The sequence below is a fragment of the Paenibacillus sp. J31R109 genome (assembly GCF_059692055.1).
In genome coordinates this window covers 229,624-460,309 of sequence record NZ_JCAUAR010000004.1, presented here as the reverse complement: position 1 = coordinate 460,309, position 230,686 = coordinate 229,624, and the positions used below count along the sequence as shown (strand labels likewise).

The 230,686-nt window shown below is 45.6% G+C and carries 191 protein-coding genes, 4 tRNA genes and 2 other annotated features (2 of these 197 running past the window's edge); of the genes, 139 read left to right on the top strand and 56 right to left on the bottom strand.

Going from position 1 to position 230,686, the window contains the following annotated elements; all coding sequences use genetic code 11:
• From AC58QT_RS14950 to AC58QT_RS14905, 10 genes are all read right to left on the bottom strand, one after another.
• Nucleotides 1–185: the beginning of an ABC transporter permease gene (locus AC58QT_RS14950; protein ID WP_310499629.1), read on the bottom strand. Its footprint begins 739 nt before the window's first position; 185 of the gene's 924 nt are visible here — the first part of the coding sequence; it begins with the start codon at nt 183–185; its stop codon lies beyond the left edge, outside the window.
• Nucleotides 169–1,236 (bottom strand): ABC transporter permease, encoded by a 1,068-nt coding sequence (locus AC58QT_RS14945; RefSeq protein WP_497409660.1) that lies wholly within the window; start codon nt 1,234–1,236, stop codon nt 169–171. The genes AC58QT_RS14950 and AC58QT_RS14945 overlap by 17 nt, the downstream gene beginning before the upstream one ends.
• Nucleotides 1,229–2,728, bottom strand: a complete 1,500-nt coding sequence (locus AC58QT_RS14940) for an ABC transporter ATP-binding protein (protein WP_497409659.1) — start codon at nt 2,726–2,728, stop codon at nt 1,229–1,231. The genes AC58QT_RS14945 and AC58QT_RS14940 overlap by 8 nt, the downstream gene beginning before the upstream one ends.
• A gap of 91 nt (nt 2,729–2,819) precedes the next feature.
• A complete protein-coding gene (locus AC58QT_RS14935) occupies nt 2,820–3,845 on the bottom strand; it encodes a BMP family lipoprotein (RefSeq protein WP_497409658.1) in 1,026 nt (341 codons plus the stop codon).
• 259 nt (nt 3,846–4,104) lie between these two features.
• On the bottom strand, nt 4,105–4,662 hold the full coding sequence (locus tag AC58QT_RS14930) for an MFS transporter (RefSeq protein WP_497409657.1): 558 nt from the start codon (nt 4,660–4,662) through the stop codon (nt 4,105–4,107).
• Between the two features lies 1 nt (nt 4,663).
• Nucleotides 4,664–6,094: an FAD-binding protein gene (locus AC58QT_RS14925; RefSeq protein WP_497409656.1), complete on the bottom strand. Its 1,431-nt coding sequence runs from the start codon at nt 6,092–6,094 to the stop codon at nt 4,664–4,666.
• 366 nt (nt 6,095–6,460) lie between these two features.
• Complete coding sequence (locus AC58QT_RS14920) at nt 6,461–7,336, bottom strand: carbohydrate ABC transporter permease (protein WP_497409655.1); 876 nt, start codon at nt 7,334–7,336, stop codon at nt 6,461–6,463.
• 18 nt (nt 7,337–7,354) lie between these two features.
• Nucleotides 7,355–8,323, bottom strand: a complete 969-nt coding sequence (locus AC58QT_RS14915; protein ID WP_497409654.1) for an ABC transporter permease — start codon at nt 8,321–8,323, stop codon at nt 7,355–7,357.
• A gap of 108 nt (nt 8,324–8,431) precedes the next feature.
• Nucleotides 8,432–10,072: an extracellular solute-binding protein gene (locus tag AC58QT_RS14910; protein WP_497409653.1), complete on the bottom strand. Its 1,641-nt coding sequence runs from the start codon at nt 10,070–10,072 to the stop codon at nt 8,432–8,434.
• 147 nt (nt 10,073–10,219) lie between these two features.
• Entirely contained in the window at nt 10,220–12,532 is a 2,313-nt protein-coding gene (locus AC58QT_RS14905) for a helix-turn-helix domain-containing protein (protein ID WP_497409652.1), read from the bottom strand.
• Between the two features lie 257 nt (nt 12,533–12,789).
• Here AC58QT_RS14905 and AC58QT_RS14900 point away from each other — a divergent pair, with 257 nt between their 5' ends.
• The 4 genes from AC58QT_RS14900 to AC58QT_RS14885 all read left to right on the top strand — a co-directional run bounded on the left by AC58QT_RS14900 (nt 12,790) and on the right by AC58QT_RS14885 (nt 16,106).
• Nucleotides 12,790–13,455 (top strand): TVP38/TMEM64 family protein, encoded by a 666-nt coding sequence (locus AC58QT_RS14900; protein ID WP_310499639.1) that lies wholly within the window; start codon nt 12,790–12,792, stop codon nt 13,453–13,455.
• Nucleotides 13,456–13,498: 43 nt separating this feature from the next.
• On the top strand, nt 13,499–14,206 hold the full coding sequence (locus AC58QT_RS14895; protein WP_497409651.1) for a phosphatase PAP2 family protein: 708 nt from the start codon (nt 13,499–13,501) through the stop codon (nt 14,204–14,206).
• Between the two features lie 74 nt (nt 14,207–14,280).
• Nucleotides 14,281–14,940, top strand: coding sequence for a class I SAM-dependent methyltransferase (locus AC58QT_RS14890; protein ID WP_497409650.1), 660 nt, complete (start codon nt 14,281–14,283; stop codon nt 14,938–14,940).
• A gap of 134 nt (nt 14,941–15,074) precedes the next feature.
• Nucleotides 15,075–16,106, top strand: a complete 1,032-nt coding sequence (locus AC58QT_RS14885) for an LLM class flavin-dependent oxidoreductase (RefSeq protein ID WP_310499642.1) — start codon at nt 15,075–15,077, stop codon at nt 16,104–16,106.
• A 10-nt stretch (nt 16,107–16,116) separates the two neighbouring features.
• Here AC58QT_RS14885 and yxiS read toward each other — a convergent pair whose 3' ends face one another.
• Entirely contained in the window at nt 16,117–16,425 is a 309-nt protein-coding gene (yxiS, locus tag AC58QT_RS14880) for a protein YxiS (protein WP_310499643.1), read from the bottom strand.
• Between the two features lie 120 nt (nt 16,426–16,545).
• Here yxiS and infC point away from each other — a divergent pair, with 120 nt between their 5' ends.
• Nucleotides 16,546–17,031 (top strand): translation initiation factor IF-3, encoded by a 486-nt coding sequence (infC, locus tag AC58QT_RS14875; protein ID WP_497409731.1) that lies wholly within the window; start codon nt 16,546–16,548, stop codon nt 17,029–17,031.
• 169 nt (nt 17,032–17,200) lie between these two features.
• On the opposite strand, the gene AC58QT_RS14870 is transcribed toward infC, so the two are convergent.
• A complete protein-coding gene (locus tag AC58QT_RS14870) occupies nt 17,201–17,908 on the bottom strand; it encodes a C39 family peptidase (protein WP_497409649.1) in 708 nt (235 codons plus the stop codon).
• A 344-nt stretch (nt 17,909–18,252) separates the two neighbouring features.
• Between AC58QT_RS14870 and AC58QT_RS14865 the strand changes: the two genes are divergently transcribed.
• Complete coding sequence (locus AC58QT_RS14865) at nt 18,253–19,500, top strand: M48 family metallopeptidase (RefSeq protein ID WP_497409648.1); 1,248 nt, start codon at nt 18,253–18,255, stop codon at nt 19,498–19,500.
• A 76-nt stretch (nt 19,501–19,576) separates the two neighbouring features.
• Here the strand turns inward: AC58QT_RS14865 and AC58QT_RS14860 are convergent, their stop codons facing one another.
• From AC58QT_RS14860 to AC58QT_RS14845, 4 genes are all read right to left on the bottom strand, one after another.
• Nucleotides 19,577–20,719: a conserved virulence factor C family protein gene (locus AC58QT_RS14860; protein WP_497409647.1), complete on the bottom strand. Its 1,143-nt coding sequence runs from the start codon at nt 20,717–20,719 to the stop codon at nt 19,577–19,579.
• A gap of 111 nt (nt 20,720–20,830) precedes the next feature.
• Complete coding sequence (locus AC58QT_RS14855; protein WP_497409646.1) at nt 20,831–21,418, bottom strand: guanylate kinase; 588 nt, start codon at nt 21,416–21,418, stop codon at nt 20,831–20,833.
• 155 nt (nt 21,419–21,573) lie between these two features.
• Entirely contained in the window at nt 21,574–23,574 is a 2,001-nt protein-coding gene (locus tag AC58QT_RS14850) for a DEAD/DEAH box helicase (protein WP_497409645.1), read from the bottom strand.
• A gap of 210 nt (nt 23,575–23,784) precedes the next feature.
• The gene (locus tag AC58QT_RS14845; RefSeq protein ID WP_497409644.1) at nt 23,785–24,480 is read right to left on the bottom strand and encodes a YhcN/YlaJ family sporulation lipoprotein; all 696 of its coding nucleotides are present in this window, start codon (nt 24,478–24,480) and stop codon (nt 23,785–23,787) included.
• Nucleotides 24,481–24,758: 278 nt separating this feature from the next.
• Between AC58QT_RS14845 and coxB the strand changes: the two genes are divergently transcribed.
• From coxB to AC58QT_RS14775, 14 genes are all read left to right on the top strand, one after another.
• Nucleotides 24,759–25,775, top strand: coding sequence for a cytochrome c oxidase subunit II (gene coxB, locus AC58QT_RS14840; RefSeq protein WP_497409643.1), 1,017 nt, complete (start codon nt 24,759–24,761; stop codon nt 25,773–25,775).
• A gap of 27 nt (nt 25,776–25,802) precedes the next feature.
• Nucleotides 25,803–27,677 (top strand): cytochrome c oxidase subunit I, encoded by a 1,875-nt coding sequence (ctaD, locus tag AC58QT_RS14835; protein ID WP_497409642.1) that lies wholly within the window; start codon nt 25,803–25,805, stop codon nt 27,675–27,677.
• The gene (locus AC58QT_RS14830) at nt 27,674–28,288 is read left to right on the top strand and encodes a cytochrome (ubi)quinol oxidase subunit III (RefSeq protein ID WP_497409641.1); all 615 of its coding nucleotides are present in this window, start codon (nt 27,674–27,676) and stop codon (nt 28,286–28,288) included. The genes ctaD and AC58QT_RS14830 overlap by 4 nt, the downstream gene beginning before the upstream one ends.
• Entirely contained in the window at nt 28,289–28,606 is a 318-nt protein-coding gene (locus AC58QT_RS14825) for a cytochrome C oxidase subunit IV family protein (protein WP_068663240.1), read from the top strand.
• 99 nt (nt 28,607–28,705) lie between these two features.
• Nucleotides 28,706–29,563 carry a cytochrome c oxidase assembly protein gene (locus AC58QT_RS14820; RefSeq protein ID WP_497409640.1) on the top strand — a complete coding sequence of 286 codons (858 nt, stop codon included), beginning with the start codon at nt 28,706–28,708 and terminating at the stop codon, nt 29,561–29,563.
• Nucleotides 29,564–29,580: 17 nt separating this feature from the next.
• Nucleotides 29,581–30,036, top strand: coding sequence for a DUF420 domain-containing protein (locus tag AC58QT_RS14815; protein ID WP_497409639.1), 456 nt, complete (start codon nt 29,581–29,583; stop codon nt 30,034–30,036).
• A 228-nt stretch (nt 30,037–30,264) separates the two neighbouring features.
• On the top strand, nt 30,265–31,881 hold the full coding sequence (locus tag AC58QT_RS14810; protein ID WP_497409638.1) for an extracellular solute-binding protein: 1,617 nt from the start codon (nt 30,265–30,267) through the stop codon (nt 31,879–31,881).
• Between the two features lie 81 nt (nt 31,882–31,962).
• Complete coding sequence (locus AC58QT_RS14805) at nt 31,963–32,919, top strand: ABC transporter permease (protein ID WP_497409730.1); 957 nt, start codon at nt 31,963–31,965, stop codon at nt 32,917–32,919.
• A gap of 10 nt (nt 32,920–32,929) precedes the next feature.
• Nucleotides 32,930–33,811, top strand: a complete 882-nt coding sequence (locus AC58QT_RS14800) for a carbohydrate ABC transporter permease (protein WP_497409637.1) — start codon at nt 32,930–32,932, stop codon at nt 33,809–33,811.
• 146 nt (nt 33,812–33,957) lie between these two features.
• Nucleotides 33,958–36,318: a helix-turn-helix domain-containing protein gene (locus AC58QT_RS14795; RefSeq protein WP_497409636.1), complete on the top strand. Its 2,361-nt coding sequence runs from the start codon at nt 33,958–33,960 to the stop codon at nt 36,316–36,318.
• Between the two features lie 33 nt (nt 36,319–36,351).
• Complete coding sequence (locus tag AC58QT_RS14790) at nt 36,352–37,977, top strand: extracellular solute-binding protein (RefSeq protein WP_497409635.1); 1,626 nt, start codon at nt 36,352–36,354, stop codon at nt 37,975–37,977.
• A gap of 102 nt (nt 37,978–38,079) precedes the next feature.
• Nucleotides 38,080–38,985 carry an ABC transporter ATP-binding protein gene (locus AC58QT_RS14785; RefSeq protein WP_497409634.1) on the top strand — a complete coding sequence of 302 codons (906 nt, stop codon included), beginning with the start codon at nt 38,080–38,082 and terminating at the stop codon, nt 38,983–38,985.
• On the top strand, nt 38,978–40,255 hold the full coding sequence (locus tag AC58QT_RS14780; RefSeq protein ID WP_497409633.1) for an ABC transporter permease: 1,278 nt from the start codon (nt 38,978–38,980) through the stop codon (nt 40,253–40,255). The genes AC58QT_RS14785 and AC58QT_RS14780 overlap by 8 nt, the downstream gene beginning before the upstream one ends.
• A gap of 107 nt (nt 40,256–40,362) precedes the next feature.
• Nucleotides 40,363–41,493 carry a glycoside hydrolase family 88 protein gene (locus tag AC58QT_RS14775; RefSeq protein ID WP_497409632.1) on the top strand — a complete coding sequence of 377 codons (1,131 nt, stop codon included), beginning with the start codon at nt 40,363–40,365 and terminating at the stop codon, nt 41,491–41,493.
• Between the two features lie 165 nt (nt 41,494–41,658).
• On the opposite strand, the gene AC58QT_RS14770 is transcribed toward AC58QT_RS14775, so the two are convergent.
• From AC58QT_RS14770 to AC58QT_RS14755, 4 genes are all read right to left on the bottom strand, one after another.
• Complete coding sequence (locus tag AC58QT_RS14770) at nt 41,659–41,859, bottom strand: sporulation protein Cse60 (RefSeq protein WP_497409631.1); 201 nt, start codon at nt 41,857–41,859, stop codon at nt 41,659–41,661.
• Between the two features lie 270 nt (nt 41,860–42,129).
• Nucleotides 42,130–42,807 (bottom strand): TIGR00266 family protein, encoded by a 678-nt coding sequence (locus AC58QT_RS14765; RefSeq protein WP_497409630.1) that lies wholly within the window; start codon nt 42,805–42,807, stop codon nt 42,130–42,132.
• A 53-nt stretch (nt 42,808–42,860) separates the two neighbouring features.
• A complete protein-coding gene (locus tag AC58QT_RS14760) occupies nt 42,861–44,060 on the bottom strand; it encodes an MFS transporter (RefSeq protein WP_497409629.1) in 1,200 nt (399 codons plus the stop codon).
• Between the two features lie 61 nt (nt 44,061–44,121).
• Entirely contained in the window at nt 44,122–45,012 is an 891-nt protein-coding gene (locus tag AC58QT_RS14755) for a helix-turn-helix transcriptional regulator (RefSeq protein WP_497409628.1), read from the bottom strand.
• A 157-nt stretch (nt 45,013–45,169) separates the two neighbouring features.
• On the opposite strand from AC58QT_RS14755, the gene AC58QT_RS14750 reads away from it, so the two are divergent.
• Nucleotides 45,170–46,567, top strand: a complete 1,398-nt coding sequence (locus AC58QT_RS14750; RefSeq protein WP_497409627.1) for an MATE family efflux transporter — start codon at nt 45,170–45,172, stop codon at nt 46,565–46,567.
• Nucleotides 46,568–46,659: 92 nt separating this feature from the next.
• On the opposite strand, the gene AC58QT_RS14745 is transcribed toward AC58QT_RS14750, so the two are convergent.
• Nucleotides 46,660–47,565 (bottom strand): ArsR/SmtB family transcription factor, encoded by a 906-nt coding sequence (locus AC58QT_RS14745; protein ID WP_497409626.1) that lies wholly within the window; start codon nt 47,563–47,565, stop codon nt 46,660–46,662.
• A gap of 171 nt (nt 47,566–47,736) precedes the next feature.
• Here AC58QT_RS14745 and arfA point away from each other — a divergent pair, with 171 nt between their 5' ends.
• From arfA to AC58QT_RS14665, 16 genes are all read left to right on the top strand, one after another.
• The gene (gene arfA / locus AC58QT_RS14740) at nt 47,737–49,248 is read left to right on the top strand and encodes an arabinosylfuranosidase ArfA (RefSeq protein WP_497409625.1); all 1,512 of its coding nucleotides are present in this window, start codon (nt 47,737–47,739) and stop codon (nt 49,246–49,248) included.
• A gap of 197 nt (nt 49,249–49,445) precedes the next feature.
• Complete coding sequence (locus AC58QT_RS14735) at nt 49,446–49,781, top strand: c-type cytochrome (RefSeq protein ID WP_497409624.1); 336 nt, start codon at nt 49,446–49,448, stop codon at nt 49,779–49,781.
• 99 nt (nt 49,782–49,880) lie between these two features.
• Nucleotides 49,881–51,890 carry an LTA synthase family protein gene (locus AC58QT_RS14730; RefSeq protein ID WP_497409623.1) on the top strand — a complete coding sequence of 670 codons (2,010 nt, stop codon included), beginning with the start codon at nt 49,881–49,883 and terminating at the stop codon, nt 51,888–51,890.
• A gap of 245 nt (nt 51,891–52,135) precedes the next feature.
• Nucleotides 52,136–52,912 (top strand): ABC transporter permease, encoded by a 777-nt coding sequence (locus AC58QT_RS14725; RefSeq protein ID WP_497409622.1) that lies wholly within the window; start codon nt 52,136–52,138, stop codon nt 52,910–52,912.
• Nucleotides 52,909–53,700 (top strand): ABC transporter permease, encoded by a 792-nt coding sequence (locus AC58QT_RS14720; protein ID WP_497409621.1) that lies wholly within the window; start codon nt 52,909–52,911, stop codon nt 53,698–53,700. The genes AC58QT_RS14725 and AC58QT_RS14720 overlap by 4 nt, the downstream gene beginning before the upstream one ends.
• Nucleotides 53,701–53,731: 31 nt before the next feature.
• The gene (locus AC58QT_RS14715) at nt 53,732–54,703 is read left to right on the top strand and encodes an ABC transporter ATP-binding protein (RefSeq protein ID WP_497409729.1); all 972 of its coding nucleotides are present in this window, start codon (nt 53,732–53,734) and stop codon (nt 54,701–54,703) included.
• Between the two features lie 26 nt (nt 54,704–54,729).
• Complete coding sequence (gene helD, locus AC58QT_RS14710; protein WP_497409620.1) at nt 54,730–57,060, top strand: RNA polymerase recycling motor HelD; 2,331 nt, start codon at nt 54,730–54,732, stop codon at nt 57,058–57,060.
• A 314-nt stretch (nt 57,061–57,374) separates the two neighbouring features.
• The gene (locus AC58QT_RS14705; RefSeq protein WP_497409619.1) at nt 57,375–58,466 is read left to right on the top strand and encodes a GerAB/ArcD/ProY family transporter; all 1,092 of its coding nucleotides are present in this window, start codon (nt 57,375–57,377) and stop codon (nt 58,464–58,466) included.
• The gene (locus tag AC58QT_RS14700) at nt 58,466–59,917 is read left to right on the top strand and encodes a spore germination protein (protein ID WP_497409618.1); all 1,452 of its coding nucleotides are present in this window, start codon (nt 58,466–58,468) and stop codon (nt 59,915–59,917) included. The genes AC58QT_RS14705 and AC58QT_RS14700 overlap by 1 nt, the downstream gene beginning before the upstream one ends.
• Nucleotides 59,914–61,074 carry a Ger(x)C family spore germination protein gene (locus AC58QT_RS14695; protein WP_497409617.1) on the top strand — a complete coding sequence of 387 codons (1,161 nt, stop codon included), beginning with the start codon at nt 59,914–59,916 and terminating at the stop codon, nt 61,072–61,074. The genes AC58QT_RS14700 and AC58QT_RS14695 overlap by 4 nt, the downstream gene beginning before the upstream one ends.
• A gap of 214 nt (nt 61,075–61,288) precedes the next feature.
• Entirely contained in the window at nt 61,289–62,224 is a 936-nt protein-coding gene (locus AC58QT_RS14690) for a hypothetical protein (RefSeq protein ID WP_497409616.1), read from the top strand.
• A gap of 74 nt (nt 62,225–62,298) precedes the next feature.
• Nucleotides 62,299–63,036, top strand: a complete 738-nt coding sequence (locus AC58QT_RS14685; RefSeq protein ID WP_497409615.1) for an ABC transporter ATP-binding protein — start codon at nt 62,299–62,301, stop codon at nt 63,034–63,036.
• A complete protein-coding gene (locus AC58QT_RS14680; protein ID WP_310499680.1) occupies nt 63,029–63,781 on the top strand; it encodes a DUF2705 family protein in 753 nt (250 codons plus the stop codon). The genes AC58QT_RS14685 and AC58QT_RS14680 overlap by 8 nt, the downstream gene beginning before the upstream one ends.
• Before the next feature lie 5 nt (nt 63,782–63,786).
• Nucleotides 63,787–65,262, top strand: a complete 1,476-nt coding sequence (locus AC58QT_RS14675; RefSeq protein WP_497409614.1) for a sensor histidine kinase — start codon at nt 63,787–63,789, stop codon at nt 65,260–65,262.
• Nucleotides 65,259–65,948 (top strand): response regulator transcription factor, encoded by a 690-nt coding sequence (locus tag AC58QT_RS14670; protein WP_497409613.1) that lies wholly within the window; start codon nt 65,259–65,261, stop codon nt 65,946–65,948. The genes AC58QT_RS14675 and AC58QT_RS14670 overlap by 4 nt, the downstream gene beginning before the upstream one ends.
• A 144-nt stretch (nt 65,949–66,092) precedes the next feature.
• A complete protein-coding gene (locus AC58QT_RS14665; RefSeq protein WP_497281551.1) occupies nt 66,093–66,779 on the top strand; it encodes an MgtC/SapB family protein in 687 nt (228 codons plus the stop codon).
• A 47-nt stretch (nt 66,780–66,826) separates the two neighbouring features.
• Here the strand turns inward: AC58QT_RS14665 and AC58QT_RS14660 are convergent, their stop codons facing one another.
• The gene (locus AC58QT_RS14660) at nt 66,827–67,279 is read right to left on the bottom strand and encodes a flavodoxin (RefSeq protein WP_497280528.1); all 453 of its coding nucleotides are present in this window, start codon (nt 67,277–67,279) and stop codon (nt 66,827–66,829) included.
• Between the two features lie 172 nt (nt 67,280–67,451).
• On the opposite strand from AC58QT_RS14660, the gene AC58QT_RS14655 reads away from it, so the two are divergent.
• From AC58QT_RS14655 to AC58QT_RS14630, 6 genes are all read left to right on the top strand, one after another.
• Nucleotides 67,452–68,420 carry a TrmB family transcriptional regulator gene (locus tag AC58QT_RS14655; protein ID WP_497409612.1) on the top strand — a complete coding sequence of 323 codons (969 nt, stop codon included), beginning with the start codon at nt 67,452–67,454 and terminating at the stop codon, nt 68,418–68,420.
• A complete protein-coding gene (locus AC58QT_RS14650; RefSeq protein ID WP_497409611.1) occupies nt 68,417–69,085 on the top strand; it encodes an HD domain-containing protein in 669 nt (222 codons plus the stop codon). The genes AC58QT_RS14655 and AC58QT_RS14650 overlap by 4 nt, the downstream gene beginning before the upstream one ends.
• Before the next feature lie 858 nt (nt 69,086–69,943).
• Nucleotides 69,944–71,191, top strand: coding sequence for a DUF445 domain-containing protein (locus AC58QT_RS14645; protein ID WP_497409610.1), 1,248 nt, complete (start codon nt 69,944–69,946; stop codon nt 71,189–71,191).
• 26 nt (nt 71,192–71,217) lie between these two features.
• Nucleotides 71,218–72,057: an ABC transporter ATP-binding protein gene (locus AC58QT_RS14640; protein WP_497409609.1), complete on the top strand. Its 840-nt coding sequence runs from the start codon at nt 71,218–71,220 to the stop codon at nt 72,055–72,057.
• The gene (locus AC58QT_RS14635) at nt 71,990–72,754 is read left to right on the top strand and encodes an ABC transporter permease (RefSeq protein ID WP_497280538.1); all 765 of its coding nucleotides are present in this window, start codon (nt 71,990–71,992) and stop codon (nt 72,752–72,754) included. Before AC58QT_RS14640 ends, AC58QT_RS14635 begins: the two co-directional genes overlap by 68 nt.
• 13 nt (nt 72,755–72,767) lie before the next feature.
• A complete protein-coding gene (locus AC58QT_RS14630) occupies nt 72,768–73,793 on the top strand; it encodes an ABC transporter substrate-binding protein (RefSeq protein WP_497409608.1) in 1,026 nt (341 codons plus the stop codon).
• An 80-nt stretch (nt 73,794–73,873) separates the two neighbouring features.
• Here the strand turns inward: AC58QT_RS14630 and AC58QT_RS14625 are convergent, their stop codons facing one another.
• Nucleotides 73,874–74,326, bottom strand: a complete 453-nt coding sequence (locus AC58QT_RS14625) for a bactofilin family protein (RefSeq protein ID WP_497409607.1) — start codon at nt 74,324–74,326, stop codon at nt 73,874–73,876.
• Nucleotides 74,323–75,339: a peptidoglycan DD-metalloendopeptidase family protein gene (locus tag AC58QT_RS14620; RefSeq protein WP_497409606.1), complete on the bottom strand. Its 1,017-nt coding sequence runs from the start codon at nt 75,337–75,339 to the stop codon at nt 74,323–74,325. The genes AC58QT_RS14625 and AC58QT_RS14620 overlap by 4 nt, the downstream gene beginning before the upstream one ends.
• Nucleotides 75,340–75,524: 185 nt before the next feature.
• On the opposite strand from AC58QT_RS14620, the gene AC58QT_RS14615 reads away from it, so the two are divergent.
• Nucleotides 75,525–76,718, top strand: a complete 1,194-nt coding sequence (locus AC58QT_RS14615) for a WD40/YVTN/BNR-like repeat-containing protein (protein WP_497409605.1) — start codon at nt 75,525–75,527, stop codon at nt 76,716–76,718.
• A gap of 42 nt (nt 76,719–76,760) precedes the next feature.
• Here the strand turns inward: AC58QT_RS14615 and AC58QT_RS14610 are convergent, their stop codons facing one another.
• Entirely contained in the window at nt 76,761–77,600 is an 840-nt protein-coding gene (locus AC58QT_RS14610) for a MurR/RpiR family transcriptional regulator (RefSeq protein ID WP_497409604.1), read from the bottom strand.
• 183 nt (nt 77,601–77,783) lie between these two features.
• Here AC58QT_RS14610 and AC58QT_RS14605 point away from each other — a divergent pair, with 183 nt between their 5' ends.
• The 4 genes from AC58QT_RS14605 to AC58QT_RS14590 are packed head-to-tail and all read left to right on the top strand — an operon-like array spanning nt 77,784 to nt 81,943.
• Complete coding sequence (locus tag AC58QT_RS14605) at nt 77,784–78,644, top strand: DUF8171 family membrane protein (protein WP_497409603.1); 861 nt, start codon at nt 77,784–77,786, stop codon at nt 78,642–78,644.
• Complete coding sequence (locus tag AC58QT_RS14600) at nt 78,644–80,425, top strand: ABC transporter ATP-binding protein (RefSeq protein ID WP_497409602.1); 1,782 nt, start codon at nt 78,644–78,646, stop codon at nt 80,423–80,425. The genes AC58QT_RS14605 and AC58QT_RS14600 overlap by 1 nt, the downstream gene beginning before the upstream one ends.
• Nucleotides 80,367–81,173 (top strand): energy-coupling factor transporter transmembrane component T family protein, encoded by an 807-nt coding sequence (locus AC58QT_RS14595; RefSeq protein ID WP_497409601.1) that lies wholly within the window; start codon nt 80,367–80,369, stop codon nt 81,171–81,173. Before AC58QT_RS14600 ends, AC58QT_RS14595 begins: the two co-directional genes overlap by 59 nt.
• Nucleotides 81,174–81,193: 20 nt before the next feature.
• Nucleotides 81,194–81,943: a PHP domain-containing protein gene (locus tag AC58QT_RS14590; protein ID WP_497409600.1), complete on the top strand. Its 750-nt coding sequence runs from the start codon at nt 81,194–81,196 to the stop codon at nt 81,941–81,943.
• 33 nt (nt 81,944–81,976) lie between these two features.
• Here the strand turns inward: AC58QT_RS14590 and AC58QT_RS14585 are convergent, their stop codons facing one another.
• The 4 genes from AC58QT_RS14585 to AC58QT_RS14570 are packed head-to-tail and all read right to left on the bottom strand — an operon-like array spanning nt 81,977 to nt 85,325.
• On the bottom strand, nt 81,977–82,477 hold the full coding sequence (locus AC58QT_RS14585; RefSeq protein ID WP_497409599.1) for a hypothetical protein: 501 nt from the start codon (nt 82,475–82,477) through the stop codon (nt 81,977–81,979).
• Nucleotides 82,478–82,504: 27 nt separating this feature from the next.
• Nucleotides 82,505–83,683, bottom strand: coding sequence for an MGDG synthase family glycosyltransferase (locus AC58QT_RS14580; RefSeq protein WP_497409598.1), 1,179 nt, complete (start codon nt 83,681–83,683; stop codon nt 82,505–82,507).
• A 37-nt stretch (nt 83,684–83,720) separates the two neighbouring features.
• Nucleotides 83,721–84,296 carry a thymidine kinase gene (locus AC58QT_RS14575; protein WP_497409597.1) on the bottom strand — a complete coding sequence of 192 codons (576 nt, stop codon included), beginning with the start codon at nt 84,294–84,296 and terminating at the stop codon, nt 83,721–83,723.
• Between the two features lie 51 nt (nt 84,297–84,347).
• Nucleotides 84,348–85,325: an HD domain-containing protein gene (locus AC58QT_RS14570; RefSeq protein ID WP_497409596.1), complete on the bottom strand. Its 978-nt coding sequence runs from the start codon at nt 85,323–85,325 to the stop codon at nt 84,348–84,350.
• A gap of 376 nt (nt 85,326–85,701) precedes the next feature.
• On the opposite strand from AC58QT_RS14570, the gene gltB reads away from it, so the two are divergent.
• From gltB to AC58QT_RS14555, 3 genes are all read left to right on the top strand, one after another.
• Nucleotides 85,702–90,294 carry a glutamate synthase large subunit gene (gene gltB, locus AC58QT_RS14565; protein WP_497409595.1) on the top strand — a complete coding sequence of 1,531 codons (4,593 nt, stop codon included), beginning with the start codon at nt 85,702–85,704 and terminating at the stop codon, nt 90,292–90,294.
• Nucleotides 90,295–90,327: 33 nt separating this feature from the next.
• Nucleotides 90,328–91,812: a glutamate synthase subunit beta gene (locus AC58QT_RS14560; RefSeq protein ID WP_497409594.1), complete on the top strand. Its 1,485-nt coding sequence runs from the start codon at nt 90,328–90,330 to the stop codon at nt 91,810–91,812.
• Between the two features lie 265 nt (nt 91,813–92,077).
• Complete coding sequence (locus AC58QT_RS14555; RefSeq protein WP_497409593.1) at nt 92,078–92,542, top strand: hypothetical protein; 465 nt, start codon at nt 92,078–92,080, stop codon at nt 92,540–92,542.
• A gap of 68 nt (nt 92,543–92,610) precedes the next feature.
• On the opposite strand, the gene AC58QT_RS14550 is transcribed toward AC58QT_RS14555, so the two are convergent.
• Together AC58QT_RS14550 and AC58QT_RS14545 are read right to left on the bottom strand one after the other, a co-directional pair.
• A complete protein-coding gene (locus tag AC58QT_RS14550) occupies nt 92,611–93,291 on the bottom strand; it encodes a response regulator transcription factor (RefSeq protein ID WP_497280569.1) in 681 nt (226 codons plus the stop codon).
• 21 nt (nt 93,292–93,312) lie between these two features.
• Nucleotides 93,313–94,515: a sensor histidine kinase gene (locus AC58QT_RS14545; RefSeq protein WP_497409592.1), complete on the bottom strand. Its 1,203-nt coding sequence runs from the start codon at nt 94,513–94,515 to the stop codon at nt 93,313–93,315.
• A 205-nt stretch (nt 94,516–94,720) separates the two neighbouring features.
• Between AC58QT_RS14545 and AC58QT_RS14540 the strand changes: the two genes are divergently transcribed.
• Together AC58QT_RS14540 and AC58QT_RS14535 are read left to right on the top strand one after the other, a co-directional pair.
• Nucleotides 94,721–95,656, top strand: a complete 936-nt coding sequence (locus AC58QT_RS14540) for an ABC transporter ATP-binding protein (RefSeq protein ID WP_497409591.1) — start codon at nt 94,721–94,723, stop codon at nt 95,654–95,656.
• On the top strand, nt 95,649–96,584 hold the full coding sequence (locus AC58QT_RS14535; protein WP_497409590.1) for an ABC transporter permease: 936 nt from the start codon (nt 95,649–95,651) through the stop codon (nt 96,582–96,584). Before AC58QT_RS14540 ends, AC58QT_RS14535 begins: the two co-directional genes overlap by 8 nt.
• A 51-nt stretch (nt 96,585–96,635) precedes the next feature.
• On the opposite strand, the gene AC58QT_RS14530 is transcribed toward AC58QT_RS14535, so the two are convergent.
• The 3 genes from AC58QT_RS14530 to AC58QT_RS14520 form a co-directional block, all read right to left on the bottom strand.
• The gene (locus AC58QT_RS14530; protein WP_497409589.1) at nt 96,636–97,370 is read right to left on the bottom strand and encodes an HAD family hydrolase; all 735 of its coding nucleotides are present in this window, start codon (nt 97,368–97,370) and stop codon (nt 96,636–96,638) included.
• 84 nt (nt 97,371–97,454) lie between these two features.
• Nucleotides 97,455–97,907, bottom strand: a complete 453-nt coding sequence (locus tag AC58QT_RS14525; RefSeq protein WP_497280579.1) for a bactofilin family protein — start codon at nt 97,905–97,907, stop codon at nt 97,455–97,457.
• Between the two features lies 1 nt (nt 97,908).
• Complete coding sequence (locus AC58QT_RS14520) at nt 97,909–98,949, bottom strand: peptidoglycan DD-metalloendopeptidase family protein (RefSeq protein WP_497409588.1); 1,041 nt, start codon at nt 98,947–98,949, stop codon at nt 97,909–97,911.
• A 199-nt stretch (nt 98,950–99,148) separates the two neighbouring features.
• Here AC58QT_RS14520 and AC58QT_RS14515 point away from each other — a divergent pair, with 199 nt between their 5' ends.
• Nucleotides 99,149–100,240, top strand: coding sequence for a ParM/StbA family protein (locus AC58QT_RS14515; protein ID WP_310499712.1), 1,092 nt, complete (start codon nt 99,149–99,151; stop codon nt 100,238–100,240).
• A gap of 90 nt (nt 100,241–100,330) precedes the next feature.
• Here the strand turns inward: AC58QT_RS14515 and AC58QT_RS14510 are convergent, their stop codons facing one another.
• From AC58QT_RS14510 to AC58QT_RS14495, 4 genes are read right to left on the bottom strand one after another with little or no spacing between them, the layout of a single operon-like run.
• Nucleotides 100,331–101,701 carry a GerAB/ArcD/ProY family transporter gene (locus AC58QT_RS14510; RefSeq protein ID WP_497409587.1) on the bottom strand — a complete coding sequence of 457 codons (1,371 nt, stop codon included), beginning with the start codon at nt 101,699–101,701 and terminating at the stop codon, nt 100,331–100,333.
• Nucleotides 101,702–101,720: 19 nt separating this feature from the next.
• Complete coding sequence (locus AC58QT_RS14505) at nt 101,721–101,951, bottom strand: hypothetical protein (RefSeq protein ID WP_497409586.1); 231 nt, start codon at nt 101,949–101,951, stop codon at nt 101,721–101,723.
• A gap of 2 nt (nt 101,952–101,953) precedes the next feature.
• On the bottom strand, nt 101,954–103,126 hold the full coding sequence (locus AC58QT_RS14500) for a Ger(x)C family spore germination protein (RefSeq protein WP_497409585.1): 1,173 nt from the start codon (nt 103,124–103,126) through the stop codon (nt 101,954–101,956).
• Nucleotides 103,113–104,789: a spore germination protein gene (locus AC58QT_RS14495; protein ID WP_497409584.1), complete on the bottom strand. Its 1,677-nt coding sequence runs from the start codon at nt 104,787–104,789 to the stop codon at nt 103,113–103,115. The genes AC58QT_RS14500 and AC58QT_RS14495 overlap by 14 nt, the downstream gene beginning before the upstream one ends.
• A 196-nt stretch (nt 104,790–104,985) precedes the next feature.
• Between AC58QT_RS14495 and cls the strand changes: the two genes are divergently transcribed.
• On the top strand, nt 104,986–106,413 hold the full coding sequence (cls, locus tag AC58QT_RS14490) for a cardiolipin synthase (protein ID WP_497409583.1): 1,428 nt from the start codon (nt 104,986–104,988) through the stop codon (nt 106,411–106,413).
• 26 nt (nt 106,414–106,439) lie between these two features.
• Here the strand turns inward: cls and ligD are convergent, their stop codons facing one another.
• The 4 genes from ligD to AC58QT_RS14470 form a co-directional block, all read right to left on the bottom strand.
• Nucleotides 106,440–107,330, bottom strand: a complete 891-nt coding sequence (ligD, locus tag AC58QT_RS14485; protein WP_497409582.1) for a non-homologous end-joining DNA ligase — start codon at nt 107,328–107,330, stop codon at nt 106,440–106,442.
• 92 nt (nt 107,331–107,422) lie between these two features.
• Entirely contained in the window at nt 107,423–108,715 is a 1,293-nt protein-coding gene (locus AC58QT_RS14480; protein WP_497409581.1) for an arsenic transporter, read from the bottom strand.
• A gap of 153 nt (nt 108,716–108,868) precedes the next feature.
• Nucleotides 108,869–109,345: a GyrI-like domain-containing protein gene (locus tag AC58QT_RS14475; RefSeq protein ID WP_497409580.1), complete on the bottom strand. Its 477-nt coding sequence runs from the start codon at nt 109,343–109,345 to the stop codon at nt 108,869–108,871.
• Nucleotides 109,346–109,365: 20 nt separating this feature from the next.
• Nucleotides 109,366–109,845: a hypothetical protein gene (locus AC58QT_RS14470; RefSeq protein WP_497409579.1), complete on the bottom strand. Its 480-nt coding sequence runs from the start codon at nt 109,843–109,845 to the stop codon at nt 109,366–109,368.
• Nucleotides 109,846–109,999: 154 nt separating this feature from the next.
• Between AC58QT_RS14470 and AC58QT_RS14465 the strand changes: the two genes are divergently transcribed.
• Entirely contained in the window at nt 110,000–110,968 is a 969-nt protein-coding gene (locus tag AC58QT_RS14465) for a helix-turn-helix transcriptional regulator (RefSeq protein ID WP_497409578.1), read from the top strand.
• Nucleotides 110,969–110,975: 7 nt separating this feature from the next.
• Here the strand turns inward: AC58QT_RS14465 and AC58QT_RS14460 are convergent, their stop codons facing one another.
• Nucleotides 110,976–111,914 (bottom strand): ATP-dependent DNA ligase, encoded by a 939-nt coding sequence (locus tag AC58QT_RS14460; protein WP_497409577.1) that lies wholly within the window; start codon nt 111,912–111,914, stop codon nt 110,976–110,978.
• A gap of 205 nt (nt 111,915–112,119) precedes the next feature.
• Between AC58QT_RS14460 and AC58QT_RS14455 the strand changes: the two genes are divergently transcribed.
• From AC58QT_RS14455 to AC58QT_RS14445, 3 genes are read left to right on the top strand one after another with little or no spacing between them, the layout of a single operon-like run.
• Nucleotides 112,120–113,646, top strand: coding sequence for a spore germination protein (locus AC58QT_RS14455; protein WP_497409576.1), 1,527 nt, complete (start codon nt 112,120–112,122; stop codon nt 113,644–113,646).
• Nucleotides 113,647–113,663: 17 nt separating this feature from the next.
• Entirely contained in the window at nt 113,664–114,818 is a 1,155-nt protein-coding gene (locus AC58QT_RS14450) for a Ger(x)C family spore germination protein (RefSeq protein WP_497409575.1), read from the top strand.
• Nucleotides 114,819–114,839: 21 nt separating this feature from the next.
• Nucleotides 114,840–115,949 (top strand): GerAB/ArcD/ProY family transporter, encoded by a 1,110-nt coding sequence (locus AC58QT_RS14445; protein ID WP_497409574.1) that lies wholly within the window; start codon nt 114,840–114,842, stop codon nt 115,947–115,949.
• A gap of 67 nt (nt 115,950–116,016) precedes the next feature.
• Here AC58QT_RS14445 and ku read toward each other — a convergent pair whose 3' ends face one another.
• Nucleotides 116,017–116,898: a non-homologous end joining protein Ku gene (gene ku, locus AC58QT_RS14440; protein WP_497409573.1), complete on the bottom strand. Its 882-nt coding sequence runs from the start codon at nt 116,896–116,898 to the stop codon at nt 116,017–116,019.
• 158 nt (nt 116,899–117,056) lie between these two features.
• Between ku and AC58QT_RS14435 the strand changes: the two genes are divergently transcribed.
• From AC58QT_RS14435 to AC58QT_RS14405, 7 genes are all read left to right on the top strand, one after another.
• Nucleotides 117,057–117,242: a hypothetical protein gene (locus AC58QT_RS14435; RefSeq protein WP_310499727.1), complete on the top strand. Its 186-nt coding sequence runs from the start codon at nt 117,057–117,059 to the stop codon at nt 117,240–117,242.
• Complete coding sequence (locus AC58QT_RS14430; RefSeq protein WP_310499728.1) at nt 117,239–117,421, top strand: small, acid-soluble spore protein, H family; 183 nt, start codon at nt 117,239–117,241, stop codon at nt 117,419–117,421. The genes AC58QT_RS14435 and AC58QT_RS14430 overlap by 4 nt, the downstream gene beginning before the upstream one ends.
• 135 nt (nt 117,422–117,556) lie before the next feature.
• Entirely contained in the window at nt 117,557–118,063 is a 507-nt protein-coding gene (gene tsaE, locus AC58QT_RS14425; protein ID WP_497409572.1) for a tRNA (adenosine(37)-N6)-threonylcarbamoyltransferase complex ATPase subunit type 1 TsaE, read from the top strand.
• Nucleotides 118,044–118,853, top strand: coding sequence for a tRNA (adenosine(37)-N6)-threonylcarbamoyltransferase complex dimerization subunit type 1 TsaB (tsaB, locus tag AC58QT_RS14420; RefSeq protein WP_497409571.1), 810 nt, complete (start codon nt 118,044–118,046; stop codon nt 118,851–118,853). Before tsaE ends, tsaB begins: the two co-directional genes overlap by 20 nt.
• 2 nt (nt 118,854–118,855) lie before the next feature.
• Nucleotides 118,856–119,359, top strand: coding sequence for a ribosomal protein S18-alanine N-acetyltransferase (gene rimI / locus AC58QT_RS14415; RefSeq protein WP_310499731.1), 504 nt, complete (start codon nt 118,856–118,858; stop codon nt 119,357–119,359).
• 64 nt (nt 119,360–119,423) lie between these two features.
• Complete coding sequence (gene tsaD, locus AC58QT_RS14410; RefSeq protein ID WP_497409728.1) at nt 119,424–120,464, top strand: tRNA (adenosine(37)-N6)-threonylcarbamoyltransferase complex transferase subunit TsaD; 1,041 nt, start codon at nt 119,424–119,426, stop codon at nt 120,462–120,464.
• A gap of 237 nt (nt 120,465–120,701) precedes the next feature.
• Nucleotides 120,702–120,953 (top strand) — a binding site (T-box leader).
• 60 nt (nt 120,954–121,013) lie between these two features.
• Nucleotides 121,014–121,278 (top strand) — a binding site (T-box leader).
• Nucleotides 121,279–121,454: 176 nt separating this feature from the next.
• The gene (locus AC58QT_RS14405) at nt 121,455–123,032 is read left to right on the top strand and encodes a 2-isopropylmalate synthase (RefSeq protein WP_497409570.1); all 1,578 of its coding nucleotides are present in this window, start codon (nt 121,455–121,457) and stop codon (nt 123,030–123,032) included.
• A gap of 530 nt (nt 123,033–123,562) precedes the next feature.
• On the opposite strand, the gene AC58QT_RS14400 is transcribed toward AC58QT_RS14405, so the two are convergent.
• Nucleotides 123,563–125,518, bottom strand: a complete 1,956-nt coding sequence (locus AC58QT_RS14400) for an ABC-F family ATP-binding cassette domain-containing protein (RefSeq protein WP_497409569.1) — start codon at nt 125,516–125,518, stop codon at nt 123,563–123,565.
• Between the two features lie 239 nt (nt 125,519–125,757).
• Here AC58QT_RS14400 and AC58QT_RS14395 point away from each other — a divergent pair, with 239 nt between their 5' ends.
• The 18 genes from AC58QT_RS14395 (at nt 125,758) to AC58QT_RS14310 (ending at nt 144,063) form a co-directional block, all read left to right on the top strand.
• A complete protein-coding gene (locus tag AC58QT_RS14395; protein WP_497409568.1) occupies nt 125,758–126,390 on the top strand; it encodes a 5-formyltetrahydrofolate cyclo-ligase in 633 nt (210 codons plus the stop codon).
• Between the two features lie 16 nt (nt 126,391–126,406).
• A complete protein-coding gene (gene moaC / locus AC58QT_RS14390) occupies nt 126,407–126,901 on the top strand; it encodes a cyclic pyranopterin monophosphate synthase MoaC (RefSeq protein ID WP_497409567.1) in 495 nt (164 codons plus the stop codon).
• A gap of 107 nt (nt 126,902–127,008) precedes the next feature.
• On the top strand, nt 127,009–127,500 hold the full coding sequence (locus AC58QT_RS14385) for a MogA/MoaB family molybdenum cofactor biosynthesis protein (protein WP_056608535.1): 492 nt from the start codon (nt 127,009–127,011) through the stop codon (nt 127,498–127,500).
• A 5-nt stretch (nt 127,501–127,505) separates the two neighbouring features.
• Nucleotides 127,506–128,543 (top strand): molybdopterin-binding protein, encoded by a 1,038-nt coding sequence (locus AC58QT_RS14380; RefSeq protein WP_497409566.1) that lies wholly within the window; start codon nt 127,506–127,508, stop codon nt 128,541–128,543.
• A 70-nt stretch (nt 128,544–128,613) separates the two neighbouring features.
• Nucleotides 128,614–129,144, top strand: coding sequence for a twin-arginine translocase TatA/TatE family subunit (gene tatA / locus AC58QT_RS14375; RefSeq protein WP_497409565.1), 531 nt, complete (start codon nt 128,614–128,616; stop codon nt 129,142–129,144).
• Nucleotides 129,145–129,226: 82 nt separating this feature from the next.
• Nucleotides 129,227–129,967 carry a twin-arginine translocase subunit TatC gene (gene tatC / locus AC58QT_RS14370; protein ID WP_497409727.1) on the top strand — a complete coding sequence of 247 codons (741 nt, stop codon included), beginning with the start codon at nt 129,227–129,229 and terminating at the stop codon, nt 129,965–129,967.
• A 241-nt stretch (nt 129,968–130,208) separates the two neighbouring features.
• Nucleotides 130,209–130,490, top strand: a complete 282-nt coding sequence (gene groES / locus AC58QT_RS14365; protein WP_310499739.1) for a co-chaperone GroES — start codon at nt 130,209–130,211, stop codon at nt 130,488–130,490.
• 88 nt (nt 130,491–130,578) lie between these two features.
• Nucleotides 130,579–132,207, top strand: coding sequence for a chaperonin GroEL (gene groL, locus AC58QT_RS14360; protein ID WP_310499740.1), 1,629 nt, complete (start codon nt 130,579–130,581; stop codon nt 132,205–132,207).
• Nucleotides 132,208–132,331: 124 nt separating this feature from the next.
• The gene (locus AC58QT_RS14355) at nt 132,332–132,511 is read left to right on the top strand and encodes a hypothetical protein (protein WP_497409564.1); all 180 of its coding nucleotides are present in this window, start codon (nt 132,332–132,334) and stop codon (nt 132,509–132,511) included.
• A gap of 203 nt (nt 132,512–132,714) precedes the next feature.
• Nucleotides 132,715–133,083, top strand: coding sequence for a hypothetical protein (locus tag AC58QT_RS14350; protein WP_497409563.1), 369 nt, complete (start codon nt 132,715–132,717; stop codon nt 133,081–133,083).
• 546 nt (nt 133,084–133,629) lie between these two features.
• A complete protein-coding gene (locus tag AC58QT_RS14345) occupies nt 133,630–134,235 on the top strand; it encodes a hypothetical protein (protein WP_497409562.1) in 606 nt (201 codons plus the stop codon).
• Nucleotides 134,236–134,311: 76 nt separating this feature from the next.
• Nucleotides 134,312–135,367 (top strand): acyltransferase family protein, encoded by a 1,056-nt coding sequence (locus AC58QT_RS14340; protein ID WP_497409561.1) that lies wholly within the window; start codon nt 134,312–134,314, stop codon nt 135,365–135,367.
• Between the two features lie 321 nt (nt 135,368–135,688).
• A complete protein-coding gene (locus AC58QT_RS14335; protein ID WP_497409560.1) occupies nt 135,689–135,973 on the top strand; it encodes a hypothetical protein in 285 nt (94 codons plus the stop codon).
• The gene (locus tag AC58QT_RS14330) at nt 135,963–136,397 is read left to right on the top strand and encodes a hypothetical protein (protein WP_497409559.1); all 435 of its coding nucleotides are present in this window, start codon (nt 135,963–135,965) and stop codon (nt 136,395–136,397) included. Before AC58QT_RS14335 ends, AC58QT_RS14330 begins: the two co-directional genes overlap by 11 nt.
• Before the next feature lie 227 nt (nt 136,398–136,624).
• Nucleotides 136,625–138,877 carry a rhamnogalacturonan lyase gene (locus AC58QT_RS14325; protein ID WP_497409558.1) on the top strand — a complete coding sequence of 751 codons (2,253 nt, stop codon included), beginning with the start codon at nt 136,625–136,627 and terminating at the stop codon, nt 138,875–138,877.
• A gap of 158 nt (nt 138,878–139,035) precedes the next feature.
• The gene (locus AC58QT_RS14320; protein ID WP_497409557.1) at nt 139,036–139,287 is read left to right on the top strand and encodes a hypothetical protein; all 252 of its coding nucleotides are present in this window, start codon (nt 139,036–139,038) and stop codon (nt 139,285–139,287) included.
• A gap of 121 nt (nt 139,288–139,408) precedes the next feature.
• Nucleotides 139,409–140,983 (top strand): SWIM zinc finger family protein, encoded by a 1,575-nt coding sequence (locus tag AC58QT_RS14315; RefSeq protein WP_497409556.1) that lies wholly within the window; start codon nt 139,409–139,411, stop codon nt 140,981–140,983.
• Nucleotides 140,980–144,063 (top strand): DEAD/DEAH box helicase, encoded by a 3,084-nt coding sequence (locus AC58QT_RS14310; protein ID WP_497409555.1) that lies wholly within the window; start codon nt 140,980–140,982, stop codon nt 144,061–144,063. The genes AC58QT_RS14315 and AC58QT_RS14310 overlap by 4 nt, the downstream gene beginning before the upstream one ends.
• 39 nt (nt 144,064–144,102) lie before the next feature.
• Here AC58QT_RS14310 and AC58QT_RS14305 read toward each other — a convergent pair whose 3' ends face one another.
• Complete coding sequence (locus AC58QT_RS14305) at nt 144,103–146,631, bottom strand: O-antigen ligase family protein (RefSeq protein ID WP_497409554.1); 2,529 nt, start codon at nt 146,629–146,631, stop codon at nt 144,103–144,105.
• A gap of 242 nt (nt 146,632–146,873) precedes the next feature.
• Here AC58QT_RS14305 and AC58QT_RS14300 point away from each other — a divergent pair, with 242 nt between their 5' ends.
• The 24 genes from AC58QT_RS14300 to AC58QT_RS14185 all read left to right on the top strand — a co-directional run bounded on the left by AC58QT_RS14300 (nt 146,874) and on the right by AC58QT_RS14185 (nt 173,982).
• A complete protein-coding gene (locus AC58QT_RS14300) occupies nt 146,874–147,698 on the top strand; it encodes an ABC transporter permease (RefSeq protein WP_497409553.1) in 825 nt (274 codons plus the stop codon).
• A gap of 18 nt (nt 147,699–147,716) precedes the next feature.
• A complete protein-coding gene (locus tag AC58QT_RS14295) occupies nt 147,717–149,075 on the top strand; it encodes an ABC transporter ATP-binding protein (protein WP_497409552.1) in 1,359 nt (452 codons plus the stop codon).
• A gap of 28 nt (nt 149,076–149,103) precedes the next feature.
• A complete protein-coding gene (locus AC58QT_RS14290) occupies nt 149,104–150,795 on the top strand; it encodes a sulfotransferase family protein (protein ID WP_497409551.1) in 1,692 nt (563 codons plus the stop codon).
• Complete coding sequence (locus tag AC58QT_RS14285) at nt 150,741–153,698, top strand: glycosyltransferase (RefSeq protein WP_497409550.1); 2,958 nt, start codon at nt 150,741–150,743, stop codon at nt 153,696–153,698. The genes AC58QT_RS14290 and AC58QT_RS14285 overlap by 55 nt, the downstream gene beginning before the upstream one ends.
• Nucleotides 153,695–155,374 carry a glycosyltransferase family 4 protein gene (locus AC58QT_RS14280; RefSeq protein ID WP_497409549.1) on the top strand — a complete coding sequence of 560 codons (1,680 nt, stop codon included), beginning with the start codon at nt 153,695–153,697 and terminating at the stop codon, nt 155,372–155,374. Before AC58QT_RS14285 ends, AC58QT_RS14280 begins: the two co-directional genes overlap by 4 nt.
• Nucleotides 155,375–155,379: 5 nt before the next feature.
• Nucleotides 155,380–156,312, top strand: a complete 933-nt coding sequence (locus tag AC58QT_RS14275; protein WP_497409548.1) for an NAD-dependent epimerase/dehydratase family protein — start codon at nt 155,380–155,382, stop codon at nt 156,310–156,312.
• A gap of 25 nt (nt 156,313–156,337) precedes the next feature.
• The gene (rfbA, locus tag AC58QT_RS14270) at nt 156,338–157,222 is read left to right on the top strand and encodes a glucose-1-phosphate thymidylyltransferase RfbA (RefSeq protein ID WP_497409547.1); all 885 of its coding nucleotides are present in this window, start codon (nt 156,338–156,340) and stop codon (nt 157,220–157,222) included.
• A 6-nt stretch (nt 157,223–157,228) separates the two neighbouring features.
• Nucleotides 157,229–157,774, top strand: a complete 546-nt coding sequence (rfbC, locus tag AC58QT_RS14265) for a dTDP-4-dehydrorhamnose 3,5-epimerase (protein WP_497409546.1) — start codon at nt 157,229–157,231, stop codon at nt 157,772–157,774.
• Between the two features lie 132 nt (nt 157,775–157,906).
• On the top strand, nt 157,907–158,923 hold the full coding sequence (gene rfbB, locus AC58QT_RS14260) for a dTDP-glucose 4,6-dehydratase (protein WP_497409545.1): 1,017 nt from the start codon (nt 157,907–157,909) through the stop codon (nt 158,921–158,923).
• Between the two features lies 1 nt (nt 158,924).
• On the top strand, nt 158,925–159,776 hold the full coding sequence (rfbD, locus tag AC58QT_RS14255; protein WP_497409544.1) for a dTDP-4-dehydrorhamnose reductase: 852 nt from the start codon (nt 158,925–158,927) through the stop codon (nt 159,774–159,776).
• Nucleotides 159,777–159,921: 145 nt separating this feature from the next.
• Entirely contained in the window at nt 159,922–160,524 is a 603-nt protein-coding gene (gene cysC, locus AC58QT_RS14250) for an adenylyl-sulfate kinase (protein WP_497409543.1), read from the top strand.
• Between the two features lie 140 nt (nt 160,525–160,664).
• Nucleotides 160,665–161,744 carry an acyltransferase family protein gene (locus tag AC58QT_RS14245; protein ID WP_497409542.1) on the top strand — a complete coding sequence of 360 codons (1,080 nt, stop codon included), beginning with the start codon at nt 160,665–160,667 and terminating at the stop codon, nt 161,742–161,744.
• A gap of 142 nt (nt 161,745–161,886) precedes the next feature.
• A complete protein-coding gene (locus AC58QT_RS14240; RefSeq protein WP_497409541.1) occupies nt 161,887–162,837 on the top strand; it encodes a glycosyltransferase family 2 protein in 951 nt (316 codons plus the stop codon).
• Between the two features lie 98 nt (nt 162,838–162,935).
• Complete coding sequence (locus AC58QT_RS14235) at nt 162,936–163,802, top strand: glycosyltransferase family 2 protein (RefSeq protein ID WP_497409540.1); 867 nt, start codon at nt 162,936–162,938, stop codon at nt 163,800–163,802.
• 6 nt (nt 163,803–163,808) lie between these two features.
• Entirely contained in the window at nt 163,809–165,215 is a 1,407-nt protein-coding gene (locus AC58QT_RS14230) for an undecaprenyl-phosphate glucose phosphotransferase (RefSeq protein ID WP_497409539.1), read from the top strand.
• 83 nt (nt 165,216–165,298) lie between these two features.
• The gene (locus AC58QT_RS14225; RefSeq protein WP_497409538.1) at nt 165,299–165,424 is read left to right on the top strand and encodes a hypothetical protein; all 126 of its coding nucleotides are present in this window, start codon (nt 165,299–165,301) and stop codon (nt 165,422–165,424) included.
• A gap of 155 nt (nt 165,425–165,579) precedes the next feature.
• The gene (rfbC, locus tag AC58QT_RS14220; protein ID WP_497409537.1) at nt 165,580–166,125 is read left to right on the top strand and encodes a dTDP-4-dehydrorhamnose 3,5-epimerase; all 546 of its coding nucleotides are present in this window, start codon (nt 165,580–165,582) and stop codon (nt 166,123–166,125) included.
• Nucleotides 166,126–166,226: 101 nt separating this feature from the next.
• Nucleotides 166,227–166,532: a hypothetical protein gene (locus AC58QT_RS14215; RefSeq protein WP_497409536.1), complete on the top strand. Its 306-nt coding sequence runs from the start codon at nt 166,227–166,229 to the stop codon at nt 166,530–166,532.
• A 157-nt stretch (nt 166,533–166,689) separates the two neighbouring features.
• Nucleotides 166,690–167,871 carry a LolA family protein gene (locus tag AC58QT_RS14210; RefSeq protein ID WP_497280669.1) on the top strand — a complete coding sequence of 394 codons (1,182 nt, stop codon included), beginning with the start codon at nt 166,690–166,692 and terminating at the stop codon, nt 167,869–167,871.
• Nucleotides 167,872–168,044: 173 nt separating this feature from the next.
• Nucleotides 168,045–169,373 carry a YecA family protein gene (locus tag AC58QT_RS14205; RefSeq protein ID WP_497409535.1) on the top strand — a complete coding sequence of 443 codons (1,329 nt, stop codon included), beginning with the start codon at nt 168,045–168,047 and terminating at the stop codon, nt 169,371–169,373.
• Nucleotides 169,374–169,454: 81 nt separating this feature from the next.
• Nucleotides 169,455–170,645, top strand: a complete 1,191-nt coding sequence (gene alr, locus AC58QT_RS14200) for an alanine racemase (protein WP_497409534.1) — start codon at nt 169,455–169,457, stop codon at nt 170,643–170,645.
• Nucleotides 170,646–170,860: 215 nt separating this feature from the next.
• Nucleotides 170,861–171,142, top strand: coding sequence for a CopG family ribbon-helix-helix protein (locus AC58QT_RS14195; protein ID WP_028553892.1), 282 nt, complete (start codon nt 170,861–170,863; stop codon nt 171,140–171,142).
• A 3-nt stretch (nt 171,143–171,145) separates the two neighbouring features.
• On the top strand, nt 171,146–171,496 hold the full coding sequence (locus AC58QT_RS14190; RefSeq protein ID WP_028553893.1) for a type II toxin-antitoxin system PemK/MazF family toxin: 351 nt from the start codon (nt 171,146–171,148) through the stop codon (nt 171,494–171,496).
• A 305-nt stretch (nt 171,497–171,801) separates the two neighbouring features.
• The gene (locus AC58QT_RS14185) at nt 171,802–173,982 is read left to right on the top strand and encodes a Tex family protein (RefSeq protein WP_497409726.1); all 2,181 of its coding nucleotides are present in this window, start codon (nt 171,802–171,804) and stop codon (nt 173,980–173,982) included.
• Nucleotides 173,983–174,042: 60 nt separating this feature from the next.
• Here the strand turns inward: AC58QT_RS14185 and AC58QT_RS14180 are convergent, their stop codons facing one another.
• From AC58QT_RS14180 to AC58QT_RS14170, 3 genes are all read right to left on the bottom strand, one after another.
• Complete coding sequence (locus AC58QT_RS14180) at nt 174,043–174,456, bottom strand: hypothetical protein (protein WP_497409533.1); 414 nt, start codon at nt 174,454–174,456, stop codon at nt 174,043–174,045.
• A 278-nt stretch (nt 174,457–174,734) separates the two neighbouring features.
• Nucleotides 174,735–174,899, bottom strand: coding sequence for a cortex morphogenetic protein CmpA (gene cmpA / locus AC58QT_RS14175; RefSeq protein ID WP_141692697.1), 165 nt, complete (start codon nt 174,897–174,899; stop codon nt 174,735–174,737).
• A gap of 73 nt (nt 174,900–174,972) precedes the next feature.
• Entirely contained in the window at nt 174,973–175,326 is a 354-nt protein-coding gene (locus AC58QT_RS14170; RefSeq protein ID WP_497409532.1) for a hydrolase/acyltransferase, read from the bottom strand.
• A gap of 181 nt (nt 175,327–175,507) precedes the next feature.
• On the opposite strand from AC58QT_RS14170, the gene AC58QT_RS14165 reads away from it, so the two are divergent.
• From AC58QT_RS14165 to AC58QT_RS14040, 26 genes are all read left to right on the top strand, one after another.
• Nucleotides 175,508–175,981, top strand: coding sequence for a SprT family protein (locus tag AC58QT_RS14165; protein ID WP_310499770.1), 474 nt, complete (start codon nt 175,508–175,510; stop codon nt 175,979–175,981).
• A 19-nt stretch (nt 175,982–176,000) separates the two neighbouring features.
• Nucleotides 176,001–176,076: transfer RNA gene (locus tag AC58QT_RS14160), tRNA-Asn, on the top strand.
• A 3-nt stretch (nt 176,077–176,079) separates the two neighbouring features.
• Nucleotides 176,080–176,168 (top strand) — tRNA-Ser (locus AC58QT_RS14155).
• A 142-nt stretch (nt 176,169–176,310) separates the two neighbouring features.
• Nucleotides 176,311–178,053, top strand: a complete 1,743-nt coding sequence (locus AC58QT_RS14150) for a methyl-accepting chemotaxis protein (protein WP_497409531.1) — start codon at nt 176,311–176,313, stop codon at nt 178,051–178,053.
• A 173-nt stretch (nt 178,054–178,226) separates the two neighbouring features.
• Nucleotides 178,227–178,298 (top strand) — tRNA-Glu (locus AC58QT_RS14145).
• 15 nt (nt 178,299–178,313) lie between these two features.
• A tRNA-Leu gene (locus tag AC58QT_RS14140) sits at nt 178,314–178,395 on the top strand.
• Between the two features lie 266 nt (nt 178,396–178,661).
• Nucleotides 178,662–179,579: a dihydrodipicolinate synthase family protein gene (locus AC58QT_RS14135; protein ID WP_497409530.1), complete on the top strand. Its 918-nt coding sequence runs from the start codon at nt 178,662–178,664 to the stop codon at nt 179,577–179,579.
• Nucleotides 179,580–179,631: 52 nt separating this feature from the next.
• Nucleotides 179,632–180,810 (top strand): ROK family protein, encoded by a 1,179-nt coding sequence (locus tag AC58QT_RS14130; RefSeq protein WP_497409529.1) that lies wholly within the window; start codon nt 179,632–179,634, stop codon nt 180,808–180,810.
• Nucleotides 180,811–181,180: 370 nt separating this feature from the next.
• On the top strand, nt 181,181–181,813 hold the full coding sequence (locus AC58QT_RS14125) for a D-sedoheptulose-7-phosphate isomerase (protein WP_497409528.1): 633 nt from the start codon (nt 181,181–181,183) through the stop codon (nt 181,811–181,813).
• Nucleotides 181,810–182,784, top strand: a complete 975-nt coding sequence (locus tag AC58QT_RS14120) for an ROK family protein (RefSeq protein WP_497409527.1) — start codon at nt 181,810–181,812, stop codon at nt 182,782–182,784. Before AC58QT_RS14125 ends, AC58QT_RS14120 begins: the two co-directional genes overlap by 4 nt.
• 19 nt (nt 182,785–182,803) lie before the next feature.
• Nucleotides 182,804–183,583 carry an HAD family hydrolase gene (locus AC58QT_RS14115; RefSeq protein WP_497409526.1) on the top strand — a complete coding sequence of 260 codons (780 nt, stop codon included), beginning with the start codon at nt 182,804–182,806 and terminating at the stop codon, nt 183,581–183,583.
• Nucleotides 183,584–183,622: 39 nt separating this feature from the next.
• Nucleotides 183,623–185,647: a GSU2086 family protein gene (locus AC58QT_RS14110; RefSeq protein ID WP_497409525.1), complete on the top strand. Its 2,025-nt coding sequence runs from the start codon at nt 183,623–183,625 to the stop codon at nt 185,645–185,647.
• Entirely contained in the window at nt 185,622–186,677 is a 1,056-nt protein-coding gene (locus tag AC58QT_RS14105; protein WP_497409524.1) for a bifunctional heptose 7-phosphate kinase/heptose 1-phosphate adenyltransferase, read from the top strand. Before AC58QT_RS14110 ends, AC58QT_RS14105 begins: the two co-directional genes overlap by 26 nt.
• The gene (locus AC58QT_RS14100; RefSeq protein WP_497409523.1) at nt 186,674–187,744 is read left to right on the top strand and encodes an aldose 1-epimerase family protein; all 1,071 of its coding nucleotides are present in this window, start codon (nt 186,674–186,676) and stop codon (nt 187,742–187,744) included. Before AC58QT_RS14105 ends, AC58QT_RS14100 begins: the two co-directional genes overlap by 4 nt.
• 436 nt (nt 187,745–188,180) lie before the next feature.
• Entirely contained in the window at nt 188,181–190,070 is a 1,890-nt protein-coding gene (locus AC58QT_RS14095) for an exo-alpha-sialidase (protein ID WP_497409725.1), read from the top strand.
• Nucleotides 190,071–190,096: 26 nt separating this feature from the next.
• A complete protein-coding gene (locus tag AC58QT_RS14090) occupies nt 190,097–192,985 on the top strand; it encodes an exo-alpha-sialidase (protein WP_497409522.1) in 2,889 nt (962 codons plus the stop codon).
• Between the two features lie 81 nt (nt 192,986–193,066).
• Entirely contained in the window at nt 193,067–193,564 is a 498-nt protein-coding gene (locus tag AC58QT_RS14085; RefSeq protein ID WP_497409521.1) for a NanQ anomerase/TabA/YiaL family protein, read from the top strand.
• Nucleotides 193,565–193,799: 235 nt separating this feature from the next.
• Entirely contained in the window at nt 193,800–195,419 is a 1,620-nt protein-coding gene (locus tag AC58QT_RS14080) for an extracellular solute-binding protein (protein WP_497409520.1), read from the top strand.
• Between the two features lie 81 nt (nt 195,420–195,500).
• Complete coding sequence (locus AC58QT_RS14075) at nt 195,501–196,412, top strand: ABC transporter permease (protein ID WP_497409519.1); 912 nt, start codon at nt 195,501–195,503, stop codon at nt 196,410–196,412.
• A 15-nt stretch (nt 196,413–196,427) separates the two neighbouring features.
• Nucleotides 196,428–197,303 (top strand): carbohydrate ABC transporter permease, encoded by an 876-nt coding sequence (locus tag AC58QT_RS14070; protein ID WP_310499785.1) that lies wholly within the window; start codon nt 196,428–196,430, stop codon nt 197,301–197,303.
• A 33-nt stretch (nt 197,304–197,336) separates the two neighbouring features.
• On the top strand, nt 197,337–199,838 hold the full coding sequence (locus tag AC58QT_RS14065; RefSeq protein WP_497409518.1) for an alpha-mannosidase: 2,502 nt from the start codon (nt 197,337–197,339) through the stop codon (nt 199,836–199,838).
• A gap of 16 nt (nt 199,839–199,854) precedes the next feature.
• A complete protein-coding gene (locus AC58QT_RS14060) occupies nt 199,855–200,787 on the top strand; it encodes a dihydrodipicolinate synthase family protein (protein WP_497409517.1) in 933 nt (310 codons plus the stop codon).
• A gap of 27 nt (nt 200,788–200,814) precedes the next feature.
• Nucleotides 200,815–204,018, top strand: a complete 3,204-nt coding sequence (locus tag AC58QT_RS14055; RefSeq protein WP_497409516.1) for an alpha-mannosidase — start codon at nt 200,815–200,817, stop codon at nt 204,016–204,018.
• A gap of 245 nt (nt 204,019–204,263) precedes the next feature.
• Entirely contained in the window at nt 204,264–206,591 is a 2,328-nt protein-coding gene (locus AC58QT_RS14050) for an AraC family transcriptional regulator (RefSeq protein WP_497409724.1), read from the top strand.
• A gap of 158 nt (nt 206,592–206,749) precedes the next feature.
• The gene (locus AC58QT_RS14045; RefSeq protein ID WP_497409515.1) at nt 206,750–208,339 is read left to right on the top strand and encodes an extracellular solute-binding protein; all 1,590 of its coding nucleotides are present in this window, start codon (nt 206,750–206,752) and stop codon (nt 208,337–208,339) included.
• Between the two features lie 19 nt (nt 208,340–208,358).
• Nucleotides 208,359–210,023, top strand: coding sequence for a ribulokinase (locus tag AC58QT_RS14040; RefSeq protein WP_497409514.1), 1,665 nt, complete (start codon nt 208,359–208,361; stop codon nt 210,021–210,023).
• Between the two features lie 121 nt (nt 210,024–210,144).
• On the opposite strand, the gene AC58QT_RS14035 is transcribed toward AC58QT_RS14040, so the two are convergent.
• The 7 genes from AC58QT_RS14035 to AC58QT_RS14005 form a co-directional block, all read right to left on the bottom strand.
• Nucleotides 210,145–211,299 carry a glycoside hydrolase family 88 protein gene (locus tag AC58QT_RS14035; protein WP_497409513.1) on the bottom strand — a complete coding sequence of 385 codons (1,155 nt, stop codon included), beginning with the start codon at nt 211,297–211,299 and terminating at the stop codon, nt 210,145–210,147.
• A gap of 51 nt (nt 211,300–211,350) precedes the next feature.
• Nucleotides 211,351–216,306: a polysaccharide lyase family 8 super-sandwich domain-containing protein gene (locus tag AC58QT_RS14030; protein WP_497409512.1), complete on the bottom strand. Its 4,956-nt coding sequence runs from the start codon at nt 216,304–216,306 to the stop codon at nt 211,351–211,353.
• Between the two features lie 46 nt (nt 216,307–216,352).
• Nucleotides 216,353–217,213 (bottom strand): carbohydrate ABC transporter permease, encoded by an 861-nt coding sequence (locus tag AC58QT_RS14025; protein ID WP_310499793.1) that lies wholly within the window; start codon nt 217,211–217,213, stop codon nt 216,353–216,355.
• Nucleotides 217,210–218,112: a carbohydrate ABC transporter permease gene (locus AC58QT_RS14020; protein ID WP_497409511.1), complete on the bottom strand. Its 903-nt coding sequence runs from the start codon at nt 218,110–218,112 to the stop codon at nt 217,210–217,212. Before AC58QT_RS14020 ends, AC58QT_RS14025 begins: the two co-directional genes overlap by 4 nt.
• Nucleotides 218,113–218,305: 193 nt before the next feature.
• Entirely contained in the window at nt 218,306–219,598 is a 1,293-nt protein-coding gene (locus tag AC58QT_RS14015; RefSeq protein ID WP_497409510.1) for an ABC transporter substrate-binding protein, read from the bottom strand.
• A 129-nt stretch (nt 219,599–219,727) separates the two neighbouring features.
• Complete coding sequence (locus tag AC58QT_RS14010) at nt 219,728–221,323, bottom strand: response regulator (protein ID WP_497409509.1); 1,596 nt, start codon at nt 221,321–221,323, stop codon at nt 219,728–219,730.
• Nucleotides 221,324–221,348: 25 nt separating this feature from the next.
• Nucleotides 221,349–223,154, bottom strand: coding sequence for a cache domain-containing sensor histidine kinase (locus AC58QT_RS14005; RefSeq protein WP_497409508.1), 1,806 nt, complete (start codon nt 223,152–223,154; stop codon nt 221,349–221,351).
• Nucleotides 223,155–223,483: 329 nt separating this feature from the next.
• Here AC58QT_RS14005 and AC58QT_RS14000 point away from each other — a divergent pair, with 329 nt between their 5' ends.
• The 5 genes from AC58QT_RS14000 to AC58QT_RS13980 form a co-directional block, all read left to right on the top strand.
• Nucleotides 223,484–224,458: an ABC transporter permease gene (locus tag AC58QT_RS14000; protein WP_497409507.1), complete on the top strand. Its 975-nt coding sequence runs from the start codon at nt 223,484–223,486 to the stop codon at nt 224,456–224,458.
• Entirely contained in the window at nt 224,452–225,327 is an 876-nt protein-coding gene (locus AC58QT_RS13995; protein ID WP_497409506.1) for a carbohydrate ABC transporter permease, read from the top strand. The genes AC58QT_RS14000 and AC58QT_RS13995 overlap by 7 nt, the downstream gene beginning before the upstream one ends.
• A 59-nt stretch (nt 225,328–225,386) precedes the next feature.
• A complete protein-coding gene (locus AC58QT_RS13990; protein WP_497409505.1) occupies nt 225,387–226,985 on the top strand; it encodes an extracellular solute-binding protein in 1,599 nt (532 codons plus the stop codon).
• 146 nt (nt 226,986–227,131) lie between these two features.
• Complete coding sequence (locus AC58QT_RS13985) at nt 227,132–227,884, top strand: glycoside hydrolase family protein (protein ID WP_497409504.1); 753 nt, start codon at nt 227,132–227,134, stop codon at nt 227,882–227,884.
• Between the two features lie 177 nt (nt 227,885–228,061).
• Nucleotides 228,062–230,686: the 5' portion of an early set domain-containing protein gene (locus AC58QT_RS13980; RefSeq protein ID WP_497409503.1), read on the top strand. Its footprint extends 1,203 nt past the window's final position; the window shows 2,625 of its 3,828 coding nt (coding positions 1–2,625); the start codon lies at nt 228,062–228,064; its stop codon lies beyond the right edge, outside the window.

Below are 230,686 nucleotides of genomic sequence, written 5' to 3'. Positions count from 1 at the left end.
AATACGTTGCCTGTGTAATAGTTGCCAACAATCGCCGAGAAGGCGCCGACCAAGACGAAGCCTTCCAAACCGACATTAAACAATCCGACCCGCGAACAGATCGCTCCGCCGAGTGCTGCAAGAAGAATAGGAGCGACCATGCGAAACATGGAGTTAAATAAAGATACATCAAGAAGATGCTCCATCGCTCTTGCCTCCTTTCCGACGTTTCCATAGGGTAAAGCTGAATTTAGCAGTTACAAAGAGAATGAGCAATGATTGAATGACACTGGATATCTGCAGTGGAATGTCTGTATTGCGTTCTACCCCCATGCCTCCGGTCTGCAAGGCAGCAAGGAGCAATGAGGCGATAGCCGTACCTAGCGGATGAGCCCCTGAAAGCAGAGTCGCCATAATGCCTGACCATGCGTAGCCTGGATTGGAGATCATGCCATCCGTATAACGATACTGCATACCGAGTACCTCAATGGCTCCAGCAAGCCCGGCAAAGCCACCGCTGGCGAACATACTAGTTAGCATGACTTTCCGTCTATTGACCCCGCCATAGGCGGCAAACAACGGGTTATAGCCCAACATCCGAATTTCATAACCAGCAACGGTATATTTAATGAACAAGAACAGGAGAATCGCTAGTCCGATGGCTATGATAAAGCCGGCATGGACGCTCATTCCTTGGAACAGCTTGGGAAGCCATACGCCTTTATCTATCATCATGGTTTGGGCGAGCGCTGCGGAACCCGACGTGTCTTTCAATGGATAAGCAACTAAATAGCCTGCGAATAAAGCTGCTATGTAATTGAGCAACAAGGTTGTAATGATCAAATTCATTCGGAATTTCGCATCGAGCCAGCCTGCAAAAGCGGACCAAATGCCACCTGCCAGAATGCCGCCAAGAATGGCTGCCAGCAATTTAAATAACGGTGGTCCAGGCAGGTATAGGGCAACCATAGCGCTGGATAATGCGCCAAGAATCATTTGGCCTTCAGACCCCATGTTGAAGAATCCGGCACGAAAGGCGATTGAAACGCCTAACCCAACAAGAATGAGTGGAGTTGCGCGCGTTAGTGTATTCGTGAAATAGAAGAAGTTGCCGAAGGCACCTTTCCACATTTCTGTGTATGTTTCAATGACGGACCCGCCAATGAGCACAATGGCAATCGCACCACCGAGTAAACCAATGAAAACGGCAAGCAGCGGCTGAATCCAAGCGCTTAGGTTGAGTCGACTTTTAAGCATCTGAATTTCCCCCTGCCATCCATAAACTAATTTGTTCCTCTGTTGCATCTTCAGCCGATAGTTCCCCGACAATTCGCCCTTCGTACATAACCACAATACGATCAGACAACTTGAGAATCTCCGTTAATTCGGAAGAGACTAATAGAATAGCTCCTTGCTCATCCCGCTTGCGAAGCAGCTCTTCATGAATCAATTCCATTGCCCCAATATCCACGCCGCGCGTCGGTTCTGCCGCAATGAGGAATGGCTGCTTCTGTGCGATTTCTCTGGCCACAATTAGCTTCTGTAAGTTGCCGCCAGAAAGAAACTTCACTTGGGTATCTTGCGAACCGGTTTTAATCTGAAACTGCTGAATGAAGCGGTTAACTAGTTTGCGAAGCTCCTGCCCATGAAGTAGGCCTGAGCGGCTTGTCGTTTTATGATGGCCCATCGTTCCATTATCTAGCACAGTACCTTCCTTGGCTGCGCCCCATTGGTAACGATCCTCGGGGACATGTGATAGTCCAATTTCCCTGATTTCGCGAACTGAACGTCCACTAATCGGTTTTCCAAGCAGTTGGATGTCACCCTGGTCAATCGACTGAAGTCCTGAAATGGCTTGTATCAATTCAGATTGGCCATTACCTGAAATACCTGCTATGCCAACGATTTCGCCAGCCCTCACTTGCAAATTAACGTTATTCAGCACGGGCTTGCCTTTATCTCCATGAATGGAAATGTTATTAACTTGAAGGATCGTTTGACCTGTTTGCAAAGTCCGTTTCTGAAGCTGTTTCAGATCTCTGCCTACCATTAATTTGGACAATTCCTCAACGTTTGTTGCACCTGCATCGACGCTTCCGGTTACTTTTCCGTCCCTAAGCACGGTAACCCGGTCAGCAACTTCCATAACTTCATGCAGCTTGTGTGTGATAATAATGAAGCTTTTGCCTTGGTTAGCGAGGCTTCGCATAATAACAAGCAGCTCTTTCGCTTCGAGCGGCGTAAGTACACCAGTGGGCTCGTCCAAAATAATGATATCGGCACCTTGATATAATACTTTCAAAATTTCTACACGCTGTTGTAAACCAAGCGGACAATCAGCTACCTTCATGCGAGGATCAATCGGGAGGCGGTATTTGGCACAAAGCTCCTCTACCTGAGCGATGGCTTTTTTGCGGTCAAAAGCAACGCCAGATCTGGGTTCATTACCGATTACAATATTTTCAGCCACGGTAAAAGACGGGAAGAGCATGAAATGCTGATGAACCATCCCAATACGGTGACGGATAGCATCCGTAGGATTCGTAAACACGACTTCCTTGCCGTTCAAAAGAATCTGACCAGCCGTAGGCTGCTCCATACCGTACAAGATGCGCATTAGGGTGGTTTTGCCAGCGCCATTCTCCCCAACTAATGCATGGATCTCACCTTGACGCAGCGAGAAATCAACGCCTGAATTCGCTGTTAAAGTGCCATATGTTTTCGTAATTTGACGCATTTGAAGCAGCATAACGGTTTTTCACTCCTCTACCTAGACATGCGGAAACTGCTTACGTCTCCGTAAACAGTCCCCGGGTCAAACCTATACGATTGTCGCGCGATTATTTTACTGGATTTTCTACTTTCACTTTACCAGAAACGATATCATCACGGATAGCTTTTACCTTTGTAATAACATCTTGCCCAACGAAAGGACTTAGTGCTGATTTCGTTTCTCTTGTAACAAATGTAAGACCAACGCCATCTTCTTTCAAGCCGTAGTCAACAGCGCCGAATTTAAACGTGCCGTTAACGAAATCTTTCACGGTTTGATAAGCAACAGCATCTGTTCCTTTCAATTGGGAAAGCACGATATGCTCGGGATCTGTTACTGTACGGTCAATATCTTGTCCGGAAGTAAAGAAGCCTTTTTCTTTCGCTGCTTCAAATACACCAAGATCGCCTACAGCCGATGCACCTGCGATGAAGTCCGCGCCTTGCGAGAATTGAGTTAATGCCAATTCCTTCGCTTTCGCTGGATCCGTGAAGCTGCCTACATAGTTAACGATGAATTTCGCATTCGGGTTCGTTGCTTTCAAACCTTCTTGGAAACCAACCGTATATTTCTTGATCAGTGGAATATCAACGGCTGCTACCATGCCGACAATGTTTTTCTTCGTAGAAAGGCCTGCTGCTGCTCCTAGCAAGTAAGCTGCTTCATGTTCACGGAAAACAACGCTGCGAACATTCGGAAGATCAACAACGGTATCGATAATCGCGAAAGATTTCTTCGGATTTTCAGTTGCTACTTTTTTAAGAGCATCTTCAGCTGTGAAAGAGCTTGTAATGATGAGATCATAGTTGTCAGCAACGGCAGCGCGCAAGTTTTGCTCGATCGCGCTCGCATCTTCGGATTCAACAGTTTTAACAGTAACTCCAAATTCTTTACTAGCTTTCTTTACACCCTCATCCATTTGAGTAAAGAACGGGTTCACACCGATCTTCTCAGGTGTAATAAGGATAATCTTCTTATCTGATTTGCCTGCTGGCGCACCGGATGCTGCAGGTGATGCTGTGTCTGTCTTTGCTGCCCCACAGCCTGTTAGTAATACAGTTGCTGCAAGAACTGAGAATATGGCTTTTTTCATGGTGTTTCTCTCCTCTATATCTAATATGTATATGCAATGAACCAATGACTTCTTTTATATCCTACTAAAAAAGTCGGATATAGTCAAAGGGGTTATTTTCCAATTCGACAAAATCAAACATTATTCTACAATTTTTAAATCCCAACGGCTATTATACTCCATTGCAAGATCACAATCTATAAGAATTACTTGGCAACTGTGAATAAAGAGAAAACCTTCAAAACCATGAGGCCGCGGTTTTCAAGGTTTTCATGTCATTTTAGGAAAGTGTATGTTTCTTACCTATATCTTTCCGCATTCGCAGCGTCATCCATGCACTGACTGCATAAATTCCCGCACTAACATAAAACAACACATCAATCGTTAGCCAATCAATGATATAACCTCCGATGAGCACAGCGAAACCGGAAGATACCGATGTCCAGAAATGGTAATGGCCAAGCGTGCCTCCGCGGTTACCGCGCTCAGTCCCATCTGCGAGCAATCCGCGTTCGCTCATTTTTTGCATAGCGTTACAGACACCCATGCATGCTTGTAGAAGTAAGACATAGCCATAGGAAGGGATCCACGGGAAGACGAGCATGGCTGCCATCATTCCGAGCGAACCGCCTGCCATCAGGTTCACCGAGGAGCGGTCAACTAGTTTATTGAGCCAGAAGGAAGAGGCGGCAGAGCTTATCGTAAAAATAGCGAAAGCGAGTCCGTAGGCCGAGTAGGTGCTGCCGAGATTTTTCAAGAATAGCAAGTAGTAAGGGTAAATCATTCCCGCTGCTAATGTCGCTAAGCTTTGGGATCGTATGAGTAGTCCGACATTCATCCTAATCCCCCCTATAATCATCGTAGAATTGGTTCATAAAAAGATGCTGTGGATCCCACTGATCTTTGGCTTGAAAAAAGGCATCCGCTTTAGGGTATATCGTTCGGAACTGCTCTACCGAAGGGAAGGGAGCATAGGGCAAATAATAAGAGCCATTAAAGGATATTAATTCATGAATGATTCGCTGAATGCCATGAGTCATACGAGCTTGCGCCTCACGACTTAGTGGGGTATTAAATAGACATACAAGGGCGAACATGTCGCTCTTCGCATAGGAGAGCAAAGCTTCTTCATCATGATTAACGTAACGAACCGTAATATTTAATAGATTTAATTGTTCTTCTTGCAGGATAGGTTTTATGCCATTAATAAACGATGCATAATGTTCCACGGGAATGAAGTATTCTTGGAGAAGATCGTTTTTGGTATCCGAGCTGTAGTCCATAAAATCAGATTCAGATCGCATAGCGTTATTGCGAGTTAGAATTGTGCTGCGGCCAATAAGGAAATATCGTTGTAAGTCCCAAAATTTATCTTTCGCCCAATCAAAGGAGCGGTTAAGTCCAAACAGAAATTTGAGCGGCAACACATTGCTGTCTTTCTGCTTTAATTGGTTATAGTCGGTAACAGGGAGATCCCATCGTGTCCTGTAATTCGTAGCATACATTTCGTTTAAAAATGTATCTGGTGCGACAGATATGCGTGCGAGATGCATGTGGATATCGGGATTCTTTTTAACCTGGTTAAGGAAGTAGTCAGTATAGGTATCTGTAGACATAGTTTCGCTCGTCATCTCGTACACTTCATCTTCCGTCAGCGACAGGGTTACATCCAAAATGACACCGAATAATCCGTATCCACCTAACGCGAGCGGGAATAGCTCGGCATTTTCAGAACGGGAAACATTTCGAGTAAGGCCGTCAGCCCCCAATAGTCGGAAGGATTCAACCGTGCTAATAAGAGAGCCATTCCGAATGTCACGGCCATGTGCATTGACGGAGATCGAGCCTCCGATGGTGAAAATATTTTGAGATTGCATGGTCTTCACAGCAAGCCCATAAGGGTTAATGTACTTTTGTACATCTGCCCAAGTGGCTCCGGATTGTACGGTTATTGTCTTAGCCGTCTTGTCGAAGGCAAGAACCTTGTTAAATGGGGTCATATCCAGCACGATGCTGTCCTTGTAATACGTATGCCCGCCTTGGCTGTGACGCTGGCCGGCAATCGAAATCTTGAGCCCTTTCTCCCGGGCCTTGTTCACAATCTGCTGAAGCTGCTTTATTTCTTTGGTTGGTATGACCCGCTCAATCTTTACAGGGCGAAGCTTGCTATAGTCGGAGCGTAAGAAGGGATCTTCGCCAGCCGACGAGGTTCTTACATATTGCCAGAGGCACAGCGCAGTTAATAGAAGTAGAACAACAATTTTCTTCATATGCGTATCTCCCAACTGACTTGTTGATGTGGCAACGTTCGCGGAGCATGACGCCTCTATGTTTAATAACCTAAATTATTCCTATAGTGTAAATTCAAACCTTTCGATTAGTCAATTGAAATCAATTTGAGTAGAGCCGAATGCGAGGAATTTAGTATGAGTTTACGAATCAGGTGGTACTTGCTGTTTATTTGGTTTTTAAGGGGAAGATGTGGGAAACGTGTGGGGTATGGGCGAATATCGGAAGAATAAGCAAGTTTGAATTGCTTATTCTTCTTTTTATCGGGGATTCCGGGGAATAAGACCACTATGCAGCTAGCAGCTGACGACATGAGACAGCTTTATATATGAAGGTTGCCGTGTCGATCAACCCTTGATCGCGCCGATCATAACGCCTTTCACGAAATACTTTTGCAGGAAAGGGTAGAGGAATAGAATAGGCGCAGTTGCTACGATAATCGTCGCGTATTTGATCGTTTCTCCGATAGGCATCTTATCGTTCCCGCTAACACCCGTCATCATCGATTCGGTACTGTTCGTGATCAATATTTCTCGCAAAATGAGCTGCAACGGGTAAAGGTCACGTGTTCGTAAGTAAATCAGAGCGCTGAACCAGCTGTTCCAATGAGCAACCCCATAGAAGAGCACCATCACGGCCACTACAGGCATGGAGAGAGGCAGAATGACGCGGAAAAGAATGGTGAAATCGTTAGCGCCGTCTAACTTAGCGGATTCCTCTAAACTAACAGGTACACCCTGAAACGCAGTTCGCATAATAATCAGGTTGTACGCACTCATGGCCGAGGGGATCAGAAGTGCCCAGCGGGTATCCACCATGCCTAAGTCGCTAATGAGCAGGTAGGTTGGAATCAATCCGCCACTGAAAAACATTGTAAATACAATCATAAACATGACGGGATTCTTCCACATCAGATTATGCCTTGAAAGTGCATATGCGCCCAGGGATGTCATCAGAATGTTTAGCGAGGTACCGAGCGTGACGTACAGGATCGTGTTGAGATAGCCGGACATGATGGCCGGGTTTTTGAAAACCATGAGATAGGCTTCCCAATTGAAGCCTTTGGGGTACCAAAGCAGCCCACGGAATTGCACAATCCAAGCTGGGTCACTGAGAGAGGCGATCAGTACATACAGAAACGGATACAGCGTTGTTAAAGAAAGTAGGATTAAGAATAAGGAATTGGAAAGGTCAAAAATTCGTTCTCCCCAGCTTCTACGCATGATGGTTGCAGCCTCCTTTTACCAAAGCTTATTATCACTGGTGCGTCGGCTTAATGTATTGGCCAGAACGAGCAGTGTGAAGTTTATGAGAGAGTTGAAGAGCCCAACAGCGGAGCTATAGCTGAAGTTGGATTCGAGAATCCCTTTGCGATAGACGAAGGTGCCAATGACATCAGCCGTTTCATAGGTTGTTGGGTTATAAAGTAATAGGATCTTGTCGGCGCCAAGGGTCATGAAGTTCCCGATTTGCAGAATAAGCAGAATCACAATCGTGGACATGATACCCGGCAGGGTTATGCTGAACGTTTGTTGCCAGCGATTGGCGCCATCCACCTTGGAAGCTTCGTACAACGAAGGATCAATGCCTGACATGGCTGATAAATAAATGATGGAGCCCCAGCCGATATTTTGCCAGATGTTCGAAGATACATAAACAGAGCGGAACCAGCCTGATTCTTGCAAGAACGTAACCGGTGTAAATCCGAACCAAGAGCTTAAGATATTGTTAATTAATCCATCACGGGCCAAGAAATCAACGAGCATACCCGATATGACGACGATAGAAATGAAATGTGGCATATACGTAATCGTTTGAACGGTACGTTTCAGAAAGCGGCTGCGCAGCTCGTTAAGCAGAAGCGCCAAAATGATGGAGGCAGGGAAGGAAAACAATAAATCATAAGCGCTGATCAGCAAAGTGTTGCGTAATATCCGCCAGAAGAAATAGCTGGAAAAGAAGTCATGAAAATGTTTGAATCCAACCCACGGGCTATGAAAAATGCCAATCCCTGGCGCATAGTCTTTAAAGGCAATTTGCAGTCCATACATGGGCACGTAATAGAAAAGAATGTAGTAAACCACGACAGGCAACAGCATGATGTACACATACTTATTCATTTTCGCATCGCGGATGAATCGGTAAGAGAACTTGCTTTTGTCTACGGCTGGTTTCACGGAGCCGGTCTGTTCTTTAAGTGCTGCGGGCATCACGGGGCCCCTCCTTCAGCTGTTGAGTCGGTAAAAATGGGTGCAAGAAGACGCCACACGGCAGGGAGCCCTTCTCCCACACCGTGAGTTTAGCGTCTGAACTTATGATTATTTACGGCTGTTGAATCGATCTAAGGCTGCTTGGCGAGCTTTAACAGCCTCTTCAATGCCCATACTCTTCATGGTTTGCACATATTTATCGAAGTTCTCAATGGGCTCAGCACCCATAACGAATTTATTGAACAGTTCATCCCGGTATGTTTTCACATCATTCATAATGGAAGCTGTTTTGGAGCTTTCGTCTGCTGTCAAGCTAACACCAGGCATTTGTTTGGAATGATCGGCATTGGTCCATGTCTTCTGAGCTTCACGTTGCGCAGGAATCGTATAATACTGTTCGATGTAACGTTTGTCTTGAACGAAAGGCCCACTCCAGCTTGCTTGGAAATATTTTGCCATCGCTTGAGTAACAGGCAATTTATCGGGGTTGTTCATAATGAGATCTGTATATTTCGGATAGCCGTTCTCCATTTTGTAGCTCTGGCCTTCAATACCGAAGTTCATCAGCATCGCGCCATCTTGACTGTATTTAAAATCAAGCCATTTGATGATTTCGTCCGGATTCTTAGCTTTCGCTGAGACCGCAGCTCCATAGCCTGTGAATGGCATGGTATATTGGCCTAAAGAGGCTGCAGCGCCTTCCTTCAGCTTCGGATAAGGGACGCCGGATAAGGCGAAAGTGGGATTGGTCGGTTGTACCAAGGTTAAGTAACGGCCGAGCCCAGAACCCGCGTACCCAGAATAAGCGCCGACTTGGCTGTTCGTAATCTTGGAATCTTTCAGCTTGCCATCGGTGATGCTGGCATAATCTTTATCAATTAAGCCATCTTTGTACCAGCGTGCCAGCGTAGCTAGGAACTCTTTGTATTCAGGCTGGATGGGGCCGTATTTGACTTTACCTTTGTCATTGTAGAAATCCGTTGTAATTCCCCATGCACCAACAAGCAGGTTATTCGCGTCGAAATCTCCGCTTAAATTCATATAGAACGGAATCTCATCCTTCTTGCCATTACCATTCGGATCCTTATCACGAAATGCGGTTAAGACCGTTTCCCATTCTGGAATGGTTGTGGGAGCTTTCAAACCTAATTTATCCAGCCAATCCTGGCGGAAAATAGGGCCGTTGACTACGCTTAACAGTTCATCTCCCAGTAAGAATGGCATCACATAGATATTGCCTTCGTCCGTTGTAATCATTTTACGGAATTCAGGATGATCCTTTAGTATCTTTGTTAAGTTCGGGGCATTCTTCTCGATGAGCTCATTTAGACGAAGTATTTGCTTCCCTTTAATGAGGGAATCCGCACTTTGTGGTAACGTTGCAAAGTTATACTCCACAACATCCGGTAAGCTATTCGACGCTAGCATAATATTGAACTGATCTTTCTCTTGGCCTGTAGGCGGGTGCTGGAAGTCAACCTTGGTGCCTGTTTGCTTCTCAATTTCTTTATAAGCAGCCATTTCATTGTAGTTCTTCATAACAGCTGCAGCATTACCGTTCATAGCTACCCAGTATGTAAGGGAAGCAGGATACTTCGATTCTGGGACTGCAGACGAAGTAGTGGTTGCAGGTGCGCTTGATACTGCGGGTGATGGTGTAGCTGTCTCTTTACTGCATCCTGTGATCAAGACGGAAAGTGCTGCAGCCGAGATTAAGGTCAATTTCATCGTTTTTTTATTTCTGTTCATACGTGTGTGACCCTCCTGTACATATTGGTTTTGCGGAATCGGTGCCCGCAATTTCAATATAGAAGAACAGACTTTAGGTGCCTACAATACGTTCTACTGAACGATAAACACAGCTTCAGATCAAGCGTAAACCGTATTTCAGGGAGACTAACTATCTTTCAGATGGCCCTCTCTTAGCTGCATTTCACGATACTTTCCGGGTGTAATCCCTTCCACTTTCTTGAACACACGGATAAAACCAATATCTGTTGAATAGCCCACTTGCTCGGCAACCTGCAGGAGCGTCATCCCTGGGGTCTCCAAAAAACGCTTCGCTTCTTTTATCCGAACCTCAATCATGTAGTCCGTAAGATTGATCCCATACTGCTTTTTAAATAAGCCAGACAGATACTGCGGTGTCATGCCAAAATGATCAGCAATGGTTGTTAAACTAAGTGAATGATCGCTGTAATGATGATCGATATATAGTTTCATACGCTCATGCCAACGTTCACTATGTTCCGATCGAGCATCTTGTACACTACTGCAAATAAAGAAGCAGAGCTCCTTCACTTTTTTTAACATATCCTCAGCCGAAGTGCTGTTGATAATCAATTTCACAGGATCAGAGCCATCTTCCTGCCACTGCTTCTCATCTAGCTTCAGGGCATTCGTTACTTTCAGTACGGTCCCTAACAAATTCATGAAGAGCAGCTTGCCAAGTTCAGGGGTTGTGTCACGTGATCCCATATTATTCTGATACAGCTCGTTGAGCAGCCGTTCAACGGCTTCATATTCACCGCTTTTGAGACAATTGATGATGTGAGCTTCCATTTCCATCGGGTAGTGGTAATATGTTCGTTCTAAGAAGCGAATGTCATCGTAATGAATGACAGAATTAATGCCGTGAATAATCCGATAGTCTAAGGCATTCAGCGCTTCATTGTAGCAATACGAAGCGTCGGATCTCCCGAATCTTAAAGAGCTAGTCGCCACCGTTATTTTCATACGGAATCGTTCCTCAATCACGCCTTTGAGTTCAGCAATTAAGCGGTCTCGGTTAAGGAGCGTTTCCTCAGAAGCATCGGGTACATTGAGAATTAGCGCTAGTCGATTGGTGTCTGTTTCTGTGACATATCCGGAATGTCCAATGAATTCACTGCTTAAATTAAATAAAATAAATCGGACGAGGGCGCGATCCCGCTCGTTTTCTTCAATTCGGTAATCCCGGCTTTCATCCACTTCAAGGACGATGACACATAGATAGGGATGCGGGAATTGAACACCGATGAAGGCGAGGGAATCATCCGTTAATTCGGGTGGATCCACTTCTCCTTTCAAGAGGCGGGTAAGAAAGTTAGCCCGTACAACAGGAAGGTGACCTGCTAGCTGTTGTTCGAGTGCCTTGCCCTCGGCTACAGATGCAGCGATGGAATTCCGAATAAATTCATACTCATTGGATAAACCTTGGCGTGGCACGTTGTTACCTTTATTAATCGAAAAGACAAGATCGCGAATCGGGCTATAGCTTCGGTAGGCCATCCAATAAGCGGCAGCGCTTCCGGCAGCGACAACAAGAATAAGCAAATAAATGGCCCATGTTTTCATTTCGTTTACCCGTTCTAAGACGACACTCTTCGGAACTAGGGAAATATATTTCCAGCCACTTGCTCCTGTCGTAAACGATAGCATGTGCGCCTTGCCGTCAGCCGCATAGGTTGCATAGCCATTACTGCCCGTTGTTTCTGCAAGCAAGCTTGGGGACAGTTTGTACGTGTTCGAAGTAGAGAGAATCACTTGCCCTGTATCATCTAAGATAAACATGGAGCCATTATTAACCCATTGAATGCCTTTCAATAGATGCAGGATTTGCTGCTCATTGATCAGCATGACGATTGTGCCTTTCACATTGCTTGTTTCGCCAAGAGGTAGAGAGATTGCGCTGGCAATGACGCTTTTGGTTGCAGGATCGGCTGTTGTGTCGGAAGTAGGCAGGTAGGTTAAGTAATGATAGCCGGTAAGCAGCTCATCACGGACTTGATCCAAACTCTTACCAGGAAGCGGATAGAGATTTGTGAAGAAAGTAGGGGCATCTGTTTTTAGATTAGGGGAAATCACCGTATCGTCATCACGCAAATAGATGTAGAAATCCTCGATGAAAGGTGAGCTGTTGCGAATGGTTTTTAACGCGCGGACGGCCTCTTCATATTGAATGTATTTCTCGCCGTCCTTGATGGTCCATAGGGTTTGAAGCTTAGGTTGTGTGGCAATCTGAATGCCGAGCTGTTCGATCTCTTGGAGGTTGTTGTCTACGACTTGGCGAGCTTGTTCAAGCATAGCCAAATTCGATCGGTTAGCGTTATCGATCATATTTTTTTCCATATTGGTGTACAAAATGAACGTACCTGTTACGGGAATGAGAAGAATAAGGATGTAAGAGAGCCATAGCGTCAGAAAAATACTTTTACGTCGAAGCAGCATGGGTGAGCCCTCCAGTGGATGCGGGATATAGTTGCCATGGTATAGTAGAAATGAATGGATAGAATTGGATAGAAGATGGGAGCAGTTTATCATATCCAACTGATGGCATCAATGATTTCCTTCGGAGAGAGGAGAGAAAAGGATGTCCACCTATCGACCTTCTACGACGAGTTGATATAGACCCCTACATTTGTGTAAGATGGAGTGGAATCATGGATTGTAAGAATAAGGAATCAGCAGTAAGAAGGAGGCGAGCCATGGCGCGTTCAAAGCCGCTTTGGTTGCTAATTAGTTGGTTTGGGATTGCTGTGATCGGCTTATTAATTCTCAAATGGACGGGTGTTTGGAAGCATGTAGATCTAAATTGGCTCACGAGATGGCTACGAGATCTAGGCCCGCTTGGCGGACTGTTATATATCCTTGCTTATACGTTGCGGCCGTTAGTTTTATTTCCAGCAACACCGTTGACGCTTTATGGTGGTTATGTATTTGGCGCTTTTTGGGGGACGGTCTACGATATTATAGGTGCAGGCGCGGGTGCCTTATTGTCTTTCTACATTACGCGCAGATGGGGCCGCGGCAGCTTTCAGCGTATTTTACGAAGTCCCAAACTGTTATCATTCGATCAAAAAGCGGAGGAAAAAGGCTTCATGGTCGTACTCTATATGCGGCTCATGCCTTTCTTTCCATTCGATGGTATTAGTTATGGTGCGGGATTATCTAAGATCCGCTTTTGGGACTACACGTGGGCTACGTTCATTGGTATTATTCCAGGTGCGATTGTGTATAACGTATTCGGTGCTTCCTTAAACGATATATGGTCATGGAAGTTTCTTGGAGCCGTAGCGATGTATGCCGTTTTTGCTATCGTCCCATTGATTATTAAGAAACGACAAGGGCGCAAAGTGCGTCAAGCAGCATGAGAGAGAAGAAATGAACAATTCGCCGTGGGAGGCATGAGAAAAGATGAAGGGGAAAGTTGTCGTTAAAGATATGGCATGGAGTTTTGGGGGAGCAGGTGCTCTGCTCCTTATTTTTATTGTGCTGTCGCAGAGCTTTTCGGCGAAATGGCTGCAAGATTTTGATCAATATGTAGGCGGTTACATTCAGGAGCAGCGAGGCGATCTGTTGACTGCCGTTGCGAAAGTATTCACCTTCATGGGTAGTGGATCGACCGAATTCATCCTCTTTTTTCTAGTTGCTGCACTATTAATATTTAAATATAAACATCGGTTGGAAACACTTGTCTTATTCCTTGGTGTACTTGGCGCTTGGGGGCTAAATACAGGGCTTAAGGGACTTATTGAACGTGATCGTCCATCCTCAGACGGTTGGTTAGTTGAAGTTGATGGGTTTAGCTTTCCAAGTGGTCACGCGATGGTTTCGCTTCTGTTTTACGGACTGCTTGCGTATTTGTTATGGGTGAATGTGCGCCAGACGTGGAAATCGGCACGGTGGATACCAACGGTAGCTGCCTTTGTCATTCTATGTATTGGCGTAAGCCGGATTTATCTAGGTGTTCATTATCCCAGTGATGTGTTAGCTGGCTATATGGCTGGTGGTATTGCTCTCTTGGGTTGTACGCATGCGCTGCGGTCGATTAGGAGCAGGAAAGCGAGAACGACTGGCCGAAATGTAGGCGCAACTGGAAATGGCCAACGTAAGGTATCCTAGTAACTATTAGAGATGAATGTCTGAATGCCTACATAACGATGCTGAAAAATAAGAACTCTGAATGGGGAAATGATATGGATAACTACGCGTCTCGCTTTTTTACATATGAGGATACCAAGAATCAAGACATATTCTATTCGTTGCCTAATCATTGGTGGAGTCGACATTATGAATACATCTGGGCTGCCCATTTTGTTGAAAAAGATCACGTTGTACTAGATGCTGCCTGTGGCTTGGGTCATCCATTCAAGTATTATCTAGTCGACAAGTGTAAAGAGGTATACGCTTGTGACATGGATGAACGCATTCTAGATAGAGATGAAATCATTAAAGAGCTGGAATATTATGTGGGGAAAGCGAATATAGATCAAATTAACCTTTCCACTTTAAGTAAGCCAAATATAACAATTGCTGATATTTCAAAATTGCCATATGAAGACGCGAAGTTTGATGTTGCATTTTGTATTTCGGTTATGGAACACATCGAGGACATGAGCGTGCAATTGCGTGCTCTAGAAGAGTTTAAACGCGTTTTGAAAGATGAGGGTAAACTGATTATTACCGTTGATTATCCTGACGTACATGTGGAGAATTTTTTAAGCTTAATTGACGAAGCGGGGTTACAACTAGCTGGAGATCATGACTTTACAAAGCCAGCTAACGCCATTACTTCTGACTTTTACGGCAGGGACTTATGGTGCATTCGCTTTGTTCTAGAAAAAAATAACGTATAATTGACCACCACGGTATCAACTCGCCCAACAGGACAACGCCACTTCGGTTTGTCCTTTTTTCTTTTGTGAGCTGGGCGTTGTATAATTGACATCAGTATCATCATCGGCAGAAGACTTAGAAAGAAGGGATGACTATGCTGAAGCTAAGTATTCTTGATCAGTCACCGGTATCATCCGGCTTTACCCATAGTGAAGCATTACAACAAACCATTGCGCTCGCGCAGCTCGCTGACCGTCTCGGCTACACCCGATTCTGGGTGTCGGAGCATCATAACTCAGCAGGGCTTGCCGGTTCCTCGCCAGAGGTTTTCTTATCCACCCTAGCTGCTCGCACAAGCCGAATTCGGCTTGGCTCCGGCGGTGTGCTGCTGCCTCATTACAGCGCCTATAAGGTTGCTGAAAATTTCCGCATGCTGGAGGCGCTCTATCCTGGGCGCATCGACCTTGGGATCGGGCGTGCGCCTGGCGGCACGCCGCATACAGCCAAAGCGCTGCGTGGCGTCGGCGCGGATCTGTTCGAGGGACTGGAGCGGTTCCCGGCGCAAGTCACGGATCTGCTGCGGTTCCTCACCGACTCGGTGGAACCGGGGCACGTGTTCGAGGGCATCCGCGCCACCCCTTTGGTGGCCTCGATGCCCCAGGTGTGGCTGCTCGGCTCCACGGGGCAGAGCGGGGTCTATGCGTCGCAGGCAGGCGCAGCCTTCTGCTTCGCGCACTTCATCAACGGCGCGGGAGGCCAGCATGCGGTGCGCAGCTACCGCAGCTCGTTCCAGCCGTCCGCATTGAATGTCGTCCCGCAGGCGACGGTCTGCATCTATGCGCTGTGCGCCGAAACGACAGCAGAAGCCGAGGAACTCGCGACCTCGATCGATTTGCGTATTCTGCAAATGGAAAAAGGCGAGTTCACCGGAGTGAAATCGCCGAAAGAAGCAGCGGAATACGTGTATTCCGACTGGGATCAAACGCGCGTGAGAGACAATCGCTCACGGATGATCGTAGGTAATCCAGGAGAAGTCAGGGAACAAATCCTGCGACTCGCTGAGAGCTACGGTGTTGATGAAGTCATGGTCGTCGCCGGCGGTCACCAAGTGGAAACGAGACTCCAGACAGTGGAACTGTTGGCAGAAGCTTTTCAGTTAAGCCATCAGCACAGTTACGTCATCTAGCGGGCAGGGCTTAGCGCGCGCGCTTCGGCCGCTTATCGATTTCTTGCGTCACAATGAATGCCAGCTCTTCATTGCCAAAGAGGGAAAGCACACCAAGCAATGTGTCATCCGGTACCTCGCCGGCTTCCTCTTTGGGTACCGTTAATTCAAGAGCTTTCTCTAGGGCTTCATTATTTGGCTGTTCAGGATATGCGCTGTGATAAAGTGCTGCAGGATCCAGACCATGGTTAATACACCACTGTGCAAAAACCAAAATCATCATATGCTCTTCACGTTTGTAATTCTCGATCATTTGCTCTTCTAATTGTTTATTATTCATGGGGGAATCGACATCTCCTTATATAACTTCATGGCAAAATGATGTATGAGCTAGTCCAACTTCGATCCACCTAAGGGTGGATGGGTTCATTATAGCGAAAGATTAGGTGTATTCACAATGATTATTAAGAATGAGAAAATTAAAGCATCCGAAGTTGAGGTTACTGGGCTTCAGGGTGAAGATCTAGGTGTGATGTCCACGAAAGACGCACTAGCTCTTGCCAAAAAGCTAAAAGTTGACCTCGTCTGCACCTCGCTCATGAGCAGCCCGCCTCCTTGCAAGTTGATTGGAGCGGGAGCCGCCAAACAAGAGGCCTTGCAGGAAAAGCAGCAGGCACGGAAACAAGAGCAAGGCCCGAAGGTCAAGGAGCTTCGCTTGACAGCCAACATCGAAGACCACGATCTGGATACGAAGCGCCAGCAAGCGGAGCGTATCCTCAAAGGCGGGGACGCCGTCCTGCTGGTCGTTAAGATCTCCGGCAAGGAAGGCGCAAAAGCAAAGGAATTGCTGGAAACGCTAGTTAAGGAGCTGAGCTCCCACGGCAAGAAGCACACGGGCATTCAACTAAGCGGGAAGCAAGCGGCCGTTCAGTTGGATCCATTGTAGAGAGTGGACAAGCAAAGCGGCGAGCACCACAAAAAGCATGGACTACCCTTGCGGGTTTTCCTTTTTGTGGTGCGGCTGTTGGGGGGTCCGCGGACGAAACTTAACTAGCTCGAAAGGCGATCTCACTTCACCTGCTTGTCCCTTGATCTCACTTCCGTAACTCATCCTCTCAGGTGATGATTGTAATCGCTTGGGAACCCAAATGCTCCCAGGCCTCCTTGAAAGCAGCCAGTGGATAAGCTTCTTGCTCCCCCGTCATGGGGTCGTTCATATACGCAAAGTCATCGTCCCATCCGGTTAACAGCAAGGCATGCTCAGGCTGGTACCATGGAACAACTTCGCCAGACTCGTCTTCCCACTCTAAATCCAGATAGGGAAGGTCCATATGCTCGGTTGCCCATACCATAGCCGGACTCCCCTTGGTGATAACACCAAGTAAAGCTTCAAAGGAGGCTCCTGTCAGATCGCGCACATGACCAGGTAACCACTGATTCATCAGATCGGCGATTGGGGTATGATAAATCCCATAGCCGACAGCAAATGGATCGCCAACGAATACATCCTTAGGATTTGCTCCAACTAAGGCGCCGTAGGCATTTTCAGAAGGCATGTCACCTGTAGGCAGCGCTTGCGCCACTTCTTCCTTCGTTATCGGCATCCCCGCCCAATTCAGCAGCATGGTTGCGGCGACAGCTTCACACCCATTTGGCAGCTCGGGGAGCTGGGATAGCGGGGGAATGGCTTGTATTTGAACATGATGCTCGACTGGTAAGGTGGCTTCAGCTACTGTTGGGCTTAATGTGGATGCTGCATTAACTGTATTTTGAAGAGCTGAAGATGTTGTAGTTGGATCGACTTCAGGTGATAGAGTTGCCATCGCGACATCTCCAACAATGGGCTTCTGTGAAAGAGTTTCCTCGGCTTGACGGGAGGGTGAAGTGATAGATAGTGTAGCGGGAGTAGTTGTTTTTAAGAGTAGAATACATAGTAGGCTGACCAAACTCAGCAAAACTAGCGAGATAGATTTCTTCATGTCGCACTCCATTCCTATCGATGCTTTCATTAGATCATGGGTTGCTAGAGAATGCAATACTTGGCATTCACTATACCAAGAGACACATAGGTGACCCATATACTCGCATAGACTAGACAAAGGTGTACAGGCACATCTACAAACAGCATCAAAGGTTGAGATGATCCAGAAGATATTGGAGGAATAGGATGAAGCGATTTTATTTGTGGTGTGGGGCTGCTTTTGCTTGTTATGCTATTTTCATTATCCTGTATTTCATCAAAGGGGATTTGTTTACAATCCCATTATCAGTTGTTGGCACTGCAGCAGATCCCAATACGTTCATGACACATGCAGAAATTGCCAAAGCAGAGACGCTTTCGCGGATTCACTCGTTAACCTTTTTCTTAAGTTCTCCATTGCAAATTGGGGTGACTGTTGCTTTGTTCGGTATAGCTGTTAGCTTTCGTCAACTCGCGGAAAAAGTATTCCGAGCTTCATTCCTGCAATTACTCCTCTTTGTAGTGCTATTTACGCTCGTTATGGACGTGCTGTTTCTACCGATTGATGTATTCCTGTTTAAAATCGATCAAGCCTACGGCATCTCCAATGAGACACCTATCCTTTTTCTAAAGGATTATATCAAAACATTTTTCATAGATATCGTTGGCACGATCGTGATGGTTGTTATTTTTAGATGGATCAGTAAGTGGAGTCCTACGCGTTGGTGGGTCTGGCTATGGTTGATTTCCATTCCATTGATCTTATTCGTTACATTTATTCAGCCTGTGGTGTTGGACCCGTTGTACAATCAATTTCAGCCCCTTCAAAATCAAGAACTAAAGGCGCAAATTCTGGATCTCGCTGCCAAATCACAGATTCCGACTGACCAGGTTTACGAGGTCAACATGTCAGAGAGAACCAACACGATTAACGCTTATGTGAATGGTATTGGTGGCAATGCGCGTATTGTACTGTGGGACACGATTTTGAATAAGTTGCAGCCAGCTGAAATTCTGACCGTCATGGCGCACGAGATGGGACATTATGTAGAACATCATATCTATTGGGGAATTGCTTATGGGGTTGCTCTCAGTTTTGTAGGCTTCTGGTTGGCATTTCATGCATACCGACTGATTTTGAAACGATGGGGTTCGCTGTGGGGAATGCGCGGGGAGAGGGACTTAGCGGCTTTGCCGATTCTGCTAGTGCTCATCTCGCTGATGGGCTTCCTTTCGTCACCAGCACAAAATGCGTTCTCCAGGGTGATCGAACATCGGGCAGACGTCTATGCGATGAAAATGACAGGAGATGGCGATGCGGCGATTCATGCTTTTCAACATATTGCTAAAGAGAATCTCAGTCCAGTCACGCAGCCTAAGCTTGTACAGTGGTTCCGCGGCTCTCATCCGACGATTGAGGAGAGAATTATGTATTTCGAGCAGTTTAGGAAGTAGGGAGTTAGTAGGCAAAACCAAAAAAGCACGAATGCTCACCTACATCCATAGGCAGCTTTCGTGCTTTTATTAGTAATTAGTCGTTTCTACGTGTCATTTGCTGCCATACAGAGCCTTCAGCAGCATGGCCGCCTTCGATGCGCTCGAGTGCGATCTTTACTTGCATCCGAACCTCAAATTCGGTGTCGTCTGCCGCTTGCTTTAAGTCATCAAGCACGCTCTGGTCGCCTACTTCATATAGAAAACGCGCAGCTCGCCAACGGACGAGCTTGTTGCGGTCTTTGAGCGCCTTGGCCATCGCCAGCATAGCGGCGGGGTCGCCGAGATCGGACAGTGTATCGCCTGCAGTCCGACGAACAGAAGGTGTATCGTCCTCGAGGGCACGATACAGATAGGGCAGTACCTCGGGTTCCTTGATGTCCCCGAGGTACACCGTGGCCAGTCGCCGAAGCGACGTGTTCTCGTCCTGCAACGCAGTGACGAGAAGGGGCAGCGTCTCTAGCGACGGCTGGATCTTTTGAAGCGCGGCGTAGCGCAGCTTCCAGTCATTGCTGCGCAGCCCCTCGGCGGCTGCGACAAGATCTTCTGCGGCGGCCTCCGGAGCCGCAGGGGTGTCGGATGTCTCCTGCATCGCGCGGGAGACTAGTTCTTCCAAGCGGGCATCGTCGTAAGAAGCGTCCAGTTCCTGGACGACTTCGCCCGCGATGTCCGACAGCTCGCCGTAGCGGACGCCGAGCTCCTCGAGCTTCCGCTCTTTGATCAGGTTCGGCGAGGCCGTACCTGCGCGGACGGCAGCTTGCGTGAAGCGCTCTGGCATAGCGACGCGCGCTTCTTCTGAGCCTGCGCGCACCCTCACCTGGAGCGGAATGCCGCGAAACATTTGCACGAGCACCTGCGCTTCGCCGAATGCGGCCTCAGCTGCAGGTTGCTCGGCAGCCAATCCAGCGCTAGTCGCTCCCTGAGCTTCTCCATAAATTTCTCGCGCTTGCGCCAGGATGAACTGCCAGTCCCCCTTGGAGCTGCGGTCTACCGCAATGAAATCAGCTGCGTGAAACACACTGATGACGCCGGGCACAGCAAGTAACTTCTGCACGTCCTCGGGAGCGTTAATTGCATTCTTTTTCGTATATGTTTCTCGGACGCCAGCCGGTAAGGATTCATCCATATTGAGCTTCATAGAATTCGGGCTGGGTGTTGGTTCGATAGAAATTATTTTCATTACATTCAACTCCTTAATAGGAACGGATCGATGTTGCTGTTGATTCGTTAGATGAAAAGGCCCGGACGGGGAACCGTCCAGGCCTTGATCGGCAGCTAGTGCCCTTCGTGTCTAGTCTAAGTCGACTAGGTTACGATTTAAATATAGATCCAACGTTTTGGTAAGATCAAAAACCGTATGCGCCAAGTCCACATTTTCAAAAACATGATCACATTGGTCACGGTAAGCTAATTCATTTTCGTAATCAGACAAATATTTAGAGGCGATTTCTTCCGAATCTCCGCTTTCTTTCATCCGCTCTTCAAGTGTGTCTCGCTGGGCATAAATGAAGATTTGGACGACGCGGTCGCCATATAGCTTTTTGAGCGTTTCGGCGCCAAAGCGATTCAAAATCAAGTAAATGCTGCCACTTTGCTGGAACATCCGCTCAATATCTGCGCTTTTGATTCCGTATAGATGGTCATTTACGGTGCTAACCTCAATAAATTCGCCGCCAGTTTGTGCCTGAACAAATTGGGCGGGGGAGATGAAGTGATAATCCTGACCATCTTCCTCTGTCGGTTTCGGAGGTCGGGTGGTGTAGGAAATCACTTGTTTCATTCCCAAGGTGGAGCCGGACATTTCGGCGACGGTTTTACGACCTGCCCCGTGCGGGCCAGTGAATACAAAAATCATTTCCTTATCCTTTAATGCGTACATGGAACATACCTCCTTCGATTGGATGGGGGGGTAAATCCTAAGTGCGTGAACGGGGTGAAACGATTTTTGCCCTGTAGAAACTTAATTAACCATACCTATAGTTTACAACGTAAGCCTTCATTGGTAAAGACTCGCATGAAATCGCTTCATTTCTTTTAGCGCTTTCCGCCTCCGCCGCGTGTGCCTCTTGGCGCACTACCGCGAGCGCCGCCTTGACCGCCGCCACGCGGGCCGCTTGGTCTGTCGCCGCGAGGCGCGCCACCGCGCGACCCGAAGCTGTCGCCACGAGGTGCCGCGCTGCGCGCACCACGCTCGTCACTGCGCCCGCGAGGAGCACCGCCCGTGCGAGCGCCGAAGCCCTCGCCGCGAGGTGCACCGCTCGTGCGAGCGCCGAAGCCCTCGCCGCGCGGTGCACCGCCTGAGCGAGCGCCGAAGCCCTCACCGCGCGGAGCTGCACCACGTGCTGCGCCATCGCCACGGCCCTTGCCGCCGCGAAGCGTGCGAGACGCGCTAGCCGCGTCATCGCGACCTGCGCCAGCGTACTTGTTGTATGGCGAGTAGGACTTATCGCCATGCGGAGCTGAACGCTTGCGCTCAGTACCCTCGCCGCCGCCATTATACGAACCTGTTACGCGTGCTTTCGCAGCTCCCATGTTCGTGCCACGCGCTGGGGCAGCATTCGTTGTAGTTGCTTCATGGATGACAGTTGCGCGCCCCCATGTATTCGGGCTGCGCTCCGAGTTCACTTTAGCTGGTCTTTCACCAGAACGCCCAGCACCAGCGGAACCGCCGCGTGAACCGAATTTATCGCTTTTGCCGCCAAAGCCTATTTTACGCTCGCTGCCGTATTGCATATTCGAACGATCGCCACGCAATTCGCGCGCGCCAGGTCTTCCAGCACGCCCGCCGCTGCGCTGCTCTGGGGCACCGTTGCGGTCATTACGTCTGCCACCGCGTGAGGAAGCTCCAGCTCCACCTTTACGCGCAGAGCCTCTGCCTTCTTGCTCAGTGTAGTCTTCTGTTCTTGAACGAACGACACGTCTTTGTTGGCCATCGGCACCGCGCAAAGACATTTTGATTCCTTTTTCAATGAGCTCAATCGTCGGCATATCTCTTTGTGTTGCGAAGGTCACAGCAACGCCTGACTCTCCAGCGCGGCCAGTTCTGCCAATCCGATGGATATAGCTTTCGGCATCTTGTGGTACATCATAATTGAAGATATGCGTAACGCCTTCAACATCTAGACCGCGGGCTGCGATATCCGTAGCGACTAGGAGTTCGATACGACCTTCTCTGAAACGCTTCATTACTTGCTCACGTTTCGCTTGCGATAGGTCGCCATGCAGTTCATCTGACATCAAACCGATTTCTTGCAAAGTTTCATTGAGCGCGATCGCTTTGGCTTTGGTCCGACAAAAAATCATCGCGAGATAAGGTCTATATTGTTTAATTGCAGCAATAAGAGCATCCGGTTTTTCACGATCAGTTGTAGGAATAAGGACCTGCTGAATTTCAGTCAAGGTAACTTGTTTACTTTGAATTTTAATTTCTTTGGCTTCCTTCATATAAGCCTTAGACAGATTGATGACCTGTTCGGGCATTGTAGCAGAGAAGAGCAGCGTTTGGCGGTAAGGAGACGTTTGGGCAATGATATCTTTAACTTCGTGCAAGAAGCCCATGTGCAACATTTGGTCCGCTTCATCTAATACAAGGATTTTCAATTTATAGAAGTTAATAGAACCGCGGCGAAGATGATCAAGCAATCTTCCTGGTGTTCCTACTACTATATGTATGTTACCTTGAAGCTTTCTAAGCTGTTTTTCTACATCTTGCCCGCCGTAAGCGGCTAGGACCTTAGCGCCTGTAATGGGAACCAGGGTTTTTAATTCATTGCTGATTTGAATCGCTAACTCACGAGTAGGCGTAAGAATAAGCGCCTGAACGTCTGAGCTTTCTACATCAATGGTTTCTAATATAGGAAGTACAAAGGCAAGGGTTTTACCTGTACCTGTCTGAGCTTGAGCGATAACGTCCGAACCTTTCAACAAGACAGGAATGGCTTCCCGTTGAATGGGGGTCGGTTCTACGACACCTTGATTTTGCAAAACTTGAACTAATTGTTCTCTGATACCTAATGAGGCAAATCCATTTGACATGGGTAATTGGCCAGCTCCCTTTTTCCTTCTTAGTAAAGACGATTCCCTCATTGTACAGGAATGAAAGACAAATGAAAACAGGAGCTGACCCACAAGCAGAAATAAACCACTTTATTAATAGAAGTTTTGCATGCTGGTTGTGCTCCAAGAGACATAGCAAGACCCCCTAAGAGAAATAAAACTTCCTATAGGAGGTTAGCCCTAATCTATCTAGTCATGAGGTAGAGATTGAGCCGTTCCAAACACGCGAGTAACCGTCTGATTAAAATCCGTTAATAGCGGCATGAGTGAATGGCCTTTCCAACTTTCCTGTGCGTAGTTATTCATTTTATTGAGAAAATCTCTATTCGCCGATATATAAACGTCCATGAGATCTGGTTTTAAGACACGCAGCTTCTCAGCTATCGCCTGTTTAAAGGGATGAGAGAGTAAATCATGATGCATAGCCGTTTCATAACTATTGTAACCTTTATTTAAATCATTAGACGGTAAAGAGTCATCATAGGGGTTATCAGCGTTGTATATTCCTTTCGTCGTTCCTTGGTTATTAGTTTCTTTGGTCCATCCTTTTGTCCCGACGGCACTGCTATCCATCATTAATGCAACATAGGCATTCTGATTCGTAATCATGACTAAAGCCGTATTGACTCCGTCCATGGTGTGTAATTGATCTGAAAGATATTGACTATACTCTAGCTTCGTATTGTTGTGTGTTACGGGACCAGAGAGTTGTTGTACTTGATAGGATCTTTCATTTTGACCAGATTTGTCGACATGAACGCCAAAATTCGAGCTTGTAGAGTCATCGCGATCACCTCTGTACTGTTTACCGCTAGTACCACACGCAGATAATGTGAGCAGTAGGAATATGATTCCACAAATCGGAAAACCTAACTTCCTGAACATAATTAACAGACCTCCCAATACGATTTATTGTCTATAGGATGAGATGTTTCTGTCTAATTATTCGTGATCACAAATAAAGGCTTTTATGCATAAAGAGGTGGGTGTATGGAAATAACCATGAAGGGAAATATATCGCTACAGACGCTGTTTAAGAACAATTTGTGAACTCTCCTACAGCGATTGACAAAAAGTTTTCACGAATTTATAGTTATTAAAGTGAATTGACATGGGCATGGCCTTCGTGGTAAAAATATTGTTTTAAAAGTGGGGTTGATACAATGAGTCAATTGAAAAAGTTCTGGCGTCTGCTACCCCTTTTAGCGGTGATGACGTTCATGCTAACTGGGTGCGGAGACCCAACCTTATCTGCTTTAGTGCCTAAAGGTCCTGTGGCGACGGAGCAGCTTTATTTAATGAAATTAAGTCTCTTTATCATGATTTTTGTCGTAATTGTCGTATTTGCGATTTATGTGTACGTTTTAGTTCGCTTTCGCAAGCGCAAAGGTGACGAAAGCATACCTAAACAAGTCGAAGGAAGTCACGTTTTGGAGATTATCTGGACGGTAATCCCAATTCTATTACTGTTAGTACTTGCGGTGCCAACAGTGTCCTACACGTTCAAACACTCCGAGAATTACAACAAGAACAAAGACGCTATCCATGTGAAAGTCACTGCGCATCAGTTCTGGTGGCAGTTTGAATATCCAGATCTTGGTATCGCGACAGCGCAACAGCTTGTGATTCCAAAGGATAAAATCATTGCATTTGATGTTGTTTCTGCTGACGTAGCACACGCATTCTGGGTACCATCCCTTGGTGGTAAAGTCGATACGAACCCAGGTATCCGTAATACGCTTTACTTGCAAGCCGATGAAATTGCAACGTTCCAAGGTAGATGTACAGAACTTTGCGGAGCTTCACATGCTTTGATGAACTTTACAGTGGCTTCTAAGTCTGATGCAGACTTTAATGCTTGGGTTGCCAAAATGAAAGCACCTAACACCGTGCCAGCTTCTGCTCAAAAAGGTGAAGAACTTTTCAAAGAAAATTGTATGTCTTGTCATGCTGTTAATGCTAGCGGTCCAGGGGTTGCACCTAACCTTAAAGGCTTTGCAGATCGCGACACACTTGCGGGCATCTTAGAGAAGACACCTGAGAACTTAGCATCTTGGATACATAATCCGCAAGAACTGAAACCGGGCAACAAAATGCCAGCTTTCGGTAAAGAAGCTAACGGTAAACTTGATGACGCTCAAATTAAAGATATTGTTACGTACTTACAAACATTGAAATAAACTCTTGATGTAAAGGAGGTTCATACGTTGGCTCACTCTCATCCAGTAAAAAAACATACCGGGCTTATGGATTGGCTTACAACTGTCGATCATAAGAAAATCGGTATCCTGTATTTACTAGCGGGCGGCTTCTTCTTCCTCGTTGGAGGACTTGAAGCAATCTTGATTCGGATACAACTCGCATATCCAGACCAACAGATTTTTATCGGCGATTCTTTTAACCAATTAACAACGATGCACGGAACAACGATGATTTTCTTTGCGGCGATGCCGGTCATCTTCGCTTTCATGAATGCCATTGTTCCACTGCAAATTGGGGCAAGGGACGTTGCGTTCCCTTTCGTTAACTCATTAGGCTTCTGGTTATTCTTCGCCGGCGGCGTGCTTATGAACACAAGCTGGTTCTTGGGCGGCGCACCTGATGGTGGTTGGACGGGGTATGCACCGTTATCCTCGATCACCGACGCAAGTTGGGGACAAACGTTAGAAGGCAATTTACGAGGTACTGACTTCTACGTGCTTGGTTTGCAAATTGCAGGTATCGGGACACTAATCGGGGGGATTAACTTCCTCGTAACGATTATTAACATGCGTGCTCCTGGTCTTACATACATGCGTTTACCAATGTTCACATGGTCTGCTTTTGTAACTTCAGGTTTGATCGTTCTTGCTTTCCCGGCAATTACAGTTGCTCTAGTTCTTCTTATGTTTGACCGTGTCTTTGGCGGAGCCATCTTCGATGCAGCCAGAGGCGGAAACAACGTACTGTGGGAGCATTTATTCTGGATTTTCGGGCATCCCGAAGTTTACATTTTGATTCTTCCAGCATTCGGTATTATTTCTGAGATTGTTTCTACTTTTTCGAAAAAACGTCTGTTCGGATACAGCTCCATGGTATTTGCAACAGTATTAATTGGTTTCCTAGGCTTCATGGTTTGGGTCCACCATATGTTTACATCAGGCTTAGGCCCAGTAGCGAACTCGATCTTCGCGATTGCAACAATGGCGATTGCCGTTCCTACAGGTGTTAAGATCTTTAACTGGTTGTTCACGCTTTGGGGTGGTCAAATCCGTTTCACAACGGCGAATATTTTCGCTACAGCTTTCATTCCAACCTTCGTAATGGGTGGAACAACTGGGGTAATGCTTGCGATTCCAGCAGCTGACTTCCAGTATCATGATACGTATTTCGTAGTAGCGCATTTCCACTACGTTATCGTTGGTGGTCTCGTACTTGGTTTGTTCGCTGGTCTTTACTACTGGTGGCCGAAAATGTTCGGTCGTATGCTAAGTGAAGGTTTAGGTAAACTTCATTTCTGGTTGTTCTTCATCGGTTTCCACTTAACATTCTTCCCGCAGCATTTCTTGGGTCTAATGGGGATGCCACGACGTGTATTTACGTATCAACCAGGGTATGGTCTCGAAACTGGTAACTTAGTTTCAACCGTTGGTGCTTTCTTAATGGGTATCGGTACGTTAGTGTTCCTTATCAACATTATTGCAACTGCAAGAAAACCAATTACAGCTCCTGCAGATCCGTGGGATGGACGCTCCTTGGAGTGGACAATTCCGTCACCTGCACCTGAATATAACTTCAAACAAACTCCGCTTGTTCGTGGTTTGGATGCTTTCTGGAAAGAAAAAATGGCTGGTAACAAACAAATGACGCCTGCTGAGCCAATTGGTTCCATTCATATGCCTTCGGCATCGATTTTGCCGCTTGTTATGTCTGTAGGGTTGTTCATTGCTGGATTTGGCTTTATGTACAAAAACTACTATGTAGCTGGAGCAGGTATCTTAGTTACATTCATTGCCATGTTCTTGCGTTCGGTATATGACGACCACGGTTGGCATATTGAACCAGAAGAACTTGAAGACGATCATAAGGGGGTAAAGGCATGAGTAGTCATCACACGGGCGCACTGCCTGCTAATCCGGAAACGGCTACCCTCGAAGGGAAAAATAAGGTTCTTGGTTTCTGGTTATTTCTTGGCGCTGAGGTTGTATTGTTCGGTTGTTTATTCGCAACTTACATTGCTCTCCGGAACTCTGTTCCGGATGGCCCAACAGCTGATGAGCTATTCAAGCTTAAAACAGTTGGTTGGTCAACATTCGTTCTCTTAACGAGCAGCTTGACGAGTGTATTTGCAATCATTGCGATGCACCGTCAAAAAGTAGGTCAATTGCTAGGTTGGTTAGCCGTTACCGTTTTGTTTGGTCTTGCCTTCTTAGGGATGGAGATCTACGAGTTTTATGAGTACGTTCATGAAGGCCATGGGTTTACAACAAGTGCATTCTCCACATCGTTCTACACACTAGTTGGTTTCCACGGTGCTCACGTAGCATTCGGTGTTTGCTGGATTACACTGTTGATTTTCCAAGGTATGAAGAAGGGTCTTACAGTTGTTACGGCACCTAAGTTCTATGTTGCTTCTCTGTACTGGCACTTTATCGACTTAGTTTGGGTATTTATCTTCACAGTCGTTTATTTGATGGGGAAGGTGGGTCACTAAATGAGCAGCAATTCTCATGATACACACGCACCTAGCAAGAGAGTGAAGCACGACTCAACACTTAATCACTATTTGACTTACATTATCTCGATTCTACTCACGATGTTGGCATTCGCTGTCGTACTTTACGGAGACTTGGATCGTTCGTTTATCTTGATTTTCATCGTATCCCTTGGGATCGTGCAGGCACTCGTTCAGTTGCTTTTCTGGATGCATGCCAAAGAGAGAGGACATTTGTTCCCTCTGATCTTTATCTTCGCAGGAGCGTTCGTTGCTCTTACCGGTGTTATCACAGCCGTATATTGGGTTTGGTGGTAGAAAAGCAGGAAGAGGCAACTTTGTCTAGACAAAGTGCCTCCTCTTTTTTTACTGGGAGTTAAATGGAAGTAGTCAGCTTGAAAGGAGATAGATGCAGGTATGAGTCAGATTGGTGGGTTTTTCGATTTGTGGAGTCCTGTTTTACTATTGATCGTCGTTGTGATCGCATATAGTTATGGTCGATTTGTCGTGAATGGAAATGGGAGCGCTGCGAAATCGGAGCCAATTTCGACGTCACAACAGCTTCTATTTTACACAGGGTTGTTCTTATTCTACGTTGGACAAGGAAGCCCTATTAACTACATCGGGCATCACTACTTGTTCAGTATGCACATGCTGCAACAAACGATTCTTTACTTGATCGTACCGATTCTCATTTGGTTAGGAACGCCGGCATGGCTGCTTAGAGCAGCTATGACGAATGTCGTATTCCGCGGCCTATTTTCCTTTTTCACACGGCCTCTGATTGCATTATTCATGTTCAATATGTTATTCTCCATCTACCATATGCCTTTTATTATGGATTACTTGATGAAGAATGATGTACCGCTTCTTGCTTATCATACTGTGCTTTTAGTGACGGCCTTTATCATGTGGTTCCCTGTATTTTGCCCGCTGCCTGAGCTGAATCGCTTGAACGATTTGAAGAAAATGGCGTATATTTTCGGGAATGGCGTTTTGCTGACACCGGCTTGTGCGCTTATCATTTTTGCTGATACAATTATTTATGATATGTATAGCAATGTCACGGTTCCTTTTGTTCACCTGTCGCCGCTTGATGATCAACAACTAGGTGGCGTAATCATGAAAATTTTGCAAGAGATTATCTATGGCGCCACGTTAGCTTACATTTTCTTCCGTTGGTATCGCAGAGAACGCAAGGATGAGGACGAATTGGATCCACTTCCATCACAAGAAAGCTTGAATAATCAAGGCGGGAACTGGAATCGCGCTTAGAGAAAGGATTTCGAAAGATGCACATATTACCCACAATTTCTACGATGTTTATTGTGATTAGTGCCATTTTTGTTGGGTTCGGATGGTATCATATTGTTAAAGGGAACCGAGAAACGCATGAAAAGCTGATGGTTTTGGGTGCAATTTTCGCGTTAGCCTTTTTTATCATCTACATGTCCCGAACCATATTTGAAGGAAATACCTCCTTTGGTGGCCCAGAAAGTTTAGTGTTACCCTATCATTTGTTCTTGTTCTTCCATATCACACTAGCTACGCTAGGTGGTGTACTAGGTCTTATCACCTTGTGGTTTGCTTACAAAAAGAAATTCCTTAAACACAAGAAAATCGGAAAAATCGCTGCGTTTGTATGGCTGCTTACAGCGCCAACAGGCGTTATGGTCTATATATTGTTGTATATCCTGTATCCAGGTGGAACAACGAAGCCCGTAATTGATGCCATTTTTGGATTGTAAACCATCTTAATAGCACGGAATGATGTGAAAGTTCATCATTCTGTGCTATTTTTTTGTCTTCAAATGGGCTAATTTTGTGATTTCGTCCATTCGATTGTAGATATCAACAATTGGAGATGACGAAATGACCATGTCATTCTTCATATTGCTCATAGGTTAATTCGGTGGATTCCACTACGCTTAAGGAAGAGATGCATCTCACCATAACTTGTAGTGGAGGGTCAACGAATGAAGAAAATTTTAGCTTCAACCATGATTGTCATGATGATGGGCACAGCGATTGCCTGTTCTTCGAAGACAGAGTCAACAACAACGAGTGAGTCACAAGCACCGGCAACAGCGAGTGCGACGACGTATCCGATGACAACTGATAAAACGCTGACCTACTGGGGCGAGTTGAACGGGAACTTAACAGGTGTGAAAACGACACATGCCGATGTCCCTTTTTTCCAAGAGTGGCAGAAGAAAACAGGCGTCCCGCTTAAATTCTTAGCACCTCCTACAGGACAAGCCAAAGAAGCGCTAAACGTGATGCTTGCATCCGGGGATTTACCAGATATGATCGAATACAATTTCCTGAGTGATTTCCCAGGTGGACCGGAGAAAGCCATTAAAGATGGGTACATTTTGAAATTGAATGATCTGATTGATAAATACGCACCGAACCTGAAGAAATACCTCAAAGAGCATCCAGAAGTCGACAAAATGGTAAAAACGGATAATGGGAGTTACTATGCATTCCCTTTCATTCGTGGAGATGAGTACTTACAGGTATTCCAAGGCCCGATGATTCGAAAAGACTGGTTGGATGAGTTAGGGCTTCCTGTTCCTGAGACCATTGATGATTGGACGACGACGTTGAAAGCATTTAAAGAGAAGAAAGGTGCAGCTGCGCCACTATCCTTTATCAGTAAACCACGTTTCTTCAATGAATCTTACAACGGTGCATTCTTAGGCGCATTTGGCGTGAACCGCGGCTTCTATTTGGATAATGGGAAAATCAAGTTCGGACCGTCGGAAGCCGGCTTCAAAGACTATTTGAAGACTTTCCACCAATGGTATCAAGATGGCCTGTTAGATAAGAACATCGCTACGGTGGATACGAAAGCCTTGGACGGCAGCTTCGCTACGGGCGCTACAGGGGCAAGTATTGGTAATGCTGGCGGCGGTATAGGCAAATGGCAACCACTTGTACAGGCCAAAGATCCGAAGGCACAGTTGGTAGCAGCGCCATATCCAGTACTAAAAAAAGGCGATACGCCGAAATTTGGTCAAAAAGATAATCCGTATTCCTCCGGAGGTATTGTCGCGGTAACGGCTAAATCCAAGAATCCAGAACTTGCAGTCAGAATGTTGGATTATGGGTATAGTGAAGCAGGCCATATGTTCTTTAACTTCGGAACAGAGGGTACTAGCTACTCAATGGTGGATGGTTATCCCAAATATACGGATTTGCTGATGAAAAATCCCGATAAATTAGCACCTGCACAAGCGATGTCCATGTACATTCGCGGCAGCTACAACGGGCCATTCATCCAAGACAAGCGTTATGCGGAGCAATTCTTTGTACTGCCAGCGCAACGCGATGCGATCAATGTGTGGAAGAAAACCGATACAGCCAAATACAGCTTGCCACCATTAACACCAACGCCAGAAGAAAGCTCTGAATATGCGAAAATCATGGGCGACATGAACACGTTGGTTGATGAAATGACGTTGAAAATCATTTTGGGTAACGAATCAGCCGATAGCTTTGAGAAGTATGTGGATAAAATGAAGTCACTTAATCTAAGCCGCGCTATCGAGATTCAACAAGCAGCACTAGATCGCTATAACAAGCGATAAGTTTCATCTGGCAATGGAGAAGTGGGGGGATCTGAGATCTCCCTCTTCTATAAGTAAACTGGCGAGAGGGTGAGGATGGAGATGGCGAACACACAGCCACTGGAAAGCGTAAAGCTTACGAAGCAACAGACGGGGACAAACAGATATATCCGTGATTTTATCGCTAATAAGTACTTGTACCTCATGATGGTACCAGTGCTCGCGTATTATTTGATTTTCCATTATGCACCGATGTATGGTGCTTTAATCGCTTTTAAAGATTATTCCCCAATGAAGGGTATTCTTGGTAGCGATTGGGTTGGCTTTAAGCATTTCCATGATTTTTTCAGTTCTTTTTATTTTTGGCGCATATTGAAAAATACGCTGGTCATCAGCTTGTATTCCTTGCTTTTTGAGTTTCCAGCTCCGATTATTCTAGCCCTCTTGATCAATGAGGTACGAAGTAAGACCTTTAAGCGTGTCGCTCAGACGATTACGTATATGCCTTATTTTATCTCACTCGTCGTTATTTGCGGGATTATTACGGACTTTACGAATGCGGATGGGGTCATTAACAATATTGCGATGGCCTTCGGGTATGACGGACAAGCGATGCTTCAGAAGTCGGAGTTGTTCCGGCCGATCTACATTTTATCCGAGATTTGGCAACGTATTGGTTGGGAATCCATTATTTATATTGCTGCATTAATGAGTATCGATACCGAACAGTATGAAGCTGCACGGATGGATGGCGCTAGTCGCTGGAAACAGATGGTGTATATCACATTGCCAGGTATAATGCCGACGATTGCGATTATGTTTATTTTGCGTATGGGTAATCTGTTGAATGTGGGCTTTGAGAAAATCATTCTGCTCTATAATCCCGTTACTTATGAAACGGCGGACGTGATTTCCTCTTTCGTCTATCGCAAAGGATTACTGGAGTTTGGATGGAGCTACAGCTCGGCTGTTGGCTTATTTAACTCCATTATCAATCTAATCCTACTCATTACAGCGAATTATATCAGTCGTAAAGTAAATGAAAGCAGCTTATGGTGAGGTGATGTTGATGAGAAAAGGACCAGGTTTTGTAGAAAGACTATTCGATATTGCTATTCATTTGATTTTGACCCTACTCGTTATCGTAACGTTGTACCCTTTACTTTACGTATTATTTGCTTCCTTCAGTAATGCGAATGAATTAGTTGCTCATAAAGGGATCTTATTTAAATCACTTGGCTTTAGTTGGGAAGCCTATAAAGGGGTCATGAAGAACCCTGGCATTCTCATCGGCTACCGCAACACGATGTTTATCGTCGTTGCTGGCGTTATCGTCAACCTTTTGATGACAGCGTTAGGTGCTTACGTACTTTCTAGAAAAAATGTGATCTGGAATAAAGCATTTATGATCATTATCGTGATCACGATGTTCTTCCACGGGGGCTTAATCCCGCTCTATTTAATCGTCAAAAATGTCGGCTTACTCGACACCCTATGGGCGACGATTATTCCATTCTCCATCTCCACATTTAATTTGATTATTATGCGAACAGCATTTATGGCGATACCAGACAGCTTAGAGGAGTCAGCCAAAATCGATGGGGCCAATCACTTTACGATTTTGTTCCGAATCATCATTCCGCTTTCCATGCCTGTCATTGCTGTTATGATTCTGTACTATGCGGTTGATAAATGGAATGGCTGGTTCTACGCATCTATTTTTATCAAAAATCGAGATCTCTTCCCTTTACAGTTGGTACTCAGGGAAATACTTATTTCTAATTCAACAGATGGCATGTCCGTTGGAGCTGATGCGGGTGATCGCTTCCAGATTGGGGAAACCATTAAATATGCGACCATCGTCGTGGCGACATTGCCAATTCTGTGTGTTTATCCATTCGTACAACGCTTCTTTGTCAAAGGGGTTATGGTAGGCTCCTTGAAGGGCTAGACCCTGTAATTAGGGATCTAGTAGCGCTTTTGTCAATCGGATTTGTCATTTTGGACATTCCTCCCCTTGCGAACAGAGGTATAATAGAGTGAAGGAGACAATCCCTTCAGAGGATTTTTCAAGGTGCGCAGCGGGAGGAGATCCATGTGAAGCTTCGATTATTTTGGCCGAAAAGAAAGAGTATTGTATTTACTTGGTTATTATCGTACAGCGCGGTATTGTTCGTGCCAATGCTGATGAGTATTCTCATTTACTCGCAGTCGAGTCATGCACTAAAAAGCGAAATTCATCGTGCGAACGATTCCTTACTCAAACAAGTCCGTTATACGATCGACACACAGTTCGATTTGATGAAACGGTTAAATATGGAAATTACTTGGAATACGAAGCTTCAAAGTTTAATGTACACGAATATACAAACTAATGATGATCAATATCTAGCTTTTCAGCTGGTAAAAGAGTTTCGGATGTATCAAACTTCCTATGCGACGATCGATGAATTCTATGTGACTTGGGATCAGGAAGCTGCAATTCTTCGCCCGGGAAATATGCGCGATCTGCAAACAGCGTTTGATACGATCCACAATACAGGTACCCTCCGATATGAGCAATGGTTGAATACGATTCATCAAGCAACGAATAACCAGTTCATGATCCTTCCCCGCGTAGATGCAGGCCCTTCTTCCTCTTCCATCGCGTACATCACACACTTGCCTAAGGATTTGAATGGGAAACAAACAGGGACAGTCGTTGTGATGGCCGATATGGAACGGTTCGAGAAGGCAATCGAAAGCATTTCAGGGTTTAGCGGCGGACAAATCGTCATCCTTAATCATGACAATCAAGTTCTACTTTCCAATGTGCCTGTGACGGTGAATAAGAATCTCATTTTGGAGCAATTGCAGGATGAGGATAATGTTACGTACAAGCCTTCGCAGGATGGAGAATCAGAGCTTTTCTATATTCAATCTGCTGTGTCTGATCTCAAATATGTACTGATCATTCCAAGTCGCATATATTGGGAAAAAGCGGAATATGTCCGCAAATTTACGTATATCAGCATCCTGATCAGCCTATTTGGTGCAGCGGTGCTGACCTGGTTCTTTCTGCGCCGTAATTACTCACCGATCCAACGTTTGGTTCAATCGATTTCCGATAAAAATGCGTTCGAGGAACGCGTAGATGGGAATGAGCTGCATTTCATTCAGAAAATGATCTCGCATACACGGGATGAGAAGGATCAAATTGCGCTGCAGCTGCAATCTCATCATCATGTACTCCGTTCGAATATGTTAAATCGACTGTTGAAGGGGCGAATCGATTCGCTCGTTTCGTACGAGGAAGCTTTCAAAACTTTTCATATGGATGTGATCTCGAATCATTTCGCGGTCATTCTGTTTGCGGTTGAGAATTCCGATAGTATATCTACGAATTTACCGGGTATGGATATCAGTGAACGTCGAAAATTGATGCAATTCATTATCACGAATGTTGTTGAAGAGCTCGTTGGTCATCGTAAGCATGCTGGTTACGTGGCAGAGATCGACGATATGATGGTGTGTTTGGTGAACTTTGCTGAGACGGATGCAGCCGAGCGGAAGGTTGATCTGGATTGGATTGCTGCAGAAGCACAGCGTTTCCTGACAAGATTCCATATGGATCTAACGATCTCTATCAGTGGTGTTCACCCTGCCTTGGTAGGTGTTGCTGAGGCGTATAGTGAAGCACTGGATGCGATGGAATATAAGATGGTTAGAGGCAAAAGGGAGATCATCACCTACGATGAGATTCGTATCGATACGGCCGATAAGCTGCAGATGGGCTATTATTATCCACTCCAAGTGGAGCAGCAAATTATTAATCTCATCAAAACGGGAGATATTGACCAAGCCTCGGCTAGCATGAACGAGATCATGGGGCGCAATTTTGATAAGCCGCTGGTGTCGCTTACCTTGGCGAGATGCCTCATTTTTAACCTCGTGGGTACGATGGTGAAAGCGATGAATGAGCTTGGGGACGGAACGACGCAGCCCTGGTTAGGGGACAACCCCCTATGGATGGAAAAGATCATTGCGTGCGACACCATCCTCGAGATGCAGCAAGAGCTGCAGTTGCTCCTCGGAGAGGTGTGTGCGTTTGCCGCTTCTAAAATAGAAGCAAACCAGACGAAGGAACGCACGGAAACCTTGCGCGAGCTAATCGCCAAAGTTATGCAATATATTGAGGAGCAGTATCAAGACGCTAATTTGAATGTGAATACGATTGGTGAAAACTTTGCTTTAAGAGGCAGCTATGTATCCAAATTGTTCAAAGATCAGACGGGTGAAGGTTTGCTCGATTACATTACGAAATACCGGATTCAACAAGCGAAGAAGATGATCAGCTACAAGCAAGATTCGATCTCGGAGATTGCCAAGTTAGTTGGCTATAATGAAGTGGCAACCTTTATACGTGTATTTAAGAAATACGAAGGAATAACCCCTGGGAAATATAAAGAAATGAACTGATGATAGCAAGATGACATGCTGGGAGGGAACGGAATGAGCAGACGAGCTAGCAACAAGGCATTATTACTTCTATGTGTGTTCACCATGGGACTCACGGCATGCTCTTCAGAGAGTCCGACGAATTTGACGGCACCGTCAGGGCAGCCAACAACGGCGACTACAAATAAGGAGTCGTCTGTGCCAGCAACGACTAAACTGACCTATTGGTCAGAGTTGAATGGGAATGCCGCCAGTGTGAAAACCAAATTCAAAGATATTCCCTTTTTTCAAGAGTGGCAGAAGCGGACAGGGGTCCAGCTTTCCTTCATACAGCCGTCGGCCAATCAAGCTAAGGAAGCGATGAATGTCTTATTAGCGTCTGGCGACTTGCCTGATATGATGGAGTTCGAATGGGACAGCTTCCCTGGTGGACCTGAAAAGGCGATCAAGGATGGGTATATTTTGAGGCTGAATGAGGTCATTGATAAGTATGCGCCTAATCTAAAGAAGTACTTAAAAGAGCATCCAGACATCGATAAGCAAATTCGGACCGATGACGGCAGCTATTACGTGTTCCCCTTTATCCGTGGTGACGATAAGCTTCGTACGTATCAAGGGCCGATTATCCGGCAGGATTGGTTGAATGAGCTCGGGTTAGAGGTGCCAACGACGATAGAGGAATGGCATACGGTGCTCAAGACGTTCAAGGAGAAGAAGGGAGTTGCAGCACCTTTAACTTTCCTAGGCGTGCCGAATCCGTTATTTGGGATCGAGGGTGGCGCTTTTGTCGGGGCTTATGGGATTCGCAAAGGGTTCTACCTGGACCAGGGTGAGGTCAAGTATGGTCCTATGGAGAAGGGCTATCAGGATTTCTTAGCTACTTTCCGAGCGTGGTATAAGGAAGGATTAATCGATAAAAACATTGCATCCGTAGATACCAAAACGATGGATTCCAATATGGTAACAGGGCGCAGCGGGGCAACCATCTGGAATGCGGGGGCTGGTATTGGGAAGTGGCAGCCACTGGTCGAAGAGAGAAACAAGTCAGCTTTGTTTGCAGCAACCCCATATCCCGTACTCCAAAAAGGGGATAAGCCGAAATTTGGGCAAAAAAGTTATGATTATGTCGGGACTGGTGGCGTAGCGATTTCAAGTAATAGTCAACATGCAGCAGAGGCGGCTAAGTTACTTGATTACGGTTATAGTGACGAAGGACATATGCTCTTTAATTTTGGCATAGAAGGAACGAGCTACACGTTGAAAGACGGCTATCCGACGTACACAGATTGGATCTTACGAAATCCAGATAAGTTAGCACCCTCACAAGCCTTGTCGATGTATACGAGAGCAAGTTATTTTGGTCCGTTTGTTCAGGATGTTCGATATGTAGAACAATATTACACGCTGCCTGAGCAAAGAAAAGCGATTGGGATCTGGGCGGATACGCAAGTTGAATCATACACCCTACCGCAAACGCCGAAGACAGAGCTGGAGAGTGCTGAGTTTTCTTCAATTATGATGGATGTGATGACACTTGTTGATGAGATGTCTCTGAAGATTATTCTCGGTGTTGAGCCGCTAGATGCATTTGATAGCTACGTTAGTAAGATGAAAGCATCCAAAATTGATCGAGCTATCGAGATCCAGAAGTTAGCCTTACATCGGTATGAGAAGCGTTGAGCGCTTCTCTTTTTTTATTTGGCACAGAGAAATTCATTAATCTTCCATTATCATGTAAAATAGTAAGCGTAATCAACTTCGTGACGAAAGGTAGGCTCATGGATGACATACCCTTTAGTTGTTGAACAGGTATCGAAGCAGTACGGAGATAAAACAGCTGTGAATCGGATTGGGCTGCGAGTGAAGCAGGGAGAAATATATGGGTTATTAGGTGCGAATGGTGCTGGCAAAACGACAACGATGCGGATGGTACTCGGTCTTATTTATCCAGATGAAGGTAATATTAAGTGGAATGGGCAAGGCTATCGGGAAGAGCTCCGCAGCTTAATGGGCTATTTACCGGAGGAGCGCGGCTTATATCCCAAAGTGAAAATTAGTGAGCAGATTTTATACTTAGCTGAGCTTCGAGGAATGAAGCGTCGTGAGGCAGATCGCAGCTTGAAGATGTGGTTGGAACAGTTTGAGGTTCCTGACTATTACAACCGTAAGGTTGAGGAGTTGTCCAAGGGAAACCAGCAGAAAATTCAATTCATTGCGGCGGTCATTCATAATCCGGAGATTCTTATTCTGGACGAAGCGTTTAGCGGACTGGATCCCGTGAATGTCGAGCTGCTGAAGAAAACGGTGAAAAGTCTCCGTGATGAGGGGAGAACAATTTTATTTTCCAGCCATCGGATGGAGCATGTAGAGGAGCTTTGTGAGAATATTTGTATGCTGCATCGCTCAAACACCATTCTGCAAGGCAATTTGAAGGAGATTAAAGCGAGCTTTCCGAAGGAAAGAGTAGTACTAGAGACAACTACTAATATTAATGGATTAGAGAGGCTTGAAGGCGTCACATCGGTGAACCAAGGGCTAAATGGGTACGAGCTTCGCATTTCGCAGCCGGAAGCCGCACAGCGTATTTTGCAATATGCCATGGAACATTCCACTGTACAGCGTTTTCAAATCATGGAGCCAACCTTGAATGAAATTTTTATCCAGAAGGTGGGAAGCCAGCATGAATAGTATCTGGACCGTCATTAAATTTACCTACATGTCTCGCTTTCGAATCAAATCGTTTCAAGTGATGACTCTAATCTTGCTAATCCTGGTATCGCTTTTGATTCATCTTCCAACCATTATCAAACAATTCGATTCCGATGAAGCGACGAAAATAGGAATTTTTGGCACGCAGCAAGCGGTTGTGGCATCTAAACTGGAAGCTTTCTTTAAGAATCAACCGAATGCAGAGATACAAATTGTACCCCTTTCCGATCAGGGCAGTGTAGAGGCTAATGAGGTATATGGGAAGCAGCAAATGGCAGATAAGAAAATCAAGGGATACTTAGCGTTCACGGAGGGGAAACAAGGCGGATTCCCGAAGATGATCTACAATTCCACAGGAACGATGGATTCGCCTAAAAATAAGCTGCAAACCGCGCTTCAGCTCATTAAGACGGATATCGTGCTGCAAGGAGCTGGTGTGCCAGATTCACTAAAAACGGATATCCAAACGCCAGTGTCATTGGAGACCGTGCAAATTTCCACATCGGATCAAGCTGCTGTGGGCAAAACAGAGTCCCAAATGAGGTTGTCCTACATGTTGGTGTATATCCTGCTCTTCATGCTTTACATGGGAGCCATTGGATTCGGCAATCTCGTTGCAACGGAAATCACAGCGGAGAAAAGCACGCGCGTTATGGAATTGCTCATTACAAGCGTGTCACCGCTGAAGCAGATGTTCGGTAAAATCATTGGCATTTGCTTGCTGGCGCTATCGCAAATTGCCGCGCTCATCGCCGTAGGCTTTTTGAATATTCAGTTGAGTGATGCTTCGGCCATCAAGGATTTGAATCTCAGTTGGAGCGATTTAGAAATATCCGTGCTCGTCTATTTCTTGATTTTCTACTTACTTGGCTTTTTCATCTATGCGACGATCTTCGCGGCGGTAGGCTCGCTTGTCAGTCGCACGGAGGATGTGGGGCCTGCCATTATGCCAGTTACCTACATCATCGTCGCGGCGTTCATGATCGCTATCTTCGGACTGAATCATCCGAATGCCCCGTTCGTGGTGACGATGTCGTTCGTGCCATTCTTCTCGCCGATGATTATGTTCTTGCGGATTGGCATGACCTCTCTGCCGTTCTGGCAGATTGCCCTGTCAATAGCCATCCAGTTGCTGTCCATTGGTGCGATGGCTTGGCTTGCGGCGAAGATATACCGCACTGGCGTGCTGATGTACGGCAAGCGGCCTAGCTTGAAGGAGCTGCGCAAGGCGATGCGGGCGTATCGGTAGATATATCTCGAAAGATCGTCTTATATAAACAAAAGATTACCTCGTAGTTTTGGAACAAGGATGCACCTATAATTAAGCTTACATTGATTATATTATTGGAGGATCCTATGCCATCATTACGTGAAATTAGTGATTTTATTACAGAAAAAACAAGTCGTAATGCAGCTTCCTTCGGGGATGCGCTGCCTGCTCATACCAAAGAAGGCAAATATGAATTTGCTGAAAATGGTTTTTGGACTGGCGGTTTCTGGACAGGTATGAATTGGCTTTGCTATGAGTTAACCAAGGACGAGACGTTTATGAAGTCCGCTCGTGACTCCTACCCTAGACTGTTAAAACGGATGTATGAGACGCCGGAAACCTTGGATCATGATCTGGGCTTTCTTTACTCCTTGTCCTTTGTAGCTGACTATAAGCTGACAGGGGATACCAATGCGCGCAAAGTGGCGCTTGATGCAGCTGACCACCTCAAGTCCAGATTTAATAGTAAGGGTAACTTCATTCAAGCATGGAATGTTTGGGTACCAGGAGAACCCTTCAGCGAGGAAAATAGAGGCAGAATCATCATTGATTGTATGTATAATTTGCCGCTTCTATTCTGGGCCTCGGAAGAAACGGGAGACGAGGAATACAGAAGAGTGGCGGAGGCACACGCGGATACATGTGCGCGTACAATCATTCGAGAAGACTTTACGGCGTTTCACACCTTCGTCTTTGATCCAGAAACAGGTGAGCCTAAGTTCGGACAAACCTTCCAAGGATTTGCAGATGATTCATGCTGGTCGAGAGGTCAGACATGGGCTATTGGCGGCTACACATACGCTTACAAATATACAGGCAAGAAAGCCTACTTGGACATAGCGCGCAGCTGTGCGAAAGTTTACCTAGACAGAGTAGAGTCGGATTTGGTGCCACTCTGGGATTTTGATGTCACTGATCGCGTGAATGCTTATCGGGATAGTTCAGCTGCGGCAATCGCTGCTGCGAGCTTACTAGAGCTAGCCAAGCACGTTGACGGAGAAGAACAGCAACGCTATGAAAGGTATGCTGTTGAGGCGATTTCTAATTTATATCATCATTACGCTACAAGGTCTGATCGTTCTCATGAAGGATTATTACTCCATGGTTGTGGACATCATCCAGCCAATACGAATGTGGATTGTTCCCTCATTTATGGCGATTATTACTTTGTGGAAGCTGTCGCCAAGTTACAGGGAGTTACAAAAGGTTATTGGTAGAAAGTCAGTCTCCTGCACATCATCTTCACACAACAAAAGGCATTTCGACACTTTATAGGTGTTGAAATGCCTCTTTGTTGTGCGACAGGAACTGGTGATCTGAAACAGCAAGAAGAGCTGTAGAGATGACTGAGAGCAGTCTCTATCTTCGTGTAAACAACTCGTTTACTTAGGATTACTTTCTCCCGATTTATAAACGACAAGGATTGCACTACGTTGAAAACCCACACCGCTTGGGGATGACTTCAAGATGGAGCCATAGCAAACATTAACAATTTGTTCTTCTTTCAATTCGGCTAGAAACTGATTAGCTCTTGTCTCCGCATAAGACGCATCCGTATCTAAAAACTCCTTTACCTGAATCACTGCGAATTCCTCCCTAAATGGATTGATGAGTATGTACAACGGATATTACAGAAGACTTCACCTATACGCAAAGTAATTAGATGAGATGTACGATACCCATAAAAGTACAACAAGACATCCCGCAAAAAGCGGAACGTCTTGTTCTCTTGACCATATCACTTTATCTAATAGGTGTCAAATGATCAGATGAGGGGCACTGCTCGCCGCGCAACTAACCAAAGAAGCATGCAAGACGTAACCGTCTTCGCATGCTTCTTTGTCATTGCTGCCTTATCTACCCGGCAGCAGCTGCTTGATCCAACCGCCGAAGCTCTTCGGATTCCGCGTTTGGATGAGCACGACGCCTTCGCCGCGGAATCGGCAGACGACGCCTTCGCCGCTCGTAAGGCTGGAAATCCAGCCTTTGGAGGCTTTTTCAATCGTATAAGGCGTATAATCCGGCCAAGCAACCAGATGCCCGTTATCGATAACCACCTCTTGGCCTGGCGCCAAGTTAATCGCATGGATCGCACCGTAGGAGGAGAGGAACACGGTGCCTCGACCGCTAATTTCGACGATGAAGAAGCCTTCGCCGGACATGAAGCCGCTCGCTAGATTCTGCATCTTGGTGTTCACCTGAATGCCTGAAGTGCCGGCAAGGAAGCCATCTTTTTGGACATAAAGCTTGTAGGTACCATCTAATTCAACGGCTTCAATATCACCGATAACAGCAGGTGCTAGGAGCACCTCGCCGGATCCTCGGCTGGGACTCAATTCCTGGAAGAAGAAGCTTTCGCCGCTGAGCATCCGTCCAAGACCGCGCATAATGCCACCATCTGCTGTTCCTTTAAGTTCAATATTCGGGGACATGGAGACCATCGCGCCGGACTCGGCTTTAATGTTCTCACCAGCTTCAAGCTGCACACGCAGCATCGGAAATGCACCTTTATATAAGATTTCGTGTTTCATCGGTATCCTCCATCATCTAATTATTGGTAGATTAACATAATTTCCTTATATGTCTACGCGGTTTTGGGCTGAGTGGTTGCATCCAAGCTGCGATTCGTATACACGAACACGGCACAGATTAGCAATATACTCATCGTTACAAAGAACACAGAAGTGAAGCCGTATTCCGCTGCCAGATGACTGCCGAGCAAGGGGCCAATGAGATTTCCAAGGAACAGCGATGACGTATTGAAGCCATAGGCGGTGCCTTGAATCTCAGGTGCTGCAAGCTTCATGACTAAAGCGTTCAGCGAAGGAATCATCCCGCCGATGAACAGTCCCAGCAGGAATCTGCCGATGAGCAGCGTCGTAATATTGGTGGCAAAAGCCTGCGGTATGAAAGCGACAGCCGCCATCGTGAGGGCAATGACCAGCGTCATGCGCTGCCCGATTCGGTCACCTAACCGACCCAAGGTCGGAGCTCCGAATAGATTGGCGATGCCCGTGATTGCGACGATAAGCCCGGCGAAGAAGGCTAAGTGCGCTCCCGTGTATAAGGTTTTGGCATATACCGTTACAATCGGCTCGATACTCATCATACCGATCTGCGTAATCAGTGATGCAGCAAACACAGGCAGCAAGGGGCGGAACAAGCGCCACGGCGTCCGCTGTCGTACCTTTTTCGCGGTGACAGGCTTGCGCTCCTCCTTGATGAACAGCATGACGATAAGGCTGGCGCATAGCATGAGTCCTCCTGTGAAGAAGAACACGTGGTGGTAGCCGAGAAAGCTGGCTAGTACGCCACCGATTAAAGGGCCGATGAGTGTGCCTGCGATAGCACCAGTTTGCAAGGTGCCAAGCGACTTACCCGAATGTTCTCGGGGGGTCAACGAGGCTTGCAATGAAACCGCCATCGAGATGAAGCCGGAGAAGAAGCCATTCAACAATCTCAGCGATAGCAGCTGCCAGGGCGATGTAACAATGCCCATTAGGGCGGTGACGATGGCCATTCCGAAGCCGGCGCGCAGCAGCATGATCTTACGCCCGCGTCGATCGGCAATGGCTCCCCATAGTGGCTGGGTCAAAAAGGAAGTGATGAATTGGGCAGCTACGATCCAGCCTGTCCAACGGACAATATCATCTAAGTCGTGAACCCCTAACTCCCCGATGTAGAGAGGTAAGAACGGAAGAACTAGATTCATGCCACATGTAATGGAGAAGTTCGCACCCCAAAGTATCCATAATGACTTTTTCCAATGTAAGGGGGTTGCCATGACGTGGACTCCTTATCCTTTTTTTTCTCAGTATAGCATAAATGGCTCGATCCCCAAGCATTTAGGACCCATGTGCGAACTGCTGCCGGTACGAGCGAGGCGACATTCCTTCGAGCTTGGTAAAGCTTGCAGCGAAATAAGCGGCCTGTTCAAAGCCAACTTCCTGAGCAATGTGGGCAATCGGGAGCTCCGTTTGTAGAAGCAATAGTTTGGCATGACTTACCCGTAATTTAAGCAGATAGGTTAAGGGAGAGCAGCCGTATTCTTTTTGCATGCAGCGAGCTATGTACACAGGATGGAAATTGAGCTCATCCCCCAGCTGTTTAGCGGTAACCGATTCTCGGAAATGCTGCCTTAAGTAGGAGGCCGCCTTCTCAGCGCAGGCCCTGGAGGCAGATGCATGAGCGGTCTCTGCGGAGGCAGCCAATTGATATAGAATCTCCTGAAATAACTGCTGCTGGGCAAAACGAACACTGTTCACGTGCGCACGAGGCTGGAGCTGTAGCAGCTGATCAAGGACTTCATACATTTTCTCAGGGTGCTGGAGTGTCGTAAATTGCGGGATGCGCATGGTGAAGGGTTCCACGGCGAAGGCTTCCACCACGGCATCCTCTGGAGCAGGATCCTCTAAAGAAACAGTTGCAACGGCGCTCGGCTTCATTAACTCCCAAGCACCGCCTACATGGAAATGCAGCCAGTAGGTGTAGGTAAGTTCCTCACATACTTTGGTCGCGAAATGGTAGCGATCAGGCCGTAAAATGACAGCCTGCCCGACCCCAACCTCGAAACGTTCATCCTCTTCACCGATGTAGAAGCAGCCGGAAGTTGTGATAAGCAAATCAAATACTTGGATGTTGCTGCGACTGGGGTGCTGTCCTCCCTTGGGAATACTGTTATATCCACTCGCGATATAGTGGGGCAGAGGAGGAATCGTGATCTCAAGAAATGCCATAATACCACCTTCTTTAATTCTGTGTAAAAGTTGGAATTGTATAAGTTTCAGTTGCGATGTTGATACATGAATCCAACTATAACAGCTATAATTTGAACTGACTAGTAAGTTTCATTTACATAACAAATAGCGAAGTATACTGGATGGTGGCGTGAACATGACGACTGAGAAAAATAAGTTTTCCTTATGGATTCTAGCATGGCCTATATTTGTCGAATTACTGCTTCAACTTCTCTTAGGCGCGGTGGATACGCTTATGGTAAGCCGTGTCTCGGATGATGCGGTAGCCGTAGTTGGTTTGGCGAATCAAATCTTTCAGGCAGTGATGATTTTATTTATGACAGTTGCAAGTGGGGCAGGTATTCTCATTGCTCAGAAAATTGGAGCCAAACAACAAGAAGCCGCACGAACGGTTGGGATTATGGCTGTCACAATTAGCGGATTGATTGGTGCCATACTCAGTTTCATCCTGTATGTCGAAGCTGTTCCTTTAGCGCGACTGTTTCAGTTAGAAGAGCGGTTGCTCCCGCTAGCACATACGTATATTTCAATTGTCGGCAGCGGCATGGTGTTAACTGCATTGACGGCTACACTCAGCACGGCCATTCGGAATACAGGGAACACGAAGGGGCCCATGATAACCGCGATCGGGATGAATGTCATTCACGTCATTTTGAACTATGTATGGATTAATGGAGCCTTCGGATTCCCACAGCTCGGCTTAACGGGTGTTGCCATTTCTACGCTAGTGAGTCGGTTACTTGCGACTTGTTTGCTGCTTTATATGTTTGTTACTGCCTTTGAGCGAAGAATCAGATGGCGTGATCTTGCTATTTTTAATCGAAAGTTATTTGGTGAAATTATCAAAATCGGCTGGCCGCTCGGCGTCAATATGTCGTCATGGGTCTTATCGCAGCTGGCGATTTATAGCTTTTTGGCAACGATGGGGGCTGCTGCTTTGGCGGCGAGAACGTATATGAATACGCTGGAATCTATCTGCTTCATGCTGGGTTATTCGATTGCTTTATCGGCTCAAATCCAGATTGCCCATCTATATGGCTCAGGGCATACACAGGCCGTATATAAAGCAGGCTATCGCGGCACCTGGATTGGACTAGGCTTAGTCGGGTTCAATAGTATTCTTCTTTTGATTATCGGAAAAAGCTTTCTCGGTTTCTTCAGTTCAGACCAAGGTATTATCGATCTAGCACTCTCTTGCCTTGTACTAAGTGCGATACTTCAGCCAGGCAGGATGATCAATATGGGCTTTGGTAATGCGCTGAATGCGATTGGTGATACACGATTTAATATGGTGATCTCGTTGTTTTCAATGTGGGGTGTCGCTGCGGGGCTTTCTTATGTCTTGGGGTTACACTATGGTCTAGGATTAACGGGGATTTATATAGCGATGATGTGCGATGAGTATCTTCGCGGTATTCTGGTAGCTATCCGTTGGCGGCGAAAGAAGTATTTACGCATGGCGGAAGGAAAGGCAAAGGTTGTTGATGCTTCAGGAGGGATAGGAGGGGAAATTCGGAGTGTGCATAGTGCTTAACTAGGGCACCAACGTAAGTTGCTGGTGCACAAATAAGAGAGGGGAACAAGAGTGACAAGTCACTTGTGTTCCCCTCTTGTGTTCCATGTCAGTTAACTCCGGTAAGTTCGAAATCGGATGTCTTGGTTGTAGTTGCCGAAGCCTTCTCCATACAACGTCAAACCACCGACATGCTCGGCATGCTCAGGGACTTCCAAGCGTAATATCCACTCGTTGCGGGAGATGGGAAGATCCTGAATGGTCACATCGGAAAGCAGTTGTCCATCGAGAAAGGTCCCCTCTTCGGTGATGCGAAGCACCTTTAACCAACCATACTGGTTCGTATAGTCCGACCACCAAGCTGGGGTGAGTTGGCCGCGGCCATCCCCAGAATCGCCAGGGCTTGTCCAGTAGCCTAGCAATGTGTCATTCACATAGAAGTGAATGTCGGATGGCCAATTGGCTGCGATACCTGGTGCTTCGGAGCCTATCTCCAGTGAGATTTCGATCTCCTCCAGCTCTTGTCCTGCGAGCATATAGTTGGGAACCCGGTACTCAACGAAGCCTTTGCCAAACCATAGAATCCTAGCATGCATACGCTCTGGCTCAAAGAAAAAACGAGGATCGTCAAACTGACCGATCAGCCGATCTTCCGTCGCTAATCCACAGGTCGGATGAACCTCGAACCGCGTATAGTGACCGACGGGAATCGATACTTCGTTGAATAAACGCCTTTCTTCAGTCGACTGAGGAAGCTGGATGTCAATACGCGAGAGGGCGAGTGTACAGATTTTGTGCGTACCGCCTTGCTTGCGAACGAGCTTCGTATGGATGAGTCCGCCAGACTCCAGTTTCTTCACATGCATCGTCACGATGGCACTGCTTAATGAGAGCCGCTGAGCTAAATCCTTCACGTTCATCTCTTGCTCAGCTAATAACTCCAATATGTTAAGCCGCACATCGCTAGCCAAGGCTTCGTACAAAGGCAGCCATTTGCGGTCTGTTGTCGTATGAATCATGCCCACCAACTCCTTTTCTAACTGATTATAACTGATTAACATAAATGTGAATGCAACGGAAACGGTGGAGGGGTCTTGATCTTCCATCATTTTTATTGTTTAATATGATCATACATAATAATTATATTAACTGATTCATATTTTTATTAATTATACGATGAGGTGATCGTTATGTCTATGAAAGCAAGCATGATCATTGATAAGGATTTTGTAGTAGGAGAAGTGGATCCTCGTCTGTATGGTTCCTTTATTGAGCATTTGGGACGCGCGGTATACGGCGGTATCTATGAACCTGGGCATCCGCAAGCCGATGAGCAAGGGTTTCGAGGAGATGTGTTGGAGTTAGTTAAAAGTCTGCAAGTACCGATCGTTCGTTACCCAGGAGGAAACTTTGTATCCGGTTACAATTGGGAGGATGGTATCGGGCCTCTCGATCAACGTAAGAGACGTCTCGATCTTGCTTGGCGCACAATTGAGCCGAACCTAATCGGTTTGAATGAGTTTATGGATTGGTGCCGCAAAGCAAATACAGAAGCTATGATGGCCGTGAATCTGGGGACTCGCGGTCCTGATGAAGCAAGGGATATTATCGAATACGCGAACATCACAGGTGGCACCTACTGGAGTGATTTGCGAATCTCCCATGGCTATCGTACACCGCACAAAATTAAAACGTGGTGCTTAGGCAACGAAATGGATGGTCCTTGGCAAACAGGAAGCAAAACCGCTGTCGAGTATGGTCGTACCGCCTGTGAGACGGCCAAAGTCATGAAATGGGTAGATCCTTCGATTGAACTTGTCGCTTGCGGAAGTTCAAGCTTAACGATGCCTACCTTCCCAGATTGGGAAGCAACCGTACTTGAGCATACCTACGATCATGTTGATTATATTTCGCTTCACCAGTATTACGGCAATCGTGAACAGAATTCAGCGAATTTCTTGGCTCAATCCTTAGGCATGGATCGATTCATCCACACGGTGATTGCAACGGCAGATTACGTTCAGGCTAAGAAGCGCGGCAAAAAGAAAATCAATCTCTCCTTCGATGAATGGAATGTATGGTATCACTCTCACGATGCAGATCGTAAAATCGAGCCTTGGTCTATCGCACCGCCTCAATTGGAGGATATTTATAATCATGAAGATGCGCTTCTAGTGGGCTGTATGCTGATTTCCATGCTTAAACGTGCGGATCGTGTCAAAATGGCTTGCTTGGCTCAATTGGTTAATGTGATTGCTCCGATTATGACGGCCAATGGCGGTGCGGCTTGGAAGCAAACGATTTACTATCCTTATCTTCATGCTAGTGTATTTGGCCGCGGAACGGTCCTTGTACCGCTCATTAAATCGCCAAAATATGATGCAAAAGACTACACAGATGTCCCTTACCTGGAGGCTGTTGCTGTACATAATGAGGAAACATCGGAGTTGACGATCTTCGCAGTGAATCGCCATCTGGCCGAAGCGCTCCCTTTGGAGATGGATCTTCGCAGTTTTAGCGGGTTCAACATCGCCCAGCATATTGTATTAGAGCATGAGGATCTCAAGGCGACCAATACGTTAGAAGCGCCGGACCGCGTAAAACCACATTCCGCAGGGAATGCGAAGATTTCTTCGAATGGGCAGATTGAAGCTGTTCTAGGGAAGGCGTCTTGGAATGTAATACGTCTTAAATTGGTATAAAAGTCTTAGGATACCGAAAACTTATATTCTTTGTCATGTGCTAAAAAGTCGCGTTTGGTACCATAATAGTCATAGGAAAAACCTCTATCGTACAACGTACACGAGGTATTCCAGGTGACGGTGCCCGCGGCTTTTCTTTCTTTTCCAATCTAGGCTCTGGTATGATGAGAGAAATGAGATTGAAGGAGTTAGGGCACATGAAAATGAGAGTAAGTTGGGTTGGGGGATTCTTGTTGGTAGCTGCATTAGGCTTAACCGCTTGTGGGGGAAATCAACCAGCGGCTACACCGAGTGCAAGCGTTTCTGCCAATGTGAATGTTTCAAAGATATATCAGAACTATTGTATCTCGTGTCATGGTAATCAATTACAGGGCGGGCAAGGTCCTAATATCCAAAAAGTGGGAGAACGCCTCGATGAAGCTGAAATTGTAAAACGGATACAAAAGGGTGGTGGCGGGATGCCGCCGTTTCAGGTCACGATGAAAGAAGAGGAATTGAAAGCACTTGCAAGTTGGTTGGCTGGTCTTAAGTAATTGTAAATAACTGGTATGATTAAGGTTACGTTAAGGTTAGCTACATAATTTCTTCACAATTGACATTTACAATTAGGGGCATGAGGAGAGTGATGTAAGATGCACTTGAATTTGAAGCCCCGGAAGCGTCTTTCGAGTAAAAAGAGCTCAAGCCGTCTGGGAGCATCGATTTCACTAGTTTTATTTATGATCGGATTACCAATTCTGTCTGTCGTAGGTATGGAGTTTCTTGAGCGTGGCAATTTTGCCGAAACTATGCAATGGATTACAAGTAATCAACCTTTATTTGTGCTAAACGTAGGTTTATCTTTCTTCCTTCTCGCCTTTATTTATGCCCTTGTTGGGTCATTGGCGATCTCCGGCTCCATCTCGACCTTAATTCTTGGTCTGATGGCAATTATCTCGTATATGAAAGTGAAAATGATCGGGGAGCCGTTCTTCCCTTGGGATATATTGCTAAATAAAGAGAGTATGGACATTGCATCGCTAGTTACGGGTAAAGCCGCATTAATTCGAATAAGTGCGGTTGCGGCAGCGATTCTCATCGTTCTTGCACTTAGATGGATCATTCCGCGTGCTACAATTCCAGTCATCGCTCGAATCGGTTTAGGGCTTTTTTCGCTCTATGCCTTGTATGCATTTGGGATTAAAACACCTTTGGCAGGCAAAGTGTTAGACCATGCAGGCGTGAACGAAATTGTATGGGATCAGCAGCAAAATTACGCGAACAACGGCCTTACACTTGCCTTCACACTGAATGTGAAGAACTCGATTGTACAGAAGCCGGATACGTACAGTGAGCAAGCACTGGCTGCGGCCGCGGCGAATATTCAAGAGGCAGCCGTACAAAAAGATGCAGGCGTTCGTAAAGCGAAAGCTACGCTTGCTGACGGGAAACAGCCGAATGTTATTTTCGTTATGAGCGAAGCATTCTGGGATCCAACCCTACTAGAGAATGTCACGTTTAGCGAAGATCCACTTCCGACAATTCACCGTCTGCAGAAGGAGTCAAGTTCCGGTTATTTGCTTTCCCCTCAGTATGGAGGCGGTACGAGTAACGTGGAATTTGAAGTGTTAACGGGGAACTCGATGAGCTTCTTACCTGGTGGGTCCATTCCGTATCAACAGTACATTTCTAAGCCAGTTCCAAGTTTGGCGAGTTATTTTGCTGATCATGGCTACAAAAGTATGGGGATTCACTCCTACGAAGGATGGTTCTGGGATCGGAATTCTGTCTATAAGCAGCTAGGTTTTGAAGCTTTCAAAAGCAGCGAGCACTTCGATAATCCGGAAATGAAAGGTTATTTTATCTCCGATGCAGAAGTGGCAAGAAACGTGATTAGTGAAGTAGATAAAACGGAAAATCCGATGTTTATCTACACCGTTACGATGCAAAATCACGGACCTTACGATGACCCTCGCTATGGAGAAAATCAGTTCAAAGCAACAGGCAATCTATCTGCGCAAGCAAAAAGTATTCTAGAAACGTACACGCAAGGTGCGCATGACGCGGATCAAAGCTTGCAAATGATGATCGATCATTTCAAGGATTCGGATGAGCCTACGCTGATCGTATTCTACGGTGACCATTTACCGATGTTAGGCATGGATTATCAGGTATATAAAGAAGCAGGCTTCATCTCAACAAGCGATGCTAACAAGTGGTCGTTGGAAGAAATCAAGAAGATGCATAGCATTCCCCTAGTAACGTGGTCTAACTTCGATATGCCCAAACAGGACATTCCACTCTTGAGTGATTCCTTCCTAGGTGCACACGTTCTGGATATGCTTCATATGGAAAAGCCAGCGAATTTCGCATTGGATGCTGAGTTGGCGGGGCAAGTACCAGGCTTACTAAGCAATCTGATCGTTGATCAGGATGGGCAACTGCATGCAACTACGCCGGAATCCGCGGCATCATTAATAAATGACTATCGAAACGTGCAGTACGATTTAATGTTCGGCAAGCAATACTTGGCCGACTATTTGGATCATGATTATTTGACCAAGGGTACGCAAGCGGACTATAACGCCGAATTTGGCACTACGGAAGCTGCAAAGTCCGAGGCTCAAGGCAGCAATGACACCAAGCAGCCAAGTACACAGTAGTGTAGTTTGGATAAAAAGGCCGTCTCTTCAAGTAGAGGATACTTGGGGGGCGGTCTTTGTGTGTTTTTTGGGGAACCCACACCCTTCAACAGATTTTCTGCTAAACAGCACTGCACCACCCTTCAAGAAAAAACTATTGCCAGCTACAGGGTTATTTTGGTAATATGAAATTCCGTCTCTACGCGGCGACTGCACGTAAAATGAAAAAGCAAACGGATCTTGAATGACAAAACAGGAGGTGTTATATGCTTTTTGCGGTTTTAGCGCGCAAGGCGTACGCAAGGAATTTGCAGTATCGCGGCTCGCATCTACTGCATAACGCAGTAAGCGCAGTGTTCGGCTTTATTTATGCGAGCATCTGGACAGGTTTAGGCAGTGATGCATCGCTAGGTGAGTATGGTGCCAAAGGCATGGTCGGCTATATTGCTTTTAACCAAGCGATTCTATGGATCACACAATTTACGACGAAAGGGCTGGGACTCGAGCAATCCGTTCGTACGGGTCAAATAGCGGTCGATCTCATGCGGCCAGTGCATTTATTTTATCAAGCAATGAGCCGCGAATGGGGCCAGGTGTGGTATCAACTTTTATATAAAAGCATTCCGATTTATGTCCTCTATTATTTCATCTTCTCTTTACAGCTTCCTCAGCACGGTCCTGTGTATGGTTGGACAGCGCTCTCACTCATCATGGCCTCTTACATTTCCATCTGTATGAATTATTTGATCGGCGTTGCCGCGCTATGGACAACGGAATCTGCATGGTTTTACTGGGTCAATTACTCGTTCGCTATGCTGCTTTCTGGGTTCTTTATCCCTGTGGAATGGCTGCCTGGCTGGCTTCGAACAATTAGCTTATACACACCGTATCCTTATCTACTCTACTATCCAACACGCATCTACTTAGAACTTGAACATGGAACTGTTGTGCTCGGCGCTCTCTTATGGGGCATCGGGTTTACTTGTGTCTGCTTGGCCGTTACCCGAGTGGTTCGCAGGAAGCTGGAGGTGCAGGGCGGATGATATCGATTCGATTGTTTATGCTGCTCATTAAAGCAAGTCTGCGAAGCCGTATGCAGTATAAGTTTAACTTTATTTTTTCGACCATCATGGCCTCGTTTATTCAAATCTCCGAATTCCTAATGGTGGCGCTGGTGATGATGAAATTTGGTAATATCAAAGGCTGGACACTTTACGAGGTGGGTTACTTGTATGGGGTTATCATGATTTCCAAAGCGATCTATCGAACACTCGCCTCAGACGTGCATCATCTCGAAAAATATCTCGTTTCCGGTGACCTGGATGCGATTCTGATTCGGCCTGTTCCTGTCTTAGTTGCCTTGATGACACAGAATTCACGGATTCAATTTGCTGAGATTGGACAAGGATTAATTCTGTTAATCATTTCTATGAGCGCACTTCAAGCTAACGGGCAAATCGGGTGGATCGCCATTCCACAGACGGGGTTCATGATCCTGACAGGAGCTGTCATATTATTCGCCATAGGGCTTGCGACGGCGGCAGCTGGCTTTTGGCTTACACGTATCGAGTTTCTTCAAAATATGACCGAAGATGCTTCCCATACCGCTGCACGTTATCCGCTTAGTATCTATCCCAAATGGCTGCAAGGCGCACTATTAGTGCTCGTTCCAGTAGGCTTTGTTAATTATATTCCCGCACTTTACGTGCTAAGGCATCAAGGTGGAGTCGAGTTGCTATTCGGCACGCTGGCTGTTTCCCTAGCCGTTCTCGGGTTAGCGATGCGTTTTTGGAAACTAGGACTTTCACGATATCAAAGTACAGGTAGTTAACCATATGAATAAATGGGAGGGCATGCACCCGATGATAACGGTCAAGCATTTACGCAAAACCTTTCAATCCCCTGTCATCCAGGAAGGGAAGTTTTCAGGGATTCGAACCCTATTTTCTAGGGCATATAAAGAGAAAGAAGCCGTACGTGATGTTAGCTTCGAGATTGAAACCGGCGAGTTCGTCGGGTATATTGGACCTAATGGGGCAGGAAAGTCGACGACGATTAAAATGCTGACAGGCATCCTGCACCCCACCTCGGGTGAGGTTCTAATTCACGGTCGCAGCCCGCAGAAGCAACGGAAGCAGGTCGTTAGGCAGCTTGGTGTTGTTTTTGGACAGCGAAGTCAGCTGTGGTGGGATCTCCCTGTGAGGGATTCCTATGAAATCCTTATCGCGATGTATCGCGTAGAGGAGGCAGATGCTCGCCGCCGATTAGGGGAATTGTCGGAGCTCTTGGATTTAAAAGAAATCTTAGATACCCCGGTTCGTAAGTTATCTCTCGGTCAACGGATGAGAGCGGATCTAGCAGCTTCCATGCTGCATGATCCAGCGATTTTATTCCTAGATGAGCCTACAATCGGCCTAGATGTCGTCGCTAAGCGAAATATTCGCGGGTTCTTGCATACGTTGAATCGCGATTTCGGGAAGACAATCTTGCTAACGACGCATGATATGGACGATATTGAGCAGCTTTGTCCAAGAGTCATTGTCATTAATCATGGGCAAATTGGCTATGATGGTTCCATAGACAAGCTGCGTGATCGAATCGGCTTGCCAACGATGATGAAGGTGTCCTTTCGTGGTGAGATTCGAGTCCCTGCAAGTTGGGAGCTGCCGTTCCGCGTAGTAGAGCAAGAAGAGAACTTTTTGAAGATTGCCTGCAACCGTCAAGAACTCAAAGCGATGGATGTGCTGCGGCTTGTGAGCAGCTGGGGCGACATGGACGATGTACATATGGAAGAACCAGAATTTGAAGAAGTAATTCAGAACGTCTATTTATAGATCGAGTATGGGAGTGGAATGAAGCTATGGCGATAGGAAATGAAGAACGAGAGAGGGAAGCGCAGCGTGTCGCTACAGTTAGGACGAATATTCAGCGGCGAATTGTAGAGCTGCGCCAAACCGTAGATGACCGCAGATCAGAAGCAACGGCTATCGGCCGGAGCTTCTGGGATGATATTTCCGTCAACGCAGACAATGACGATGATTTGATTGAAACGGCTGCGAGTATGGCACAGCAGGAGCATGTACTGCAAGGGCAGGAGCGAAGCTATCGCTTGGCACAAGATGCACTGCGCAAGCTGGAACGCGTCGTCGATGCGCCGTATTTCAGCCGAATTGATTTTCAAGAGAAGGGCGAGCAGGAGCGGGAGAAAATCTATATCGGTTTGACGTCGTTCATCGACAGCAAGACCGATGAAATTCTTATCTATGACTGGCGTGCTCCGATCGCCAGCTTGTTCTATGATTATCCGCCGGGTCCAGCGACCTATCGGACGCCGGAGATGGATGTAAGCGGCGAGCTGTGGCTCAAGCGGCAATATATCATCAAAGCCGGCGAGCTGCAGGATGTGTTCGACACAGGTATCTCGATCGGCGATGAGATGCTGCAGAAGATGCTCAGTCGCAGCGCAGACGAGAAGATGAGCTCGATCGTGACAACGATTCAGCGCGAGCAGAACCAAATCATCCGCGATGACCAGCACAAGGTGCTGGTCGTTCAAGGCGCGGCTGGCAGTGGCAAAACGTCCGTTGCGCTGCAACGCATCGCGTACCTGCTCTATAAATATAGGACGACGCTGAGCGCCGATAATATGATTCTCTTTTCGCCGAATTCGCTGTTCAGCGATTATGTGTCTCGCGTTCTGCCAGAGCTTGGGGAAGCGACGATGCAGCAAACGACCTTCCAAGATTATTTAACGCATAAATTAACCGATACAGGGCTAAAGCTGGAGGATCCGTATGACCAGCTGGAATATATTTTGACAGGCAATGGCCAGGATCATTTGTACGCAGCACGTTTGCAAAGCATTACCTACAAAGCCTCCGAGGCTTTCCTACGTGTGATTGAAGCATATGGAGAAAAGTTGAAGCTGAATGGGATTCGTTTCGTTGATCTGGCTGTGGGCAAGAAGGTACTCATCACGGGGGCAGAGCTAAGCGAACGCTTCTATAGCAAGTCCTCGATACTTGCCATCGGTGAGCGGATGGAGCAGTTGTCGGAGTGGATTCTGGAGCAGTTGGATGTCTTCCAAGCCGATGTGCAAAAACGGTTTTATCGCAAGCTTGTACGGGAACCGAAGTATATGGGCAGCGAACCTGAGATGAAGAAAATGAGCCGTGTCAAAGCACACAAAGCGATTACACCGCTTCGGGAAAAAGCGCAAAAGCTAGCGTATGTCGATGTGCTCGGCATGTATACAGAGTTATTTACAGATGCGAGCTTACAGCAGGAGCTGGTGAAGCTAGCCGGTGAGTCATTGCCAGAAGCATGGGCTACGATTAGTAATTTCACAGTAGAAGCGTTGGAGCAAGGTCATCTTCGCTATGAGGACGCAACACCGCTTGTGTATCTGAAAGGACTTGTTGAGGGGCAGCTGCGGGTAGGTACGATCCGTTATTGCCTGGTGGATGAAGCACAGGATTATTCCCCTTTTCACTATGCTTATTTGAAAAAGCTGTTCCCACGCGCCCGCTTCACGTTGCTCGGCGATTGGAATCAAGGGATCTTCACGCACGCGAACGCGAATGCGAATGTGAGCGAGCTCGTAAGTGCTGGCGCCGGCTCAAGCGCCGCGCAGCAAGAGCAAAGCTACAGCTCGATTAGCGAGCTGATGGGCGAAGACGAGACGAAGACGATCCGTCTCGTCAAGAGCTACCGCTCCACACGCGAAATCACGGAGTTCGCGTCTCAGGTATTGCCGGGCGGCGAACCGGTGGAACCGTTCAGCCGCAGCGGCGAAGAGCCGCGCTTGCTGCACGCAGCAAGCGAGCAAGAGCTGGTCCGCCTCGTCGCAGACAGGGCGGCACTAAGGCGCGACGGCGGCGCAAGCTCCGTCGCGATCATTTGCAAGACCGAGCGCGAGACGGAGCACGCGCACGGACGCTTGAAGCCGCTGCTGCCAGGCCTCGCGCGGATCAGCAAAGATACGCTGCACTACGAAGCTGGCGTGATGATCTTGCCGGCGTACCTCGCCAAAGGGCTCGAGTTCGACGCGGTTATTCTCTACAATGCTGGGGCGTCTGTCTACGCGGAGGCGAAGGAGCGCAAGCTGTTCTACACGGCTTGCACGAGGCCTCTTCACTATTTAGATGTCTGTTATCTAGGTGAATTAACTCCTTTTCTTACCCAGAAATAGACATTCGTCCATACCCATCCGCCCTGCTGCACATAGGATATATGGAGCAACCGATTCAGGTAATCGCAGGCGGAAGGGGGAACTGCCCATGTCAGGCGTTGGATACTCCAGCACAGCTATCGTTTTAGTATTGTACATTTTGTTAGTGATCATTTTGGCAACATTCTAATAGGAACATGAGGAATAAAAGCCGTTTTCCGGTCACCGGGAAGCGGCTTTGTTGCGTCTATACGCATAAATTTCCAGTTGGGGGAGAACTTAACGATAACCGATCTTGTATTTCTACTACTTCATACCAAAGTGGGAGAGTGCCTATGCCTGGAAAGAAGCAGATTACTGCACTCCAACTATATTGTATTGTGATTATTTCGATTGCGATAACGAATCATGTTCTGTTAATTCCTGTGCTGCTGCATTACGGGAAGAGGGATTCGTGGATGGGAGCCGCTATAGCTCTCATACCTATGCTGTTGATGGCCTGTCTGATCTATTTTTTGGTGAGACGAACGAAACAGGGAGAGCTGATCGAGTGGATTAGAATGAGAGTGGGAAAATGGGGGACGTTGATTGTTCAATTGCTCTTCATATTGATCTGTTTTACACATGCTGTGGTGACCATCAAAGATGTCACGATGTGGACCCACATTACCTATCTGCCAAGAACTCCAATATTTATGATTATGGTGTTGTTTATCCTATTTTGCTTCTTTGCAGCAAGAGAAGGCATTAAAGCGATAGCGATTACATCGGGTATCCTTTTACCAGCTGTTATTCTCCTAGGTTATTTTGTCATGGGTGCGAACTTTCAATATAAGGACTACACACTGCTCACACCACTTTTTACACATGGATATGGGCCGACTTTCATTTGTATGCTTCTGACCTGCAGTGCTTCGTTCGAGACTTTGAGTATTCTCGTTATGCAGCATCATGTTCGAACCCGCATTCGATTACGAGGGTTGTTGATTCTGGCTACGTGTGTAATTGGTCTTACAATCGGTCCCTTAACGGGGGCAATAGCCATATTTGGTCCTTTCGAGGCGGCGGATTTACGGTATCCAGCTTTTGAACAATGGCGAATGGTGACTCTTGGGAAATATATTTCCCATTTGGACTTTCTGTCTATTTTTCAATGGATTTCTGGTTCCTGCATGCGTACTTCGATATTGATGTTCATTAGCGTAGATATGATGAAAGTGAAAAAGAAATCGACCAGAACGCACATCCTCGTGTGGATTAGCCTAGCTCTGCTAGGATTCAGCATGTACCCCATATCAGATAACCAAATGGTGTTGTGGTTGCAAAACTATTACTACATGGTGATGTTTGTTATTGGCTTAGTATTGCTGTCGTTCCTGCTAGCAATCGCGATGCTGCCTACACGGCGAAAGGAGAAGGATGCTTAGTGAATGAGCAAGATTTCCGTGAATGGTTTGCTCTTTCGGATGACATCATGATCAAAACATATCCAGTCACATACAGCGGGGAAGTCGATCGTGTTACGATGCTGTATTGCGAAGGTATGGTAAAGACTGATCTAATCGATGGTCTCGTGCTGCCGAAGCTGCAGGTCTTTGTTGACAGCGATTTCTATCGCAACGAAGATGCTTTGGATGTAAGCTCGATGCTGCAATTCGTGCAGTTAACGGGTAATGACATGATATCTGAGATGAAATTAGCAGCTTATGGAGGACAACTGATCTTATTTTTTGCAAATAGCCAAACGATATATGCACTGGATATTGCCTCTCCTCCGAATCGTTCTCCAGAAGAATCGAATACGGAGACTTCTATTAAAGGACCACGTGATGGATTTACGGAAGATGTCATCACCAATATCGCGTTAGTCCGCAAACGATTGGCTACACCGAGCCTATGCTGCGAGAAGATATATTTGGGGCGTAAAAGCAACACAGTAGTTGCCTTATTGTATCTAGTCGATGTTATCAACGAGTCGATCCTCGAAGAAGTGAGAGACCGACTGCAAGTCATTGATGTTGATGCGGTTATTAGCAGTGCAGAACTCAATGAAGCCTTATCAGGGCGAGCATTTTCTTTATTTCCACTATTAAACTATACGGGGAGGCCAGACTTTGTAGCGGATAGCCTGCTTCGTGGGCGTTTTGCGGTCATTGTAGACGGTTCGCCGATGGCGCTTATTGCACCAGTAACCTTGAGCTTTATTTTAGACTCTCCCGAAGATGTTCATAATCCCTTCTATTACGTCGCTTTTGAGCGTGTACTTCGATTGATAGGATTAATGATCTCGGTGTTATTACCTGGATTGTGGATTTCGGTGTCCAGTTTTAACTTGGACCAAATTCCGTATCAACTCGTAGCCACAATCTCCTCTTCACGACTAGGATTGCCTTTATCGGGGCCGCTGGATTTTATTATCATGTTGCTGCTATTCGAATTGTTCCGTGAAGCAGGCGCCAGGTTGCCGAAAGTGGTAGGGCAAACCATCACGGTAGTCGGTGGATTAATTGTTGGAGATGCGGCGATCCGCTCGGGCATAACTAGTCCTACAACACTGGTTGTTACTTCCTTGTCCACAATCTCAATGTATACGCTGGTCAATCAATCCCTTGCGGGTACAGTTACCGTATTGCGTATCGTTATTTTATTGGTTTCCACTGTGTTTGGTATTTACGGGTTTATGATCTCACTCATGGGTCTTGTTCTATTAATGTCTACGCTCGAGTCATTTGGCGTGCCTTATCTCTCTCCAATTTCTCCACCTCAATTCGGGGAAATGCTCGCTTCTTTATTAGCCAAGCCATGGGTGAAATTAAAGCGAAGGCCACATTCACTTAGTCCGAAAGATGACACCCGGCAAGGTGAGGAACCATCATGAGGAGTGATGCTCTGGTAAAATTGGCAGCAGGGATCGTGATATTGCTTACCTTAACTGGCTGCTGGGATTTGAAAACGATTCAAGATACGAATTACATGACAGCGATTGGTTTTGATTATAAAGATGGAAAGTACATCGTTTATGGCCAAATGCTGGATTTCGCTAGTGTGGCGAAACAAGAAGGGGCCAAGTCCGCTCAACCGCCTTTGATTTGGGTAGGTAAAGAGGAAGGAGCAACCGTAAGTGATGCATTCAACAAACTGTATCGAACGTCTCAGCAACGCGTATTTTGGGGGCATGTCGGTGCCTATTTGTTCTCAAAGAGTGCATTAGATCAGGGTATTGCTAAATTTACAGACGGGTCTGTTCGATATAGTGAAACGAGGTTTACGCAATGGGTGTACGGGACGAATGAGTCGATCGAGGCGATTTTTACCGTTATCCCGTTCTTTAATGGCTCACCGATTAACTCAATTTTAATGCAGCCTGTAGAAGCTTATCGTCAACACTCGTTCATACCTCCACATCGTTTGTTTTGGGTGGCTTCTCATTTACGGGAACCAGGGTTTACCATGATGCTCCCTACGCTAGAAATCGAAAATAAAGTATGGACCAAAAATGAGAAGCCAGATCCAAAACTGAGAGTGAACGGCGCGTTTACCTTGAACAGACATGATAAATTAACATGGTTATCTGAACAGCAGTCTCTTGGTGCTAGATGGTTGAATACATTCACGAGTCGTACCCCGCTAGTTGTATATAGAGAGGGGAAGCCAATCCAAACTGTGAATACGAAACCGAAATGTCATATCCAGGTACGGGTAAAGGATGGGCAAGCCATTTTCAATATAGAAATTGAAGCACCCGTGGGCGTTTCTGAAATATTTGAAGGGATCGATGAGAAGGAGTTGGAACAATTAATATCCAGTCAAATCAAGGAGGAAGTCGAACAGACATTTAAGTATGGTAAAAGTCACGGTATTGATGTGTACGCTTTAGAGCATGTTTTGTATAGAGATGACTTCAAAGCATGGGCGAAATTAACCAATTATGGCGAAAAAACGCTAAGTGACTATGAGCTTGGTACCATTAAAGTGAAAGCGAGTATTCTCCACTCGGGGATGCTCAAAATGAAAGAAAAGACGACGCAATATTAGTAGAATAGGCTGCCTACTGACGATTTGATGTTCAGGGGGTGGCTTTTTTAATTAAACCCTGCCCCAGTTTAGAAAAATTTAAGAATTGTTTTAGCCCGTGTTAATAGGCGGTTTAGTGGCAATTAAGTCTTGAGGGCTAAGATAGTCAATATGGAAGCGCAAGTAGCGCGGCCAAATTAGAGAAAGCGTATGGATTACGCGGAGGCAGGACGAGATGAATAAGAAGTTAGCGATGTTGGGATTAGGTGTAGCTGTAGGCAGCATGATGCTAGTGACTTCCGTATATGCAGGTGTGGGAGAGGCTCCCGGTTATGAAGCTTTCAAATCAGCAGTGAAACAAACAGCGACAATTAAGAACGTAACGCGCCAGGTCAACGTGTCTTTACAGGACAATGGAGCTTCCCTGCTTCAAGTAAAATCAACGATTAAAACCGGCGGAGCCGATCACGCTGGAAGTGCACAAGTGAATGTAACCAGTGGCACGAATGAGCAGCAAACCATTCAATTCTACAGCCAAGATGGCAAGCAGATTGTCAAAACAGCAGATTCTGACGTCTACAAAGTCATTGAAGGTGACAACGCACCGTCGAAGTTCAAAGGACATAACAAAGGCAATCATACCCCAGACCCTGAAGTCATCAGCGAAGTGGAAAATGTTGTAGATACATTGGTGGGCAATTTGAAAAATTATGTCACGATGGACGATACGGCAGGAAACGGCAAAGAAATTCATTTCAAGCTTTCCGGCAGTCAAATCTCTCCCGTTGTGAACACGGTAGGTTCACTCGTGATCAAACATGGTGTGATGGCCAAAGATGAGCCTATGCCAACCAAAGCCAATACGCTCGGTATCGACCTAGCGACATTAAGAAATAGTCTGCCGCAGCTTTCTTCCGACATCTCAATGGACGCAGTGGAAGTAAATGCAAGCGTGGATGAGGATGATCACATTACGAGTCAGTCGGCGCAAATTCATTTGTCGGGTAAAGATGCTCAAGGCGCCGAACATGATGTTGTGCTTCGCATTGACATGACGCTGTCCAGCTTGAACTCGACGACGCCGGATACGGTTGATTTGAGCGGGAAGCGCGTAGAGAACGTGAAATTTGACGAATTGTCGGGCCACAAAAACTGGGGAGATAAGCACTAAGCATTACTTATATCAAAGAGGAGCTGTCAACCACAGTTGACCTCCTCACTTCCTTATTGAAAGGCGGAGGCCGTGTGAAGCACATCGTTGAGATGAGCCAAGTAACGAAGATTTTCAGTAACCTGCGCGGCATCCATGCGGTTAATATGACCGTGCAGCGCGGTGATATTTATGGCTTTTTTGGGCCGAACGGAGCGGGAAAAACAACCGTCATGAAGATCATGACAGGCCTTTCTCAGGCGCAGCAAGGCGAGGTGAAGCTTTTCGGCTACGACGTGAAAACACAGTATGAGCAAGCGATGGCGAAGGTCGGCGTATTGATCGAAACAGCAGAAGCTTACACCTACATGAGCGGTAGAAGAAATCTGGAGCAAGCAGCGCGATTGTACCCAGAGGTGAGCAAGCAGCGTGTGGATGAAGTGCTGGAGATTGTAGATCTCACTCCTTTTCAGCATGAAAAAGTAGCGGGTTACTCACTGGGCATGAAGCAAAGGCTGGGACTAGCGGCCGCGATGCTTGCTAAGCCAGAACTGCTCATTCTCGATGAGCCTACGAACGGTCTGGATATCGAGGGCATGGTTCACATTCGTGAAATCATCCTACGGTTAGCGCGAGAGGAACAGATAACGTTTCTAATCTCTTCTCATCTCATCCACGAAATGGAGTTAATGTGTAATCGGATTGGCATTATCCATCAAGGAAAGCTTATCCGTGAGGGATTAGTCTCCGATTTGCTCAAAGGCAGCCCCTCATTGGAAGCCGCCTACCTGCGAGAAATTCAAGAAGTCAGGGGGCTAGCCGCGCATGCCTAGCATACTAACAGCTAACGTCTGGAATGAGACGCTGAAACTCGCCTACAAGAAGAAAACCATCTTCTTCCTAGCCGTAACCTTGCTGCTGCCCATCCTAGCAGGCATCTTGCTCTCGAGATTTCAGCAGGGCATCGGTATCGGCGCGATTGCTGCGAAGGATTTTCCCATTGTGATGCTGGGTTTATTCACAACGATTTTCTTGCCTTTATTCGTGTTCATGGGAGCTGCGGATGTGTTTTCTGGTGAAATGGGTGATCGTACGATGAAAAATATTCTGACCCGGCCACTTTCCAGATTCAAAGTGTTTGCTTCCAAACAGTTAGCACTCGCCATTTACATTGCGCTCTATTTAATAGTAGCTCTAGTAGCATCCGTGATTGCTGCCCTATTTTTTCAGCATTTCGGAGGCATCGGAACCCTCTCCAATTGGCTTCTTGCTTATGGCGCGGCCTTCGTACCTCTGCTAGTCTTGAGTGTTGCAGCGGTTTGTCTGGCACAGTTTTTCTCAAGCAGCAGCTCTGCGTTAACGGTGAGCATCCTAGTGTATCTGGCTTTTAAGGTTGCAGCCTTCTTTTTACCGCAGATTGCAACTTACTCCCCGACAGCTTACATGGATTGGCATATGCTATGGGTTGGCGGTTCGATTGTGGGGAGCAAGATCCTTTCGATCTTTATGTTTTTGATAGCGTGCAGTATACTATTTTTTACAGCAGGTTATTATTTGTTTGATAAAAAGGAGCTCTGAACCCGATGTCGATTCGCTTTCGGCTAGTCTTGTCCTATATAGCCATGCTGCTTGTACCGCTTGTGCTTTTCGGGCTAGCCGTTATCCTAATCAGCATCGCCACGTTCGGCAGTATGAAATCGGTCTTTGATGTCGACTTTTCGCATGGCAATCCCATTAAGCGCGTCGTGGATCAGGAAGCGGAAAATGTGGCGTATATTAAGGCCAAAATTGAATCAGATCCTGATGTCTTCCTCCAGGAGACATTTGTGAAAGACTTGAACGAGCGGTTCCATAAAATCAATATGGGACTCATTATTCGGAAGGATCAAACCATTACGTATGCATCTTCCTATCTGAAGGAAGGCGAAGCTGGGAACACCGCGTTGCTGCCGCTATATGGCACGCCGCAAGGTAAATTCCAACGTAATCAAGGTTCCCTGTGGATAACTAGACAGCAGGATTTTTTATTTTCGGATCAGAGTAAAGGTACCGTATTTGTGTTTCTAGATGGCGGTCCTTTTCAGAAATATTTGCACAAATTTTCAAAAACGGTTTTCTTAACGTTTATCTTCATCCTCATTGCTACCAATGGCGTGCTGACGTATTTCGTTTCGCGCAGCATAATAAGACCGTTACGCGCTTTGAAGCGAGCAGCGGAAGATATCAAAGAAGGTAACCTGGACTTTGAGATTGTCCCTCATCGCATGGATGAGCTGGGCGAGCTGAGCATCGCATTTGAAGAAATGCGTCGCAAGCTGAAACAATCCGTAGAGATGCAGCTCCAATATGAAGAAAATCGCAAAGAACTTCTTTCGAACATTTCCCACGATCTGAAAACGCCAGTCACCGCGATCAAAGGCTATGTCGAAGGCATCATGGATGGCGTTTCGAATTCACCAGATAAGCTGGATAAATATGTTCGAACCATCTATAACAAAGCAGCGGATATGGATCGACTCATTGATGAGCTGTTTCTATTTTCCAAGCTGGATTTGGGTAAAGTTCCGTTTCAATTCGAAACCGTCGATCTAGGACTTTACGTGCAGGATTGTGCGCAGGAATTACAATTTGATATGGAGAAAAAAGGAGTCCAGTTTACACTCGCCGATCTGCCTCAGGAGCGAATCTTGGTTACAGCGGATCGGGATAAGCTTAGACGGGTACTTCTTAATATTATAGAAAATGCTGTCAAATATAGTGAAGATGGCAGCTGCCAGATCACACTAAGTGTGCTGCGTGAAGGCGAGTTTGCCATCATTCAGATCAAGGATAACGGCCAGGGCATCTCAGAGGAGGCGCTGCCGCATATTTTTGACCGCTTCTACCGTGCAGATCCTTCACGCAATACGGCAACAGGAGGCAGCGGGCTAGGACTTGCTATTGCGAAGCAGATTATCGAAGAACATGGCGGGCGAATTGGGGCAACTAGTGTGGTTGGGCAGGGCACCACGGTGTTTATGGCCTTACCACGCCATCAAGGGAAGGGAAGCGAAGCATGAGTCGGATTTTAATCGTAGAAGATGAACAAAGCATTGCCGAGCTCGAACGTGATTATTTGGAAATTAGCGGGTATGAGGTTGATATTGAGACTAGCGGTGAGCGTGGACTTGAGCGGGCACTAGCGATTGACTATGATCTCGTGATTCTCGATCTGATGCTCCCGATTATGGATGGCTTTGAAATTTGCCGGCGCATTCGCAGTGTGAAGGACATTCCCATCGTCATGGTTTCTGCCAAAAAAGAAGACATCGACAAGATACGCGGCCTGGGTCTTGGCGCCGACGATTACATGATCAAGCCATTTAGCCCAAGTGAGCTGGTGGCTAGAGTGAAAGCCCATTTGGCTCGCTATGAACGGCTGATGGGGAAACGCGAGTCGAAGAACGATGAGGTTCGTATTCGTGGTTTGATGATTGATAAAACAGCGCGACGCGTGTTCGTGAATGACAAGGAAGTTATGTTTACGACCAAAGAATTTGACCTGCTGACCCATCTGGCGATGAATCCGAATCGGGTGTATAGCAAAGAGCAATTATTCGATCTGTTATGGGGTATGGACGCGATGGGGGAGATTGCCACAGTAACCGTACATATTCGTAAGCTTCGAGAGAAAGTGGAGCAGGATCCCTCCAATCCACAATATATTGAAACAATTTGGGGAGCGGGTTATCGTTTCCGAATCTAACTAGCTAAGCTTGGGAGAGTGAACGAACTCGTCTCAGGCTTTTTGGTTGTCGGCATAAACATATTTCTAAATTACAAATGGTTATTTACTTCGTTACTTTGTTAAGATATTGTAAAGGTTACTTAACAAGAGGAGCAGGCGATGATGGAATTTACTGTAGATCTACATATTTTAATGAAACTAGGGATTTCAGCCATTTTTGGATTAATTATTGGATTGGAACGGGAAATTAGAAATAAACCGCTCGGACTTAAAACATCGCTTGTTATTTGCTTAAGCAGCTGCTTACTGACAATTGTGTCCATTGAATCGGCGAACAAGTACGCAGTTGCTGGTTTGCATGTGATGGATCCCATGCGGTTAGCGGCGCAAGTGGTCAGCGGGATCGGTTTTCTCGGAGCTGGTGTTATTCTGCGCAAGCACAACGATGTCATTATCGGACTGACGACGGCTGCGATGATTTGGGGCGCTGCAGGGCTTGGTATTGCAGTTGGGGCGGGGTTCTACATTGAAGCCTTTTTCGGACTTCTGCTTATTCTCATCAGCGTAATCGTATTGCCTTATTTTATTAAAAAAATGGGACCAAGACCGCTGATCATGAAAGATCTGCGTGTACGACTTATCGTATCCCATGACGGAAACCTAACAGCGATTATCAAAGAGATTATTGGCAAAGGGTACAAAATGAAAAGCGTTCATATCAAAGAGTTGAACCAGGAGCTGCAAGAGCTCAATTTCATCGTGTATGTGGATCGCAAATATGCTTCCGAAGTGTTCGATGAAATGAAAAGCATGGCCTATATCGAAATCGCCGAAGTTGAAACGCTGTAAGAAAAGGACCGGATTGTGGCCGCAGGGCTGCTATCCGGCCTTTCTTTTTAGGCTGAAACGCCCAGAGCAGCTGCGAATTTGAGACCGAGTTCGTGGCATTGTTGTTTCTCATCCTTGCTCGGATTAAGCTCAACTTTGAAGCCATCAAATACTTTTTCTCCACCAATTTCCGCTAATTTCTCTTCGAGTGTATCCACTGCTTTACCAAAATACGTGTAAGAGGAATCAGCTGAACCGAATACGCCGAACTTGCGGCCATCCAGATTGATATCATCCATGTCATCGTAAAAATCTTCGAATTCATCAGGCAGATCGCCATCTCCCCATGTATAAGCACCAAGCAGAACACCTTCATACTTCTCGAGCTCACTTGCATTGGTATCCATCACGTTTTTGAGAACAGGTTCGATGCCAGCTTCTTGAATGCCAGCTGCAATAGCCTCGGCTAGTTCTTCCGTATTTCCAGACATGCTTGCATAGACGATAATAATTTTGGACATGGTGAACCTCCTATTAGTTTTTAGCAACCCGTTTTTGGCAACCCATTAACTTCCATCATATTAGATGATAATGATTATCATTGTCAACAATAAATTTTATAATTATCGTACTGTAGAGCAGTACGACTAGGCAATCATCGTGCTACAATAGGGATATGAGGGGGACTGCGCCATGGAGAATGTTCTACAGCATTTGAGAAACCTTGGCTTCACGGATCTAGAAGCTAAGTGTTTGCACGTGCTTGCCGTGAATGGCACGCAAACTGGCTACGAAATTGCCAAGGGGCTCGGCGTATCGCGTTCAAACGTATACGCAGCTTTACAAAAGCTCGCAGAAAAAGGCGCTGTGCTCACAAGTCATGGTGAACCCACTGTGTATCAAAGTGTGCCGATCGAGGAAATCGGCGAGCGAATGGAAGCGGAGCTGCAAGCCTCTATCCGCTACGTGAAAGAGCACCTGCCTAAGCAAGAGGCGCAACGTTCTGAGTATTTCAGCTTGGAAGGTGAAACCAAGGTTATCGAGCGAATCCGCTCGGAATTGAAGAGAGCGAAGGAAGAGGCTTTTTGTGATTTGTCACCAGAGGAAGCAAAGCTGCTGAAGGATGACATTCGCGAAGCTGCTACGCAAGGCGTACGTGTAATTGTTATGCCGACACGCGAAGCGGGAGCTGGTTTCTACCCTTTTGCCCGAAAACGAGTGGAAGGTCTGAAGGGTCAGCAGGGACGTAAATTCGCGCTGCTTATTGATCGCAAACTGGCGATCGTTGGCACGCGTGGTGTGGAAGATCCGACGGTGGCTATGCTAACCGAGCATCCAGCTATGGTGGAAATGCTGTATAATCATTTTTGCAGCAGTGTTGTGTTTCAAGAGCTTCAGCAGGATATGGGGACGAAGCTCGAGGATAAATACGGGAAAAATTTCAAGAAAATCATACAAAAACAAATAGATGGCAAAGTGCCTGAACCGAAGAAAATGGAAGAGGGCAAATTGATTGCACTTAAGCTTCATTCTGGGAGTGAGACTACTGCGGAGCTGGGTAGACTCGATGAGGGTGTATCTAACGGAAAGATTATGAGTGATGAGGCTAGAGAAGATAGTCCTGAGAAGCTGGAACAAGGAAAGAGGAAGAAGAAGAAATGATGGAACAAGAGCTTGTGGAAGGTCAAAAGAGGTTACTACTCGCGGCGGAGGCGCTCGTGAAGGAAAAGCTAGAGCGCGATAGCAGCGGCCACGATTGGTGGCACATATATCGCGTGGTACAAACGACGAAACGCATCGCCGCCCAGGAGGGCGCTGATCGCTTCGTCTGCGAGCTTGCGGCGTTGCTTCACGACGTCGTCGACGAGAAGCTGAACGCCGATCCAGCTGCGGCGCAGCGCGAGCTGGAGGCTTGGCTCGCCGCGAGCGGCACGCCGGCGGCGCAGGTAGAGCACGTGCTGGAGATCATCAGCACGATGTCTTTCAAGGGCGGCGCGCGGCCTCCGATGCGCACGCTTGAAGGCCAGGTCGTGCAGGATGCCGACCGGTTGGATGCCATTGGCGCGGTGGGCATCTCGCGCGTGTTTGCCTATTCGGGCTGGAAAGGCCGCCCGATTCATGATCCTTCCGTCATCGCGCGCGAGCAGATGACGGAAGCGGAGTATCGCGGGGGCAATGACACCGCGATTAATCACTTTTACGAGAAGCTCCTCAAGTTGAAGGAGCTTATGAATACGGCCTACGCGAGGCAACTCGCGGAGGAGCGGCATCGCTTTATGGAGCTCTATCTGCAGCAATTTTATGCAGAGTGGGAAGGCGAGCGATAAGAATTATAAGAAAGAGCCACTCGGTGGCTCTTTTTTTCTTAGTCATATACAGATAAACCTTGTAGTTTACGACCTCGGTGAATTTCTGGTCATCTGAGCGAGCAAATTTCGATGTCTCAGAGTGAGATCGTTGCAGATGCGCTACTGAGGCAGCAATAATCGACGTCTCACACAGGGAACCACGACATTTGAGCCCAACTAGTTAGCCGGCGAGCGATTTTCGACGTCTCAGAGTGAGATGGGTGCAGATGCGTTACTGAGGCAGCAATAATTGACTTCTCACGCAAGGAATCACGACATTTGAGCCTAACTAGTTAGCCGAGCGAGTTCATTTCGACGTCTCAGAGTGAGATGGGTGCAGATGCGCTACTGAGGCAGCAACAATTAACGTCTCACACAGTGAGCCACGTCACATGTGCCTAACTAGTTAACCGAGCGAGCTAATTTTGACGTCTCAGAGTGAGATTCGAGCAGATGCGCTACTGAGGCAGCAATAATCGACGTCTCACACAGTGAGCCACGTCACATGAGTCAAATTAGTCATCTGAGCGAGCGAATTTCGACGTCTCAGAGTAGAATCCGTGCAGATGCGCTACTGAGGCAGCAATAATCGACGTCTCACGCAGGGAATCACGACATTTGAGCCTAACCAGTTAACCGAGCGAGCGATTTTCGACGTCTCAGTAGAATCCGAGCAGATGCACTACTGAGCCAGCAATAATCGACCTCTCACACAGCGAGCCACGTCATATGGGTCAAACTAGCTGCCCGCCAACACCCCTCCCACCTTTCCTTCCAAAATGTGATAAAATAGAAAGAATGAATCATCAACCTCACGCGGAAAGAGATGTTACAACGATGAAAAAAGAAGCTAAGTATATAGCAACGGTTTCACTTGGCGTCATGGGCGCCGGATTTTTAGCCACATTGCCGGTATCTTCAACGGTATGGGGTGCGTTCCTGCAAGGCGGGTTCGAGGCAGGGGTAGTCGGTGGTTTGGCCGACTGGTTCGCAGTCAGTGCTTTGTTCCGTCATCCGCTGGGCATTCCCATCCCGCACACGGCGTTGCTGCCGAACAATCGGGAGAAGATTACGAAGGCGCTCGTTTCCACGGTGCAGAATGAGCTGCTCTCCAAAGAAACGATTCGCGCACGCTTGCAGCAAATTCGTTTCTTGGAGCGAGGATTAGAGCTCGCAGATAAGCAACTAGACAATGCGTCGCTGCACAAAGGGCTTACTGCGCTAGCCAAGCAAGCGCTACAAGCAATTGATTTAGAGAAATTAACTCCTCTTATCGCAGAGGAGATTCATAAAGCGCTTCAAGACGTAGATACAAGTCGACTAGTTCGCACCCTTGTGGACACCATTGAGAACGGTGGATACGACGGCAAAACGTTTGATTTTGTCCTCGATAAAGTGGCAGCTTGGGCGCTCAAAGCGGATACACGCGACCAACTCGGCGCGATGGCGATCAAAGCGTTTGAAGGCTTGCAGTCCAATGGTTTCATGGCTTTTGCTGTGAATGCTTTCATCGGCATGGTGAATGAGGAGAAAATCGGCGGTATCATCCAGAATTTCGTGCTGAGTTACATCGACCAAATGCGCACGAAAAACCATCCGCGCCGGGAATCTGTGCTTACTTTTATCCGAAGCGAACTGCATAAGTTGGAGCGCAATCCACAGCTAAATGCGGAGCTGGATAAACTGAGATCCAAGCTTCCTGAACTGTTTGACTTAGACGAGAAGCTGACACTTATGCTCACCAAATTAAAAGAGAAGGCAGAAGCCTTCATCGATGAACCGGACTTTGTCCCTCAGCACGTGGTACCGATCATTCGCAAAATGCTCCTATCCATACGTGAAAACCCCGAAATGCTGCACAAGGGGGAAGACTGGATTCAAGAGCAGATCGCTTCTTATGTGGAACAAAACCATAGTAAAATCGGCCAACTGGTGAAAGAAAACCTAGACAAACTCGACAACGAGAAGTTAACCGTTCTGATGGAAGAGAAGATCGGCAGCGATCTACAATGGATTCGGGTGAATGGGGCAATTTGTGGTTTTATCATTGGGTTAGGCTTGGCAGGCTTGAAAATGTTATTCTAATGCGACAACGTAGGGGATGAGAAAGCTTGATCGAGATAAAGGGAGTCAGCAAGACGTTCGTTCAACGAATCGGCGGCAGCTACAAGGCGTTGGATGACATTACTTTGACGATAAAAAAAGGGGAGTTCGTCTCCCTGCTTGGCCCTTCAGGCTGCGGAAAGTCGACGGTTCTAAACCTAGTCGCAGGCTTTGATACGCAGTCTGAAGGCATCATTCAGGTCAATGGTAAAAAGGTTACTGGCGCCGGCGCGGATCGCGTCGTCGTTTTTCAGGAGCATGGGTTGTTCCCCTGGCTGACGGTTCTAGATAATGTCGCCTTCGGCCTTAAGCAGAAGGGGATTGCGAAGAAAGAGCGCATCGAGATGGCGATGGAACAGATCAAAGCCGTGCATTTAAGCCGCTTTGCGGATCGTTATCCGCATGAGCTGTCAGGCGGGATGAAGGAGCGGGCAGCCATTGCCAGAGCGCTGGCGATGGATCCAGAAATTTTGCTGATGGACGAGCCTTTTGCGGCCTTAGATGAGCAAACACGCCTTATTTTGCATAAAGAATTAGAAGAAATATGGATGCGTACGCGCAAAACGATTCTCTTCATTACCCACAATATTCGCGAAGCGGTCATCCTGTCGGATCGGGTTCTGGTGATGTCCACACGTCCCGGCACGATCAAGAAGGAGTTCGCTGTCAAAGCAGCGAGACCTCGCGATAGCAGCGATTCTGTGCTCCATCATATGGAGGCGTTGATTATGGACGCACTGGCGGATGAGCTGGAGAAAGTGGTGAGAGAGGAGACTGGTGATGAGTACAGCATTAAGAAGAACGATTTTTCTGGTACTGCTGCTGATAGCTTGGGAGGCGGGATTTAGGATTTTCGACTGGGGATGGAAGTTCCCTTCCGTTACGCAGACGCTGCAAGCGTTCTACGACGGTATCGTGCACGGCGAACTGCTGCAAGCTGCGGGAGCTAGTATGCTGCGGTTGCTCATTTCCTTTGCTCTTTCACTCGCGATAGGGACGACGTTAGGGTTCCTATTTGCCCGGTACCGCTTACTGGATGACACGCTGGGCTTCCTCGTTGTCTCGTTGCAGACCATTCCGAGTATTGCATGGCTGCCTTTTGCTATTATATGGTTCGGTCTTAACGAATCTTCGGTTATTTTCATTACGACGCTCGGTGCTACGTGGACGATGGCATTGGCGAGCCGCACGGGTATCAAGAATATCCCGCCGATATATCTACGTGCAGCTCAGACCATGGGAACGGGAAATGGGTTTAATCTGTTCATTCAAGTTATGATTCCGGCCGCTTTTCCACATTTAATCAATGGTGTGCGTACTGCATGGGCCTTCGCGTGGCGAGCGCTTGTGGCAGGTGAGCTGATTGCCAAGGGAGCGGGGCTGGGACAGCTTTTACAGGATGGACGGAATCTCGGTGACACCTCACTGATGCTCTGTATCGTTATTATTATCGCTGTGCTCGGTACGGTTTCGGACCATTTTTGCTTCAAAAAACTAGAAGATAAAGTGCTAGAGCGCTACGGCCTCGCTGGCTCCAAGTCGTAGGGGAGTGAACGGGATGGTGCAACGCATCAAAGTACTTGTGCTGCTTCTGCTCGCGGTTACGCTGCTTAGCGCCTGCGAGGAGAAGCTGACCGCAACAGGTAAGCCACAGGTCGTTCGGGTCGGTGTATTCAAAAATGTCACACACGCAGCCGCTTACATCGCGCTGGAAAAAGGCTATTTTGCCCGCGAATGGGGCGATGAAGTGAAGATAGAAGTGACACCCTTCGATAATGGGTCCGATCTGTCTATTGCGATGGCGACGGGAGATATCGACGTTGGTTTTGTAGGTCCTGGGCCTGCGACGACTTTTTTCTTGAAAAGCGGCAATTTCCGCGTTGTCTCCGGATCCAATAACGGCGGTGCCGTACTGGTTGCGAGATCAGATGCAGGTATCCAGACGACAGATGACTTACGAGATAAAACCATCGCGATTCCCGCGAAGGGCAACACGAATGAAATCTCATTGCGTTTGCTCCTACAGCAATCAGGCATTGCACTAGGGAGAGGCGTAGATAACGCGCATCTCATTGTACGTTCACCTTCGGATACGCTGATCTCTTTCCGTCAGAAGGAAATCGACGCAGCCTTGGTCCCAGAGCCTTGGGGAACACAGATTGAGAAGGCCGGACTCGGTAAAGTCGTCGTTGATTGGCAGGCGATCCCGCCAAACCAAGGTGACTATCCAACCGTGATTATGGTGGCAAGCGACAAGTTCATCCAACACCATCGCGACATGGTGAAAGGTGCCATTAAAGCCAACATGGATGGCATCGCATTCATTCAAAATAGCCCCGACCAAGCCTACGATCTTATCAACAATCAGTTGAAGCAGTACAGTGGCAAGGGCATGGATAAAAGCTTGATTAAAGCCTCGCTCAGCCGCCTCAAGTTGACCACTGACGTTGATGTGAAGGTGATGGAAGAGATGGCGAAGGTATCGATCGGTGCTAGATATATTAAGGGCATCAAGCCAGAGCAACTGGATCTTAGCCCGTTCGTGGATCTCTCTATGCTGGCCGAAGTGAGGGCTGGGAAATAAGGGGAATGAAGGTAATGAGAAAGAGCTCGTCACACCTGCCGTAGGCAGATGAAGACGAGCTCTTTGTATATGATGCTGCTCTAGTTTCCACCAGAAGCGGCTTGTTGCTCATTTTTTTGCTGCTTATGTGCCTTAGCATCGATAACTTTGCCGCCGCTGCTTTTATCCGCTTGTGCCGCTATGGCATTCATCGCACTGCTTCCCTGGAAGATACCGCCCTCTTCGATAATGAAGGACCGTACATCAATATTGCCAATTAACACGCCAGAGCTTGTCACAATCAGCTTCCCCTTCGTATAAATATTGCCTTTCACTTTGCCGGCAACGATCACATCGCGCGCATGGATATTCGATTGTACGACAGCGTTCTCACCAATGGTGATGTCACCGGCACATTCAATGTCACCATTCATTTGCCCCTCAATGCGAAGGCTGGCTTCGGACATGATTTTGCCTTCACAGATCGTACTGCCTCCGATCAGCGTATCCGTTGTTTTGGCATCGATTCGTTTCAATTTCGAGCTTCCAATCATTTGCGTTCATCCTTTCGATCTGAAATGAGATAGGGTTTGGGATCAATCTGTACGCCATTTTTATGAACCTCATAATGAAGATGGGAGCCCGTGCTGCGTCCAGTGGAACCAACGAGACCGATCTGTTGACCTTTTGTTACAGATTCTCCGCGTTTTACCAATATTTTATTCAAATGCATATATTCCGTTTCAATGCCTCTTGAATGATCAACAATGATGTAATTGCCTAACTCACCATCAAAGCCAACGGCAATAACTTTTCCTGCGGCAGTTACGAACACCGGGTCATTGTATTCACCATCGATATCGTACCCCGTATGCATAGAAGGCCTGAATGTAAAAGGATCGATGCGGATGCCGAAGCCTGAGGTGATACTATGCGAGGTGATTGGCCAAAGTGTGGGTGTAATACTGCGCAGCCTCTCGGCTTCTTTAATTTTGGCTTCTGATTCGTTGAGATTGACGAGGAGCGCATTAATATCGCCTACTAATGAAAAAAGCCCTTGCTTGGTATCGCTTACGAGGGTAGATACATCATCTATTGTGACAGGTACATCGCTGCCGCCAACATCCACATTCGTTCCATTCACGGGCTTGGTGCTTGGGATGCTCGAAACCTTCTTGCTTGTCCCGTTTATACCCTCTGGCTGACTCATGAGTTCGATCACATGATCCAGTTTCTTAATTTCCTCGAGCTTTACCTTAAATTCATCCGCCTGCTGAGCCAAATCAATCAAATCAATTTGTAGTTTCTCCAGCTCACTTGTTTTATGTGTAATTTGATCAACCAACTGACGTTCTTGTCCATCGAAAGCTTGCTGCATGCTGTTTTGAGTTTGGTGAGATTGGGTATTCATCAAGTAGATGGTTACCAAGAATCCCATTAGTACAAGCAGGATCACGCTAGGCACAATATACAGTGAGCTGTGCGGAAGCTTGAATCTTACGGTATGGCGGTTGGCACCCGGAATGATCATGAAGGTCAGTTCCTTTTTGCCCCAAATGAATTTCAACAGATCCTCCTCCCTCTCCGTAACGAAGTCCCCCTTCTTGTTTACGATTGTATTCCACAGATGGATGAGTCATGCCTAATTTCTCGCATTCAGGGGAAGATGTTAAGGATGCGAGATCAACTTTTCCCTCTCTGGTAACGTCTATGAAATATCAACTACACAGGCAAGTGAAGGGAGACATTCCTATGTTAAAAAGGGCACTGCTGCTGTTGGCGATAACCACTCTGGCCTTAACAGGGTGTAAATCTTCAGGACAAACAAGTGGAAATGTGACCGTTTCGGATTCACCGAGTCCCCGTGTGGTGGCTACAACGGAGCCAACAACGAGCCCGGCTGCACCTGGATCAGCGGCGCCGACCGTGCCTGCCAAAGGCAGCGATCCAACATCAACAACACGTTTGCAGGGAGTAACAGCAGTAAGACTCGCTGATGCGGGGAAAGGGTGGATTGGCGGCAAGGGCTGGATCGCTCGTACCGATGATGGCGGCGTGAAGTGGAATTTGCAATATACTGGGGCTGGAGAAGTGGCGCAGTTATTTGCCCTGAATGATCAGGACGCCTGGGCAACGGAAGAAACTACGAGGAAGCTGTTGAGCACCCATGATGGCGGCGCACATTGGTCAGCAGTCGGTACTGTTCCGAATCAAGCGTTCCTCCATTTCGTATCGAAGCAGGAAGCTTATAGCGGGAATGCTCAGACTGTGGATGGCGGTGTTAAATGGAAGACGCTGCCTGTACCCGATGGTATCACAGGCGATGTCTATTACCATGACAGTAAGAACGGCTGGGCCGTTAGACAAGTGAAAGACACGATCGAAGTACTGCGGACGCAAGATGGTGGGCAAAATTGGAAAACCGTGATGTCGCGCCCAACCGTAGCGACACTAACAGGCGCCGTCATTCGCTCCGCAGGTGTGGATGACGCGTGGGTCGAGCTGATTGGGGAGTCGGGGATGACCCAAACATCGTATTCGCTGTTCCACACACGGGACGGCGGCAAGACCTGGCAGACCGTGCTGGTGAACAGCACGGCTGGTGGAGGTCCGGCCCCAGGCTTCCCTGTAGGGGATACGTCGGGGCCGAAGAACACGGGCTCGAAGCCCGGCCCGCTCTACGTCGTGAACACTGACGTAGCCTTTATGGGCGGCAGCTGCCCGGCATGCGACAAGCCGAACTCCGTCGGATGGACGAAGGACGGCGGCAAGACTTGGGTGAACGGGACGGAGTCGTTCACAGGGTACGGCGAGCTGCTGCTCGGCATGGCAGACGCGAATAGCGGTTGGCTCATCACGAATGATAATGAGCAGCCGAGTGTCATGTACACCACCCGGAATGGTGGTGTGAACTGGAATAAGGTGCATACATTCGATGCACCGTAATACTACAAACCACCGCGCTTCAATCTGAACGCGGTGGTTTTTTTATCGCTTATATTGCAACGACGAAGCGTGCTTCTGTCGCAAATCGTATAAGCGTTGCAAATGCGGAATGGCACGCTGCTCGTCTTGCTTGGCGAGCGCGATAGTTAATGAATCGATCAGCGCTACTGGTGCTACCATGGAATGAAATTCCTGCCGCTCACCTCTGCAGGTATACAAGACGCAGGTTGCCGCATCCACAAGCTCAGATACGAGTAGATCTGTGATCAGAATGGAGGTGCACCTGGCTTCCATAGCCATTTCAAGCAGCAACTTTGCTTCCGGCGGTGTGTTGGAAAATCCGAAAACAATGAGCACATCCTGTTCGCGAATTTGCGAAACTCCCTCGAACAGCTCAGATCCCCCGCGACTTAGATGGTTGATGCGATAACCAAACCGATTTAGTCGAAAGTGCAGCAACTCGCACAGCGCATGGGAGGGTCCAGACCCATACACGACGATTTGGTTTGCTTGGATAATCGCTTGTACAGCACGATTAAAATCTTCACGTGATAACCGTTCCATGGTCACGGCGAGATGATTCATTTCAAGCTCTATCATTTTTCCTACAATATCGTCGTCAGCTACCTTTTGCAGCTTATCCTTCATTTTTAGCACAGGTGTAGGGATGGCTTCTTCTTGCAGTTGGCGTTTGTATTCTTTGAAATTCACATACCCGACCGCTTTCCAGAACCTAGATACCGTTGCGATACTGATACCTGACTGGTCTGCAATATCTTGTTCGGTCATATAAGGGACTTGATGGGTATTCTTTGTAATAAAATCAGCAATTTTCTGATGTCCTGCGGATAAAGCTTCTGCTTCGAATCGTTTGAATGTCATGCGTATCACCCTCTCGTAGACAGTTTTACCATACTAGCGTGAATACCTCAATAGTAAAATGAAATAAAAATTACATTATTAATTAACTTGAAATAATTTTTACAAAACCAATAAATGAGGTTAACGCTCGCTTAACACTTCCCAATTACCATGAGGTAGAAGAAGAATTTGGGAGGTTAAGAGATGAGTAAAACATTAACGAATCAACAGCAACGGAATCAATCACAAAATTTAATGGTCTTCGTTTTATCCATGGCGCTTTTCGGATTAGCAGATTTGGTAACAGAATTGATTCCTGATGTAGGTTTCGGACCTATAGAAATCGGAGTCCCGTATTTCGGGTTTGTTGCACTCATCCTTGTCATGTTATTCAACCCGCTTTACGCAGCGCTCGGAGCCGCATTAGGTGAAGTAATCTTCGGTGATTTGCTGATGGGAGATTTCGGCGGGATCGGGGAATTTGAAGGTGTGCTGACGTTGTTTATCGGGCTCTATATTGCAGGTCTGTTGGTTACGAATCCCAAAAGCAAAGTAAATATTGCCATTGCAGGTATGATCGGTATTGGAATCGATCAGTTGCTGAGCGGGGTAGCAGATATTATTAAAGTCTCTGTGGGGGTTAAAGAATTTGAAGCAATTGAAGGTTTGCCACAAAGTATCGTCCTTCTAGAGCTCATCGAAAATGTAAATGAGTGGATTATTGCCGGATTAATTGTAGGAATCATTCCCGCTATGTTTATGATTCCTAAGCTGTACGGTAAGTTGGAGCCTCTGCTCGGGATGAAGCCACGTACCAATAAGATGTACAAAGCAACTGCAGGTGCGATACTAACCCTTAGTGTGGGGATATTCATCGTTGCTGTATTATTGGGTGTACTAGGTGAGTCGATTGAGCTTGGCGAGTGGAAACCGGATTTTGTCGATCAGTACGGAGGCGGGTTTATCTGGGTTGGTATTGGCATCACGGCATTAATTGCTATCGCTGTCACCTTAATTGGGCTTTCTTCACGTCGGGGAAATGTCTCACGTTTTGAGAAACTATAATGAGTGAGGTTCCTGTGATTGCACTCAAGGACGTTACGTTCTGCTATCCTGGTTCGGAGCGCATGGCGCTTCACCAGGTTACGCTGACGATTGAATCAGGCGATTTCATTGCCGTTATGGGGAGTAATGGGAGTGGCAAATCCACGCTATGTAAAGCGTTGAATGGGTTAATCCCACACTTTTATGCAGGTGATTTTGAAGGGGAAATTCGTGTATGTTCATTGGATCCCCTTCAAAGTACAGTATCGGAGATGTCTAAGTTCGTAGGCTATGTCTATCAGGATTTTGAGAATCAATTAGTTCGACCAACGGTATTCGAAGAATTGATTTTCGCCAGAATGAATTACGGTTATGCGGACTATCGTGAGAAAGCTTGTAGCATCATGGAGCTCCTTGGCCTAACTTCGATTCAGCATAAATACATATGGCAGCTAAGCGGGGGCCAGAAGCATATGGTGGCTCTTGCAGCCGCCATGGTGATGGAGCCTTCGGTTCTGATCGTGGATGAGCCAGCGGCACAGCTTGACCCGCTTAATGCCGTTCATATCTATGAAGCGCTGAAAACGATGAACGAGAAGTTCGGTACCACCATCATCGTCATTGAGCACCACACCGAATTTATTGCGGATTATTGCAAGCATGCCATTCTCATGGATCAAGGTACATTGGTATGGAAAAAGGAAACGACTAGTGCGCTCAATGAAGTGGAGGCTTTACTGGCACGTAACATTTATCCGCCTCAGGTTACACAAGCTGCTTACCAGCTTCAGCCGGATCGTAAACCTTATCCCGTGCGGCTTTTGGAAGGCGCAGACGCATTTCAGTATCGGTATGGCGCTTTAGACTCACAGCACCGTGTTGAATCGAATGATGGGAATCTTGTTCTCAAAGAAAAACGCGGAATAATTGCCCAGTTTCACAATGTTTCACAACAGTATCTAACGGTAGAACGTTCCCATAAAACGATTCTTAATGGGATTAACCTTGATTTCTATGAGGGTGAACGTATTGCGCTTGTAGGTGGGAATGGGGCGGGAAAATCCTCGCTTCTGAAGTTGATTACTGGATTACTGAAACCATCGGAAGGGACTGTGCGTGTGCTGGGTACAGATACCAGCAAGGTGACGCCAGAGCAATTAGCCGAGCAAGTGGCCTTCATTTATCAGCAACCGGAGGAAATGTTCATTTCGGATAACATACGTTCTGATATTGCTTTTTTCCAGAGGGCACGCCAAGTTCCTGATTACAATCAGCACGTGGATCAATTGCTCGAAGATTTTCGTCTGAAGGACATACAAGAGTTCGATGGCAGATTACTCAGCGGTGGGCAACAGCGAAGGGCCTCGCTTGCAATTGGTATGGGCATGCGCCCAGAACTGCTGTTGCTTGATGAGCCAACGGCAAGTCTAGATGTAGCTAGTCGCAAGCAAGTTGTGACTATGCTTTCACACGTCGACAGTAAAGTGAAAACCGTTGTGATCGCGACCCATGATATGCAGCTTGCAGCGGACTGGTCGAATCGCATAATTGTACTTGGTCAGGGGGCCGTGTTGGCAGACACGACAGCGCAAGCGCTATTCACTGATCCGATACTCATGAGCAAGGCGGGGCTGCAGCCTCCACAAATCGTATCACTTAGCCTTACAATGGGTATGCATCCGCCTGCATTAAGTGTAGATGCGTTTTGCGACAGACAGCGATTGCGTAGAGAGGAAGTGAATTATGATCAACAAGATGTTAGCGCATCTATCGATCGAGCGGCTGAAGCTGACACTGCTTAAAATCGTCTATGTACCTAATACAACGTTCTTAACCAAGTTTGATCCACGCGTGCTTTTGTTATGGTATATGCTTTTCGCCATCATTCCTTGGTTTATCTATAATCAAGCGCTACTTATCATCTTATTTATTACGATGCTCGTACTGGCTCTGATTTCGCGCGTTAGCGGACTTGTCATGGGATTAATGGCCATCAGCACCGTAAGCAACTTGTTGTATTTGGTTGTTCTTGCTTTCGTCCTTGGCGGAGATTTAGAAGCTTTTACAGCGATGATTACATTGACGTTAAAGTTACTGTCTGTAGCATTAGTAAGTGTCGCGGTGTTTACAAGTCTCAATCCTGAGAAATTCAGCGATGCGCTGTTAAGTCTGGGTGTGCCCGCACAAGTATGCTTTGGAATTTCTTATGGATACCGCATGATTCCCATCTTAATCGAACAATATCAGCATATTATTTATTCCTATCGGCTTAGAGGGCGTATGCCCGAAGGAAGAGGGAGAAAGTTGTTCTATCTTTGCAAGATTGCGATCTTAGCCTTCTATCCGATGCTGCTGAATACGGCCAAACGAACACGTACGACGGTAGAGGCGCTTGAGGTGAAAGGATTTACGTATTCACTTCATAGTAAAGAGGCCAAAAGAATGAAGTTGTCCTATTTGCAATTGTCGTATAAAGATGCTGTTTTTATTGGTGCTACTGTGTTGTATCTAGCAGGTATCTACATCGTTGGGACGATTGTCTATATGTAATTAGAAAAGAGGAGAAGCTCATGTGGATCGATTTCCATACACATACGAAGATGTCCAAAAAGATTGATTTTTCAATCGAATATTTTATGAAAATGGTACGCAGCGCACAAAAAAACGGTTTGGATGCGCTAGCCTTAACGGAGCATTTTAACACAAAACGCTATGAGGACATTTACAATACGCTGGATCAGCACTTCACGTATCGCGATGATTACTATGATGTAGATGGCTTTAAGGTGTTCCCTGGGATGGAAGTGGATATTCGAGAGAAGGGGCATATTCTATTAATTGGCAACCGCGAGGACATTCGTACAATTCACAAACAATTTGCAACGAAGACAGAGAAATCCAAGTTTCCCACATTCGAGGACGTATTGGGCACTGCCGAGCAATTCAATGTGCTTAAAATAGGGGCTCATCCTACACGCATTTCAACTCCTCTGACCCATTTGCGCGATGATCAATTACAACGGTTTGATGCGTTTGACCTGAACGGGAAAGATGTGGCTAAACAGAAAGATACGTTTGCAAGGTTGCAGCAATTAGGGCAACAATTGGGTAAACCCGTTGTTTGCGGGAGTGACTCGCACTTGCCCGTGCAGTTTGGTTGTGTTAAAAACAACTTATACAAGGATTGCAAGACCATTGACGAACTGCGCCAATGTCTGACAGAACATCAATACGAGATTAACGTTTCCGACTATGCTGCGCTCAAAGTGTTTGCCGCGCGGTTTGTGAAACGCACTTTGAAGCTGACGGGTCAGTGTTAATCGGTATTCACGGACGGCCCCGGGTCCGCCCACTCACTTCGTAGGCGTATCGCTCCCGTTGCCATTCCCGTTCTCGTTCGTCCCATTCGTATTCTTGCCGTTAAAGAAGGTCGAAGTGAGGTCACGCAGCTTCTCCATGAACTTCCCGTAGCCGTAACCAGTCAGAAAGGCGATGCTGATCCGCGCTGACATAGAGTCGCCGACTTCTAGCAGCATGATGCCACTTTCGAAAAGAATAATCGTGATAATCGCGGAGCCGAAGCAAAGAATTGGCCGCATAAGGTACCAGTAGATCCACTGCGTGGTAAGCTCCTGATAATGCTCGTGGAACATGCGTAAGCCGTACAACGCACCACCAAGCGCACCTGCGAACCCAAAGCAGGCATACTCATGATAGATGGCAAAATCGACGCCCATTAATTTACGTTCAAAGGATCCACTCCCTAGCACACCCATCATCCATAGGCTGCCGACAAACCAGATCACTAAATAGCCAAATATAGCCTGCTTGCCGAATCGGTGAATGGGATTCATAACAAAACACCGCCCTTACAATGGATACTACCATTGTATGAGCGGTGTTTTTGATGATGCCTGAATATAGGAACGGTTGTCCGACTGCTCCAAATAGGCAATGATCGCAGCCGCGCTGCTGCTTTCTTCCTCATTGTTGCCTTCACGGATGTCGGTTCTACGTTGAACGAGCTCGGGGTGTTGCTCGAGCAGCAGTTTGAACCAGTGGTCAATCATCGCAAGCGATGTAATGCGTTGTCCGTAGCCATTTTCCTGAAAATAAGTGCAGTTTTTCTCTTCCTGTCCGGGAATCGGGCTGTAGAACAGCATAGGAATACCTTTGGCCATCGCCTCTGTACATGTCATCCCGCCTGGCTTCGTAATCAGCAGATCGGAGATATCCATTAGCTTGCTGATTTCGGTTGTATAGCCAAGGAGATGGACATTGGGCTGACGAAAGGCGTCTTCCTCCAGCAGCTGGAGGCGTGCTTTCTCGTTCGTGCCGAGACAAATCAGCAGCTGAATATCTTTGCTCCAGCTCGCTAAATAAGTCAGCATCTCTTCTTTTTCTTCTTTCTTAAAAACACCCCAGCCACCGCCCATGACCATAACGGTTGGCATTGCTTTGAGACCAAATTCCTGACGAATATGTTCCTTGCTATGCGCCATTCGGAAATTAGGGTGGACGGGAATACCTGTTACTTCAATCCGCTTGTCGGGAACGCCGCTGTCCATGAGACGTTCCCGAACAAGTGGTGTCGATACGAGATACTTGTCTACAGCCGAATCAATCCAGGTGCCATGCGCATCATAATCGGTGATTACGGTGAAAAGCGGTATGTCCAGTCCTGCACGTTTAAGCCTAGAGACAATAATACTTGGGAATGGATGCGTACAGACGATCAAGTCCGGCTTTAATTGCTTGATGACGGTTTTCGTCCGTGAATAGAAGATGCGATGCAGCACAAGACTGGCTACACGACTCGGCCTTTTATTATAGTGATGTCGATAGAGCATACCGTACAGTCTGGGTTGTGATGTTACCGTGCGGCGGTATGCCGAGAAGACCCAAGGTGCTAAGGTAGGATGCAAAAAAGCGCCAAGCTCGATCACGCGGGTTATCATGTCTGATGAGGATTGCCTTAGCTCGCCAGAAAGCGCATGAGCAGCTTGTGTATGACCTTTCCCGAAGCCCTCGGATAATAGCAGAATCCGTTTTTTACGCAAGGAACTCACCTTTCTTTGCACATACCCTATCCATACTTTAGATGTGCGCAGCTTTCTTTTTGGAGGCATAGCATTTGCGGCATACGGGAACGTAACTTTCGTTACCGCCAATTTGAATCTGCTCGCCATGGAAAATAGGAACACCATCTTTGCAGCGCATATTCATGATCGCCTTTTTATCACAATACCAACAAACGGTTTTAATTTCCTCGATTGTATCAGCGACAGCCAAGAGTGCATTGCTGCCTTCGAATAATTGTCCCATGAAATCAGCGCGAAGTCCGTAAGCGATAACAGGAATATCCAGTTCATCGACGACTTCAATCAACTGAGAGACTTGGGTTTTGTTCAAGAACTGTGCTTCATCGACCAAAATGCAGTTCGGACGCTCGGTCTGCGCGAGGGCGACCATATCCAGATGCTCGTCTACAACGATGGCCCCTTTTTGCATACCGATTCGGGAAGCGACTTTACCAACGCCGAAGCGATCGTCCATAACGGAAGTGAGGAGAAGTACTTTTTTGCCTTGTTCTTCATAATTATGAGCAACACGTAAGACTTCAATGGATTTACCGCTATTCATCGTGCCATAACGAAAGTACAATTTTGCCAAGCTGGGACAGTCCCTTCTGCGGATGTAAGATAGTTGATTTCATAATAAAAGTTAGATGGTAAAAAAGTAAGTCGCGGCCATGCTATCCAACTCATTGAGCTTAACAGCGGCTTGGAAGCTCACCTCAGAGGCGAGTTTTTCACCGATTAAGGGTTGTTTTTTGTAAACCTTGCCGATCTTAACCTCGATACTGCCTGGGACAGGTTGCTGTGTAACTTGAATGCGGTGAGGCTCATACATGAGCACATGAATGGTTTCCCTTACCGTAGCATTGTTACTCTGAAGCAGCTCCTGGATTAATTCATGATCCATAAGTGCTGGAATACGATCCCGCATGTCTGGGTTAGACTCACAGTGATGGGCTGTTGCTTTCGCCAGCAGCGCATCCATGGCTAGAAACTGAGGGTTCAAGAAAAGTCGATGATCTTCGACGATGGCATCAACAAGTGCCGCGGCTGAAGGCTCATCTGCTTCAATATAGGGACCTCGTAAGCGCAGCCCTTTAACTATCTCCGATGGTGGCAGTGTCTGCAGACCCGCATAATACGTATCACGCAGAAAGCTATCTAGATGATCAAGTCCAAGAATCGTTGATTTGTTCGTAAGTGGCGTCTCTAGCTTCAAAAGATCAATAATAGACTGTGGTGAGATGCCATGTTTAATTAAGATATCGGCGATGACGCCTTGTCCGATCAATTGCTCCGTATGACGATGATGATTGTATCCAAGCGTCCGCTCAACCGCATGGGAGAAGGGCAGGTGCCCGATATCATGGAGTAATGCCGCGATGCGCAGAAGCGGTTCTTCTGGGCAAAAGTGGGCCATGAGTGACCAAACGCCAACCGTATGTTCGAATCGTGAATGTGTAAGTGGTGAAAACAGAGCTGATGCTCCAAAATGATGTAAAAATTTAAGGCGGCGTACCGGCTTAGAGCGGAAAAGCTCAATTTCAACCGGATGGGCTTCTAGCTGCCATTGGTAAAGAGGCTCTCTAATCAAGCCGTCCCCAAAAGTATGCTGTATACTCAAACAGAGCTCCTCCTAAGATGTGGAATCTGGATGTTGTTCTTGCAGCGGTATTAGCTATCATAGCATGAAACATAGAAATTGTGCTATCACATGCATAGCCTGTCGTATTTATATAGGAAACCCAATAAATAACCGTGCCTATACAATATGATTTTAATGGCGATTCTATTAAAATGAAAACCTTTTCAATTTAAATATTTTTAAATTGAACTATAAGAAACCAAGTGTTAATATAATAGAAAAAATATTGAGAATATTTCCTCTACTTATTGCGGTTGTAGTCGAAATATGTTGCTTCGAATTTTTGCTTTTTAGCACTTTAAAGCAGGCGGTTAACAAAGTCCAGTGAATAACGAGGGAAGAAAGGTTGCAAAACATGACTATTAAAGGATTACCTCCCAAACAGGGATTGTACGATCCGAGGAATGAGCATGATGCCTGTGGGATTGGCTTTGTTGCCAATATTAAGGGTGTCAAATCACATGCCATCGTTAAGCAAGCGCTTCGTGTACTTTGTAATTTGGATCATCGCGGTGGGCAAGGTTGTGAGCAGAATACGGGAGATGGAGCAGGCATTTTGATGCAGATTCCGGATACGTATTTTCAATCAGCTTGTGAACAAGAAAATATTAAATTACCAAGCGCAGGAAATTATGGCGTAGGTATGGTGTATTTACCTCAGGAGTTAGAAGCTCGTCAAGCGTGCGAAAGTACAATTGAGCGAATAGTCAAACAAGAAGGTCAACAGTTTCTTGGCTGGAGAACGGTTCCAACAAATAACAGTTCATTAGGAGATTCTGCGAAATCAGCGGAGCCATATGTTCGTCAGGTATTTATCGGCCAAAGTGCGGATACGGCAACGAATCTTGATTTTGAGCGCAAGCTTTATATTATTCGTAAGTTATCTGAAAACGCTATCAAAGTATCTCACGCGCAATCGCAATTTTACTATTCTAGCTTGTCTAGCAGAACGATTGTATATAAAGGGATGTTAACTCCCGAACAAGTGGATGCCTATTACGTGGAATTGCAAGACGAAAAGGTAGACTCTGCCTTAGCTCTTGTTCACTCGCGTTTCAGTACGAACACCTTCCCGAGCTGGGAACGTGCGCATCCGTATCGCTATTTGATCCACAATGGTGAGATCAATACGCTGCGTGGCAACGTGAACTGGATGCACGCGCGTCAAGCGATGTGTGATTCGGAGTTATTTGGCGAAGATTTTGGTCGTATTCTTCCTGTTATTGATACGGATGGTTCCGATTCCCAAATGTTTGATAATACACTAGAGTTTCTGATGCTTTCCGGTCGCTCCTTGCCGCATGCTGCCATGATGATGGTGCCAGAGCCATGGTCCAAACATGAAGGTATGGATGATGAGAAGAAAGCGTTCTACGAATATCACAGCACCTTGATGGAGCCATGGGATGGTCCTGCTGCGATTGCTTTCACAGATGGCAGTCAAATCGGAGCGATTTTGGATCGCAATGGTCTGCGTCCGTCACGTTACTATGTTACGACAGACGATTTCATCGTACTTGCTTCTGAAGTAGGCGTGCTGGATATCGAGCCAGAGCGCATTTTGTACAAAGACCGTTTAAGACCGGGACGTATGCTGCTCGTAGATACGGTTGAAGGCCGCATTGTGACCGACGAAGAAATCAAGAGCGGCATTGCTAGCGAACAGCCGTATCGGGATTGGTTGAATGAGCATCTCGTTTCCTTAGAGGATTTGGAAGATGCGCCAATTGTACTTGGCTCTGACCATGACACGATTCTTCAGCGTCAGCAAGCGTTTGGTTATACCTTCGAACAATTGCGTAAGACCCTTGAGCCTATGGGCAAAACAGGTGTGGATCCGATTGGTTCTATGGGTACGGATGCACCGCTTGCCGTGCTTTCGGACCGTCCGCAATTGCTGTATAACTATTTCAAACAATTGTTCGCGCAAGTAACGAACCCGCCAATTGATGCGAATTTCGAGGAAATCATTACCGCGCAGGGCACAACGATTGGACCTGAGCGCAATCTGATTAAGCCAGAGCCGGAAAGCTGTCGTCAAATTCGGTTGAAATCGCCATTTCTCTCCAACGAAGAATTGGCAAAGCTGCGCCATATTCAGCGCGATGGCTTCAAAACAGTGACATTGTCTACGCTTTTCGAAGCGGCGGCAGGGACAGCTGGGCTTGAGAGCGCGATGCAGGACTTGTATGCGGCTGCTGATCAAGCCATCGTGGATGGCGCAACACTGATCATTCTTTCTGACCGTGGTGTAGATAGTGCGAAGGCGCCGATTCCGGCACTCCTCGCAACATCAGGCTTGCATCACCATTTAATCCGTCAAGGTACACGTACGAAGGTCAGCTTGCTTGTCGAGTCTGGTGAACCGCGTGAGGTGCATCATTTTGCTCTGTTGCTTGGCTATGGAGCAGGTGCGATTAACCCGTATCTAGCGCTAGAAACGCTGGATGATATGATTCAGCGCAAACAGCTTGTTGGCGTTGATCATGAGAAGGCAACCTACAACTACATCAAAGCTGTTACAAAGGGTGTCGTCAAAGTGTTAGCAAAAATGGGGATTTCCACCATTCAGAGTTATCGCGGGGCGCAAATCTTTGAAGCAATCGGCTTGAGCCAAGAGCTGGTAGACAGCTACTTCACTTGGACGTACACACCGGTTGGTGGTATCGGCATCGAAATGGTAGCGAAGGAAGCCCTGATGCGTCACAGCCGTGCGTTCTCTGAGCAAGAGGGGCGCGATCGCGTGCTAGATACAGGCGGGGATTTGCAGTGGCGTAGAGATGGGGAAGATCACATTTATACCCCAGAAACAGTGCATGCCTTGCAATCTGCTGTTCGCAGCAACAATTACGGCATGTATAAGAATTTCTCCAAGCTCGTCAAACGTGAAGACGAGAAATATATGGCTTTGCGCGGACTGCTGAGCTTCAAAGCAGGACGTACACCGATTCCGATCGAAGAGGTAGAGCCAATCGAATCGATCTTTAAGCGCTTCAAGACGGGAGCCATGTCCTACGGCTCCATCTCCAAAGAAGCGCACGAAACGATCGCGATTGCGATGAACCGCATCGGCGGCAAGAGCAATACCGGCGAAGGCGGAGAGCATCCGGAACGTTTCACACCGGATGCGAACGGCGATCTTCGCCGTAGCAGCATTAAGCAGGTGGCGTCCGGCCGCTTCGGCGTCACGAGCCATTATCTCGTCAATGCTGACGAGATTCAGATCAAGATGGCGCAGGGCGCGAAGCCCGGCGAGGGCGGTCAGCTCCCGGGAACCAAGGTGTACCCTTGGGTAGCCGAGGTTCGCGGTGTTACGCCAGGCGTAGGCTTGATTTCGCCGCCGCCGCATCATGATATTTATTCGATCGAGGATCTCGCAGAGCTGATCCACGATCTCAAGAATGCCAACCCGCGGGCACGAATCAGCGTTAAGCTGGTATCCGAGGTGGGTGTTGGCACGATTGCTGCCGGCGTAGCCAAGGGGAAAGCGGACGTAGTCCTTATCTCCGGCTACGATGGAGGAACAGGCGCGTCGCCGCAGACGAGTATTCGTCACGCGGGACTGCCGTGGGAGCTCGGTCTGGCGGAGACGCATCAGACACTCGTGCTGAACAACCTGCGCAGCCGTATCGTCGTCGAGACGGATGGCAAGCTGATGACAGGACGCGACGTTGTAGTCGCTGCCCTGCTCGGTGCCGAGGAGTTCGGCTTCGCAACAACGCCGTTGATTACAATCGGCTGCGTGATGATGCGCGTCTGCCACTTGGACACTTGTCCGGTTGGGGTCGCTACGCAAAATCCGGAGCTTCGCAAGAAATTTGCTGGAGATCCGCAGCATGTCGTGAACTTCATGACCTTCATCGCGAACGATGTGCGTGAAATGATGGCAGAGCTTGGCTTCCGCACGATCGAGGAAATGGTTGGACGCACGGATATCCTGGAGTCCAAACCGGCAGTCGAGCATTGGAAAGCCAAAGGCATCGATCTTTCGCCACTCTTGCATCAACCGGATATGGGTGAAGATGTCGGTCGTTTCTGCTCAATGGCGCAGGATCACGGCTTGGATCGCTCCATTGATATGACGAAGCTGCTTGAGATTTGCGAGCCAGCCATCGAGCGCAAAGAGCACGTTCATTCGGTTCTGCCGATTACGAACGTGAACCGTGTTGTCGGAACGATCGTGGGCAGTGAAGTGACACGTCGTCATGGCGTAGAAGGTTTGCCGCACGATACGATTCGTTTGCATTTTGAAGGCTCAGCAGGTCAAAGCTTTGGTGCTTTCGTACCGAAGGGGATCACACTCTCCCTCGAAGGAGATGCCAATGACTACGTAGGAAAAGGATTATCCGGCGGTAAGCTGGCCATTTTCCCATCGAGCAAGTCTTCATTTGTACCGGAAGAGAACGTGATTATTGGAAATACAGCCTTCTACGGCGCAACCGATGGGGATGCTTATATCCGTGGTATCGCGGGCGAGCGCTTCTGCGTGAGAAACAGTGGTGTGCGTGCCGTCGTCGAGGGCGTTGGCGATCATGGTTGTGAGTACATGACAGGTGGTCGTGTCGTTGTTCTAGGATCAACTGGACGCAACTTTGCAGCTGGTATGTCGGGCGGTATCGCCTACGTATTGGATGAGAAGGGTGACTTCCAAAGTAAAGTGAACAAAGAGATGGTTTACCTAGAGCAGCTGGAAGAAACGTATGAGATGAATGAGTTGAAAACGATGATCCAGCATCATGCCACATTTACGGATAGCAGCGTTGCCCACCAGGTTATTCAGCACTGGGATGAGTACGTTTGGAAGTTCGTGAAGGTTATACCGAAGGACTACAAACGGATGTTTGATGCCATCGAAAAGGTGAAACGTTCCGGTCTTAGCCAACAAGAAGCAGTCATGGTTGCTTTCGAGGCGAATATGCGAGATGTTTCCCGCGTAGGTGGAAATTAACAAACTCAAGAACTCAGGAGGGATTAAACGTAAATGGGTAAACCAACCGGTTTTATAGAACATGCTCGTGAAGTGGCATCCGAAGCATCTCCCCTGGTCCGAATCGGCCATTGGAAAGAGTTTGCGACACCGCTCACACAAGATAAATTACAGACGCAAGGTTCCCGTTGTATGGATTGCGGGATTCCTTTCTGCCATACAGGGGCATTAATCAGCGGCATGGCCGCTGGTTGCCCAGTGAATAACCTCATTCCCGAGTGGAATGATCTCGTGTATCGCGGTCAATGGCGTGAAGCTTTGGATCGTCTGCACAAAACGAATAATTTTCCGGAATTTACGGGCCGTGTTTGTCCAGCGCCTTGCGAAGGCTCTTGTACAGTAGGCTTGAAAGATACACCGGTTACGATCAAAAGCATTGAGAAAGCGATCATCGACAAGGGCTTCGATGAGGGCTGGATCAAGCCTGAACCGCCGGAAACGCGCACGGGCAAGAAGGTTGCGGTTGTGGGTTCAGGTCCTTCCGGGCTTGCGGCAGCAGCGCAGCTGAACAAAGCCGGGCATTGGGTTACCGTATTTGAACGGGCAGACCGCATTGGCGGCTTGCTGATGTACGGTATCCCAAATATGAAGCTGGACAAAAAGTACGTCCAGCGCCGTGTAGATCTGCTTGAAGCCGAAGGCGTAGCCTTCATCACGGGTGCTCACGTCGGTGTGAACTACCCGATCGAGAAGCTGCAAGAAGAATTCGATGCGATTGTCCTGTGCGGCGGAGCTACGAAAGGCCGCGATCTTCCGATCGAGGGTCGGGAGCTCGGGGGTGTGCATCTAGCGATGGAATTCCTGAGCAAGAATACGAAGAGCTTGCTGGATTCTGAGCATGGGGATCGTGAATTCATCTCCGCTGAAGGCAAAGATGTTATCGTCATCGGTGGTGGTGACACGGGAACGGACTGTGTGGGTACGTCCATCCGTCATAAATGTAAGAGCGTGACGCAGTTCGAGATCATGCCGAAGTCGCCGGAGACACGACCAGCGAACAACCCTTGGCCAGAATGGCCGAAGGTCTTGAAAGTGGACTACGGTCAACAAGAGGCGGCTGCGCTGCAAGGTGAGGATCCGCGTACGTACTTGATTAACACGAAGAAATTCGTGGGGGATGAGAACGGCAACTTGAAGGAGCTGCATACGGTTCTAATCGAGTGGCAAAAGAATGAGAAGGGTGCTTTCGTACCTGTTGAAGTGCCTGGCAGCGAGAAGGTGTATCCAGCGCAGCTGGTGTTGATTGCGATGGGTTTCACGGGACCAGAAAGCACTGTTTTGGATCAGCTCGGCGTTGCCAAAGACGAGCGTTCTAATGCGAAAGCGGACTACGGGAAGTTTGCTACGAACGTTGATGGCGTTTTCGCTGCAGGCGACATGCGTCGTGGGCAAAGTCTCGTGGTTTGGGCGATTAATGAAGGTCGCGCGGTCGCGCGTGAAGTGGACCGATTCTTGATGGGATCTTCGAATTTACCATAAGATGATTAGTGTGGACTGCTTGCAGGTAGAGATTCTACTTGCAGGCAGTTCTTTGTTTCATGCCACTATCCCTTTGGCTCAGAAGAACCAGTTGTCGAAGGTTAGTCAGGGAATTGTAACCTGAGTGAAGGGGATAGTGGAGATAGTGATGAGTAACTCGCCTTATAGGACTATATAAACGTGAACATTTTTTCATTCTCATGTACAATAGGAGAAAGTGTAGTCCAAGCAGGGACACCAAGATGTACGGAATGGAGGAAAGCACATGAAGAAGGAAGAGTTCATAACACCGGCGGAACTAGAGGCATTACTAGCAGGGAATGAGGAGAGTGAGCAAGATGAGCCGCTCAAAGGGCAGGATCTAAATTCTTTGCAAAAGGCTGTTATGCTTCTTTCTAAGCAGGTAGAAGAGCTTCAGGCACAACTTCATGAGCAGTTTGAACTCCAGAATAGACAGCAAGAGCAATTTCTCCGACTATGTAGGCACCAACTCGAGAACAAACTGCATGAGCAGTTGGTTAATACCATCATTGTGCATCAACATGCAGCAAATCAAGAAGATGGGATGGAGTTGCAGCAAGCTGCTATGACTTCGGAAGAGACCAGCCCCCAGAAGGAAGCGTTGGCGGACACGAAAGTGGCAGATACGCAGCTGCCATTCTCTAGAGTGAAGAGCTACGGCAAGATTCGCAAAAGGAAAAAGGGCTTTCTCGAAAAGCTGTTTGAATAAGATGCACAAAGACCGCTTCTTCATTGTGAAGAGCGGTTTTTTGTTTACCCGTGGCTGTATATATTGCCTTACAGAATTCCCTCATCATGTGCTTTCTTTGATGCTTGAACACGGTCGCGAACATCCATTTTTGAATAAATGTTGGAGATGTAGTTTTTTACGGTACCTTCAGAAAGAAAGAGTTTCTCGGCGATCTCACGGTTGTTGAGACCATCGGCGATACTATGGAGCACTTGCAATTCGCGTTCGCTAAGCCCGTAGGTCTCTGCACGGACAGTCTCTTCTTTTCCTTCAGAGGAAGTCCCGCTTCCACCGTCACGTGCTTGTTGAACGAGCATTTTGGCAATGTCATGCGGAATTAATGTACCGCCTTGATGAACCCATTTGATCCCCGTGGCTAGCTCTTTGGGATGAATAGCTTTGAGCAAATAGCCCTCAGCTCCTGCACTAAGTGCGTCTACAACGTAACCAATTTCCTGAAAAGTGGTTAAAATAACGACGCGGATGTGCGGCCAAGCGATTTTGATTTGGCGTGTGGCCTCAACACCATCCATGATTGGCATGTGAATGTCCATCAATACGACATCGGGCTGTGCCTCTTTACATAGCTGGACCGCGACTTGGCCGTTTTCAGCTAGGCCGACTACCTCAATATCCGGGTCCATACCCAAGACGATGTGTAAGCTTTCACGTATTAAATCCTGATCATCGACCAGGAGCAATTTGAGCGGGGCTTGATTGACGGTCATAGGGAGTCCTCCTTACAGGGATTAAAAGGTTGGAAATCGTTTTACGGGAATGAAACAATGAACCACGGTTCCTTGTTCAGGTAGGGAGCGTACCTGCAAGGTGCCTTGCAGCGCAGATATCCGCTCTTGCATTGCAGTAATGCCAAAGCCCATTTTCAATTGATTGGTACCGATGCCATCATCTTCGATGCGAAGGGAGACTTGGTCTTCGGCATAAGTGAGCACAATCTCAATGGAGGTTGCTTTCCCGTGACGTTTGGCATTCGTCAAGGATTCCTGCAGACAGCGAACGAGTGAAAGCTTGGTTTGTTCAGGGATCTCGAATTCATCACTAACCGTTGTGAAATGAATCTGTGTACCCGTGTGCAGCGCAAACTCATTGGCTAGACGGGATAGCTGCTGGGAAAGCAGCATATCTCCCTCTTGTGGGACCATCTGATGAATGCTACGGCGAACTTCTTCTAAACCGCCTCTAGTCACATTGCGTAGGACGTCGAGCTTCTGCTTCGCTGTCTCTGGTGAGACTTCGATGAGATAAGAGATAGCGTCCATCCCCATAATAACGGAGGTAAACGTATGACCAACCGTATCATGCAGCTCACGTGCCATCCGATTACGTTCTTCCATTAAAGTGAGCTGTTCGATCTGATTCGCATACTGCTCTAGTACGTTATTTTGCTCATGAATTAAATGATACTGACGTTGGTTCTCCCCTAGCAGCTTCTCCGTCTTCTCGTTGGAAGTAACGGCACGTTGCAAGCTAAGTCCAATTGCGAAGAAGAGGACGGCATTGAGGATTACACTAAATAGCTGTCCGACACCAGTGTCGCTGTGGAGCAGGAAAAAGTAAGTGACAGGCATCCCTAACATGAAGATAGGGGCGGTCCACCACGCATTTTTTCGGTCGGCGAGGAATCCAATGACCATAATTGGGCAATTAATGGTAAGTAGGGCATCTTGCTCCATCCAAGCCAAGTAAATTTGCAGAGGGATCCCGGTCAGCAGAACGGCAATGGGGTACCCAGTCGAATTGATATAATGGGGTCGCCAGAATAAAAATGGAGCCCCATAGGATAGCAAAATAGCCAATATGGTTAATAGGATTTGTGAGAATGGTTGCTCATAGATGTGAAGGCAGCTATAAAGTAAACCAAGCAGTGCAGCACCGGTTAAGACGATGAACAGGGACCATTCTACACCGTGCCACGGTCTTCGTTGGATCATAGATGAGCTCCTTTACTGGCAGGTCTTATCTTTCCATTGTACATAAAAAAAGGAAAAAGCCATAGTGAACGCAGTCATATGATTCTATATGACCGTAATCCGTGCTGCTTACCAGAAAGGTTCGAATGAGATTTTATGACTAGGCATGACAAAGGAAGTAAGGTAGGATTGGATTATATTGGAGTTAGAAGAGAGGAGATGTCGAATGCCAGCATCACAAGAGGCTCTTACACCCATCGTACAGGTGGATCAGATTTCTAAACGCATTGGTTCCAAAACCATTATTGATAAGTTAAGTTTCGATGTACCACGCGGCGAGGTTTTCGGCTTTCTCGGGCCGAACGGCGCGGGCAAAACGACAACAATCCGCATGATGGTCGGTCTCATGTCGATCTCAGAAGGGGATATACGCATTGGCGGGTATTCCATTCGGACTCATTTTGAGCAAGCGATTCGCCATATTGGCGCGATTGTAGAAAATCCGGAAATGTACAAATTTCTAAGTGGATATAAAAATTTAGTGCATTATGCCCGGATGATTCCAGGTATTGACGAGAATCGGATTGATGAGGTTATTGATCTTGTCGGGATGTCGAATCGTATTCATGACAAGGTCAAAACGTACTCCCTGGGCATGCGTCAACGACTAGGCATCGCACAAGCGCTGCTGCATAAGCCGTCTGTTCTGATACTAGACGAGCCTACCAATGGATTGGATCCTGCAGGGATACGTGAGCTTCGCGATCATTTGCGAAAGCTAACCCGTGATGAAGGGATTTCAGTTATCGTTTCCTCTCACCTATTGGCAGAAATGGAGCTCATGTGTGACCGCGTAGCCATAATCCAAAATGGCAAATTAGTGGATGTTCGACTTATCAAGGAATATGTTCAGGAGGATGGCAAGCAGCGGGTCGTCTTCGAAGTAGAAACGGTAGAGCAAGCGATGAAGCTAGCCTCCGAACAACGCATGCAAGTAGAAATCGTTGACAACGAACTTGTCATGGATCTCGACAAGCAAGAAACGGCCGAGTGGAATAGGCGATTCGTTGAGGCAGGTATTGCGGTATATGGCATTCGCAAAACGGCGAAGTCGCTGGAAGATCAATTTTTGGAAATGACGGGAAGTGATCCTATTGCTTAATCTCATCAAGAATGAGCATATGAAAATTTATAGTCGGCTTCGAACATGGATTCTCATGATTTTACTCATTGTGATTGTCGTACTGACAGGCGTGTTAACACATTCGGATAAACAACAAGATGATAGCTGGAAGACCAGAGCAGCAGAAACCGTTGAACATAATAAGACTGAGCTTGCGAATCCAGATGTTCCAGATAGTTTTAAGAAGCAGATGCGTGAAGAAAGTGCACGTCAGCAATATATGCTGGACCATGACTACCCGCCTATTGATAACACGTTATGGGGGGGCATGATCACTGCTTCTAGTCTGGTCATTCTGGTTACGCTGTTCACGGTTATTATCGCAGGAGATATGGTGGCAGGGGAATTTACGTGGGGAACCATCAAGTTGTTGCTCATTCGGCCAGCTAGTCGATCCAAAATCTTATTGTCGAAGTATCTGACAACCTTACTTTTTGCAGCTACGCTTCTGGTCCTCTTGTTCATCACGGCCTTGATCGTGTACGGCTTCTCGTATGGTTTTGAGCGGTTGAGCCTTCCACATCTAACTGTCAATGCGGCAGGGCAGGTGCAGGAGAAAAACATGCTGCTGTATGTGTTTGCAACCTATGGGTTTAAATTAATTGAGCTTGTGATGATTGTTACACTGGCTTTTATGATTTCGACCGTGTTTCGCAGCGCTTCCCTTGCAATCGGACTCAGCATTTTCATCATGTTCGCTGGCCAAGTGATTACGTTGCTGTTCCTGCGGTATACGTGGGGCAAATACTTCTTATTCGCGAATACAGATCTTACGCCGTATCTGGAGGATAGGCCGTTAGCAGAGGGAATGACGATGGGCTTCTCGATTACCATGCTTGTTCTGTATTTCTTACTATTCAATGTACTTTCCTGGGAAATATTCCGCAGACGCGATGTCGCGGCTTAACAACAAAAGAACGATCCTTCCGGTTCAGCTTTCACCGGGGGATCGTTCTTTTTATTTCTGAATATACGAATGAATCGCCTCTGGCACTTCCAAAAGAGAAGGCAGTTGGTAAAATGCGCCTTGCGGTGTGATATCAATCGTCCCGTTGTTAAATACCCAATCATCCGCAACGGGGATGTGAATCGCATGGATACCCGCATGCAGCGCTGGCAAAACATCGGTCGTGACCGAGTTTCCGATCATCCAAGTGTGCTGACGGTCAAAGCTTTGTTCCTGCACCAGCGTGTTCATAAATTCGCGTGTCTTATGAACGGTAACGAAGATGCGATCCTGGAAAAATGCGTCGAGGCCAACATCCTTGATTTTCTTCATCTGGATGGACACATCGCCGCCTGTGTAAAGATATAAACGATGGCCCGCTTGTTGAAGGTTCTCCAGGGTCTCATTCATCAGGGGATAAGGTTCAACCGTGTAACTATAGACGGTATGACCGAGCTGCATGAGCCAGTCCACTTCTTTGGCGCTGACAGGGCGGTTGTAATGCTGTGCGAACCAATGGTAAGTTTCCACGAAAGACTGTGGAAAACGCTCTGGCATAAAGCCGTGAATTTGGATGCCGGCAAGGTCGATTTGTAACTGTTTTTGCTTAATGTCCTGCTTAGTTAGTCGATGACCAGCATACCAGGTTAACATCAGATCAACGAATTGATCGATAACAAAGTCAAAATATTTATTGCAATGAACTAACGTGTCATCTAGATCAAATAGGATGGATTGTTCTCTCATAGTTTGTGTTCTCCTACATCAGTTAGAAAATGAGTTTCCAACTAGTATATCATGCGGGAAGCTTCAATCCTAGCGGTCAGGACGTTACATGGCCACTGTGTTGCCTTTGTACATATTTTCAGGTGCAGCAACAGGTCTATTTCCAGTCTCAGGCTCATTGTTTGGTACAGGCGCAGGTACGGTAGATTTGGTTTCCATTTTACTGCTGCCTTGGAAGACGCCGCCTTCCTCGATGATGAATGAAGCTGCGCTAATATTGCCATGCAGGGAGCCAGTTGAAGTGATGGTTAGTTTACCTTTGGTTGTAATATTTCCTTGCACGCTTCCAGCCAAAACGACGTCCCGCGCTGCGATATTGGATTTTACAATCCCATGTTCGCCAATAATGACGTCGCCCGCGCAATCGATATCTCCAGTAATTCCGCCCTCAATGCGAATGCTGGCCTCTGATTTAATGCGGCCTTCAAAGCTAGTTCCCTCACCTATCAGTGTATCGGTTGTATTAGGATTCATGAGGTTTTTTGTTTTTTTAAACATGTTAGTTGTCATCCTTTCGAAGCGATTTAAGATAAGGTTTGGGATCAATACTTTCGCCATTTTTGAGTACTTCATAGTGGAGATGTGCCCCTGTGCTTCGGCCTGTAGATCCGACTAAACCAATCGTACCGCCTTTTTCTACAGAATCCCCTTTGTTCACTAAAATTTTATTTAAATGCATATACCAGGTGCGTAAGCCCTTGGAATGCTCAATCACAATGTTGTTACCGTGGTAAATGTCCTTACCTGTACTGACAACCTTACCAGCTGCCGTTGCATAAACAGGGTCATTCTCGTGAGCGCCGAAATCAATGCCGGAATGATAGCTCGGTATTTTGGTAAAAGGATCAGATCTGTAGCCAAAAGGGGAGGTTACCACCTTCGTACTTGTTGGCCATAGCGTTGGCGTTATACGAAGCTGCTCTTGTTTATCGGCTACTTTTTGCTTCGTTGCAGTCAAATTGGTTTGCAAAGTCTGAACTTCGCCATTCAGTGCCGTAAAAGAGGCTAATGTATCTTGGCCCAGTTTAAGAATGAGTTCTTGTGTGACGGGGTTAGGGCTTCCTCCTACACCCGTTGAAGCTGTAGATTCACCAACAACTGGCTGATTGGCATTTTTCTTATCCTTTTCTGTCGTGGAGGTGCTTGCAAGGGCCTTGTTTCCGGGTTCTGGATCAATGCCAGCGATGGATTTGAGATCACTTTCAAGCTTCTTTACTTCTTCGACCTGTGTTTTCATCTGTTCAGCTTGCTGGGACAGTTGAATCACTTCATTTTGTAATTGTTCGATGGCTTCATCTTTGGAAGATAGGGCCTTACTCCATTGCTGGTTGGCACCGCTAAGCTTCGACTGTAAATCACTTGCCTGTTTCAAGGTATGTGCGTGTACAAAATAAATCGATATGGAAATCAACATTAGCAAGGAAAAGCATGCTGCTGCGATATAGGCTACTAAATGAGATATGCGAAACCTGACGACTGATTGATTAGCGTCTGGTATGATAACCAGTGTCAGTTTTTTGGGTTTCCACTTGAGCTTCATAAGGGCTGGATTAACTCCTGTCATGGTTGAATTTGGTAAAGTGAAGTTCTGTACATCATTCGTCATAATTTGCTAAAAACCTGCCTTCCTGCCTAGCAGTCCTAGTAAAATGAGTCTTAAGTAGGAAGGAATCCTGTCGTATATGATCGAATGTACTAATACAATTACAGAAAGCTGTAGATTTGGAGTGGAGGCACACATGATTAAGCTTGCAGGTATTGACATAGGGAACGATAGTATTAAGCTGGTGCTAGATGGGTCTAGAGAACCACTGGTGATACCGAATATCATTGCGCCGGGCTACGAAAGACACATTTTGCAGGAAGAAGATTCACCTTGGAAAGCATTGGATGTTGTCATTTACAGTCCGAGTCTTTCACAAAGGAATCAACGTTATTTCGTAGGGCAGCTTGCCTTGGAGCACGAGGATAACTTAGAACTTGAAGATACGGACAATAAAGCGCTATCGGATCAATCCCTCATTGTTGCACTGACAGCACTGGCTTATCAGGGTCTCACGAATCAAGCGGCTAATCCTGGCTACGGCAATGTGGACGAAGTTGAATATACATTAGGCACAGGTTTACCTGTCCGTGCATTCCCAAAATATAGTCAGACCTTCGAACATCGCCTGCTGGGTGAGCACGAAGTGACGTTTCTTTCCACACCGCAATTCCATAATCGCAAAATTAAAGTTTCGATTCGCAAAGTTGCTGTCTCCATTGAAGGTGCTGCGGCTATGTTTCACATGGCGACACACGACAGCCTGCAAGTGAAGGACGAAGAAATATACAACGGCTGTATTGGTGTTTGCGAAATCGGTGCATTGACGACAGATTTCCCTGTTATCAAACGTATGGCGATCGATAACCATTTCAGCCATGGCGAGCAAATTGGAATCGCAACGTATTTGGATGCTATCATTCGGGACGTTGAAGATGCCTATGGTCACTTGTTCCCGAGTCGTGCAAAGCTCGCGCAAAGGGTGAAGAATCGTCAGTTCACGATTCAGCTTCCTGGCGAAGGCCAAGTAGATATTCGGCCAATCGTTGATCAACATTTTCGTCGCGCAGCTGTACGCATGGTAGAAATGATCAAGAAGCGCTGGCGTAAATGCCCGGATATTCAATGCTTTTACGTAATTGGTGGCGGTGCTACTGCACTGAAACCGTATATCCAAGATGCGGCAGGGGCCATGAAATTGCGTTTCACCAATGATAGTGAGTACCTCAATGTACACGGCTATTTGAAGGTTGCAAAAAGCCGTATGAATCATTCCGTACCTGTTTAATTTGTCCTAGGCACTCGCTGAAGCGGGTGCTTTTTTCATTGTTAAACGATAAGCATTCCTCCACATTTCATTTCACGAAAGCAACTCGAGCTATTTACTTGCTTCCGCTTGTTTCAGCTTCGTGGTCTCCATGTAAGTGGTCAATGTCGTTAGGAGTAGACTGCTGCCGAATCCAATCGCGCAAATCACTCCAATCAACGGAGATTTTCCACCAAACATGAGACCAATTAGAACAAAAGCAACGCAAACGGCCAGCAATAGATTCCCTCCCCTTAACCAATTCGTGTAAGAAAGACGTTGGCTGAGCTTGCCTGAATTTTGTTCAGGATCCTGCTTAGCATGAGTGCCGCCGGAAGAGGAGTTGAATGCTTTGGAATGACTCCGCTGTTTGCGAATCCCTGCTATGAGAAGGAGAATCATGATGAAAGGCTGGTAGGCCAGAACAATGACCGGCAAGCTGAAATTGGAAAAGGAGAGCAGCTCAGTCGTGCTTTTAAAAGAAAGGCAAGTCGTTAGAGCCAACATAAGCCCGATGGGTTTATTGATCATTGGATAATTTCGTTCATTAAATAGGGAGCTGATGCCGATCAGAAGTGCCAAGTAAATCGCGATGATTTTACAAGCCTCCGTTGGATACCAGATCATGAGCATGACGAGATCAAGTCGATCTAGAAAGTCAGTGACATGAATGGTCTGGACCAAGTTGAAAGTGGGATAGGAGAAATTGGCAGGCATTCTAGGTCCGAGTACGGCAATTATGGCGAATAGAATAAGGGTAAGTAGAAAAAAGCCAAGCAAAGAGCCATGTCGAATAGCAGATCGCACATGATTGGAATTGTAAATCGTATGAAGAAAAGCACCTAGAATGAATACATCCCCAGCACTTCCAAGTGTCAGCATGGAACTAGCAGTCCAGTGTTGAAGCGGCATAGTTAGGACCGGCGTTGCGAGCCGTAAAAAGAATTCATTTGATAGGAGCAGCGGCATAATGGTGATAGTAATAACGAATAACGGGTAGAAGAGATCATTTACACGTGCTATAACTTCTACGCTCGTTTTGCCAAAGTAAATCATTAACAAGCAAGTCAGTAAAAATAATATTTCCAAAGGAGTTGAATGGAGTAAAAGTGTCGAGCTAAATCTGGATACGGAGGAAATATCACGGACAACAATCTGCCAGAAATGAAACAAAATGATCAGATTTAGACAAGTGCCTAGCCATTGGCCAAGTATTTCTTTGGATATTTCAAAAATGTTCCTTTGCGGATAGAGTTTGGCTATAAAACCAAAGAAACCAGCTATCAGGAATACATAGATAATCGAAAGTAAATAGCTGAACCAAGCGTCCATTTGATTGATACGAATTAACTCATTTTGCAAGGTGAGGATGCCTCCGCTGGTCACGATGGAAGAAGCTAGCCAGGAGAGTTGGCGTTGGTTAATGACTTGCTTACTATCCATAAGGAAACCACCTTTCTACTTAGATGCCAAGAACTCGGATAAGCCAAGGAGAAACATTTTGCACGAAGAAATAGGGAGGCATCGGTATGTCGATGTGAAAATATTTTGTCGCGAGAAGGACAAGAATCATGCCAACGGCAAGACCATAGGTTATTTGGTATCCCGCTTTCGCCTGCCGCAGCATTTTGCGATCCATAAGAAAGAATCCAACTAACAAGGTGAGAAAGCTAATGATGAAGATGCCATCCATCGTTAAATACCTCCCTTGGTCACGTTGCGATTAATAACGCCGGAATCAGGAATAGTGACCTTAACCACAATATTGAATTCGGCTTCTTTAAAATAATGTTCCCAGTCCTTCTCATAGTGTTCTTTCCATTCCTGAGGGTGAGTCCGCCAAACCATGAGACCTAGTTGAGCCGAATCTGTACCTTGTTTTTGCATCTGTTTAATCGTCGCTAATATGCAAAGTTTGATTTCCTCTGCAAACTTGGTTTCAACGATCCGAAGGTTTTCGGTCTTAAATAAATCCTCATCAGACAAGTCTTCGCGTATGGCTCCACGAACATCGACGAGAACGTCGAATCTAACTTTATCCTCAAGAAGTTTAGGTGTAATAGCTGACTTGCCTCCAATGACGGCAATGGAAATATCTTTGCCTTCTTTCATGGGGAACGTGAGTTGCTGCTCTTTCACTTGATTTCGAAGCCACATGAGGCCATTGGCTTCTTTCTTTTTATAGACGCCAACCATCTTGTCCCCTTTGAATTGAACGTAACCAGCCATTTGGATTTCATTTGCTGACTCTTTAACAGAATCGCCCATATGCGGTTGCATATAGCTCATGATTGGGTCGCTTTTGAAGCTTAAAGACAGACCCACATCCTTCATAGATGTAGGCATGGATTGGCGTGATTTGGCCAGCTCTCGAATGGTTTCTGCAGGGAATCGTTCGAACTTGGGTTCAGCCTTCAAGAGGTCATAGCCCTTGCCTTTCGCAACGACTAGGAAGCAAGTCATCCGATTCTCGGGTGATCGCGGTAGGACGTCAAATATCGAATTGATGCCATCCTTAGCGAGTTCTTCGCCAATGACAATCGTGCGTCGATGTGAGAGGAATATTCGTCGTGACAACCGCATTTGAAGCTTGCTGACCGCATCGCGGAAGGTGTTCCCTACCTCTGAATCAATGTAATAGCTTTTTCCTCCAGCTGTTCCGCCGCCTCCGCCGCTTGCCCCGCCCATAGAACCAGGAAGCGGGAACATATACGCGACACGATATCTGCCGTCATCTTCTAGATCAATGGAAGACGTAACGACAAATGCGAGGTCATTCGTCTCCGTACGATCCCAACAGCCAGTAAGCAGAGTCGTGGAACATAGAAAGATGGCGACCATTCTTAAACGCAGTTTAGGATGAATCATTTGATTGCTCCTCCTTACTGGCTTTGTGTACGTGGTCTATGTTGCTGCCATCCAAACCTCCGGCTTTCCTGATTTGATCCGGCAATGCATTATCCATACTGATGTTATCTTGAATGGCCATAAATTCAGGCCGCTTCTGCAGCTGCCACCAAGGCGCACGAATGAGCACATCTCTAATATCTGTAGCAGATAAAGGACCGATTGGTGATAAATATGGAACACCGAAGGAACGAAGATTCGCCATGTGTCCGATAAGAATCATTAAGGAGAAGAAGATTCCGTAGAAGCCAAAAATAGCGGCAGCAATGAGAATGGGAAAACGCAGCATCCGAATGGCAATCGCCCCGTTGAATCGTGGAATCGTGAAGGAAGCTATCCCAGTAATGGATACAACAATGACCATAGGTGCTGAAACGATACCTGCCTGCACCGCCGCCTGTCCAACGACGAGTGCGCCCAAGATGGAAACAGCTGAGCCCACTGCCTTAGGGAGTCGAATGCCTGCCTCACGCAAAGCCTCGAAAGTAATTTCCATAATGAAGGCTTCTACAACTGACGGGAAAGGGATTGCTTCCCGTGAGGCAGCGACGCTAAGCATTAAAGCTGTTGGTAGTAGTGCTTGATGGTACGTCGTTATTGCGACATAAAGTGCAGGTGTCGTCAAAGACAGAAACATGAAGACATAACGAAGCATACGTAAGAGCGAGCTGATCTGGAATCGTTCATAGTAATCTTCGCTTGTCTGCATAATTTGAATGAAGACGAAGGGAACGATGAGTGCAAATGGGGTCCCGTCAGTAAGGATGGCAACCCGTCCCTGAAGTAAGGCGGAAGCAACTACGTCAGGACGCTCTGTATATTGCATTTGTGGAAATGGCGAATAGGCGTCATCTTGAATGAGTTCTTCAATCATGCCTGATTCTAGAATGGCATCAATCTTGATTTGCTCAATTCGTTTGACGACTTCTTCAATCAATGAAGGCATGGCTAAGTCATCCATATAGCACACGACAAGATTCGTATTGCTTTGTTTGCCGACACACATGGATTTCATCTTGAGTTTAGGTGTTTTTAACTTGCGGCGGATCATGGAAGTGTTCGTCCGGATGCTCTCGACGAAACCTTCCTTCGGCCCGCGCACGACGGTTTCTGTCTCCGGTTCACCAACTGAACGCTTCTCTGTGCCACGGATGCCGAGCAGAATGGCTTTCGCGTTCCCCTCAACAAGCAGAGCAGCATCGCCGCCCAAGACAGAAGTGAGTAAATCGCCATAATTATCGGAAATCTGTGTCTGAGACACGGGCAGAATCACATTCGCAATGCGTTCAATCGAAGTTTCTCCACCACCAATGAGCATGAGTGATTTCATAGTATCGTTCAGTAGTTCCGTATTGGTTAGACCATCAACGAATAGAAGCAGGGCTGGGATATGCGGATCAATCTCGAATTCCCTCACAACGACATCGGAGCATTCCGTGAACATATCTTTGATAAATTTATGATTCTCATCTAACAGCAGCGAGAGCTTCGTTTTCTTAAGGTCCTCGATGAATGGAATATCGAGTGCTTGCTCCAGAGTGGGCGGGGGAGGACCTTCACTTGATGAGTGAGATTTCCGACTTTGTAGGATGCTTTTCATCAAATATTTCGGTGTTTTGGCCATAAGCGATAGGCACCTCCTGTTACGCTGAGTTGAAGAAATAAGAATGCGTAGATTATATTCTGCGAAACAGAAGGATTTTATTACGAAAGTTGGAAAAATTTATTGCACGGGTCGTATTGGAAAGAAAAGGTATAGCACGGAAGACCTTAGCAAAAGCTATCTCAGCATGAAGATGTAGGGACTGGAGATGGTGTTGTTGTTATGGGTACTGCTACTGCTGTTGTTGTTTATATTTCAGGCAGCTACGATTCTCATTTGTGAATATAAAAGGCCTGCAAAGTCAGTCGCATGGTTAAGTATTTTATTTATTTTTCCAATAATTGGATTTATTATGTATATCTTCATTGCAAGGGAATACGTTAGACGGAAGCGAATTCACATCCTCGCCAGTCCTCATGATGATAAACGAGAGTTCGAAGGCGCCACTTCCAAAGTCGGATCAGCCTCACAAAATGGTGTAGACAGCTTCTTGGCAGGTGAAATACGCCTGCGTGAGTGGCTGCGCCACGTGCCTCATGCACCGATTACAGCATGGAATCGCGTTGAAGTACTCACGAATGCGGATGTGGCGTACGAGGCGATGCTGCAGGAAATAAGGAAGGCACAACATCATATCCACTTCGAGTTCTATACGATCCGCGATGATGCGATAGGGTTAAGATTTCAACAAGCTTTGCTTGAAAAAGCGAAGGAAGGGGTAATCGTGAGGGTCACCTACGATGGCATTGGCAGTCATTCGCTTTCGAAGGCATACACAGAGACATTGAAGCGTGCTGGGATTGCTGTTCAACCATTCTTAAAGCCGCTGATTGCGTTCTTTGATAAACGACTGAATTATCGAAACCATCGTAAAATCGTGGTTGTGGACGGCTTGGTCGGGTTCGTAGGTGGAATCAATATTGGTAATGAATACGTAGGCGGTGATCCGAAGCTTGGTTTCTGGCGAGATACCCACCTCATGCTGCAGGGTGATTCGGTCTATGATTTACAGCGAACATTCTTGACAGATTGGTTCTTTGTGAGCGGTGAGAGATTGGTTGGACACAGCTATTATCCATCTCATTCCGTGCAAGAATCGTCGTTCGTGCAAGTCATTTCCAGTGGTCCCGATGTAAGATGGGATGCTATTCAGGAGATGTATTTCGCGGGTTTGATTGCTGCTAAACAGCGAATATGGATGACAACGCCTTATTTCATTCCAGATCCCGGCATCATAATGGCTCTCAAATCAGCGGCGATCAGTGGTGTAGATGTGCGTATTATTCTCCCTTTCAAGGCCGACTCTCGTATCGTTCAATACGCTTCAAGGTCTTTTTTGCAGGAATTGCTGCAGGTTGGGGTACGATTCTACTTGTACCGAAAAGGCTTTATTCATGCCAAAGTGATTATCGTCGATGACATCATGGCGACATCGGGGACGGCTAATGTGGATTTGCGAAGCTTTTTCAGCAACTTCGAGTTGAATGCGGTGATGTTTGACGAGAAGGTGATTCGCCGTTTGGAGAGCGACTTCGAGATGGATCTGAAGGAATGTACGGAAGTTAGACTTGATGAGTTTGAGAGGCGGTCGCGGAGTGAGAAAAGGAAGGAGAGGATTGCGCGGCTATTATCTCCTTTGTTCTAAATGAAAAAGAGTAGTTCTGGATAGAACTACTCTTTTAATTTCGCTAAAATAGCGTCTAAGTTTTGGGGAGAAACACGGTCAATTAGGTCTCCATAGGTTCGTAACCGATTCATGATGGTGAGTTGATTGAACTCGCGAGGGCTAGGATGGAGCTCGACCTCTTTCCAAAGTAAGGGCGTTGAAACGGTGGCATCCTTTTTGGCGCGTGGCGTATAGGGAGCCGAGAGTGTTTTGCCGTACCAATGCTGGAGATAGTCGATATAAATCTTATCACCCCGATTTTTCTTGAAGCGCTCAATAGTAAACAGTTTTGGATGCATATTCACCGCATACGCCGCTATAAACTGCCCCACACGTCGGAGCTCTTCGAATGTATAGCCAGGTTGAATAGGAATGTAAATTTGCACACCAGTAGCACCAGAGGTTTTGGGAACCGACTGAATATGCAGCGAATCGAGGACTTCACCTATAATAAGAGCTGCTTCCATGATGCGAGGTTCTTCCTCTAAGGTAGGGTCAATATCGATCAACCATTCCGCAGGAAGTGTTTCCCCGATGTAATGGAAAGACGGATGAAATTCCAAGCATGTAAGATTCCCAAGCCACATGAGCGTAGATAAGGAGTCTAAATTCACATAGTTAATACCGTCCAGCGGCGCAAGCTTAACGAAGCTGGGGACAGGATCCGGAGCATTTTTCTGATAAAATGACTTATCATCGTACCCGTGTGGAAAGCGAATCGTCGTTAAATGACGATTACGACAGTAACGTAAGAGGTACGGCGAGAGCTCACTTAACTTCGTTAGATAATCCGCTTTCGTGATGCCTAGATCAGGCCACAGCGGCTTATTCGGATTCGTGATCGTTAACTCGTTGCCTTCTACGAGAAGCGTCGCTTTCTCTGCTTTGAACGCCATAGGTCGGGGAACTCCTTCTTAGCTTGGTCGTATCACCAATTATTGCCTAGTCAGACACTTCTCAAACGGAGTAGTAAGTGTTCCCCTGCATGTCAGGCTACGACCCGCAACCATAGATACAAACCGATCAACGTGATAAGCAGTGTTGGTACCGTTAGAATGATACCTGCTTTCATATAACCGCCCCAAGTAATTTTGACACCTTTTTTCGCTAGAACATGAAGCCAGATAAGGGTTGCAAGCGAACCGATTGGCGTCATTTTCGGTCCCAGATCGGTCCCAACGACATTGGCGTAAATCAACGCCTCTCTGAGTATGCCCTCCGTTTGAGTACCTTGAATCGCTAGGGCATCAATCAGCACCGTCGGCAAATTGTTCATGATCGAGGAGAGGATCGCTGCAAGGAAGCCCATGCCTAAAGTGGCAACGAACAGACCTTCCCTTGAAATAATCTCGATCACATCCCCAAGCGCATCCGTGAGACCGACATTTTTAAGCCCGTAGACCACGACATACATTCCGATAGAGAATATGACAACGGCCCACGGAGCTTCTTTCACAATTTTCTTGGTATCCATCACAGCGCTCGTTCTGGCAATGAGTAGGAAGCCAAATGCGGCAGCGCCAACGAGGAATGAAACAGGAACATGAATAAATCCACTGCCAATATAAGCGATTAATAGAATACCGAGAATCCACCAAGATAAGCGAAACAGACGGAGATCTTTAATCGCTTCCGAAGGAGGTCTCAGCTCTGCAATATCATAGGTCTCAGGAATTTGTTTGCGATAATAAAGGTAGAGAACCAGCAAGCTTGCGCCTAATGAGAATAGACTCGTTACGAACATTCGGCTTGCATAAGTGACGAAATCGATCCCGAAAAAATCAGCAGAAAGAATGTTTACCAAATTACTTATGACAAAAGGCAGTGACGTAGTGTCCGCGATAAAGCCGCTTGCCATAATAAAAGGAAGAATGGCGGCATCTGGTAACTTCATCGCGCGGACCATGGCTAATACGATAGGTGTAAGGATCAGGGCTGCCCCATCATTGGCAAAAAAGGCCGACACCGCTGCGCCGAGCAGGATCACGTAGACGAACATGAGCTTGCCGTTACCTTTGGCTAGGCGTGCCATGTGGAGGGCAGACCATTCGAAGAATCCGATTCCGTCTAAGATAATGGAGATTACAATAATGCCCACAAATGCGAGTGTCGCGTTCCAGACGATGCCTGTAACTGTGGCGACATCCTGCAGGGAAACAACTTGGCAAGCAAGGGCAAGCAAAGCTCCTGCTGATGCTGTCCAACCAATGCTTAAGCCTCGCGGCTGCCAAATGACGAAGGTAATCGTAAGTAAAAAGATGAGAATAGCTAAATAAATCATGACAGCCTCCAGATCGACAGTTAAATAAACGACGATGTAAATATCTCAAATTTATGGAGGTCTGTATAGATATAATTTTATGAAGGGGAAGGAAGTGTTCAATTAAAAAATGCAAACAAGGGAATAAAACCCTAGTCTGCATGTTGAGTACCCTTATTTTTTAACCACAGGCACCCAAAATTCGCCGTAAAATGTGCCATCGCCATTATCTTTGCGATAAGTCGCATTGGGACCACCGATGTAAGCATAATCCGTGATTTGGGCCAAGACTTCGCCAAAAGCGCGGTAAGTCAGCTGATCAAATAAAGTTTCCTTGTCGCCGTTACCTGAGACCACGATGTACTCGCTCTCTGGAAATTCAATGATGCGCGTTGCGTCACCCACTGATTTGCCAGCTTCTACCGCGAAATAATTCCACGGTTTACCTTGATAAACCTCGTTGACTGACCATTCGCGATCATCTTTTGCGGCGTTTTTGAGCTTATTAAAGCGCCCGTCAGCCTTGAGTTTGTCCCAAAACTCGTTTTTTTCTTTTTGCATAGCTGGCATGTCTTGAAAGTTCGACTGGATTGAAAAACCATAAGCGGTCAATGTGAATGATTTCTTGTGATCAAGTGTGTAATTGGCCATGAGATTGCTCCTTACATGGATTAGTTTCCTACTTTATTGGCACGAAGCGACATTTCCCCGTAGAATTCACCTGTTTCATTTGCTTTCACGAACGTTGCGTTACCAGGACCGACATATTTATACTCTTTGATTTCTTGAAGCAGGCCGCCGAATACCTTGCCTGTGATTTCGTCAGCAAGACGGTCTTTGTCAGCACCTGTCCCAGGCACGACGATGTACTCGCCAGCTAGGAAATCGAGGACGACCGCGCCTTCCACCTCGAACTCACCCATCACGCCGAAGCCGCGCCAAGCCTTGCCGTCCACGACGTAGTTGATTTGATATTCTTGCCCGTCAGCGAGTGCGAGAAGTTCAGCAAGCTTGCCATTTTCAGTGATTTCAGCTTTCTTCGCTGCCGTTTTTGCTGCATTACCTGCCCAGTCGTTGAAGTCATCAAATGTAACACCAAAACCCGTCATTTTGTAGTTTTCTGAGATTGTTTTGATTGCGTAGTTAGTCATATTTATTCTCTCCTTTGGGGGATGTTTTCTTCACAAGACTGATTCTACGGGTCAAATGTATCAAGAAATGATACCTTTTATTGAAAACTAAAAATTGACATTATACAACCGTCTGAGCTGACATTTTAGGCTCCATATTTGATATAATAACATCATGAAAAAAACAGAACGAGTAAACCTAATCATGCGTTACATCAATAACCGCGCGCATTTTACGATTGGTGAGATTGTGCGGGAGTTTAAGATTTCCCGTGCGACGGCAATTCGCGATATCGAAGAGATTCAGACGATGGGTTTTCCGTTGACGTCTGAACTTGGGCGTGGTGGTGGATACCATGTCCTGCCCAATCAATATTTACCCGCCGCTCGCTTTACGCCAGAAGAGTTGAAAGCGATTTTTATCAGCTTTATCGCCTCGAAAAATTCGCAGCTGCCTTATCTGCAAAATCGCCGCTCCATTACCGAAAAACTGATCGGTATTGCGTCGCAAACCCAGCAAGACGAGCTGATCGAGCTGAATAATATCTTGCTTTTCGAAAATACAAATCCCGCTAATCCCAATCTTTTGGAGCTTGATGATGCGGCCCCCGCGGAGCTAAACCAGCTGATTTCGCTTGCTGTTCGGGATAAACATTTACGCGTGACTTATGAATTGAGTGTTGGCTGGCCACAGTTGCTGGACGTTTATTTGCTGCATATATTTAACTCAAATGCGCAGTGGCTGGTAGAAGTTTACGATTTGGATACGGATGAGTTTCGCTATTTACCTGTTGAGATGCTAAGGGATTCGGCCATTTCTGAGGGGAAGATGAAGTGGACTGAACAAGAGATTTTAAACAAGAAGCTGCTTCGTGCACGTGAATCCAATCTTGTTGTGAAACTGGATACGATTGGGATTCAGCGCTTTAAGCGTATGCACCCGCCTGGGATCATTTTGTCCTTAACGGGGATGTTTCAATCGAGCGGGATTTTCAATGTTCAGTTGGATGTGACCGATACAGAAGCGCTGGCGTATTATGCGGATTGGCTTTTATTTTTGGGCAAAGGAGTCGAGTTTGAGCGGATTCCTGATGAACTGCGTGTGATTTTGGAAGAGCGTTTAGCTGTGTTAAAATTTCGATAATCCCATCTTACTGCTGAAATGTACAGTCAGTAATCTGTACATCAACCAAAGACTGAATACTAGGGTGTCTCATGGTTCCATTGGATGTCCACTCTAGAAATTGCACTTTTACTGTATGCTCAGGTTTAACCCAAATGGCCTCATTACTTCTTGCTGGTTCATTGGCAAACGGTCTTTCCGTAATAATCTTTGATTGAATCAACTGAGTCAAATTTCGCCAATCATTGTTGCTTAACTTTCCCGTTCCTGCATGACCAATGTAATGCAAATTTCCTTGATCAAACAAACCTAAGAGCAGTGCATTCACAATGCCATTTCGAAGTGTTACTCCACCTATAACTGCATATAAATCATGAAATATCTTTTTCTTTTGCCAACGTGTATCTTTCCCTCCGATTAGATATTTTCCTCGAAGGTCCTTACTAATAACGCCTTCCATACCATGTTCTTTCATAACCTCAAATAATTTATTTCCATCGGCAAAATTTTGCGTTATTTGTACGTTTGAGTTTGGGATAATGACCTCTTCAAGAATTTTCTGTCTATCTAGCAATGGTCGATCTAGTAACCAAATATCGTTGTACATGACGATATCAAAAATCATATAAGTGATTGGCGTGCGACTTAATGCAAGGTCAATACTTTTTTTATTTCTTAACGATTCTCTTTTCATTACCTCGTGAAACGCAGGTTTCTTTTGGTCGAATGCGATTATTTCCCCGTCAATGATACAAGAAGTAGCGGAGCAATAGGTTTGAATAGCTAATAACTCAGGATATTGGTTGGTTCGATCATTTTGTTTGCGATTCATTAATCGAACCTCATGACCATCAAAATAAGTTAGCATCCTCACGCCATCCCATTTTATTTGTGTTATCCAGTCACTTGACGTTGGTATTATTTCTGTACGTATGGGCTCGAAGGGGACTATTGGATGTAGTTTCATGAATGTCTCCAAGTATGTTTTACTTTCCATTATTTCCATTATGAGAAGAGAGAAACATGTAAGATGAGATGAAATTCATTTATCAAACAAAGCACACCATTGCTTCTTGTTAAAAAACACCTGCAAAGGAAACAACTGAATAGCCTAATGGATTTGAGAGCATAACAATACGTAAATGAATGTGGGAAGAAAAGGAGAGTTAGGCATGAATCAACCTTTTCCTGAGGATCCAAGTATCAGCAAGGAAACGTTTCATACCCTGGTTTCAGCAGATATTTCCTCGAATATCCTTCATTTGCGGACGTTATTTAAAGACTGTGATGATGTTGTTTTCTCAGTGTTTTATTTGGAGAACGGCATGAAAGCAGCCCTCCTGTATTTACGGGGGATGGTGAATGTAGAACTGCTTGATGGGCATGTCCTTGAACCGATTAAGCACGCTAATACCGAAAGTATGAAATCGATGAACGAGGCGATGAGCTACATCCAGGTGCCCGAGCTTAATGAGGTAGGCATTTTGGGGGGTATCCTGAACGAAGTGCTGAACGGTAAACCGGTTCTGATGCTAGATACCCTTGAAGGGGCCATATCCATTGGCATTTCGCATTTTGAAGGTAGGAATGTAGAAGAGCCATTGGCTGAATCTATCGTCAGGGGCCCGCGCGAGGGGTTCGTTGAATCCTTAGAAGTGAATCGATCATTAATTCGCAAAAGGTTAAAAACACCCGCGTTGAAATTTGTTCCTTTCATTCTAGGTAGTTATTCGAAGACGAATGTCACGATAGCGTACATCGAAGGGATCGCGAAACCAGAAATCATAAAAAAAGTTTCGGAACGAATCGCTCGAATTAAGATTGATGGCGTTCTAGAGAGCGGCTACATCGAAGAGCTGATTGAGAACAATATCTACTCGCCTTTTCCTCAATTACAGTCAACCGAACGACCGGATGTGGCGGTATCAAGTCTGTTAGAAGGTCGTGTTGTCATTATTACGGATAACACGCCGATTGCGCTCGTAGCTCCCACGACATTTTGGTCATTGATGCAATCGCCTGAGGATTATTATGAGCGATTTCTTATTGGAAGCTTGATTCGCTGGCTCCGATATACCTTTTTCTTAATCGCTATGCTAGCGCCAGCCATCTATGTTGCTGTATTAACTTTTCATCATGAAATGGTACCTACAACGCTATTGCTGCGTGTTGCCAAATCACGTGAAGAGATCCCCTTCCCGGCATTGGTGGAGGCGTTGATTATGGAGATTACATTTGAAGCGCTGCGTGAAGCGGGCGTACGACTGCCTAGGCAGGTCGGTTCTGCCGTCAGTATTGTAGGAGCACTCGTAATTGGACAAGCCGCCATTCAAGCGGGCTTGGTTTCTGCCCCGATGGTTATGGTTGTAGCCATTACCGGTATTTCTTCCTTTATGATGCCGCAATACTCAGCAGGTATCTCCTTACGCATCCTTCGGTTTCCCATTATGATACTATCTGGCATCTTAGGATTGTTTGGTTTAATTCTGGGGTTGCTGTTAATCATCAGTCATCTGTGTATTCTTCGATCTTTCGGTGTCCCTTATTTGGCACCATTTGCCCCGATTTATCCAAAAGGCATTAAAGATGTCCTATTTCGTGCTCCCATCAGCAAATTGACATCTCGTCCCGCCTTTTATGCAGCTAAAACGAATTTGAAAAGACAAGGCGAAAACCAAAATGACCAGAATGAGGACTAGCGGATAGGAGGACCGCAATGAGGAACTATATAGTCTTTCCTATCATTTCCCTTTGCGTGCTGCTCTTAACGGGATGCTGGGATCGGATCGAAGTGAATGACATGGCTTTTATCATTGCAGCAGGTATCGACAAAGGCCTAGATGATGGTGAGGTTGAAGTGACTGTCCAAGTCTTCATCCCGAATCCGGCAGCCTCCGCTGGAGACGGAAGTGCTGGGAATGGCAATGTTTATACTGTTTCAGTGTCAGGAAGTTCTATGGCAGATGCGTTAACTGAATTGCAAAAGAAGTTCCCTCGCTATTTTTCTTGGGGTCATGCCAAAGCGTATTTCTTTGGTGAAGCATTGGCGCGAAGCGGCATGTTTGATGATTTTGATTTTCTATTTAGGGATATTCAGCCGCGGGAACAGGCTAATTTCTTTGTATGCAGAGGAACAGCCAGGGCGCTGTTAGAGACGCAAAATGATCCCAACTCGTATGAAACGTTAATTAAACTCTCTCAGAAGCCACTGATTCAGTCTTCGACGATGCATGATATCGAGGAAGTGTTGAGTGGAGAGTCAGGGGACTTTTTACTGCCTGTTGCCAATAAAAGCAATTTAATTTCCAACAAATCTCACAAATCGATTATCACCGTAGAGGGCATGTGCGTCATACAAAAGGGCAAGCTAGTGGGCTTTCTAACACATGAATCAGAAATGGGAGTTCGATTGTTTATTCATGAAGATCTTGGACGGAATATTACAATTACAGAGCAAGAAGATGGCGGGAAAATTGTCATCAAAATCATAACGACTGATCTCCATCTCCATCCAATAATTGAGAATGGGATTTGGAAAATGAAGGTCCAACTGAAATTAGAGGCGGATGTTGTACAAAATTCAACAGACATAAGCCTGGCAAATGGCTCAGATAACATGAGGAGATTAGACGAACCATTCGATCGGAAGATTTGCAAAATTTTGACCGATACCTTACAACAATTACAAAAAGAACAAAAGGTAGACGTACTTGGCTTTGCCCGAGCCTTTCATAAAAAGTATCCACGGGAGTGGAAGAAGGCCAAAGAGGAGTGGCATACCATCTATCCGTCCATAGACGTTGAGCTAGATGTCAAAAGCGTGATACAAAGACCAGGTATATCTAATTTCCCAATGATAATGGCTCAATAATGGTAGAGAGGAGGGGCGTTCATGAGTGATATGGATTTATCAAACCGGCAAATATTCTGGATGATGGTTAGTACGCAAATTATTATGACCATACTGCTTACGACTTCGCCAGCTGCTCAAATGGCTAAGCAGGATGCGTGGATATCGATCCTATTGGCCACATTGGTGGGGATGGCCATTGCTTATGTTTGTGGGAAGCTTAATGTGATTTTCCCAGGACGGACCATCGCTGAATACAATCGAATATTGTTAGGCAAATGGTTAGGTTGGGTGATCACTGCTCTCTACATCTTGGTTTGGCTAGTTATTCTGACCGTGATCTTGCAGCAATTCAGTTTATTTATTACAGGAACCATTATGCCTAAGACGCCCCTCTATGTGGTTGAAGTGCCGATGCTTCTTGTCGTACTTTATCCTACTTTACATGGGGTAGGCGTGATAGCGCGTATATGTGAAATTACGGGGCCGATTATTTTGCTCTGTGTGGTTGGCCCTATGCTGCTTGGTATCAATCAAATGAACGAGGATCGACTGCTCCCCCTTCTTGTAGATAACAATGTCATGTCCATCATGAAGGGGGCGCTTCCGACATCAGCTTTCTTAGCTGATTGTATTCTGCTCATGGTGCTGATCGCTTTTGTGAGCAAAAGGAAGCACACCGTTCGCTACGCCGTCAGCGGTGTTATGCTTTCAGGCATACTGACAACACTGTCCATGATCGTCAGTATCCTAATGTTTGGTCCCAATGTAGCTGCTGCCTATCCGTATCCGATGTTAATGATTGTTCGATCCATTTCTATTGGCGGCATTATTGAAAATTTGGATGCCATCGTGGTGAGTATTTGGATTATAAGTATTTTTACGAAATTGGGGCTTTATTTATTTGTTGCAAGCTACGGGGCGTCACAGCTATTAGGTATGCAAAACTGGAAAATCGTCACATGGATTACTGCACTCGTTGTGATGCTCTTATCCTTCATACCCGTTAACTATGAAGAGATCTCGATTATTTTCCCGCAAAAAATAGCGGCGCCCATCATTTTTCCAATTTTCATGGTTATTGGGCCGTTAGTGCTGCTGATGTTAGCGCTGATGAAACGAAAAAAGCTGAAACCTGCCTCGCAGGGGTGAGGGCACCAAATAACTGGAAAAAAAGTGCCCATCTCCAATACCGAGACGGGCACTTTTATTATCGCTGTCATGTAACAGGCTCTTTGGGTTTTCGGGCACGCGGCTTTGCTGCGGGCTTTTTCCCTTGCGATTTCTCCTCGGTCACCGAGGCATCGGCGCCAAGCGTTATTGTGCCCTCGGACGGTTTCGTCGCATTTAAGCTGGCTTGCAGCGCGGACATCAGGTCGATGACGCTTGTCTTTTGCAATTGAGGAGCGGACTGAATCTCTTCGCCAGCCACTTTATGGTCAATGGCTTCCAGTAAGCGAGCTCGATACTCGTCTTTGTATTTCTCCGGTTCAAAAGGAGTAGATAGCTGATTGATCAGCATTTTGGCCATCTCCATCTCCCGCTCATTCACAGTAACCTTCTCTGGAAGGTTAGGGACTTGCGAAATTGGCCGAATCTCATCCGGGTAGAAGATCGTTTCCATAGCTAAACAATTGTCAATGACGCGGATTGCGGCTAGCGAGCTTTTGGAGCGGATAGACACCTTGGCGATACCGATTTTGCCTGTTTGGCGCATCGAATCAAGCAATAGCATGTAAGCACCTGCACCTGTATCTCCAGGGCCGAGATAATACGTCTTTTGAAAATAAACGGGGTCGATATCTGTTAAATTGACAAAGTCCAAAATCTTAATTTCCTTATTGGCTTCACCGGAGATTTCTTCTAACTCGTCTTTTTCAAAAAGTACGAATCGTCCAGGCTCATATTCATAGCCCTTCGTAATCTCTTCCCACTCTACTTCCTTTTCGCAAGTCTGACATTTTCGGACATAAGATAGCGGGGTAATACAAGTTTTGTGAATATAGCGCATAGAGATGTCTTTATCCTCTGTGGCTGAAAACATTTTAACAGGCACATGAACAAGCCCGAAGCTGATGGCACCTTTCCACACCGTATGCATAGATAGCGTTCCTCCCCCAACATACATAATTGTACTAGTATTCTCTTGAAGCAGAACCTTTATACGGCAGGGATTTAAGAGAATGGTTAGCGCTGAGAATGGAAAGCTTATTAATGCAACATGATAGCCCAAATAGCGAACCAAAGGAGGGATTACGGATGGCATCAGAATCAAATCTGTCACAAAATACGAACAATGAAGATAGGGACGATTGTTATATGGACATTGATCGTATGATTAATGAGGGGCTTGGCGGCGGTAACGTCACCATGCAGGGTGGGTTAATTGAGCACTCAACCACGGATACGATGGAATATCCGGAATCCGTACTGGATGAACCATGAATGTTCACCGCGCTCAGGAGATTTTAGCTGCAGATGAGAAAATTGAGGTGGATCTGAACGGTATGGCTGTCTGGATTGACAGTGTAGATTCCGGTAAAGGTCTCGTCAAAGTACATGCGGAAGGCAATCCCGCAGATGCTCGGGTCGTTCCAGCTAGGGAGCTTGAAGAGGTACACTAAGGTCCGTATGGGCAAAAGCAGCCTTCTCCGATGATTGAATCGGGGAGGGCTTTTCTTTTTTTCACAGGTGACAGGTTGCTGTCACCTGCTAGCGGGGACTATAATAGAAACAGCACGCGCACGCGGAAGAAAGGGATGAGATCATTGACTCAATCCACATTTGTGTTTCGTTCTGAGTATGAAGCAGATACGGATAAACTGGGAACCTTATTATCAACCTATCTACAACCAGGTACGGTCTTGACCTTAGATGGTGATTTGGGTGCTGGCAAAACAAGATTCTCACAAGGCTTCGCAAGAGCAATGGGGATTTCGGAGCATGTGAATTCGCCTACTTTTACGATTATCAAAGAATATGAGGGAGTTGGTCTCCCTTTCTACCATATGGATATGTATCGTATTTCGCAAGAGGAAGCAGATGAATTGGGATTAGAGGATTATTTCTATGGGGCAGGGGTCACGCTGATTGAATGGTCTAGTTTAATTGAGGATTTGCTGCCACCAGAGAGGTTAAGGATTACGATCACCCAAGAGGCTGATCAGACTCGTGTATTTCACCTGACTCCATACGGTTCGCCGTATCTAGGCTGGTGTGAACAGATGAAGGAGAACGGATATTTACATGACGGAACAGATAACTAATACAGGTCGATGCTTAGCCATCGATACTTCAACTTCGGCAATGACAGTAGCTGTTTTGGAAAATGGTCGTCTGCTTGGTGAAGTTAGCTCTCACGCGGAACGAAATCATTCTATTGGATTGATACCTCACATACAAGATTTGCTTTCTAGTTTAGGAATGAAGCCGAGAGATCTTCGCTCGGTCGTTGCCGGTCAAGGACCAGGCTCTTATACGGGCGTTAGAATCGCTGTTTCTGTAGCCAAAACATTCGCATGGTCCATCGGATTGGATCTCGTCGGTGTATCCAGTTTAGAAGCGATGGCGCTTGGTGGTTCTGTACAGAACGACTATAAAAGAACAGGGTTGACATGGGTTGTTCCGCTGATGGATGGAAGGCGTAAACAGGCGTTTACGGCTGTGTATGCGTTTGAAGGAGCAACACCAGTAACAGAAGCAAGAGTGCCTGATGCTACTTGGCGTGAAGTGTTGCCGGATGGTATTCGGGTCATTGGAGCGTGGACGGACCAGATTCTTACCCAAGCAGCTGCTGCTGCGCCTAATCACATTCTATTTGTCGGAGAGACAGAGGGCTTTGTGGCGGAGCTTGAGCAGTTTGCCCAAGATTTTGGAGGCAGTGTGAGTGTGGTTCCTTATGGGATTGAGGCAGCATATATTGGTATACTCGCTTATCCTAGACTTGCAAGTGGCGAGAAAGCGGATGTTCATACCTTCGTACCGAATTACACGAGGCTTCCAGAAGCGGAAGCCAATCTGCTGGCTGGCCTGCAGACGAAGAAAGGGGAACAATAATCATGGAACAGAGACAGCCGCATGCCATAGAAAATGCATTGGTATTCCGCTCGATGACCATGGAAGACATTCCTTTTATTGTCGAGATTGAGCAGGAAGCGTTCACGACACCTTGGACCCGAGGTGCTTTTGAGAATGAGCTGACGAACAACCAATTTGCTCACTATATGATCATGGATATCGATGGGGAAGTCGCAGGATATGGCGGCATGTGGCTCATTATGGAGGAAGCCCATGTTACGAATATCGCGGTAAAAGACACCTACCGAGGTCGTAAGCTCGGGGAAAGACTCCTCCGTGAGTTGATGAAAACTTCATCGTTCCTTGGTGCCATTCGCATTACGCTTGAGGTAAGAACCTCGAATTATGTGGCACAAAATTTATACGAGAAGCTAGGCTTCCGTTCTGTTGGTGTGCGTAGAGGCTACTATACGGATAATCGTGAGGATGCTGTCGTTATGTGGGCAGATTTGCCCAATCGTAGAAAGGATAGCCTCAGTGAATGAGGTTTTCAAATAGGTGAATAGAGTGAGTAATGAACAGACGCAACAGGATGGACAACAAAGAAATATGAGAGATCAAGATCAAGATGTAACATCAAAGCCGGTGTATATTCTCGCTATTGAAACGAGCTGCGATGAGACTTCCGTAGCAATTGTCGAAAATGGCAAAATCATACGCTCGAACATGATTTCGAGCCAGATCGAAACGCACCAACGCTATGGAGGTGTTGTGCCAGAAGTGGCTTCCCGTAAGCATGTGGAGTCGATCACATGGATGCTGGAGGAAGCCGTCACAGAAGCGGGCGTATCGCTCCACGAGCTTTCCGCCATTGCCGTAACCGAAGGCCCCGGATTGATCGGGGCCCTGCTCGTTGGCGTCGTCGCGGGCAAAGCGCTCGCTTGCGCCCTAGAGCTCCCGCTGATTGGTGTTCACCATATCGCGGGACATATCTACGCCAACCAGCTCGTGCATGAGCTGGTGTATCCTTCGATTTCGCTCGTCGTGTCTGGCGGACACACCGAGCTTATTCTGCTCGAAGGCCCCGGCCAGTTCCGTATCATCGGGCGCACGCGCGATGATGCGGCCGGCGAGGCCTACGATAAAATTGCCCGGGCAATGGGATTGCCTTACCCGGGCGGTCCGCACGTGGATCGGCTTGCACAGGAAGCTGATTCCGAGATTCGGATGCCTCGCAGCTGGCTCGAGGCAGATTCCTACGACTTCAGCTTTAGCGGATTGAAATCCGCGGTGCTGAACGTCGTCAACCAAAGCAAAATGCGCGGCGAAACCGTTCAGGTCGCGCAGATTGCTAAGGGCTTCCAAGCATCCGTCATCGACGTACTTGTGGAAAAGGCAAGCCGCGCCGTGAAGGAATTCGGCGCGAAACAGCTCTTGCTCGCGGGCGGTGTCGCCGCGAACAAAGGGCTGCGCAGCAGGCTCGCCGAGCGCTGCGAGCAGCTGGGTGTGCCGCTGCTGGTGCCGCCGCACCGGCTGTGCACGGATAATGCGGCGATGATAGGCGCCGCCGCTTTCTTGAAGTGGGACAAGCAAGAGTTCGACTCCATGGAACTGAAAGCTGAGCCACAGCTTAAGCTCGAAGAGTGGTAGGTGTTTTAGATGCTTTAGATGCTTTTCGCCCTCGCAAGCACGATTAGTCCGAAAAAACCAAACTAAATGGACGCTCATCGCCCTCGATGAGCGTGGAATTCAATTCCGCCAAGCAGGGGAAGTCGAACTAAATCAGCATCAGCTTCGGGGCATGCTCCGAGTAATCAAATAAAATAAATTTTCAGACAGTTGTATTGACTTTGAAAAAAGTGCATATTATAATCACAATCAATACTTTCAAACGCAACGAACGGGAATAGTAAGGCATGAACAGTTTCGCTCAGAGAGCTGTGCGCTTGGTGAAAGCACAGACGAAACGTCACCTGAACTCGCCCGGGAGCGGTAGGACTGATAAGGATGCCAAGGATCCAGCACCCAAGTAGGTCTTGACGGTTGACCCCCGTGATCAGGTGCATGAGTGGTTTCGAGTGTAACAGCTCGGATCAATTAGAGTGGTACCGCGGAAGGTTCAAGCCTGTCGTCTCTTTTATAGAGATGGCAGGCTTTTTTGGTTGTTCTGAAACTGATTTATCTGACGAAACACATATAAATAACGCGATGAACAAGAGTAGTAAGGATTCGATCTCTCCGGTACAGAAAGCTGCGGGTTGATGCAACGCAGACCGAGAACGTCCTGAACTCGCTTGGAAGCGGTCATCTTGATCGGCTGGTGAAAATTAGCTGTTAGGGATGAACGGATGACCTCCGTGATCAGGTGATATAGCGAGCAGCTTGCTGGCTATATCTGAGGTGGACTCCTTCACGGAGTCAACAAGAGTGGTACCGCGCTGGGTGAAGACCCGTCGTCTCTTATGTGGAGATGACGGGTCTTTTTGTCGTCTGTGGTTAGTGAGCTGCAGCCACTGAATACAGTCGACTAAAGTCGCCGCTCGGATGAATTGCACGCTGTAACGGTGAAAAACACGCTTACAGCACATGAGACCATACAAATTCACAGCCCTCACGGGCATACCTTAGGAGGAAACAACCATGGAAAACCATACAAATACTAATCGGCGCATTCGCATTTTTGATACAACACTTCGTGATGGAGAGCAAGCGCCGGGCGCATCCCTCTACCCAGAAGAGAAAATCCGCATCGCGAGACAGCTTGCTCTTATGGGCATTGACACGATTGAGCCGGGATTCCCGATCTCAAGCCCTGGCGATTTTCAAGCGGTGCAGCAGATTTCACGCGAGCTGCAAGGCGTTGAGATCTGCGGCTTCGCTCGCGCGGTCAAAGCCGACATCGACGCAGCGGTCAAAGCTACGCAAGACGCAGCATCCAGACGCATTCACATGTTCCTGTCCTCGTCGGACATCCACCTGGATTTCCAGCTGCGCAAATCGCGTCAGCAGGTAGTCGAGATGGCTCGCGCTATGGTCGGCTATGCGAAGCAATTCGTCGATCGGATCGAGTTCTCGCCGATGGATGCGACTCGAACGGGGGATGAGTTCCTTTTCGAAGTGCTAGAAGCTGTGATCGCCGAAGGTGCAACGATTCTCAACATACCAGACACAGTGGGCTATGCGCTTCCTGAAGAATATGGTGCGATGTTCCGCAGAGTGCGCCAAAGTGTAAGAGGCGGCGATACGGTCGAGTACAGCGCCCACTGTCATAATGATCTGGGGCTTGCTGTTGCCAACAGCCTTGCTGCTATTGCTGCAGGTGTCACGCATGTGGAAGTAACGGTGAACGGCGTCGGCGAGCGTGCCGGTAACTGCTCACTTGAAGAGCTTGTCATGGCGATTGAGACGCGGAAGCATTCGATGGGGGTGGAAACGGGCATCGTGACGAGCGAGATTTTTAACACTTCCAAAATGGTCTCCCGCATCATGGGTTTCCCGATTGCCTATAACAAACCGATTGTCGGCCGTAACGCTTTCCAACACGAAGCGGGTATCCATCAGGATGGGCTGCTTAAAAACCGCAATACGTACGAGATTATGGATCCAGAAAAGCTGGGCATTCCGCGCTCTATGATTATCCTTGGTAAGCATTCCGGCCGTCATGCACTGAAGCATCGCGTGGGTCAGTTCGGTATCGAGCTTACAGGCGAGGAACTGGATTCACTATATACGCGCTTCAAAGAAAAAGCCGATGAGCAGAAAATGGTCACAGATGACCAACTGATGGAGCTTGTAGGCAGTACGGTTGATGGGCAAATGGAGCCGTTCACGCTGTCGCATATGCAAGTGATTTCGAGCAGTGACCGTAATCGCGTAGCTTCCGTATCTGTCAGAAATAATCAGACGGGCATAGAGAGCGTCTACTCTGGTACCGGCGAAGGCCCAATCGAGGCTATCGTGCATTGTCTGCAACAAGCGATCCCGATGGATGTGGAGTTCTCTGATCTGGAGCTGCACTCGTTGTCCACAGGGGAAAAAGCTACCGGTGAAGCCGAAGTGACGATTTCGGTTGGCGGTCAAACCTACAAGAACACGGGTATCGACCAGGATGTGCTTGTTGCGGTAGCCAAAGCGTTCATATCGGCTTGCAATCAAGCGATTCGGATGCAAAATAGCGTGACCTCCGAGACAACGGAGACCGTTATTCCAGCTTCTTAACGAATAGATTTCGTCGCATACATCCGAATTGTAAGAAAACTTAGATATATACACATCGTGTGAGCAAGGTTATACACATACCCTGTGTACAATGTGCATAACTCATAGAAAACGTGATCTATCAACCTTTTTAAAGTGCAAAGGAATAGGATAACTTTTTCACAAAAAAATGTGGGTAATGTGGATAACTTTGTGGTCAAATCAAAGAAATACTGATGGGGGGCGGAAATTGCCTCCCTTTTTCTGTGGATAACGCTGTGTATAACAAATTATGGTGCGAGAAAGTACAGTTGAAATTATCGGAACAATTCGTCATTATTTTTCTGTGTATAAGAGAGGTCGAAGAGGTGAGTTTGAACAGTTTTGGGGGAAGTTTTCAAGTGATTGTCGTGCAAACCTGCACCTCCTGTGGGTAACTTTGAACATTTTGTGAACTTGTCCACAGTTATACCCGCTAACCTGCTCGACAACTCGTCGTAAAAAACAAAAAGTCCACGTCAACCGACGTGAACTCCAGATTTAACCCCATTTTAAGCTAATAAAACTTCCCACTCTTCGTAACAAGCCGCAAGTGAACTCTTGCGTTTATCAACTTCGGCTGTTTTCTCCTGCACAAGCATATAGTCGTTATACACCGCGGGATCGGCAAGCTCGGCCTCGAGCGCTGTAACCTCTTCTTCAAGTCGAGCAATATCCAGCTCAAGCTGTTCTAGCTTCCGCTGACGACTGCGTTCTTCACGTTTCGCCAACTTGTCCGCTTCGTAGCTGCCACCACCAACAGGTTCGGCTTTCACTGTATTCGTAGAAGCGGAATTGCCAGCTGATTTCTTCTCCGCCTCTTTGGCTAGACGCTTCGCTTCCATTTCAGCAAGCTCGGCTTTTTTCTCCACATAGTCATCGTAGTTGCCAAGATAGCTCGTTAAGCCATCTTTTTGCAGATCGAGCATGCTCTCCGCCATTTTATTGAGGAAATACCGGTCATGGGAGATGAATAGCAAGGTCCCCTCGTAGTCCATCAACGCTGATTCGAGCACTTCTTTACTATATAAATCGAGATGGTTGGTAGGCTCATCGAGAATCAATACGTTGGCCTTCTGAAGCATGAGTTTGGCGAGCGAGACGCGAGCTTTTTCTCCGCCGCTTAATGCAGCAATCTTCTTAAATACATCTTCGCCGCTAAAAAGAAAGCTGCCAAGCACCGTACGAATACGCGCTTCCTCCAGGTGAGGATACGTGTTCCACACTTCTTCCAACACGCTGTTGGACGGGTTCAAGCCTTTTTGCTCTTGATCGTAGTAACCGATCGTGACGCCAGCACCCCATTTGAACGTACCCGCATCTTGCTTATGCTGACCGATCAATGTTTTGAGCAAGGTGGATTTCCCGACCCCGTTAGGTCCGATTAATGCAGCGGTTTCGGATCGGCGAAGCTGGAAGGAGACACCGTCGAGGAGACGCTTTTTGCCATCGTACGAAAGCGACAGTCGGTCTACTTGCAGAACTTCTTTCCCAGATGTTTGCTCGATTTCAAAAGAGAACGAGGCTCGCTTCAGATCGCCCATAGGCTTGTCCAAACGGTCCATTTTCTCAAGCTGCTTACGGCGAGACTGCGCTCTCTTTGTCGTCGAAGCACGCACGATATTACGCTGCACGAAATCCTCCAACTTCGAGATTTCTTCTTGCTGCTTTTCAAACTGTTTCAATTCAATTTCATAGTTCGCTTCTTTAATCTCAATAAAACGGGAATAATTACCCGTATACCGTTTGGAGGCATGGCGTTCAATTTCATAAATCGACGTCACCAACGCGTCAAGGAAATAACGGTCATGGGATACGACGAGAATAGCGCCAGGATAGCCGCGCAGATAGCCTTCAAGCCACGTTAATGTGGCGATGTCCAAATGGTTGGTAGGCTCATCGAGCATGAGCAGATCGGGTTCTTCCAGCAACATTTTAGCCAAGGCCAATCTCGTCTTCTGCCCTCCGCTGAGGGTGTTAACTAAGGTCTCTGGTGCAAACTGTCCAAAGCCCATCCCATGCAAAATACCGCGGATCTTGGCCTCAATTTCATAGCCGCCATGCTCACGAAACCATTCGGAGCGCAGCGCATACCGATTCATGGTCGTTTCATACTTTTTCTCATCGGAGATGAGATCGGGGTCAGCCATCAAGGCTTCCAGCTCACGCAGCTCTCGTTCGGTCTCCAACAATGAACTGAATACGCTAAGCAGCTCATTCCATATGGATTTATCGGTGTTAAGTCCGCTGTTTTGCTTAAGATAGCCGATCTTGGTTTCTTTTGCTTTGAAAAGATCACCACTATCATACGACATTTCACCCGCAATGATTTGAAGAAGGGTGGACTTCCCGGCGCCGTTGACTCCAACGAGTCCGATGCGTTCCCTATTTTCGATTTGAAGCGTTATATTAGAGAGTACGGAGCGTACCCCATAGCTTTTGGAAATGTTAGAAACTTGTAATAGCATGTTGCTGCTACCTCCTGCGTTTTAGATACATATTAATGTAAGAACCTTTTTAAGTTGACCTTAGAATCCTGTTTCAATCCCATCAAATCATTAGTATACACGAAGAATGAAGGCAACGCCTGCTTAATTTAGACATGAATTATAGGTGATTCGGAGTGGTCTGCGGTACGAGTATAGTTTTTTACTTTATTTATGTTAAAATGGGGGAAACCACTCCTCGCTAGGAAGGGCTGTAGCTTATGATGAACATCCGAGAGCGGAAAATAGAATTACGTAAAGAAATGGAACTACGACGTGCTTCGATTGTTGCTGAGATACGTGATGAGAAGCAACAACAGATAAACCAAAGAATGGTGAAGCTATGCTCGGATAAGCTGTTTGAACAGGGGCAGTTATCCTCACATTCACAGCCTACGCTGATGAGCTATATGCCTTTCCGCTCAGAACCAGACGTTGCACCATTAATGGAATGGTGTTGGCAGCAGGGAATTCGTGTGCTGATACCGAAGGTAGTGGCGGATACGAAGACGATGAACTTGCACATCATAAGTCGATATGAGGACCTCGAAAGTGGTGCTTATGGGATTAGAGAACCGCGTAGTGATGTTCCGATAGAACATGATTTAGGCGCCGTTTCGATGATTGTTGTGCCTGGGCTGGCGTTTGATCTGGATTTCGGACGCTTAGGGTATGGCGGAGGTTTCTATGATCGTTTTATGCAGCTATTCGCTGCGCGTGGATTGAAAAGACCTTTTGCCGTTGCAGCTGCTTTCGATAATCAATTGATTCCTGCTGTTCCTTCTTCTTGGCATGATTTCCGAGTGGATGGCATCGTAACCGAAAGTAAGATGGTGTTCAAAACAGAAACCTAATATAGAGGTGATTGCAGTGCCCGATTCTTCACCATTGACGCATTTTAATGAACAGGGACGAGCGCGAATGGTCGACATATCGGATAAAGATGAGACGAAGCGCACAGCCACAGCTCGCTCTACCTTAGTCATGAAGTCAGAAACCCTAGATTTAATTGTGCAGGGTAAAATGAAAAAAGGCGACGTCCTCGCCGTGGCTCAAGTGGCTGGCATCATGGCCGCCAAGAAAACGTCGGACTGGATACCGATGTGCCATCCCATTGCCTTAACTGGGGTAGATATTCAGTTTTCGAATAATGGCAGCAATGAACTATACATAGAAGCAACTGTACGTACAACAGGTCCTACAGGGGTAGAAATGGAAGCCCTAACGGCAGTGTCTGCCGCGGCATTGACCGTGTACGACATGTGCAAAGCTGTAGAGAAAGAGATGATGATTAACTCGACCCTGCTTGTCATGAAAACTGGCGGCAAAAACGGGGATTTTTACAGGCAAGACATGAAAGCGTGATGGAAGTAAGCACCAGCGCCAACATACCGTTAATCGGGTGAGGTTCTGCGAATCACGCAGGTTAGTGGGTTGATCTCATTCAGTGAACAAGGGAGAGGTGACGAAGGATGCACTGGAAAGTTGCGATTTTGACAGCCAGTGACCGCGGTTACCGAGGAGAACGAGAAGACACTAGCGCTCAGGTAATCCGCGAGCTGATTGAAGAGGAAATTCAAGGCGAGATCATCGAGTACCGGGTCGTTCCGGACGAGATGGACGAAATTATGGCTTCCTTAATAGAAATGACTGATTACTATCAAGCTGATTTGATTTTAACAACGGGTGGAACCGGACTAGCTCCACGGGATGTCACACCAGAAGCAACGCTCAATGTCATTGATCGTGTTGCACCTGGCTTTGCAGAAGCGATGCGCATGATTTCGATGCAAAAAACGAAAAAAGCGATGCTTTCCAGAGCTGTTTCAGGGATTCGCGGACGTACGCTGATCATTAATTTGCCAGGCAGTCCGAAGGGCGTGCAAGAGAATTTGATGGCAATTATTGATCAATTGCCTCATGCGCTGGGGATTTTGACTGGTAAAGAAGGCGATCACGGGTGAGCGGAATGGGGAAAGAAACTTCCATGCTGCGCGAGGTGAAGGTGGAAGATGCGATCGGCATGATTCTGCCGCATGACCTCACGCAGATCCTGCCAGGCGAGTTCAAAGGCCGTCTCTTCCGCAAAGGGCATCAAGTAACGGAAGCGGACATTCCTGCCCTGCTGAGCATCGGCAAGGAGCATATTTACGTGATGGAGCTGCAGCCTGGCTATTTGCATGAGGATGAGGCTGCATTGCGCATGGCACGGGCGATTGCGGGAACGGATGCAAGCGCGAGTGCGAGTGCGGATCTTAAGCTGACCGATCCGCATGAGGGCAAAGTGAACGTGAAATCGGAGATTCACGGTTTGGTGAAGATCGATAAGGCGTTCGTTGACAGTGTGAACGCCATCGATGAGGTCGTGTTGTCGACGATTCGCAGCAACACGGTTGTGCAAGCAGGCGCTTCGCTGGTCGGTACGCGGGTAATCCCGCTGATCGTCGACGAAGCGAAGGTTGAGGAGGTCGAGCGGTTAGCCGCCGCTCGCCGTGCAGAGGGCTTCACCTTGCTTGAGGTGAAGCCGTTTCGGGCGCTGCGCGTCGGCGTGATCACGACGGGCAGCGAGGTCTTCAAGGGCCGAATCAAGGATAAATTCGGCCCGGTTGTGAAAGAGAAAGTCGCGCAGCTCGGCTCCGAGGTTGTGGACCAACGCTTCGTGTCGGACGACAGCGAAGCGATTGTGGGTGAGATCCACGCGCTAGCCGCGCTAGGCGTGGATCTGGTGTTGGTCACGGGCGGCATGTCCGTGGACCCGGATGATCGCACGCCGGGTGCGATCAAGGCGGCCGGCGCCCGCGTGGTCAGCTACGGCACGCCGATGCTGCCGGGCTCGATGCTGATGATCGCCTATCTAGGCGATCTGCCGATCATGGGCCTGCCGGGTTGTGTGATGCACGACCCGTACACGTCCTTTGATGTGCTGCTGCCGCGCATCTGCGCTGGCGAAGAGATCGTGCGTAGTGACATCACGGAGATGGGCTACGGCGGATTTTATCAGTGTTAGAAGATGTGTCACTTTATTCCTTTATTGATTTACCGTATTCATAACGCATTACATGATGGAGATGAAGTTTATGCTTCAAAATATAGGATTTACCGAACTATTATTGATTGCGGTCGTTGCGCTTGTCATCTTCGGTCCACAAAAGCTGCCGGAGATCGGCAGAATGCTGGGTAAGACGTTAAGGGATTTCAAGCAAGCGACGAACGAACTGATGAGTGACGAGCCCAAAGCACCGTTAGCATCCAAAACACCTGTTGCACCTGACCCGGTTACCCCAGTCGAGGCAGCTAGCAGCGTTGTTATTGCAAATGATGACGTTCCAGTGCCTTCGCTTACAAAGTCACCATCAGAACATGACTTGATAGACGCAGTGGCCGATATAAAAGTAGAGGTCGAATCAACTATCTCACCTACAGCGAAGCCAGCTGCGACTTTCATTTCTAACAAGTCTTCTGAGGTTGTCCATGTAACTGGGACGGCTGTTGAAGCCGTAGCCACACCAGCAGACAGCGATGTGTTGTCCTCCGCTCCTGCACAAGCCTCGGCCCCTACCCCGGCGCCAGCGCAGCAGTCAGGCAATTCACGGCGGTTACCGGATTAGTTTTAGGCAGATGAACAGTGGTTCAGCCTTGCAGGTTGTATGCACTAGATTAGGTAGGTGAACTCGGTTGAAAAATGAAGAAATGTCGCTTGTAGAGCACCTTGGTGAGTTGCGCAAGCGGATCATGTGGATATTAGTTGTTCTGGTCATAGGCATGGTTGGTGGGCTTGTTGCTGCTAAACCTGTCATTCGGTATTTGAAAAGCATTCCCCCTGCGAAAGATATTGGTTGGAATGTGTTCTCGCCTTGGGATGCCCTGCGTTTGTATATGAATTTCGGTTTGGCTGTCGGCCTTCTTATTACATTGCCCGTTATTCTGTATCATATATGGGCTTTTGTTAAGCCAGGCTTGCGGGAAACGGAGCAGAAGGCTTCACTTCTTTACGTGCCCTATGCATTTTTGCTCTTCTTATTGGGGCTATCCTTCGGGTATTGGGTTGTTTTTCCGATGGCCTTTTATTTTACTTCGTCGATTAGCAAAAGCTTAGAAATTACGGAGATGTACGGTGCTGCACAGTATTTTACCTTTATGTTTAACATCGTTTTGCCGCTGGCTTGTGTGTTTGAGATGCCTATTGTGGTGATGTTCCTCACAAAGATTAAGCTGCTGAACCCGAAGCGTCTGCATAAGTTTAGAAGATATGCTTACATGCTCATGGTCATTCTAGCGACCGTTATTACGCCTCCAGATGCAATTTCAGCCATATTAGTTGCGGTTCCGCTTATTATTTTATATGAATTCAGTGTGTTCATGTCGGGCTTCATTTATCGGAAACAGCTTGCGAACGATGCCGCTTGGGAACGGGAGTTTGGCCCTAAATGAGGAAATAGTTAAACATAGTCTGCCTTCGTGGTGGGCTATTTTTTTTCATATTTGGAGGGAATATTTGGTTATCATTTGGGTAGAATGAGGGGGGTGTCCACAAGAATGAAAAATGTGTAAAAGGACTTGCAAATTACTCCCAGAATGAGTATCATAAGAGGTGTTGTTAGCACTAAACACATTCGAGTGCTAATAACAAAGAAATATAACCAGACAATTTTCTAAAGGAGGCTATTTTTCCATGATCAGACCGTTAGGTGATCGAGTTATCATTGAAGCCGTTGCGAAAGAGGAGACTACAGCAAGTGGCATCGTGCTGCCAGATACAGCTAAAGAAAAACCACAAGAAGGTAAAGTTGTAGCCGTTGGCGCTGGCGCGTTGAAAGATGGCGTACGCGTTGCGCTTGAAGTAAGCGAAGGCGACCGCATCATTTTCTCCAAATACGCTGGAACTGAAGTGAAATACGAAGGCCGCGAACTGTTGATCTTGCGCGAAAGCGACATTCTCGCTGTATTAGCCTAAGTTAGAGCAGCATATAGATCGGGCTTTACGTTATTAAAGATTTTTATACTTAGTATACAGGTTTCTTAATTAGAGGAGGTTACCAATCGTGGCAAAAGATATTAAGTTCAGTGAAGACGCACGCCGCGCGATGCTTCGCGGGGTAGATGCTTTGGCAAATGCCGTTAAAGTAACACTAGGTCCAAAAGGCCGTAACGTAGTTCTTGAGAAAAAATTTGGTAGCCCGTTGATCACGAACGATGGTGTTACTATCGCGAAAGAAATCGAACTTGAAGATGCTTTCGAAAACATGGGAGCTCAACTTGTTAAAGAAGTTGCTACCAAAACGAACGATGTTGCCGGTGACGGTACAACAACTGCAACGGTTCTAGCACAAGCTATGATCCGTGAAGGTCTGAAAAACGTTACTGCAGGCGCTAACCCAATGGTTATCCGCAAAGGTATCGAGAAAGCTGTTAAAGCCGCTATTGAAGAGCTTCAAGCTATTGCTAAGCCGATCGAAGGCAAACAATCCATCGCACAAGTTGCGGCAATCTCTGCTGCTGACGATGAAGTAGGCGAATTGATCGCTGAAGCTATGGAAAAAGTAGGTAAAGACGGTGTTATCACAGTTGAAGAATCCAAAGGCTTCTTGACGGAGCTTGAGGTTGTAGAAGGTATGCAATTCGACCGTGGATACACATCCCCATACATGATCACAGATACGGATAAAATGGAAGCAGTTCTAGACAACCCGTACATCTTGATCACAGACAAAAAAATCTCGAACATCCAAGAAATCTTGCCTGTTCTTGAAAAAGTGGTTCAATCCGGTAAACAACTTCTAATCATTGCTGAAGACGTTGATGGCGAAGCACAAGCAACACTTGTTGTGAACAGACTTCGTGGCACATTCACTTGCGTAGCTGTTAAAGCTCCTGGTTTCGGTGACCGTCGTAAAGCGATGTTGGGTGATATCGCTGCTCTAACAGGTGGCCAAGTGATTACAGAAGAGCTTGGTTTGGATCTGAAATCCACAACTCCTGATCAATTGGGTAGCGCGCGTCAAATCCGTGTTACGAAAGAAAACACAATCATCGTTGATGGTGCTGGTAACCCGAAAGATATCGCAGCTCGCGTTACACAAATCCGTTCCCAATTGGAAGAAACAACTTCCGACTTCGATAAAGAAAAATTGCAAGAGCGTTTGGCTAAACTTTCTGGCGGCGTAGCTGTTATCAAAGTTGGCGCAGCGACTGAAACTGAATTGAAAGAGCGCAAACTTCGCATCGAAGATGCTTTGAACGCGACTCGTGCAGCAGTTGAAGAAGGTATCGTTTCTGGTGGTGGTACTGCCCTAGTTAACGTATACAACGCAGTAGCGAAAGTTGTAGCTTCCGGCGATGAGCAAACGGGTGTTAACATCATCCTTCGTTCCCTTGAAGAGCCAGTTCGCACAATCGCAGCTAACGCTGGTCAAGAAGGCTCCGTAATCGTTGAGCGCTTGAAAAACGAAAAAGTAGGCATCGGCTACAACGCAGCAACTGGACAATGGGTAAACATGTTCGAAGCTGGTATCGTTGACCCTGCGAAAGTAACGCGTTCCGCACTTCAAAACGCAGCTTCCGTAGCAGCTATGTTCTTGACTACTGAAGCGGTTATCGCTGATAAACCAGAAAAAGACAAACCAGGTATGCCTGATATGGGCGGCATGGGTGGTATGGGCGGCATGATGTAATTCGTTCGCCAAAACCCTTATAAACACTGTTGTAATAATGGGCTCCTTCGGGAGCCTTTTTTATTTAAAAATCACGAAAAACTCACATTTTTTGCAAAACGAGGGCTCCGAGGATGTCTCCAAAGTGAATCTTGATCTTTTCATCCGCATCTTTTTTCATTTTCTCTGTAACGTGTGTGTAGATCTTCAGCGTGGTTTCTGGGTCATCATGTTCACGTATATAACTTATGCCAATGGATGGCGGCGCGAAATCGGGAGTATGACATTTCGTCTGGGTTTATTCGGCAATATAACAGTGAATTAGATGATTTAAAGAAAGCAAATCCTGAGCCGGCATTGTCGCCAATGAAGGTGGAGTGAGATGAATAAACCGGAAATGTTTGCTTAACAGATGGCCACCGGAGCTGAGCTAATATAGCGAAAATTTGGGGAGACCTGTTATTTAATGTATAAGATAACCCTTACGGAGCAAAGGGTGACTTCACATTACGACAAAAGCAGGCACGGATGATACAAGCAATTGTTAAAGCTATTGATGCTGCAATAGCAAATGGCGGAGGTACGGTGCACTTTCCTCCCGGAGTATACCGTGTTACCCAAACTATCATGGTAACAGGAAACGGCATTAGCTTCACAGAGATGGTAAAATCTATTGGCAAACAGAAGTTGACGCGCCAACTTTTATCGTCACAGGCACAAACATTACATTTAAAGATTTATTATTTCGCTCTGATCCGTTATATCCACGTCGATGGGTCGGCGGATTTATCCTATTACAAGGGGCGTCCCTTGTCTATATTGTTAACAATACATTTCTTGATTCGCCAATTACCGCTGTTTATTGGTGGCACGCTTGTCACGACATTGAGGTTATAGGGAATATTGTTCGTGACTCAAAAGCCGACGGTATTCACTTTGTGGACGGGTCACATGATGTTAGTGTTGCTAACAACTATGTATAACAATAGCGGGGATGATTCGATATCAGTTGTTTGGGATGCGAGTGAAACTTTTGGGCAACCACACAATATTCTAATCGAGGGTAACATTTCTGAGTCTTCGAAAGGTGCAGCGTATGTTGTTTGTAACTCTAGGCGAATTTCAATAATTGGGAATGCCGCTTATAAACCGACGAATGGTGGTATTCTTGTTTAGCCTTGGAATCGTACAGAATTGTCTGAGGATATCTCAATCATCGGAAATACGTTGCGGAATATTGCAACGACTATAGGTAACTACGGTATTTATGCTCGATCCATTAGTAATTCCGTCATAATGAATAATGATATTGGCACAACTTTCGATGCGGGTATTACCATAGGGCAACATGTTAATTTATAAGTTAAAGGTAATACAGTTAAGAACGCTGGAAGTTACGGTATATATTGTCCAGAAGTAATGGGGTTAGTGGGTTCTAGCGGTTTGACAATTGAAAATAACATTTTGGATAGTTGCACAAATGTATCGATTAATTTTAACCCACCTGGTGGATCGTCTATCATAGGTACAAACATTTTAAGAAATACGATCATAAACAACAGCACAGCAAGGGTAAATCTTAATTACATCGTAGTTTCTCAGGTAGCTAACCTGCGAGCCCTCGATAATTACAACCTGGACAACACTGATCAATTTTCTATAGATCCGAGTTGTACGAATCCCGCTTATGGAAACAACTACCCACAGGCTTGGCAATCATATATACCAGTAATTACAACAACAGTTGGATCAATTACAGCTTATACGGCTACGGGGTATTACGAAGCAAAAGGAAATACCATTTATGTGTACATGTCTATCACCATTACGACGAATGGTACAGGGAGGGGTATACTTCAAGCCACATTACCAATAACTCCATTGCTAGGAAGAAATCGCATCTTTGCGGCTAGAGAAGATGTGGTTACAGGAAATATATTCCAAGGAGGCCTAGGTGGAGGGCTTGTTCGTATATTTAAGTACGATAACACGTGTTCTGGAGCTAACGGCGCTATAATTAAACTTAGCGGGATGTATGAAATTGCGTAGTCAAATTATCTAACTATGATTTTAATTAATGTTGATCTATAATTGAGAAAATACTTAGTTTGGATGGTGAAATGTTTTGAACAAGAGCAGTAGTTTTTACTACTCTGAGTTAGACGGGATACGAGGATCCTCTTTTTTGCTTGTATTATTGGGACACATATTTTCAAACAATCCAAGTATTGTTCCAAGTATTGTTGGCGTACCAAAATTCGGAGTTTGGATGTTCTTTGTTCTAAGTTCATTTTTACTCTCGAATTATTTCTTATCTAAACCGGAAAGGGTTAGACAATCTATAGAATGGGTTAATTACTTGACTCGAAGATTTATGCGTATTATTCCGTTGTACGTTATTATTTTATTTCTCTATTATTTTTTTCATCCTTCCTTTAACTCAGTGACTATCCTAAAGGATCACTTATTGTTGCAAAAAGGATATGGACATTTTTGGACAATGCCAGTTGAATTAGCGTTTTATACAATCCTCCCATTGTTTATTTTTGCAATTGTTTTATTTGCGAAAATGAACCTAAAAGTATCTTTATTGCTCACAATAGTGTTTATTACTGTTAACCAAATGTTTTATCCGTTCATGAAAGCTGTCGAGAATTCCATAAATGTTATGCAATATTTACCGGTTTTTATGTTCGGTACAATTGGGGCTCTGATTCATCAAAAGCTCCTTGCTGTTGAACTAACAAAGAAGACGAAATACTGTCTTGATTGTTTAGCATTAGTAATAGTTATTATTTTATTTATGTTAACACCTTACTCGAGGTATTATTTTTTTGGTTATGAGTTTGACAGATTTTTAATTAATAAGTTTATTTTTATAGGTTTTGCGTGTCTTATTTTCATGCTTTCTGTTATGAATGGGTCGTTAGTAAAACGATTATTTGCCTCACGATTCATGATATTTTTCGGTAAAATTAGTTATGGAGGTTATTTGATACATGGACTCATTATTGAATTAATAATAATTCAATATTTTAAGGAGTTAACAATATTATCAGGTATTATGACATTCGTAGTGTCAATTGTTTGTGCAACAACTTTCTATTATCTAATAGAAAAACCTTGTATGAAGGTTAATCTACTAAGTAGAAAGCGCAAAGAAGTAAAGTTAGCCACATAGTATGCAATCAATTTACGCAAGCACCACAGAAAAATGAAGCACTGCGCAGGATTACTCCTCGTAGTGCTTTTTATTATTTAAATAATTAGTAACTGAAGGTCAGTGAGGTGAAATTATATGAAAGCAGCATGGCCGTCAATAAGAAATTAACCACCAATAATACAGCGGGAATTTAAGGGGATCAATAAGCTTGATTCTTTTTCTATTTCTCCTGAGTTTGCAACTGATATTTTTAACCTTTCATCAGCTAAGTTTCCTGCACTATCAACTAAGCCTGGGTACACGGTTCTTGGATCGGCAATAGGGACGAAAGTACTTGGTATGGGAGTATGGAAGGACACTGAATTGCATGCTATGTTTAATGACGGAACTTGGCGCAAATGGACTGGATCTGCGTGGAGTGCTGCATTGGCATCCGATCTGAGCACGACTGCTGAATGGAGCTTTTGCAATTTCAAAGGAAACCTAGCTGACTTTAACTTGATCGGCAGTAATGGCGTGGATACGGCGCGCAGGTATGACGGCAGTACGGTTCAGACGTTGACAGGGGCACCTGCAGCTATTAACTACGGCAAACATTTATATGGGCGTTGCCATGAACAGTAGCACAGCGCCAGATACGATTCTTGTCTACGACCCTACAGTTATAAACAACTACGGTGAGCCAGCAGGAATATGGAATGTTTGGAACGATATCCAACCGCTTTGCTTTGCTAAGATGGACAGCGATCTTTACATTGGAGATTCTCAGGGTCGCGTGCTTAAGGTTGGAGGAACAACGAATAACGGAACGGCCATAAATTATAAACTGGTGACGAAGCCCTTCACCAGCTCTTCAATGGTACAAGTCATTCGCTGGATAAGGGCATGGATCACAGCCAATCTTCCAACCGGCAGTTCGATGAACATTTACTTGAGCAAATCAGCATCAGGTGATTCAGACTGGCAGCTCGCAAAAAGCATTACCGCATCTTCATCGATTAACAGTACTGGGATATACCTTGCATACAACGATGATCCCGAACGCTAAGTTTATTCGCATGAAGATCGAGGGATCTGGTCCAATGGATCTGATGGATAGAAAGGCCTTGTACAAATTCATTGAATTTGTACAAGGCCTTTTTTGCATGTCATCTTCGCCGGCAAAAATGTATTAATGTAGTTAAACTTCCGATGAGGTATCGTAATAGTCACGATAAAACAGGAGGAAGGTTGCCTCGGTTGCCTCTTCCTCCCCACCATAGGAGGCAGGATAAAATGAAGTCTGAACAAAACAAGACGCAGCATTTGCATGACGGCGGTGACGGTGGTACTGCAAAGGGGATACAGCTGGAAGATCTGGATCGAGGTTTGATTGCGGCGGCAACATCGGAAGGTATTTTTCTCAGTTGGCGACTGTTGGGGACGGAAGTGACGGGATATTCGGCACAAGGCATGGTAGGGACAGATTTCAACATATATCGGGATAACGTTCACATCGCGACCGTTTATGATAGCACGAATTATTTGGATCGAAGTGGGAGTGGTTCTTCTGTTTATTATGTCTGTGCGACTATCGAAGGGCAAGAAATTGATCGCAGCGAAGAGGTGATGCCTTGGGAAAGCGACTATTATGAGCTTCCTCTGCGCAAGCCTGCCGATGGAGTGACCCCAAGTGGCGAGCATTACACATATGCAGCAAATGATATGAGTGTTGGGGATGTGGACGGGGATGGTCAGTATGAGTTTTTCGTCAAATGGGATCCGTCCAATTCCAAGGATGTCTCGCATTCGGGATATACGGGACCCGTTTATCTTGACTGCTATAAGCTGGATGGTCGCCTGCTGTATCGGATTGATCTTGGGGTTAATATAAGGGCTGGCGCGCATTATACGCAGTTCTTAGTCTATGATTTCGATGGAGATGGCAAGGCGGAAATCATGCTTAAAACAGCGCCAGGCACCAAGGTAATCACCTATGATAAGGAAGGCTGCCCTGTATCGGAAGACTATATTACGATGCCGGCGGAGGATTTGGCATCCGGATTTAGCCATGACGATGATTACCGCATGAGCAGCGCAGATTACTTTGACCATGTTGTGGACATGTTCATGGGGTGGCATGCGCATGAGGAAGTGACGGCTGGCAATTGGCCCGAAACGCTGGAGGCGTGCTTTGGACTTGAACCGGCCTATCCGTATCCACTGTCACGGGCGGACGCCGAGCACCTGACGAATCACTTCATGGATGTGTACGCGCCAAGCCGCAGCAGCCGAAATCAGCTGCGCTCGTTCGAGGGATTTATCGTCAAGGGGCCGGAATATTTGACGGTGTTTCAAGGTGAAACAGGCGCGGAGCTGCAGACTGTTTACTATAAACCAGGCCGTCAGGATGATGGTCTGATGTGGGGCGATTATGCCTGGAACCGCATTGAGCCCGGCAATCGGGTGGATCGTTTCCTTGCAGGCGTGGGCTATCTGGATGGGTTGAAGCCATATGCGATTTTTGCGCGTGGTTATTATACACGTGCGGCGGTTGCGACGTATACGTGGGACGGGGCGCAGCTACAGGAACACTGGTTCATTGACAGCGGATGGGTCCCGATGAACAATCCGTTTAACGATACGCTGAAGCAACAGGATGGTCGCAGCGAGCAGTGGGGCAGCCTGGCCAAGCAGGGAGCGCATTCTTTGAGCATAGCAGATGTGGATGGCGACGGCTGTGACGAAATCATTTATGGGGCAGCAACGATCGACCATGATGGTACGATTTTATACAGCTCAAGAGGGATCCTGCCGGAAGGAAGTCCTGCACCAGGGGAATTGGCGAAGCTAGGTCATGGAGATGCGCTTCATGTGGCTAATATCGATCCAGATCGGCCAGGGCTGGAGATTTTTATGGTGCATGAAAGTGGTATATGGGGACCTTTCGGGTACACGCTGCGTGATGCAGCGACAGGCGAGGTGCTGTATGGCGGTTACGCCACAGAGGATGTCGGACGTGGAATGGTGGGGCAAGTCGACCCATCTCATCGCGGGCTCCAGACGTGGGCAAGTGAGAGCTACACGAGTGACGATGCCTTCGGTTTACTTACAGCTACGGGAGAAAGGATCAGTCAGCAGGTGCCGGGGACGAATATGCGTATTCAATGGGCAGCGGATATGACAACTCAAATCGTCAGCGGCAGCTTCGATCAGCCCGTTGTGATCGATGATTGGAAGCGAGGCCGTCTACTGACGGCGGAAGGAACATGCAGTAATAACGGGACGAAGGGCAATCCTTGCCTAGTCGCGGATGTGTTTGGGGACTGGCGAGAAGAATTGCTGGTCCGAACGTCGGACAGCTCCGCCATTCGAATTTACCTCAGTACAGAGCTCACAGATCGCAAGTTGTATACGCTGATGCATGATAGACAGTACAGAACTGGCGTCGCCTGGCAAAATGTCGTGTACAATCAGCCATGCTATACGAGCTTTTACATGGCATCTGATCTGGATTGGTCTAAGGTTCCGATTCCTAATCTTAAGTAAGTGTAGGGTTGGAGCCTGGCTACTTTCAGTCTGCTTGGACATTTAACTGCTTGGCCCATGCGCATCAGCCCATTTATAGGAAAGATAGGCATTGGTACACTCTCTGGACTAGGGTTAGACGTATACTATCTCATACTAACAGAGGAGTTGACGCATTCATGGCTTTACAACCAAACCAAGCAAATCAAGGAAAACAATTTCAGTGTCCACCTGCTGACCCGATAATGACAGATCCAGAAAGAGTAGTTAGAGATTTTTATCATCCGCAAAAGGTTCAAGTCATTCATCCGATTCAAATTGTAAATCGCCATCACTGTGTACCTGTATATGAGCATGTGTATACGTGTACCGAAACCGATGAGTATTGCGGAACTCACCCGCACCCGCATCAAGGTATGCTCAGGAAGTAACCACAAAGCACTTCTCGCTAGGAATCATTCGTTGATTCTGGCGGGGGGTGTTTTTTTGTAGGGGGAATTGATTATATAATGGTGGAAGGAAAGTTGAATGGAGTAACGGGGGATAAGAAGCATGCAAGAGGTAGACATCGACTGGTCGTATTGGATGGAGCGGATACGTCCTAAGTTTGATAAAGTAATCCTCGCGAGAGGTTGGGCATATTTCAACGAAGGTGCTGTTAGCGATATTCAAGTAGAAGGCACTTCAATAATAAAAGCAAGGGCAGATGGAACGAAGAGTTACAAGATTACCTTAGATCTTAAGAACTTCACAAGAAGCGGTTGCACGTGTCCATACGGATACTATTGTAAGCACATGGCTGCCGTATTGTTTGAAGTGGCGAAGCAGGAAGGGTATGATCCGGAGGAACTTCGGTCAGGTAAGATGAAGCAGTCGAGTTTAGAACCCGATATTCCGCAAAAGTCAAAAACAAAGGTTAGACTGCCGGAGCCAACGGATAGCTGTGAAATGTGGCGGTCTTATTTTCATAAACAATATAGCTCGGCGAAAATTTATAATGCGTTTAGCCTTGAGGAAGTATGTCTTCGGGCTTGGAGAGAGCTGAATAAGCTGGCCGACACTTGGGAACCAACCATTAGAGGTTTGTACGATGTCCAAGTGGCGCTATATGTGGTCAAGCTGTGCGATACGCTGGCAGGACCGAAGACGAATACGTATGATTATTTTCAAGATACGAACTATTACGTTAAACGTGTTCTGAGCCATGCCCGTGAGCAGTTGGAAGCAACGCTTCATGAGTTAGATGTGAACTGGGCATACGAGCAGCATGCTGGACATATGAAGGAGCTATCCGATTATCTAGCAGAGCTATGCGAGAAGGGTTCGGAGTCGTACCTTTATGAATGGATCGATTTGTATAAGCTGTTGTGGTCCCAACTATTTCAGAATAAGGACATGCTGGAGCTAGAAAAAACAAGACTGAGGCAACTGCTGGCAGATTCGCATGCGAGTCAACATGTGTATGAAGTTGCTGCCTTTGCTTCTATTCATTTGGATATTAGCCGAGGTGAGGATGAAAATGCCTGGGAACGAGCAGAAAGCGGGATGGTACATATTGATTCGGACTATTGGTTCGATTATTTGAACGGATTTATTTTTGAAAGTCAGTGGGACCGTTTGTTGAACTGGTTGAGGTGGTTGAAGCCGAAGCTGGGGTGGAGTGAGCGAGTATACGCGGATGAAATTCTGCATTACTGGCGTTTGGCAGCGGAACAGCGAGATGTAGAGAAAGAGCAGCGGGAGGTCATGGTATCGCTTTTGCCTACGAGTTATGATCACTATGCCGAATTCCTAGTAACAAAGGGTGAATACCAGGAATGGGCGGATCTCTGTCTGCTCTTGGATTTAACGACCGTACAAATTGATGCAGCGCAGCTAAAACTCGTCGAAAAAGCCAATGTTCGCTACCTGCTGCCGATCTATCATCATGCCATTGAAGCCTATATTCAGGGGAAAAACCGTGCCGATTACATACTAGCGATTAAATTATTGAAGAAATTAGCGGCTGCTTATAAAAAGCTGAAGCTAACACCTCGTTTTGAAGCATACTTGGGGCAAATCGTTAAGCAATATGCTCGTTATCGCGCTTTTAATGAGGAATTACGGAGAGGAAACTTGATTCCATGATAGCCTTGTCACCGATTTATATGAGAATGCAGAGGCTGCCTTCAGGGAGCTTTGCTCTATATGGCGAAACGGAGGATGCGAACGAGGTTCCGGGGTATATGCTGCGTAAGCTGCTTTTTGCCTGGCATGAACGCTCATTCTATGGGACGCAATTGGAAGTCACGCGGATTTCTTATGGTGAGGCGATTGTGCTTTCTCCTGCTATGGCGTTGGATTATATGCGTGCTCCCGGTGTGTTGCTTCATAGCCGACTTTCTTGGGAAGAGGGAATTATCGAGCTGCAAAAAGGAGCGGCCATCCTTGGGGAGGCACTTGATGCTGGGTGGTATGTGCCATCCTACGAGCTTTGGCTCGAAGGGATCAACGGTTGGAAGCTGCAACTGCCTGAGGGGCAAGTTGATAGATTAAAGGAGCTGAGCGCGGGTGCGTTTCCGGAAAGCTTTTGGCAGAGATGGTTTAGCTTAGTTGTCAATGAGATGCTAGAGACGGATCCGGAGTTCAGCTTAGCTCGGGTGTGGAGCGGATTAGTTGATGGGAATAAACTGCTGCGAGTGAATGATCAGGGTTTTGAAGCATTGCAGAGCGAGGCTGCCTGGATGCAGGAAGCGGATTGGCTGTTCGCAATTGGGTGGACGCAGGATGACGGTGCCTTTCGAATATGCGTGCAACTGGTTGAGCCCTATGCGGAGACCTATGTCGATGGGACAACGAAAGCGAAGGACAACGCAGCGGATTGGCGCTTGCGTTTTATTGCACAGGATCGCCGGGATGCGAACCGATTCGTTGAATTTAGTTCCACGGGCAATGTGCTGGTGGGTGATATACCACTTGATTGGAAGACAGACATTGCGGATAAGCTTCAAGAGCAAACAAAGCGTGTTTTGCGGATGCTGCCTTGGCTGGAAAGTACCTACCAACCAGGCAAAATCATCGAGCAATTGTCAGATGATGAGGCTTGGACATTTTTAACGGAATCGAGCATGCAGCTGGTGGCTGCGGGTATCTCTGTCTTTTTACCCTCGTGGTGGGAAGAAATTCAGAAGATGAATCGTCCTCAGTTGAAGGCGAAAATCAAAAGCTCCGTGGGCTCTACACGCAAAGCGATGTTCGGGATGGATCAGATCGTACAGTTTGATTGGCGAGTGGCTCTGGGCGGCGTAGATTTGACTGAGGAAGAATTTAAGCAAATGGCGTTAGCGAAAAAACGCTTGATCTACATCCGCGGCAAATGGGTGCAGCTGGATCCTGCGCATTTGGAGCAAATTCGCGATGCGATGAAGCAGGTAGAGAGGAAAAAAGGCTTGTCCTTCCGGGATGTGTTGGAGATGCATCTGATGGAGGGGGAGGATGAGGAAGAGAGAGGCATGGCGGGCGCTGAGAAGGGGAAAGCTGTCGCTGTTAAAGTAGAGCTCAATACGCATTTGCGGGGTTTGATGAAACAGTTGGGACAAACCAAAACGATTCCGCTTGTTGGTAAGATTGAGGATTTACGTGCAGAGCTCAGGCCCTATCAAGTGCAGGGGGTGTCGTGGCTTTTGTTCCTGCGTAGCCTAGGGTTAGGTGGATGTCTCGCGGATGATATGGGGTTGGGGAAGACGATCCAGTTTATTGGGTATTTGTTGAGGGTGCGGGAGGAGAGGGCAGGGGGAGAGTCAAGATCAACGGCAAAGTCAGAGTCAGAGTCAGGATCAAAGACAACGTCAGAGTCAGAGTCAAGATCAATGACAAAACCTTCGCTGCTCATATGTCCGACTTCGGTTTTGGGGAATTGGCAGAAAGAGTTGGGTCGATTTGCACCGACACTTCGGATACATCTGCACTATGGTGCACAGCGCGCTAAGGGAGAGGCTTTTGAAGCTTCGCTTGGGAAGGCGGATTTGGTGATAACCTCCTATACACTCGCGCAATTGGATGAAGAGGAATTGTCGAGCGTTACATGGGATTCCCTATGCTTGGATGAAGCACAAAATATCAAGAATGCTTATACCAAGCAGTCGCAGGCGATTCGCAAGTTAGAAGCGGGGCAGAGAATTGCGCTGACAGGCACGCCGATTGAGAACCGATTGACCGAGTTGTGGTCGATTTTTGACTTTGTGAACCCGGGGTACCTGGGGACATTGACCCATTTTAACCGACAATATGTAGGTCCGATTGAGAAAAATGGCGATGGCGCAAAGGAACTGACAGCACGTGTACAACGGTTGGTTGGACCTTTCTTGCTTAGAAGATTGAAGAAAGATCCAGCGATTCAGCTGGACTTGCCAGATAAATATGAGGGGAAAACGTATGTGCGGCTAACCACTGAGCAGGGGGCACTGTATGAGAATGTCGTGCAGACCTTGATGGAGAAGATTAAGGACTCGAGTGGGATCGAGAAGAAGGGCCTCATTCTTACCTCGCTGATGAAGTTGAAGCAGATTTGTGATCATCCGGGGTTGTTCTTAAAGGAGATTGGTGGAGCGGGCGCGAGCCCGGTGGCAAAGGCTGGGCGCGGCGCGTTCGCCGCCGCGGAGATGAGGGCACGCTCAGCGAAGCTGGAGCGGCTGGTTGAAATGATAGACGAACTCAGGAGCGAAGGAGGCAGCTGCCTCATCTTCACCCAGTTCGTCGAGATGGGTCACCTGCTGCAGGCTACGCTTGCGCAGGCGTTGGGTGAACCCGTGCAGTTTTTGCACGGGGGTGTAAGTGCAGCGAAGCGCGATGCGATGATCGCGCGCTTCCAAGACGCGACGCTCCCTGCGGAGGAGCGTTGCCATATCTTCATCCTCTCGCTGAAAGCAGGAGGAACGGGGTTGAACCTCACAGCGGCGAATCACGTGTTCCACTACGACCGCTGGTGGAATCCGGCCGTGGAGAATCAGGCCACGGATCGGGCTTTTCGCATCGGGCAAACGCGCAGCGTGCAGGTGCACAAGTTTGTCACACTCGGCACGCTCGAAGAGCGGATCGACGAGATGATCGAGCGCAAGCAGGGGCTCAGTGACCAAATCGTCGGCACCGGCGAGAACTGGGTCACGGAGATGTCGACGAGCGAGCTGCGCGAGCTTTTTGCTTTGAGGCGGGAGTGGATGGAGAGGTAAGGCAAATAAAAAAGCGCCACATCGCTGTGGCGCTTTTGCTTATTTTGCTGGGAAAACAGCTGCAAGAATGGCATCGATATTTTGCTTTTCAGCTGGATCCTTCGCGATAAGCTTGTTCATTAATGCTTGATCTGGGGTACCTTGCTTTTGCATAATAGCTAGATACCAGCGGGTTATTAAACGATTCACTTGGTCATCCATATTTTCAGTAATATACGGCTGAATTAGTGCAGCCGCACCTTTATAATCGGCGCGTATATAGCTGATTTGTCCTATGCTGAGTGCCATTGTAGGTGTAACTGCAAATACACGACCTTGGGCTTGTTCTTTAGGTAAGTTTTTCAAAGAATCAATGCGAGCAAGTACATCCTTATAGGTGGTAATCGCACTATCTAATTTTGTATTGAACTCTTGTGTATTACCTTTGGTATTTGCTTGGTTCGCAAGATCAATATTTAAGGAAATACTTTTCTCATACAATTCTATATACCAAGGGTAGTTAGGGATTTGTGCGTTAGACCAATCTAATGCTTTTTGTTGTTCCCCTTTAAGAAGAAGCATATTGAGCTGCTGCATGGCCACGACACGGTTATGCGGCTCTTTTTTTAAGAGCTGACTCATCAGATCTTGAGCTTGATTGAAAAAGGGCTCACTCTTCGTAGGATCATTTGCGTTTTCCTTCTGCATTTGATTGTAAACTTGAAGGAGGAGTCCAATCCGGCTAATCTGTCCAGTTAACAAATAGTCAGGATGAGCAGGATGCATGGAAATCGCTTTGTCGAGCGGTGCCGCGATCTGATTATAGTCTGTACTCGTTTTAACAACCTTAACCGCTTGTCTATAGGAACCGTTGGCTGAAAGAATTTGAGCAGAAATAAAAAACATAATAAGAGACAAGATCGCGATACTTGCTGGGAAAATTTTGTGAATCATAGCTGATTTCGACTTTAGTTTCAGTTCAACTGAAGAGGTGTTGCTGAGCATTCCCCCAAGAGAGAGGAATAGAATCGCCCCTAGGTACACATAGCTCAAATCAAAGTCAATCATACTATGGACCAAAAGAGAAATCATGATAATGAAAAATAGGAAGTGCATATCTCGCTTTTCCTGTGAACTTCGGATATAGCTCCGAATGTAGAGCCAGCTGACTGCAACAACAAAGCCTATAAAAGTTAGGAAGCCTAACGCGCCAGCTTCAACTAAGTATTGTAGAGCAAAGTTATGTGCCTGACGACTTGTATAAGGGTTATTTTGATACTTTTCATAAAGTGAAGCCCAGGCTCCACCACCAGCGCCAATGATCGGATAGTCGGACCACAGCTTTACAGCATCTTTATAAAATGTTCCACGCTCCAAAACACTGTGCTGCTGGAAGTTGATATTCTCTACACGTGTTTTCACGTTATCAGGCAGAATATTTTTTAATCCAGTATCGCTTAGCAGCAGGACGGCACCAAGCACACCAATAACAATCGCAGCGACTGGGAGAATGAACGCCGCGAACTTTTTAGCATCAAAACGAGCTGTAACACGATCAAACCAAGGCTCCGCATAGCGTTGAATAAGGACTGACAGTGCAGCAAAGACTATGGAAGCTAGCAGTAAAATCCACCAGCCGTGCCATGATTCTGAAGCGCTGGATTGCTTTTGAAGACCAATTCCGATATCCGTTACTTTTTCTAGAATAACAAGAGAAGTAACGAATGCTAATCCAAGCTGTATGAGCGAGACGATTTGTCTACTCATTTTAAAGAAGAAAAGCATAATGAGGAAAACAACCGGAATTACGACAATTGCACCACGTGATAACGTTAACCAGAACGAAACAATCGTTGGAATTAGTAAAAATGCGTGGATGAGAACAACATACCATTTGCGAGATTTGCTGATGAAGAATAAGGAACTCAGTGTAAGTGTAATTAAGAAAGCTGCGTATGTATTCGCATATTGGAAAACAGAGGTTAACCGGAAACCGTTAGAGTCCGTCATGACAGCGTCACGGTATAGATTCTTATCCGCTCCATCCATAAGTGCAAACCATCCAACAAGGTGTCCTGCGAAAGTTTTGTTACCTAACCAGTACAAAAGACCGAATAGCACAATGAAATATCCCGAGATCATGAATAAATGGGCAACAATCGACACCCCGAGCTTGTTTTTTGTCAGAAAAACACCTAAAATGAAGAATGTTGCATACAGCATTTGGATATAAACCATATTTGTTGCCAAATAGTGCGAAGCCGCGTTCGACAACGAGATAACATACGTAAGAGGCATCATGAAGACGAAAATGGTTAAGAGATCTTTCTTTTCTTGAAGCTTAAACACAAAAAATGCTAGAATCGCAACAAGTAATAGGATAATAGAGGACCACACAGAAGCGGAGTAAATACTTCTCTCAAAATCATATGTACCGCCATTAAACAGCGCCCTTTGAAAAGGTGCCCAGAACATGAATAAACCTGTAAACACAGCTAATATCCAAAAGATGACAGAGCTTTTATCCGTTGTTATAGTTCCATTCGATTTTGCACGCGAAGCCGCGTAGGCATTCTTACTTGCACTCATTCCAGATAGTCTCCTTCTTCGCTAAAGTTCGACTTTATTTTAGCATAGTTGGGAGTTGCTTTCCAGATTTTTACGAATACTTGATGGATGGAACGATCTTAGCATCCATTATATAAACCAGCAGTATATATGTTTTACCCAAGGTAGTAAATATTTAATTCGATTCAACTTTTATCATCTACCAAAAGCATCTTACCTGTTGTTTGAACTTAAAAATACTTTACATATGGAGCATCTTAATTATGAAGGAAAAGTTACAATTGTTTAATCCGATTCATATTTTTTTGGAAATGTTTAAGAAACGAGAACTAATTTTACAATTTGCTAAGAGGGATCTGTTAGTTCGTTACAAGGGTTCTTATTTAGGAACTTTATGGTCATTCATCACTCCTATTCTTATGTTAGTAATCTATACATTTGTATTTAGTGAAGTTTTTAAATCAAAGTGGGCTGGCGGCACAGAAAGTAAAGTTGAATTTGCTTTATTGCTTTTTTGCGGTTTAAATGCATTTAGTATTTTTTCTGATGTGGTCAGTAGAGCACCAGGATTAATACTTAGTAATGCTAATTTCGTTAAAAAAATAGTATTTCCTCTCGAAATTCTTCCTGTGACTATCCTGATTTCGGCATTGATTCAATCCGTTATTAATTTTATGATATTGATTCTATCTGTTATTGCACTAATGCACTCCTTTCATTGGACAATAATTTTTCTTCCGTTAGTGTTACTTCCCCTGATATTATTGACACTTGGCCTTGGATGGTTCTTTTCAGCACTAGGTGTTTATTTGAGAGATATCTCGCAGTTTATAGGTTTAGCTGTTTCTGCTGCACTATTACTAAGCCCTATATTTTATCCAGTATCGGCGATTCCTCAGCAACTAAAGTTTTTATATTTTATTAATCCATTCAGTTATGTTACTGAGGATGTTCGCAGGGTATTAGTGTGGGGACAACTACCTCAATGGGGTTGGTTAACATTCGGCATATTTATTGGTCTTATATTCTTTGTATTTGGATACGCTTGGTTTGAAAAAACAAAAAAAGGTTTTTCTGATGTAGTTTGATGTTCTTTGGAGGAGACTATGGAAAGTAAAATTGCAATTTCAATACAAAATGTAACGAAAACATTTAAAGTATACGATAAACCACTAAATCGTCTGAAGCAGACCTTATATCGTGGACGAAGACAATATTATAGAGAATTTACTGCTGTCAACAATGTCTCTATTAATGTAATGAGAGGCGAAAGTATTGGGATTATTGGTAAAAATGGAAGTGGAAAGAGCACGCTATTACAAATGATTGCTGGTACGCTATCACCAACAAATGGACACATCAATGTAAGAGGAAAAGTAGCGGCGTTACTTGAATTAGGAAGTGGTTTTAATCCTGAGTTTACCGGACGCGAAAATATTTATATGAATGGCGCAATTCTTGGTTTGGATAAAGCAACGATGGACGAGCTTTTTGATGAAATACTTGCTTTTGCAGACATAGGTGATTTTATCGAGCAGCCAGTGAAGACATATTCGAGCGGTATGTATGTCCGACTGGCTTTTGCTGTTCAAGCCATTATTCCAAAAGAGATACTAATTGTCGATGAAGCGTTGGCAGTAGGTGATGAGTTATTTCAACGTAAGTGTTTTGCAAAGATTGAAGAGTTTAAGAAGCAAGGAGGTACCATTTTATTTGTATCACACTCAGGAAGTTCTATTATTGAACTGTGTGATCGTGCAGTATTAATGGATTCAGGGGAATGTTTGATTGTTGGCAGCAGCAAAAGAATTGTTAATTTGTATCAAAAATTCATTTATTCCCCTGCTGCAAAGAAAGATAGCATGCGCCAAGAGATAAAAAACCTGAGTATATGTGAAAATGGTAATGAGCTACTCAATGATGTCAATAAAGAAAGCGAACTATCGAGTGAAATACCAATAACTTCTGTGAAAAACCAGGCTATGTATGATCCTAATTTGATACCTGCCGATACTATTCATTACGAGTCAAGGGGCGCTGAAATTTTTGCTCCTCAGATCTTAACCTTGAGTGGTGAGCAGGTTAATTTGTTAGTTTCTGGGGAAAAATATATTTGGCGGTATAGTGTTAAATTTCATAAAACTTTTGAAAATGTAAGATTTGGAATGTTGTTAAAACCTGCCACTGGTTTGGAGTTGGGAGGAGCCGAAACAGCTCTTTATGGACATGGTATCCCTCATGTCATGGCAGATAAAGTTTATCAAATTGATTTTATGTTCGTGCCAAGGCTCGCTCCAGGCATTTATTTTTTGAATGGCGGAGTATTAAGCATCATTCAGGATGGAGAAGTTTATTTGGATCGTAAAATTGATTTTGCAGTATTTAAAATACTACATGAGGAAAACTCCTTGATGACAGGTATTGTTGATTTTTCGATTTCCTCTGAGTGTATAGAGTTAAAATAGAAGTTTTTTTAAAATTACGGAGGAAATTATGAAAAGACGAGTGATATGCATTTTAGGCATGCATCGAAGCGGAACTTCATTTATTGCACGTTGTGTTAACTTATTAGGTGTAGATTTGGGGCCAGAGCATCTACTTGTACCCGCTAGAAGTGATAATCCTGAAGGTTTTTGGGAGCATTCTGAGATTGTTCAAATTCATGACGACATTCTTGAACATTATAATTTAGCGTGGTATTCCCCTCATATACTTCCTGACAATTGGTGGAATGATGCTGGCATTATTAAATATAAACAAAAGTTAATTGAGATTATTAAACGTGATTTTGGCTCAAGTAATCTTTGGGGTTGGAAAGACCCGAGGACTTGCGTGCTGCTGCCACTATGGCTAGAAATATTTAAAAAACTCGATATTGAGATAAACTTTGTCATATGTATCAGAAATCCTCTGGATGTAGCAAATTCTTTGGAATTCCGCAATGGGCTCCCTGTAGAATATTCATATGGGCTATGGACTCTTTACACATTATCCGCGCTCTATTGGACCCAACAATATCCAAGATTTATGGTGATGTATGATGACTTCTTGGAAGACTGGAAGTATAATCTAAATGGAATTATTGAACAATTTGGAATTGAATGGCATCAAGATCAGGAACGATTGTATCAAGAAATAAACTCTTTCGCTAAACCTAGACTTAGACATAGTCAGTCAGACTTGGTTGACCTTGAAAATGCCCCATACATGGTTAAAGAAACATTTAAAAACTGCCTCATAGCTATACGTGAGAAAAGTATTATTAATTCATTAGAATTAACTAATTTAATTAGTAGTTTCTTTTCTTCCGCATCTCTGTTTTTTCTATATGAGCAGGAACTGATCTCATCTGGAATGATTCCTGGAGGTACGGTTCAAACTTTTTGGTCAAGTGTTAAAGAAGGCAATTTTGCTGAAGAGCGGTCTGAGAAAAAGATAATTAGACAAAAAAACAGACCGTACTCTTTTAGCTTTCAAATACCGCCACATACAACGTGTATTCGTATTGATCCGATAAATTGTCCGTGTATTTTTAAAATAGATTCAATAAAAATAAATGGATATTTAATTTGGGATTTGGGGAGTGATGACTCTCTGGAATCTCTCGTAAATATGCGGGGGATGCACAAATTACTCGCAACAGCTGGAGAGTATGTCTCATTTGATAGTGACCCTCATTTTTGGTTTTGCGATGAACAATATTATTCCGATGTAGAATCTATTCTAGAAATAAAACTAACGGTAAAAGTGAATTTGCATGAAAAAATCACTAGTTTATTGAATGGATTTACTGAAAACATCTCGAAATTAGAGGATTCTTTAAATCGGAAAGAACTTTCACATCTTGAAAAACAAAACGAAATTAACGAGCGAAATCAACAGTTAATAAAAGCGTACATGGAGTTAACTAAACATGATGAAGAATTAAATAAACAATATAATGATTTGACTAATCAACAGGAAGAATTAATTAAAGAATATGATGCATTGACTACTCAAAATGAAAAATTAAATAAGAAATATAATGAATTGAATTTGCAACATAATAGATTAAATCAAGATTATGGGAAGCTTGATACAAAAAATATCGATCAAGCACTGTTTCTTCAAAATATTTTGGAGTCGAAATCGTGGAAGTTAACAGCGCCTTTACGTTTATTAAAGAAAATCATTTCAAAAAAATAACTCGCAATTTAATGCAAACCATTTCAGCATCACGCCCTATTCTTATCGACAATCGGAAAACGAGTTATTTATTGGAGGCTATGATGGATTTAAAAAATAAATTTATAATTTTATTAGGAGCTTATAATAAGTCTAATGATAAAAAGAGAATTTTAAAAAAAATAGTGAAGTCTTATTTAAAGGGCGGAATAGCTGGATTAAAATTTGATATTCTTAATGTTGCAAGAAAGTCGGTAAATATTGAAGATATTTATGAAATGCAACAAGGACTTGAAATAGATTTAATACATACTACACAGTTCGTTACTGTATTAATTGAAATAGCTAATATGAATACGGATATAACTGCAACAATTCAAAGTTTAATAAATCAGACATATCAGAATATTAAAATAAAAATTATTGCACCACGCGGCTACAATCGGTATAAAGAATATGAATTTATTCATTATAACGAAATGCCGGGCGAAGTATATAAAGATGTAATTGATAACTTAGATAGTCCATATTTCATGATATTAAATGGAAGTAATGTTCTTGATAAAAACGCATTAGGTTTATTTGTTATGTCATTTGAGTGTAATGATAGCTCACTTGTATATTGTGATGAATGCATTTTTGATGGAAAAGATGGAAAAAGAGTAAGATACTTTGTTAAACCAGATTACTCTGAAATATTTAACGCAACATCGACGTATATTGAACAGGGTGTTGTTTTTTTAACAAAAAGAGCCCAAGAGATTTCGATTTTTTATAGTAATATAATGAGTTTTTCATCCAGATTGAATGACCTGATTTTTAAAATGCTAGAGATTAGTAATAGTAATGAAGTGCATCATATTAAAAAGGTGTTACTTCTTAGAAACAGTTTTGCAGAAAACAATAACATCATGCAAAACCTTTCAATTATTGAAAAAAATTTAAAAGCTAAAAATATTATTGGTAAAGCTCGTTATGAAAAAAATAAATATTATGTTTCTTTAAAACCAGCAACTCCTAAAGTATCTATAATTATTCCAAGTGAAAATTCTAAAAAGCTAATTAAATGCATCAATTCGATTAAACTGATTACTAAATATCCTGATTATGAGATTATTGTTATCTCAAATAATGAAGAGTCTCATTTAAGTTATATTTCAGATGTGAAAATTATTAGTTATAGTAATAGAGATTATAACTACGCTGGAATGTGTAATATAGGAGCTGAAAGCGCATCTGGTGAGGTTATTATTTTTCTAGATGAAGCGGTTAAAGTAGAAATTTCTGAATGGTTACAAGAAATAGTTACATGTTTTGAATTCAATCAAGTTGGAGCTGTATCTCCAAAAGTATTGAGAGAAGATAATACCATTCGATATTGTGGCATTATTTCAGGTGGATTTGGCTTTTTCCCGCTTCCGTTTAATGGAGATATTAACGTAAATATAGCCGGTGTTAACGATTACGCCTTTCTAAATAAAGAAGTATCTATATTATCAGCAACTTGTATTGCTATAAGAAAAGAAGTCTTTGAAAGAATTAAAGGCTTCAATGAACTGGAAACACCCGGAAAATTTAGTAATATTGATCTATCGTATAAGATACAGTCAGAAGGTTTACATTGTTTTTATTGCGCTGACAGCGTTATTTACTCAACTGACGATAACTGGTATGATAGTGAATTTGATGTAAATAATAACTCCGTATATTTATATATTTTGAAGAAATATTTCAATAAGCTAGAGTATGATCCCTATTTCACAAATGAAATGAAATATTGCTTTCTTAATAATATTCCACATGATTGTGCGTTCTACGCAGGTACCAATTCAATACGAATCGGGCGTTCAATTCTACTTGTGAGTCATGAATTATCATTAACAGGTGCTCCGGTTGCCTTACATAATGCGGCGAAAGTAATACTTGAGAATGGTGACTATCCAGTAATTGTTTCTCCATACGATGGAAAATTGAGGGAAAACCTGACGGCGGATGGTATTGACGTCATAATAGATTCTACTATTAATGGAAGTGAATTTTGGGTGAAATGGGGAAGGAATTTTGATTTAGTAATCGTAAGCACATTGGTTCAATATCATACAATTAACCATTTTAAAAATATCGATATTCCTGTAATTTGGTGGATACATGAATCTAAAGAAAGTTATTCCCGAGGTGCAAGTAAGTTAATTCCAAACGAATTAAGTAATAATATTTATGTTTATTGCGGTGGGGGTTATGCAAAAGAGACTTTGCAGGCATATAGGCCTAAGTACAAAGCTAATGAACTATTGTACTGTGTTCCTGATTATGCAAGCGAAATTAGTAAGAAAAATAGCTATGAGTTAGAAAATATAGAAAATAAAATCGTATTTACAACTGTTGGGACAATCGAGAAACGTAAAGGCCAAGATATTTTTGCAAAAGCGATTTTAGGTTTACCTATTGAATATTTTAAAAAATGTCGGTTCTTCTTCGTTGGAAGGAATATCGATAATGATATCTATAAGGAAATTTTGCAAGTTAAAAGCTTATATCCTGAGGAGATTACTTTAATAAATGAGGTTTCTCGCTATGAGCTTAGAGATGTATATAGACAGTCTGACGTAATCGTATGTTCGTCAATTGATGATCCGATGCCAGTATTTATGACAGAATGTTTGATGCTTTCAAAAATAGCAATTTGCTCAGAAAACACTGGAACAGCGTCATTGTTAAAAGATGAAGTTAATGGTTTTGTTTATACAGATAACGACTATGAAAAATTAAAACTGAAATTAATGTACGTAATTGATAATTTTGAGAATTTAACTTCAATTAAAAATGAAGGACGAAAAACATACGAAAACTATTTTACAGAATCGGTTTTTCATAGTAAACTCACAGAAATTATTGATAATATACTATTAGAGGTAGAAAAATGACAAGTGAACATGGTTCTTTTATTAAAAAAATAAAAAAAAGTAGTATAGTCAATGATGTTTTTTGCCATAATTTTATACAGATTACTGATGATAATTATCGTTCAGGGGCAGATAATTCTTTATTTGTAGTTAATTTAAAAGAAAAAACGAAGTGGATTAAAATCACCCACAATATTAAAGGAAATGTTGATGGGGCTAGATTAAAGCTTTATTATGCAGAAGCGCCTAAAAATGAGTTTAATGAAACCTATTCACTTGAACTTGGTTTTATGGATGGTGAGGATCATACAATAATCTATGAGCTAGTGAATGGTGAATATGACAGTCTCCGAATAGATTTTGGAATTAAACCATTTGACTTTAAATTAAATGAATTCAGCATCAGTAAACCTAAGTTAACTGAAAAGATGACAATAGAAATAGAGAAGAACCTGAGTTTGAAAAAGTTAAATACTATAATTAAGTATACGAGAGAAAACAATATCGGATTAGTTCGAATTGTGAAAACCTTGTTAAAAAAAGGTCTAAAAGAAACTTTGAAAAGTGCTAAGGCAACTGCTTCTAATGCATTAAATGAATTAGTAGAAAAGAAGACTAGTGTGCAAGTAGTTGAACCCTATCAAGTGAAAATAAAGAAAGAGCTACTTCCTCATCGGAAAAAGGTGTTACACTTTATTGAAAATTTTCATACAGGTGGTTCTTCCAGACTAATCATAGATATAATTGAACACTATGGTCATCTATACGAGCACAAAATTTTGACTATGGCATTTAGAGGTGCAGATGAGTTTTTGAATATTGATGTGCAAGTAATTGATATCAATGATGTGAAAGAAACTTTGAAAATAATAAATGAATATATACCAGATATTATTCATATCCACATTTGGGAAGGCGAGTGGTATGAAAAAGTATTTAATGTCTTGGAAAATGTTAATTGTAAGATTATTGAAAATGTTAATACGCCAGTTAAACCTATTTTAACAAACAATATAGATAACTATGTATTTGTAAGCAAATATGTTTTAGAAAAATTCCATGATGTATCAGATCCGAAAAGTATAGTAATTTACCCAGGTTCAGATTTTGAAATGTTTTCAAGAAAGCTAGAAGGTGATTATCTAGCAAAAGATACAATTGGAATGGTTTATCGATTAGGATATGATAAATTAAATCAGCATTCAATTGATGTATTCATTAAGACTGTACAAAAAAGACCACATACAAAAGTAATTATAGTTGGTGGTGGTCCTCAATTTGATTACTACGTGAGTAAAGTGAAAAATGCTGGTGTTTTAAAAAATTTCACTTTCACTGGTTACGTACCCTATGTTGATTTGCCATCATGGTATGAGAAACTAACTTTATTTATAGCTCCTGTTTGGAAGGAAAGTTTTGGGCAAGTATCACCATTCGCAATGAGCATGGGAATTCCAGTAGTAGGCTACGATATAGGTGCGCTTAACGAAATCATTGACAATAGTCGGTTGCTTGCGCCGCCTGATAATTCAGATAGGCTATCGGATATAATTGTTAATCTACTTGATGATTACAATGAATGTAAAGAAATAGGCCAAGCTAACCAAGCTCGTGCTTGGAATAGGTTTGGAGTAGAAAAAATGGTTGAAGATTATTATAAGTTATATAATGAATTAACAAAAAAATTTGGAGATTAATTAAAATGGAAACGTGTTTAGTACTTGGTGCTGGTGGATTCATCGGTAAAAATTTATGCAAGCAACTAGCAAAAAATTATAAAGTAATTGCTTATTCTATGCGAAGGACAAGTGAGCTAGAAGGTATTGAAAATTTATCGATGATTGAGGGCGACTTTGTAGAAACACAAGACTTCACGAGTTTATTGCAAGGTGTCGATAAGGTATTTCATCTCATAAGTACAACTATTCCTTCGGAAGATACAAGTCAAATAGACAGAGAAATAATTGAAAATGTAGTACCGACTGTTCGCCTCCTGAACAATATGGTTCAGTGTGGTGTTAACGAAATTATCTTTTCCTCTTCCGGAGGAACAGTCTATGGTGAGGCTGGGAGTCATGCAAGTAAAACGTCGGATAGATTAAATCCAATTAGTAGTTATGGCGTTCAAAAGAAAGTAATAGAGAGTTATTTGGAATTTTTTGGTTTACACTATGGGATTAGGTATAAGATAGCTAGAATATCAAATCCTTATGGTATTGGTCAAAGTCCTTTTAAGCCACAGGGAGTTATTCCTATTTTTGTGTATAGACTTTTTAATGATGAATCTATAACTATTTATGGAGATGGACACATCCAAAGAGATTATATCTATATGTCCGATTTAGTTGATGGCTTAATAAAATTAGTTCAATATCGAGGAGATAAGAAAATATTTAACATTGGATATGGCGAATCATATTCTCTACAAGAGATTATAAAACTAATTACTAGAAAATCTGGCAAAGATTTTTCGAACATTATTTATAAGAAAAGTAGAAAATGTGATGTATCAAAAGCATTATTGGATGTAGCAGATACAAAAAAAGAGTTGGATTGGAACCCGAAAATTGAATTGGATCTAGGAATAAGTATGCTGCTAGATTATAATAGATCCCATAATATTGGGCGTAATTAATAATTGTATAAGTGAGGTGATATGAATGAAGGGAATTATTCTTGCTGGAGGAAGTGGAACACGATTATATCCTCTTACTAAATCGATTTCAAAGCAGTTGTTACCCATTTATGATAAACCGATGATTTATTACCCATTATCTGTATTAATGCTTGCTGGTATAAAAGATATATTAATTATTTCTACTCCTGAAGATACGCCACGTTTTAAACAATTATTAGGAGATGGATCCGACCTTGGTATATTTATTAAATATGCAATTCAACCTTCACCGGACGGATTGGCACAAGCCTTTATTATTGGAGAAGATTTCATTGGCGACGATTCTGTAGCGTTAATTTTAGGAGATAATATTTTCTATGGTCATGGTTTTACAAGTATTTTAGAAAAAGCTAGCAGCAAAAAGAGTGGAGCTACAGTGTTTGGCTACAATGTGAAGGATCCTGAACGGTTTGGCGTTGTAGAGTTTGATGATTTTGGAAAAGTTCTTTCTATTGAAGAAAAGCCCTTACAGCCGAAATCAACTTATGCCGTAGTTGGGCTCTATTTTTATGATAACAGAGTTATTGAATTTGCGAAAAATATAAAGCCTTCTGCTCGTGGTGAGTTGGAGATTACAGATATAAATAAAGCTTATTTGGAGTGCGCTGAATTACATGTTGAATTGCTTGGACGCGGTTTCGCTTGGTTAGATACAGGTACTCACGAGTCTCTACTAGAGGCTTCAACTTTTATCGAGACTATAGAGCAACGTCAAAGCTTAAAGGTGGCTTGCCTAGAGGAGATCGCATTTCGCAAGAGGTATATTTCAAAGAAAAAGTTAATGGAATTAGCAGAACCTTTGAAAAAAAATGCATATGGTCAATATTTAATTGAACTTGCAAAGCGTGTGAAGTTAGGAGATGAATGATTTTTCATGCAAGTAGCAGAAACTTTTTTTTCGGTTGTATTGTTATTAGAACCAAAAGTGTTTGAGGATAACCGGGGATTTTTCATGGAGAGTTATAATCAGAAGAGATTTCTTGAATTAGGAGTAGATTGTTTGTTTATTCAAGATAATCATTCGCTCTCGGTTGAGTCCGGAGTAATTCGAGGTTTGCATTACCAATTACCTCCAAATGGTCAAGCTAAACTTGTACGTGTAATTGCTGGTGCCATATATGATGTGGTAGTAGATATACGCCATTCGTCTCCAACATTCGGGCAATGGATTGGCGTTTTTCTTAGTGCAGAAAATAAGCGCCAGTTGTATGTTCCGCAAGGTTTTGCTCATGGATTTTGTACAATGGTTCCCAATACAGAGGTCGTATATAAAGTAGACGAATTTTACTCTCCTGAGCATGATCGAGGTATTTTGTGGAACGATCCGGCATTAAAAATTGATTGGCCAACATCTACTCCTATTTTATCGGATAAAGATCAAAAACATCCGTTACTTAGAGACGCAACAATAAATTTTTGATGGTAAGAATTTAATAAACCACTTATATGATAAAAGGTATGTGGATAAGTATACAATAATATCAATGGACCTTTATTAGGAAGTGGCAATTAATGATGGTAAATTTTATTAATTTCAAAAGGAGTTATTTTCATGAAATTACTCATTACCGGCGGAGCTGGCTTCATCGGCAGCAATTTTGTTCATTATATGCTCACCCGATACCCAAAATATGAAATCGTTAATTTGGATGCACTATCATATGCCGGGAATTTGGAGAACCTTACGGAAATTGAAGGTTACAGTAAGTACTCATTTCTCAAAGGCGACATTACTAATAAAGAGCTAGTGAACAATATTTTTGAAAATGGCATAGATGCTGTCATACACTTCGCGGCGGAATCACATGTGGATCGAAGCATTATGGAACCAGACATTTTTGTGAAAACTAACGTGCTTGGCACCCAAGTACTGCTTGAAGCAGCAAAAAAATACGGTGTACAAAAATTTGTACATGTTTCCACAGACGAAGTATACGGTACGTTAGGTGAAACCGGCCTTTTTACAGAAAAAACGCCGCTTGCACCCAATAGCCCTTATTCTGCAAGTAAAGCTGGCTCTGACCTGCTTGTACGTGCCTATCATGAAACCTTCGGTCTAAACATCAATATTACGCGCTGCTCAAATAACTATGGACCGTATCAGTTTCCAGAAAAGCTTATCCCACTAATTATTGCTAATGCTTTATCAGACAGGCCTCTCCCTATATATGGAGATGGGTTGAATATTCGTGACTGGTTGTATGTAGAGGATCATTGTAGTGCAATTGACTTGGTGTTACATAAAGGTGTTAACGGAGAAGTATATAACATTGGCGGTAACAACGAAAGAACGAATATTCATATCGTACAGACGATTCTTCACGAGCTGGGCAAACCTGAGTCTCTTATTCAGTTTGTAAAAGATCGTCCAGGACATGATCGCCGTTATGGAATCGATGCAACAAAGATTGTATCTGAGCTTGGCTGGAAGCCTATTCATAATTTTGAAACAGGAATTAATGAAACGATTCGTTGGTATTTGGACAACCAAGCTTGGTGGAAGCGAATCCAGTCCGGAGAGTATCAGCAATATTTTGCTCAACAATATGGGCCCCGTCTAGGAGTGTAATATGAAAATATTAGTGACTGGGGCTAATGGCCAGTTAGGAAAAGATCTAGTCAAGTTTTTAGCAAAAGAACATGACGTTTATGGTTCAGGTAGGGATCAACTTGATATTACAAATGAAAATGAGTGTATAAGGGTTATTGCTGAGCTAAAACCAGAACTTATCATTCACTGCGCTGCGTATACGTCTGTGGATTTGGCGGAAACTGAAGAAGATCTAGCTTACAAGATTAATACCTATGGTACAAGAAATCTCACAGTAGCTGCTGAGAAAAATGATGCAAAATTGTGCTATATTAGCACGGACTACGTTTTTGATGGTACTGGAACTAAACCTTACAGAGAATTTGACAATACAAATCCTCAGAACGTATATGGAAAGTCCAAAAGAGCAGGGGAGCAGCTAGTCCAGTCACTGTCTTCCCGATATTTTATAGTAAGGACATCGTGGGTATATGGTGTAAATGGTTCTAACTTTGTGAAAACCATACTTAACCTGTCTCAGGATCGAGATACACTTAAGGTAGTCAGTGATCAAATAGGTTCGCCTACTTATACTATGGATCTCGCTCATTTTCTCAATCAGCTTGTCCAAACTGAAAAGTACGGTATTTACCATGCTTCTAACGCTGGATTCTGTTCATGGTTTGAGTTTGCATGCGCTATTATTGAGGACAGCGGTTTGAAGACAGAGATTTTGCCTTGTAAGACAGAAGAGTTTCCACGCACAGCTCCTAGGCCTCTTTATTCGGTCATGGAGCATATGTCGATACGAGCAAATGGATTTGAAGATTTAAGACCATGGCGAGAGGGATTACAGGAGTTTCTTAAGGATTTCGCGACGAACCATCGTTGAGAGAATGGACTACTTGAATCAATAAATGGTTCAAGTAGTTTTTTTATGACTATTTCCATTCCAAGTGATAATTACTTGACGATCGCCCTAGAGAGGCTTAACATGATGAGGAAATCCGACAAACTTCTGAGGGTGGTGCATTACCATGGAAAATTCATCTAATATTCTAACTTTTCATAAATCAACGATTAATAAACAGGATCGTAATAAACTTAATCAACATAAAAGCTGTGTATTATGGTTTACTGGCTTATCTGGCTCAGGGAAATCAACGTTAGCAAATGAAGTAGAGAAGCAACTTTTTGCAAAAGGAATTCGAACGTACATCCTCGACGGAGATAACATTCGCCTAGGTCTTAACAAAAATTTAAGCTTTAATGCAGAGGATCGAAAAGAGAATATTCGCAGGATAGGTGAAGTATCCAAATTATTCGTGGATGCAGGAGTGCTAGTTCTGACAGCATTTATTTCACCATATGAAGCAGATAGGACAATGGCAAGAAACATGTTTGATACGAATGAATTTATTGAGATCTACGTGAACTGTTCATTAGAAATCTGCGAGCAACGTGACCCCAAAGGTCTTTATAAAAAGGCTCGAAATGGAGAAATTATCGATTTTACTGGAATTTCCGCACCATATGAGACGCCAAGTTCGCCAGATCTGAACATAGAAACCGGAAAGTACTCTCTTGAAGAATCAGTTGAGCATATTATCGAGTTCTTGATTCAAAAGCAAATATTATAAGTAGAACGGTTGAGAAATACCACGTCATATAAAGATACTATAATTGATTTGTTTGTTGGTATTTTGGTTAAATTACCTTCTGTAGACGGAATATTTCATTAGTTATTTAATTGTGTAATTATAGATTGGGAGGACTAATTTTGATTAAAACGTTGAATTCATTAAAATTTTTAGTTGCAATTCTTATTTACTTACATCATTTAAATTATCCAGGGGGACTAGGTGCTGTTGGTGTAACTTTCTTTTTTGTGATTTCAGGTTTCACTATGGCAATTGGTTATCATAATAAATTTACTAAGTTAAATAAGTTTGATGTATTCAATTTCTACTTTAAAAGATTTTCAAGAATATACCCATTGTATTTTTTAACAGCGTTAATTGCTATACCAGTTATGTTTTATACAAAATTCGAAATTAACCTATACAACTCAATAACAAATTTATTCATGATCCAAAGTTATTTTCCCAGCGGCAAAGAAATTTTTGCTTTTAATAGTGTTTCTTGGTTTATCGCTGATGTTGTATTTTTTTATTTTTTAACACCTTTTTTAATTAATGTTGTTCACAAGCTTGAAGTAATGAGTAGAAAATATATTTTATTAATCCTACTACTATGTTTATTTATTGTAGCTTCAGTTGTTGCTTATCAATATCGTGGGCAAATGGAAGCTTACAGTGTTGGCTGGTGGTTTATTTATATTTCTCCTTTCTTTAGGGTTTTTGATTACATTATTGGATTATTTTCTGGGTTTTTATTTATAAAAGTGAACGAAATAATAAGGAATAGATTTACTAATTTCAGTTTACTATTTACTATTCTTGAATTTGGTGCTGTTGGTATCTTAATAGCTTCATATAAATCAACATTCTTAGGATTTGTATCTTTCAAATATGGACTTTACTATATTCCAGCATTTATTATTATTATTTTTGTGTTAGCCTTTCAGAAAGGGCTACTTTCTCTTCTACTGTCAAATAAAATATTAGTTTATTTGGGTAACTTAAGCTTTCCAATATTCTTATTACATCAGTTGGTGATATCCTATACATCAATTTATTTCACATCTGGTCTATTTGGATATAATAGCAATATAACGCACATAATTCCTCAACTTATATTATTTATTGTAATCGTATCACTTAGTGATTCAGTTCATCGCTATATTGAGATTCCAATAAACAATAAATTTATCGGTTATCTCAAGCATCGCATTAAATAAGTATTTCTGAAATACCGCAGTAGGACGATTTTTCACAATAAAAGAATTGAGCGTACAAAAAGAAGGATAGCAAATAAAAGAAATTTGGAAACGGACTTCACCAATTGCTAGGAATCTATTAAGTAGTTAGGAGAAAGTAAGGATGCAAACTATTAGTATCCACATTGTTACTTTTAATAGTTCTGAACATATCGAAGATTGTTTGAAAGCGGTACTTAAGCAATCATATCCGATTAAACAGATTGTAGTGATTGATAATGCATCAAAAGACGATACGTTAGTATGGTTAGCAAAATGGTCCGAGCAATGTACAATTGTTCAAAACAAAGTTAATAACGGATTCGCTGGTGGACATAATCAAGCGATTCGGATGACAGATACGGATTATTGTTTGATTCTTAATCCAGATGTCGCTCTAAAGCCGGATTATATACGTAATACGATCCAGGCGATGCAACGTAGCACTAAAGCAGGCTGTGCAACTGGAAAATTAATTTTCAAGGCAGCCCCTCATCACATCGATAGCACGGGGCTCATCATCAATAAAGCGCGGAGAGCCTTTGACCGCGGCGCTCATCAGTCAAACGAACTTTTTCACCAAGCAGAAGAAGTGTTCGGCGTCTCCGGCGCAGCTGCGATGTACTCACGAAAAATGATTAACGACATCAGTCTGAATGGTGAGTTTTTTGATGAAGATTTTTTTGCCTACAAAGAAGATGTAGATGTGGCTTGGCGTGCTCAATTATTGGGCTGGAAGGCAATCTATGAGCCATCCGCGATAGCGTATCATGAACGGGGCTGGAAGGAAGGGGGCAGACGCAGCAAGCCGCTTTTTGTTCGAAGATTGTCCTATATCAATCGCTATAAAATGATGGTGAAGAACGATAGCATCAACATGATTATGAAGAGCATCTTTCCTTTTTTAATCTACGAATGTCTTAGTCTTATATACGCCATCTTACGCGAGCCGAAGCTTTTAGGGGCTTGGTCGGACTTTTATCGTAAGTATCCTGAGCTTAAGAGTAAGAGAAGATTAATTCGTGCTAAAAGAAGACGGTCAGCATCTGATGTTAATAAATGGTTTACCCAGTAATCTCCCAAGATTAGCAACCGCTAGTCTTTTTTTCTTAGGCAAAATTTAATATTCTCGTGTTATACTAAGGACAATTAATTTAAAAATGAGGTCATCTCGTGGATTTATCCATTATCATCGTGAACTACAAAACGAAGCATCTAACACTAGCCTGTATTGAATCGGTTTTTTCGTCAATTACATCATACAAATACGAGATCATTCTTGTTGATAACTCATCCAACGATGGAACGATACTGGCAGTCAATGTGCAGTTCCCACAGGTAGTTACTATCGCCAATTCGGACAACGTAGGATTCTCCAAAGCCAACAACCAAGGCATGCGCATCGCCAAAGGTCGTTACGTCTTGCTTCTGAACTCCGATACGATTGTCCAACAAGATACATTCCAAACAATGCTGCATTTCATGGACGAGAATCCCATTGTAGGAGCCAGCGGCTGCAAAATCGTGCTCCCCGATGGTTCACTCGACAAAGCCTGTAAAAGAGGCTTCCCGACCCCTTCAGCATCGTTCTACTATGTGTTCGGTTTTTCCAAGATATTCCCGAAAATCCACAGATTTAATAAATATCAGCTTGGTTATTTAGATCCTAACCAACAATATCCAATCGACTCACTAGTCGGTGCATTCATGCTCGTACGCCGCGAGGCGATTGACCAAGTGGGCTTGCTTGATGAGGAATTTTTTATGTATGGTGAAGATATCGATTGGTGTTATAGAATCAAGGAAGCAGGCTGGGTAAACTATTATTACCCCAAGACACAAATTGTCCATCATAAAGGGGCAAGTAGTCGACGTAAGCCGTATAAAATCATCTATGAGTTTCATCGGGCGATGATCTTGTTTCATAATAAGCACTATCGTAGGCAGTATTCTTGGCTGACAAATGCGATGGTCTATGCAGGTGTAGGTGTGAAATTCAGCCTTGCACTAGCGAAAAATAAATTACGTCCGGCGAGGTGATCCCGTTTGATCCGTCAGAGTCAAGGCTTCTTGACCCAACTATACGCACTGGCTGATTTCATATGTATCCAGCTTGTGTTTCTCTTTTCATGGTGGCTAAAATTTAAAAGCGGATGGATCCCATACGGGTCACCGCTGCCATTTAAACACTACGTCATGTGGAGTATTACTTACGCTGTTATCGCGATTTTCATTAGCTATTTGGTGAATTTTTATACGCCGAAGCGGAGAAAAAGGTTCTCTTTCGAGGTTTTGAAAATCATTCAAGTACATGCATTTAGCTTGCTGATGTTACTTAGTGTGCTATTTATCCTTAAAGAAGTCGACGTTTCACGTTCGTATTTGTTACTGTTTCTAGTGAACAATATTCTTCTCATTAGTTTTTATCGCTATTTCATCAAAATCTCGCTAAAACGAGCTCGACAAAAAGGTTATAATAAACAATTCATCCTCATTCTCGGTGCAGGCTCACTTGGCCGCAAATTTTATACAAAACTTAAACAGCATCCAGAGCTAGGCTATGAAGTTGTAGGCTTTCTTGATGATTATCAGGAAAAGCATGAGGTCACTTATCAGTCCTATAAACCGATTATCGGGAAGATTGACGAGTTGGAGGCGATCCTGAACGATCGCATTGTAGACGAGGTTATTATCGCGCTTCCTTTGGACGCCCATCAGAAGTTCGGCAGTATTATTAATGTTTGTGAAAAAATTGGCGTCAAAACGTTGATTATCCCTGACTTTTATGATTTCTTGCCATCGCGGCCATATTTTGATAATTTTGCAGATATGCCATTAATTAATGTGCGTGATATCCCGTTAGACGAGTTCCGCAACCGTTTGTTCAAACGAATTTTCGACATCGTATTCGCATCTGCTGCGATCTTGGTAACATCCCCCGTTATGCTCGCGGCTGCTATTGCCATTAAAATGAGCTCTGACGGTCCTATCATTTTCAAACAAGAACGTGTGGGCCTGAATCGCAGAAACTTTAAGATGTACAAGTTCCGAAGCATGAAAGTGCTAGGAGACAAGGTTTCGAATACGGAGTGGACGGTAGAAAATGACCCGCGGCGAACGAAGGTCGGCACATTTTTACGTAAAACAAGTCTTGATGAATTGCCTCAATTCTTCAATGTGTTGTTTGGCCATATGAGTGTAGTGGGCCCGAGGCCGGAGCGTCCTTATTTTGTGGAACAATTTAAGGAAGAAATACCGAAGTATATGGTCAAGCATCACATAAGACCTGGGATTACGGGATGGGCGCAGAGCAACGGTTTGCGCGGTGATACGTCGATTGAGGAACGGATTAAGCATGATATTTTCTACATCGAAAATTGGACTTTTTTATTTGATATCAAAATTATTTGGAGAACGATTGTGAAAGGTTTTATTAATAAAAACGCTTATTGATAAAAAATTTCTAATCACCCGCATGATTCGCCAACATTTTCCCCATACTATTGCATATACTGAGTAGGCGGGGAGGTTTTACTATGATCGATCATGAAGACGCTTATCAGGATGATCATTTCTCGATCGGCAAAGGTTTGATTGTCGGTGTGGTCTTCGGTTCCCTGATATGGGCAGGTATAATTGCGGGTATCGTGTATATATGGTAGTTGCATCACATACAAGAGAGAGGCTGCTGGGGCTGTGAAGCTCACAGTGGCCTTTTTACGTTCTAAGCAACTAACTTGGTCACCTGCCTCTAAACCATCGCCTGAAGCTTTCTACGACTCTCTTGCATATGTTAGAAACAGAGGTGAGTGAAAGTATGAAGATTACGACAACAGCAATAGATGGACTAGTGATTGTTGAACCTGAGATCCATGCGGATCATCGGGGATTTTTTATGGAAAGTTATCATGCTGGGAAGCTGGCAGAGCAGGGGATAATGATAGATTTTGTTCAAGACAATCATTCACTCTCCGAAGAAATTGGTGTACTGCGTGGATTGCATTACCAGCTGAACCCGCATGCACAGACGAAGTTGGTCAGAGTTATATCAGGATCCATTTACGATGTGGCCGTTGATATTCGTCCAAGTTCCCCTACATTTGGTAAATGGGTGGGTGTTATCCTTAGCGCCGAGAATAAGCGTCAGTTGCTAGTCCCACAGGGCTTCGCACATGGTTTCTGTACACTAGAGCCAAAGACGCAGGTGCTGTATAAGGTGGATGCGTATTATTCGCCGCAGTATGACCGCGGAATTTTGTGGCGTGATCCGGCAATCGGCATAACGTGGCCAGCGAGCGATCCTATTTTATCAGCAAAAGATGAAAAGCACCCATTATTGAAGGATGAGGAAATTAATTTTTAAATGTAGTAGCTAGGTGGTTGGAAGTCGAATGTTGATGCTTTTTAATAGGAATCTAAGTTATAATGAGTACAGAACACTTGTTATGATAAGGAGCGGATATCGTGGCTGAAATGACAGATCGGGAGTTTTTAAGTGCAATCCTAGGCAGAATGAATGAAATTGGTGCAGATGTAACAGCAATTAAGGACCGGGTTGAAAGCATGGATAGAAGATTAAGCCGTGTTGAAGATCGATTAGATTCAATGGATCACAGATTAGATTCAATGGACAATAGATTAAATTCAGTGGATGTTTCTTTAAAAGAAGTAAAACAAGTCCAAACTCAACAAGGTGAGCAAATTGCCGGCATTGCAGTAACAATGATGGAGCACGCGGCAAGCATTCGAACACTGAAGTTAGTCAAATAAGAGCAGGATTAGAGATTATTCTAATTCTGCTCTTTTCTTTCAAAACCACTACGGTAACTCTTTTCACGTCCAAGCCCCAACTCGTCTGCATAATCGAACAAGTCCCCTCATATGCATGTACTATGTTGATGTTAATCATGAGTGAGGGGATGATCGAATGCGCCGGGTCACATGGGTTGTAGCAGTGGTAATGTGCGTAGCATTGGTTCTCGCAGGATGCGGGATGGGTAAAAAGGATGCAGGATCTATCGTAAAGGACTTGGATCATGTGATGGGCAAGTCGAGCAGCTATCAAGCATCAGGCAGCATGATTCTAAACACAGGGCAGCAGCCACAAGAGTATGCAGTTGAGGTAGCGTTCTCGCCGGAGCATTTCTACCGGATTTCACTGACAAATGCTACGAAGGATGTTACTCAAATTGTTTTGCGTAATGAAGAAGGTGTGTTCGTCTTGACGCCGCATTTGAAGAAGAGCTTCCGCTTCCAAAGTGATTGGCCGGAGAATCAAGGTCAGGTGTATCTGTTCCAATCTTTAGCGAAAAGTATTATTGCGGATAAGGATCGCCAATTTACGACGGACAAGGACTCCTACGTGTTCGATGTTGCCGCAAATTACCAGAATGAACAGCTTTCTCGCCAGAAGATCTGGCTGAATAAGAAAACTCTTGCACCTGCGCAAGTTCAAGTGTCAGATGCGAATCAGAATGTATTGGTGCAAGTGAATTTCACGCACTTTGAGTTTGATACGGATTTTGATAAGGATTACTTCCAAATGGAGCGCAATATGACCAGCTGGAACTTGCAGCAAACGATGCCTACGTCAGCTGACGTTGCGGTGACTGATGCGGATCACCCTGCGGCAACTGGGGGCAAATCGGTAACGGACAAAAATCTGTCCGCAACAGGCGGCCAATCCGATCAATCCAAAGCTACGGGCACTACGACGAAACCAGATGCAACGAAAACGGCACCAGCGACGGCCAAAGCACAAAGCATTGGCATTGTTGAGCCATACTACTTGCCAAAAGATGTTGTGAAACAAGACATCACCGATATGAAGTTGGGTGAGGATGCCGCGGTGCTTTTACGATACAAAGGCAAATATAGCTTCAATTTAATTGAAGTTAGACCGCAAGCCAAATCGGTTTCACTGCCTCCAGGGGACATTGTTGACCTCGGGTTCACGGTAGGGGTACTTACAGGGAATGGATCGAAGGATGAGCCGAGAACGCTGACTTGGACAAATGATGGTGTTGAGTTCCGCATGTTCACAGGCGATATGCCAGTTAATGAAATGATTCAAGTTGCGATGGCGACGGATGGACAGTCTGGGAAATAATCTCGATTGTGTGTCAAAATGAGAAGGCTCTGCACCCAAGGTGCAGGGTTTTTTCGCGCTTTTAGCCACTATTTTCACATTAATTTTAAAAGAAGATTTATCCAATCCCCACGAACGGGCGTTTTTTTGGTATAATGCAACTTTGGAGCGAATAGATAATTGGAGTGTTTAAGATGAGTACAATTGATAATTTAACAATGGAAGAGCAGATGCTGTTCTGGGAAAATGAGACGATTGCCTTCGGGAAGCATTTAACGGACGAAGGTAAATTGAAAACAGAAACTACCGAAAAGCATGTGGATCGCATACGTTTTGTGACGACGGAGTATATGGTTCGTTATGAGATTGGTTATGAGGATCTGCAAGGTGAAACGATTGTTGATTTCTTAGGTCGCTTTGCGATCAGTCATGTCTTGAATAGTACAGAGTCGGATATTACAGCTTATTTGACGGCATTGAAAAAATGGGTGCAATATCTGGGGCTTACATCCAAAATTTCGAAGGAACAAATCACATCACTGAATGAGGTATGTAAGCAAAAAACGTACTTCTTAGAGCGTTTTGATCAATATATGAAAGCAGATAGTGATTACGCATTGGAGCGTTGGCTGAACTCGAATGACATTGGGGCGCACCTATCCCCTGTTAAGGCAGCGTCTAAGAAAAAGCTGAACCCACTTGTGGTTGACGAGAAGCTGTATCAGCTTTGGATGGATGGTCGGACAGCTGTCCCGCAAATCGTCCAGGAGTTCAGAGCTTTTCTCGATGCTGTGCAGGCCGGAAAGAACGTCAAGTTGTCTGCTGCGCGCAAGCATTTGCCGCGTAAGTTCTGGAGTGAGTTCGATGAGGGGCAGAATCTGCAGCTTTTCCGTAAGCCAACGTTGAATCAAGACCAAGAGCCGGTGTATCAATTCTTTTTCTATGTAGCGTTAGTACTGGGAATGACAGAAGAAGGCACACAGCTTACAGTGAATGCGAAGCAATTGGCGAACTACTTGGCGCTTTCGGAGCAGGAGCAGGCAGTCCTCTTACTAAACACGCTTTGGAACAAGTTAGCATGGGGGATTCTGGAGGAAGTCAATGAAGGCGGACGTCCGGAAGATATTCAGGCTTGGAGAAGAGCGATTGCTAGTGTGCTTGCAAGCTGGACAGTCGGACTTACGTATGATGTGAAAAAAGAATGGGATAAACATCGCCAATCCGGGATTCTTTTGGATACAAGCTCTGATGTATTCTTACACGCGGTAGCAACAATTTTGGTGCGTTTTGGCTTGATCCAAGCTCAATTCCTACCAGATTCCGAGATGAAATACGGTTTTGAGAGAAAACCAGTCACGATGACCGTGCAAGAATCAGGTAACCGAGTATTCCGTTATTTTGTAAATGAAGCGGCTTATATATTGAAAAGTGCTCCTGTTTCTGCCTCTGAGCAAAGCAAAATTGGACGTAATGATCCTTGCCCATGCGGCAGCGGCAAAAAATATAAAAAGTGCTGCTTGTAAGACGATTACGAGAGTTAACAGCATTTTGATATCAGGCGTAACATAAATTTACTTGGAAGTGGATAAAAGAGGTGAACGCTGGTGGATGCTTTTTATCGGCCCACGTGGGTAGAAATATCGTTAGATGCGCTGCGAAGCAACATTGAACATTTTCAGAAAGTACTGCCTGCGGGTATGAAGCAGATGGCAGTCGTTAAAGCGGATGCTTACGGACACGGGGCTGTAGAAGTATCCAAAGAGGTTCTCGCCGCAGGCGTGGATTATCTAGGGGTTGCCTTCTTTGATGAAGCGTTGGAGCTCCGAAATGCAGGCATTACTGCGCCCATTCTTGTACTCGGCTACACGCCGCCAGAGGGGATTAATCGCGCTCGGGAACTCGATGTGACGATTGCGGTATACAGTCGTGACGTATTGGAAGCACTGCGAGAGCAGGGACATAAGCAAGAAAATGCATCGCAGAAAAAGCTGAAGATCCATATCAAATTGGATACAGGCATGGGTCGACTCGGTTTGCACACGGAAGCGGATGCAATTCCTTTTATAGAGGAAGCCTTACTACTGCCCAATGTGGATGTAGAGGGACTGTTTACACATTATGCGAATGCTGACGAAATCGATAAAAACTATACGCTGCAGCAATACGGTCGGTTCGAGCGGATTGTGAGCTATTTTACGGATAAAGGGGAGACGTTCCCTTATATTCACGCGGGGAATAGCGCGGCAGCCATTGACTTGCCGGGCTTGACCTATTCGATGGTACGCCTCGGAATCTCGATGTATGGTCTTTATCCTTCTAGAGAAGTGGATCAATCGAAGATTGAGCTTAAACCGGTGCTGAGTCTCAAAACAGGGATTGTTCATCTCAAAACGCTGCCTGCAGGTTCGGGTGTTAGTTATGGAACGATTTATCACACCAAGGGTGATGAGCAAATCGGGACATTGCCTATTGGTTACGCAGACGGGTACTCGCGCATGCTTTCCACAAAAGCCGAAGTGTTGGTTCGTGGCAAAAGAGTGCCGATCGTCGGCCGGATCTGCATGGATCAATGTATGATAAATGTATCGGATGTGCCAGATGTAGCTGCTTTAGATGAGGTTGTCCTCATCGGAGAGCAAGGCGAAGAACGCATTACCGCGGAAGATGTGGCTGATCAACTAGGGACGATTAACTATGAAATCATCTGTATGATTTCACACCGTGTTGCACGTGTCTACGTGCGAAATGGCGAACGAGTTGAAGCTCTTAATCCTCTCATGCGTCATCGTTACTAGTAAAGGGACCCTACTGCATGAATTTACCATGTAAATTTTGCAGGTTTTGGAGAGGATTTTCAGAATAGGGTATAGAATACTATGTATTAACAATCTTATATCTTATGGTGTAACATATTTGATATACCGGAGGCATATATTCTATTGTATAATTTGGTTTTTGGAATGACATACTGGTAATATTGTCTTTGTATCGTTTCTGGGGGTGCGAGAGTGTGAGTAATGCGCATAATACGAAAAGGATCATGATTAGCTTGCCTGACAATCTGTTGCAAGAAGTGGACGGAATTGTTGAGAAGGAAAACTCCAATCGGAGTGAATTCATTCGTCAGGCAATGAAGCTGTATTTAATTGAACGCAAAAAGCGCAGTCTACGCGAATCCATGCAGCGTGGGTATATGGAAATGGCGAAAATAAATCTCAGCATGGCATCTGAAGCTTTTCAAGCGGAGGAAGAAGCGGACGGAACGCTTGATCGCTTAGTAAGCGGGGTGTAAGACGTGATTGTGAAACGTGGCGATGTATTTTTCGCAGATCTTTCGCCGGTCGTAGGATCGGAGCAGGGAGGAGTCCGTCCTGTTCTAGTGATCCAAAATGATATCGGCAACCGCTTTAGCCCCACTGTGATTGTTGCAGCGATTACAGCTCAAATCCAAAAGGCAAAGCTTCCCACGCATGTGGAAATCGATGCGGAGACGCACGGTTTCGATCGAGATTCGGTCATTCTGCTTGAGCAAATCAGAACAATCGACAAGCAAAGACTGACGGACAAAATTACGCATTTGGATGAAGAAACGATGCGAAAGGTTGACGACGCTTTGCAAATTAGTGTGGGACTGATAGAATTTTGAATAAGGTCTGGAACGGACGAGGGAGGAAAAGTACCCTCGTTTTTTGGTTTGTACATACATATACATATAAAATAAACGGCTCCACCGTCCTCACAGGACGATTGCGTTTATCCAAAAATATAACCAAAATTTGATGTGAAACATTTAAAGTCTTATATTTCGATCAATAGAAGAGAGGTATGACTGTGGCAAATGTGGAGACAGAAGGACTAAAGGCAAAAGCAAGCGCTGGAACGGCAGAAGGTCAAGCAGCGGAGAATATAGCAAACCCAAAAGCAAGTGAGTACGAGGAACCGAAGGAGAAAATCCAGGTTTCTGCAGAGAAGAAAGCGGAGATCCAGGAACGGATCCTGAAACAAATCTCCGCTGAATTACAGCTGCCTGCCGGCAAAGTAAAAACGACGATGGAGCTGCTGGATGAGGGCAACACGATTCCGTTTATTGCACGTTATCGGAAAGAGATGACGGGCGAACTCGACGAGAATCAGCTGCGGGATATCGAGGAGCGCTTGCAGTACTTGCGTAATCTCGAGGATCGTAAGATCGAGGTTGTTCGTCTGATTGATGAGCAGGGCAAGCTGACGGATGAGCTGCGCAGTTCAATTGAACGTGCTGTGAAGCTGCAGGAAATCGAGGATCTTTACAGACCGTACCGCCAGAAACGGAAAACAAGAGCCAGCGTTGCGAAGGAACGCGGATTGGAGCCGCTCGCAGCGTGGATTTGGAAGCAGCCTCGTCAAGGCTCGCTAGAAGAAGAGGCTTCGCGTTACATCAACGCGGACAAGCAGGTTGGAAGCGCTTCTGAGGCGATCCAAGGCGCGATGGATATCCTAGCGGAGAATATCGCGGATGATGCGAAAATACGGGCCTGGGTGCGTCGATACACGCAGGATAACGGCATTATGCGGACAGAGGCTAAGGATGCGAAGGCAGAATCGGTCTATGAGATGTACTATTCCTATCAGGAGCCTGTCAAGCGCCTGCCGCCGCACCGTATTCTCGCGATTAATCGCGGGGAGCGGGAAGAAATCTTGAAGGTTGGTCTAGATGTCCAACCGGATAAAATTCACGATTTCATGCTGCGTCAAATCGTAAGAGGCGATTCGGTCGTAAGAGATGTGCTGCGTAGCATCGTTGAAGACGCTTATAAAAGACTGCTAGCTCCATCAGTCGAGCGCGAAGTGCGCGGTGAAATGACAGAAGCGGGTGAGGAGCAGGCGATTAAGATTTTCGCGGAAAATCTGCGAAATCTCCTGCTGCAAGCACCGATTAAGGGCCATGTGGTGCTAGGTGTCGATCCGGCGTACCGGACAGGCTGTAAGCTGGCCGTCATCGACGACACGGGTAAAATGCTTGAAATCGCCGTCACCTACCCAACACCACCGAATAATAAGGTGGCGGAAGCGAAGGCGAAGTTCAAGCAGTTGATCAGCAAGTACAGCGTGGAGCTGATTGTGATCGGGAATGGGACGGCGTCCCGTGAAACGGAGCAGTTCGTTGCGGAGCTGATCGGTGAGATCAAGGAGCGGAAGCTCAAGTACTTGATCGTCAGCGAAGCGGGCGCGAGCGTGTACTCGGCGTCGAAGCTGGCGCAGACGGAGTTCCCTGAGCTCGACGTGGCCGAGCGCAGCGCGATTTCGATCGCGCGGAGGCTGCAGGACCCGCTCGCGGAGCTTGTGAAAATCGAGCCGAAAGCAATCGGCGTCGGGCAGTACCAGCATGACGTTTCGCAGAAACGTCTGGACGAGAACTTGAAGGCCGTTGTGGAATCGGCCGTTAACCATGTCGGGGTGGACTTGAACACGGCGTCCCCGTCCTTGCTTTCGTACGTGTCAGGGGTCAATGCGACACTTGCGAAGAACATCGTGAAGTATCGCGAGGAGAACGGCAAGTTCAGCTCCCGCCAGGAGCTGTCGAAGGTTCCGCGCCTTGGCGCGAAATCCTTCGAGCAGTGTGTCGGGTTCATGCGGATTGCCGGCGGCCGGAATCCGCTCGACAACACCCCGATCCATCCGGAGTCATACGACGTGGTGGATCGGTTGTTCAAGGAGCTGCGCATCGAGCTTGCGCAGCTCGGCTCTCAGCAGCTGCTAGCGCTGCTGCAGACGTTGGAGCCAGAGGAACTGGCTCCGAAGCTTGGCGTTGGTGTCCCGACGATGCGGGACATCCTAGACAGCCTGCAGCGGCCTGGGCGGGATCCGCGGGACGAAGTCCCCGCGCCGATCTTCCGCACAGACGTGCTGCAGCTGGAAGACCTTGTGCCGGGCATGGAATTGACCGGCACGGTGCGTAACGTCATCGACTTCGGTGCTTTCGTCGATATCGGTATTAAGAACGATGGGCTGGTGCACATCTCCCAGCTCAAGAACGGCTTCGTGAAACATCCGATGGATGTGGTTTCCGTTGGAGACATCGTCCAAGTGTGGGTACTCAACGTGGACCAGAAAAAAGGCCGCGTCGGTTTAACGATGAAGAAACCGCAATAGCAGGTTAATTATGGCAGTTGGGCGTTCGCTCCCAACTGCTTTTTTGCGTGCAACTTGAACCTATTTCTGAGCACCACCCACCTCCTTCACCAAATAAGTCATCGTATGCTGCTGACCAGCAATAAGGGAGAGCGTCCCTTCGGTAGAGAGGCGAATGAGCCACTCGGAAGCGACACGTATATTCACATTGCACTCGGCAGCAACATCGACAAGCCGAACTTTGCCATTACGCCGATTGGCGATCTGAAGGATAAATTGTTTCCGCAACTCCCACACGTCCGCTTCAAGCTCAGTGATGCTTGGGGGCTTTGCATTATATGTAGTGTGTTGTTCCAAAAGGAGAACATTATTTCTAACTTTCAGATGCTCATGCTTCTCCACCTGCTCTACTCCAATTAACTTTGCCTGCAACCCTACTATTCGACGATGCTTCTCACGCATTCTGCGTAACCTTAGGCTGCTATTTTGCTCCATGTCCCGAATCCTCCTTTTTTACCAAAAGCAAAAAAAGCACAAACGAACTGCAGATCAATCTGCAAGTTCGAGTGTGCTTCACTCAAAGTTTGGTATTATGTTCTATCTGGTTACTTATAATTACATTTATTTACAGTATAGAGGGCACATTTCAAATTTGCAACTGTTTTTTCTGGATCTTTCTACAAGTCAGGTATCCCATGTTACTCTTTCAATCTGGGTTATATGTACCCATGGCAAAAAAGCCAGCACTTGTGGCACAAGTACTAGCTTTTTTATCAAAATTTACGCTTACTCGGTCCGTCCGTCGATTGGCTATCAGGCCACTCCTCTTGTGAGCGGCGAGTGCGGTAAAAGTACCAGCTATCGTTCAATAATCGAATTTGTCTGCGGTTTTTGTTCTGGAAGGCACGCATTAATTGATTACAAAGCCATTGTGGCATATGCCCATCCCCTTCTTCGCCATGTACTTATAGCATATGAAGAATGAGGGAAATGGGTGCAGGTCCCGATTGTTTAGAGATCAAATTCCTCTTCGTACCATTGCTCAAGTTGAGCTTGCAAAGCACGAATTTCAGTCAACAGCGAGATCAGCGGGTACGATTTCTCTTGGATACCAGCGAACGTTCTCTCCAAACCATTGATGTAGTCCAGGCCTTGGATAAGCGTATAAGTCGTACCGATCAATTCCAAGTCGTCACATTCCGCAATAACGCGTGGAAGCTGCGGCACATGATCAGCCGTTAATTTCTCTAATTCTTTGTGCAAACGTTGGTTCAAAGCCGTTAATTGATAAGAATAGGAGGAAGGCATTTCGACGAACTCTAGCTGTTGGTCAAGCTTCAAAATCGCATAGCGCATTTGTGGCATGAGGTGTTCAAATCCTTTCTGTATAGAGCATTCGATCTTCTTTTCTACTTGACAGTATAGCCGTACATACGGTACAAATTCAAGTAAGAACTTGTCTTTTGAAGTATTTATGTGTTGGTATTCAAAGTATTTAAGGCTTGTCATGAGTCCTGTTCCTGACTTGTCATTGGGAGTGTTCGTTATGGAAGATCGTGAGCTGCAGCAATGGATCGAGCAGATTTCAATGGAATCGTTCGGCAGGCCCTTCGTTCATCAGGCACGTTTTAACCGAAGATTACGATCGACGGGTGGGCGTTATTTTATGAAATCACATGATATTGAGATCAGTTGGAGCCAGTGGGAGACCTATGGGCGGGATGAAATCGAGAAGATCATCAAGCATGAGCTTTGCCATTATCATTTGCATATTTTGAAGCGAGGCTATCAGCATCGGGATCAGGATTTCAAAACGTTGCTAGCCCAAGTCGGAGGTACCCGATACTGCCAATCCTTACCGCGACCCCGGGCGAAACAGCCCTATAAATATAGGTTAGAGTGTGTGAATTGCAAGACAGAGTATTTTCGCAAACGTAAAATGGATGTCCGTAAATTTGCTTGTGGAAATTGTAGAGGGAAATTGAAATCGTACACACTTGACTTAACAGCGCCTTCATAATAAAATAATACTTGTTCATTCCCTGATAGCTCAGTTGGTAGAGCACTCGACTGTTAATCGAGTTGTCACAGGTTCGAGTCCTGTTCGGGGAGCCATATGGAGAGATACCCAAGTGGCTATAAGGGGATCCTCTGCTAAGGGATTAGACTGCGTAAGCGGTGCGAGGGTTCGAATCCCTCTCTCTCCGTCACGAAATAAGTTCAATGGCATTCATGCCGTTGGGCTTATTTTTGTTCATCTCAAACTCAACCTATTCTAACAATTTTCTAATAAGTGTTAAATGTTTGTCCTCTATAGTGGAAAAAAAGCTTCACGATGGAGGATTCTCGATGACTAAATTATTTTCGATACGCGTACGGCTCATTTTATTGCTATTGATTCCTTCCCTTTTATATTTAGGTACGAGTGTATATCTATTGCAGCTAAACAAATCGAATACGGATGCGCTGAGCTCCTCCTTGTATGAGACGACGGAGAAGAGTACCTCTTTCATTTTGAATGCTGATCGTGATATGTACCAAGCTTTAACGGCCTATCAATTGTTGGTATCGGGCACTTTGACTGCGGAGGAGAAGACAAGCCAGTTGAAGGTGTTGAAGGACAATATTGATCAAACGAATACAAGAGTCGGAGAGGCAATTGCGATTTTAAAAATGAAAGAATTGTTGCAGACCGCACATACCGAGTCAAGGGTGACGATTGAGCAAAGCGCAGCGAGCTTTCAAGCATCCTTCGATCAGTGGAGCAAAGAGGCAAATGCTGTTGTTCAAGCGGGGAATGTTGGTAAAGGGGTATTAAATGAAACGAAGTTGGCGGCTACCTTTGAAAAGGGACGCGAGGGTCTGAATGTTATTGGAGAAATTCTAGACGCATATGCCACCCAAAGTATCAGTGATATTAAGCAGCAAAATAGCAAAACGGCACAAGGCGTCTATGCGGGTGTGGGAATCATCATCGTCCTTCTGTTTGGAGCTGGCGGATGGGTGATTAAGAAAATTATGCTTATGGTTCGCAGGATTTTGACGATTACAGGCAAAGTTGCTGCTGGAGATTTGCGTCATGAGCCTCAGGCAACCTACTCGCAGGATGAATTAGGACAGATTTCAGAATCGGTTGATCATATGGTTGCGAAAATGAAGGGCTTAATCGGCACGATCGCGCATAATACGCAATTCGTGCATGATGCTTCGGTAGAGCTTTCAGATAGCTCCAAAGAGTCTGCCCATGCTGCTGAGCATGTGGCTTCGAATATTCAAGAAATGACCCAGGAAGTCGAAATACAGGCAAGAAGCAGTGAAGAGACTAGCCGAGCGATTGAGGAAATGGCGATTGGGATTCAACGCGTTGCGGAGAATTCAAGTGTAATGGCGGATCATTCATCCTTAACCTCTCAGCATGCAACACTTGGGAATGAGTTACTCTCGAAGCTGCAGCATCAAATTGTAAATATGTTGAGCTCAGTCGAGCAGTTGTCGATGACGGTACAATCGCTAACTCGGAAGTCGGATGAGATAGGGCAGATTGCATCTAGCATTACGAGCTTTGCGAATCAGACCAATCTCTTGTCGTTGAATGCTTCCATTGAGGCAGCTAGAGCTGGGGAACATGGCAAAGGGTTTAATGTCGTTGCACAAGAAATCCGCAAACTGGCCTCACAATCGATCGAATCCGCTGACGGGATCAATCAGTTAATTCACGAGACGCGAGTCGAGATTGAGAGCGTATCACAATCAATGAACGCGACGAAGCAGGAAGCGAGCACGGGCTCGCAAATGATGCAGGAAGTGAATCAGAGCTTTGAGACGATCATGCAATCTGTGACGCACATTGTCACGCAGATTCACGAGACCTCGGCCATCACGCAGCAAATGTCGGCTAGCTCGGAAGAAATCTCGGCGACCATGGATCAGTCAGCTTCAAGTTCGTCACAGATTCTCGTGCGATCTCAGACCGTAGCAGCAGCAACAGAAGAGCAGCTTGCCATGATGCAGAATATCGCTGCTGCATCGGAACAGTTGAAGTCTGTCGTGGATACTTTGAACGAATCTGTGTCTTATTTTAAAATCAAATAAAGTGTGGAGTTAGGGGGTTCTCGTCCTTATTGTTGCGTGGGCATGGGGACTCCTAACTTGTCCGTTATAGCTGGCTTTATTTCCAAGAATTAGGCTTGTCAAAGAAGGGAGAATCCTTTATAATAACACTTGTCGTCCTTAACGGGCTGAAATGTTCAATTGACTTTTGATATGGCCCGTTGGTCAAGTGGTTAAGACACCTCCCTTTCACGGAGGTAACAGGGGTTCGAGTCCCCTACGGGTCATTGTTTTTCTCTCTTGCGGTCGTGGTGGAACGGCAGACACACCATCTTGAGGGGGTGGCGCTCACAAGGCGTGAGGGTTCAAATCCCTCCGACCGCATCCCAGTTTTATAAGAAAGAACCCTTGATTATCAAGGGTTCTTTTGTTTTATACAGAGAGTGCATCGGCGTTGGGTTGTTCTTTAGCGTAGGTCTTGGTCTTCTTCAACTTATTTCCCAACTTTTCTCAAATGGTGGAATAATGGCACATGTCATGGTTATTTGGTGATATTCATCTCTTTGTCTGGACCGTATACTGAGGTTGCACCAATGTCCACTCGCGGGAGGGCCTTTGGTTTACCTTACTATTAGAGGAGAGAGACGAAGATGGATCCCTTATCTATGCGTGGCATTATTACGGTTTTGAACGCCCCTTTTACCATACAGAACGAGCTTGACGAAGTATCACTGCGGCGCAATGTCAGATTATCTATGGAAGCAGGAGTCGTGGGCTTTCTTGTACCAGGTCTAGCTGCGGAACTGTATAAGCTTACGCCGGAGGAAAGGCTTCGTATGACCCGCGCTGTCGTCGAAGAAGCTGGTGGACGTGTTCCTGTCATCGGAGGAGCGACAGCTGCTTCATCTGTAGAAAGGCTCCATTTTGCCGAGCAATTTATTAAACTGGGTTGTACCGGTATTCTGGCAAATATTCCGTATCAGGATGAGAAGCAATATGAGCGGGATGTGCGGGAGATGGCAAGTGTTAAGCCAGGTTTTCTGATGCTGCAAGATTGGGACCCATCCGGATTCGGTGTGCCTGTGCCGCTCATCGCCAAGCTGTTCCGTGAAATTGAGGTTTTCCGCAGCTACAAAATCGAGGTCGTTCCTGCTGGCGTAAAGTATAGTCAAGTCCTTGAAGCGACCGGCGGCGGTCTGCATGTGGCTGGAGGATGGGCGGTGACACAGTTTATAGAAGGCTTGGACCGCGGTATTCATGCTTTTATGCCCACAGGCATGCATGAGCTGTATACCGCAATATATCGATTGTACACCGAAGGGAACAGAGCGAAGGCTGTACAGCTTTTTTATCGGTTACTGCCTGTATTAGCATTTGCGAACCAGCATCTGGACGTGTCGATTCACTTTTTCAAACGACTCTTATATAAGCAAGGCATATATAGTACCCCTCTTGTTAGAGAGCCAATTTTACTGTTCGACCCTTACCATGAGCGTGTTGCGGATGAACTCATTACTTATGTCAAGCAGTTGACAAACGAGCTAGACTCTTTCTATAATTTTAATTAACATAATGATTAAGAAAATAGATGAGGGTGAATAAAATATCGGAACCAACAAAATGATTTACCTGCAGCAAGTGAAACAGCACAATCTTTCAGTCATTTTAAAGGATATATGGAAGCACAATCAGATTTCGCGGATAGAGCTGGTGGAGAGCACAGGATTAACCTCGGGGACTTTAACAAACCTCACCCATGAACTCATTGAAGCGAAGGTCATTCGCGAATATCAGTCGGTGTCGGGGACAGGGTCAGTCGGGCGCAAACGGGTGTTGCTTGCCTTCGATCCGCATTATTACCGAATCATTGGATTGGATATAGGGCGAACCTCTTATGAACTCGTTCTCACCGATCTCACTGGTACCAAATTGCAAGCGATGAACGGCAATATGGATGCAGCATTGGGTCCGGAGGGGTTCCTTTCCATCATCGGGCCTAAACTGGAGTTGCTCAAGAACGAAGTTATAGCGGATGGCAAAAAAATCTTAGGTTTGGGCGTTGGTATTCCTGGACCGATCGATTACGCGAGAGGCAGTCTGATTCATCCTCCCAATTTCGAGGGGTGGGACGGTTATCCTTTGCAGCAAGTGCTCGAAAGCCGCTATGGCATACCTACGATCATCGAGGATGATGCACGAACATCTGCACTTGCCGAAGGCTGGTACGGGTTCGGGAGAAACGGCATGAACCTTGTTAGTATTACGATGGGGATTGGCATCGGGGGGGGTGTCATCTCTGGAGGCGAGATCGTACGAGGTGCGAATGGCTTGTACGGGCAGGTCGGGCATATGACCATTGAGCCGAACGGGATCCGCTGCGAATGCGGTAATCGTGGGTGTTGGGAAACGGTGGGATCGATCCCAGGCATCCTTCGCCGCTGGGGGGGCAACGATCTGGATGCGTTCATGCACGATGTCCGGGATAATAAGGCGGATGCTTGTGCATGTATAGAAGCGACTCTGCAGTATTTAGAGACGGCGCTTGTGAATATCTTTAATATGTATGATCCAGAAGTGATCATCTTAGGCGGTCGATTATATCCGTATCTGAACTCCTATTTGCCACAAATCCAAGATCGGATGAGGAATCGGATTTACGCCTTCGCCCAAGAACGAGTACTATTGCGGCCATCAACGTTTGGCTCATCGCAAAGTGCAATGGGGGCGACAGCTGCCGTTTTTGAAGCCTTGATCTCAAGGCCTGTGGAAATTCTAAGCTTAGTTGGACGTTACGCATGAGGCGGGGTACAAGACATTGGAATGACGTTAATCCGATATTTCCTGACTAAATCGGCGAAATCGTGCGAAAAAACATGAATAGTTGGATTTTACACAACTAAATGACCATTTTTCGCTGATGACGTCCGTTTGGGACGATTTAGTTTGGCAAAATCGGACTAATGAACGATTATAGCCGCCGATAGTGAAAATAGATCGGTAATATCGGACTAATGGAGGTGGCGGCAGGAAACCCTCGGTCCGATATTTCCGAACAGGACTACGTATACCTATTGTCCTTTGTTTTACAGTGAATGTTCAGCAAGGACGGCGTAGCCGTTTATTTTGATTAATTATTTTAATCATTAAGAAATTATTGGGGAGGCCAACTATGAGTCAAATATTGAATCAAATGATTGTGAAATATCCTGAGCTGGAGTCCTGTCTACCCGATATCCAGCGAGCAGTGGAGCTCATAAGCGATTGTTATCGCGGAGGCGGAAAAGTGCTAGTCTGCGGCAATGGTGGAAGCGCTTCAGATAGTGAGCACATTGTTGGCGAGCTCATGAAGGGCTTTATGTCCAAAAGACCGCTCTCGTCTGAAATTCGGGATCAATTGGAGAAGCGTTACCCCGGTGAAGGACATTTTATTGCTGACCATCTGCAAGGGGCTCTGCCTGCCATATCGCTGGTCAGTCATACGGCGCTTGCGACCGCATTTTCCAATGATGTGAGCGCAGAAACGGTATTCGCACAGCAGGTTTACGGTTACGGAGTGAAGGGAGATGTTCTACTCGGCCTAAGTACGTCCGGGAATTCTGCTAATGTCGTGCGTGCTATTCAGGTTGCGAAAGTCCAAGGCTTGACGGCAATCGGCTTAACCGGTCAAAGCGGCGGCAGGATGAATGAGCTGTGTGACGTGACCATTCGTGTGCCGTCAGATCGCACACCGGACATTCAGGAACGGCATTTACCGATCTATCATGCCATTTGCATGTTGCTGGAGGAGGAATTTTTTCAATGATGAGCTACTTGGCCGGAGTCGATATTGGAGGGACGAAATGCGCGCTCAGCTTAGGAAGAGCGAACGGGGAACAGATTGAGATTGTCGATAAAGTTAAATTCGCAACGCCGTCCACGCCCGAAGCGACAATTGCTGCTTTTATTTCGGCTTTGGATGAACTCATGGTGAAGCATAGCCTAGACAAATTGACAGCGATCGGCATCAGCTGCGGAGGTCCGCTGAGCAGTAGGGACGGACTCGTACTGTCGCCGCCTAATTTGCCAGGTTGGGACTCAATCGACATTGTAAGTCCATTTCGTGAGCGATACGGCGTGCCAACAGGTTTGCAGAATGATGCCAACGCTTGCGCATTGGCCGAATGGAAGTGGGGCGCGGGGCAGGGGACCAGCAATATGGTGTTTCTTACATTTGGCACAGGTATGGGGGCCGGCCTTATTCTTAACGGCAAATTGTATGCCGGGACGAATGATATGGGCGGAGAGGTCGGCAACATCCGACTGGAGCCGGACGGGCCAGTCGGCTACGGCAAGGCAGGCTCTTTTGAGGGCTTTTGCAGCGGAGGCGGGATTGCGCAATTGGCGAAGTCGATGGCACTGCAAAGCCTGCGTGAGGGAGGTAAGCCGACGTTCAGCCCCACGGAGGCGGATATGGACGGCGTAACTGCGCAGACGGTAGGCGAAGCTGCACAGCAGGGCGATGAGCTCGCGCTAGACGTCTATCGCGTCGTTGGCAAACAACTCGGACGCGGCCTGGCCGTGCTTGTTGATCTGCTCAATCCAGCGTGCATCGTGATTGGTAGTATATTCGCCCGGCAACAAGCGATTCTGGAGCCGATTGTGCTTGAGGAACTGCGGCGAGAGGCGATTCCGCTGTCCCTGTCTGTCTGCCGCATCGTTCCGGCAGGCCTCGGCGAGCAGGTGGGTGATTACGCCAGCTTATCGGTGGCGTTATATACGTTGCAGAATGAATAAAGATAGGGGATAGACAAAGATGACAATAAAAGCTGTATTATTCGATTTTGATGGCACACTGTCTACATTGCGAGCTGGATGGGAAGAAGTTATGGTTCCTTTTATGAAGGAAAGCATTGTTGGGAACCAGCAGTTAACGGAGGAGGAGAATCTCCGAATGGACAGGGAGATCGCCGATTATATCGATCAATCGACCGGCATTCAAACGGTGTTCCAAATGCGCTGGTTGAAAGAAAAGACGACGGCAGAAGGTTGGAATCCTGAGGTGCTGGACGAATGGGCTTACAAGGCGGAGTATAACCGCAGGCTGCTTCTTTCTGTACATGAGCGAATCAATCGCATGGCGTCAGGTGAGCTCAGACAAGATGATTATTTAATGAAGGGCTCGATCGCATTTCTGCAACTTCTTCAAGATCGTGGCGTGGCGATGTATGTGGCAAGCGGGACAGACCATCCGGATGTCGTTAGGGAAGCGGAGGTGCTAGGTGTCTCGTCCTTCTTTCGAGAAATATGGGGGGCTCCGGTAGGCAAGGCGGAATGCTCCAAGGAGAAAGTGATGAAGGACCTCATTGAGAATAAAAAACTGTCAGGACACGAATTTGCTGTTGTTGGAGACGGGAAAGTCGAAATTCGCTTAGCGAAAGAAATCGGAAGCTTGGCTGTTGGGCTTGCAAGCGATGAAACCGTTCGTGAAGGCGTGAATCCGTTGAAGGAGAAAAGACTGCTGGTGGCCGGAGCGGATGTTATTATCGGCGATTTTACAAATATTGATCAATGGATCACATGGCTTGGCCTCTAGAGGGTGAAAGCGAAGAAGAAGAGTAGGAGGCTCATCCTAGTGGAACAACGTATATCTTTCGCAAATGTGAAAACAAATTCTGTGTATAACCGAACAAATCTTGTAACCATCAAAAATATGGCTGATCCTTTTGCGGACCCATTGCCTGATTGGCAAATTTCGAAGCGAATGGAGGGGCAGTTCGATGAATTAATTGAACGCATTGTTTCGGCAAGGGCTGCCGGTAAGCCTGTCATTTGGTCGATGGGCGCACATGTGATTAAGAATGGTTTGTCTCGTTATATCATTGAAATGGTGCGGGCTGGGATTCTGACCCATGTATCCGGCAATGGAGCGACGAGTATTCATGACTTCGAGCTCGCATTCCTAGGGGAAACATCGGAGGATGTGGCGCGCTCGATTGAGGACGGCTCGTTTGGCATGTGGGAAGAAACGGGACGCTTTATGAATGAAGCGATCCAGCAAGGCGCGACTTTAGGACTTGGCTACGGAGAGAGTCTATACCGGTATTTGGCACGGCAACCGGAACAATTCCCTCATTTCGAAGATTGCTTATTTGCGCAGTGCCAGGTTCTGGGCGTTCCCTATACCTGCCATATTTCAATCGGCACAGATATTATTCATCAACATCCGATCGTCGATTTTGAGGCGTTAGGACGAACAAGCGGAATCGATTTTCATAAAATGTGCGAATCTGTTGCAGGTTTGGAACATGGCGGCGTATTTCTTAATTTCGGCTCGGCGATTTCAGGTCCGGAACTATTTTTGAAGGCATTGAGCATTTGCCGCAACACAGGGTTAGACATGGCGGGCATAACAGCAGCGAACTTCGACATTTTGCCGGTCTACGCTGATATCCAGCCAACGGAAGAGGAGTCAGAATACTATTACCGGCCTAGACGTAATTTTTTGGACAGATTGGGACAAATCGGAGGGGAGGGCTACTTGTTTAACGGGCTTCATCAAATGACGATACCGCAATTGTTTCATCGTATCATGAAGCGGAAGGAAGAGCTTGATGTTTCGTTTCCTCCCATTGCTCGCAACCGTGCTGCGAAAATAATGCCTGAACGGCTCAAGCTGCACAACATACAAGATCGGATAAACCGCCTGAGGATCGAAGATCTGCCTGCACTTGATAATCACTCTTATGAGGCATGCCAGCCTGTCACCGATGACGTAGAATTCCTTGATTTTATCGGACGTTGGACAGAAACGCAAGCTAAGAAGTCCGGGGTCCTTGTTTCCTTGGGCGGCAACGTGATTGGCAGCGGTGTGAATCGCTATTTGATCGATCTGTTGGAGAATGGTTGGATCACTCATCTTGCTGTGAATGGCGCATGCGCATTCCAAGATTTTGAATTGGCGGCTTTCGGCGGAACCGAAGAAGCCGATGATGGAGAATTGGCTGCAGGTCGTTTCGGCATGTGGCGGGAGCCAGGTGAGTACCTGCATGAAGCGCTACGGCTTGGCTATGAGCAAGGCTTAGGTTATGGTCGCAGCTTGATAGCGTATGTGCAGTTGCATCCGGAAAGGTTCCCTTATTTGGAAGCAAGTTTATTGGGAGCCTGTATGAGGCTCGATATACCCTATACCGTTCATATTACGATAGGCACAGATGCAGTGCAGCAGCATCCAGCTGCTAATTTTTCCATTCAAGGCAAGGCCAGCGGCTTGGATTTTCAAAGCTATACGTATGCCGTATCGCAATTGGAGGACGGTGTGTTCGCTAATTTCGGTTCGACGGTTACTGGTCCGGAGGTCTTCCTCAAAGCGCTATCGATTTCGCGAAATTTGGGTTATCCACTAGAGAAAATCACAACGGCAAACTTCGATATCGTGAAGCTTGGCGACTACCACCGCAAGGTCGGGTACGAGGACTGGGACTACTATTATCGTCCGCGCAAAAACATAATTCACAGGCCTACCAGTCTGGGGGGCAAAGGATTTCATTTTGAGGGCTTGCATCAAGCGATGATCCCGGCGATTTGGTCAAAGCTCGCAGCCAAATTACCTCGCATACAAGGAGCTGACAGACATGGAGTTACATCATTTAGGGATTGAACGGTACACTGGATTGACCAGCAGTGGTGCGGAGCGCATTTTGGAGCACATTCCACGGCTGAAGGCGGGCGTGATCGGCGACGGATGTCTGGATATCTACTGGCATGCAGATATGACCAAAAGCGAACTTTCACGGGAAACGCCGCATCACCCGCTGCCGATTGTGAAAGAAATTCTTTCGCCTGGGGCAGCAGGAAATGTGGCGGCGAATGTAAAGGCGCTCGGCTGCGGCGAGGTATATTTCTGCTCCGTATTAGGAAATGACTGGCGCGGAAGTTTGCTCAGAGATACCTTCAAGCAGATCGGCATCGATGACCGATACTCGCTCTATGTGGACGATTGGCTGACACCGGCCTATTGCAAGCCGATTCGGCATGGCATACAGGGGGCGTTCCAAGAGGATCCTCGGCTTGATTTCAATAATCATCGGCCTCTCTCGGATGTGCTAGTTAGCCAGTTGGTGGTGCGTTTGGATCAGATGGCAGAAGTTGTCGACATTATAGCGGTAACAGATCAATTGTATTTTGGCGTCGTAGGTGAAGCTGTGCGAGAGCGGCTCGCCTATTGGGCGGAGCAGGGGAAAATCATTGTGCTGGACAGCCGCGATCGGATCGGAGCGTTCAAGGGCATCATTGCCAAGCCGAATGAAATCGAAGCGCTTCGCTGGGCGGAGCCGAGTCTAGATCCATACGACGGTAGTTGGAGTCACTGGCTGTCTGCTGCACGAAGGCTATCCGAGCATACTGGGGCTCCATGCTGTCTAACTTTGGGAGATAAGGGATCGCTCTGGGTTGAGAAGGGCCGTGCTTATTGGACAAGTGCACGTAAGACAGAGCCCCCGCTCGATATCGTCGGGGCTGGTGATTGCTTCGCATCCGCGTTATTGTGCGCACTCGGGGTCGGCTCAAATGGCATGGAAGCCATGGCTTTCGCACATGCTGCCGCTGCAGTTGTCGTCCGCAAGATTGGGATGACCGGGACAGCGACGCCGCTTGAAATATTGGAAAGTGTGAGGTTGGATCCAGCATGAGACTATATGGGGAAAAATGGACGAGGCGGGAACTTGAAGCAAGGGTTGGCCGTATTGAGCAAGTCGGCGGGATTCGCAGATTTCAGCTTTCGGAAGGAACAGAAGCTGGCACAGAGCAGATACAAGTAAGGACAGGGGCTGGCTTATGCTACTATGTGTCCGCTTCACGAGGGCTGGATATATCGCTAGCGGAGTATGCAGGGGTCCCGCTGAGTTGGCAATCGCCCAACGGTGATGTCCACCCCGCCTATTTCGATGCGCGCGGTGTAGAGTGGCTGCGAACGGCAGCAGGCGGACTGCTTATGACCTGCGGGTTAACGCAGGTGGGATCTCCTTGTGAAGATGAGGGGGAAGCTTGCGGCCAGCACGGTCGTATTCACCATCTTCCGGCGCGGCAAGTGTCGGCGGAGGGCAACTGGCATGGTGATGACTATGAGATGCGGATTCGCGGAGTCGTCGAGGAGAGTTCGATATTCGGACATCAGTTATGTTTAACGCGTGAAATCTGTAGCCGTTTGGGCGACAATCGAATTGTGATCCGCGATCGTGTGGAGAATCGGGGATTTAAGCCTAGCCCGCACATGATGCTGTATCATTTTAATTTCGGTTTTCCCCTGATGGATGAGCATACGACGATTTCATTCCCTAACGGGCAGGTGCGAGCCCGAGAGTCAGAACTGCCACTGGAAGGGTATGATACGTTTCAGGAGCCAGATGTAAATTACCGGGAGCGCGTTTATTATCATACGCCAGATATGGCGGGGAGACAGGACGGTAAGGCATCCGTTGTCATTCGCAATCCTAACTTCCCGTTAAACGCTGGTAATCCCGGAATTGAGGTGGCTCTTACCTGGTCAGCCGACACATTGCCCCGTCTCGTTCAGTGGAAGATGCCAGGTGCAGGTACTTACGTGCTAGGCATTGAACCCGCTAACTGTTGGGTGGAAGGACGTGCAGCGGAGCGAGAGAGAGGTTCCCTCGTCACACTTGAGCCTGGGGAAGCGGTAAGCTATGAATTGGCGTTAGAAGTACGAGGAATTAAAGTGCATAAGTGTATTGAAACTTGAAAGAGATTCTACTAAACGGTCTATAACCTGCTCCAAAAAGGAGCATGGGAATAGGCTGTTTTTTTGTCATCACAGTGAATACGCCAAAACGACTCAACCGATGAGGTCAAATGAATCTAGTAGAAATATGAACCATGAGGTGGAGACATGGAACATATCTATGGAGGCACTTTCTACAACGAGGAACGGCATTTTGTATCATAGCGGAGAAATGAATCAAGGCTTAAATAGTGGAAAAACGGTACTTTAAACGCCGATTTGGATATTCAAATGCTCAAAACTGCTGTGCTATGATCCTCGTGTAAAAAACAAACCAATCACATAGGGGGATTCAGTCTATGGAATCAAACTAGGGAATTGTGGAGATTCTCTGATTTAGATGTAAACGTTTACAGGTTCAGAACACTATGAAAGGGCGTGCCCCAATTTGAAGAAAATGAAATGTTTAGGCCTCCTATTAACTGTCAGTTTAGCTTTTGGTTCATTTAGTACTGTAGTTGCGGATGCAGCAGTGCCGCCAGTACCGGAAGGCATTACTCATTCTAAAATGATGCCATTCGACACGATTGCCAATCACGGTTCCACCATGGTGGAATTGCCGGATCACACATTATTCTCTGTATGGTTTAGTGGAGCTGGAGAAAGAGACGGGAATCAAACGAAATTACTAGGTGCTCGCTCAAATGATGGCGGAGTAACTTGGACACAACCATTTGTCGTTTATGATACATGGGATTTCCCAGATAACAATCCGGTTCTTTTTGTAGATAGCCAAGCGAGATTATGGCTGTTCTATGGTGTCATATACAACGGACAATGGGTATCTACACAAACGAAATATATGTACGCAGATCCAGGCAGCTATGAGTATACCGTTCGCGATGGCGGCAATCCGAAATGGCACTTCCCGCAACCTTTGTACACAAATGTTGGGGATCCAATGGTTGGCAAATCGACTGGCTTCTCTGGTGGCAAGTGGAACTATAATATCAAAGGTTCTGAAATCAAATATGTACTGCCAAATCAAGTAAGTACGACAGTAACCGACGCTACTTATCTTGATCCATCCAAGTATGTAGCCGTAACTTCTAAGTTTAATCCTACTGATACGCGTTATATTACAGACAGCTTTGTTGTCTCGATGCGAAATAAATATGATCAGTATCTATCCTATTTAGAGTCAGCGAAGCCTTACGACGATATCTATACAGGTAGAACGAATGAAATCATCAATTTGCTTACTACAGGGGTTTTTACATCGAATGGCAGTGGTGGCTATTCCAAATATGAGCCGCCAGCGATTAAAAATTCAATCGAACGCGCTGCGGGTGCGGATAATAACGTTGCTGCTTTTGGAGCAATGTACCGTAGACTTGGATGGCAAACCAAAAATAAACCAATTGAAGTGTCACTTGGAAATGGCAAAACGAGATTAATTTTACCTCTATATTCCGATTCATTATCCAATTCCGTATGCGCCTATACCGATGATCGAGGGATCACTTGGAAATTTAGTGATGCCATTGTAGGATCAGGTACGATTCAAGGCTCGCTGATTGAAAAGGCTGATGGTACCATTCGCGGTTACTTTAGAAGCGGAAAGTTAGATGGCCGAAACGGTCGTATGGCATGGCATACAACATATTCAGAGTCAAACGATAAGGGAGCAACGTGGAGTGTTCCGAAAGTCGATCCAAATTTGAAAAACGATGGCGGCTTTGAACTTGCCAAGCTTTCGAATGGCGACTGGCTGCTCGCTACAAATCAAGAGACCGCACGTGGCGTAGTCAAGGCTCAACAAGACGGAAATAGAAGCTCTTTTACATTGTTACGCTCTACTGACGAAGGTCAAACTTGGAAGCAAGTTATGATTAAGGACGGTATGAACAACGGAGAGACCTATGAATATCCATCGGTTATGGTTGATCATAATGGGAACGCGTTGTTTAACTACACGTATAAACAACCTGGTCTAGCATCGATTGGCTTCTCCAAAATTAAGAGCAACGAAATTGTAACACTAGTTGATTCTGTCATATCAGCAACTTACGGTGCTCAGCAATCTCCTACTACAGTGGATGTAACTTTACCGACGATTGGACTGAACGTAGGAGGTACGACAACACTCAATTACGACCTAACCATAGGCGGGAGCACATCAGCTGCAGCGATCAATACACTTACTTTGACTTCCGACGCACCTGCAGTAGCTACAATTAATCCAACAACTGGACTTGTAACTGCCATTAAAGCGGGCACTGCTATGATAACGGCTGTCAGCAACAAATACGGAACCATTTATAAATGCATCATTGAAGTTAGATAAGCTAGCTATTGAAGGGAGTCATGTAGATGAAAAGAAAATTTAAATTACTAACTACACTCACAGTTTGTGCAGCGATCTCAGTTACAAGTATTGTGCCAGCTGCCTTGGCTGCTGCTCCTACGGGAACATTTAACTATTCGGATAAAGCTGTAAGTATTTTCAATCCAATTAAGGATAATGGGGCCGCAGGAGATCATATACATGGTTCTAGTATTGTAGAATTGCCAAGCGGAGAGTTGTTATGTGTATGGTTTCAAGGAAATGGCGAACGAGATGCGACGACGACACGCATTATGGGAGCGCGCTCTGCTGATGGCGGAAGAACATGGAAAACACCATTTGTCGTGACCGATGCACAAGATATTGCTGATATTAATCCTGTCGTCTACGTAGATTCCGGCGACCGACTTTGGTTCTTCTGGTATCCTGTATTGGCTGGTAAATGGGAATCTTCCCAACCTATGTATGCTTATGCCGAAAAAGGCAGCTACGAGTTTGACAAAGTTGGAAATGCCAAGCCGAACTGGACATTTTCCGATAATGTTGGGATTAAAATTGGTAAAAATATTGGCGGTGTAGTTAACCCAGATAGTCCGGATGATAATATTAGTATTTCTTTTGATGAAAGATCTGGTGTTTTACCGCAAAATAGACCATCTTGGGCTTCTGCCCCTATTGTAGGGCGTCCGGAGTTGGCGAAAAGTTTTGTGAAAACGGTAAAAGACAAGCTTGCTGAGCAAAAAACGTATTTATTTAAACCAGTTGCAGAAGGCGGAGCTGGTATGAGCCGTAAGGCGAATGAACCTGAATTTGATGGGCTATACGCACAGACGATGCAGCTTATCGGCGGCGACCCAACGAAATATTTGTACGCTCCGACTGTTGCTGACGTCATTTATCAAGATCGTTCAGGTTACCCGTATGCACGTCGTTTCGGCTGGCAGACCAAAGATAAGCCATATGAGGTAGCTCTGGGCAACGGTAAAGTCCGTTTGATTCTGCCTTTGTATTCAGACTCTGTAGAATTAAGCATCATGGCATTCACGGAATACGATCCTTCCAAACAACTTGCGGACAACTCGGTTCGTTGGGAAATGAGCGAGCCTATTGTCGGGGTAGCCAACATTCAGGCGACGATGGCTCAAAAGAGTGACGGTACACTTGTTGCTTATATGCGTGATAACGGTCCAAGACCTTATCGTGTGGTGGCCTCCGAATCGAAAGATAAGGGATTGACTTGGTCCACAGTTAAGGACGTACCTGAATTGCAGGATCCAGGTGTAGGGCATGACCTTTTGCAGCTTAAGAACGGAAATTGGGCATTTGTTCACGTCGATACAGAATCCAGTCGGAACACGTTGGCTGTCGCCCTTTCCGACGATGAAGGTAAAACGTGGAAATTTAGAAGACATCTTGCCCTGGATACAAGAAGCAGTATGGGAAGCTACCATTATCCTGCGATTACGCAAGCAGATAACGGGGATATCCTGATCAGTTACAGCCGGTTCTACTCTTCGCTTGATAGTGACGTCAATAATCCAAACTTCTCCAGTTTTAAAAATATTGCCTTCGCAAGAATTACGGAGGACTGGATTAAGCAAGGTGATGTTGTAAATATCATCAGAGAATACGAAAGCATTGATCGTGAAATTGCTGTTCCTGCGTCGATAAATAGTAATTCGTCGGATGCAGAACTCAAAGCACTGTTCCCATCCACAGTTAAAGCTTACCTGTCGTACAAGTCGGGGGCAAACAATGCGATTCTGCCTTCCGTAGAGTTGCCGATTAACTGGGATGTTGCGTCGATTAAAACGAATATCGGCACGAAGAATACGTTACTTGATAAAAAGATCAAGGGCACGATTGATGTTAACAATCTTCCGTCAGGCGTAACAGCGGATATGCTTCCAGCAACTGATCCTGCATTCCGTGTCTATCTCTATGCTGCAGTTGCCGCAACAGGAGTTAGTCTGAGCACAACAAGCTTGAGCCTAACAGAAGGACAATCTAGTACACTAACTGCTACAGTAGCTCCAAGTGAAGCAACCAATAAGAAAGTAACCTGGACTTCAAGCAACGAGAACATTGCGCAAGTAAATAACGGTGTAGTGACCGGCGTAAGTGCAGGACAAGCAACGATTACAGCAACAACACTGGACGGAAGCTTTGTGGCGTCAGCGACAGTGAACGTTAGCGCATCAGATAGCGGTAGTGGAAGTGGCACAGGATCTGGAACTGGGTCTGGGTCTGGAACTGGAACTGGAACTGGAACTGGATCAGGATCAGGATCAGGATCAGGATCAGGATCAGGTACAGGCACTGGTACAGAAACAAATCCTAAACCTGAAGATAAACCTACAACGCCAGTATTCACAGATGTTGCTAACGGTTACTCATGGGCCCAAGAAGCGATCAACGCACTCGCTGAAATTGGCGTCATTCAAGGAACTTCTGAGCATACGTTCTCACCTGAGAAAAATATCTCCAGAGCCGATATTATGACAATGGTCGTTCGTGCTCTAAAACTGGATGCGAAAGTTGATTCCAACTTCGATGACGTTGACCAAAATGCTTACTACGCGCAGTCACTAGGTGTAGCCAAAGCATTAGGCATCATTGAAGGTTCTGGTGATAACAAATTCAATCCGACTGAAGAGATCAGCAGACAAGATTTGATGGTGCTTGTTTATAGAGCATTGAAAGCACAAGGGAAATTGCCAGTAACAGGCACAGGGGAAGATTTGAAAAAATTCAATGATATTTCTGACATTTCCGATTATGCTCTGGAAGGTGTTGCGACGCTTGTGAAAGCGGGAATTATTGAAGGCAGCGGCGACGAGCTTAATCCAAGCGGAAAAGCAACGAGAGCGGAAGTTGCGATCATTGTGCACCGAATTTTGAACAAATTGAAGTAAGCAGTAAGCGCCCTCACCGCCTGTAAGACTTTTACTGGGCAGGTGGGGGTTTCCATTTATTTTCCATTAGGAGGTATTCACATGATTCTAGGAGATATTCGCTATTATGCAGAAGAAAGGCATTTATATCCTGCTTGCATTCAAAAAGGAATCGATTGGGTTATAAGCAGCAATCTGTGCGAAGCGGTAAACGGGAGGTACGAGCTGGATGGTGAATGGATGTTTGCCAACGTACAAGAGACGAATACGCAGGATCCATCCTCTTTCAAGCCGGAGTCCCATCAACTTTACGCTGATATTCAATTTCTAGTATCGGGCGAAGAAAAAATCGGTGTTTCTCGTTTGTCGCCGCAACATCAGATTGTAGAGGACAAATTGGATTCACATGATATCGCGTTTTACGATAATAGCGTCAAAGAAGAATCGGTGCTTCATTTGCAAGCTGGCATGTTTGCGGTTTTCTTCCCAACCGATGTTCATCGCCCATGCTGCCTTGCAGGAGAAAGCTCCGAGATCAAGAAAATCGTGGTCAAAATCCATAAGAAATATTGGCACGAAATAACGAGCAGCACCATTTGACCCCCTGTTTCATTTCTCCACTGACCAAGAAGCTAAGCGGTTAATCCCCGTTTAGCTTCTTTCCTTTTTGAAGCCGTGATGGGATGGATTTTTGCATCATAGAGGAGAAATGAATCATGCGCTAAAAAGCGGAGAAACGGTACTTTAAACGCCGATTTGGCTATTTTAGAGAGCAAAAACGGTGTGCTATGATTCGAATTGTAAAGCAAGCCAAACACATAGGAGGATTTGTTCAATGAAAGTTAAAAAGGGGATTATGGCAGTAAGCGGATCACTTCTCTTGGCATCAACCGTATTAAGCGCATGCGGAAATAGTGAATCGACATCTTCTACTAGTACGACGGATCCTAAATCAACGACAGCAGCTGCGGGCACAACGGCACCAGCGGCGCCGCTAACCCTAACGTGGATGAGATATGAGCATCCTTCCCAAGCAATCGTGGCCAACTCGAAAGCCGTACAAGAAATTCAGAAGCGTAAGAATGTGAAATTGGAACTCCAAAGCGTTCCGCAAAGTAACTATGATGATAAGAAGAAAACGTTGATTGCAACGAATACGCTGCCAGACGTCATGCTGGTTAAACAAGATGATATTCAAAACTTTGCAGATTCAGGCACATTCCTCGATTTGACACCTTATTTGGATAAAATGCCGAATTTGAAAAAAGTCATCGCTGCTCAGCCTGAGATCAACAAAAACAAAATTGACAATAAGCTTTACGGGTTCCCGCTTGTTGCGAACTGGCAGCAAATCGGCGGACAACTTCCTATGATGCGTATGGACGTATTGGAGAAAACAGGTTTGCCAAAGCCGAAAACATATGATGAATTGTATCAAGTATTTAAGAAAATGAAGGAGGCCAATCCGGATTCCTATCCATTCACAGCTCGTGCTGCAAACGGTCTGACAGGAACAGAGAACTTAATCAATCCGATTGCTTTTGGATTTGGAAGCGGATACACCACATTTAACGGAACGAAAGTTTACTACGAGCCAAAAGATAAAACGTACAAGTTCGGCCCATCCATGCCGGAATTTAAAGATGCTGTCACTTACTTACGTAAACTCTACAAAGAAAAACTACTTGATCCGGATTATGCGACTGCAACATCTCAAATCTGGCAAGAAAAGCTGAACTCTGGTAAAGCTTTCTACTTCCAAGACAATAACGGTTTCGGCACTACGTTTACACAAAATCTTCAAAAGAAAGATCCAAATGCGAAGTTTGACATGCTAGATACAATGTCATCCCCAAGCGGCACGAAGCGCAACCTGATTTATGCGCTTGGTCACTTGTCTGAATCCTATGTGATTAACGCAAAAGTAAAAAATCCTGAGCAAGTTGTTCAATTCATGGATTGGTTCTACGGTCAAGAAGGTATCGAGGTGACTAACTTCGGTATTAAAGGCGAAGACTTCACTGGCGATAATGGCGATTACAAGTTGACTGACGCGATTGTGAATAAGTACAAAGACAAACAACCAAGCCCTGTATACGCTTACCAATCCGAATATGGCGCTGGTTACCTTGGTCTTGGTATTAGCAATGACGATCATGTCTTGCTTCCTTGGAACCGTCCTGAAGTAACAGAGTGGAGTGCAAAATCGGCTAAAAATCTAGCTGCAGGTGAAAACGTTGCTTTCGTGAACGATCCTCCGTTTACAAAAGATGAGCGTGAGAAGTTGAAACAACTTCGTACACAACTTGACGCTTACTTAGCACAAAACATGGATAAGTTCATCACGACGGAAGGCGCCCTGAACGACTGGGATAACTTCGTGAAACAATTGAAAGCCAAAGGTGCAGACGATATCGTGAAAATCTTCAACGATGCCTTGGCACGTGTGAAGTAAGCAAAATATCAGTGAATGGGCAGGTTACCACGGATACCTGGGCAGCCTGCCCTCTTTATATGTAGAAAGGAGTGGAGAAATATGTTACCAGCTGTGGAAGTAAAAAAGAGAATTCGTAAAAGCATGCCTTTGTATCTGATCTTTTTATTACCATTTGTTTATTTTCTCATTTTTCACTATGCACCGATGGTCGGGAATTTAATGGCTTTTGAAGATTACTCAATCGTGAAAGGATTTTTTGGAAGCCCATGGGCGGGAACGAAGTATTTTCGTCAATTTTTGACGGATCCCTATTTCTGGAGCGTCGTTCGCAACACTTTACTTATTAACCTGTATTCACTCATTTTTAATTTTCCTTCTTCACTCATCTTTGCCTTGTTACTAAATGAGCTAGCGCAAAAGTATTTCAAACGCATTGTGCAAAGCGTGACGTATATTCCTCACTTTTTATCTACCGTTGTCGTTGTTGGTATGTTGGTTAACTTTTTATCCATCGACGGTTTATTTAATGAAATCATTCAATTTTTTGGCGGGGAACCGCAAACCTTTATGTCGATGCCGCAATGGTTCCGAACTATTTTTATCGGATCCGGCGTTTGGCAAGATCTCGGTTGGAACGCCATTATTTATTTGGCAGCGCTAACAGCCATTGATCCACAGCTATACGAAGCGGCGACTGTAGACGGTGCTAATCGTTGGCGCAAACTGCTTCACATCACATTGCCGGGTATTTCGACGGTCGTGACCATTATGCTTCTTTTAACATTAGGCAAAATGCTTTCCGTAGGTTTTGAGAAAGTTCTACTCATGTACAGCGGACCTACCTATGAAACCGCAGATGTGATTCAAACTTATGTGTATCGTCGAGGCTTGATTGACAGCGACTTTAGCTTCGCTTCGGCTGTTGGTATTTTCCAATCCGTAATTTCATTTATTTTGGTCGTTTCCGCCAATGAAATTGCAAAAAGAATTAATGGATCAAGATTATTTTAGTGGGAGGGCATCAAGATGCGAAGCAAGAAAATCAGTCTTTTTGATTCGATTAATATTATTTTCATGTTGCTATTGATCTTTGTTACCCTATATCCACTTTATTATATGGGCATCATTTCAATTAGCTCAGGGTCGGCAGCGAGCAGCGGTGAAGTATTTTGGCGTCCGGTCGAAATCGATTTTAAAGCCTATCAGGTTATTTTAAATGACGCATCCATTGTGCGTTCGTATTTCAATACTATTTTCTATACGGGTGCTGGTGTAATCGTTAATTTGCTGATGACAGCGCTTTGTGCGTATCCGCTTTCACGTAAACATATGTATGGGCGCTCTTTTCTTGCGCTGTTTGTCGTGTTTACCATGTTCTTCGATGGCGGGTTGATCCCGCGTTATATGGTCGTACATTCTCTAGGCATGGTGAATACGGTTTGGGCCATTTTAATTCCGACCGCAATCAATGTCTTCAATATGATTCTGATGCGAACTTTTTTCGAAGATATTCCGGAAGCGCTGCATGAGTCAGCAGTTATTGACGGATACGGCGAGTTTAGAATTTTTTATAAAATCGTACTTCCACTCTCGCTGCCTGTGATGGCTACCATGTTCCTGTTTTACGCAGTCGCACATTGGAATAGCTTCTTCCCAGCGTTGATCTATTTAAACGAGAAACAGCTGTACCCGATGCAAATCATTCTACGCAATATCGTGATTGCCGGCGACATGGCTTCACAATCAGCTGCGCTTGGCTCGGCAGAGGCGGGCTTGTCCGTTATGACAGAAAACATCAAGTATGCCTGCGTATTCGTTGCGATCTTGCCTGTCCTTATTATTTATCCGTTTGTGCAAAAGTATTTTGTGCAGGGCGCCATGCTTGGCTCTGTAAAAGGTTAATCGTTAAACATCATGATGAACGAAGGGGATAACATGACAGTCGAAACGAAGCTGCACTTAATAGGAAATGCCCATCTGGATCCAGTATGGCTTTGGCGTTGGCAGGAGGGATATGCGGAGATCAAAGCGACATTCCGTTCTGCTTTGGATCGATTGAACGAGTTCCCTGATTTTGTCTTTACATGTGCTTGTGTCGCTTACTACAAGTGGATCGAAGAAAATGCGCCTGAAATGTTTGCCGAAATCAAAGAGCGCGTTGCGGAGGGTCGCTGGGTCATTACAGGCGGCTGGTGGATTCAGCCAGACTGCAACTTACCGTCGGGCGAGTCATTTGCAAGGCATAGTTTATATGGACAACGGTACTTTTTGCAAAAGTTTGGAGTTATGGCGAATGTCGGCTATAACGTCGACTCGTTCGGTCACCACGGCATGATGCCGCAAATCTTAAAGCAAAGCGGGATGGACTCGTATGTATTCATGCGCCCCGAAGCGCATGAAAAGGCGTTGCCACACGACTTGTTCTGGTGGGAGTCCGAAGACGGCAGCCGCGTGATGACTTTCAGACTTTCTAATAGCTATGGCAATTGGGCAAAGAACGGCATGGAGGATAAAATCGTAAATCACAGGGAAACAGCCATATCCAGCGGACATGCCATCATGTCTTTCTATGGTGTCGGCAATCACGGTGGCGGACCTACGATTGAGAACATTCATCTCATCCATGAAATTCAGCAGCGTCCTGATATGGACGGCATTCGGTTGAGCTCGCCTAACCATTACTTCAATGAAATGATGCAGATCGGGCCGGATATTCCTGTCGTTAAGGATGAAATGCAGATGCATGCCGTTGGATGTTATTCCACGCATTCGGAATCCAAGGCGGCTAACCGCCGCGTTGAACACCGGATGCTGACAGCCGAGAAGTTTGCTACGCTGGCGAATATCATCCTCGGGTTCCATTATCCATTTGAAGCGCTCAATCGGGCTTGGGAAAATGTCATGTTCAATCACTTTCATGATATTATGGGCGGCTGCAGTATTAAGGAAGCTTATAGCGATGTGCAAGAATTTTATGGCGAATCGTTAAGTATCGGAGCCAAATTGATCAACGCTGCGCTGCAAAAGATGTCCTGGTCGATTCATACCATGAAACCAGGCGTTACATCATTGAACAAAGAAAAGGACTGGCAACTGTGGGAGCAAGGCAATCTCGGCACGCCGTTAGTCGTCTTTAACCCGTTATCATGGGAAGTCGAGGCCCCAATTGCCATCAATAAGAAACTTGCAGGCGTAACTGACGCAGCGGGCAACCCGCTGCCGCTGCAGACGGTTAGGGCGCCGCAAACGAATATTGCTGATAAATGGGATACGTTAATATCTGGCCGAATCCCGGCATTTGGCTATCAAGTATTCTGGGCCTACCGTGATCAAGCGTTCGAAACGAAAGAGCCAGAAGGCGCCGCACATGCTTCGGGCTGCATGCTGGAGAACAATCAGCTATACGTCGAGCTTCATGCGGATACCGGATACATCAAGCGAATCATCGACAAGCGTAATGGATTCCGAGAAGTATTAGACGGCGACGGAGCGGTACCGATCGTATTGGATGAGACTCACAGCGATACCTGGGGGCATGGTCTGGCGCAGTATCGGGAGGAGATTGGCCGATTTCATAAAGCGGAATTGAAAGTGATTGAAGAGGGACCGCTGCGGGCGACGATTAGGGTCATTAGTTATTACGGAAACTCTGTTCTTCGTCAGGATATCAGCTTACTGCATGATCGTTCGGATGTGCATGTGAAGGTGAAGCTGGATTGGCGAGAACAGCACAAAATGCTGAAGCTTGCCTTTCCTGTCAATGTCACACAGCCTCGCGCGATATTTGAAATTCCTTACGGTTTCATTGAGCGTCAGACGAATGGACACGAAGTGCCCGGCCAAATGTGGGTAAATATATCGGGGCAAGAGGCTGGTACTACTGAAAACAATGAACCGTCAACGTTCGGTCTTTCTCTGATCAACGATACCAAATACGCTTATGATGTGCTGGGCAATGAACTCAGAGTGACTGTCGTACGCAGTCCGATTTATGCCGATCATTTTGGTGAACGCGATGATCAAGTGGAGTTTATGGATCAGGGCGTACAAGAGTTAAACTATGTTCTCTCTCCACATGCGGGCTCTTGGCAGGATAGTGGGGTCGTACGCAAAGCTTACGAACTACATGCACCGCTTATGCAAATTTGGGAAACGTACCACGAAGGTGCGCTGCCGCAAGTATCTGAGGGCATCACGATCTCTTCGGACAATGTGATTGCTGTCGCATTTAAACCTGCCGAAGAGGGGATCGGTTGGGTTCTACGGTGTCAGGAGACCTATGGAAGAGAAGCGGTGACGCAACTTTCCATTCCAACGTTGAATCGCAGCTGGCAAACCACGTTTGGCAAATGTGAAGTTAAGACGTTTTTTATCCCGAATGGGGAGCATGAACCCATCCAAGAAGTAAATTTTGTGGAATTGACCAAAAACAAATGAGAGTGAGAGAGATCCTATGAAAATTAATAATCCTAACGGCGTTTGGCCAACGATGATTACTTTATATAATGAATCCGGAGAAATCGACTATGAGGCAATGGGGCGTTTGGTCGAATGGTTTATTCAAAACAAGGTAGACGGATTATTTGCGGTTTGTCAATCCAGTGAAATGTTCTTCCTAAGTTTAGAAGAGCGCGTGAAACTTGCCACTTTTGTGGTGGAGAAAGCTGCAGGAAGAGTTCCCGTGATTGCTTCAGGCCACACGGCAGACGCGATTGAAGACCAAGCGAAAGAGTTGACGGCGATGTCAGAAACAGGAGCAGAAGCAGTTATCCTGATTTCGAACCGTATGGCAGCTCAGGATGAGTCCGATGACGTGTGGATTGCTAATGCCGAAAAGTTGCTAGCTCAGCTGCCAGCACATGTTGCGCTTGGCATCTATGAGTGCCCATACCCGTACAAACGTCTATTAACACCGGCTACTTTGAAATGGTGTGCAGATTCCGGCAGATTTTTCTTCTTAAAGGATACCTGCTGCGATACAGTGACAATCAAGGAACGACTTGAAGTCATTAAGGGATCTCCACTCAAGCTTTTCAACGCGAATTCAGCTACTCTTCTAGAGACGTTGAAGCTTGGTATTGACGGTTACAGCGGGGTTATGGCTAATTTCCATCCAGACCTGTACGTGTGGCTCATGAAGAATTGGGAAAAGCAGCCGGAAGAAGCGGAGCGTTTGATGAATGTGCTGAGTGTGGCTTCATTTATTGAACGTCAACTGTATCCGATAAATGCTAAATACTATCAGATGAAGGAAGGCATTAGTTCGAATTACACCTCGCGAGCAAGAAATCACGACGAGTTTACAGCCACGAATAAAGTGGAAGTTGATCAACTTTACCGTCTTTCAAAGGAATTATCTCAACAATTTTCAGTTGCTGCTGAATAAGAACGAATAGAGGAATGAGGTAAATCCATGCTCCCTAAAAACTTCCATTTAGCTGATAAGAAATTGGAAAAACGAATTTTTGAATTGGAACAGTATCGATATATCGATCCAAGATTGATCTCCAGCTATCAATTTTGGGTGGACGAAGAAGCGAACGTAGCGGCTATGCCGCCTACGAATGCGGAGTGGCGCACCATCCTTCTTGGCGAACGTTGGAGTGGATGGGATTTGACCGCGTGGTTAAAAACAGAGGTAACGATTCCAGCGGAGTGGAAAGGGAAGAAGGCGCTAGGGCTATTCGATTTCGGCAAAACGGGGGCTGGGCACAACTCAGGGTTCGAATCGCTCATTTATCTGAATGGAGAGCCGTATCAAGGAGTTGGAGGCAACCATCCTGAAGTGTTTTTTCCGGAGAAGCTGATAGGACAAAAGGTTGAGCTGCTCTTTAAAGTGTGGACTGGTTTAAACGGCATGACCGGTGATAAGAGTGAGCTGGAGCATCGTATCCAGATGTCTAAGCTTGCTCTTCTTGAGGAAGATACAGATGACTTGTATTACACGGCGAGCACGGTTTTGCAAACAATTCAATTGCTTAATGAGAACAGCTGGGAACAAAAAAGCCTATTAAGTGCGCTAGACAGAGCCTTTCATCTAATTGATTGGCGTGTTCCCGGAGATGGCAAATTTTATATCAGTGTGAAAGAAGCGAATGCTAAACTAAAGGAAGAGCTGGCTCTGATTCCTAAACATAGCGAAGTCACAGTGAACTGTATTGGACATACCCATATCGACGTTGCTTGGCTCTGGCGTCTAAAGCATACTAGAGAGAAGTCAGCACGATCCTTCTCCACGGTCCTGCGCTTTATGGAACAGTTTCCAGAATATACGTTCTTGCAGACACAGCCGCAGCTTTACAATTATCTGGAGTCGGACTATCCCGAGCTTTACAGCCAAATTTCCGATCGGATTAAAGAAGGCCGCTGGGAAGCAGGCGGGGCGATGTGGTTGGAATCGGATTGCAACGTTCCGTCAGGCGAGTCGCTAGTTCGTCAACTTTTGTATGGAATGCGCTATTTCGAACAGCAGTTTGGGGCCAAATGCGAATATTTATGGCTTCCCGACGTGTTCGGCTACAGTTGGGCCCTTCCGCAAATTTTGCGTAAGGCTGGCCTACGTTATTTCATGACGACGAAGATTAGTTGGAATGTGTACAATCGATTCCCGCATGATACATTCTACTGGCAAGGGATTGATGGCAGCAAAATTTTGACGCATTATATCACGACGACAGCGCCCGATGCTGAGCCTGGCACCACATTTTATACCTATAATGGGCTAGTTACGCCGGAAACGGTAACCAGTGTCTGGGAAAACTACCAGGATAAAGAGCTGAACAATAATATGCTGCTCGCCTTTGGTTATGGAGACGGCGGAGGCGGGCCTACACGGTCGATGCTGGAGGTAAGACGAAGATTAGAACATATGCCGGGCTTGCCTAAGGTAACAATTGGCCGTGCAGACGAGTATTTCAAGCAACTAGAAGAAACTGTTGACAGTACGGATCGCTATGTGCACAAGTGGGACGGGGAGCTGTACTTGGAGCTTCATCGCGGCACTTATACGTCTCAAGCATACAACAAAAAGATGAACCGACGAATGGAAAATTTGTTGCATGACGCGGAGATGATTTCCACTTTCTTAGGTTCTCTGGCGGGCTTCTCTCATTATCCAAGTACACAAATCTATGATAGTTGGAAGATCGTGCTGCGCAACCAGTTTCATGATATTTTGCCAGGCTCATCGATTGCAGAAGTGTATGAGGACTGCCGTGTCGAGTATGCGGAGGCCGAAGCGCTGGCCTTGGAGGCGAAAACGGGAAGCTTGCAAGCACTTGCTGGACGTATCTGCGGTGGGACTTCTCCAAGCTGGGTCGTCATGAATACGTTGCCGTGGGAGCGTAAAGATCATATGGCTCTGACATGGGAGACGCAGTTCGAAGGAAAAGTTTGGTATGACTCGGAAGGTCGCGAACTTCGGACGCAGATGACTGTCGATCCCAACCTTGGGAACGTTTTGCTGATTGAGGTCGACCGTATTCCTGCGTTCGGGTATACAACGATTCACTATAAGAACAACACGGAAGATGTATGTGTGGTTGAGAATTTGATTCGTGCTACGAGCTGTTCAGCTTCAACACCTTTCTATGAAATCGAGTGGAACCCACAGGGACAACTGACTCGGTTGTTCGATAAACGGGTGTTTAGAGACGTGCTCCTGCCAGGCGAGCTCGGTAATCGATTCGACGTTCATGAGGATAAACCGCTTGCCAACGATGCTTGGGATATTGACATTTTCTATTACGAAAAAGTGCGAAACATTACGGATTTGACTTCGGTCGAAATCATAGAGCAGGGCAATCTCCGCACCGTCATCCGGTTTGCATGGAGGTATGAGCAGTCCCAACTGGTACAAGACATGGTACTTTATCCGGACAATCCTCGCATTGATTTCAAAACATGGGTTAATTGGCAGGAGCGGCAGCAATTGTTGAAAGTAGCATTTCCTGTTGATGTACGGGCTACAAAAGCGACGTATGAGATCCAATTCGGAAACGTGGAACGTCCGACACACTGGAATACTAGCTGGGATTTGGCTAGTTTTGAAACGTGTGCGCATCGATGGATTGACTTATCAGAAAGAGGGTTTGGGTTAAGCCTCTTGAATGATTGCAAATACGGTCATGATGTGCGGGACAACGTGATGCGCTTGACATTACTTAAATCAGCGATCAATCCCGACCCGACGGCTGATCTTGGCGAACATACATTTACGTATTCCCTCCTGCCGCATGACGGTGACTGGTATACAGCTGGAACTTCACTCGAAGCACACAAGTTGAACATCCCAACTTCTGTCGTGAAACTGTCTGAGTGCAACGCAGATTCGGAACATGCAATGCCGGCTTCAATGAGCTTCTTTGAATGTGATGGTGAAAACGTAATCGTGGATACAATCAAAAAGGCGGAGGACTCCGACGCATGGATTGTTCGGTGTTACGAATTTGGAAACAAGCGTGGAAGCGTAAACTTCAGATCAGGTTTCAACATTGCTAAGGTGGAGGAAGTTAACCTCATGGAGCGTGAAGAGCAAGCTGTTTCACATAGTGACATAGCATTTACCGCATGTTTCAACCCATATGAATTGAAAACGTTTCGTATTTTCTTGGCCTAATTCAACCATAATTAGTAAAATTCATCCCATACAAACGCAGAGACTATGCACGTTGGTCTCTGCGTTTTCTACTATGTCCCAGAAATTGCATAACCTTCTAAACAGGACTTATTTAGTCTTTGGTGAAAATATGATATATAGTTAATTTGAAAACGCTAACTTGGCGCAGCCTTGGCCATTTCCATCTCTTACAGGCGGCACAGTTTTTATATACGAAATCATTGGGGGAATTTGTTTTGAATTGGATGCATCTGAAGCAATCCTGGACTAAAAATAGACTTTTCTTTAAGATTCTGCTTTATTTCGTCTCTTTACTAATCCCAATTGTCATTATTGGTATCATCACCTATTTTAACGCAGATCAGATCATAAAGAAGGATACTTCTGAGAAGCTGACAGATAACTTGAGTGCTTCTTCCAAAACCATTGATATTTATTTAAGCATGGCTCAGTCCACCAACAATAGTTTGCTGCTCAGCGAGACGATCCAGCAATCATTGCGGCCGTATCCCTTACTATCGGATGAAGAGAAAGTCAAATTGCCGTCCATTTTGAGAGCGATTGCAGGGAACCGAAATCCGATCAGCCATTTTGTCGATAATATTTTTATATTTGTAGATGATCAACGTATTTATCTCAGTGATGGTATCGCTGATTTTGATGTATTTTTTGACAAGTTTTATAAATTCGAGGACTTCAATAAAGATTTTTGGCGAGAACGCTTACATCAAAGCAGCTTATTCGAATTACTGAAACCTACCCGAGTGGTCAATGCGGATATGAATACGTATCGTGAAGTAATTCCAAGTGTAACAACGCAATATTTGAGTGGACATTTAGCGACGATGGTAACCACCATCTCGATTCCTACGATCCAGTCCACCTTGCACAACAACTCTATTTTCGCGGCTACCCAGTATATGGTGCTAGATAAAAATAATAACGTGATTTTGCATAGCAGCGGGTTAGATGAGAGGGCAGAAAATGATATTATCGCTTTGGCTTCACCAGAAAAGCAAAGCAATCATGCGTTTAAGAACGGTGATGAGCAAAGCTGGCTCGTTCAGACCACTTCCGATTACGGTTGGAAGTATATCTCCATTACCCCTGTACATGCCTTTAACCAGGAGTCTTCCAGCATTTTAACTTTGATCATCTGGATTTGTATCAGCTTACTTGTCGTTGGCGTGGCTTTCTCTTTCATTTTTAGTTTCCGCTTATATAATCCAATTAAAAATATTCGAGATATTTTGCAAAAAAACGATAACGCGGATGAATGGCAACAGGAAACGCGCCGCAGCGGCGAGCTTCAAATGATTGGAAACAGCGTCAATCAACTGATCCAACGGCATATGGATGACAATATTAAAATTAGTACATTCTCGGAAGAAATTCTCGAACAGTTTTTCACCAATTTGTTAAAAGGATATCGAGGACCGCATCCGTATTCCGTGAACACGATCTTAAAAGAAATTGATTTCCAAGACGGCAGTTATTTATGCTGCTGCTTTATCATTGATTTTAAGGATCGATTTTACCATGAGATTGTGGAAGCGGATCGGTTATTAATTTTGGAAAAGATGAAGCGTTTGCTTCTGGGCATTATGAAAAAATACGTGAACTGTTATTTAACCGAATACGAGCCTAACTTATATGTGTGTATGGTCAATTTAAAGAGTGAGGAAGATCGTGAGCAACTTGAACAAGGTCTTGAGATGATTAAAACTACTTTCGCGTATGACATGATTTATTGCGAGCTCATTATTGGTCTAGGTAAAACGTATGAAAAAATTGAAGAGTTTTCCAAGTCTTATAGCGATGCGATTACGGCAATCGATAAGCGGACAGATGCTTCCAAGATGGACATTCTGGATGCGAACCATTTTGAAATCGAACAAAATTATTATTACTCGTTCCTAGATGAAAATAAAATCGTCAACAGCTTAAAATCAGGCGACATCGAGGGTGTTAAGGCTGAGTTGGAAGGCATCATTGCTTTGAACAAATCAAGGGGGGTGTCTTTTCACTATCTCGGGGCTTTGCTTGTGGAATTCTTTAAAACAGGGAATCGCTATATAACGGATAAGAAACAGAGTGTCTACGATTTTCTTGATGACCATGAACATGCAAGCTTGAGCCAGCCGGAATTATTGCCAAGTGAGCTGGATCGCAGATTGAAACAGATCATTGATTTTTACGATAAAATCATTGCCAAGACATTTTCTAAGCCTGAAAGTAAATCGGGTACATTAGTTTCATTTATTACTGATTATATTGAGAAACATTATGAGCAAGATTTATATCTTGAAGTGATCGCGGGTGAAATCGGACTATCCGCGAAGTATGTCTCACGCATGTTTAAAGAGTCGACAGGAACGAATATTTCGGACTATATCAGTTTGGTTCGGATTGCTAAAGCGCGAGAATTGCTAGTGAACACAGATATGAAAATCAGTGATATCGCGGATAAAATCGGCATATTCAGCCGAACAACCTTCCTTCGCTTGTTCAAAAAATATGAAGGCATTTCGCCCAATGAATATCGCAGTGCTCACGGAGTTAAAGAAAAGTAGGTGTTATGTGGTTTCTTGAACCATAAGGGAATAATGAATCATCGTGTTGGATGTGGAAATACGGTTCATTCCCTGCTGTTTTGGTTCTTTCCTTGCACGTAGATAAGCACGTAAACTAGCACTACCAGTGCAAATTTAAGATTTTGAGGGGGGACAACGTGGCTATTCACATAAGAAAAATGCTTTCCGCTTGCTGCTCACTGGTATTAGTCGGAAGTCTAATGGCAGGTTGCAACAACACGGACGATCTATCCTTGTCTAAGCGTACGACAGATTCAGCTAACCAGAGAACGCTCTCATGGATGAGATATGAGCATTCTTCTCAAGCGTTACATGTTAATTCAGTCATTTTAGAAGAAATCGCAAAACGAAAAAATGTCAAGCTAGACTTACAAAGTGTGCCGCAAAGCAATTATGAGGACAAGAAGAAGACGCTTATTGCGACGAAGGCTTTGCCCGATGTAATTATGGTCAATCAGAATGATTTATTGAATTACGCGGATTCAGGTGTTTTCCTCGATCTCACGCCTTACTTGGATCGGATGCCTAATTTTCGTAAGCTGATCAGCCAGAAACCTGAGATCAATAAGACGAAAGTCGATGATAAGCTGTACGGCTTTCCGCTGTTAACCAAATGGAGTTTACAGTCCGGTCAGCTTCCAATGATTCGTACGGATTTATTGGCGAAGCACAATATAAAGACGCCGACAACGTATGAGGAACTCTATCAAGTGCTCAAAAAACTGAAACAGGCTTATCCTGATTCTTATCCTTTTACTAGCCGCGCAGCGAATGGAAAAACAGGTACGGAGAATCTGATTAATCCGATTGCTTTCGGTTTTGGCAGCGGATATACCAATATCGCGGGGACTAAAATTTATTTCGAACCGACTTCCAAGAAGTATAAGTTTGGGCCATATTCACCCGAGTTCAAGGAAGCCATTACTTTTCTGCATAAGCTGTACAAGGAAAAACTGCTAGATCCGGATTATTCCGTTGCAACCTCGCAAGCGTGGCAGGAGAAATTAAGCACCGGCAAATCGTTCTTCTACCAAGACAACAACGGCTTTGGTGGTAATTTCAACAAGGCACTCCAGTCTCAAAACGCTAGTGCCAAGTTCGAATTATTGCCAGCTATGGCAAGTTATACTGGGGGCAGACGTAATTACGTTTACCAACTTGATCATCTGGGTGAAATGTATGCGGTCAATGCCAAGGTGAAAAATCCGGAAGAAGTGATCCAGCTGATCGACTGGATGTATGGCGACGAGGGGACGAACCTGACGAGCTTTGGTGTAGAAAATGTTGATTACACGCTTGTTGGCGGGGAATATAAGATTTCTGAACAAACGCAAGCCAAGTTCAAGGATAAACAGGATCCATTCCGAGCGATGCAATCTGCGCTTGGAACGGGTTACCTTGGTTTAGCCTTGCATTCGGATGATCATCCGCTTGTTCCTTCTTCCTCTCCTGATCTCATCAAGTGGTCTGAGAAAGCGATCAAGGATCTGGCTGATGGGATTAATTTCAGAGAAGTGAATGATCCCCCTTTTAATAAAGAAGAACGAGAGAAGCTGAAGCAGCTCCGCACACAGTTGGATACGTTTGTCACGATGAATATGGACAAGTTCATTATCCATGACGAAGCCTTGAATGATTGGGATAGTTTCATCAAGCAATGCCAAGAAAAAGGCGCATCTGAAATTGAAAAAATTTACAACGATGCATTGGCTAGAGTGAGTAAATAACTAGGATGGTGTGTAGGCGATGACGAAAAAGTACGCGATTGGTATCGATTACGGAACGGAATCCGGACGAGTACTTCTTGTGGATATTGAAAATGGGGAAGAAATAGCGGCGCATGTAACGCGCTACCCGCACGGTGTGATCGACGAGCGTCTGCCGAATTCCGATATCGCGTTGGAATCCGATTGGGCACTTCAGCAGCCTGATGACTATTTGGCCGTATTAAGACATTCCGTGCCGGCTGTGCTGCAGAGCTCAGGTATTAATCCGAAGCAAGTGATCGGAATCGGGATTGATTTTACAGCGTGTACAGTACTTCCTGTTGATGAAAAGGGAGAGCCATTATGCTTCCAAGAGGAGTTCCAGAATGAGCCTCACGCTTATGTCAAGCTGTGGAAGCATCACGCGGCGCAGGAAGAAGCCAATCGGATTAATGAAACAGCGGAGCGCTTGGAAGCTTCCTTCTTACGCCGTTATGGCGGAAAAACCTCATCCGAATGGATGGTAGCCAAGGCGTGGCAAATTCTGAATGAAGCGCCAGTGATTTATGATAAAGCGGATCGCATCATGGAAGCGGCAGATTGGGTTGTTCTACAGCTAACCTCGAGTGCGATTCGAAGCAGTTGCTGCGCGGGTTATAAAGCTTTGTGGCATAAGACGGATGGCTATCCGTCCAAGGACTTTTTTCAAGCATTGGATCCTAGGCTTGAACATTTCGTCGAAACCAAGTTGCAGGGTGAGATCTGTACGCTTGGCTCTAAAGCAGGCGAGCTGACTGCGGAAGGGGCAGCCATGCTGGGACTTGAACCTGGCACTGCGGTAGCTGTCGGGATCATTGACGCACATGCTGGAGTAGCGGGTTCAGGGGCAGTGTATGCTGGCCAAATGGTGATGGCGATGGGAACCTCTTTATGTCACATGCTGTTGAGTGATAAAGAAATCCATGCTGAAGGCATTTGCGGAGTCGTAGAGGACGGGATTATTCCTGGATTGTTTGGCTATGAAGCGGGACAACCAGCAGTCGGTGATTTATTCGGTTGGTTTGTTGAGCAGGGCGTACCCGACTATGTGAAGGTAGAAGCTGCGAAAGAAGGCATTAGTGTACATACGTATTTGGAGAAACTGGCAAGGGAGTTGAAACCCGGACAGACAGGTTTGCTTGCCTTGGATTGGTGGAATGGGAACCGTTCGGTACTCGTCGATACGGATTTGAGTGGACTGCTGGTTGGAATGACCTTGCAGACAAAGCCGCAAGACATCTACCGTTGCCTGTTGGAAGCGGCAGCTTTTGGTACACGAAAAATTATTGAGACATTTGAGCAAGCTGGAGTAAAGGTGAACGAACTGATTGCATGCGGTGGTCTGCCTGAGCGCAATCGACTGCTTATGCAAATCTTTGCAGATGTGACTGGCCGTGAGATTAAGGTGGCTGATTCAACGCAAACGACAGCACTTGGTGCAGCTATTTTTGGTGCAGTTGCTGCTGGTACGGAACGAGGCGGCTATGAGAGTATTGTGGAAGCGGCTTCTCGTATGACGCGTGTTCGTCAAGAAAGCTATAAGCCGAATCTTGAACATAGCTATGTATATGATGAATTATACATGGAATATAATCGTCTACATGAACTGTTCGGGCGAGGTGGCTTTGATGTGATGAAGGCATTGAAGCGGATTCAACTAAAGTAAGAAGAACTCGCATCGCCATCGTTGTAGCTGCTCTCAAAAATAACCTATCGAATGAACATTCGATAGGTTATTACAGCTTTTTGAAAAACAAGAAGCGCAAGTTACATGTACCTTGCTTCTATTACTTTAAAGTCCACAATTTAGGGTTAATACCTACTGCTTTCATAAGCAGTTCTAGATAATAATAGTCTCCCCATATGGTATAGCTATGCATCTCACCTAATGTGGAATCCCGCACAAAACAATTTGGCAAAATGCCCTCCACCGTCGGATCCATAGCTTTTGAATAGTTGGTTCTCAAGGATTCCATAATTTTGTAGGCAGATGCTTGATAGATTTGAGCTTTTTCAGCGTCAGGCTCCAACGCCGCGATATCCAGCATTCCGCTAGCAGCGATCGAAGCGGCTGAAGCATCTTTCAGGGCATTCGTAAAGTCGGGAAGTTTGAAATCCCAGTAAGGGATGACATCTTGCGGCAGGTTGTTCAGGTAATAGTTCGCAAGGTTTTCTGCCGCTGTTAGGTACTTGTCTTGGCCGGTATGCTCATAGGAAAGGGCAAAACCATAGATTCCCCAGGCCTGGCCTCTTGACCAAGCAGATTCATCGGAGTAGCCTCCTTCATTGAAGCCCCCGACAGGTTCACCGGTATAGGGATTGAAATCATAAGTATGGTACGTTGAATAATCTTCGCGTATACAATATTGACTTGTGGTAGCTGCGTGCCCCTCGGCGGCCTGGAAATATTTATTTTCCCCTGAAATTTCCGAAGCGCAGTAGAGTAGAGGGAGATTCATCATACAATCCATGATGAGCTTTCCTTTGCGATCTTCTACTTCGAGTCTTTCCCAAGCGCGTATAAATTTTCCTAGGGGATTATATCTTTTCAGAAGCTCATCCCCGGCTTGCATGGCCAAGATCTTGGCCTCTTCATTTCCTGTGATTTTATACAAGGCAGTCGCGTACAGCTGATACAAGAAACCTAGGTCATGGTCCTTATAGCCGGTTTCCAGTCTCTGACGGAATACAGGCATATAATTGAATAGATAATCCAAGTATTTCTTATCCTCTGTATACACATAAGCGAGCAGTACCATTCCCGTCCAAAACGACCCGGTCCAGTTTCCATCCAAATTGAGAGAATCTGAGTAATTTCCAGTGGCTGATTTATGGGGAAACTTGTTTTGAAATTTAAGCATATTGGTATCCATTTTTCGAATAATGGCTTCAATTTCTGCTGTGATAACTTGTTTATCTGGCATATGCACTGAGACGCTCATGATCATTCTGTCCTCCAAATCTATGTAAAATGTTCGAGACGATTGCCTGTATTAAAAGGAAAATGCAGCTTCATACGTTTTGCCGATAGAACCTAACGTATTAATCTCTACGCGAACCCCAGATGCTGTTGGTGTAACGGTTATAGCGTCATCTTTGGATACAAGCTGAAGCAAAGGCTGGTTAATCTCAATCACAATCTTTTGCTGTTTTTGCGTTGGATCGGATGCCGAAAAGACAAGTTTGTTATTATCCATCTTTACACCTACAGCAGCAGGATTGTAACTGTGAATGATGCCTTCTTGGCCAGGCTGCCAGAAGATATACGCTGTCGTATTGGTGTTCTCCTCATGAACGGCCTGAACATTCGCATCATTCCGCAAAATCTGGATATCCGGATCTGCAGCATATTGTGCTGTCTGAGCGGCAGTCTTGTTTGGCAGTAAAACATAGGAATAGCTGCTGTTAACAGGCTGCGTGCCATGATTGAACCAAATGTTCATGTAGTTCTTGGTTTTTGGCGTCGTACTGCCATAGCTGGTGTTTTTGTTAATGTCGGACCATGCACCTGTTCTTGTCTCGCGAAGAAACTGAACGTTACCAGCTTGGGGGAAGTAGTAACCGATGTCTGCTCCTTCGACATTCCCCTGCAAGTGAGCCCACCCCGTATTTGCAGCACTTTCGGAATAAGGGATTGCTGACGATTTCTCAACACCGTTTACGATAAGCTTATTATTGCCGCTTGCGTTTAATTGACGGTTTTCAACAATAGTTTCAACGGTATAATTGTCAGTGCTGTTGATATCCGCTCCTAGGCTTACGATTTCATCATCGAAGACAAACCACGATTTCTTAGCTTTCAGATTGGAATTATAGGCATCTAATTGCATAGCGGAAGCTCCATATAACCCATCGATTTCAACTCCACCGACAAAATCCTGACCTGTTGTTTTACCGGAGCCTTCGCCATCCGCTTTAGGTCTGTTATCCGCCGTGATCCCCGGCAGCCTGTAAGGGTTGATAGTAGGCCAATAATCTTTTGAATATTGATCCAAATCGTTGTAGAGGTAGGTCATACCTTCATTCTGATACCAGTTTCTTACGTTTTCACCGCTGAAAGACTCGAAATTGCCAATTCTGGAAGAGGACATCGTCACGGCGAAGGCATAGCCATCCCGTCTCATCACAGCTTCATCCATGGCCGCATATTGTTTGTAAAGCTCCAACGGAGCTTTCGCCGGGATGCTGGCATCATTCACAATTTTCTTTGCTTCCGTAACGAGATAGAAAGGGGCGGAGGCAAAAAAGTTACGATCCGTGTCTCCCAGGATCCAACCTTTAGCCATAGATTGAAGCCACGGCTTTAAGCTGTTTGGCGCAAACATGGATGTCGTGACAACACCTCGAATGACTCTGTTTCCAATATAATGGTCGTCGTAGGGCTCTCTTGCGAGTTCACGGCCGCTTGCCATCCACATCCCAACACCATCATACATTAAAGGTTCAAAGCCTTCGCGAATCCAGTCATAGACATTGTTCTTGCTCGGCGATGAGATTGCAAAGAGGGTATTTTCAAAGAAGTACATCGCACTGGATAAATCAAGCAACATGGATTTTCCATAGCCCATGGTGTAGGAATGTTTTTGATGCTGGATAAAGGATCCGTCCTCATAGAAACCGTCCCCTTCTGTTGTGTAATCAAACACCGACATCAGGGCATCTCTTCCCGCAATAACCTTATCCACATCCTGGGCAATAATTGCCCGGATAGCAATAGCCATCGCACGCCAGACCAGATTTGCCCCTGCATCGCCATCAGGCACTCTAGGAATGTAATAGTCGATCGCATCCGTATTTTCTTTGATTTGTGCCGCTGTTAAATCATCATACATGAGGACAAGGATGTCATTTAACGTCCCAGGCGTACCGATTTCCCATTCCCACCAGTTATCATAAGGCGGCTTATCTTTTCTGTAGCGATTGTCATTCAGCCATTCAAGCGCAGAAATGATATCGGCTTTCAGTGCTTGGTTCATATACAGCTGGCTGCCGACAAGATTATACGCGATCGCCATTTTTTTAACTCTGTCGTAATTTTGCGTGACAAATTTGGATAAATCCGTTCTTTTGGTGTCGTCGTTCCACAGATAGCTGCGTTCACTGCCACCTTGTATGAGTGAGTCCCATAAGCTTTGTGCGGAGTCATTCGCTGCCACGACCATGGCACGAATATCCGGATCGTTCATATCATGGGTACCGTCACCAATGAGACGATATTTCCATTTATCTCGAAGCTGTTCATAGACTTGCGGTGTCAGTTGGCTTACATCAATTGCATTGTAGGTAACAAGTGTATAAAGGTCCTTTAACATGTAGGCGTCCTTCACAGGGTCAAAAATATTAGCCGTGTTGCTAAAGATGATTAAATCTTGACTGCTGATAAATAGTTGTTTACCTATGATTTGTGCAAACTCTGCTGCCGGCACCAAAACAGCACCATCACCGGCGATCGCTTCGACAGAGAAGCTTCCGCTGTTCCCGTTATACGAATAGTTCTTGCTGCCCGCTGTAGCGACAAAGCTTCCGCCTATTTGAAGCTTCTGCATAAGGAACTGAGCAGGGACGTAGATTTTTCCATCTTTGCTGATAGGCGTTAGTAAGGAATTCGTGGAAATAACGGTCTTCACATCATTAACATAGGCATTTTCAGATCTAGGAACCATGACGACGGCATGCTTAATTTTGTTATGCATGATCTGCTCATCCGTTAATCTCTCGCCTTGTCTGGAAAGCAAAGTGCTAAATTGCTCAGGCGTAAGCGGCGCTGTGCTCTCATACATTTTGATATCATCATAGAAGGAGATTCCGCGATTCCAGGACTTGAAAGCCACTGAGAAGATGTTGTCGATGGCTGGCTCTGGGAATGCATAATCGGTAAGAATCCTTACACCATTCATATAGAGGTCAAATTTCTTCGAATCAAGCTTAGCAACGATGTGAAAAGTGGTCCATTTCTTCGCTTCATAGGTAGCAACTTGGACTTTATCGGGCATCGTTTTCACTTTGCCGTCTTTATCAAGCAAAAGGAATATATTCTCTTTGCCAGCTGCATCCTTGACCGCATAGAGAACGCGTTCACTGATTGTATCGTCAGGATATACGCTGACTTCCATGACCACATTGCCGTTTAGCGGCGTTTTAAAAGATTTCAGAATGTTGACGTCCTTGGTAACGGTATTGGGTTCCGTTCTAAAGCTGATCCCATGAGCGGTGTCAACCGTGGAGGGAGACATTTGAGAACCGCCAGTGGCCTGCCATCCTGTAGGCGTGCCGCTTGCATAGGTGGTGAATCCCTCATGTACATAGACGGCGGCGACCTCTTGACCTCCGGGATTTCCGACGCCAGCGGTTGTGAATTGCAGACTGCTTGGCACTGCCTTGTACCCGAACATATTTTTAACGCCGTCGGTCAGTGACAATGTATAGGTTGTTGCCGGCTCAAGTGAAGAGAAGCTGATTCTGCAAGTGTTTCCCGAGCAGCTGTATGTCGCTGTGCCGGGCACTGCGGGGGAAACCATTACCGTACCTGAATTAAAAGTACTTGGATTCATGTTCGCTTCAGAGAACACGATGTCTACGTAAGTTCCAGTAGTCGGCACGCCGATATTGCCAACTGCCGCTGCAGGGGTGCCATTAATCTTGTAGCTTGCAGTAATGGTTGAATCGGATGTTGTAAATGAAAGGCTGCTTGGCGTTGCTCCTTTCCCATAACTACTCTTCACGCCATCGGTAACCGAAACGGTATACGTTGTAGCCGAATTAAGTTCCGTAAAATCAAGTCTAAGATGATTATCCGTCACCGAGTAGGTTACGGCCCTTGGGGGTGTTGGTGATACGGTGACCGTACTATTATTTATCGTGCTTTCCGTTACATCCCAACCACTAAAGGAAATATCAACATAAGTACCGATAGGGGGCAGCCCTGTATCCCCACCTGTTGATGCTGCACCATTTAGCATATAACTGGATAGAATGGGAGGATCTACGGTAGTAAAGGACATGCTTTTTGGCGTCGCCTTTTGTCCAAATACATTTTCTACACCGTTACTGACAGATACGGTATACGTTGTTGCAGGCTGGAGCGTCGCGAAGCTGATTTGGTAACCACCATCCGTACCAATGGAAGTTACTGCTCCAGGTGCGGCTGGAGAGATCGTAATATGGCTAGAATTGAAAGTGCTTTCATTCATATGCGGATCACTAAAAGTGACATCGAGCGTAGTTCCTGTGACGGGAATATCAGACGCGCCGCTTGTTACGCTACTGCCATTGAGCTTAAAGCTTGCGTCAATAGAGGTTTCTGGTGTGTACCGGATTAATTTGAAATTATCGATATCAAAGGAGGGACCAGCAGAGTTAATAAATTGCACACCTTGCAAGGTTCCATCAACTAGAGGGATCTTTGAAGATATTGCTTTTCCATCGAGAAATGCTCTTGCGCCGAATGTACTCCGGTTGTTCAGATCTAAGGCAACCTTGATGTTATGCCACTGGTTATTGAGAACGTATACCGATGAAGTAACCGAATTAAAAGCATCGGCATCGAAACTTTTAATGACACCTGTTGAGAACAGCTCAAGGGGCTGGTACCAGGTCGAGCTTCCAACTTTAAAACCCAAGGCTTTCCCGGTTAAGGGGGATCCCATTTTTACATCTGCACTCAAAATGACTTTTCCTGTTGAGGCATTGAGTGGGGTATAGTGAGGAAACCCCGATCTAATTTGAAAATCTCCTGCTGTACTGGCGACTCTGGCAACCTTATTCGTCGTGGAGCTTTCCGTTTCAATGGTTGTTCCATTGGCACGCCCCCAAGCGGCTGTAGCCTCCGTTTTGGATGGGTAGTCAAAGGTGTCTGAAATCGCGATCGTCGTTGCACCAAGAACACTTATCGGCAAGGATGTCATCAATAACAAGCCTGCCATTATGGTTGCAATACACTTTTTCATCATAATACCTCCACCATCATAGAGTTTGAAAATGTTGAAACACGGTCGCTTAACCTTTCATCGATCCATCGGATACGCCGGAAATAATGAACCGCTGCAGGAAGAGATAGAGCAGCAATGTGGGAATGAGGACCGTTACAATGGCAGCCGACATGACGGGCCAATCGGTCGCATTTTCGCTGGAAAAGGAGTTAAGAGCGACGGTGACTGTTCTCAAAGAGGTCTTCGGCATAAACAAATATGGATTCAGAAAGTCGTTATAGATAGAAATCGTCTTTAGAATAATGACCGTTGCGATGCCGGGCATCATCTGAGGCAGAATAACGGACCAGTAGATGCGGAAGTAGGAGGCACCGTCTATCTTCGCGCTTTCGTCCATATGCTTCGGGATCTTCTCCAGGAACTGAAGGAAAATATAAATGCCCACGACATCCGCGCCTGTATACAGTAGAAAACCGGCCTCTCTTGTATTGAACAACCCCAAGGATTTGATAACCATGAATGTAGACACGGATGTTAGCACATGGGGAATCAGGACGGAAGCGACAAATGCTGTAATGATGATTTTCTTGAAGCGGAAATCAAAACGGTTCAGGACATACGAGGCCATGGAACCAAGGAATACGCTTCCGGTTACACCTACCGCAACTTGGACTGAGGAATTTACGAAAGCTGATAGCATTTTACCTTGCTTGATTGCCATGATGTAGTTATCGAAGTTAAACAGATTGTCAGGTAAAGCCATAAAGCCTTTCAGCCCATACTCCTCACTGGTTTTCAACGAGACGTTTAGGATGATGAAGAGCGGCAACATAATAATGGCCACCCCGATCAAAGCCATGGCATAATTGAACAGCTTTAGAAGAGGGTGGCTAATTTCCAGCCCGATGTCGGTAGCATGTTTCTTCATATCTGCCGCTCTCCTTTCGATAACCATAATCTTTGCAGGCCAACGACGATAGCTACAATGATTAGCATGACCACAGCCATTGCAGCGGCTTTACCATAATTGCTGAATTCGAAGGCGATGGCCAAGGACTTGGAGACGAATGTGTCGCTCAGGCCGTAAGGACCGCCTTTTGTCAGGACAAAGGGTTGGAAGTAGGCTTGCAGTGCACCGTTAATTCCGAGGAATAGATTAAGCTCAAACACGGTGATGATGTTAGGAATAATCATATAACGAATCATCTGATGAAAGCTGGCTCCATCAATACTGGCTGCTTCATAGACGTCCTTTGGAATGGACTGTAAGCCGGCCAGATAGACGACCATACACCAACCTGTGAACATCCATGTGCCGATGAAGGCAAGGGAGAAGTTGATCAAATAATTCTCCGGCAGCCAGTGTACGGGGTTCATGCCGATCCATTTCAGAGCAGCGTTTAGTGGACTGTTGGTGTAGTTGTACAAATAATTGAACATGAATGCGATAGCGATGCCGTTTAGAATGTTGGGCATGAACAGAACGGAACGAAAGAAATTTTTTCCTTTCATCTTGGTGCTGAGGATAATGGCAAAATACAAACCAATTACGTTTTGAACGAGCATGGCCACAATATAAGCCCCATTGTTTTTGACCGAAATCCAGACATCGGTATCTTCGAATACATCCAAGTAGTTTTTGATCCCGACAAACTGCATATCTGGGGAGATGCCGTCCCATTTTGAGAAGCTCATTTGAAACAGTTTAAGGGCAGGCAGGTACGTAAAAGTTATCAGGAGTAGGACCGGCAAGACCAAAAACGCCAGTATGGTCAAACCTTTCTGATAGTCGTATCTGCGTGCCCTTCTGAAGGTGTTCTCTCTCATAACTCCATCCTTCTTTATCCAGATTTTGAAATAGAAGATGGATTCAAGTTGAACCCATCTTCTGAACGGTGCAGCTACGTTTCCACAATAGAAAGTATCAGTTTTCGGTACCCGAAAACATCTTTCTATTTGGCGATAAAACTTACCTCTAAACGCGGTCGCTCAACTTTGAAAGGCTTCGATAGAAGTTTTCTCATTTCCCTAAAACTTCCATACGCGCCTTTTGCCATTTCTCATTGTACTTTTTCACAACATCATCCGTATTTTTGCTCAACATAAATTCTTGAACGACTTGCGATAGATTGATTTGGGATTTGTTCAAGGTTTCTTGGAATTTGATATCAACAGCTGTGTCTTCAATAATAGGCAGCTTGGATGACAGCAATTCTTCTACGCCTGGAATGACGGCTTTATCTTGCTTGATGGAAGAGTTCACACCACTTGCCTGTGCATAACGGCTGTTGGTGAGCATGAATTTGACGAACGCTTTGCTGGCCTCCGGGTATTTCGTGTTCTTGGATACTACAAATGGTTTGTCTGGTCCGACATAGACGGCTTTCGATCCTGGGTGAGGGAACATGCCGACTGCATCAGATTTAGCACCTAGGTCGATTAACTGTGGAACAAGCCAATCCGCCATAAACATCATACCGACCTTGCCTGCTGCCAAATCTTTTTTGGTCTGTTCCCAATTCGCCGACATGAGATCAGGTTCTGTAAAGCCCTTCTGATAAGCATCCCTTGCCAAATTGAAGCCCTTCAAAAACTCGCTGTTGAATAGATCCCCAGCTTTGGCAATCAAGTCGTTTCTCCAATTCGCGTTACCTGTGCTCACATGTGTGTATTGGAAGAAATAAGGATCGAGTGTAAACGCGTCTTTAAAACCCGTACCTAGAGGAATAATGCCTTTGTCCTTCAGCTTTTGGAAGGCAGCGAACAACTCATCTGTGGTTGTCGGCGTTTTCGTAATTCCTGCTGCCTGGAAGGCGGCCTTGCTGTATACAACACCAAGGTATGCTGCGCCGGAGTTGACCTTGTACAGTTTCCCGTCATCGCCTAAACCGCTTGCATGAAACCACAGGTTATCCTTGTTATAGCCCAAATCGTCCAATGGCATATAATACTTAGGTAGATCAGCTTTCGTAATTTCGGGAAGGGCAATCGTAACATCCGGCAATTCACTGGCTGCCGCACGCGTCTTTAAGATTTGCTTCCAATCTTTATAAGATTCAATTGTAACTTGAACCCCTGGATTCGCTTTCATAAACTCGTCTGCAAGCGCTTTAATTTTGGTTTCGGCAATATCCGTTCGATGGGTACCAAATACGATCTTGCCTTGCAAATTAGCAGCTTCAGTAGTCGGCTTGGCAGCGGTTGCAGGTGTGGCCGCTGGCGTGGAAGCGGGGGACGCGCTTTGGCCATTGCCACAGGCGACAATCGGCACAACTAAACTGAGAGAAAAAAAGAGACTGAGTAATCTTTTCATAGTGACCTCCTTGTATGTCTGTTCTTGTTCAACAGGATGCATCCTCTGATACCCTTATTTTAAGCGTTTTCAGGAGACCAAATGAATGACCGGATATTGGATTTCTTAACAGATCATTTGATTGGTCGTTTACTTGATCTTTTTTCTGTATTCCGTAGGGGAAACGCCTACTAATTTTTTAAAGGCTCGGCTGAATGATTCAGGTTCCTCATATCCAACCATTCCTCCCACTTCGTACACCTTAATTTCGGGCATTGCCAGCAGTTTCTTAGCTTCCTTCATGCGAGCTTCTATGAGAAAATTCGTAAAGCTTTTTCCAGTCTGATCTTTGAATAGCTTACTGAAATAAAATGGATTTAAACATACCCGATCCGCAACGCTTTGAAGCATCAAGTCCTCACGGAAGTGCTGCTGAATATATTCCTTGGCGATTTCGATAATGCGAATGCTTCTCTCGCTTTTACGATTCTGAATCGTGGTTGTCCGATCCGTGAAATCCTCGGCGAGCAGGCCGATCAGATCCTTCATGGTGGGAACGAGATCGATAGCAGCAAACAGATCTTGCCCGTTCACCGTCTTGTTGGAGGAGGCTTCAGCAAATTCCCGACATGCAACTTCCATGCGGGTAACCATTTTTTTGCAGACATCCTTCACGTTTACAGGTCTCGCCTGAAGCATCTCCAAACGAACCAACAATTGCATCAGTACATCCTTGGCCTGGTTAAAATCCCCAAGCTCCATGAGGCTAGTAATTTGTTGAACCTCTGGCTCCCAGGGAAACGATGTAATCGTTGACATGTTCGATTCATCTTGCAAAGTAAGAAATTTCGCGCCTGCATTTTCGTAGAAGCCAGTTTCCAGAGCACGCTCCGCCTCCTTAGCTCCACTGGGCAGTTCATCTATGAGTGTAAATACATCACTAATGCCGCAGGAAACTTTAACATCTGGTATCGATTTCCAGTTGTCTGCCTGTAGGTTCAGCGCGTCCTGCACCACATTCTTGAAATGAACGAATTCTTTATTTCCGCAAAAAACAGCAATAACCTGAGTGCCACGTAAAGCAAGCATGACACGAACCATTGGGGCCATTTGTGGTACTAGTGAAAGCACATCGTTCTTAATTGTTTCAAGAATTAAAGAATTATTCTGGTGAACCTGTAGGATGGCGACCAGAAAATTCCCGCTGTCTGCCAGTCCACAGTCTCGCAGCTTTTGCATACATGGCTCTACATCGTGTGCTCTGGCATGAAGGAATTGCAGCAATGCTTTCTCCTCGACTAACAGCTGCGCTTCCTCCGATCTATCCTTCAGCAGCCCGTCCCGCCGAGAGGATTCCTGCTCCAGAGCATGGTCATCCCTAACCTTCTGCAGCAACGCCACAATATCCGGTGTGGGGATTGGCTTCAACAAGTAATCCACTGCACCGTGACGTAAGGTCTCCCTGACATACGGGTATTCACCGTACCCGCTCAGCACGATGATCTTCATCCTATCCAGTCGATCCTGTTGCGCCTTCACCTTCCGAATCAGCTCCACGCCGTCCAGGACAGGCATCTTGATATCCGTAATTAACAAGTCAGGCTTGCACACCAAGATGTCCTCGTAGGCCTGTTGACCATTCGACGCCTCACCGATGACCGTCCATTCTGGGCAATTTTTCTCGATAATTTTTCTCAGACCGGTACGAATGATTCTGTCGTCATCTGCAATGAATACGTGATACATCGTTTAGCCTCATTTCTAAAATGGTCTAGGTCTTGATAGGAATTTGAAAAAATACCGTCGTTTGAACCTGCTCCACACTTCGAATTTGTAAACCGTATCCGACTCCATAATGCAAGCCAATCCTCTGATGGACGTTTTTCATCCCAATACTGCCGGGCGATTCATTCATTCCGTTCAAGTCATCCATCGTTTGTTTAAGTTTGTCTACGGAGAAGCCGCCCCCGTTATCTGTTACCTCGAAAACAACATGGTTCTCAAGCTTGCTTACCGATATGGTTATGAGTCCGCCATCGGAGGTATATTTCAAACCATGGTTGATTGCATTCTCCACCAGTGGCTGTAGGACCATCTTGGGAATTGGAACATCCTCAATTTCTTCCTCGACATGGATAACAATTTGGAATAAGTCGCCGTATCTGACTTGCTGAAGCAAGACATACTCCTTCAGATAATGAATTTCATCCCGCAATTGCACTTTGGACAAAGGGTCGGTAATGCCATATCTCAGAATGCCGCCAAGGGCAACAGCCATCCGGGATGCTTCATCGTCATCATTGATTTCGGCCATCATCCGTATCGATTCAATGGTGTTGTACAGAAAGTGGGGGTTGATCTGATTCTGAAGGCTCTGAAGTTGTAATTCCTTCTTCCGTAGCTTATCTATGTATACTTCCTGAATAAGATCATGAATTCGGTGTGTCATTCGGTTGAATGACGAGCCCAAGGCACCAATTTCATCCGCTCTGTTATCTTGGACTTTTACCCCAAAATTGCCTTTCTCGAATTTCTTGATCGTATTAATAAGCGTTTTAATCGGATTCACAATTTGTCTCGAAATCATGAAGAGAAAGAAAAAGGAACCCGCGATGGCTAGAAAGGTAAAGAACATCGTCACTTTGCCTGCTTGATTAATCTGTCGGAACAATTCACGCTCCGGGATGATGGTCAGAATCGTCCATTCGTTCACTTCGGAAGTAAAGCTTCGGACAATGGAATGCGTACCGTCAATGTTGCTTGCCTGACTTAGCCGTGCTTTGGCTATGTTTTGCAGATTCATATCAGCGGGACTGCCAATATTCGGAGTGTGGGTATCGTATATGGTCTGACCATTCTTATCCACGATGACAACCCTTTGGTTGGGAAAAAGCATTAAATTTTTAATTTGTTCGGCCAAGTAATCAACCTTTGTATTGACAAGCAGCACTGCCGCTACGGCTCCTGCATTAACGTCCACAAGTCCTCTAGCCACTCCGAATACTTGAATGGGCCGAGTCCTCTGATCGGATACATTGGGTAAGTGATAGGTGGAGACGATCTGCGGCATGCCGAAGCTCTCGATGCTTTTACGGAACCAAACTTCTCGAACAGGATCAAACGGGCGCAGCAATGCCGTATCCAACACCTTGTATTCGCTCATTCCGTTCAGGTTAAACAAGAAAATGGAGTGGATGTCTTTTTTGAACAGAAACATCTTATTGAATATCATGTCAGCTTCCCGCTGAAAATCCAGACTGACTTGATTATTCTGAAATGATTTCAGGTTCTGAAAAAAATTATCTTTCGAATTCTGTTCCATGAGAGGGATGATGGTGATAGAAGATAAATCCGCCAAATAAGAGTCGATTCTGCCCATTGTTTGCTTATTGGCCAGGTCGATTGCTTCCAGCGATACAGCTTCCTTATCCTTCTTGTAATTCATAAAGTGACCATAAGACAGAAGAATCATAAGAAATGATAGAAACAAGAAACAGATGCTCAATTTATAAAATAAAGGAATATTGGACAGTCTCCATCTCTTCCCATCAAAGGGAGTGAACTTGCGTCTCTCCACAGCCATACGCCCCCATCTATCATGTTGTCATCCCACAGTGAAAACGCCTACAAGATGCCCTAGTAACAATAGTGATAATACCCCCTTTCCAGAAAACCCGCAACAGGCTGAGCAACGATACAAGTTAGACAGAAGAGGGCACTGCTTTTTTTTATCCGAACTGCTGAATCGGCAAAAACGGCACAAAAAAGCAATTTCATTTCTATATTTGCCGCTGTTTTCGTGTAAAGATGGGTTCACAGCAGGAAATTGTAAAACGCAATCGCTTACATGATTACGTTAAATGAGTTTTAAACGCCTAGCTACATATCGGAAAGGGGAATAACAAGATGAAACCTGCAACGAACCACGCCATGCCCCAGACGCTAATCCGGGAACCGATGGCTGCGGTCAAGCGGCACAAAACCTGGAAGAAGATGAAACGCTTCATTCCGCTTTACCTTTTATTCTTACCCGTGCTAGCCTATTATGCCATCTTTCATTATGCACCGATGACCGGGGTCATCATTGCCTTCAAGAAGTACACGTTCATGGACGGCATTTTTGGGAGCGAATGGGCGGGACTCGCACATTTTAAAAGATTTATTGAGAATGGTGACTTCTGGATCATTTTCCGTAACACACTGCTTTTGGCTTTCTACCGCCTTTTATTCGGATTTCCAGCACCGATTCTATTCGCACTGCTAATTAACGAATTGCGTTTTACGAAATGGAAGCGTTTTTTTCAAACCGTCTCGTATCTACCGCATTTTGTATCCTGGGTTGTGGTATACGCACTACTGTACAATTTATTCTCGGAAAGCGGATTAATCAATCTACTGCTTAAATCTTCGGTTGGTCACACCTTTGAATTTCTGTCATCCACCGAATATTACCGGATGATGTTTGTAGGCAGTGCCATATGGAAAGAAATCGGTTGGAGCGCCATTATCTTTTTGGCTGCTTTAACGAGGGTTGATCCCGATATGCTTGAAGCCTCGGCGATTGACGGTGCAAATCGGTGGCAGCGCTTATGGCATATCACCTTGCCAAGCATTAGAAGTGTAATCAGCATTATGTTTGTGCTGAGCTTAGGCGGCATTCTCAGCGTAAGCTTCGAACAGACGCTGGTCATGATCAATCCGCAAGTAGCGCCAGTAGCTGAGGTCATCGACTACTATGTGTACCGCATTGGTCTGCTCAATACGAATAATTACAGCTACGCAACTGCCGTTGGTCTGTTCCGTTCAGCGATCGCGCTTGTTCTCGTATTGGTTGCCAACTATGTATCTAAGAAAATTGACGAGGAGGGGGCGATATGGTAAGCGGAAAGTCCAGATCTTTATCCCAGCCGGGAATAGTCGACTATATCATCTGGTTCTTCTTAGTTCTGCTCTGCGTGAGCACCCTGTACCCATTTCTGAATGTACTCATTGTATCGTTCGCTGACATGAAGGATTACGTGAAGCAAGGAGGGATCCTGCTCTATCCACGCTCGATTCATTGGGATAGTTATCGTTACGTGCTTCGCCACTCTGGGCTGGTTGATGCCTATGGCGTCACCATCTTTATTACCGTTGTTGGTACGTTAATCAATTTGATTATGACAGCCCTAGGCGCTTATGTGCTATCCAATCGCGAGTTGCCAGGGCGCAATGTGTTAATGACGATTATCGTCATTGCGATGTTGTTTAATGGCGGATTGATTCCTACCTATTTGGTTGTCCGTTCCCTGCATATGGTTGACTCCGTATGGGCTCTGATGATTCCATTCGCAATCAATGCCTGGCTGTTGATCCTCATGCGCAACTTTTTTCAGGGCATTCCGGTTAGTCTTAGCGAATCGGCCCGATTGGACGGCTGCTCAGAGGTCGGCATACTCGTTCGCATCATGCTGCCGTTGTCTCTTCCAATCGTAGCCACGCTAGCTCTGTTCTATGGGGTGGGACACTGGAATGAATATATCAATGTCATTATTTATATCAACGATCCGAAGCTTTCGACGCTGCAACTGATCTTGCGTAAAATGTATACGGTTTCGATTGAACAGCTCGACGGCGACAGCCTGCCTCCGCCTGTAGAGACGATTCGTGCCGCTACGGTGATTCTGTCAGCTTTGCCCATTATCATTGTATACCCGTTCTTGCAGAAGTACTTTGTGCAGGGAGTTATGGTCGGGTCTGTGAAGGGCTAAGCATGGACTTATCATAAGAAACTATCCAAATAACTAATCAAAGGGGAGACACAAAATCTATGAAAACCAAATCAACGAAACGCGTAATCGCATCCTTAGCAACAGTTTCAATCGCAACGGCATTAACCGCAGCTTGTAGCAGCACGGAAACGAGTAAACCAGCAGCCACTGGGGAAAGCACCAAGGCACCTGCAACTTCATCTGCACCCGCTGCTCCAGCAACGATCTCGCTTACACAGCCTGATGGAGGTCGTGTCTGGAAAGACGACAATATAGCTACCAAAGAAATTGAAAAGAAAGCTAATGTCAAATTGAACGTAACCATGCTGCCTAATAACGACTTTAACGCTAAGTTCAATGTACTTGCCGCTTCTGGCGACATTCCAGACATGAGCAGACTCGGCGCATTCGACTACCAGAAGTATGTGGATCAAGGCCTGTTCCTTGATTTGACGAAGTTAATCGATCAATACGCGCCGAACTTGAAGAAGAACCTGAAGCCTGAGCTTTGGGAGCTAACGAAGCATAAAGGCAAACAATTCGTTATCCCGTATGAGAATGGGGCAGGCAAGGAAGTACCTGCGGTTCGGAAAGACTGGCTGGACGCTATGAATATCAAAATGCCTACCAATCTAGACGAATTTGAGCAAATGTTGAAAGCGTTCACGTTCAATGACCCAGACAAAAACGGCAAGAACGATACGTACGGTATGGGCATGGCGAACAGCTTCGCGGAAACGTTTATGCCGATATTTGGCGCATACGGTATTGCACCAGGTATGTTCGCTAGTAGTGTGCCTATGAACAGTTATCTGAAAGACAACAAGATTGTACCAGTTGCTGTTTCACCTGAATATAAGGAGGCAGTGACCTATATCAAAAAGCTATGGGATGCGAAGGTAATCGATCCAGAACTTTTCACAATTAAAGCGGATCAGGCGCAGCAGAAAATAGCTCAAGGGAAAATTGGCTACTTCACAGCTTGGTGGTCCACAGCTCCTCAAACACTTATTCAGCAGCTTAAAATGAAAGAGATTGTGCCGAATGTGAAATGGGATCCAATCGCTCCTGGCATCAAGGGGCCTGATGGAAAGAGCGGTATGCTCTCTTTTGGTAATGTAGGTGCAACGATCGCGGTTTCTGCTAAAACTAAAAATCCTGAAGCGGTATTAAAATTCCTTGACTACATGTCCACAGACGAGGGCTGGGAGCTTAACCACTACGGTATCAAGGGCACGCATTATACGAGCATTAATGAGGCTCGCACACCTGAGGGTCAGAAAGCGTTTGACGAGAAATGGCTAGATCCGCTGAGCCAGATTGTTTCCCGTGTCGATATTCAGAATAAAATCAATGCCGCTACGAAGGATCCCGTTGCCATTGAAAACAACCGCTTTATTGATGCAGCAGCTGGTTATAATTTGATTTCAGACATCTTCTACGGCATCCCGGCAACCGATGAGCAAAATACGCTAGGACCAGATGTTGCCAAATATGAAGTGGAGATGTTCTTGAAGTTCGTCACAGGCGCAGAGCCGCTGTCAAACTGGGATGCTTATATAGATGGATGGAAGAAGAAGGGCGGCAAATCCTTACTGGATTCCAAAATTAAAAAGTATAACGAACTGAAATCAAGCAGTGTTAGCGCTGGTATCTAATCATGAATTGTAGCCCAATATCGTCACCTATACTTCTAAAAGGAGATCACAGGCGAGCTTATCGAGACCCATGTGCGCTTTATCAGGATGGCATTTGGTGGCTATATTACACCCTTGTGGAGACGGAAGAGGATGGCCGAGTCTTCTTGTACACGGCGATGAGCCGGAGCGAGGATCTTCGGCAGTGGAGCGAGCCGCTTCTTCTGACTCCGAGGGATCAGAACCTGAATTTCTCCAGTCCTGGTAATCTGATTTACGTCGATAACCGTTGGCGGATGTGCTTGCAATCCTATCCACGTCCCAATGGTGAGAAATATGGCAATGGGGATTGCCGTATTTGGATGATGGAAAGCCAAGATCTAGTTACCTGGACGGCTCCTGAACTCCTTCGCGTCAAAGGGGAACATGTGGCAGTAGAGGATATGGGTCGGATGATCGACCCCTATTTTATCGCGAATGCCAACAACCCCGGGGAATGGCTATGTTTTTACAAGCAAAATGGTGTCAGCCTATCGAAAACAAGTGATTTTCGGCAATGGAGTTATTGCGGCTCCGAACAGGCGGGAGAAAATGTGTGTATCATCCGGCACCAAGAGGAGTATGTGATGTTTCATTCTCCTGAAAATGGGATAGGTATGATGAGATCGCACGATCTAGTTCACTGGCATCAGGAGGATGACTTACTCACATTGGGTCAGCAGCAGTGGGAATGGGCGCAAGGGCGGTTGACCGCCGGATTCGTCCTGAACCTCAGAGGTACGAAAGGCATAGAGGCATTTGTAATGTTTTTTCACGGCAGCGGTCCTGAAGATGAGAGAGTACTATTCGATACGCATGCCTCGATTGGCATAGCTTGGAGCCGAGACCTGAAGATGTGGGATTGGCCGGGCAAAGTGTAAATGATATCCGTGCATGGACAAAGAATGGAGTCAATAGTTGGTCAAAGGGCTGCCGCCATGGCAGCCTTATGATCCGTACGATTATTTTTTATGCAAATTTGTAAGCGTTGACATGGAAGTGGGGGAAATTGTACTAACGATCATACTGAGTATCTAATGAGTTGGAGGAGAAGATCTGTGAAAAAACGTTCGTCATTGATATTGTCATATCTATTTGTATTCATGCTTATTCTTCAAGCAGTTCCAGCGTTTGCTTCGGGTGAAACAGTGACAAGCCCAGAACAAATTGTTATTAGAGTTGAGGGGGAGAATTATACCTCCAAAGTTGGAAACGAGATAACAGGGACAAAAGAAAATTATTTGAATATCCCTCGGAGCGCGCTGAGCAATGGTGACTTCTTGTATATCAAAAGCTTAAGTGGTGTCCCCGTGTCAAATTACAAAGTTGACTATCAAGTGAACGTTTCCGTTCCCGGTATTTATGGGATGGAGATCATGTCGAGCCCGATTAACTTGACATCTTTTCCACCTTATGAAATGAAAATTAATGATGGTAATTATGTTACTGTAAATAGCACTTTAGCCACTAAAATTGGGCAAATTGATACGCCGGCGAATGTGCTCCATAAGTTCAATCTGGGTCCGGTGACGCTTAAAGCCGGTAGCAATACAATCTCCTTCCGCATCCCGAACGGGAGAGCACAGGACGGGCGCATCTATTTTTACCTTGATTATATGCAATTTACGAAGCTCCCTTGGGGACTGAACAAGATCACAACCAATGCACCTAATAACCTTTTTGAAGAAAGTGACGTGAAGGAGTTATCCATCGAATTTACCGATACCGCCAGCAAGGGGCATGTCGTTGCATATAAGGTGGAAGATTACGATGGGAGTGTCGTTGTCCAAAATAGCGTAACGATGGACGTGTATGCGCCATCTTATAAGGTTACGTTGCCGCAACTGCAACGGGGCCATTATACAATAAAAGCGGAGGCAGATCAGAACGGCAAACCAATCATCGACTATTTCTCTGTCGTGATGAATGCTTCTGATCGCCATACAAGTAATAACCCCTTTGCTCTGGATGTGGCGGGAGGTTCTCTGATTCCTGTCGACCAAGCGGCGAATTACGCTCGGGCGGTCAGGCTGACCGGGGTCGATTACGTGCGGGAACGAATGCACTGGAATTCCATTAGCAGTGCCAGCGGGGTCTATGATTTTACCAAATATGATCCTTACAACACCGCTTACGCGAATAACGGTATTCGGGTTCTGGAGTTAAATCATATCGCTCCGACGTGGGCGAAGGATACAGGCAAAAACCTGCCGCGCAACCTGCTGGATGCCTATCAATTAGCCAAAACAAGCGCTGCCCATTATGGGGCTCAGTCGGATTGGGAGTTTTGGAATGAACCGGATATCAGCTATACGACCGACAGCGAGCCAGCCGATCAATATGCCGCATTCCTGAAGGCGACTACGATCGCAGCGAGGGATTCGGGGTCAGGCACTCGGGTAGCACTGGGAGGGATCGCCTATCCGCCAGGGGGATATACAGAGCTTCTCATGGAGAACGATGTCGCTCCTTATATGGACATTTACAACTATCATGGTCACCGTAGCGATAGTGCGAGTCAGAAAATATTAGATATGCCACCTTCCTTCGCGGCACATACGGAGTTTATTCAGGGCTACGACCTGGATACGAAACCTATTTATGTGACAGAAGCAGGGGTAGCCCAAACGTTCTCCGACAGCACACAGACACTGTACGGCGAGCAGTTGCGGACGCAGGCACGATACTTGACCACCTCCACGATTCAATCTATCGCTTCTGGTGTGGATAAGCATTTCTGGTTCGTGTTTCCGAATTATCAGGAAACAATTGGAAACTATGGCAGCTTCACTTCCCGAGGAACGCCATACGCCGCTGTGAATGCGGAAGCTGCGATGACGCATGCGCTAGGTGAAGCCGTTTATCTAGGCAAGCTGACTGGATTGCCTGACGGAGTGGCGAATTATGTGTTCAAGGACGGAACGGACAGTGTTGTTGCCTATTGGAGCGAGCATACGACACCTCTGAACGTGACTACAGGTACCGGCACAGCGTTATTGACAGACATTATGGGGAAAGAGAAGCAGTTGACATCTACAAACGGCAGCTATCCGCTGACGTCGGGTCCAGACATCCATTATTTGCGGATTGCCGGCAGCATTCAAAACTTGACCACGTCCGTGTTTGCAGCACCTGTGCCTAAAGCTGCTGAACTTTCAACAGCGGACCGAATGGTCATCACGCAGAAGTATCCCGAAGCTACAGCTGCCAAAGCTAAGTCCAAGGGGTATCTGCTAGATAAGAACACAGCAACAGACATTCAGGTGGATGTTTATAATTTTAACTCGTCAGCAATGAGTGGGACAGTCAATGGTTCCGTAAATGGCGGATGGAGCTTAGTGGCGCCTTCCCAAACGGTAACGGTTGCTCCGTATTCCAAAGCGACATTGACCTTTACCCTGACAGGAAGCCAGGAAATAGCGGCAGATGTGAAGTTCCCGGTCATATTCCAGGGTACATTCAGCGGGGAGGCTACTTCCAAGTCGGTGACGATGATTGCCTCGAATGAAAACAAGGCTGTAACGCCAAGTCTACTCCTACCGGATTATGATAATCCTGCCCAGTGGGGGGAGAATATTTCGCCAGGCTCCACCGCCACGGTGACTTCACCATCTCCTGGGGAGATCCAGTTCAACTATCTCTTCGGCAGTGGGGATAAGTGGACCTATCCTAATTTTATTGTA

What these genes read in the sequence shown, in the direction of transcription:
- AC58QT_RS14945 (WP_497409660.1), bottom strand. Translation starts at nt 1,236, where the DNA reads ATGCTTAAAAGTCGACTCAACCTAAGCGCTTGGATTCAGCCGCTGCTT.
- AC58QT_RS14940 (WP_497409659.1), bottom strand. Translation starts at nt 2,728, where the DNA reads ATGCTGCTTCAAATGCGTCAAATTACGAAAACATATGGCACTTTAACA.
- AC58QT_RS14935 (WP_497409658.1), bottom strand. Translation starts at nt 3,845, where the DNA reads ATGAAAAAAGCCATATTCTCAGTTCTTGCAGCAACTGTATTACTAACA.
- AC58QT_RS14930 (WP_497409657.1), bottom strand. Translation starts at nt 4,662, where the DNA reads ATGAATGTCGGACTACTCATACGATCCCAAAGCTTAGCGACATTAGCA.
- AC58QT_RS14925 (WP_497409656.1), bottom strand. Translation starts at nt 6,094, where the DNA reads ATGAAGAAAATTGTTGTTCTACTTCTATTAACTGCGCTGTGCCTCTGG.
- AC58QT_RS14920 (WP_497409655.1), bottom strand. Translation starts at nt 7,336, where the DNA reads ATGCGTAGAAGCTGGGGAGAACGAATTTTTGACCTTTCCAATTCCTTA.
- AC58QT_RS14915 (WP_497409654.1), bottom strand. Translation starts at nt 8,323, where the DNA reads ATGCCCGCAGCACTTAAAGAACAGACCGGCTCCGTGAAACCAGCCGTA.
- AC58QT_RS14910 (WP_497409653.1), bottom strand. Translation starts at nt 10,072, where the DNA reads ATGAACAGAAATAAAAAAACGATGAAATTGACCTTAATCTCGGCTGCA.
- AC58QT_RS14905 (WP_497409652.1), bottom strand. Translation starts at nt 12,532, where the DNA reads ATGCTGCTTCGACGTAAAAGTATTTTTCTGACGCTATGGCTCTCTTAC.
- AC58QT_RS14900 (WP_310499639.1), top strand. Translation starts at nt 12,790, where the DNA reads ATGGCGCGTTCAAAGCCGCTTTGGTTGCTAATTAGTTGGTTTGGGATT.
- AC58QT_RS14895 (WP_497409651.1), top strand. Translation starts at nt 13,499, where the DNA reads ATGAAGGGGAAAGTTGTCGTTAAAGATATGGCATGGAGTTTTGGGGGA.
- AC58QT_RS14890 (WP_497409650.1), top strand. Translation starts at nt 14,281, where the DNA reads ATGGATAACTACGCGTCTCGCTTTTTTACATATGAGGATACCAAGAAT.
- AC58QT_RS14885 (WP_310499642.1), top strand. Translation starts at nt 15,075, where the DNA reads ATGCTGAAGCTAAGTATTCTTGATCAGTCACCGGTATCATCCGGCTTT.
- yxiS (WP_310499643.1), bottom strand. Translation starts at nt 16,425, where the DNA reads ATGAATAATAAACAATTAGAAGAGCAAATGATCGAGAATTACAAACGT.
- AC58QT_RS14870 (WP_497409649.1), bottom strand. Translation starts at nt 17,908, where the DNA reads ATGGCAACTCTATCACCTGAAGTCGATCCAACTACAACATCTTCAGCT.
- AC58QT_RS14865 (WP_497409648.1), top strand. Translation starts at nt 18,253, where the DNA reads ATGAAGCGATTTTATTTGTGGTGTGGGGCTGCTTTTGCTTGTTATGCT.
- AC58QT_RS14860 (WP_497409647.1), bottom strand. Translation starts at nt 20,719, where the DNA reads ATGAAAATAATTTCTATCGAACCAACACCCAGCCCGAATTCTATGAAG.
- AC58QT_RS14855 (WP_497409646.1), bottom strand. Translation starts at nt 21,418, where the DNA reads ATGTACGCATTAAAGGATAAGGAAATGATTTTTGTATTCACTGGCCCG.
- AC58QT_RS14850 (WP_497409645.1), bottom strand. Translation starts at nt 23,574, where the DNA reads ATGTCAAATGGATTTGCCTCATTAGGTATCAGAGAACAATTAGTTCAA.
- AC58QT_RS14845 (WP_497409644.1), bottom strand. Translation starts at nt 24,480, where the DNA reads ATGTTCAGGAAGTTAGGTTTTCCGATTTGTGGAATCATATTCCTACTG.
- coxB (WP_497409643.1), top strand. Translation starts at nt 24,759, where the DNA reads ATGAGTCAATTGAAAAAGTTCTGGCGTCTGCTACCCCTTTTAGCGGTG.
- AC58QT_RS14830 (WP_497409641.1), top strand. Translation starts at nt 27,674, where the DNA reads ATGAGTAGTCATCACACGGGCGCACTGCCTGCTAATCCGGAAACGGCT.
- AC58QT_RS14825 (WP_068663240.1), top strand. Translation starts at nt 28,289, where the DNA reads ATGAGCAGCAATTCTCATGATACACACGCACCTAGCAAGAGAGTGAAG.
- AC58QT_RS14820 (WP_497409640.1), top strand. Translation starts at nt 28,706, where the DNA reads ATGAGTCAGATTGGTGGGTTTTTCGATTTGTGGAGTCCTGTTTTACTA.
- AC58QT_RS14815 (WP_497409639.1), top strand. Translation starts at nt 29,581, where the DNA reads ATGCACATATTACCCACAATTTCTACGATGTTTATTGTGATTAGTGCC.
- AC58QT_RS14810 (WP_497409638.1), top strand. Translation starts at nt 30,265, where the DNA reads ATGAAGAAAATTTTAGCTTCAACCATGATTGTCATGATGATGGGCACA.
- AC58QT_RS14805 (WP_497409730.1), top strand. Translation starts at nt 31,963, where the DNA reads ATGGCGAACACACAGCCACTGGAAAGCGTAAAGCTTACGAAGCAACAG.
- AC58QT_RS14800 (WP_497409637.1), top strand. Translation starts at nt 32,930, where the DNA reads ATGAGAAAAGGACCAGGTTTTGTAGAAAGACTATTCGATATTGCTATT.
- AC58QT_RS14790 (WP_497409635.1), top strand. Translation starts at nt 36,352, where the DNA reads ATGAGCAGACGAGCTAGCAACAAGGCATTATTACTTCTATGTGTGTTC.
- AC58QT_RS14785 (WP_497409634.1), top strand. Translation starts at nt 38,080, where the DNA reads ATGACATACCCTTTAGTTGTTGAACAGGTATCGAAGCAGTACGGAGAT.
- AC58QT_RS14780 (WP_497409633.1), top strand. Translation starts at nt 38,978, where the DNA reads ATGAATAGTATCTGGACCGTCATTAAATTTACCTACATGTCTCGCTTT.
- AC58QT_RS14775 (WP_497409632.1), top strand. Translation starts at nt 40,363, where the DNA reads ATGCCATCATTACGTGAAATTAGTGATTTTATTACAGAAAAAACAAGT.
- AC58QT_RS14765 (WP_497409630.1), bottom strand. Translation starts at nt 42,807, where the DNA reads ATGAAACACGAAATCTTATATAAAGGTGCATTTCCGATGCTGCGTGTG.
- AC58QT_RS14760 (WP_497409629.1), bottom strand. Translation starts at nt 44,060, where the DNA reads ATGGCAACCCCCTTACATTGGAAAAAGTCATTATGGATACTTTGGGGT.
- AC58QT_RS14755 (WP_497409628.1), bottom strand. Translation starts at nt 45,012, where the DNA reads ATGGCATTTCTTGAGATCACGATTCCTCCTCTGCCCCACTATATCGCG.
- AC58QT_RS14750 (WP_497409627.1), top strand. Translation starts at nt 45,170, where the DNA reads ATGACGACTGAGAAAAATAAGTTTTCCTTATGGATTCTAGCATGGCCT.
- AC58QT_RS14745 (WP_497409626.1), bottom strand. Translation starts at nt 47,565, where the DNA reads ATGATTCATACGACAACAGACCGCAAATGGCTGCCTTTGTACGAAGCC.
- arfA (WP_497409625.1), top strand. Translation starts at nt 47,737, where the DNA reads ATGTCTATGAAAGCAAGCATGATCATTGATAAGGATTTTGTAGTAGGA.
- AC58QT_RS14735 (WP_497409624.1), top strand. Translation starts at nt 49,446, where the DNA reads ATGAAAATGAGAGTAAGTTGGGTTGGGGGATTCTTGTTGGTAGCTGCA.
- AC58QT_RS14730 (WP_497409623.1), top strand. Translation starts at nt 49,881, where the DNA reads ATGCACTTGAATTTGAAGCCCCGGAAGCGTCTTTCGAGTAAAAAGAGC.
- AC58QT_RS14725 (WP_497409622.1), top strand. Translation starts at nt 52,136, where the DNA reads ATGCTTTTTGCGGTTTTAGCGCGCAAGGCGTACGCAAGGAATTTGCAG.
- AC58QT_RS14720 (WP_497409621.1), top strand. Translation starts at nt 52,909, where the DNA reads ATGATATCGATTCGATTGTTTATGCTGCTCATTAAAGCAAGTCTGCGA.
- AC58QT_RS14715 (WP_497409729.1), top strand. Translation starts at nt 53,732, where the DNA reads ATGATAACGGTCAAGCATTTACGCAAAACCTTTCAATCCCCTGTCATC.
- helD (WP_497409620.1), top strand. Translation starts at nt 54,730, where the DNA reads ATGGCGATAGGAAATGAAGAACGAGAGAGGGAAGCGCAGCGTGTCGCT.
- AC58QT_RS14705 (WP_497409619.1), top strand. Translation starts at nt 57,375, where the DNA reads ATGCCTGGAAAGAAGCAGATTACTGCACTCCAACTATATTGTATTGTG.
- AC58QT_RS14695 (WP_497409617.1), top strand. Translation starts at nt 59,914, where the DNA reads ATGAGGAGTGATGCTCTGGTAAAATTGGCAGCAGGGATCGTGATATTG.
- AC58QT_RS14690 (WP_497409616.1), top strand. Translation starts at nt 61,289, where the DNA reads ATGAATAAGAAGTTAGCGATGTTGGGATTAGGTGTAGCTGTAGGCAGC.
- AC58QT_RS14680 (WP_310499680.1), top strand. Translation starts at nt 63,029, where the DNA reads ATGCCTAGCATACTAACAGCTAACGTCTGGAATGAGACGCTGAAACTC.
- AC58QT_RS14675 (WP_497409614.1), top strand. Translation starts at nt 63,787, where the DNA reads ATGTCGATTCGCTTTCGGCTAGTCTTGTCCTATATAGCCATGCTGCTT.
- AC58QT_RS14670 (WP_497409613.1), top strand. Translation starts at nt 65,259, where the DNA reads ATGAGTCGGATTTTAATCGTAGAAGATGAACAAAGCATTGCCGAGCTC.
- AC58QT_RS14665 (WP_497281551.1), top strand. Translation starts at nt 66,093, where the DNA reads ATGGAATTTACTGTAGATCTACATATTTTAATGAAACTAGGGATTTCA.
- AC58QT_RS14660 (WP_497280528.1), bottom strand. Translation starts at nt 67,279, where the DNA reads ATGTCCAAAATTATTATCGTCTATGCAAGCATGTCTGGAAATACGGAA.
- AC58QT_RS14655 (WP_497409612.1), top strand. Translation starts at nt 67,452, where the DNA reads ATGGAGAATGTTCTACAGCATTTGAGAAACCTTGGCTTCACGGATCTA.
- AC58QT_RS14650 (WP_497409611.1), top strand. Translation starts at nt 68,417, where the DNA reads ATGATGGAACAAGAGCTTGTGGAAGGTCAAAAGAGGTTACTACTCGCG.
- AC58QT_RS14645 (WP_497409610.1), top strand. Translation starts at nt 69,944, where the DNA reads ATGAAAAAAGAAGCTAAGTATATAGCAACGGTTTCACTTGGCGTCATG.
- AC58QT_RS14635 (WP_497280538.1), top strand. Translation starts at nt 71,990, where the DNA reads ATGAGTACAGCATTAAGAAGAACGATTTTTCTGGTACTGCTGCTGATA.
- AC58QT_RS14630 (WP_497409608.1), top strand. Translation starts at nt 72,768, where the DNA reads ATGGTGCAACGCATCAAAGTACTTGTGCTGCTTCTGCTCGCGGTTACG.
- AC58QT_RS14625 (WP_497409607.1), bottom strand. Translation starts at nt 74,326, where the DNA reads ATGATTGGAAGCTCGAAATTGAAACGAATCGATGCCAAAACAACGGAT.
- AC58QT_RS14615 (WP_497409605.1), top strand. Translation starts at nt 75,525, where the DNA reads ATGTTAAAAAGGGCACTGCTGCTGTTGGCGATAACCACTCTGGCCTTA.
- AC58QT_RS14610 (WP_497409604.1), bottom strand. Translation starts at nt 77,600, where the DNA reads ATGACATTCAAACGATTCGAAGCAGAAGCTTTATCCGCAGGACATCAG.
- AC58QT_RS14605 (WP_497409603.1), top strand. Translation starts at nt 77,784, where the DNA reads ATGAGTAAAACATTAACGAATCAACAGCAACGGAATCAATCACAAAAT.
- AC58QT_RS14600 (WP_497409602.1), top strand. Translation starts at nt 78,644, where the DNA reads ATGAGTGAGGTTCCTGTGATTGCACTCAAGGACGTTACGTTCTGCTAT.
- AC58QT_RS14595 (WP_497409601.1), top strand. Translation starts at nt 80,367, where the DNA reads ATGATCAACAAGATGTTAGCGCATCTATCGATCGAGCGGCTGAAGCTG.
- AC58QT_RS14590 (WP_497409600.1), top strand. Translation starts at nt 81,194, where the DNA reads ATGTGGATCGATTTCCATACACATACGAAGATGTCCAAAAAGATTGAT.
- AC58QT_RS14585 (WP_497409599.1), bottom strand. Translation starts at nt 82,477, where the DNA reads ATGAATCCCATTCACCGATTCGGCAAGCAGGCTATATTTGGCTATTTA.
- gltB (WP_497409595.1), top strand. Translation starts at nt 85,702, where the DNA reads ATGACTATTAAAGGATTACCTCCCAAACAGGGATTGTACGATCCGAGG.
- AC58QT_RS14560 (WP_497409594.1), top strand. Translation starts at nt 90,328, where the DNA reads ATGGGTAAACCAACCGGTTTTATAGAACATGCTCGTGAAGTGGCATCC.
- AC58QT_RS14555 (WP_497409593.1), top strand. Translation starts at nt 92,078, where the DNA reads ATGAAGAAGGAAGAGTTCATAACACCGGCGGAACTAGAGGCATTACTA.
- AC58QT_RS14550 (WP_497280569.1), bottom strand. Translation starts at nt 93,291, where the DNA reads ATGACCGTCAATCAAGCCCCGCTCAAATTGCTCCTGGTCGATGATCAG.
- AC58QT_RS14545 (WP_497409592.1), bottom strand. Translation starts at nt 94,515, where the DNA reads ATGATCCAACGAAGACCGTGGCACGGTGTAGAATGGTCCCTGTTCATC.
- AC58QT_RS14540 (WP_497409591.1), top strand. Translation starts at nt 94,721, where the DNA reads ATGCCAGCATCACAAGAGGCTCTTACACCCATCGTACAGGTGGATCAG.
- AC58QT_RS14530 (WP_497409589.1), bottom strand. Translation starts at nt 97,370, where the DNA reads ATGAGAGAACAATCCATCCTATTTGATCTAGATGACACGTTAGTTCAT.
- AC58QT_RS14525 (WP_497280579.1), bottom strand. Translation starts at nt 97,907, where the DNA reads ATGTTTAAAAAAACAAAAAACCTCATGAATCCTAATACAACCGATACA.
- AC58QT_RS14520 (WP_497409588.1), bottom strand. Translation starts at nt 98,949, where the DNA reads ATGAAGCTCAAGTGGAAACCCAAAAAACTGACACTGGTTATCATACCA.
- AC58QT_RS14515 (WP_310499712.1), top strand. Translation starts at nt 99,149, where the DNA reads ATGATTAAGCTTGCAGGTATTGACATAGGGAACGATAGTATTAAGCTG.
- AC58QT_RS14510 (WP_497409587.1), bottom strand. Translation starts at nt 101,701, where the DNA reads ATGGATAGTAAGCAAGTCATTAACCAACGCCAACTCTCCTGGCTAGCT.
- AC58QT_RS14505 (WP_497409586.1), bottom strand. Translation starts at nt 101,951, where the DNA reads ATGGATGGCATCTTCATCATTAGCTTTCTCACCTTGTTAGTTGGATTC.
- AC58QT_RS14500 (WP_497409585.1), bottom strand. Translation starts at nt 103,126, where the DNA reads ATGATTCATCCTAAACTGCGTTTAAGAATGGTCGCCATCTTTCTATGT.
- AC58QT_RS14495 (WP_497409584.1), bottom strand. Translation starts at nt 104,789, where the DNA reads ATGGCCAAAACACCGAAATATTTGATGAAAAGCATCCTACAAAGTCGG.
- ligD (WP_497409582.1), bottom strand. Translation starts at nt 107,330, where the DNA reads ATGGCGTTCAAAGCAGAGAAAGCGACGCTTCTCGTAGAAGGCAACGAG.
- AC58QT_RS14480 (WP_497409581.1), bottom strand. Translation starts at nt 108,715, where the DNA reads ATGATTTATTTAGCTATTCTCATCTTTTTACTTACGATTACCTTCGTC.
- AC58QT_RS14475 (WP_497409580.1), bottom strand. Translation starts at nt 109,345, where the DNA reads ATGGCCAATTACACACTTGATCACAAGAAATCATTCACATTGACCGCT.
- AC58QT_RS14470 (WP_497409579.1), bottom strand. Translation starts at nt 109,845, where the DNA reads ATGACTAACTACGCAATCAAAACAATCTCAGAAAACTACAAAATGACG.
- AC58QT_RS14465 (WP_497409578.1), top strand. Translation starts at nt 110,000, where the DNA reads ATGAAAAAAACAGAACGAGTAAACCTAATCATGCGTTACATCAATAAC.
- AC58QT_RS14460 (WP_497409577.1), bottom strand. Translation starts at nt 111,914, where the DNA reads ATGAAACTACATCCAATAGTCCCCTTCGAGCCCATACGTACAGAAATA.
- AC58QT_RS14455 (WP_497409576.1), top strand. Translation starts at nt 112,120, where the DNA reads ATGAATCAACCTTTTCCTGAGGATCCAAGTATCAGCAAGGAAACGTTT.
- AC58QT_RS14450 (WP_497409575.1), top strand. Translation starts at nt 113,664, where the DNA reads ATGAGGAACTATATAGTCTTTCCTATCATTTCCCTTTGCGTGCTGCTC.
- AC58QT_RS14445 (WP_497409574.1), top strand. Translation starts at nt 114,840, where the DNA reads ATGAGTGATATGGATTTATCAAACCGGCAAATATTCTGGATGATGGTT.
- ku (WP_497409573.1), bottom strand. Translation starts at nt 116,898, where the DNA reads ATGCATACGGTGTGGAAAGGTGCCATCAGCTTCGGGCTTGTTCATGTG.
- AC58QT_RS14435 (WP_310499727.1), top strand. Translation starts at nt 117,057, where the DNA reads ATGGCATCAGAATCAAATCTGTCACAAAATACGAACAATGAAGATAGG.
- AC58QT_RS14430 (WP_310499728.1), top strand. Translation starts at nt 117,239, where the DNA reads ATGAATGTTCACCGCGCTCAGGAGATTTTAGCTGCAGATGAGAAAATT.
- tsaE (WP_497409572.1), top strand. Translation starts at nt 117,557, where the DNA reads ATGAGATCATTGACTCAATCCACATTTGTGTTTCGTTCTGAGTATGAA.
- tsaB (WP_497409571.1), top strand. Translation starts at nt 118,044, where the DNA reads ATGACGGAACAGATAACTAATACAGGTCGATGCTTAGCCATCGATACT.
- rimI (WP_310499731.1), top strand. Translation starts at nt 118,856, where the DNA reads ATGGAACAGAGACAGCCGCATGCCATAGAAAATGCATTGGTATTCCGC.
- tsaD (WP_497409728.1), top strand. Translation starts at nt 119,424, where the DNA reads ATGAGAGATCAAGATCAAGATGTAACATCAAAGCCGGTGTATATTCTC.
- AC58QT_RS14405 (WP_497409570.1), top strand. Translation starts at nt 121,455, where the DNA reads ATGGAAAACCATACAAATACTAATCGGCGCATTCGCATTTTTGATACA.
- AC58QT_RS14400 (WP_497409569.1), bottom strand. Translation starts at nt 125,518, where the DNA reads ATGCTATTACAAGTTTCTAACATTTCCAAAAGCTATGGGGTACGCTCC.
- AC58QT_RS14395 (WP_497409568.1), top strand. Translation starts at nt 125,758, where the DNA reads ATGATGAACATCCGAGAGCGGAAAATAGAATTACGTAAAGAAATGGAA.
- AC58QT_RS14385 (WP_056608535.1), top strand. Translation starts at nt 127,009, where the DNA reads ATGCACTGGAAAGTTGCGATTTTGACAGCCAGTGACCGCGGTTACCGA.
- AC58QT_RS14380 (WP_497409566.1), top strand. Translation starts at nt 127,506, where the DNA reads ATGGGGAAAGAAACTTCCATGCTGCGCGAGGTGAAGGTGGAAGATGCG.
- tatA (WP_497409565.1), top strand. Translation starts at nt 128,614, where the DNA reads ATGCTTCAAAATATAGGATTTACCGAACTATTATTGATTGCGGTCGTT.
- tatC (WP_497409727.1), top strand. Translation starts at nt 129,227, where the DNA reads ATGTCGCTTGTAGAGCACCTTGGTGAGTTGCGCAAGCGGATCATGTGG.
- groES (WP_310499739.1), top strand. Translation starts at nt 130,209, where the DNA reads ATGATCAGACCGTTAGGTGATCGAGTTATCATTGAAGCCGTTGCGAAA.
- AC58QT_RS14350 (WP_497409563.1), top strand. Translation starts at nt 132,715, where the DNA reads ATGATACAAGCAATTGTTAAAGCTATTGATGCTGCAATAGCAAATGGC.
- AC58QT_RS14335 (WP_497409560.1), top strand. Translation starts at nt 135,689, where the DNA reads ATGGGAGTATGGAAGGACACTGAATTGCATGCTATGTTTAATGACGGA.
- AC58QT_RS14330 (WP_497409559.1), top strand. Translation starts at nt 135,963, where the DNA reads ATGAACAGTAGCACAGCGCCAGATACGATTCTTGTCTACGACCCTACA.
- AC58QT_RS14325 (WP_497409558.1), top strand. Translation starts at nt 136,625, where the DNA reads ATGAAGTCTGAACAAAACAAGACGCAGCATTTGCATGACGGCGGTGAC.
- AC58QT_RS14320 (WP_497409557.1), top strand. Translation starts at nt 139,036, where the DNA reads ATGGCTTTACAACCAAACCAAGCAAATCAAGGAAAACAATTTCAGTGT.
- AC58QT_RS14315 (WP_497409556.1), top strand. Translation starts at nt 139,409, where the DNA reads ATGCAAGAGGTAGACATCGACTGGTCGTATTGGATGGAGCGGATACGT.
- AC58QT_RS14310 (WP_497409555.1), top strand. Translation starts at nt 140,980, where the DNA reads ATGATAGCCTTGTCACCGATTTATATGAGAATGCAGAGGCTGCCTTCA.
- AC58QT_RS14305 (WP_497409554.1), bottom strand. Translation starts at nt 146,631, where the DNA reads ATGAGTGCAAGTAAGAATGCCTACGCGGCTTCGCGTGCAAAATCGAAT.
- AC58QT_RS14300 (WP_497409553.1), top strand. Translation starts at nt 146,874, where the DNA reads ATGAAGGAAAAGTTACAATTGTTTAATCCGATTCATATTTTTTTGGAA.
- AC58QT_RS14295 (WP_497409552.1), top strand. Translation starts at nt 147,717, where the DNA reads ATGGAAAGTAAAATTGCAATTTCAATACAAAATGTAACGAAAACATTT.
- AC58QT_RS14290 (WP_497409551.1), top strand. Translation starts at nt 149,104, where the DNA reads ATGAAAAGACGAGTGATATGCATTTTAGGCATGCATCGAAGCGGAACT.
- AC58QT_RS14280 (WP_497409549.1), top strand. Translation starts at nt 153,695, where the DNA reads ATGACAAGTGAACATGGTTCTTTTATTAAAAAAATAAAAAAAAGTAGT.
- AC58QT_RS14275 (WP_497409548.1), top strand. Translation starts at nt 155,380, where the DNA reads ATGGAAACGTGTTTAGTACTTGGTGCTGGTGGATTCATCGGTAAAAAT.
- rfbA (WP_497409547.1), top strand. Translation starts at nt 156,338, where the DNA reads ATGAAGGGAATTATTCTTGCTGGAGGAAGTGGAACACGATTATATCCT.
- rfbC (WP_497409546.1), top strand. Translation starts at nt 157,229, where the DNA reads ATGCAAGTAGCAGAAACTTTTTTTTCGGTTGTATTGTTATTAGAACCA.
- rfbB (WP_497409545.1), top strand. Translation starts at nt 157,907, where the DNA reads ATGAAATTACTCATTACCGGCGGAGCTGGCTTCATCGGCAGCAATTTT.
- rfbD (WP_497409544.1), top strand. Translation starts at nt 158,925, where the DNA reads ATGAAAATATTAGTGACTGGGGCTAATGGCCAGTTAGGAAAAGATCTA.
- cysC (WP_497409543.1), top strand. Translation starts at nt 159,922, where the DNA reads ATGGAAAATTCATCTAATATTCTAACTTTTCATAAATCAACGATTAAT.
- AC58QT_RS14240 (WP_497409541.1), top strand. Translation starts at nt 161,887, where the DNA reads ATGCAAACTATTAGTATCCACATTGTTACTTTTAATAGTTCTGAACAT.
- AC58QT_RS14225 (WP_497409538.1), top strand. Translation starts at nt 165,299, where the DNA reads ATGATCGATCATGAAGACGCTTATCAGGATGATCATTTCTCGATCGGC.
- rfbC (WP_497409537.1), top strand. Translation starts at nt 165,580, where the DNA reads ATGAAGATTACGACAACAGCAATAGATGGACTAGTGATTGTTGAACCT.
- AC58QT_RS14210 (WP_497280669.1), top strand. Translation starts at nt 166,690, where the DNA reads ATGCGCCGGGTCACATGGGTTGTAGCAGTGGTAATGTGCGTAGCATTG.
- AC58QT_RS14205 (WP_497409535.1), top strand. Translation starts at nt 168,045, where the DNA reads ATGAGTACAATTGATAATTTAACAATGGAAGAGCAGATGCTGTTCTGG.
- AC58QT_RS14180 (WP_497409533.1), bottom strand. Translation starts at nt 174,456, where the DNA reads ATGGAGCAAAATAGCAGCCTAAGGTTACGCAGAATGCGTGAGAAGCAT.
- cmpA (WP_141692697.1), bottom strand. Translation starts at nt 174,899, where the DNA reads ATGCCACAATGGCTTTGTAATCAATTAATGCGTGCCTTCCAGAACAAA.
- AC58QT_RS14170 (WP_497409532.1), bottom strand. Translation starts at nt 175,326, where the DNA reads ATGCCACAAATGCGCTATGCGATTTTGAAGCTTGACCAACAGCTAGAG.
- AC58QT_RS14165 (WP_310499770.1), top strand. Translation starts at nt 175,508, where the DNA reads ATGGAAGATCGTGAGCTGCAGCAATGGATCGAGCAGATTTCAATGGAA.
- AC58QT_RS14150 (WP_497409531.1), top strand. Translation starts at nt 176,311, where the DNA reads ATGACTAAATTATTTTCGATACGCGTACGGCTCATTTTATTGCTATTG.
- AC58QT_RS14135 (WP_497409530.1), top strand. Translation starts at nt 178,662, where the DNA reads ATGGATCCCTTATCTATGCGTGGCATTATTACGGTTTTGAACGCCCCT.
- AC58QT_RS14130 (WP_497409529.1), top strand. Translation starts at nt 179,632, where the DNA reads ATGATTTACCTGCAGCAAGTGAAACAGCACAATCTTTCAGTCATTTTA.
- AC58QT_RS14125 (WP_497409528.1), top strand. Translation starts at nt 181,181, where the DNA reads ATGAGTCAAATATTGAATCAAATGATTGTGAAATATCCTGAGCTGGAG.
- AC58QT_RS14120 (WP_497409527.1), top strand. Translation starts at nt 181,810, where the DNA reads ATGATGAGCTACTTGGCCGGAGTCGATATTGGAGGGACGAAATGCGCG.
- AC58QT_RS14115 (WP_497409526.1), top strand. Translation starts at nt 182,804, where the DNA reads ATGACAATAAAAGCTGTATTATTCGATTTTGATGGCACACTGTCTACA.
- AC58QT_RS14105 (WP_497409524.1), top strand. Translation starts at nt 185,622, where the DNA reads ATGGAGTTACATCATTTAGGGATTGAACGGTACACTGGATTGACCAGC.
- AC58QT_RS14100 (WP_497409523.1), top strand. Translation starts at nt 186,674, where the DNA reads ATGAGACTATATGGGGAAAAATGGACGAGGCGGGAACTTGAAGCAAGG.
- AC58QT_RS14095 (WP_497409725.1), top strand. Translation starts at nt 188,181, where the DNA reads ATGAAATGTTTAGGCCTCCTATTAACTGTCAGTTTAGCTTTTGGTTCA.
- AC58QT_RS14090 (WP_497409522.1), top strand. Translation starts at nt 190,097, where the DNA reads ATGAAAAGAAAATTTAAATTACTAACTACACTCACAGTTTGTGCAGCG.
- AC58QT_RS14085 (WP_497409521.1), top strand. Translation starts at nt 193,067, where the DNA reads ATGATTCTAGGAGATATTCGCTATTATGCAGAAGAAAGGCATTTATAT.
- AC58QT_RS14080 (WP_497409520.1), top strand. Translation starts at nt 193,800, where the DNA reads ATGAAAGTTAAAAAGGGGATTATGGCAGTAAGCGGATCACTTCTCTTG.
- AC58QT_RS14075 (WP_497409519.1), top strand. Translation starts at nt 195,501, where the DNA reads ATGTTACCAGCTGTGGAAGTAAAAAAGAGAATTCGTAAAAGCATGCCT.
- AC58QT_RS14070 (WP_310499785.1), top strand. Translation starts at nt 196,428, where the DNA reads ATGCGAAGCAAGAAAATCAGTCTTTTTGATTCGATTAATATTATTTTC.
- AC58QT_RS14065 (WP_497409518.1), top strand. Translation starts at nt 197,337, where the DNA reads ATGACAGTCGAAACGAAGCTGCACTTAATAGGAAATGCCCATCTGGAT.
- AC58QT_RS14060 (WP_497409517.1), top strand. Translation starts at nt 199,855, where the DNA reads ATGAAAATTAATAATCCTAACGGCGTTTGGCCAACGATGATTACTTTA.
- AC58QT_RS14055 (WP_497409516.1), top strand. Translation starts at nt 200,815, where the DNA reads ATGCTCCCTAAAAACTTCCATTTAGCTGATAAGAAATTGGAAAAACGA.
- AC58QT_RS14050 (WP_497409724.1), top strand. Translation starts at nt 204,264, where the DNA reads ATGCATCTGAAGCAATCCTGGACTAAAAATAGACTTTTCTTTAAGATT.
- AC58QT_RS14040 (WP_497409514.1), top strand. Translation starts at nt 208,359, where the DNA reads ATGACGAAAAAGTACGCGATTGGTATCGATTACGGAACGGAATCCGGA.
- AC58QT_RS14035 (WP_497409513.1), bottom strand. Translation starts at nt 211,299, where the DNA reads ATGAGCGTCTCAGTGCATATGCCAGATAAACAAGTTATCACAGCAGAA.
- AC58QT_RS14030 (WP_497409512.1), bottom strand. Translation starts at nt 216,306, where the DNA reads ATGATGAAAAAGTGTATTGCAACCATAATGGCAGGCTTGTTATTGATG.
- AC58QT_RS14025 (WP_310499793.1), bottom strand. Translation starts at nt 217,213, where the DNA reads ATGAAGAAACATGCTACCGACATCGGGCTGGAAATTAGCCACCCTCTT.
- AC58QT_RS14020 (WP_497409511.1), bottom strand. Translation starts at nt 218,112, where the DNA reads ATGAGAGAGAACACCTTCAGAAGGGCACGCAGATACGACTATCAGAAA.
- AC58QT_RS14015 (WP_497409510.1), bottom strand. Translation starts at nt 219,598, where the DNA reads ATGAAAAGATTACTCAGTCTCTTTTTTTCTCTCAGTTTAGTTGTGCCG.
- AC58QT_RS14010 (WP_497409509.1), bottom strand. Translation starts at nt 221,323, where the DNA reads ATGTATCACGTATTCATTGCAGATGACGACAGAATCATTCGTACCGGT.
- AC58QT_RS14000 (WP_497409507.1), top strand. Translation starts at nt 223,484, where the DNA reads ATGAAACCTGCAACGAACCACGCCATGCCCCAGACGCTAATCCGGGAA.
- AC58QT_RS13995 (WP_497409506.1), top strand. Translation starts at nt 224,452, where the DNA reads ATGGTAAGCGGAAAGTCCAGATCTTTATCCCAGCCGGGAATAGTCGAC.
- AC58QT_RS13990 (WP_497409505.1), top strand. Translation starts at nt 225,387, where the DNA reads ATGAAAACCAAATCAACGAAACGCGTAATCGCATCCTTAGCAACAGTT.